This is a genomic window from Burkholderia multivorans ATCC BAA-247 (genome assembly GCF_000959525.1).
Taxonomy (GTDB): Bacteria; Pseudomonadota; Gammaproteobacteria; order Burkholderiales; family Burkholderiaceae; genus Burkholderia; species Burkholderia multivorans.
Map to the genome: position 1 here is coordinate 796,862 of NZ_CP009831.1, position 230,686 is coordinate 1,027,547.

Sequence of the window (230,686 nt, forward strand, 5' to 3'; positions counted from 1 at the left end):
GCTCGTGCTGATGGACGAACCGCTCGGCGCGCTCGACAAGCAGCTGCGCGAGCACATGCAGTACGAGCTGAAGGCGCTGCACGAGAAGCTCGGCGTGACGTTCGTCTACGTGACGCACGACCAGGGCGAGGCGCTGACGATGTCGGACCGCGTGGCGGTATTCGACAAGGGCATCGTGCAGCAGCTCGACACGGTGGACCGGCTCTACGAATCGCCGTGCAACGAATTCGTCGCGAACTTCATCGGCGACAGCAACCGGCTGCGCGGCACGATCGCGCGCGTCGACGGCGAGTTCTGCGAGCTGCGGCTCGGCGACGGCACGCGCCTCGTCGGCCGCCGCATCGGCGATGTCGCCGAGGGTGCGGCGGCCGTCGCATGCATCCGGCCCGAGCGGATGAGCCTCGCGGCGCAGGGTGCGAACGGCCATGCGCCGGATCGCGTCAATGGCGATGCGAACGGCCACGCGAACGGCCACGCGAACGGCGCGGCGGCGAACCGGCTGACGGGCGAGGCGCGCAGCCTCATCTATTTCGGCGATCACGTGCGCGTGCGTTGCGCGCTGCCGGGGCAGGACGAATGCTTCGTGAAGATGCCGCTCGGCACCGGCGCGCTCGACGCGTTCTCGCCGGGCGCGCCGGTCTCGCTCGCGTTCGCGCCCGAGCATCTGCGCGTCTTTGCGTAGGCGCCCGCGCCGAGCGAGCCGACAGCGCGCGGCACGTCGCCCATGACAACGTCACGCATTCACCACGACCACCACAAGAGGAGAGCAACGATCATGAACGGAACAGGTTTTGCGGTGCGCGGCACCGCGCTCGCATTGGCGCTGGCTGCCGTCGGCGCATCGGCAACGGCGGCGGAGCTGACGGTCGTCAACTTCGGCGGCGCGAACGGCGACGCGCAGAAGGTCGCGTTCAACCAGCCGTTCGAGAAGGCGACCGGCAACAAGGTCACCGCCGTCGAGTACAACGGCGAGCAGGCCAAGGTGAAAGCGATGGTCGAAGCGAAGCACGTCAACTGGGACGTGGTCGAAGTCGAGTCGGGCGACCTGAATCGCGGCTGCGACGAAGGGCTGTACGAGAAACTCGACTGGTCGAAAATCGCGAAGAAGTCGGACCTCATTCCGGAAGCGCCGCAAGTGTGCGGCGTCGGCTTCTTCGTCTGGTCGACCGCGCTGTCGTACAACGCCGACAAGCTGAAGACCGCGCCGACCGGCTGGGCCGATTTCTGGAACGTGAAGAAATTCCCGGGCAAGCGCGGAATGCGCAAGGGCGCGCGCTATAACCTCGAGTTCGCGCTGATGGCCGACGGCGTCGCGCCCAAGGACGTGTACAAGGTGCTCGGCACGAAGGCCGGCCAGGACCGTGCGTTCAAGAAGCTCGACGAACTGAAGCCGTATATCCAGTGGTGGGAAGCGGGCGCGCAGCCGCCGCAGTTCCTCGTCGCCGGCGACGTCGTGATGTCGACGGCGTACAACGGCCGCATCGATGCCGCGCAGAAGGAAGGCAAGAACCTGAAGGTCGTGTGGAACGGCAGCATCTACGATCTCGACTACTGGGCGATTCCGAAGGGCTCGCCGAACAAGGCGCTTGCCGAGCAGTACATCGCCTACACGCTGACGCCGAAGCCGCAGCAGGCGTACGCGCAGCACATCGCGTACGGGCCGGCGAACATCGCGGCGATCAAGTCGCTCGACGCGAAGACGCTTGCGAACCTGCCGAATTCGCCAGCCAACGGCAAGAACGCGGTGCTTGAAGACATCGGGTTCTGGACCGATCACAGCGACGAACTCGAGCAGCGCTTCGCCGCGTGGGCGACGAAGTAATCGCACCGCTGTCCCGATGCAACCGGCCGCGCGGCGCTTCGTTCGCGTCGCGCGGCATTCCGCCGGATCGCGCTCCGGCCGGAGAGAACCGTTGAACACGATGACGATCGCTTCTTCCCCGACGTCGACGGCCGCACTCAAGCGCGAGCTGAAGGCGGCCGAAGCCCGCAAGCGCACGATGGCGCTGCTGCTGATCGCGCCGCTCGCGATCTTCCTGCTGCTGGTGTTCGTCGTGCCGATCGGCACGCTGCTCACGCGCGCGGTGCAGAACCCCGAGATCGCCGCCGCGCTGCCGAACACGGTCGCCGCGCTGTCGAAGTGGGACCGCAAGACGCCGCCCGCCGACGCCGCTTACGCGGCGCTCGCCACCGACATGACGAAGGTCGCCGACAGCGACGCGATGGGCGCGCTCGCACGGCGGCTGAACACTGAGATTCCCGGCTATCGCTCGCTCGTCGCGAAAACGGCGCGCGCGATGCCGCTGAAAAGCGACGATGGCACGGCGCTGACGCCGGCCGGCACGCGCGGCAAACTGCTCGAACTCGATGCGCGCTGGGGCGAGATCGCCTACTGGCAGGCCATCGCCAAAAACGGCAGCGCCTATTCGCCGTTCTATCTGCTGGCCGCGCTCGATCACAAGCTGGACGGCTTCGGTAACATCGTGCACGCCGATCCGGATCAGTCGATCTATCTGGCGATCTTCGGCCGCACGTTCGTGATCGGCATTGCCGTGACGCTGTTCGCGCTGCTGCTCGGCTATCCGCTCGCCTACTGGATCTCGACGCTGTCGGAGCGGCGCGCGAACCTGGCGATGATCCTCGTGCTGATTCCGTTCTGGACCTCGGTGCTCGTGCGCGTGGCCGCGTGGATCGTGCTGCTGCAGAACGAAGGGCTGATCAACAAGGCGCTGATCGGCAGCGGCCTGATCGCGCATCCGCTCGCGCTGCTGTTCAATCGCGTGGGCGTCTATATCTCGATGACGCACATTCTGCTGCCGTTCATGATCCTGCCGCTGTACAGCGTGATGAAGTCGATTCCGCCGACCTACCAGCGCGCGGCCGTCTCGCTCGGCAGCCATCCGTTCGCGGCGTTCTGGCGCGTGTACGTGCCGCAGACGTATCCGGGCGTCGGCGCGGGCGCGCTGCTCGTGTTCATCCTCGCGATCGGCTACTACATCACGCCGGCGCTGCTCGGCGGCCCGAACGATCAGATGGTGAGCTACTACGTCGCGTACTTCACGAACGTGACGATCAACTGGGGAATGGCGTGTGCGCTCGGCGGGCTGCTGCTCGCGGCGACGCTCGTGCTGTATGCGGTGTACGGGCGCTTCACGCGCACCAACGTGAGCCTCGGCTGAGCGCGGGCCGACAGGGAAAGGAGAACAGGACCATGAAACTGGCCAGGCCGCTGTTTGCGCCGCACATGTCGTTCGTCGAGCGCGCGTGGTACGTCGCGTTGCGCGTGCTCGTCGTGCTCACGCTGCTGTATCTGATCCTGCCGGTGCTCGCGATCGTGCCGCTGTCGTTCTCGTCGAGCACGTTCCTCGTGTATCCGATTCCGGGGTTCTCGACGCGCTGGTACGAGAACCTGATCGCGTCGGACGAGTGGCGCATGGCCGCGAAGAACAGCTTCATCGTGGCGCCGTCGGCGACGCTGGTGGCGACCGTGCTCGGCACGCTGGCCGCGATCGGGCTGACGAAGGCCGAGTTCCGCGGCAAGGGGCTGCTGATGGCGGTGCTGCTCTCGCCGATGATCGTGCCGGTGGTGGTGGTCGGTGTCGGCATGTATCTGTTCTTCGCGCCGCTGGGGCTCGCGAACACGTACACGGGGCTGATCGCGGCGCACGCGGCGCTCGGCGTGCCGTTCGTCGTGACGACGGTGGCCGCGACGCTGCAGGGGTTCAACCAGAACCTCGTGCGCGCGAGCCTGTCGCTGGGCGCGAATCCGGTGACGACATTCTTCCGCGTGACGCTGCCGGTGATTGCGCCGGGCGTGATGTCGGGTGCGCTGTTCGCGTTCGCGACGTCGTTCGACGAAGTGGTCGTCACGCTGTTTCTGGCCGGTGCGGACCAGACGACGCTGCCGCGGCAGATGTTTACCGGCATCCGCGAAAACATCAGCCCGACGATCGCGGCGCTCGCGACGATCCTGATCGTGTTCTCGACGAGCCTGCTGCTCGCGCTCGAATGGCTGCGCGGCCGTCAGGCGCGGCGCGCGGTGGCGTAACGCGGAAGAGGCGAGGGACGCGGGCGCAGCGCGCGGCGCAAATTCTCTGCGGCGCGAACGCGCCGGCCGCGCATAACGGGCACCGCAGCACACCGCACCTCGCGACGACAGTTGCGCCTGCAACGGCCACGATCGCGGCACGATCGCTCGCGATTCTTTCGTTTCGCTGACGAGCGACACGGCCGCCTGCACGTTTGATCGGGCTCTGCAACAATACGGGCCGCGACGCCGCGCGTCCCGCTGCTTCCACCGGAACGCGGGCCCGACGTCGCGCCGCTCAATCCGCGACGCCATGCGTCGCCCGTCTGCCGAACCGATCGTGTCCGAACTCGCTTCTCCCGCCGGTGCCGCCGAACCGGCCGTCAACTGGCGCGCGATGGCCGCCGTGCTGCTCGCCGTCGCGCTCGCGACGCTCGATACGGCGATCGCGAACACCGCATTGCCCGCGATCGCGACCGACCTGCACGCGTCGCCTGCCGCTTCGGTATGGATCATCAACGCGTATCAGCTCGCGATGGTCGCGACGTTGCTGCCGTTCGCGTCGCTCGGCGACATCGTCGGGCACAAGCGCGTGTATGTCGGCGGTCTCGCCGTGTTTACGCTCGCGTCGCTCGGCTGTGCGCTCGCGTCGACGCTGCCGCAGCTCACCGCCGCGCGTATCGTGCAGGGCTTCGGCGCGAGCGCGATCATGAGCGTCAACATCGCGCTGATCCGCAACCTTTTTCCCGCGCATCGGCTCGGGCGCGGCGTCGGCTTCAATGCGCTCGTCGTCGGCGTGTCGTTCGCGGTCGGGCCGACGATCGCATCGCTGATACTCTCCGCCGCCGCATGGCCGTGGCTGTTCGCGGTCAACGTGCCGCTCGGCGTGCTTGCGCTCGCCGTCGCGATTCCGTCGCTGCCGGAAGCCTCGCGCGGCAAGCATGCATTCGATCCGCTCGCCGCGCTGTTCAACGTGATCGCGTTCTCGGCGCTGATCTTTGCGCTCGGCGAATTCGCGCAGCGCGGCCCGCTGCGCGTCGTGCTCGTAGCCGCCGCCGTCGCGCTCGCATTCGGCGCGCTGCTGATCCGCCGGGAGGCCGGCCACCCGGCGCCGATGCTGCCGGTCGACCTGTTTCGCCGGCCCGTGTTCGCGCTGTCCGCGGTGACCGCCGTCTGCGCGTTCGCGGCGCAAGGGCTCGCGTTCGTGTCGCTGCCGTTTTACTTCGAGACGGTCCTGCACCGCAGCGCGGTCGACACCGGTTTTCTGATGACGCCGTGGTCGGCCGTCGTCGCGCTGGCCGCGCCGATCGCCGGACGACTGTCCGATCGCTATCCGCCGGGGCTGCTCGGTGCAATCGGACTCGCGTTGCTCGGCGCCGGGATGGCGTCGCTTGCCGCGTTGCCGGCCGCGCCGAGCGCGATCGACATCGGCTGGCGAATGATGCTGTGCGGCGCCGGCTTCGGCTTTTTCCAGTCGCCGAACCTGAAGGCGCTGATGTCGAGCGCGCCGCCGGAACGCAGCGGCGGTGCGAGCGGCATCATCGGCACCGCGCGCCTGATCGGGCAGGCGACGGGCGCCGCGCTCGTCGCGCTGTCGTTCGGCATTGCCGGACATCGCGGGCCGACGCTCGCGCTGGTGCTCGGTGCCGCGTTCGCCTGCGCCGCGAGCGTGGCGAGCGGACTGCGGCTGTTTGCGCGCTCGCATCGCGCCGGCGTTGCCGTCGCGTCGGAGCGCGTGCCGAAGTAGCCGCAATGTCGTGCGGCGCGCACGCGCAGGCGCGCGCCGCGTCCCGTGCCTGCGCGTCGCTCAGAAGCCGCCCGACTGGATCAGCTTGTTGAGGTTCGCGATGTTCAGGCTGCCGAAGCCGGTCGGGTAGTCCCAGCCGGTGCCCGCGGTGTAGCCGTAGCCCTGATAGCCGTTGTTCCCCGACACGACGTCGTAGCGCACGAGCGACGGGTTCGCCGGAATCGCACGATAGAGGTTCGCGGCCGGAAAGCCGAGCCCCGTGCCGTTCGCGGCGAGCAGCCGCGCCCAGAAGCCCGTGAAGATCGGCGCGGCGAGACTCGTGCCGCCGATCTGCTGCAACTGGCCGTAGTTGCAGATATACGCGCCGGTGCTTTGCGCGGCATCGAACGACACGTCCGGCAAACGGCGGTTGCTGCCCGACTGCCATGCCGGCGCGGGCAGCAGCGTGCTGACGCCGCCGCCGGTTGCCCATAGCTTGCCGTTGCTGTCGAGTCCCTCGTTCCAGACGGTCTCGCTCGAGAACGCGCCACCGGACGTCGTATACAGCGTCGTGCCGCCGATCGCGAGCACGTGCGGCGACGAGGCGGGCCACGACACCGTGTAATTCGCGCCGTCCGGATAGCCGCGGTTGTTGCATTCGTACACGCCTTCGTCGCCGGACGACACGGAGAACGTCTGGCCCTGCGCGGCCGCCGTCGTGAAGATCTGTTCCTCGGCATCGAGCGTGCCGTCCGCGTTCGCGTCGGTCTCGCACCAGCCGAGCGACACGTTGATCACTTTCGCCGTGTTGTCCGACACCGCGCGGTTGAACGCTTGCGTGAGGCCGGTGTTGCCGGGCGCGTTCAGATCGGCCATGTAGAACACGAGCTTGCCGACCTGGCCGCCGGCCGCGCCGACGATCGACTGGCTGTCGAGATCCCATTCGCCCTGACCGTCCGGGTCGTCGGCGTAGCTGCCGCTCGTGCCGGTGCCGTTGGTCTTGACCGTCTGCGTCGCGACCGTCGCGTAGCCGTTGCTCGACGCGAAGCGCTTCAGGTCCTGCAGCGTCTGCGACACGCCGCCGATCGTGATGATGCCGACCGTCACGCCGGCTGCGGTCGGCACGCCGGTCGCGTTGTACAGGCCCGCGAATTCCTTCGGATAGTGGCCGGTCGCGGTGCCGGCCGCGAGCGTCTGCGGCTTCGACACGTTGCCGATGCGCAGCATCGGATGCGCGCGCGCGACGTTCTGCAGCCCGAGCACCGAACCGACGACGTCGCCGAGCGCGCGCGGCACCTGTGCCGTCGATGCGTTCGCGAAGCCGGAACGGCCCGCGTACTGGAAGCGCACGAGCGACGTGTTGAACGCGGTCTTTACGGTGCCGGCCGTGCCGCGCGCGGAGACGAGCAGCCGGTTCGGCGCGACCTCGATGTTCACGAAGCCGCTCTTGCGCAGATAGTCGACGACCGACTTGACCTGCGCTTCGGTCGGCGCGTAGTCGGCGAGGAACCGCTCGGGCGTCAGATACTGGCGATAGTGGGCGCTGCCCGGACGGTTCACGTCGCGCGCGAGTTGCTTCAGCTGATCGGCGTTGCGCAGCTTCAGGCTGACGACGACGTCGGTCGTCTCGCCGGCCGCCAGTTCGAGCGACGAGGCCGCGCTGCGCGCCATCAGCTGCGGGCCGGTCAGAAAGGCCTTGGTATGGGTGTCGACCCAGTCGGTCGCCGCATGCGCGGCGCCGGCCGCGACGAGAAGCGGCCATGCATAGGCGATGCGGCGGGGCGACGGAAGGGGAAGGGCAAAGCGCACGTTCCTTTTCATCGGGCATCCTTTTGAGGAGAGACGACGTTGCTAGAACCCCGACCCTTTTGGGGTCGCGAGCGGTGACGAGCGTAGGAGCGCCGATGCGATTCAGATAGCTGCCAGTTTCCATAGCTGTCAGTTCTGACATCGGCGGGCGCATGGGCGTCCGTTACGCCGCGCGCGCGCCGGTTCGCGGCCTTGCGAATAGGAACCGGTTCGACCCGCGTAGCACGACGACGCGCGACGTTCTCACGCACGAGTCGATCGTTGCGACGCACGGATGTGCACGATGACGGAGCCGGCGGGCGCGCCGCTGCACGGCCGGCGTCGGCGCGTTGCCGCGCGCCGAGTCGCACTATGTGGTCATTCGAAGTTGTCCATCGTGCGCGGCCGTCGACGCGGCGCCACAGAGAGACAGGAACGGGCGTAACGCGCCGGCGGTCTTTCCCGAACTGTGGAACAGCGCGCCGCGCAGTCTTGCAGCTTGCTTTCGGTTCGTGCGCTGCGATCGTCGATTAGAACAAATGCTCGAATGCGCGATACCCGCCAACATTCGAGGCGCGATGCCGCCGCGACGGGCTGCCCGAGCCAGGAAAATTCCCCTTGACTCTCGCCGTCCGGCCGCTATCCTTCGATCCATAACCAACGAGTTATGAATCGAGCGACATGCAGAACGCGCAGGACCTGCTTTTCAGAACGCTTGCCGATCCGACACGCCGCGCGCTGTTCGAGCGGCTCTGCGAGGAGGGCGAGCTGACCGTTGCCGCGCTGACCGCGCATGCCGGCGTGTCGCAACCGGCCGTGTCGAAGCATCTCGGTGTCCTGAAGCAGGCCGGTCTCGTGCGCGACCGTCACGAAGGCCGGCAGACGCACTACAGCGCGCAGCCGCATGCGCTCGCCCCGTTGATCGACTGGACCAGCCAGATGGCCGGTTTCTGGCAAGCCCGGTTCGACGCTCTCGAAGATCTGCTCAAAAGGATGGATCAGTGATGAATCAAGCCACGCCCGAAACGCGCTCCGTCGTCGTCGAACGCGAGCTGCCTCATCCGCCGGAGAAGGTCTGGCGAGCCCTCACGCAGCCGCACCTGCTCGAAGCGTGGCTGATGAAGAGCGATTTCGCACCGGTCGCCGGCCACGCGTTCAGTTTCAGCGCGGACTGGGGCGCGGTCGATTGCAAGGTGCTCACGATCGAGCCGCACCGCACGCTGTCCTATACGTGGGCGGCGTACGGCCTCGACAGCGTCGTCACGTGGACGCTTACGCCGACGCCGGCCGGCACGCTGCTGCGCATGGAGCAGGCCGGGTTCCGCGCCGACCAGGAACAGGCGTACCGCGGCGCGCAGCACGGCTGGGTACGATTCCTCGAGTCGCTCGAACAGGTGCTCGCGCGGCCCGACGAACACACGGAGGCCCGCTCATGAGCGCAGCATCGGACCCGTCGGAACGCATTGACGCACTGATCGCCGGCATTGCGGACTGGCGCGGCGCCATGCTTGCCGAACTGCGGCGGACGATCCTCGCGGCCGACTCTGGCATCGTCGAACAATGGAAGTGGATGGGCAGCCCCGTGTGGGAGTGCGACGGGACGATCGCGGTCGCGAACGCGCACAAGGGCAAGGTGAAGCTGACGTTCATGCACGGCGCGCAGCTGCCCGATCCGCACGCGCTGTTCAACGCGGGCCTCGAAGGCAATGCGCGGCGTGCGATCGATTTCGTCGAAGGCGACCGGATCGACACGCGCGCGCTGAAGGCGCTCGTGCGCGCGGCGATCGACTACAACCGCACACATCTGAAGAAGAACGCGCGAGCGGACGCCGGCGCGAAAGCGGCGCGAAGCCGCAACGCGGCGTGATGCGCTAGCCGGAAGCCGGCACGTGCGTCGGCGTCATGTCGCGCGCGAAACAGGCAGTCAAAAAAAACGCCGACACGAGGTCGGCGTATCCAAATCGGCCGTCACCACCCGCGAGGCGGCAACGGCACCTGCAAAGCGGCGTGCTTACGCGGCGAGCAGCGAGCGCAGCACGAACGGCAGGATGCCGCCGTGCTTGTAGTAGTCGACTTCGATCGGCGTATCGATGCGCAGCAGCACCGGCACGCGCTGCGTTTCGCCATTCTTGCGATGGATCACGAGCGTGACGTCCTGCTGCGGCTTGAAGTCGTCGCCGAGGCCTTCGATGTCGTACGTCTCTTCGCCGGTGATGCCGAGCGACTGCACGCTATCGGCGCCCTTGAACTGCAGCGGCAGCACGCCCATGCCGACCAGGTTCGAACGGTGGATACGCTCGAAGCTGCGGGCGATCACGGCCTTCACGCCGAGCAGCTGCGTGCCCTTCGCGGCCCAGTCGCGCGACGAGCCCGTGCCGTACTCTTCGCCGGCGAACACGACGGTCGGCGTGCCTTCGCCGATGTACTTCATCGCCGCGTCGTAGATCGACAGCTGTTCGCCGCTCGGCTGGTGGATCGTCAGGCCGCCTTCGACGCGCGTGCCGTCTTCCTTCGCCGGGATCATCAGGTTCTTGATTCGCACGTTGGCGAACGTGCCGCGCATCATCACGTCATGGTTGCCGCGGCGCGAGCCGTAGCTGTTGAAGTCGGCCTTCTGCACGCCGTTTTCCTTCAGCCACTTGCCGGCCGGCGAGTCTTCCTTGATCGAGCCTGCCGGGCTGATGTGGTCGGTCGTGACCGAGTCGCCGAAGATGCCGAGCGCGCGGGCGCCCTTGACCGAGGCGATCGACTCGGCCGGCTGCATCGAGAAGTCGTCGCCGAAGAACGGCGGCTCCGCGATGTAGGTCGACTTCGGCCAGTCGTAGACCTGACCCGATTCGCCCTCGATCTTGCTCCACAGATCGCCCTTCTTCGTCAGATGCGCGTAGTTCTTCTCGAACTTTTCCGGATCGAGCGCGAACTTCAGCAGCGACTGGATCTCTTCGCTCGACGGCCAGATGTCGCCGATGTAGATGTCCCTGCCGCCCTTGCCCTTGCCGACCGGCTCGGTCATCAGGTCGCGCGTGATGTTGCCGGCGATCGCGTATGCGACGACGAGCGGCGGCGACGCGAGGAAGTTCGCGCGGATGTTCGGGTGGATCCGCGCCTCGAAGTTGCGGTTGCCCGACAGCACGGCCGCCGCGACGATGTCGTTCTTCGTGATTGCTTCGTTCAGTTCCGGCGTCAGGTCGCCCGCATTGCCGATACAGGTGGTGCAGCCGTAAGCGGCGACTTCGAAGCCGAGCTTCGCGAGGTAGGGCAGCAGGCCCGTCTTCGTCAGGTACTCGGTCACGATGCGCGATCCCGGCGCGAGCGACGTCTTGATGTGCGGTGCGACGGTCAGCCCGGCCTCGACGGCCTTCTTCGCGAGCAGGCCGGCCGCGAGCAGCACGCTCGGGTTCGACGTGTTGGTGCACGACGTGATCGCGGCGATCAGCACGTCGCCGTTCTTCACGGTGATGCCGTTGCTCGTCCGGTACTCGGCGTCGAGATCCTCGGCCTTCTTCGCGAAGCCGTTTTCCGCGACCGGCTTCGAGAACAGCTCGCTGAAGGTCGACTTCACGTTGCCGATTTCGATGCGGTCCTGCGGACGCTTCGGGCCCGCGAGCGACGGCGCGACCGTCGCGAGGTCGAGCGTCAGCGTCTTCGTGTAGTCGATGTCGCCGGCCTTCGGAATGCCGAACAGCTTCTGCGCCTTGAAGTAGTTCTGGAACGCGGCGATCTCCGCCTGCGTGCGGCCGGTGCCTTCGAAGTACTGGATCGTCTTCTCGTCGACCGGGAAGAAGCCCATCGTCGCGCCGTATTCGGGCGCCATGTTGGCGATCGTCGCGCGGTCCGGCACCGACAGCGACTTCGTGCCTTCGCCGAAGAATTCGACGAACTTGCCGACGACCTTCTCCTTGCGCAGCATTTCGGTGATCGTCAGCACGAGGTCGGTCGCCGTCACGCCTTCGCGCAGGCGGCCCTTCAGTTCGACGCCGACGACGTCCGGCGTCAGGAAGTACACCGGCTGGCCGAGCATGCCCGCTTCGGCCTCGATGCCGCCGACGCCCCAACCGACCACGCCGATGCCGTTGATCATCGTCGTGTGGCTGTCGGTGCCGACGAGCGTGTCCGGGTAGTAGATCGTGTCCGCGCCGTCGCTCTTCTTGTGCACGCCGCGCGCGAGATATTCGAGGTTCACCTGGTGGACGATGCCGACGCCCGGCGGCACGACCTTGAACGTGTCGAATGCCTGCATGCCCCACTTCATGAACTGGTAGCGCTCGTTGTTGCGCTGGAATTCCAGCTTCATGTTCAGGTCGAGCGCGTCCTTCTGGCGGAAGTAGTCGATCTGGACCGAGTGGTCGACGACGAGATCGACGGGCACCAGCGGCTCGATCTTCTTCGGATCCTTGCCCGTGCGCTGAGCGACGCCGCGCATGGCCGCGATGTCGGCGAGCAGCGGCACGCCCGTGAAGTCCTGCAGCACGACGCGCGACACCACGAACGGAATCTCGTCGACCCGCTTCGCCGTCGGCTGCCAGTTGGCGAGCTGCGCGATGTGCTCCTCGGTGATCTTCTTGCCGTCGTAGTTGCGCAGCACCGACTCGAGCACGACGCGGATCGACACCGGCAGGCGCTCGATCTTCGTCTTCAGTTCCTTGCCGAGCTGCGGCAGCGAATAGAACTTGCCTTTGCCGGAACCGCTGTCGAATTCCTTGAGGGTCTTGTGCAGATTGTGGGCCATGGTGATTTTCCTGGGTTAAGGCGAGGAAAGAAGAGCTCCTGTTTGTTCTGTACCTGACGGCTAGATCATATACAGATCGACGTATTCATTGACCGGCATCGCTTCGAGCTTTGCCTGGTCCAGCGACACGTCGAGAATCGCTTGTTGCTGCTTTGCCGGAAAGCGGCGCGCAAGGTTCGTGCGGAACTTGTCGACCAGCAGCGGGATGCCGTCGGCGCGGCGCCGCCGGTGGCCGATCGGATATTCGACCGCGACTTCGGCAAGCGTCGATCCGTTCGCGAACTCGATCGTCAGCGCATTGGCGATCGATCGCTTGTTCGGATCGTGGTAGTCCTTCGTGAACTGCGGATCTTCGACGCAGATCGTCTTCGCGCGCAGCGCGTCGATGCGCGGGTCGGCGGCGACCGCGTCTTCGTAGTCCGCAGCGGTCAGCCGGCCGAACAGCAGCGGCACGGCAACCATGTATTGAATGCAGTGGTCGCGGTCGGCGGGATTCGCGAGCGGCCCCTGCTTGTCGATGATGCGGATCGCGGCGGCGTGCGTGCGGATCGTGATTCGCGCGATCTCGTCGGTCGAGCGGCCGGCCGCCGCCAGCGCATCGCGCAGCTGCAGCGCGGCCTCGACGGCCGTCTGCGCATGGAATTCGGCGGGAAACGCGATCTTGAACAGCACGTTTTCCATCACGTAGGTGCCGTACGGACGCTGGAAGCGGAACGGCTTGCCGCCGAACAGGACGTCGTAGAAGCCCCACGTGCGCGCGCTCAGCGCGGACGGATAGCCCATTTCGCCCGTCTTCGCGATCAGCGCGAGGCGCACCGCGCGGGAGGTCGCGTCGCCGGCCGCCCACGACTTGCGCGAACCGGTGTTCGGCGCGTGGCGGTAAGTGCGCAGCGGATGTCCGTCGACGAACGCGTTCGATACCGCATTGATCAGCTCGTCGCGCGTGAGCCCGAGCAGCCGCCCGACGACGGCCGTCGAGGCGACCTTCACGAGCAGCACGTGGTCGAGCCCGACCGCGTTGAACGAATTTTCGAGTGCGAGACAGCCCTGGATCTCATGGGCCTGAATCATCGCGATCAGCACGTCGCGCATCGCGAGCGGCGGCTTGCCGGCCGCGACGGCGGTGCGGGACAGCCAGTCGGCCGTCGCCAGGATGCCGCCCAGGTTGTCGGACGGATGACCCCATTCGGCGGCGAGCCAGGTGTCGTTGAAGTCCAGCCAGCGGATCGCCGCGCCGATGTCGAACGCGGCCTTGACCGGGTCGAGCTGGAACGAGGTGCCGGGCACCTTCGCGCCGTTCGGCACGATCGTGCCGGGCACGACGGGCCCGAGCAGCTTGGTGCAGGCAGGGTAGGACAGCGCCTCGAGTCCGCAGCCCAGCGTGTCGATCAGGCAATGCCGCGCCGTCTCCAGCGCGAGTGCGCTGTCGATTGCACCGGCATTCAGCACGTAGTCGACGATGTCGACGAGTACCGTATCCGGAGCGGGGCGGACGTTGGAGACCGGAGCGGACATCGAGGCGCCTGTGCGGAGCGTCCTTAGTTGACGGCCGGCTTGAGCTCGTTTGCCTGCGTCGGTGCGGCGCCGCCTTGCGCCATTTCCGGCGTCACGCATTCGTCGGCGAGACGCTCGCCGCCGTTCGCGTCGGTAAACAGCATCGCCTTGCTCGGGATCACGACGAGCTTGAAGCCTGCGGCCGGATCGTAGAAGGTGTCGGCGCCGGTCGTCGTTGCTTCGCGCGGCAGCTTGTAGTTCTTCTTCGCCCAGTGGACCGTGACGACCTGGTCGCGTTTCATGTCGCCGGCGAGGTCGAACGACAGGCCGTCCTTGCACGACCACTTGACTGCGCCGTCCGGCACCGGATCGACCTTGGCGGCTGCGCGTGCCTGCGCCTTCTTGCTGCGCGGGATGATGCGCTTGGCCGGCGCGGGGCGCTTGGCCGTCTTCTTCGCGGTCGTGCCCTGTGCGAACGCGCTCGGCGCCGAGACCAGCATCGTGGCGGACAGCGCGCCGATGACGGTGGCGATCAGGAGTTTCTTCATGGAGTCAGAACCTTTCGATAATCAGTTGACAAAGGCCGGCAGGTCGAGCTGCCGGCCGGTTTGAAACTGCACGCGCCCCGAAAGCGCGCAGCGGCCGCTATTTTCACCTATTTGGCCGCGCATATTTCAGGTTTTCGGGCTCCGTTACGTTTTTTGTCGTTTCGCAAACCGGCGGGCCGATCGTGCGCCGTCGACGCGCGGAAATCCGCCGGACGCGCGGGCCCGCGAGCGGCCGCTCACGTGGCGTCTCCGGCGGCCGACGAACCGAACAGCGGCGCGGCTTCGGGCGGCACCGGCTGGCCCGTCGCACGCGCGCGACGCAGCACCGACCAGTAATAGCGGTAGCTCGCGCGGTCGTGCAGCGTGTCGCCGTGGCGCGTCGGCCCCCAGTCGGCCGCCTGCGCGGCCAGCAGGATCTCGGCGGCGAGCGCGATCTCGTCGGTGCGCGGCGCGAACGCGTCGACGATCGGCCGGATCTGCGCGGGATGGATGCTCCACATCCGCGTGAACGCGAATTCGTCGCGCGCGCGGCGCGCATCGCCGGCGACGACGGCCATGTCGCGCACTTCGGTGGTCACGTTGTGGGACGGCGTCTTGCCCTGCGCATGGCACGCGGCCGCGATCTCGAGCTTCGCGCGGCGCACGAGCGGATGCTCGAACTGGCCGGGCGAGCGCATCGCGGTGTCGGGAATCGCGCCGTGGTGCGCGGACACGAAGTCCATCAGCCCGAAGCTCAGCGTGCCGACCATCGGCAGCGCGGCGAGCGTCGCGGCTTGCGCGAGCGCGCCGTGCGTCTCGACCAGCACGTCGACCGGAATCGGCTGCGCGATGCCGAGCTCGCGACGCGTGCCTTCGATGAACGCGCACATTTCGGCCGCATCGGCGGCGTTCGCGATCTTGGGCAGCGTGAGGTAGGCGGGCGGGCGCGCCGCGCGCAGGATGATGCGCACGTCGTCGCGCCAATGCGGATGGGAGAAGTCGTGGATGCGGGCGCCGACGCGCCCGAAGCGGTTCTCGGCGCTGCCGAGCAGCTCGGCGACGAGTTCCGCGTGCGCGGCTTCGTGGCCGACGGCCGCGCCGTCCTCGCAATCGAGCGTGATGTCGAACACCGGGCCCAGCTCGGCCTGCAGCGCAAGCGACTTGCGCATCAGTTTCTCGCTGCCCGCGTAGTGATCGCAGCATGGCAGGATCGCGGGCGGCGACGCACCGTCGTACAACACTTGTGCAGGAGTAAGCGCGGGCATCTCTTCTACGTCAGGAAGCGGGCAACGTGGAGAATATCGGATTCGGACGCGTTCTGCGCTGACGCGCGACGGCAAAACGCGTCCGGATCGGATGGCCGGCGCGGCGGCGTGCCGGCCGGCCGTGCCGGGCCGCGTGCACGCGGCCCGGCAGGCGCTCGATGCCGCCTGCTTAGTTCTTCAGCAGGTGAGCGACGCCGTCGCGCTCTTCGAGCAGCTCGGCGAGCGTCGCGTCCATCTTCTCGCGCGAGAACGCGTCGATCTCGAGGCCTTCGACACGCTTGTATTCGCCGTTTTCGCAGGTGACCGGCACGCCGTAGATGATGTCTTCGGGGATGCCGTACGAGCCGTCCGACGGGATGCCCATCGTGACCCACTTGCCGTTCGTGCCGAGCACCCAGTCACGCACGTGGTCGATCGCCGCGTTGGCTGCCGACGCCGCCGACGACAGGCCGCGCGCTTCAATGATCGCCGCGCCGCGCTTGCCGACGGTCGGGATGAACGTGTTGCGGTTCCATTCGTCGTCGTTGATCAGCTTCAGCAGCGATTCGCCTTCGGCGGTCGCGAAGCGGAAGTCGGGGTACATCGTCGGCGAGTGGTTGCCCCACACGGCGAGCTTCTCGATCGACGCGACCGGCTTGCCCGACTTCGCCGCAAGCTGCGACAGCGCGCGGTTGTGGTCCAGACGCAGCATCGCGGTGAAGTTCTTCTTCGGCAGATCCGGCGCCGACTTCATCGCGATGTAGGCGTTCGTGTTCGCCGGGTTGCCGACGACCAGCACCTTCACGTCGCGGCTCGCGACTTCGTTCAGCGCCGCGCCCTGGACCGTGAAGATTTCCGCGTTTGCCGACAGCAGGTCCTTGCGCTCCATGCCCTTCGAGCGCGGACGTGCGCCGACCAGCAGCGCGACGTCGGCGTCCTTGAACGCAACCTTCGGATCGTCGGTGATCACGACGCCCGCGAGCAGCGGGAACGCGCAATCGTCGAGTTCCATCACGACGCCTTTGACGGCGGCTTGGGCTTGCGGGAGGTCGAGCAGTTGCAGGATGACCGGCTGGTCCTTGCCGAGCAGGTCGCCGTTCGCGATGCGGAACAGCAGCGAGTAAGCGATTTGACCTGCGGCGCCGGTGACGGCAACGCGCTTTGCGGGCTTAGCCATTGAAAATCTCCAGGACGGGATGAAGCGATGGACGCTAGGTAAAACGCCATTCTATGCGCGTTACACGAAGCGTTGCTTTGAAAGCAGGGCGGAGGACTCGCGAGGCAGACGCGGTGAACCTGGAGACGGCCGTGGCACGTAGCCGGGGACGCGCTGTCAGCACCCGCGAACCCTTGCTCGCCCCGGAGTGTAGGAGCCGGCAGGCGCAAAGTCAAACGGTATCATATGTCTTATATAAGACAGATGTTTTGCGCAATTTGAGTGGACGGAAAACTGCGGTTTGTGATGAAATGCGCGCCATGACATCGAACCAGGCGAATACCGCGAATCCCACCGGCGCAGGCAGCCCAGGGCAGCCGGGCGCGAGCGATTCCGCGCCTGCATCCGCGGCCGCGCAGTCGCCGACGTTCAGCCCGTTATACCAGCAGATCAAGGCATTGATCACGCAGAGCCTCGAAAGCGGCGAATGGAAGCCGGGCGAGATCATTCCGAGCGAAGTCGAGCTCGCGGCGCGCTACAAGGTCAGCCAGGGCACCGTGCGCAAGGCGATCGACGAGTTGGCCGCCGAAAACCTCGTGGTCAGGCGTCAGGGCAAGGGCACGTTTGTTGCAACGCACAACGAAGAGCGCGCGCAGTTCCGTTTCCTGCGGCTGCTCGCGGACGACGGCGCCGAGCACGCGCACGTGAGCCGGCTGCTCGAATGCCGGCGTCTGCGCGCGCCGGCCGAGATCGCGCGCCAGCTCGAGCTGAAGCCGGCCGATCCGGTCGTGCAGGTGCGGCGCCTGCTCGAGTTCGAGGGCGAGGCGACGGTGCTCGACGAGATCTGGCTGCCGGGCGCGATGTTCCGCGGCCTCACGTTCGAGCGGCTCAGCGAGTACAAGGGGCCGCTCTACGCGATGTTCGAAACGGAATTCGGCACGCGCATGATCCGGGCGTCGGAGAAGATCCGCGCGGTGGCGGCGGAGCCCACGGTGGCCGACCTGCTGCACGTGCCCGCGGGCTTTCCGTTGCTGTCGGTCGAGCGTGTGTCCTATACCTATGGCGATCGGCCCGTCGAAGTGCGGCGCGGCTGGTATGTCACGACCGGGTACTACTATCAGAACGACTTGAGCTGACGACGTATCGGCGCAAGCGCCGTGCATTCGCGTTCGACACGTTCGCGAAGCACGTTTCGGGCCGCCTTTGTTCTCGTTCGCGTAACGATCCAGAGCAGACTTTCGCTGCAGCGCGATATAAAAAGGCGCTAAAATTGCGGATTAGTGTGACAACATAAGTAGGGGTCTAGCATGACTGACGCAGTAAGAAAACCGAGGCCGGAATACCGGAACATCGGATTCGGCGACATCACGATGAATTATCGCCTGCCGCTGGCGGCGAAGTTGTCGATCCTCCATCGAGTCAGCGGCGCGCTGCTGTTCCTGTTCCTTCCGTTCCTGCTGTTCCTCTTCGATCAGAGCCTCACGTCCGAGCTCAGCTTCGAAGTCTTCAAGGCCTTCCTCTCCAACATCGTCGTCAAGCTGATCGTCCTCGTGTTGTCCTGGGCGTTCTTCCACCATTTCTGCGCCGGCATTCGCCACCTGCTGATGGACGTCAATCACGACGCCGTCTCGAAGGAAGGCGGCAAGCGGACGGCAGTCGTCGTCTTCGTCGTCTCGATCGCGCTGACGATCGCCATGGCACTCAAACTGTTCGGAGCATTCTAAGAAAATGGCAGCCAACAACCGAATCGGCTCGAAGCGCCTCGTCGTCGGCGCGCACTACGGCCTGCGCGACTGGCTCGCGCAGCGCGTCACCGCCACGATCATGGCGGTCTACACGGTCATTCTGCTCGTCCTGTTCTTCGGCGCGCACGACTTCTCCTACGAAGGCTGGGCGTCGATCTTCTCCGCACAATGGATGAAGCTCGCGACCTTCGTGACGCTGCTTTCCCTCTTCTATCACGCATGGGTCGGCGTGCGCGACATCTGGATGGACTACGTGAAGCCCGTCGGTGTGCGCCTGCTGCTGCAATCGCTGACCATCGTCTGGCTGCTCGCATGTGCGGGCTACGCCGCGCAGATTCTCTGGAGAGTGTAAAGAATGGCTGCAATCAAAACTTCCCTCCCGCGTCGCAAGTTCGACGTCGTGATCGTCGGCGCGGGCGGCTCCGGCTTGCGCGCGGCGCTGCAACTGTCGCGCGCGGGCCTGTCGGTCGGCGTGCTGTCGAAGGTGTTCCCGACCCGTTCGCATACGGTGGCCGCGCAGGGCGGCATCGGCGCGTCGCTCGGCAACATGAGCGAAGACAACTGGCACTTCCACTTCTACGACACGATCAAGGGCTCCGACTGGCTCGGCGACCAGGACGCGATCGAATTCATGTGCCGTGAAGCGCCGAACGTCGTGTACGAGCTCGAGCACTTCGGCATGCCGTTCGACCGCAACGCCGACGGCACGATCTATCAGCGTCCGTTCGGCGGCCACACCGCGAACTACGGCGAGAAGCCGGTCCAGCGCGCCTGCGCGGCCGCCGACCGTACCGGTCACGCGCTGCTGCACACGCTGTACCAGCAGAACGTCGAAGCGAAGACGCAGTTCTTCGTCGAATGGATGGCGCTCGACCTGATCCGCGACGCGGACGGCGACGTGCTCGGCGTGACGGCGCTCGAAATGGAAACGGGCGACGTCTACATCATGGAAGGCAAGACGACGCTGTTCGCGACGGGCGGCGCAGGCCGGATCTTCGCGGCGTCGACCAACGCGTTCATCAACACCGGCGACGGCCTCGGCATGGCGGCGCGCGCAGGCGTGGCGCTGCAGGACATGGAGTTCTGGCAGTTCCACCCGACCGGCGTGGCCGGCGCGGGCGTGCTGATCACCGAAGGCGTGCGCGGCGAAGGCGGCATTCTGCGCAACGCGAACGGCGAGCGCTTCATGGAGCGCTACGCGCCGACGCTGAAGGATCTGGCGCCGCGCGATTTCGTGTCGCGCTCGATGGACCAGGAAATCAAGGAAGGCCGCGGCGTCGGTCCGAACAAGGATCACGTGCTGCTCGACCTGTCGCACATCGGCGCCGAGACGATCATGAAGCGTCTGCCGTCGATCCGCGAAATCGCGTTGAAGTTCGCGAACGTCGACTGCATCAAGGAGCCGATCCCGGTCGTCCCGACGATCCACTATCAGATGGGCGGCATCCCGACCAACATCCACGGTCAGGTCGTCGGCACGTCGCGCGATCACAAGGAGCCGATCAACGGCTTCTACGCAGTGGGCGAATGCTCGTGCGTGTCGGTGCACGGCGCGAACCGCCTCGGCACGAACTCGCTGCTGGACCTCGTGGTGTTCGGCCGTGCGGCCGGCAACCACATCGTCGAGCAGGTGAAGAAGCAGAAGGAACACAAGCCGCTGCCGGCCGACGCGGGCGAATTCTCGCTGGCGCGCCTGAACAAGCTCGACAAGTCGAGCTCGGGCGAGTACACGCAGGACGTCGCGAACGACATCCGTGCGACGATGCAGAAGCATGCAGGCGTGTTCCGCACCTCGGCGCTGCTGAAGGAAGGCGTCGAACTGATGGACGGCCTCAAGCAGCGTGTCGAGCACATCCATCTGAAGGACAAGTCGAAGGTGTTCAACACCGCGCGCGTCGAAGCGCTCGAGCTGGAGAACCTGATCGAAGTCGCCCGCGCGACGATGGTCTCGGCCGAGGCGCGCAAGGAAAGCCGCGGCGCGCACGCGCACAGCGACTACGAGCACCGCGACGACGAGAACTGGCTGCGTCACACGCTGTGGTACAGCGAAGGTGACCGCCTCGACTACAAGCCGGTTCAAATGCAGCCGCTGACGGTCGAGTCCGTGCCGCCGAAGGCGCGTACGTTCTAAGCCGAATCAAAGGAATCTGAAATGGCAAAACGCATTTTTGAAGTCTACCGCTACGATCCGGACAAGGACGCGGCGCCGCGCATGCAGACGTACGAGCTCGAGATCAAGCACGAGCGCATGTTGCTGGACGCGCTGGTCAAGCTGAAGGCGCTGGACGAGACGCTGTCGTTCCGCCGTTCGTGCCGAGAAGGCGTGTGCGGTTCGGACGCGATGAACATCAACGGCAAGAACGGGCTCGCGTGCCTGACGAACCTGAACGACCTGCCGCAGAAGATCGTGCTGCGTCCGCTGCCGGGCCTGCCCGTCGTGCGCGACCTGATCGTCGACATGACGCACTTCTTCAACCAGTACCACTCGATCAAGCCGTACCTGATCAACGACGCGCCGCCGCCGGAGAAGGAACGTCTGCAGTCGCCGGAAGAGCGCGACGAGCTCGACGGCGTGTACGAGTGCATTCTGTGCGCAAGCTGCTCGACGTCGTGCCCGAGCTTCTGGTGGAACCCGGACAAGTTCGTCGGCCCGGCCGGCCTGCTGCAGGCTTACCGCTTCATCGCGGACAGCCGCGACACGGCTACCGGCGAGCGCCTGGACAACCTCGAAGACCCGTACCGTCTGTTCCGTTGCCATACGATCATGAACTGCGTCGACGTCTGCCCGAAGGGCCTGAACCCGACGAAGGCGATCGGCAAGATCAAGGAACTGATGGTCCGCCGCGCGGTTTAATGATGATGACCCCCAAGCTCACTTCGTTCGCCGCCCCCCGACGGGGCGTCGACGCCCTTGGGGCTGCCCTGCGGGTGTCTTTGTGATGAGCGACCACTCGCATCAATCCGACCCGCACCGCCGCGCGCGCCTTCGCTGGCGCGCCCGGCGGGGTCTGCTGGAGAACGACATCGTCTTCGAGCGTTTCTTCAGCCGATACGAGCATGACCTCACCGATGCAGACGTGGGCGCGTTGTCGCGCCTGCTCGATCTGAGCGACAACGACCTGATGGACTTGCTCCTCGCGCGCAAGGAACCAGAAGGCGACCTTGACAGCCCCGACGTTCACCGGCTGTTGGAGATGCTGCGCAACGTGTAACGCGTTACGCCCGTTATCGAATCCCGTTTCTTTATTTCGATTGAGGATGTGCCATGACTCCGTCTGATGTTAAAGCCACGCTATCGTTCAGCGACAATTCGCCGAGCGTCGAACTGCCGATCTACAAGGGCACGATGGGCCCGGACGTGATCGACATCCGCAAGCTGTACGGCCAGACCGGCAAGTTCACGTACGACCCGGGCTTCATGTCGACGGCGTCGTGCAATTCGGCGATCACGTACATCGACGGCGACAAGGGCGAGCTGCTGTATCGCGGCTACCCGATCGACAACCTCGCGCAGAACGCCGACTTCCTCGAGACCTGCTATCTGCTGCTGAAGGGCGAGCTGCCGAACGCAGCGCAGAAGAAGGAATTCGTCGACACCGTCACGAAGCACACGATGGTGCACGAGCAGATGCACTTCTTCTTCCGCGGCTTCCGCCGCGATGCGCACCCGATGGCGATCCTGGTCGCCGCGGTCGGCGCGCTGTCGGCGTTCTACCACGACTCGCTCGACATCAACGATCCGCGTCACCGTGAAGTGTCGGCGATCCGCATGATCGCGAAGCTGCCGACGCTCGTCGCGATGGCGTACAAGTACAGCATCGGCCAGCCGTTCGTCTATCCGAAGAACGATCTGTCGTACAGCGCGAACTTCATGCGGATGATGTTCTCGAATCCGTGCGAAGAGTATCAAGTCAACGACGTGCTCGTCCGCGCGCTCGACCGCATCCTGATCCTGCACGCCGATCACGAGCAGAACGCATCGACCTCGACGGTCCGTCTCGCGGGCTCGTCGGGGGCGAACCCGTTCGCGTGTATCGCAGCCGGTATCGCGTGTCTGTGGGGCCCGGCGCACGGCGGCGCGAACGAAGCCGCACTGAACATGCTCGAGCAGATCGGCACGCCGGAAAACATTCCCGAGTTCATCAAGCAGGTGAAGGACAAGAATTCGGGCGTGAAGCTGATGGGCTTCGGCCACCGCGTGTACAAGAACTACGATCCGCGCGCGAAGCTGATGCGCGAAACGTGCTACGAAGTGCTGAACGAACTCGGCCTGCACGACGATCCGCTGTTCAAGCTCGCGATGCAGCTCGAAAAGATCGCGCTGGAAGACGAATACTTCGTGTCGCGCAAGCTGTACCCGAACGTCGACTTCTACTCGGGCATCGTTCAGCGCGCGCTGGGCATCCCGACGTCGATGTTCACCTGCATCTTCGCGATGGCACGTACGGTCGGCTGGATCGCGCAGTGGAACGAAATGATCGCCGATCCGGAGCAGAAGATCGGTCGTCCGCGTCAGCTGTTCATCGGCGACACGCCGCGCGAAGCGAAGCCGCTGAACGCACGTTAAGCCGTGCACGACGCGAGCCGGCCGGGAGGCCGCTCGCGTCCGGCGCTTGCCGCATGCCGCACCCCGGTGGGTCGTCCCGCCGGGGTGTTTTCATTTGCGCGGCGTGCGTTTGCGCCGCTCGAGCGATGGCGGGCGCGTGTCGAGCGGCGGTGCGTCGGCGTCGGTGTCGGGCGCGCGGCCGCGTTGCGCGAAGTACTGCCGGTACGCGCCCGGTGTCATGCCGCGCGCCGCGAGAAACTGGCGATTGAAGTTCGCGGGATTCGGAATCCCGCAGCGCGCGGCGACCGTCGCGATCGGCCAGTCGGTCGCGACGAGATGGCGGCACGCATGCGCGATGCGCAAGCGCTGCACGTAGCGGCCGACGCTTTCGCCGAGATGGCGGACGAACATCCGCTGCAGCGTGCGTTCGGACAGATGCGCCACCGCGGCGAGCGCGCCGATGCGCAGCGGTTCGTGAAAGTGGCGGTCGATCGCATCGAGCACGCGGTCGAAGCGCTCGGCTTCGGGCGCGTCCGCGTCGCTGGCCGCGCGGCCGTCGTGCCGCTCGTAGGCCTGTGCGGTCGCGAGCGGTTCGCCGCCGGCTTCGGCGAGATCGGCGAGCGTATCGAGCGCCGCGGCGAGGCGCACGCGCGGCGACGGATCGAGCAGTCGCGGCAGCCTCGCGCGCATCGCGCGCGCGGTCTCCGTATCGAAGCGCAGGCCCGGCGCCGCGCGCCGCAGCAGCGAGCGCAGCGGCACGTATTCGGCGCAGCAGTCGGCGAGGCGCCGCACCCAGTCGCCGTCGAACCAGACGACGAGCGCGACTTCGGGCGCATCCGGATCGATGCGCGCGTTCGACGACCAGGTATGTGGAAGATTCGGCGGCACGAGGACGAGATCCTCGTCCGCATAGCGCGCGACGTGATCGCCGATGAAGCGCCGGCCGCGGCTGTTCAGCGTAAGCGTCAGCTCGTATTCCGGATGGCGGTGCCATTCGAACGGGATGCGCGCGAGCTGCCGGTGATACACGCGGATCGAACAGCCGGGAGCGAACGTCACGTGTTCGTATTGCGGTTTCATCGCGGGCTCCGGGCGAGGGCGGTCGCGGCGTCGTGGCATGATCGGATCGATCGTCACGACGGAGCGAAGCCATGTTTTCACATGTTTGCGTAGGCGTCAGCGATACCGCGCGCGCGTACGACTTCTATGCGCCGCTGTGCGCGGCACTCGGACTGCGGCTCAAGTTTCGCGAGCCGGACGGCTGGTGCGGCTGGATGCCGGCCGATACCGACCGCCCGCTGTTCTTCTTCGGTCGACCGCTCGACGATCGCGCGCCCGAACCGGGCAACGGCTACACGATCGCGTTCGACGCGCCGACGCGCGCGCACGTCGACCGCTGCCACGCACTCGCGCTGCAGCACGGCGGCATCTGTGAAGGGCCGCCCGGCCTGCGCCCGCACTATCACCGCGACTATTACGGCGCGTATTTCCGCGATCCGGACGGCAACAAGCTCTGCGTGGTCTGCCATCGGCCGGCGTGATGCGGCGTTGTCAGGATTGTATCGATTGTTGGCCGGATAGCGGTGAACATCGTGGCGCGCCGGGCTTACGCTGTCGACTCATCACGACACGCTTGAGCGAGGAGACAGCCATGCCCCTGACGATCGACGATCTGCCTGCCGCGATCCGCGCGGCGAAAACCGCGTTGCGCGCGAACCTGCCCGACTACGCGTCGGCGTTTCGCGAACTCGAAGGCGACATCGCGCGCCAGGTCGAGGCGATTCGGCGCGCGCACGCACACGGCCGCGACGTGATTCCGGTGCTGCAGTACACCGACATCGCGAACGGCGCGGTCGATCCGCACACGATCGCGGCGATTCGCACGCATGGCGCGGTCGTCGTGCGCGGCGTGTTCGAGCCGCGGCAGGCGCGCGACTGGAACGACGAGATCGGCGCCTATCTCGACGCGAACCGCTTTGCCGAGCGGCTGCACGCGCGCGCCGAAGACCGCTATTTCGGCAATCTCGCGTCGGGCAAGCCGCAGATCTACGGCGTGTACTGGTCGAAGCCGCAGATCGCCGCGCGGCAGTCGCCGGCGCTCACGCAGGCACGCATCTTCCTGAACCGGCTGTGGCGCCATGCGGACGGCGCACGCGTGCACTTCGATCCCGACCGCGTGCCGGCGTATGCGGACCGGATCCGGCGCCGGCCGCCCGGCTCGACGTCGCTCGGGCTGTCGCCGCACGTCGACGGCGGCTCCGTCGAGCGCTGGCTCGGCGCGAACTTCCGGCAGGTCTATCGTCACGTGCTGGCCGGACGCTGGCGCGACTACGATCCGTTCGATGCGGCGTTCCGGCCCGATGTGGAGGAGATTCCGTCGCCGGCCGTGTGCTCGATGTTCCGCACGTTTCAGGGCTGGACCGCACTGACGCCGCAAGGGCCGGGCGACGGCACGCTGCAGCTGATTCCGGTCGCGAACGCGATGGCGTATGTCGTGCTGCGTGCGCTGCAGGACGACGTCGCCGCCGACGACCTGTGCGGCGCGCGCCCCGGCCGCGCGCTGTCGATCCTGCCGGAGTGGCACGCGCTGCTGCTCGATGCGCTCGTGCCGATTCCGCACATGGAGCCGGGCGACGCGGTGTTCTGGCACGGCGACGTCGTGCATGCGGTCGAGGACGCGCATCGCGGCAGCGGCGACAGCAACGTGATGTACATCGCGGCCGCGCCCGGCTGCGCGAAGAACGATGCGTACCTGCGGCGTCAGTGGCCCGCGTTCGTGCGCGGCGAGAGCCCGCCCGATTTTCCGGCCGATCATTTCGAGGTCGAGTTCGACGGCCGCGCGCGCGAAGGCGATCTCAGTGGGCTCGGCCGCGCGCAGATGGGGGCCGATCTCGGCGCGTAGTCGGCGCGCAACCGGCACGTCGCCGTCCCGCGTCGGCCGTTCGTACGAATGCGCACCGCGTGTCTCGGACGGTGACTGTTCGGCGTATCCGCCGAATCGGCTGCGCGCCGCGCGCAATTCGACGCAATCGGCTGCGAGCGCGCGCCAAATCGACGCGAATTGCGCAATTTGGCTTCCGATAATGGTCCGAACCAACGCAAGCCGTGCCGCGCGACGCGATGCGCGGCGATGACCCTGGAGAAGCCGATGCAATTCACGCAAGCGATCGTTCGCCGCCCCGCGCCGACCTGTGGCGCGGGTATCACCACGGCCGCGCTCGGCGCGCCCGACTACGACAAGACGCTCGCGCAGTTCGACGCATACTGCGACGTGCTGCGCGCGCTCGGCGTCGCGGTGACCGAGCTGCCGCCGCTGCCCGCGTTTCCCGATGCCCATTTCGTCGAGGACGTCGCAGTCGTGACGCCCGAGTTCGCGGTGATCACGCGGCCCGGTGCGCCTGCGCGGCGCGGCGAGACCGTGCACATCGAGACGGCGCTCGCCGCGCATCGCGACCTGCTGCCGATGCGCGCCGGCCGCCTCGACGGCGGCGACGTGATGCTCGTCGGCAAGCGCTTCCATATCGGCCTGACGAGCCGCACCGACGCGGAAGGCATCGCCGAGTTGGACTCGCTGGTGTCGCGCTACGGTTATTCGGTCGTCGCGGTGCCGGTGGCCGCCGGCCTGCATCTGAAGTCGGTCGTCAACGCGCTCGGCGACGACACGCTGCTCGTCACCGAAGCGCTCGCCGCGCATCCGGCCTTCGCCGGGTATCGACGGATCGCGATCCGCGCCGAGGACGAATATGCGGGCAACACGCTGCGCGTGAACGGCACGCTGATCACGCCGGCCGGCTACCCGCGCGTGCACGACGCGATTGCACCGCTCGGCCTGCCGCTGCATGTGATCGACACGAGCGAGTTCCGCAAGATGGACGGCGGCCTCACGTGTCTGTCGCTGCGGTTCTAGCCGATTGGCGCGCAGTCGCGTCGGCCGGATAATGTGGCCCGCGCGGAACCGGAGCAGGCGTTCCGCGCACCAGCCACGACCCGACCGGAGCGAATGCGGATGACGGACAAGAAGATGCAGCTCGACAAGATCGATCTCCGGATCCTCGACATCCTGCGCACCGACGGCCGGATTTCGTACCGGAAGCTCTCGGAACTCGTGAATCTCACGCCGCGTCCGTGTCAGGCACGCGTGGAACGGCTCGAGGCGCTCGGCGTGATCGCGGGTTACCGCGCGGTGATCAACGCGCCGCGCGCGACCAAGCCGATCGTCGTGATCGCGCAGATCGTGCTGGCCGATCACGGACGTTCGCAGGCGCCGTTCGAGGACGAGATGCGCGCGAATCCGGCCGTGCTCGATTGCTGGCTCGTCAGCGGCACGTTCGATTTCGTCGTGCGGATCGCGTGCGAGGATCTGGACGAATACCGCCGAATCGCGAATGCGTGGCTCGACAGCCCGCGGTTCCGGATCGAGAAGATCGTGACGACGGCCGAGCTGCAGGCGATCAAGCGCAGCGTCGTTTGACGCGATCGCGCGCCGCGCCGTCGCGCCGAGTACTGGTTCTCGCCGATCAAGGTCGTTACCGTCGTCGCTTTCATCGCGGCGGGGCTGCTAATCGCGGCCGGCGTGATCGGCAGCGGGCATCCGGTCGGCTGGCGCAATTTCACGACGGGCGATGCGCCGTTCGTCGGCGGCTCGCATGCGATGATGAGCGTCGCGCTGATCGCGGTATTCTCGTTTCTCGGCACGGAGCTTGTCGGAATCACGGCCGGCGAATCGGCGAACCCACGCAAGACGATCCCGCGCGCGGTGAAGCAGATCTTCTGGCGCATCATGCTGTTCTATGTGCTCGCGATCTTCGTGATCGGGCTGCTGGTGCCGTAGACCGATCCCAACCTGCTCAAGAGCGACGTGACCGACATCGGCGTGAGCCCGTTCACGCTTGTGTTCAGCGACGCGGGCTTTCCGCTCGCCGCCGGCGCGATGAATCTCGTGATCCTCACGGCGGTGCTGTCGGCCGGCAACTCCGGCACGTATGCGGCGACGCGGATGCTCTACAACCTCGCTGCCGAGGGCCGCGCGCCCGCGATGTTCGCGACGCTGTCGCCGGGCGGCGTGCCGCGCAATGCGCTCTACGCGACGATGGCGGTCGGCGGACTCTGTTTCCTGACGTCGCTGGCCAGCAATCAGAGCATCTATCTCTGGCTGCTCAATACGGTCGGCATTACCGGCTTCATCGCGTGGCTCGGTATCGCGGTCTGCCATTACCGGTTCCGCAAGGGCTTCGTGAAGCAGGGGCACCGGCTCGACGAGCTGCCGTACCGCGCGAAGTGGTTCCCGTTCGGGCCGCTGTTCGCGATCGCGGTCTGCATCGCGATCTCGCTCGGGCAGGATTACCAGGCGTTCTTCGCGCCGCGCATCGACTGGACGGAGGTGCTGTCGATCTATGTGTGGATTCCGCTGTTCGTCGCGATCTGGTATGCGTATCGCCGCGCGCACAAGAGCCGGCTCGTGCGCTACGACGAGATGGAGATCGGTCCGTGGTTGACGCGCGCAGTGGATGAGCGCGCGGAAACGCAGGCGCGCGCGGACGGCGCATAACGTGCGGCCCGCCGCCGGCAGCGCTACGCGTCCAGCTCGGGGTAGTGGCGGAAGATCCCCATGTCGTTGAAGGGGATGCGGCGTTCCGACGCGAGATAGCGCGCAATCGGCGGATGCTGCTCGACGCGATCGCGCAGGGCGACGAGCCCTGCGATCTTTTTCTCCTCGCGCTTCATCGCCTTCGGGAACGCATAACGCAGCCCTTCGATCAGCTGGAACGTCGACAGATCCGCATAGCTGAGCGCGTTGCCGGCGAGGTAGCCGCTCTTGTGCGGATTCTGCGCGAGTACGCGCTCGAAGTAACCGAGAAACTTCGGCAGGCGATGCGCGAGGAAATCGGCCGAGCGCTCGGCGGCTTCCGCTTTCTGATCCTCGTAGTACAGACCGCTGCCGATCGGGTGGTGCGTATCGTGAATCTCGGTGACGAAGTCGGCGATGGTCAACTGCAGCTGATGCACCCACAACCGTCCCGCTTCGTCGTCGGGCGCGAGGCCGAGCCGCGTGCCGAGAAACAGCAGAATGTTCGCCGTCTGCCCGATCACGATGTCGCCGGCTTTCAGAAACGGCGGCGCGAACGGCACGCATTCGGCCTTCGTGCTGTCCATCATCCGCATCATGGCCGACACGCCCATGCCGCGCCCCGACTCGCGCGCGACGTCGACGTAGTCCGCTTCGGCCGCTTCGAGCGCGAGCCGCACATATTCGCCTCGGCCCTGGATCTCGGGCCAGTAATAGAGTTCATATCGCATGCCGTTCTCCTGCCCGACGCCGCGGGCGTCGCGAAATCATGATGGCGCGGTGCGCATGGGCCCACGCCGTGCGAATAGACAGTCTAGGCAATCGCGAAGAAATTGCTGCGCGCGCGACGACGTGCGACATGTATGCGGTCGGTGTCATTCGCACGACTTCGCATTTTTCATGAAGCAGAATCCATTGACTTCCTCACGCAGAAAATTCCTGGAGGTTGCGGGGGCCGCGCCGCTGCTGAGCGCATGCGGTGGCGACGACGTCGCATGGGTGCCCGTGACCGATGCCGCGCTGGCTGCACAGATGTCCGCGAAGCTGAATGCGCAGCTCGGCGATGCCGCAACGGTCGACGCGATGCTGCCGGTGACGGATACGTGTTGCCGGCGCTTACGGCCGGCCGGCAAACGTCGCCGCGATGGCGGGGAAGCGCAGCGCGCGGCCGCCTCGGCCGCGTCGCGCGCTTCGTGCCCCGTTTGCCGGGTAATGCCGATACAGGTATTGGCACTACCAGCCAAACCACTGTTTTTAATGGGTTTTTCGGCGTTTCGCGTGCGCCGTTGCGCGTTCTGCGTGGCATAATCGACCGCATCCGCAAGGCTTGATGTCACAACGACCCCGCATACCCATGGCACAGACTCTCTACGACAAACTGTGGAATTCCCACGTCGTCCACACCGAGGAAGACGGCACGGCATTGCTGTATATCGACCGTCAACTGCTGCATGAAGTCACGAGCCCGCAGGCGTTCGAAGGGCTGAAGATCGCGCAGCGTCCGGTGTGGCGCATCAGCGCGAACCTGGCCGTGTCCGACCACAACGTGCCGACCACCGATCGCAGCCACGGTATCGCCGATCCCGTCTCGAAGCTGCAGGTCGACACGCTCGACGCGAACTGCGATGCGTTCGGCATCACGCAGTTCAAGATGAACGACGTGCGTCAGGGCATCGTGCACATCATCGGGCCGGAGCAGGGCGCGACGCTGCCGGGCATGACGATCGTGTGCGGCGATTCGCACACGTCGACGCACGGCGCGTTCGGCGCGCTCGCGCACGGCATCGGCACGTCGGAAGTCGAGCACGTGCTCGCGACGCAAACTTTGCTGCAGAAGAAGAGCAAGAACATGCTCGTGAAGGTCGAGGGCGCACTGCCGCGCGGCTGCACCGCGAAGGACATCGTGCTCGCGATCATCGGCAAGATCGGCACGGCAGGCGGCACCGGCTATGCGATCGAATTCGGCGGCTCGACGATCCGCGCGCTGTCGATGGAAGGCCGGATGACGGTCTGCAACATGGCGATCGAAGCCGGCGCGCGCGCGGGCATGGTCGCCGTCGACGACACGACGATCGACTACCTGAAGGGCCGTCCGTTCGTGCCGAGCGGCGCGGAATGGGATCAGGCCGTCGAATACTGGCGCCAGTTCAAGTCGGACGAAGGCGCGCATTTCGATCGCGTCGTCGAGCTGAACGCGGCGGAGATCGTCCCGCAAGTCACGTGGGGCACGTCGCCGGAAATGGTCACGTCGATCGACGGTCGCGTGCCCGATCCCGAGCGCGAGAAGGATCCGGTCAAGCGCGACGCGATGGAGCGCGCGCTCGCCTACATGGCGCTCGAACCGAACACGCCGATCGAATCGATCAAGGTCGACAAGATCTTCATCGGCTCGTGCACGAACGCGCGCATCGAGGACATCCGCGCGGCCGCGTACGTCGTGAAGAAGCTGAACCGCCGCGTCGCATCGAACGTGCGGCTTGCGATGGTCGTGCCGGGCTCGGGCCTCGTGAAGGCGCAGGCCGAGCGCGAAGGCCTCGACAAGGTGTTTACCGATGCGGGCTTCGAATGGCGCGAGCCGGGCTGCTCGATGTGTCTGGCGATGAACGCCGACCGCCTCGAGCCGGGCGAGCGCTGCGCCTCGACGTCGAACCGCAACTTCGAAGGCCGGCAGGGCGCGGGCGGCCGCACGCACCTCGTCAGCCCCGCGATGGCGGCGGCCGCGGCGATCGAAGGCCATTTCGTCGACATTCGCAAGCTGGGGTAACGCGTGACGGCATCGAAATGGGTTGCGCGGCTCGCTGCCGCGCTGGCGCTCGCGGGGCTCGGCTTCGGCCTTGCGGGCTGCAACACCGTCCGAGGCTTCGGCGAGGACGTCAATGCCGCCGGCAGCGCACTGAAGCGCGCCGCGGAGTGACACCGCCGAGAATTTGTCGATGTGCGCCGGCCGCGGGCCGGCCCTTCAACCGGATAGACGGATCATGGAAAAATTCACTGTGCATACCGGCGTCGTGGCGCCGCTCGATCGCGAGAACGTCGACACCGACGCGATCATTCCGAAGCAGTTCCTGAAGTCGATCAAGCGCACGGGCTTCGGCCCGAACGCGTTCGACGAGTGGCGCTATCTCGATCACGGCGAGCCCGGGCAGGACAACTCGAAGCGTCCGCTGAACCCGGACTTCGTGCTGAACCAGCCGCGCTACCAGGGCGCGTCGATTCTCGTCACGCGCAAGAACTTCGGCTGCGGCAGCTCGCGCGAGCACGCGCCGTGGGCGCTGCAGCAGTACGGCTTCCGCGCGATCATCGCGCCGAGCTTCGCGGACATCTTCTTCAACAACTGCTTCAAGAACGGGCTGCTGCCGATCGTGCTGACCGAGCAGCAGGTCGATCATCTGATCAACGAGACGGTCGCGTTCAACGGCTATCAGCTGACGATCGATCTCGAGGCGCAGGTCGTGCGCGCGCCGGACGGCCGCGAGTATCCGTTCGAGATCACCGCGTTCCGCAAGTACTGCCTGCTGAACGGCTTCGACGACATCGGCCTCACGCTGCGTCACGCGGACAAGATCCGCCAGTTCGAAGCGGAGCGGCTCGCGAAGCAGCCGTGGCTCAACAACAAGCTGGTCGGCTGAAGTCGTCCTTCGGGCGGGCGCGCGCGCCGCGCGTTCGCCCGCCAGCCATCATCCCTTATTCAGTCAGGAACAACGCATGAAGATTGCAGTGCTGCCGGGCGACGGCATCGGTCCGGAAATCGTCACCGAAGCGGTGAAGGTGCTGAACGCACTCGACGAGAAGTTCGAACTCGAACAGGCGCCGGTCGGCGGCGCGGGCTACGAGGCGAGTGGTCATCCGCTGCCGGACGCGACGCTGAAGCTCGCGAAGGAAGCCGACGCGATCCTGTTCGGCGCGGTCGGCGACTGGAAGTACGACTCGCTCGAACGCGCGCTGCGTCCCGAGCAGGCGATTCTCGGGCTGCGCAAGCACCTCGAGCTGTTCGCGAACTTCCGTCCGGCGATCTGCTATCCGCAGCTCGTCGACGCGTCGCCGCTGAAGCCCGAACTCGTCGCTGGCCTCGACATCCTGATCGTGCGCGAACTGAACGGCGATATCTATTTCGGCCAGCCGCGCGGCGTGCGGGCAGCGCCGGACGGCCCGTTCGCCGGTGAGCGCGAAGGCTTCGACACGATGCGCTATTCGGAGCCGGAAGTGCGCCGCATCGCGCACGTCGCGTTCCAGGCCGCGCAAAAGCGCGCGAAGAAGCTGCTGTCGGTCGACAAGTCGAACGTGCTCGAGACGTCGCAGTTCTGGCGCGACATCATGATCGACGTGTCGAAGGAATACGCGGACGTCGAGCTGTCGCACATGTACGTCGACAACGCGGCGATGCAGCTCGCAAAGGCGCCGAAGCAGTTCGACGTGATCGTCACCGGCAACATGTTCGGCGACATCCTGTCGGATGAAGCGTCGATGCTGACGGGTTCGATCGGCATGCTGCCGTCGGCGTCGCTCGACAAGAACAACAAGGGTCTGTACGAGCCGTCGCACGGTTCGGCGCCGGACATCGCAGGCAAGGGCATCGCGAATCCGCTCGCGACGATCCTGTCGGCCGCAATGCTGCTGCGCTATTCGCTGAATCGCGCCGAGCAGGCCGACCGCATCGAGCGCGCGGTCAAAACGGTGCTCGAACAGGGCTACCGCACCGGCGACATCGCGACGCCGGGCTGCAAGCAGGTCGGCACGGCGGCGATGGGCGACGCAGTGGTCGCGGCGCTCTGAGCGGCCGGCAAGTCACGATGTAGAAAGGGCGCGAACGGGCCGAAAAAATCGGTTCGTTCGCGCACGGTTGGCCGTTGTGCGGGCAACCGGCTTTGTGTAGACTCGAACGATGGCGCTGATTTCCCTGATCTCCCCGGTCCTGAAACTCCACGGCAACACTGCCCGTGCGGGTGCGCGCGCCATCGTCATCACGAAAACCATTACCACGAAAACGATCATTAAACGCTGATCGTCCGTCGTGCCCGCCTGTTTCCCCGCGCGGTCACGCCGGGGGCGGAAATGGCGGGGAAGCTCCATTCAAAGGGTTAGTCATGAACGTAGGTCTCGTAGGTTGGCGCGGCATGGTCGGCAGCGTCCTGATGCAGCGCATGCAGGAAGAGGGCGATTTCGACCTGATCGAACCGGTGTTTTTCAGCACCAGCAACTCGGGCGGCAAGGCACCGTCGTTCGCGAAAAACGAGACCACGCTGAAGGACGCGACCAACGTCGACGAACTGAAGAAGTGCGACGTCATCATCACGTGCCAGGGCGGCGACTACACGAACGACGTGTTCCCGAAGCTGCGCGCGGCGGGCTGGAACGGCTACTGGATCGATGCGGCTTCGTCGCTGCGGATGAAGGACGACGCGGTCATCATCCTCGATCCGGTGAACCTCGACGTGATCAAGGACGCGCTCGTCAAGGGCACGAAGAACTTCATCGGCGGCAACTGCACGGTCAGCCTGATGCTGATGGCGCTCGGCGGCCTGTTCCGCGAGAACCTCGTCGACTGGATGACGGCCATGACGTATCAGGCCGCGTCGGGCGCGGGCGCGCAGAACATGCGTGAACTGCTGTCGCAGATGGGCGCGCTGCACGGCGCGGTGCAGCAGCAGCTCGCCGATCCGGCATCGGCGATCCTCGACATCGATCGCCGCGTGCTGGCCACGATGAACAGCGACGCGATGCCGACGAGCCATTTCGGCGTGCCGCTCGCGGGTTCGCTGATTCCGTGGATCGACAAGGATCTCGGCAACGGCATGTCCAAGGAAGAATGGAAGGGCGGCGCGGAAACGAACAAGATCCTCGGCAAGCCGGCGATGGGCGAGCCGGGCTCGATCCCGGTCGACGGGCTGTGCGTGCGGATCGGCGCAATGCGCTGCCACTCGCAGGCGCTGACGATCAAGCTGAAGAAGGACGTGCCGCTCGACGAGATCGACGGCATTCTCGCGTCGGCGAACGACTGGGTGAAGGTCGTGCCGAACGAGCGCGAAGCGTCGATGCACGATCTGTCGCCGGCGAAGGTCACCGGCACGCTGACCGTGCCGGTCGGCCGTCTGCGCAAGCTCGCGATGGGCGGCGAATACCTGTCGGCGTTTACGGTCGGCGATCAACTGCTGTGGGGCGCGGCCGAACCGCTGCGCCGTATGCTGCGCATCCTGCTCGACAAGTAAGACGTGATCGCGCGCCGGCCGGCGCGCGATGCGACGCGCCTGCGTGCCTTCAACGGGCCGCAGGCGCGTTTTTTATCGGCGGGCGCAGTGCCCGAAAATGCGAAAGCCCCGAACCGCTCTCCCGGCCGGGGCTTTCTTGCATCGATTCCTTTGGCACGAGGAAGTGACGCGGTGCGCAGTATAAGGCACGCAGTCGACGAGCATGTTGATAATGTTGTCGGGATTTACATCAATTGATGCTCGATTTTTGATAATGGCGCGTGGCGTGCAGCCGCGTATCGGGCGCCTGTTCCCGGTCGTGCGCGCCGACGAATTCGGCCCGAACGCGATCGTGTGAAGTAAACTATGCGGTTACGACGCGCAGACCGGCCGAAAGCGTCGCGTTCAGCGCGACGCTTTTGCATTTCTGCGGCGACTTTACTGACGCTTCCAAACGCGAATCCCAGCCGCGCACGCGCGCGGCGATAGAGCCAACGATGTCCCGAATTTCCTTGTTTCCGCGTCGATCCCGTCTGTCGCGCGCCGTCTGCGGCGCGCTGGCGGTGCTGGCGCTCGGCGCGGCCGCCTCGACATGGGCGGCCGGCACCGGCGATGCGCCTGCGTCTGCCGTCGCATCCGGCAATCCGGCGCCGCTGACCGTGACGGTCCAGCCGGGCCAGTCCCTCAACGACATCGCGATCGCGGCGACGCAGTCGCGCGATCCCGCCGTGCTTGCGCGCGCGGGCCGAGCGCTGTTCGACGCGAACCCGCAGGCGTTCATGAAACGCGATCCGAGCCGGCTGAAAGTCGGTGCGACGCTGACGGTGCCCGCGCTCGACGCGTCGGGGGCCGCGATCGCGGCGGGCGCGTCCGCGCCGGCGACGGCATCGGCGGCATCGAGCGCCGCTGCCGCGTCGGGCGCTGCGTCGGCCGCGCAGCACGCTGCGTCGGCTGCGCACGGTGCATCGGCGGCCTCGGCGGCCGCGCCGATTCAGCATCCGGCTGCATCGGGCACCGCGCATGGCGCGAGCGCCCCGGCCGGTGCGTCGTTCGTCGCGCCGTCGTCGGACGCGGCGGCCGCGCGTGGTGCGTCCGCGGCCGATACGGCGTCCGCGGCCGCGGCGGCGGCCGGTGCGAGCGGTCCGCACATGTGGAGCGGCACGATTCAGCCGGCGCCGTCGTCGGCGAGCGACGCGACCGCGCAATCGTCCCAAACCGTGCAGCCGACATCCGGCGTGCGCGCGCCGGCCGGTGCGGCGCCTGCGGCCGCCGCGTCGCAGCCGCGGCCGTCTAGCCTGCAGCAGCTGCTTGCACTGAAAAATCGCGTGCTGATGGAGCTGCAGAAGCACGGCATCGGCAAGCCGGCCGCAACGACGGCGCCGGTTGTTCCTGCGCCGACCGCGCCCGTCACGCCGCGTGCGCCGGACGACGCCGGTGCGTCGTCGGCTGCTGCGGCATCGAGCGCGGACGCGGCGTCCGGCACGGCCGCGAGCGCGGCGTCGGCGGCGGCGCCGTCCGTGCAGGCGAGCGCGCCGGTTGTCGCGACGCCGCCGGCAAATCGCGGCGAACCGATCGACTGGCGGCCGGCTGCACTGGCCGGCGCGGCCGTCGTCGTGCTCGTGGGCGGGCTCGTGTGGCGCAAGCGCCGCAAGCATCGTCACGCCGAGGCGGTAGCGGCCGGTGCCGCGGACGACGCTTCGCCGTCGGCCGAGCAGGCACTGCCGATCGAACCGGAGACGCCGGTGTCGCGCGACGTGGTGTCGGACGTGAATTTCGCGGCCATTGCTTCGGCAGCGGCGGAGGCGGTTGCGCCGACGAACGAGGTCGCGTCGACGCCGGAAGCGGCGAAGCCTGAAGAGTCGAACCGGGAAGCCGCAAAACCGGAACCGACGAACCTGCAAGCGGCGAATCCGGAAGCGTCGAACCGGGAAGCAGCGAACCGGGAACCGACGAACTCGGAAGCGACGAATCCGGAAGCGGCGAGACCGGGAGCGGCGAATCCGGAAGCGGCGAAACCGGAAGCGGCGAGACCGGAAGCGGCGAATCCGGAAGCGGCGAATCCGGAAGCGGCGAAACCGCTAGCCTCGAACCGGGAACCGACGAGCCCGGAAGCGACGAACCCGCTCGACGACCGGCCGCAACCGTCTTCGTCCGTCGAACCGGTCCACCCGACGGACGGCGCACCGCTACCGCACGACGCGAAACCGGCCTTCGACGCCGAACCGTCCGCACCGCTCGCGTCCTCCGTCCCGGTCGCAGATGCCGCCGCGCCGTCGACTACCGATCCGCAACACGCTGCGCTGATGCAGAACGCGATCACGGCGCTCGGCAGTCTCGACATGCCGCTGCCGCCGCGCGCGGCGGGCGAGACGTCGCCATCAAGCGACGATGCGGAAGCCACCCATATCGCAACTAACGGTCAAACCGCGCCGCACCCGCCAGTTGGCGCGAACAATACGTCCACCGAACATCCGGCCGACCACGAAGACGAGCTCGAATGGGACGACGACGCGCCGCATGCCGACACGTCCGCGCGCCCGGCCGCGCCGTCGCCGCTGTCGCCGCTCGGCGGCGCGCAGTTCGGCGCGCTGAATCTCGATTTCGACCTCGACCTGCCGTCGGCGCCGGGCGCGGAGCTGCCTGCGCTGACGCCCGAGGAGCTCGCGCGCATCGCACGCAACAAGCTCGATCTGGCGGCCGAATATGTGGAACTGGGCGACCTGTCCGGCGCACGCGCGCTGCTGCAGGAAGTGGTCGACGCGAACGATGCGGCGACGCGCGACGATGCGCGCGCGATGCTCGCGAAACTGTCGGAAGACGCGTGATGCGGATCGCGCTGGGCATACAGTACGACGGCGCCGCGTTCTGCGGCTGGCAGGCGCAGCCGCACGGCAACACGGTACAGGACGCGCTCGAGCGCGCGCTTGCGGAGTTCGCGCGCGTGCCGCTGCATACGACGGTCGCGGGGCGCACCGACACGGGCGTGCACGGGCTCGGACAGGTCGTGCATTTCGACACCGAGCTCGACCGCGCGGACTTCTCGTGGGTCCGCGGCACGAACGCGTTTTTGCCGCCGACGGTCGCCGTGCAATGGGCGAAGCCGATGCCGGACGCGTTCCACGCGCGCTTCTCCGCGTTCGAGCGCACCTATTACTATGCGTTGTACGTGCATCCGGTGCGTTCGCCGATGCTCGACGGCCGCGCGGGCTGGGTCCACACGCCGCTCGACGAGGACGCGATGCGCGCCGCCGCCGCGCATCTGCTCGGCGAGCACGACTTTTCGGCGTTCCGTTCGTCGGAATGCCAGTCGAAGACGCCGGTGAAGCATTTGTACGAGATCGACATCCGCCGCGTCGGACACTTCCTGCATTTCCGGTTCCGCGCGAATGCGTTCCTGCATCATATGGTGCGCAACCTGATGGGCTGCCTCGTCGCGGTCGGACGCGGCCGCTATCCGGCCGACTGGGTCGCCGACGTGCTGGCCGGCCGCGACCGCAACCGCGCAGCGCCCACCTTCATGGCCGACGGGCTGTATCTCGCGCACGTCGGCTACCCGGCGGAATTCGCCGTCCCGCCCGCGCAGCTCGGCAGCGTGCCGTGGAGCAGCGTCTGGGCCGACCTGGACCCGCAACCATGAACGATCCCGTTTCTTCCCGCTCGCCTGTCGAATCCGCCGTGCCGCCGCGCACGCGCATCAAGCTGTGCGGGCTGTCGCGCCCGGACGACGTGCTGCATGCGGCCGCGCTCGGCGCCGATGCGATCGGCCTCGTGTTCTACGCGAAAAGTCCGCGCGCCGTGACGATCGCGCAGGCGGCCGAGCTCGCGCGGCTCGCGCCGCCGTTCGTGTCGGTGGTCGGGCTGTTCGTGAACGCGACGGCGGCCGAGATCGAAGCGGTCGTACGCGACGTGCCGCTCACGCTGCTGCAGTTCCACGGGGACGAAACGCCGGAGCAGTGCGACGCGCTCGGCCGGGCGGCGCGCCTGCCGTGGGTGCGCGCAGTGCGCGTCGGGCCCTCGACGCAGTCGGCCGATTTGGTAGAATCGTCACTTCATTACTCGAAAGCGCGCGGCCTCCTGTTCGACACACTGGTGCCGGACTACGGCGGCAGCGGCAAGGTCTTCGATTGGTCACTTATTCCCGCAGAGCTCGCGCGTCGGGCCGTTTTGAGTGGTGGCTTGAACGCGCAAAACGTCGGTGACGCGATCCGCCAGCTGCGTCCATTCGCTGTCGATGTCTCGAGCGGCATCGAAGTGGAGGACGCAAAGGGCGTGAAGGATCACGCCCGAATGGCGGCGTTCGTGCGCGCGGTGCGCGACGCGGACGCCCGGTGATGCCAGCCGGTGCGACTCCCACAGCGGGGCGCACCGACCGATCGAGAGTGACACATCATGTACAACCTTCCTGACGATCGCGGCCACTTCGGCCCGTATGGCGGCGTGTTCGTCGCCGAGACGCTGATTCACGCGCTGGACGAACTGCGCGGCGCGTACGCGAAATACCAAAACGACCCCGATTTCGTCGCCGAGTTTCAGCGCGAACTGAAGCACTTCGTCGGCCGTCCGTCGCCGATCTATCACGCGCAGCGCTGGAGCGACACGCTCGGCGGTGCGCAGATCTATCTGAAGCGCGAGGATCTGAACCACACCGGCGCGCACAAGATCAACAACGTGATCGGCCAGGCGCTGCTCGCCAAGCGCATGGGCAAGAAACGCGTGATCGCCGAGACGGGCGCCGGCCAGCACGGCGTCGCCACGGCGACGATCTGCGCGCGCTTCGGGATGGAGTGCGTCGTCTACATGGGCGCCGAGGACGTGCGCCGCCAGGCCGCGAACGTGTACCGGATGAAGCTGCTCGGCGCGACCGTCGTGCCGGTCGAATCGGGTTCGCGCACGCTGAAGGACGCGCTGAACGAGGCGATGCGCGACTGGGTCACGAACATCGAGAACACGTTCTACATCATCGGCACGGTCGCGGGCCCGCATCCGTATCCGATGATGGTGCGCGACTTCCAGCGCGTGATCGGCGACGAATGCAAGGTGCAGATGCCGGAACTCGCCGGCCGCCAGCCGGACGCGGTGATCGCCTGCGTCGGCGGCGGCTCGAACGCGATGGGCATTTTCTATCCGTACATCGACGATGCGTCGGTGCAGCTGATCGGCGTCGAAGCCGCGGGCGACGGCCTCGACACCGGCCATCACGCGGCCTCGCTGATCGCCGGCAGCCCCGGCGTGCTGCACGGCAACCGCACCTATCTGCTGCAGGACGACAACGGCCAGATCATCGAGACGCATTCGGTGTCGGCGGGCCTCGACTACCCCGGCGTCGGTCCCGAACACGCATGGCTGAAGGACAGCGGCCGCGCGCAGTACGTCGGGATCACCGACGAAGAGGCGCTGAAAGCGTTCCACGACTGCTGCCGGATCGAGGGCATCATCCCCGCGCTCGAGTCGAGCCACGCGATCGCGTATGGCGTGAAGCTCGCGCCGACGTTGCCGAAGGACAAGATCCTGCTCGTCAATCTGTCGGGCCGCGGCGACAAGGACATGCATACGGTCGCCGAGCGATCGGGCATCACGCTCTGACGGTCCGATGCGCGAACTGATCGAAGAGCCGGGCGGCGGTGCCGCGGCCGACGAACCGGCGGCGCAGGCCGCCGCCGTCGCGCCGCGCGCGCTGCCGCCCGGGATCGAACTGCACAACCGCGATTTCCTGACCGAGGCCGCACGGCTGCCCGACGCGTCGATCGACCTGATCGTCGCGGATCCGCCGTACGGGCTCGGCAAGGACTACGGCAACGACTCGGACAAGCGCTCGGGCGACGCGTTTCTCGGATGGACGCGCGAATGGCTCGAACTCGCGATTCCGAAGCTCAAGCCGAGCGGCTCGATGTACGTGTTCTGCACCTGGCAGTACGCGCCGGAGATCTTCAGTTTCCTGAAGACGAAGCTCACGATGATCAACGAGATCATCTGGGACCGCCGCGTGCCGAGCATGGGCGGCACAACGCGCCGGTTCACGTCGGTGCACGACAACATCGGCTTTTTCGCGGTCTCGAAAGCGTATTACTTCGATCTCGATCCGGTTCGCATCCCTTACGACGCCGATACGAAGAAGGCCCGCTCGCGCAAGCTGTTCGAAGGCAGCAAGTGGCTGGAGATGGGCTACAACCCGAAGGACGTCTGGTCGGTCTCGCGCCTGCACCGGCAGCACGCGGAGCGCGTCGATCATCCGACCCAGAAGCCGCTCGAAATCATCGAGCGGATGGTGCTCGCGAGCTGCCCGCCGGGCGGCCGCGTGCTCGATCCGTTCATGGGCAGCGGCACGACCGCGGTGGCCTGCGCACGGCAGGGGCGCGACTTCGTCGGCTACGAGATCAACGAAAGTTACTGCGCGATCGCGCGCGAGCGCGTGCATGCGCTCGCGGCGCAGGCGTGCGCATGACGCACGCCGCCGCATCGCCGGTCGCACACTTTGCACGGATCCGGCCGGGGCGCTGACGCGCCGCGTCCGGATCGACACAGGAAAATTGCCATGTCGCGTATTCAGCAGACCTTCGCCGCACTCGCCCAGCAGGGCCGAAAGGGCCTGATCCCGTTCATCACGGCCGGCGACCCGGATCCCGCGAAAACGGTCGAATTCATGCACGCGCTCGCCGCCGGCGGCGCGGACGTCATCGAGCTCGGCGTGCCGTTCTCGGACCCGATGGCCGACGGCCCGGTGATCCAGCGCTCGTCGGAACGCGCGCTCGCGCGCGGCGTCACGCTCAAGCACGTGCTCGCCGACGTCAAGCGCTTTCGCGAGACCAACCAGACGACGCCTGTCGTGCTGATGGGCTATGCGAATCCGGTCGAGCGGCACGGCGTCGACGCGTTCGCGGCCGACGCGCGCGCGGCGGGTGTCGACGGCGTGCTCGTCGTCGACTATCCGCCCGAAGAAGCGGCCGCGTTCGCCGAGAAAATGCGTGCGGCCGGCATCGATCCGATCTTCCTGCTCGCGCCGACGTCGACCGACGCGCGCATCGCGGAAGTGGGCAAGATCGCGAGCGGCTACGTGTACTACGTGTCGCTGAAGGGCGTGACCGGTGCCGGAAATCTGGATGTTTCGAGCATTGCGGGTAAAATCCCGGCCATCAAGTCGCGCGTGCCGGTTCCGGTGGGCGTCGGCTTCGGCATCCGCGACGCCGAAACGGCACGTGCGGTGGCCGAGGTGTCGGACGCCGTCGTGATCGGCAGCCGCCTCGTTCAGCTGCTCGAAAGCGCTGCGCCGGAAGGTGCCGTCGCCGCGCTGCAGGCCTTCATTGCAGAGCTGCGCGCCGCGCTGGACGGCGCGGCGAAGACGGCGCGATAACCAACAACACAGGAAGCGGAGCGGGCCGCACGGCCCGTCCCGCCACGGAACAGGAAACCATACGATGAGCTGGCTCGACAAACTGTTGCCGCCGAAGATCAAGCAGACGGACCCGAAAAGCCGCAAGGGCATTCCGGAAGGCCTGTGGGTCAAGTGCCCGTCCTGCGAGGCCGTGCTGTACCGCAACGACGTGGACGCGAATCTGCACGTCTGCCCGAAGTGCGATCACCACATGCGCATCGGTGCACGCGAGCGTCTCGATGCGCTGCTCGATCCGGAAGGCCGCTACGAGATCGGCCAGGAAATCGTGCCGGTCGACTCGCTGAAGTTCAAGGACAGCCGCAAGTACCCCGACCGTCTGAAGGAAGCGATGGACGAAACGGGCGAAACCGACGCGATGGTCGTGATGGGCGGTGCGATCCACACGCTGCCTGTCGTCGCCGCATGCTTCGAGTTCTCGTTCATGGGCGGCTCGATGGGTTCGGTCGTCGGCGAACGCTTCGCGCGCGGCGCGCAGAATGCGCTCGAACAGCACGTGCCGTTCATCTGCTTTACCGCATCGGGCGGCGCGCGGATGCAGGAAAGCCTGCTGTCGCTGATGCAGATGGCCAAGACCACCGCGATGCTGACCAAGCTGTCCGAAGCGAAGCTGCCGTTCATTTCGGTGCTGACCGATCCGACGATGGGCGGCGTGTCGGCGAGCTTCGCATTCCTCGGCGACGTCGTGATCGCCGAGCCGAAGGCGCTGATCGGCTTTGCGGGCCCGCGCGTGATCGAGCAGACGGTTCGCGAGAAGCTGCCGGAAGGCTTCCAGCGCGCCGAGTTCCTGCTGAAGACGGGCGCGATCGACATGATCGTCGACCGGCGCAAGATGCGCGACGAGATCGCGCAACTGCTCGCGCTGCTGCAGCGACAACCGGCCGACGCGCTCGCCTGAGCGCAGCGCCCGGCATGAACCGCGCGCGTCGCCCGACCGGTCCGTCGGGCGGCGCGCTTCGTTTTTCGGCGTAGTGACGGTACCGATCCAGATTTGATCCGATGAGCACTTTTCCCACCCTCGACGCGTGGCTCTCGCACCTCGAGCGCGCACACCCGGTCGGCATCGACATGGGCCTCACCCGCATCGGGCAGGTCAAGGCGGCGCTGAAACTCGAATTCGCGTGTCCGGTGATCACGGTCGGCGGCACGAACGGCAAGGGGTCGACGTGCGCGTTCCTCGAGACGATCCTCGTGCGCGCGGGCTATAAGGTCGGCTGCCATACGTCGCCGCATCTGCTCGAATTCAACGAACGCGCGCGCGTGAACGGCGAGGTCGTCAGCGACGCGGAACTGCTGCCGCATTTCGAGGCCGTCGAAGCCGCGCGCACGTCGCTGCCGGAGCCCGTCTCGCTCACGTATTTCGAATTCACGACGCTCGCGATCCTGCATCTGTTCGCGTCGCGCGGGCTCGATGCGGTGATCCTCGAAGTCGGCCTCGGCGGCCGCCTCGATGCGGTCAACATCATCGACACCGACTGCGCGATCGTCACGAGCATCGACATCGACCACACCGAATATCTCGGCGACACGCGCGAGAAGATCGCGTTCGAGAAGGCCGGAATCTTCCGTCCGGGCAAGCCGGCGATCTGCGGCGATCCCGCTGCGCCGCAGACGCTCGTCGATCACGCGGCCGCGATCGGCGCCGATCTGTGGCTCGTCGGCCGCGATTTCCGCTACGAGGCGCAGCCGGGCGCGGAGCGCCAGCAGTGGAGCTACATCGGCCGCGACAAGCGCTATCCGGCGCTCGCGTATCCGGCACTGCGCGGCGCGAATCAGCTGATCAACGCGTCCGCGGCGCTGGCCGCGCTCGAGGCGTTGCGTCCGCAACTGCCGGTGTCCGCGCAGGACATCCGGCTCGGCCTCGCGAACGTCGAGCTGCCCGGTCGCTTCCAGGTGCTGCCCGGCAAGCCGGCGATCGTGCTCGACGTCGCGCACAACCCGCATGCGGCGGCCGTGCTCGAGCAGAACCTCGGCAACATGGGCTTCTTTCCGTACACGTACGCGGTGTTCGGGGCCATGCACGACAAGGACATCGACGGCGTGCTGCGTCACCTGAAGGGCGAGATCGACCACTGGTGCGTGACGGATCTGCCGCTGCCGCGCGCGGCCAGCGCGGAGCAGCTCGAAGCGGCGCTGCGCAATGCCGGCGTGCAGGACGGGCCCGATTCGAGCGTCACGCGCTACGCGTCGCCGGCCGACGCGTTTAGCGATGCGCTAAAAAGAGCATCCGAGAATGATAGAATCGTGGTTTTCGGCAGTTTCCATACGGTTGCCGGCGTGATGGCCTACCGTAAATCGCAGCAACACTGACTGACGGGCAGTTTCGGACTCAGCCATTCATGGGAATTTTCTCGTTCGGCAAGAAAGACGACGACGCGCCCACCCGGCGCGGCGGTCGTACCGGGGCCTCCCGGACCGTGCGCACCGAGCGCACTGAACGCGTCGAGCGACGCTCGCGCCGCACCGAGCGTCCGGAATCGGACGCACTGCTCCTCGATCCGACCCTTCCAGAAAAGCAACGCGCGCGCCGTCGTCTCGTGGGCGCGATCGCCCTCGTCGTCGCGGCGGTGATCGTGCTGCCGATGGTGCTCGATTCGCATCCGAAGCCGGTCACCGACGACATCGCGATCGACATTCCGAACCGGCCCGCGCATCAGCCGGCCGCGTCGCGCGACGACGATGCGGCCGACGTGCAGGCCGGCGTCGCGCACGACGAGCCGCCGGCGTCCGAGGCCGTTGCGGCTGCACCGGCCCCTGCGCCGAAAGCGGCTGCGAAACCGGCCCCGAAACCCGATACGACCGCGACGGCGAGCGTGACGCCGCCGAAGGCCGCGGCACCGGCCGCGCCTAAGCCGGCCGCGCCTAAGCCGGCGCCGGTCGCGAGCGCCGAGGCGGCGGGTGCCGACACGAGCGACGCGTCGTCGCCGTCGTCGCCGGCCGGCGCGCGCTTCGCGGTGCAGCTCGGCTCGTTCAAGGACGACGCGACCGCCCGTTCGTGGGCGACGAAATTGAAATCGGCGGGCGTGCCCGCATATGTCGAGCGTCGCAAGCAGGCGGACGGCAGCACGGCTACACTGTTGCGTGCGGGTCCGTTTGCGGATCGCGCGGCCGCGTCCGCCGCGATCGCGAAGGTGCGCGAAGCCGGGCTGACGCAGTAGCGCACGATGCTGACGGCTTTCGACTACGCTGTATTGGCGGTGATCGCGTTGTCGGCGTTGCGCGGTGCGTGGCGCGGCTTCGTGTCGGAGATTTTCGGGCTGATCGGCTGGATCGCGGCGATCGTGATCGCGAGCCGCTACGTCGGGCTGGTCGTCCCGTATATCCCGGCGAACTGGCCGGGCGGCGCGCTGACGCAGTGGGTGATCGCGTTTGCGCTGCTGGTGATCGGCGTCGTGCTCGTCGCGGGCGTCGCGAACGCGCTGCTGTCGCGGATCGCGCAGGCGACCGGCCTCGGCGGCGTCGATCGCTCGTTGGGCATGATGTTCGGCCTCGTGCGCGGCTGCGTGCTGGTGGTGTTGCTGGTCGCGGCGGCCGGGCTGACCGAGTTGCCCAAACAGGATTTCTGGCGCAATGCGCTATTGCGTCCGATTGCCGAGCAGGGCGTGCACGAGCTGAAGCAGCTCCTGCCCGACGGCATGGCCCAGTACGTGCGCGTGTGAGCGTACGCACGGGGCAGGACGGAACCGATTTTGTCATTCTGAAGGACATGCCATGTGCGGCATCGTAGGCGTTATCTCCCAATCCCCGGTCAACCAGCTGATCTATGACAGCCTGCTGCTGCTGCAGCATCGCGGTCAGGACGCGGCAGGCATCGCGACGGCGGACGGCAGCAATTTCCACATGTACAAGGCGAACGGCATGGTGCGCGACGTGTTCCGCACGCGCAACATGCGCAGCCTGCCCGGCACGTTCGGGATCGGCCAGGTCCGCTATCCGACGGCCGGTTCCGCATCGAGCGAAGCCGAGGCGCAGCCGTTCTACGTGAACGCACCGTTCGGGATCATCCTCGCGCACAACGGCAACCTGACGAACTGGCAACAGCTGAAGGACGAGATGTTCCGGATCGACCGCCGGCACATCAACACCAATTCCGACAGTGAGGTGCTGCTCAACGTGTTCGCGCACGAGCTGCAGCTCTCGACGACGGGCCTCGAGCTCGATCCGGCCGCGCTGTTCAAGGCGGTCGCGGGCGTGCACCGCCGCGTGCACGGCTCGTATGCGATCGTCTCGCTGATCGCCGGCTACGGTCTGCTCGCGTTCCGCGATCCGTTCGGCATCCGCCCGCTCTGCATCGGCAAGCTCGAGACCGAGCACGGCACCGAATGGATGGTCGCGTCGGAATCGGTCGCGGTCGAAGGCATCGGCTTCGAGTTCGTGCGCGACGTGCTGCCGGGCGAAGCGATCTTCATCGACCAGGCGGGCAACTTCCACAGCCAGCAGTGCGCGGACAATCCGACGCTGAATCCGTGCATGTTCGAGTACGTCTATCTCGCGCGTCCGGACTCGTGCCTCGACGGCGTGCCCGTCTACAACGTGCGCCTGCGCATGGGCGACTATCTCGCCGAGAAGATCAAGCGCGAGCTGCCGAACGTGCCGATCGACGTCGTGATGCCGATTCCCGATTCGTCGCGCCCGGCCGCGATGCAGGTCGCCGCGAAGCTCGGCGTCGAGTATCGCGAAGGCTTCTTCAAGAACCGCTACGTCGGCCGCACGTTCATCATGCCGGGGCAGGCGGTGCGCAAGAAGTCGGTGCGCCAGAAGCTCAACGCGATGAGCATCGAGTTCAAGGACAAAAACGTGCTGATCGTCGACGATTCGATCGTGCGCGGCACGACATCGCACGAGATCGTGCAGATGGCGCGCGATGCGGGCGCGAAGTCGGTGATTTTCGCGTCGGCGGCGCCGCCCGTGAAATTCCCGAACGTGTACGGCATCGACATGCCGACGCGCGGCGAACTCGTCGCGCACGGCCGCAGCGACGAGGAAGTCGCGAAGATCATCGGCGCCGATCATCTGATCTATCAGGACGTCGACGATCTGCGCCGCGCGGTGCGCGACATCAACCCGAAGCTCGAGCGCTTCGAGGCGTCGTGCTTCGACGGCAACTACATCACCGGCGACGTGACGCCCGAGTATCTCGATGCGATCGAGCGCGCGCGCCTGACGCCCGCATCGCAGGCCGACCGCGACACGGCGAGCGATACCGCACGGTCGCAGATGAACCTGCAGCTGTCGGTCGAGTGATTGCCGGCGCACGCTTGTGCCGAAGCGTGCTAGGATGTGGCCTTGCGTCGATTTGATTTCAGCTTGCGGACGCGGGGCTTCTTCCCAAAACAGCTAAAGCGAAGGCCGGCGGCAGCCGGCCCGAGTCGATCGCTGTCGTACCGCACCGAAGCCCGCTGATGCAGACGCATGGCGGGCTTTTTGTTTGGCCTGGCTCGCGCGCACGCGCGGCCATCGAATACGGAAAACGGACATGGACGACTCCCTCAACTTCGACACGCTCGCCGTGCGCGCGGGCACGCTGCGCACCGATTTCAACGAGCATTCGGAAGCGCTGTTCCTGACCTCGAGCTTCTGCTTCAAGAACGCGGCCGAAGCGGCCGAGCGCTTCGCGAATTCGGAAGACTACTTCACCTATTCGCGCTTCACGAACCCGACCGTCACGATGTTCCAGGAACGCCTGGCCGCGCTCGAAGGCGGCGAGGCGTGCATCGCGACCGCGTCCGGGATGGCGGCGATCATGTCGGTCGTGATGGCCGCGCTGCAGGCGGGCGATCACCTCGTCAGCTCGCGCAGCCTGTTCGGCTCGACGCTCGGCATGTTCTCGCAGATCTTCAGCAAGTTCGGCATCACGACGACCTTCGTCGATCCGACCGATCTGAACGCATGGAAGGAAGCGGTGCGTCCGGAGACGAAGATGTTCTTCCTCGAGACGCCGTCGAATCCGCTGACCGAACTCGCCGACATCGAGGCGATCGGCAAGATCGCCAAGGACGCGAACGCGCTGTTCGTCGTCGACAACTGTTTCTGCAGCCCCGTGCTGCAGCAGCCGCTGAAGCTCGGCGCGGACGTCGTCATGCATTCGGCGACGAAATTCCTCGACGGGCAGGGCCGCGTGCTCGGCGGCGCGCTGGTCGGCTCGAAGGCATTCATCATGGGCAAGGTGTTTCCGTTCGTGCGCAGCGCGGGCCCGACGCTGTCCGCGTTCAACGCGTGGGTGCTGCTGAAGGGGATGGAAACGCTGTCGCTGCGCGTCGAGAAGCAGTCGGCGAACGCGCTCGAGATCGCGCGCTGGCTCGATTCGCACCCGGCCGTCGCGCGCGTGTTCTATCCGGGCCTCGAATCGCATCCGCAGCATGAACTCGCGAAGCGCCAGCAGAAGGCCGGCGGCGCGATCGTCTCGTTCGAGCTGAAGGGCGACACGCCCGAACAGCAGCGCGCGAACGCATGGCGCGTGATCGACAACACGAAGCTGATTTCGATCACGGGCAACCTCGGCGATACGCGCACGACGATCACGCATCCGGCGACGACGACCCATGCGCGCATCACGCCCGAAGCGCGCGCGGCGGCGGGGATTACCGAAGGGCTGATCCGGCTCGCGGTCGGCCTCGAGAACGCGGGCGACCTGCGCAACGATCTCGCGCGCGGCCTCGAAGGCTGAACGCGGCGGCCCGGCGCGTTCGTTTATTGCGGGGTCGGTTGCGGCCGCGCGGCGCAGCGGCCGCTTGTCAGTCGAGGCGAGCCGGCGCGCCGGCCTGCGCGTCGCGCATCGCGTCGTACATCCATCGCAGCGTCTCCTCGAGCGGCGTGACGGGCAGCTCGCCGATCGCGCGCCGCAGCTTGTCGCGCGATCCGCTCAGGTGCTTCACTTCGTTGTGCCGCACGAAACGCGGATCGACCGTCACGTCGATCACGTAGCCGGCGATCCGCGACAGCATCGCCAGCACTTCCTTCAGCGAATACGCGCGCTCCGAGCAGACGTTGAACGTGTCGCCGGCCGGTGCGGCTTCGATGAGCCGCAGATACGCGGCCGTCACGTCGCGCACGTCGGAGAAGTCGCGGCTCACGTCGAGGTTGCCGAGCGAGATGCGCGGCGCGTTGCGCGCATAGTGCGCGACGAGCTTCGGCAGCAGATACGCTTCGCTCTGGCCGACGCCCGTGTAGTTGAACGGGCGCGCGATGACGATCGGCAGCCGGTCGGCCCACAGCTTCGCCGCGTATTCCATCGCGAGCTTGCTGACCGCGTAGTCGTTCGCGGGCGCGGGCGGCGCGGTTTCGTCGAGCACGCCGGCCGTCGCGTTGCCGTAGATGTTGGCGCTGCTCGCGAGCAGCACCGCCGACGGCCGGCGATCGAGGCCGGCCAGCGCGGCGAGCAGGTTGCGCGTGCCCATGATGTTGACCGCGTACGTCTGCGACGGCTCGTCGTTCGCGACATGCGCGCGCGCAGCGAGATGCACGACGGCATCGGGCCGCGCGTCGGCGGCGGCCGCACGCACCGCGTCGGCGTCGAGCAGGTCGACGCTCAGCAGCGTGCAACGCGCGAGCGCCGGATCGTCCGGGCGTGGCGCGCCCGGTGCGACCGTGCCCCAGACTTCGTAGCCGGCGCCTTCGAGGCGTTGTGCGATGTAGCGGCCCGTGAAGCCCGTCAGGCCGGTGACGAACGCGCGGCGCGGCGCCGCGCGTCCGGCATCAGAACGTGTCATGGTGGGTGTTCCGCGTCAAATCCGCTTCGACCATCATCTGGCACAGTTGTTCGAGCGTCGTCTTCGGCACCCAGCCGAGCTTGCTTTTCGCCTTGTCGGCGCAGCCGATCAGCAGATCGACTTCGGCCGGCCGATAGAACTTCGGATTCACTTCGACGAGCACGTCGCCGGTCGCCGCGTCGAGGCCGCGCTCCTGTTCGCCCTTGCCGGTCCATTCGATCTGATAGCCGGCAGCAGCGAACGCCATCCGCACGAAGTCGCGCACGGTTTCGGTGCGGTTCGTCGCGAGCACGTAGGTGTCCGGCTCGTCCGCCTGCAGCATCCGCCACATGCCTTCGACGTATTCGAGCGCGAAGCCCCAGTCGCGCTTCGCATCGAGATTGCCGAGCTCGAGCCGCTTCGCTTTGCCGAGCCGGATCTTCGCGACCGTATCGGTGATCTTGCGCGTGACGAACTCGCGGCCGCGCAGCGGCGACTCGTGATTGAACAGGATGCCGCTGCAGCCGAACAGGCCGTACGATTCGCGATAGTTGACGGTCGTCCAGTGCGCGAACAGCTTCGCGACGCCGTACGGGCTGCGCGGATAGAACGCGGTCGTTTCCGTTTGCGGAATCGACTGCACCTTGCCGAACATTTCCGACGTCGATGCCTGATAGAAGCGCGTGCGCGGGCTCACGACGCGAATCGCCTCGAGCAGGTTCAGCGTGCCGAGGCCCGTGACTTCGGCGGTCGTCGACGGCTGGTCGAACGACACGCCGACGAAGCTTTGCGCAGCCAGGTTGTACAGTTCGTCGGGCTGCGTGCGCTCGAGCAGCCGCAGGCTCGAACCGGCGTCGGTCAGATCGTGTTCGACGAGCGTCAGATTCGGATGCGTGTCGACGCCGAGCTCGGCGATCCGCCAGAAGTTCACCGAGCTGGTGCGGCGGTAGGTGCCGGTGACCTGATAGCCCTTGTCGAGCAGCAGCTTGGTCAGGTAGGCGCCGTCCTGCCCCGTGATCCCCGTGATGATGGCCTTGCGAGTGTGGCTCATGGCGATGTCCTGGTAGAAACGATGGAAGATGAAAATCAGGCGGTCGTGCGTGCCGCGGCGGGCAGCGCGCGGCGTGCGGGGCCGCGCGTCAGGCGGCGCTCGAAGCCGTACCAGCTCAGCGTCGCGTAGGCGAGGGTGATCGCAAGTGCGAGCGCGGCCGTCACGAAGCGGTTCAGATGCAGCGGCCACAGCGCGTACAGCACGCTGAGGTGAATCAGATACACGGTGTAGCTGACGGTGCCGATATAGACGAGCACCGGGTTCGTCAGCACGCGCTGGACGAGCCCGCGCCCGCGAAGTGCGATCACGACGATCGACGTGCACAGCAGCAGCGAGATGCTGTAGAGCGCGGCGTTCGACAGCGGCGTATTGGCCGCGCGGAAACGCGGAAACGACAAGTGCAGCGCGCCGAGAATCGCGAGCGCGACGAGTGCGCCGACGATCGCGAGCGGATAGAACGGCTCCAGCGCGCGACGGTCGCGGCGCAGCACGATCGCGAGCAGCGCACCGGCGGCGAGCAGGTCCATGCGGAACGGCGTCAGGTAGTAGATCGGCCAGAACGAGTCGAACCACGGCGTCGCGATGGCGCGCAACACCGGCGCGACGACGATCAGCGCGGCGGCGACCCACAGCAGCACGCGTTCCGAACACCACAGCACGACGAACGGCCAGAAGATGTAGAACTGCTCCTCGACCGCGAGCGACCACAGCACGTTCAGGCTGTCGTGGCCGATGCTGCCGAGCGACAGCCCGATGTTCGTCGAGAAGAACGCGTACCACGGCCAGTGCGGCAGCCAGGTCGCGCCGAACAGCAGCGTCGACACGATCAGCAGCAGCACGTAGGGCGGCAGGATCCGGCGCACGCGGCGCGCATAGAAGTGGCTGAAGTACGACTGTCCGCGTGCCTTGCGTTCGAGCAGGATGCCGGTGATCAGCAGCCCGCTCAGCACGAAGAACAAATCGACACCCATCCACAGCGGCGCCTTCAGCGCGTGCTGCAGGAACACCGCGCCGACGGCGATCGCGCGCAGCCCGTCGAGCTGGACGATGCGGCCGTGCTGCGGCGGTGCGAGTTCGGCGGTGCGCGTCGGGCCCGTCATCGCGCCGCCCCTTCGCGACGCGCGTGCCATGTTGTCGGCGTCGCGCGTCCTGCATTCGATGCGTGAACGTAATGCATGCCTTTTAAGTGGAATATCGAATCGAAACCGATTCTAGGGAAAAGAAATCGGCAAAAAAACGCATGTCATTTATTCAACGGCGGGCATTCGAAGCGCATTGCACGCAATCGAAAAATGAAAGCCGCTGAAAGGCGGGCACCCGCGCGGCCACGCACGACGTGCGTCGGCGGAATTTTCTACGTACTGCGCGCGTGAGCGGCGGTCGTTATTGCCGATTTTCACGAGCAGGCGCGCGCGTTCCGGCTCGATATTTCAGGCTGAAACATCCCCAAATATTTCCAAATTTCTTGTGATTATTTTTGCTTGTAACCTGCATCGCGACGTTTGAAACCCATTTAGCGACCGGACGTTTCGCGGCAGCCGTGCGCCGCCGTTTCGGTCGCCGAGCATCGAGTCTGGAGAAGCGCATTGCGACGTCTGATTCTGGTTGGCATGACGATGTGCGCGGTGCTGTCTGCCGGCGCCGCATCGGCCGAAACCGTGTTGCCCGCGACCACGTCGTGGATCGGCAACACGTTCGGCTACGGCGACGGCCGCTGGACGCAAATCGACATCCGCGCGATCGCGGTCACGCCCGACGGCAAGGTGTATACGAACGCGCCGTGGGACGAGAGCGGCGCCGAGGCGAGCGTCTATCAGGACGGCAAGATGCTCGGCTTCGCGGGCGGCACGCATGGCTGGGGCAATCTCGGCGGCAACGCGATCGCGGTGAACAGCAAGTATGCGTATGTCGCGATCGGCGTCGGCAACGAACGCGGCCGGCTGCAGTCGCCCGGCATCTGGCCCGACAAGGGCAAGCAGTGGTTCGGCATCTCGCGGCGCGCGATCGGCGACATGAAGCAGCCTGCGCCGTTTCGCGCGGCGCCGTCGGTCGCGCCCGGCGGGCGGGCGGACGCAGGCCGCGCGCGGATGGCCGCGAGCTTCATGGTGGTCAACGAAGTGCCGGCCGCGGCGAAGCCGGACGCCGGTGAGCTGAAAGCCGAAGTCGGCGGTCTCGCGGCCGACGACAAGACGCTGTTCGCGACCAACCCGTCGCACGACGCGGTCGACGTCTACGACGCGGAGACGATGCAGAAAAAGGGCACGTGGAGCGCACACGAGCCCGGACGCATCGCGCTCGCCGCCGACGGCACGCTGTGGCTGCTGACCGACACGCTGAACGGCCCCGCGCACCTCGTGCACGTGCGTGCCGACGGCCGCAAGATCGACGACGCGCCCGCGCTACCGGACGGCACCGACGCGGTCGACGTCGCGGTCGACACGAAGGGGCGCGTGTTCGTCGCCGACAACGGCCCGCGCCAGCAGATCCTGATTTTCTCGAAGAGCGGCGAGCGCTATGCGCCGTCCGGCACGCTCGGCGTGCGCGGCGGCATTTTCGCCGGTCCCGTGCCGGGCCGTCCGGGCCCGCAGCGCTTCAACGGGCTGACCGGCGTCGGCGTCGACCGCGCGGGCAACGTCTATGTCGCGATGAACGGGATCGGCCCGCGTCACGACACGATCGGCGCCGGCCTCGGCGCGGTGCTCGAGAGCTACACGCCGGACGGCACGCTGCGCTGGCAGGTGCAGGGGCTGCTGTTCGTCGACGGCGCGTGGCTCGATCCCGCGCGGCCCGACAGCGTGTACACCGGCAACAAGCGCTTCGAGCTCGATCTGTCGAAGCCGCCCGGCCAGGACTGGAAATATGTCGGCTTCCTGTCGAACCGCTTCAAGTATCCCGACGATCCGGTGTTCCACACCGACCAGTGGCCCGGCATGCCGACCGCACGCCGTCTCGACGGCCGCACGTTCCTGTACCTGACCGACATGTATGCCGATCACCTGAAGATCTATCGCTTCGACGCGAAGCGCGACGGCGAAGTCGCGATTCCGTCCGGGCTGATCGCGGGCCGTGCGCGGCCGGTCGACAAGGTGCCGAACAAGCCGCCGGGCGGCGACTGGCTGTGGCGCGACGCGAACGGCAACGGCCGGCTCGACGCGGACGAATTCGAGATCAATACGACCGGCAACGCGAAGGCGGGCGGGTGGGGCTGGTGGGTCGACACGAAGGGCGACATCTGGCGCACGAGCGACGTGCGCGGGATTCACCGGTTCCGCTACGGCGGCGTCGACAAGGCCGGCAACCCGATCTACGCGTACGACAAGGTCACGACGTATCCGATGCCGAAGCCGTTCACGCAGCTGCGTCGCGCGATCTACGACGCGCGCACGGATTCGCTCTACGTGACGGGCTATACGGCGGACGCGCCGCCGCAGCCCGGCATCAACAAGGAAGTCGGCCGCGTGCTGGTGCGCTTCGACAAGTGGTCGACAGGCTCGCCGGTCGCGCGCTACACGATCGCGCTGCCGTGGCAGCTCGATGCGAAGCCGATTCTCGACCTGATCGGCATCACCGTCGAAGGCCGCTACCTCTTCACGGTCGAGCCGGTCGGCAAGATCCACGTGTACGACAACGAAACCGGCAAGGAAGTCGGCGTGATGAGTCCGGGGCCGGAGGTCGGCCGCGCGTCGGGATGGGTCGACGTGCCGTTCGGCATCAGCGCGTTCCGCCGCGAGAACGGCGAGTACCTCGTGTTCGTCGAGGAAGACGCGCGCGGCAAGGTGCTGATGTATCGCTGGAAACCGTGACGCGCGGCCGTCGACAAGGCACAGGCATGGACAAACGCATACTGAAGAACGTATCGATCAATTTCGTCGGGCTGATTCTGCCGACCTTCGTGTCGCTGGTCACGGTGCCCGCGTATATCCACGCGCTCGGCGTCGAGCGCTACGGCGTCGTCAGTCTCGTGTGGACGCTGATCGGCTATTTCGGGATTCTCGATCTCGGCATGAGCATGGCCGCGCAGAACCACATCTCGAAGGCGCTCGCGAGCGGCGATGCGGCCGAAAGCGCGCGCGTGTTCTGGAGCGCGTTCTGGCTCAATCTCGGTACCGGCATCGCGGGCGGGCTGCTGATCTATTTCGGCGCATTCGTCTACACCGCGTATTTCACGAAGGTGTCGGCCGCGATGCAGCACGAGGTGTATCTCGCGCTGCCGTGGCTCGCGCTCGCGATTCCGCTCGCGAACGTGTCGTGGGTGTTCGCGGGCGCGATCAACGGCGCCGAGCGCTTCGGCGTGTTCAACACGAACCAGACGATCGGCACGTTCCTGTTCCAGCTGCTGCCGCTCGGCGCGGCCTGGTGGATCGCGCCGAACCTGCAGACGGTGCTCGCCGCCGCGGTCGTCGCGCGACTCGTCGCCGCGGTGATGCTCGGCTATGCGAGCGTGCGCGTGCTCGGGATCCGGCGCGTCGATCCGCCGCAATGGGGCACCGCGAAAGGACTGTTCAACTTCGGCGGCTGGATGCTGATCGCGAGCACGACGAGCATGATCGCCGACACGCTCGACCGCGTGATGCTCGGCGCCGGCATGGGCGCGAAGTTCGTCACCTACTACACGGTGCCGCAGAACCTCGTCACGCGGCTGAACATGCTGCCGAACGCGCTCGTGCGCACGCTGTTCCCGCGCCTGTCGGCGCTCGGCCGCGAGCATGCCGACACGCTCGCGCGCCAGTCGCTCGAATTCCTGAACGGCGTGTTCACGCCGGTCGCGATCGTCGCGATCTTTGCGTTGGCGCCGTTCCTGACGCTGTGGGTCGGCCCCGATCTGGCCGCGCATTCGGCGCCGGTCGGGCGCGTGCTCGTGGTCGGCGTGTGGCTCGTCGGCCAGGCCAGCGTCACGCGGATCCTGATCCAGTCGCAGGTCAACCCGGCGCGCGCGGCGCTGGCCGGGCTCGTCCAGATGCCGTTCTTCGTCGGCGCGCTGTGGCTCGGCATTCATCGCTACGGGCTAATCGGCGCGGCGGTGGTCGTCGCCGCCCGCGCGCTGGTCGACTACGGCGTGCTGCTCTATCTGTCGGCGATCCGGATGCGCGCGATCGTGCTCGACATGGTCGCGCACCTCGCGTTCCTGCTCGTGAGCCTCGCGCTTGCGAACGCCTGGACGGGGCTCGCCGAATCCATCGGCATGTGCGCGATCGTGCTGACGCTGAACGTCGCCTGGTCGCTCACGATGACGCCGGGGCTGCGCGCGCTGGCGTCCGGCCTGATCGGCCGTCTCAATGCGAGGAAAACCACATGAATCGCGATCTGGCGGAACACGCCCTTCTCAATGCGGCGCCGGCCGACGCGACGGTCGCAGCCGTCGCCGGCGAAGCGGGCACGCTGCGCGCCGTGCCGCGCGACGAACCGGCGCCCGCGCGCGATGCGTCGCGCCCGCTGCGCGTCGCGATCGTCCACGACTGGCTGGTCACCTATGCGGGCGCCGAGCGCGTGCTCGAGCAGATCCTCGCGTGCTTTCCCGACGCGGACCTGTTCAGCCTCGTCGACTTTCTCGACGATCGCGCGTTCGTGCGCGGCAAGCCGGTGACGACGACGTTCATCCAGAAGCTGCCGTTCGCGCGCACCAAGTACCGCAGCTATCTGCCGCTGATGCCGCTCGCGATCGAGCAGCTCGACGTGTCGGGCTACGACCTCGTGATCTCGAGCAGCCACGCGGTCGCGAAAGGCGTGCTGACCGGTCCCGACCAGGTGCACATCAGCTACGTGCATTCGCCGATCCGCTACGCGTGGGATCTGCAGCACCAGTATCTGGAACAGTCGAACCTCACGCACGGGCCGAAGTCGCTGCTCGCGCGGATGATCCTGCATTACATCCGCAACTGGGACACGCGTACCGCGAACGCCGTCGACGGTTTCATCGCGAATTCGGCGTTCATCGCCCGGCGCATCCGCAAGGTCTATCACCGCGATGCGGCCGTGATCTTTCCGCCGGTCGACGTCGACGCGTTCTCGCTGAACGAGGTGAAGGACGACTTCTACCTGACTGCATCGCGGATGGTGCCGTACAAGAAGATCGACCTGATCGTCGACGCATTCTCGCGCACGCCCGAGCGCAAGCTCGTCGTGATCGGCGACGGCCCCGAGATGGACAAGATCCGCGCGAAGGCCGGCCCGAACGTCGAGATCATGGGCTACCAGCCGTTCGCGGTGCTGCACGACCGCATGCGCCGCGCGAAGGCGTTCGTGTTCGCTGCCGAGGAGGACTTCGGCATTTCGGTCGTCGAGGCGCAGGCCTGCGGCACGCCGGTGATCGCGTACGGCAAGGGCGGCGCGCTCGAAACGGTGCTCGATCCGCGCGCCGACATGAACCCGACCGGACTGTTCTTCGACGAGCAGACGCCGCAGGCGATCGTCGCGGCCGTCGACGATTTCGAGCGCGCGCCGCAGCGCTTCACGCCGCGTGCGTGCCGCGCGAACGCGGAGCGGTTCTCGGCCGACACGTTCCGGCGACGTTTTCTCGATTACGTGGAGACGGCGCTGCCGGGCGCGACCGCCCAGCGCGGCGCGCCGGCAGCGTCGCCGGCCCCGCGCGGGCCGGCGACGCTCGTGCTCGACCAGAGCGGCGTGCTCGGCGGCGCGGAGCTGTCGCTGCTGGAAATCATGAAGCACATGCGCGCGAACGCGGACGTGCTGCTGTTCGACGACGGTCCGTTTCGCGCGGCGCTCGAGGAAATCGGTGCGCGCGTCGACGTGGTCGAGCAGGGCGCGCTCGCGGGCGTGCGCAAGCAGGGCGGTGTGTCGCTCGGCGCGCTCGCGCAACTGTGGCGGCTCGTGCGCGACGTCGCACACCGCGCGCGCCGTGCGGAAGTCATCTATGCGAACACGCAGCGCGCGATGGTGGTCGCCGCGCTCGCCGGGCGGCTCGCGCGCAAGCCGGTCGTCTGGCATTTGCGCGACATCGTCAGCGCCGACCATTTCGGCGGCAAGCAGCTGCTCGCGATCAAGCATTGCGCGCGGCTCGGCGTCACGCGCGTGATCGCGAATTCGGATGCGTCGGCGCAGGCGTTCCGCGCGCTGACCGGGTTCACGCCGCAGCACGTCGACGTCGTGTTCAACGGGATTGCCGCGGAGCCGTTCGATGCGCTCGACAACGTGAGCCAGGCCGCGCTGCGTGCGCGTTTCGGGTTGCCGGCCGATGCGTGGCTGGTCGGCTCGTTCAGCCGCCTCGCGCGCTGGAAAGGGCAGCATGTACTGCTCGAAGCGGCCGCGCGGCTGCCGGACGTGCACGTCGTGCTCGTCGGCGCACCGCTGTTCGGCGAGGACGAATACGCGGCGCAGCTGCATGAAACCGTCGCGCGGCACGGGATGGACGGCCGCGTGCATTTCCTCGGCTTCCAGCGCGATGTTGCCGCCTGCATGAAGGCCGTCGACGTCGTCGCGCATACGTCGATCACGCCCGAGCCGTTCGGCCGCGTGATCGTCGAGGGGATGCTCGCGCGCCGGCCGGTCGTCGCGGCGCGTGCGGGCGGCGTCGTCGAGATCGTCGAGCACGGCGACAACGGCCTGCTCTGCGAGCCGGGCGACGCGACGGCGCTCGCGGACGCGCTCGTCGCGCTGCAGTCCGACGCCGCGCTGCGCGCACGACTCGTCGCGAGCGGTCGCGCGACCGCACTGCGGCGGTTCGGCACGCGCACGTATGTCGAGCGCGTCGAGAAGATTCTCGCGGATACCGCGCGCGCTGCGAAAGCGAAACGTCAGTAAGCGGTGCGCGGCCGCGCGCGCCGTCCGCGTCGATCGATATGCGCCCTCACGCCGCCGTGCGCGGTGTGAGGGCGTTGTCTTTTCGCGAGGCTAGCGCAGGCGCGATCGGTTGGATCGTGCACCGTGCACCGTGCACCGTGCACCGTGCACCGTGCACCGTGCACCGTGCACCGTGCACCGGGCACCGGGCGATAAAAAGCCCGCGCCGTTGCATGCGACGCGGGGTGCGGGAAACGTGCGCGCCGATGCGCGGAGCGCCGGTGTGTTCAGGCGGCGCGTTCGGGCGCCGCGGCGACGACGCGTGCGGTGCGCGTCGGCTTCAGGCTTGCCGACCAGCGCATCGCCGGCCGTTCGAACAGCAGGTAGAACAGATACGCGACCGGAATCGCGACGGCGATGAAGCCGAACGACGGCCAGATCGACAACTGCAATTGCGAGCGGAACAGCACCGAGCCGAGGCAGACGAACAGCGGCAGATGGATCAGGTACAGCGAGTAGCTGAAATCGCCGAACCAGCCGAGCACGCGCAGCGGCAGCGTCGGCCGCGGCGGGCACGCGAGCGCGCGGTACAGGAAGCACGCGAAGCCGGCCGCCCACAGCTGGAACGCGCCGTACTGCCCGAAATGGAACGCGCCGCAGCCGGCCGCGAGCAGCAGCGCGGCCGCGCCGTACCAGCCGCGCGACGGCACGGCGGCCGCGCCGCGCGCCGGTTGCGCGCGCACGTCTGCGATCCAGGCACCGATCGTCCACGACAGCCAGTACGACGTGAAGAACTGCAGGTCGTGCCGTTCGAGCAGCCATGCGGACACGACGTTGACGAGCGCGACGGCCGCGACGACCGCCGGCATGCCGACGCGCCGGCGCACCGCGAACAGCAGCGGATAGATCGCATAGAACTGCACTTCGAGCGACAGCGTCCACAGCGCGCCGTTCGACCCGTACGTGTAGCCCGCGACGCCTTGCAGCGAGAACAGGTTCACGAGGAACGCCGCGACGCCGATGTCGCGGATCTTGTGGCTGACCGGCTGGATCTGCAGGCTGATCGCGTCGAGCGCGAGCGTCAGCAGCAGCGCGGCGAGCAACACCGGATAGATGCGCGCGAAGCGCCGCGCCCACAAGTTCGGCACGTCGAACCGGTAGCCGGGATCGGCTGCGAGCTTCAGCGCCGCGTTGCGATGGATGCAGTAGCCGCTGATCACGAAGAAGATCGGCACACCGGCCGAGCCCCACGCGAACGGGAAGGTCAGATAGCCGACGATCACGCTCGGGTCGAGCGCGTGACCGTAAGCGCGATGGAAGCTCTGCATGCCGACCCACACGACCTGCCGGCAGTGGAAATATGCGACGAGCAGCGCCGCGAAGCCGCGCATGGCGTCGATCACGTGCTCCTTGCGATCGGCGACGGGTGGGGCGGCGAAAGACGATCCGCTGAAAGCTTGCATGCGATTCGGTTCCTTGCGACGGATGAAGGGACGATCCAATCGTAATCCGCAAGAATTCGATCAATGAATAAAAAAATCGCGATCGAAAATCGCGTTATTTCAGCATGTGGATTTACAGGGACTTGAAAGGCGCGGCCGGTGCCGGGTAAATTATTTACCGATTTTTTTCTGATAGTTTGAAGCTCCAGTTGATTGATGCAAGGAGCGCAAGATGGACATGCATTGGATCGCGAGCGCCGGCGTACTGCTGGTGATGGCCGTGCTGTCGGCGTACCGCGAGGCGCTGAAGAACGAACCGATTCGGCCGGGCCTCGAGCGCGGCGGCGTGCCGCTTATCGAGGAATTCGAATCGTAACCATTTGTATCCGGCCGATCGGTAATTTGTTTCTGCTTCGGCAATCGATTCGGCAATATCGACCGCTTCAAATGGCGATCGATTTACCGGAAATCATGGGCAACCGGTCCATATCGAAAGCGAATGGCAGGGAATGGGCGGTAGCGGCGATTCCCGATATGCCGTTCTGAAAACAATCGCGCCGGGTCGCGGAGCGACGCGGCGCAATCAATGCAATCAGGATGCGAACATGTTGAAAGTCAACAAGGCCGTGTTTCCCGTCGCCGGTCTCGGCACGCGGTTCCTTCCGGCAACGAAGGCGAGCCCGAAAGAGATGCTGCCCGTCGTCGACAAGCCGCTGATCCAGTATGCGGTCGAGGAGGCGATCAACGCCGGCATTACCGAGATGATCTTCGTGACGGGCCGCAGCAAGCGCGCGATCGAGGATCATTTCGACAAGTCGTACGAGATCGAGGCCGAGCTCGAGGCGCGCGGCAAGGAAAAGCTGCTGGAGCTCGTGCGCAGCATCAAGCCGAGCCATGTCGACTGCTTCTACGTGCGCCAGCCGGAAGCGCTCGGGCTCGGGCATGCCGTGCTGTGCGCCGAGAAGCTCGTGCACGGCGAGCCGTTCGCGGTGATTCTCGCGGACGATCTGCTGCACGGCGAGCAGCCCGTGCTCAAGCAGCTCGTCGACGTATTCGATCACTATCACAGCTCGGTGATCGGCGTGGAGACGATCGCGCGCGAGGACAGCCGCTCGTACGGCGTGATCGAAGGCCGCGAGTGGGAAGAGGACGTGATCAAGCTGTCCGGCATCATCGAGAAGCCGGCGCCCGAAGATGCGCCGTCGAACCTCGGCGTGGTCGGCCGTTACGTGTTCATGCCGACGATCTTCGACCACCTGCGGCGGCTGAAGCCGGGCGCTGGCGGCGAGCTGCAGCTAACGGACGCCGTCCAGTCGCTGCTCGCGAACGAGCAGGTGCTGGCGTATCGCTACTACGGCACGCGTTTCGACTGCGGCAGCAAGCTCGGCTATCTGAAGGCGACGGTCGAGCTTGCGCTTCAGCATCCGGAAGTCAGCCGCGAATTCGAAGCGTATCTGCGTACCTGTCTGCCCGCGCTGGCTGCCGTCGCATAAGTCTCCGCGCAGCGCTGCCGTTTCAGGTGGTGGTTGTTCCGTTGGCCCCGGCCGCTTCGGCGTCCGGGGCTTTTTTGCGTGTGCGGGGTGTGCGGCGCGTGCGGTTGCAGGTCGGTGCAGCGGTCGGGGTGGAATGATGCGCTGGTGTACGGGCGCAGCGGAGTAGCGGAGTAGCGGAGTAGCGGTGCAACGGCTCACGGCTCACGGCTCAATGCGAAGGGCGCACAGCACACGGCTCATGGCTCATGGCTCGCGGTTCACGCCGAACGCCGAACGCCGAACGCCCAACGCCCAACGCCCAACGCCCAACGCCCAACGCCCAACGCCCACCGGCACGTCGCCGTGTACGTACCGACGCCGTCAGCGCGCGGACGTCCCGGCCGGCACGACGAAGCGGCGCGCGAGGTGCGCCGCGATCGGCTTCTTGAATTCGAGCAGCCGTTTCTCGAGGTAGCGCCACGACAGATGCGCGAGCAGCGTCGCGAGCGCGAACTGCAGCATTTCGGGCAACACCGTCCGCACGGCTTGCGGCACGTGCAGGTGCGCGTAGAGCGCGGGCATCACGCCGATGCGTGCCGGAATCAGGTTGTGGAAGAGATAGAAGCCGTAGCTGATCGTGCCGAGATATGCGAGCGGCGCGCAGTCGAGCAGCGCGACGACCGGATGATCGGGGCGCGTGACGATCCACAGCAGCAGCGCGCCGAGCGACGCCGACAGACCGAGATCCGCGAGCGCCGCGACGCCGTCGGACAGCGTCGCGCACGCGGGCAGCGCGAGGAAGAACACGACGCCGGCCGCGCCGAGCCAACCGGGCGCGATGCGCGGCGCGTCGCGTGTGCCGCGGTCGGCGAGCATCATCGCGCCGACGCCGCCGAGCGCGATCAACGCGAAATTCCACGGGGAAAACGCGTAGATCAGCACCGGCGACGCGTCGCACAGATACAGCGCGACATGCGCGGCTGCGCAGAGCGCAATGGCCGCGATGCCGAGCGCGACGTGTCGCGCGGCCGGCACCGCGAGCAGCACGAGCGGCGCGATCAGATAGAACTGCTGCTCGACTGCGAGACTCCAGAAGTGCGACGTCGAGCCGGGCCAGCCGTCCTTCACGACGCCGATCCAGTAATTCGACAGGAACGCCGCGTGCCACGCGAGCCCGAGATTCACGTCGCGCTGATAGAACAGCGCGTGCGCGATCGCGAGCGCGGCGAGCAGCAGGTAGTAGACGGGAAAGATGCGCAGCGCGCGTTTGGCGAGGAACAGCGCCAGCGCATGCCGGCGCGTCATCGCGGCGCGCTCGACCGCCTGCCGGTTGCGATGCAGCTCGCCGACGATCAGGTATCCGCTGATGAGGAAAAACGTCCACACGCCGAGCTTGCCGACGTCGACGGCGAGCACGTGGCCTTTGTGGGACAGGAAAACGAGGATGACGGCGATGGCTCGCAGGCCGTCGAGTCCTTTGACGTATCTGACTTCGCGCATGAAGACATCCGGGCGTTGAGCGAGGTCAGTATAGGCGCGCAAATATCGAACGTAATTCGCGTGCGGACGCATACGTATAGGTGTTTTGCTGCGTTCGCGCGTCGTCGGAGTCGGCGGCGCGCAACAAAACCTGCGGGAAACCCCGCGAAAACGCATAAAAGTACTGCACGAAGCGTCGAGGCGCTTGTAGAATCCGGCGTTGAAGCGCGCGCGTCGCGTGCTTCGTGTATCCAACGACCACACCTGGTAGGAGAAACATGGCGACTTCCGCAAAAAAGGTGGCCAAGAAGGCTGCCGCACCGGCCAAGAAAGTGGCTGCCAAAAAAGCAGCGCCCGCGAAGAAAGTAGTGGCCAAGAAGGCCGTCGCGAAGGCGCCCGCCGCTCCGACGCCGCTGAAGGACAAGTTCACGAAGGCGTCGCTCGCAGCGCACATCGCTGAGCGCGCGGCCGTGGAAGTGAAGGCAGTGAAGGCAGTGCTCGCCGCACTCGAGAACGTCGTGCTGGGCTCGATCCACAAGAAGGGCGCGGGCGAGTTCACGCTGCCGGGTCTGCTGAAGATTACGGCGCAAGCCGTGCCGGCGAAGAAGAAGCGCTTCGGCAAGGATCCGTTCACCGGCGAAGAGCGCTGGTTCCCGGCCAAGCCGGCTACGGTGCGCGTGAAGGCACGTGCGCTGAAGAAGCTGAAGGACGCAGCGGCGTAATGCCGCGCGACGGCAGCCGGCTGCGGCCGGCCGCCGTCGCACTGTCCGACGAGATCCCCGCCCGCGAAAGCGCGCGGGGATTTTTATTGCGCCGCGGGTGCCGTAATCGCAGCCGCAGCCGCAGCCGCAGCCGCAGCCGCGACCGCAGTCGCAACCGCGTATCGCGCGTCGGCCGCCGCGTGCCGTACGTTACGCGGGCGTGCCGGCATAGGCCGCCTTCAGCGCGGCGACGTCGAACTTGATCATCTGCATCATCGCGCTCGCGACGCGCCCGGCCTTCACGGGATCGCGATCGGCCATCATTGGAATCAGTTCGGCCGGCACGATCTGCCACGACACGCCGTAGCGGTCGCGCAGCCATCCGCAGGCGTCGGCGGCGCCGCCGTTGTCGAGCAGCGCGTGCCAGTAGCGGTCGAGCTCGGCCTGATCCGCGCAGCTCACCATTAGCGAAATCGCGTGATTGAACGACTCGGTCCGCTCGTGGCTCATCGCGATGAACGGCTGCCCGAACAGCTCGAACTCGACCATTCGCGTGCCGCCGGTACCTTGCACTGCGGTGACACGCACGACGCGCGAGTCGGGGAAAATCGATGCGTAGAACGCCGCGGCTTCTTCGGCTTCGGTCGAGTACCAGAGGAACGGCGTGATCTTCTGAATCGTCATCGCGAATCTCCTTGTCAGGTTGGGGTCGACGCAAACGGCGCGCCTCCGTTGGAACGACGGTCGACGACTGTCGAAATCGACATGCCGCAGCGAGCCATCTTCGCACCGTATCGGCTGGCCCGACAGTGCGATCGACGCCCGAGCGTCGTGCCGGCGCACGCGGGCAGCGGAATCGACGCACGAGCCGCCCGGTGGACGAAAAAAAGCCAGTCGCGGCCGAAACCGATGACTGGCTTTTCAGTTCGGCGGCAGCGCGTCGAAACGCGCTGTACGCCGGATACGTCGTTTTTAGAACTTGTGGCGCAGGCCGAGGGCAACGATCTCTTGCGAGCTCTTGCCGGCGATGCCGTACGAACCGATCGACGCTTGTGCCGACGTGCCGTCCGCGTTGCGGCCGCTGGCGTGCTGGTACGCGCCGACCAGGTAGATGTCGGTGCGCTTCGACAGCGAGTAGTCGGCGCCGAGCGAGACCTGGTGGTACTTCGCGTCGTTGTCGCCGCTTGCCTTCGTGTAGATGTAGCCGACGCCCAGCAGCAGCGGTGCCGTCGCCTGATACGTCACGAATGCACGGCCGGTGTTGTACTTCTGGTTCGTGCCGAACGCCGAGTTCGCATCCGCCTTGTACTGCGCGTTGCTGTAGCCGAGGCCGACCGTCACCGGGCCGAACGCATACTGGGCCGCCGCTTGGGCGATGCCGATCGACGTCGACGACGTGAACGCGTTGTTGATGAAGTTGCCATCGCCGTCGAAGATTGCGTCCGACGTGCCGGTCCAGCCCGTGCGCGTGCCGGTGGCGCTGAGTGCCGACGCGTTGTTCGCGTGGAAGTAACCGGCAGCCAGGCCGAGCGGGCCATTGTTGTAGGCAGCAGCTGCGGCCCACGTCTGACCCTTGCCCGTCGCGCCGGCGACGCCGCCGAGTGCGTACATCGCTTCGAACTGCAGGCCACCCCAGACCGGCGACGTGTACTTGATCGCGTTGCTGACGCGCAGGCTGTTGTCGTTGTTGTCGACGTCACCCGGCGTAGCGAAGACGCTGCCGAAATAGTTGTCGGCCGTCACAGCCTGAACCAGGTCGACGAGCGGGTCATATTGACGACCCAGCGTCAGCGTACCGAGCTGGTTGCTTTGCAGACCGACGAAAGCCTGGCGACCGAACATGCGCTGGCCTTGGCCCAGTGCGCCGTTTGCCGAGTTGAAGCCGTTTTCCAACTGGAAGATTGCCTTCAGGCCGCCGCCCAGATCTTCGGCACCTTTCAGGCCCCAGCGGCTGCCTTGCAGGTTGCCGCTGCCCATCGACCACGAGTTGTTGCCTTGGCCTGCGTTACCGTGCACGTAGGTGATCGACGTATCGATCACGCCGTACAGCGTCACGCTGGATTGAGCCTGTGCAGCGCCAGCGGCGCCCAGCAGGGCGAGCGAGAGGGCCGAGAGAGCAAGTTTCTTCATCGTTGAGTATCTCCACGCAAGTGATTCGTGATTCGTTATTTGTTGCGGATTGGAGAATAGCTCAGTGCCATACAGGCAAGAAAGACTAAAAAATAAAGTGTCTCGAAAAGATCACACCAACGAAAAGTCCATATATTTCAAGCACATCGCTAACTGTTCCTGTTTTTGAAATAGTTGACATTTGCTGCGCTGCGATTGTTGCGGAGGGTGGTGGTCGCCACAACATGACGCGTGATTTGGCGGCACCGCGCACTGAAATCGGGGTGTGCAAACGTTTGCGATTGCAGCGTTGCGCATGCAAGTGCCGCGCCAGCGCGACGTGCCTATCGGCTGAACAAAAACGCATCGCAGGAAAGGGAAGATCGGCGTGAGGAGCGCGACCGCTTGCACGACCGCGCGTCGCCGGCGTAATCGCGTGCCGGCCGCTACGCCGGAGCGCCGGTCAATCGTCGCGCGTGCGCTCGCCCGGTGCGCGAGCGGCTCGCGCATCGCGCGCCGTTGCGTCGGGCGCCGCCGCATCGCGCGCCGTCGCATCCGTGCGCCGATATGCCTCGCCGCGCGCAGCCGAGAATTCCGCGCCGAGCAGCAGCACGAGCGCGGAGAAGTACAGCCACATCAGCAGCACCGCGAACGAGCCCGCCGCACCGAACGCACTCGCGGTGCCCGCGCGCGCGAGGTAGAGCGCGAACAGCTTCTTGCCGCCGGAGAACAGGATCGCCGACACGATTCCGCCGACCGCGGCGTCGCGCCATGCGACGTGCGCGTCGGGCAGGAATTTCAGCAGCGCGGAGAACGCGCCCGCGAGCACCGCGACGCCGACGACGAGCTGCAGCACGTTCGTGACCACGACGTAAGGCGAATCGCCGAGCAGCCAGGTGCCGATGAACGTGATCGCCGTGTCGAGCACGAGCGACACGATCAGCAGGAACGCGACGCCGAGCACGAGCCCGAACGACACGAGCCGCACGCGCACGAGCCCGAGTACGCTCGACCAGCGGCTTTCGGTCGCCGGCCAGATCACGTTCAGCGCCGTGTTCAGCGACGCGAACGTCGCCGACGCGCCGATCGCGAGCGCCGCGAACGAGATCAGCGTCGCGATGCCGCCGCGCTCGCCGGCGCGGTGGGCGTTCTGCACGATGGTCTGGATGCTGGCCGCCGCGTCGTCGCCGATCAGTTGATGCGCCTGCTCGAACACCTGGCCGCGCGCGGCCTCGTCGCCGTAGAACCAGCCGGCCACCGCGATCACCATCACGAGCGTCGGCGCGAGCGAGAACGCGGAGAAGAACGCGATGCCGGCCGCCATCGACGAGCAGCGGTCGGACGAAAAGCGCTTGAACGCGGTCAGTGCCCAGTTCGCCTGACGCTGCGCGAGCCGCGTGGCCTCGGAAGTGATCGGTCGTTTCATGATGGTCGTGGCGACGTCCGGCGCCCCGCCGGTGCGTCGCAATCGCATTGATCGGGATTCAAGTATTGATCCGAAGAGCCGTACATAGTTGCGAAGTTTGCGAAGTGTCTATAATTGCTTTGAGCTTCCTACCCCACAATAACGCCGAGACCACCATGCTACATATGTCCCGGCGCCAGTTCCTGAAGGTGACGGCAACGTCGCTTGCCGGATCGAGCCTGGCCCTGATGGGCTTTTCTCCGTCCGAAGCGCTTGCCGAAGTCCGACAGTACAAGCTGGCGCGCACAGTCGAAACGCGCAACACCTGTCCTTACTGTTCAGTCGGTTGCGGCATCCTGATGTACGGCCTGGGCGACGGCGCGAAGAACGCGCAGTCGAGCATCATCCACATCGAGGGCGACCCCGATCATCCGGTCAATCGCGGCACGCTGTGCCCGAAGGGCGCGAGCCTGATCGACTTCATCCACAGCCCGAACCGCCTGACGCACCCGGAATACCGCGCGCCCGGCTCGGACAAGTGGGAGCGCATCTCGTGGAGCGACGCGCTCGACCGGATCGCGAAGCTGATGAAGGCCGACCGCGACGCGAACTTCGTCGAGACGACCGAAGACGGCGCCAAGGTCAACCGCTGGCTCACGACCGGCATGCTGGCCGCGTCTGCGGGCAGCAACGAAGTCGGCTATCTGACGCACAAGGCTGTCCGCAGCCTCGGGATGCTCGCATTCGACAATCAGGCGCGTGTCTGACATGGCCCGACGGTGGCAGGTCTTGCCCCGACGTTTGGCCGTGGAGCGATGACGAACCATTGGGTCGACATCAAGAACGCGGATCTGATTCTCGTGATGGGCGGCAATGCAGCCGAGGCCCATCCGTGCGGTTTCAAATGGGTGACGGAAGCGAAGGCGCACCGCAAGGCGCGGCTGATCGTCGTCGACCCGCGCTTTACGCGTACGGCCTCGGTGGCCGACTACTACGCGCCGATCCGTACCGGGACCGACATCGCGTTCCTGGGCGGCGTGATCAACTATTTGCTGACGAACGACAAGATCCAGCATGAGTACGTGAAGCACTACACGGACTTCACGTTCATCGTGCGTGAGGATTTCGCGTTCAACGACGGTCTCTATTCCGGCTACGATGCGGACAAGCACGCGTATCCGGACAAGTCGAGCTGGGATTACGAGCGCGGCGACGACGGGTTCGTGAAGGTCGACCCGACGCTGCAGCATCCGCGCTGCGTCTACAACCTGCTGAAGCAGCACTACGCGCGCTATACGCCGGAAGTGGTCGAACAGGTCTGCGGCACGCCGAAGGAGAAGTTCCTGAAGGTGTGCGAGATGCTGGCGACGACGGCCGTGCCCGGCCGCGCGGCGACCGTGCTGTACGCGCTCGGCTGGACCCATCACTCGATCGGCGCGCAGATCATCCGCACCGGCGCGATGGTACAGCTGCTGCTCGGCAACATCGGCATCGCCGGCGGCGGGATGAACGCGCTGCGCGGGCACTCGAACATCCAGGGGCTGACCGACCTCGGGCTGATGTCGAACCTGCTGCCCGGCTACATGACGCTGCCGATGCAGGGCGAGCAGGATTTCAACGCGTATATCGACAAGCGCGCGCAAAAGCCGCTGCGCCCGAACCAGCTCAGCTACTGGAAGAACTACAAGGCGTTCCACGTCAGCTTCATGAAGGCGTGGTGGGGCGACGCGGCGACCGCCGAGAACAACTGGGCGTACGACTACCTGCCGAAGCTCGACAAGCAGTACGACCTGCTGCAGACGATCGAGCTGATGCACGCCGGCAAGATGAACGGCTACATCTGCCAGGGCTTCAATCCGCTCGCGGCGGCGCCCGCGAAGGTGAAGACCGCGCAGGCACTCGCGAAGCTGAAGTGGCTCGTCATCATGGATCCGCTCGCGACCGAAACGTCGGAGTTCTGGAAGCCGCACGGCGACTACAACGACGTCGATCCGTCGAAGATCCAGACCGAGGTGTTCCGGCTGCCGACCACCTGCTTCGCGGAGGAGAACGGCTCGCTCGTCAGTTCGAGCCGCGTGCTGCAGTGGCACTGGAAGGGCGCCGAGCCGCCGGGCGAGGCGCGTAGCGATCTCGAGATCATGGCCGGGCTGTTCGTGCGGCTGCGCCAGATGTACCGCACCGACGGCGGCAAGTATCCGGATCCGATCGTGAACCTCTCGTGGCCGTACGCGGATCCGGAAAGCCCGACGCCCGAAGAGCTCGCGAAGGAGTTCAACGGCCGCGCGCTCGCCGATCTACCCGATCCGAAGGATCCGTCGAAGGTGCTCGTGAAGAAGGGCGAGCAGCTTGCCGCGTTCGCGCAGCTGAAGGACGACGGCACGACCGCGAGCGGCTGCTGGATTTTCTGCGGCGCGTGGACGCAGGCCGGCAACCAGATGGCGCGGCGCGACAACTCGGATCCGACCGGCATCGGCCAGACGCTGAACTGGGCCTGGGCATGGCCCGCGAACCGGCGGATCCTGTACAACCGCGCGTCGGCCGACCTGGCCGGCAAGCCGTTCGATCCGACCCGCAAGCTCGTCGCGTGGAACGGCACGGCATGGACCGGCGCGGACGTGCCCGATTTCAAGGCCGACGAGCCGCCCGAAAACGGGATGGGGCCGTTCATCATGAACCCGGAAGGCGTGGCGCGCTTCTTCGCGCGCGCGCAGATGAACGAAGGCCCGTTCCCCGAGCACTACGAGCCGTTCGAGACGCCGCTGTCCGCGAATCCGCTGCATCCGGACAACCCGCAGGCGCTGAACAACCCGGCCGCCCGCGTGTTCGCGGACGATCGCGCTTCGTTCGGCAAGGTGGCGGATTTCCCGTACGTCGCGACGACCTACCGGCTGACCGAGCATTTCCACTACTGGACCAAGCACGCGCGGCTGAATTCGATCATCCAGCCCGAGCAATTCGTCGAGATCGGCGAAGACCTCGCGAAGGAAGTCGGCGTCGCGCACGGCGATCGCGTGAAGGTGTCGTCCAAGCGCGGCTACATCGTCGCGGTGGCGCTCGTCACGAAGCGGATCAAGCCGCTGACCGTCGACGGCAAGAAGGTCCAGACGGTCGGCGTGCCGCTGCACTGGGGCTTCAAGGGGCTGGCGAAGCCCGGCTATCTCGCCAATACGCTGACTCCGTCCGTGGGTGACGGCAACTCGTACACACCGGAATTCAAGTCGTTTCTGGTGAAGGTCGAAAAGGCGTAAGGGGGACGAGATGGCATTGCAATCGCTGGACATCAAGCGCGTATCGGCCACCACGACGCCGCCGCCCACGGCGCGCGAACCGGTGACCGGAAGCGTCGCGAAACTGATCGACGTATCGAAGTGCATCGGCTGCAAGGCATGCCAGACGGCATGCATGGAGTGGAACGACCTGCGCGACGAAATCGGCACCAACGTCGGCGTGTACGACAATCCGGCCGACCTCACCGAGCATTCGTGGACGGTCATGCGGTTCTCCGAATACGAGAACCCGCACGGCGACCTCGAATGGCTGATCCGCAAGGACGGCTGCATGCACTGCGAGGATCCGGGCTGTCTGAAGGCGTGCCCGTCGCCGGGCGCGATCGTGCAGTACAACAACGGGATCGTCGATTTCCACGAGGAGAACTGCATCGGCTGCGGCTACTGCGTGACCGGCTGCCCGTTCAACGTGCCGCGGATCTCGAAGAAGGATCATCGCGCCTACAAGTGCACGCTCTGTTCGGACCGCGTCGCCGTCGGCCAGGAGCCGGCCTGCGTGAAGACCTGCCCGACCGGCGCGATCGTGTTCGGCACGAAGGAGGACATGAAGCAGCACGCAGCCGAGCGGATCGAGGACCTGAAGGAGCGCGGCTTCGAGCATGCGGGGCTGTACGACCCGCAGGGCGTCGGGGGCACGCACGTGATGTACGTGCTGCACCATGCGGACAAACCGTCGCTGTATCACGGGCTGCCCGACAATCCGTCGATCAGCCCGATGGTGCGGCTGTGGAAGGGCATCGCGAAGCCGCTGGCGGTGGCGGGCCTCGCGCTGACCGCGCTGGCCGGCTTCTTCCACTACGTGCGCGTCGGCCCGAACGAGGTGACCGACGAAGAGGAAGCCGCCGCCCGCGACGAGGCGCGACGCATCAAGGAGGACGCGAAATGAAGCACGACGACCCGAACCTGATCGTCCGCTATACGGCGAACGAGCGCACGAATCACTGGATCACCGCGATCACGTTCGTGCTGCTCGCGCTGTCCGGGCTCGCGCTGTTTCATCCGTCGATGTTCTGGCTGACCGCGCTGTTCGGTGGTGGCCAATGGACGCGGATCCTGCATCCGTTCGTCGGCCTCGTGATGTTCGTGTCGTTCGCGCTGCTCGTCGTGCGGTTCTGGCACCACAATCTGCTCGACGCGGACGACCGGCAATGGATCCGGCAGATCGACGACGTCGTCGCGAACCGCGAGGACCGGCTGCCGCCCGTCGGCCGCTATAACGCCGGCCAGAAGCTGCTATTCTTCACGCTGGTGGCGTGCCTGCTGCTGCTCCTGCTGTCCGGGATCGTGATCTGGCGGCGCTACTTCTCGTTCTACTTCCCGATCGGGGTGATCCGTGCGGCGGCCGTCGTGCATGCGGTGGCGGCGTTCGTGCTGATCGCGAGCATCATCGTGCACATTTATGCGGCACTGTGGGTGAAGGGCTCGATCGGCGCGATGGTGCGCGGCACCGTCACGCTGGGCTGGGCGCGCAAGCACCACCCGAAATGGTTCCGTGAAAGCGTGAAGTAGCGCTGGGGAACGGGGTGGTGCGCCGGTCGTTTCGGCAGCGCCGATCCGTCAGCGGCCGGAATCGCCTGAAAGCGCCGATGCGTCGGCGCTTGTTTTTTTGGAAGACACTTTCGTGACACAACGTATTCTCGAACCGACCGAGATCTCGGCCCTCGATCATTCCGCGATCCCGCGTTTCCGGCTGCCGGAGCGCGACGCCGTGTTTTCCGCGCGCGCGACGCGGCTGCGCAAGCTCGCCGATCTGAACCCGATCGCCGGTTATCTGCGCCTGATGGCGACGGTCGCCGACGCGCAACACGCGATGCTGCAATCGCAGCACGCGCCGCTGCCGACGTCCGACGCGATCGCGCGCGCGCAGCAGCATTCGATGCCGATCGTGCCGGCGCTCGGTGTCGAGCGCGATCCGCGATGGCGCGCGGTGCTGTACGAACTGCTCGACCGCGTCGAGGGCGCGGGGCTCGTGAACCCGTCGCTCGCGAAGCTGCTCGACCGGCTGCGGCTGATGTCGCCGGCGGAACTCGATGCGCAAGCCGACGCGGTGCTCGCGCTGCGCTTCGCGGAAGTCGATCCGGCCACCGCACCGTTCCTGATGGCGGCGCTGCAGGTCGTGTGGACCGACGTCGCGAGCCGCGTCGCGGCCGCCGACGCGCCGTATCTCGACCAGCCGGGGCTGTGTCCGGTGTGCGGCACGCACCCCGTCGCGAGCGTGATCCGCGTAGGCGGACAGGTCCAGGGCTACCGTTTCCTGCAGTGCGGACTGTGCGCGACCGAGTGGCACATGGTGCGCACCAAATGCTCGAACTGCGATTCGACGAAGGGCATCGCGTATCACGGCGTCGAAGGCGGCAGCGACGCGCTGAAGGCCGAGTCGTGCGACGAGTGCAAGACCTATCGGAAAATCGGCTATCAGGAAAAGGACTACGAGTTCGAACCGCTGGCCGACGATCTCGCGAGCCTCACGCTTGACCTGCTGATGAGCGACGCCGGCTATCGCCGCAGTTCGCCCAATCCGCTGCTGTGGCCCGATCTGTCCCGGGAGGCCGATTGATCGGCCGGCAGCACGGCGCGGTGTCTGCGCTGCGGTCGTCCGTCGCGAAGCGCCGGGCCCCGGCGCGCGTTCGCGCATGCGCGGCCGATTCGCGCGTGCGTCGATGCGCGCCTCTTTATCGACAAGGAAGCTCCGTCACGTGTCCGATTCCGGTCTGAACGAATTGAATGCAGTGCTCGCGCGCGTGCCGTCGGTCGAGCGCGTGCTGTCGTCTGCGCCGCTGCAGCCGCTGCTCGCCGACTACGGCCGCACGCGCGTGCTGAACGCGGTACGTGCCGAGCTCGAACGTTGGCGCAGCGCCGCCCAGCGCGATCCGGCCGCCGTCGAACCGCTCGACGAGGCGCGCATTGCGGCGGCCGTCGCGCAGACGCTCGCCGCACAGAGCGCGCATGCGTTGCGCACCGTGTTCAACCTGACCGGCACCGTGCTGCACACGAACCTCGGGCGCGCGCTGCTGCCGGACGAAGCGGTGCGCGCGGTGGTCGAAGCGCTGACGCAGCCCGTGACGCTCGAGTTCGATCTCGCGAGCGGGCGCCGCGGCGATCGCGACGACATCGTCGACGCGCTGCTGCGCGAGCTGACCGGCGCGGAGGCGGCCACCGTCGTCAACAACAATGCGGCCGCCGTGCTGCTGACGCTCGCGGCGCTCGCGCCGAAGCGCGAAGTCGTCGTGTCGCGCGGCGAGCTCGTCGAGATCGGCGGCGCGTTCCGCATTCCGGACATCATGAGCCGCGCCGGCGCGAAGCTGCGTGAGGTCGGTACGACGAACCGCACGCATCTGCACGACTATGCGGGCGCGATCGGGCCGCGCACCGCGCTGCTGATGAAGGTGCATTGCAGCAACTACGCGGTCACCGGCTTCACGAAGGAAACCACGCTCGCCGAACTGGCGCCGCTCGCGCGCGCACACGGGCTGCCCGTCGCGGTCGATCTCGGCAGCGGCATGCTCGCCGATCTCGCGCAGTGGGGGCTGCCGCACGAGACGACCGTGCAGGAAACCGTCGCGGCCGGCGCGAATCTCGTCACGTTCAGCGGCGACAAGCTGCTCGGTGGCCCGCAGGCCGGCCTGATCGTCGGCGATCGTGCGCTGATCGACAAACTCCGCAAGCATCCGCTCAAGCGCGCGCTGCGCGTCGGCAAGCTGACCTTGGCCGCGCTCGAACCCGTGCTGCGGCTTTATCAGGCGCCCGAGTTTCTGCAGGAACGGCTGACGACGCTGCGGTTGCTCACGCGCGCGCAGCGCGACATCGCCGACGCGGCCGAGCGCGTGCGCCCGGCCTTGCAGGCCGCGCTCGGCGCCGGCTACGCGGTCGACGTGGAGCCGATGTTCAGCCAGATCGGCAGCGGCGCGCTGCCCGTCGATCAGTTGCCGAGCGCCGGGCTCGTCGTGCGCACGGCAGACGGCAAGCGCAGCGGTCGCGCGCTCGCGCAGCTCGAGAAGCGGTTGCGCGAATGGCCGCGCCCGGTGATCGGCCGCGTCGCCGACAACGCGCTGCGGCTCGATCTGCGCTGCCTCGAAGCCGCGGACGAAGCGGCGTTCGTCGCGCAATGCGCGCGAATTGCGGAGCCCGCTGCATGATCGTCGGCACCGCAGGACACATCGACCACGGCAAGACGACGCTCGTGCGCGCGCTCACCGGCGTCGACACCGATCGTCTGAAGGAAGAGAAGGCACGCGGCATTTCGATCGAGCTCGGCTATGCGTATACGCCGCTCGAGAACGGCGACGTGCTCGGCCTGATCGACGTGCCGGGCCACGAGAAGCTGATTCATACGATGGCCGCCGGCGCGTGCGGAATCGATTTCGCGTTGCTCGTGATTGCCGCCGACGACGGCGTGATGCCGCAGACGCGCGAACACGTCGCCATTGTGCAGTTGCTCGGCGTCGCGCATGGCGCGGTCGCGCTGACGAAGTGCGATCGCGTCGAAGCCGCACGCATCGCGCAGGTGCGCGACGAGATCGACGGCTGGCTGCGCGATTCGACGCTGGCCGGTGCGCCGATCTTCGAGACGCGTGCGACCGTCGCCGACGATCCGGGCGTCGCCGCGCTGAAGCGGCACCTCGCGGACGCCGCGCTTGCCTGGCGCGCACGCCGCGACGACGGGCTGTTCAGGCTTGCTGTCGACCGCGTGTTTACGCTGGCCGGGCAGGGTACCGTCGTGACGGGCACGGCCTTCGCGGGCTGCGTGAAAAATGGCGACACGCTCGCGATCGCGCGCACTGCGCGCGATGTGCGCGTGCGCAGCATCCATGCGCAGAACCGGCCGGTCGACGCCGGTTGCGCGGGCGAGCGTTGCGCGCTGAATCTCGCCGGCATCGACAAGGCCGACATCGAACGCGGCGATACCGTCGCGGACGCGCGGCTGGCTGCGACGTCGCCGCGCGTCGACGTCGAACTGACGCTCGTCGACGATGCCGGCCTGACGCTCACGCACTGGTCGCCGCTGCACGTGCATCTCGGCACGCTGCATCGTGTGGCGCACGTCGCGCTGCTCGACGGCGACACGCTGGCCGCCGGCCAGCGCATGCGCGTGCAGCTCGTATTCGACGAGCCGGTGTTTGCGCTGCCCGGCGACCGCTTCATCGTGCGTAATGCGCAGGCGACGCGTACCGTCGGCGGCGGCCGCGTGCTCGATCCGTTCGGGCCCGCGCGCAAGCGTCGCACGCCGGCGCGCCTTGCGTGGCTCGATGCGCTCGCCGCGTGGCTCGACGCGCGGCGGCTCGAGCCGCTGCTCGCGCAGGCGCCGCTCGGCATCGCGCGCGCGACGCTCACGCATCTGACCGGTTTTGCGCCGGACGTGCTGCCGCTGCCCGACGACGCGCTGTCGGTCGGCCAGCGCGACCGCGCGTCGAACGACGGCACGGTGATCTCGCGCGCGCACTGGCGCGCACTGCAGGCGCGTGCGATCGACACGCTGCGCGCATATCACGAACGCATGCCGGACGAGCAGGGCCTCGATGCGGGGCGGTTGCGACGGATGGCCGTGCCGCTTGCCGGCGATACGCTGTGGCGCGCGCTCGTCGATGCGCTCGTCGACGGCGGCGAGCTCGCGCGTAGCGGGCCGTGGCTGCATCTACCGTCGCATACGGTCAATCTCGACACGCGCGACGAAGTGCTGGCGCAGCAGTTGTTGCCGCTGCTGCATGCGGGCCGTTTCGATCCGCCGTGGGTGCGCGACATGGCGCGCGATACCGGTGTGGCGGAGGACAACGTGCGCACGCTGTTGCGCAAGCTCGCGCGGCGCGGCGACGTGCATCAGGTCGTACGCGATCTGTTCTATCACGCGGACGTATTGCGCGAACTTGCGCGGCTCGTCGCGCATCTCGTGGATTCGTGCGGCGGCGCCGTCGATGCGGCGACCTTTCGCGACGCGACGGGGCTCGGCCGCAAGCGTGCAATCCAGATTCTCGAGTTCTTCGATCGCGTTGGGTATACTCGCTTCCACCGCGATCTTCACTTCCTGCGTACGGACAGCGGGTGGGCCGGTAGTCACGCATAGGTGATGGTCGGCCGGTGCGTCGCGCCGGTGGGTTGCGCGGGTTCTTTTCTCCGCGGAAGGCATTCGTATCCGGTGGTACGGCCGGGCTTCAAACCCGGTTGGGGGTGTCAGACACTCCCGGGTCAGTTCGACTCTGGCTGCCTTCCGCCATAAGGGCCGTTCCGGCTATTCCGACCTCTTCCGTTGATGTCCTCTAGATCGCTGATTTTAGGCAATAGAGTGAAACCGCTCTCGGCAAGTACGTTACCGATCTGCAAATCGACTCCCTTGTCAACTCGAGCCGCGAACGCAACGGAATTGCAGTACATGCTCAACCACTGAAAAAGAATGGGCAAAAATTGCCGATCGGCGCTATGGCTGGAACTATGTCCCGGTTATCAAGAGGCAGAGTCGGCAGGACGACAAGAGATTGAACGGGTTGGAGGAATTCGGGCCGGTGACGTGGCCCGCCCGGGGCAGGTCTGGGCATGTCGCTGCCCTGCTGTGGGAGATTCGCGCGAAGGCTGACGCACTTGGTCTGTATATCGAGGCTGGGATCGGCAAGATCAATCCCTACTGCAGCGCCGAAGCGCCGGAACTGCGTGCCATTGGGAATGGCGACATCATTGCCGGCTGCGTTCGCATGATCGAGGCTAGCGCGGCGATCGGCTGTCACGAGCTGTGGGTCTCGCCGGGCAACTTCAAGCCAGCTTTTCGAGGTCGTCTGGCAGTCGATCGATTTCGGACCGACGTGACCTGGGACGAGCAACTGCTCGCGATCGAGAAGGTGCTGCACAAGCTTGCCCCGGCCGCGCGCGCGAATGGGACCCACCTGAACATCGAGACCCACGACGAAATTACTTCGTTCGAAATCTTGCGGCTGATCGAGCGCGTAGGCGCCGATTGCACCGGGGTGGTGTTCGATACCGCCAATGTGCTGCAACGCGGCGAGCACCCGGTGTTCGCCGCGCGGCGCCTGGCACCCCATGTGCGTCAGACTCATATCAAGGATGCGTACGTCGCGCGCGCGCCGGGCGGCCTCGATTTCCAGACGCGTCGTTGCGGAGAAGGAATCGTCGATTTCGAGACGATCATTCCGATCCTGGCCGATGCCAATCCGGGGGCTAAATCTGTCGCTCGAAGTCGCCCAGTCGACCGATGACAAGCGGCGCGAAGCCAATCCGCGCCAGTGCATTCAAATCGACGATCCTGTCTGGCGCGCGGGGCACCCGGATCTGGACGCCACCGAGCTGGAAGTCTATTTTGCGATGGTCGACAGCTACGAGGCAAGGATAGCTTCGGGCGAGGTGTGTGACTGGGAGGAATATGAGCGAACCCAATACGGCTATCCCAGTTATCTGCAGCAGTCCTTTGGTTATGCCGCTGCGGTGTCGTTCATCCAGGATTCAGCGGCGCATATCACGCAAATCTGCGAGCGGCGCGGCATTGAGCTATCGCACGGGGTTGAGCGCGCGTCGGGCGGGTAGGCTACACCCCCGCCGACCCGCGTGAGACGGCACCTGAAATGACGAATTGCGCGGCAATGCAGAGGAGATTCACATGCGGGTCAACCGGAGCATCGTCGGACAGGATCTTGCCGCGATTCTCCATGATCGCGGCGGAATCGAGGCGACGACGCGAGGCCGCTAGAGTTGCAGAGGCTCGCAGGTCGCGTCTCGTTTCGACCCGGTGCGCGCAAAGTCGGAGGCGAGCTGAGCCGCGTTCTCCATGAACTGCTAACCGTCGGTTATCCTCAATTCCGGCTCCTCAGCGCAGATCGCGGCGAGGAGATCGATGAAGTGCCGCACTCGGGAGGGCATACGTCGCCCAGCAACGGTAACAGCGTTAATCGGAAAAGGCAGTGGCATATACTTATCCAAAATTTGTACAACCTCGCCGGAGGCCAACTCCTCCGTGAACAACCAACTCGCATGGTGGGCGATACCGAGGCCCGCAAGAACCGCACTGCGGACATGTTCGGCGTCGTTGGTGCGGAATGCCCCCGCACCATCGACGGTGACTTGGCGGCCGTCCACATCGAAACCCCATCCGACGACCTCCCCTTGATAGACGTAGCCGATACGCTGGTGGGTGAGGAGTTCGTCTAGTGTCTGTGGCGTGCCGTGTCGGGCAAGATAGCCGGCGGAGGCTATGGTTATCATCCGCATGTCGCCAATGCGCGTGGCGACGAGTGTTGAGTCCGAAAGCCGGCCGATGCGGATTGCGACGTCTATGCGTTCTTCTATAAGGTCAACGTGCCGCCCCGAGACTTCCATTTCGATTGTGACGCCCGGGAAACGATTTCTAAAGTCCGATAGCCGTGGGATAACGAACATTCGCCCGAAGGCCGGTGACACGGTCACGCGAACGAGCCCTGACGGGGCAGACTGCCCCTCAAGGACCGTCTCTTCGGCAAAATCGAGATCGTGAAGAATACGGGATACGGCCTCGTAATAGTCTTGTCCCGCGGGCGTCACAGCAAGAGCGCGGGAATTTCTCGCAAGAAGTTGTGTCCCGAGCCGTGCTTCGAGCGAAGCGACCTGCTTGCTGACTGTCGGCTGGCTGACGTTTAAATCACGTGCCGCCTGCGAAAAGCTCCCGCTTTCGACAACGCGAACGAACATCCGCATTGCGTCTAATTTGTCCACTACTTTCAACTCGCAAAAAAGCACCGGCTTCCCGGCTGACGCTTCGCCAGCTCAACCATGAGTCGCTACAAATCCAAACCGCGGGCGATCGAGCACGACGTCTTATCGATTCTCGGTAAGAATAAGTGGTATTAGGATTTTGTCAATCTCATTCGATCTTGGAATGTGTATAGTCCTTTCGTGGCCCGATAGGGGGCGTGAACTGAAAAAGGAAGGGTTATGGCAATCAAGATTTACGGCGATCCCGGATCAGCGAGCCTGCGTCGCGTCACGTCGGCAGCCGCGATCATGGGCATAGACATCGAGCGCGTGTACATCGACCTTTTCAAGGGCGAGAGTCATACGCCGGAATTTCTAAAGCTCAATCCTCATGGGCTGACGCCGGTGATGGTGGACGGCGATGTTGTTCTTTACGAGGCGTCGGCGATCAACATTTACCTTGCCGAAACGGTCGGCTCAGAGTTGCTCGGCACCACTCCTGCTGAGCGCTACCAAATCTTGCAGTGGATGTTCTGGTCGGGGGAGCAATGGAGGATATTCGGTACGCTCACGTTTGATGAACGAATCGGGAAGCGTTTCATGGGCCAGCCCGAAGATGAGAGCATCGTTCGATTGGCCTTCGCCAAGATTCGGGCCGCCGCCGCCGTGCTCGACGCTCACCTGGCGGAGCGGCAATTCATCATTGGCGAGCGCCTTACGCTCGCCGACATAGACATTGCGGCGCCTTTTTCGCAGTCAGCACGCACGAAGGTGCCGTTCTCTGAATTCCCGAACCTTGTGGCGTGGCAACAGCGGCTGCTCGATACCGTTCCCGCTTGGGCAGTGACGAAGCGGGAGGTGGACGAGCGTATGAATGGTGTGCTGGCGGGACAGTGATGCGATCATGTCCGCCCGACTGGGTGGACGATTACCATTCGGAATATTCGGCGTAGATCTCGTCGGATGCTGCAGCGGCGCCACCGGTCCAAGGAGCGCTTTTCCTCATCAGACGCCGCCGATGCAGCGACATGCTGAGTCGGCAGGTTTGTCGTCCTCCATTCGCTCAAATTGCATTGACGCTGGCAGTCAAAACAAGCGGAACGGTCGAATCCTGGGCCCGCTATCGTCCGAAAGGACAGAGCGCTGCGGTCGCGAGAAATTCAATGATCCGTGCCTGGGCAGACGCCACGAGGCGAGACGGGACGGTCGCCAATTGCTGATCATGAAGCCGCAGGGCGTCCTCAATTGCAATCTGCCCTTCTTCAAGCAGGTGCCAATTGTTTTCGGTTTTCCGCGGACGGCGCACTGATGCAGAGCCGCTTCGGCTATTCGGAACGCGGCAAGGTCATGATTTCGGGCGCTCGAGTCCTGTATGAAATGTCGCAGGGCGCGTGTCGTCGTTTCTCCCGTACGAAGCCAGTTACGCGCAGCAGTTCGATTTCAGTGATGCCGTGTTCCCCGGCGTCCTCGGCGAGCTGCTCGAGTTGGCCTTGCTTTTTCTGCTGCTCGGTTTCTTCAATAAGATTTAATTAACCGAGCGGCTTCTGTCCCGCGCCTTGGAAGTTGACGTAGTCGCCGGTCGAACCGTAGGTGCGCATCGGATGTTGAGTCGAGCCGGACACCCCATGACCATCGGACCGTACAGCCTCGCGGACGATTGCGCTCGAACTGTCGTGACGAGGGCGCGCGCGCCGTCGTCAGCGCCGTGCCCCTGAGCGGAATCGCCTCGTGGAGCGATTTTCCGGGTGAGCGCGATGCCGGACGTCAAAGCGCAGGTTAGCACCGGCACGCGGCTGCTTGGCCTGCGCCGAAACGCCGGCGCGGACGTGGTCCCTGGCGGGCGCGAGCATCGAGAACGTCATGCAAATCCCTGAGAAGGGCATCCAATTTATTTATCGCATGGCCACATGAGTGGGCAGCCGGGCTTAGTAGAAAATCGGTCCCGCGACCGGATAACGACGCAGGAGTGACGGGCGCAAACGCTGCCGGGGTATGCGCTTCAGGCACCAAACGCTCCATCGTTCCATGGTTAACCCCTACTTGGCGCGTCACGACTCGCTATCCAGACTCCGGGCTGTTCAGGGCAGCAGATGGCTGAAGCATGTATCGACTGCGCCTCAGCAACCCAACGAACAGTCGCGACACAGCTTGCCACCGACCAGGGCGGTTCGTGAACGCACATGACAGCTCGTGGGCGTTGCCGATTAGTCCGCGCCATGAGGGCGCATCGCAGATACGCACCGGAGACAGAAGATGTTCAAGTGGTACACCGACCTCAGCCAGTCTGAGAAGCGCACGTATTGGGCATGCTTCAGCGGTTGGGGACTCGACGCGATGGACACCCAGATGTACGCACTGGCCATCCCGACCCTGATCGCGCTGTGGGGCATGACGCGCGGCCAAGCCGGCTTCCTCGGCACCACGGTGCTGATTATGGCGTCGCTGGGCGGCTGGATCGCGGGGATACTAGCCGACCGGTATGGACGCGTGCGCGTGCTGCAGATCACGATTCTGTGGTTCTCGGCATTCACGCTGCTGTCTGCATTCACCGATTCGTTCTGGCAGTTGACGATCACACGCAGTCTACAGGGGCTCGGCTTCGGCGGCGAATGGGCAGTGGGCGCTGTGCTGATCAGCGAGACCATCCGCCCGCAGGTGCGCGGGCGCGTAGTCGGTTCGCTGCAGGCCGGTTGGGCCGTCGGATACGGCGTCGCGGTACTGCTGTCGACACTCGTGTTCAGCACACTGGGGCAGTCGGTCGCGTGGCGTGTGCTCTTCGCGATTGGGCTCGTCCCGACCCTGCTAGTACTGTGGATCCGGCGCTATATCAAAGAGGCGCCCGCATTCACGCGCGCCCGGCTCGCACGCCCCAACGATACGCCGCCCGTATGGGCCGTCTTTGACCGTCCAATCCGCACAACGACTTTTAAGGCGATTCTTCTGACGTTCGGGATTTATGGCGGCAACTACGTCATGATTACGTGGTTGCCAGCGTATCTGAAGCTTGTGTTGCATTTGTCGATCACGAATGTTGGTGGCTATCTCGCGATCAACATTCTCGGCTCGTTCTCGGGCGCTTTCCTGAACGGCTGGATGGCAGACCGTTTCGGACGACGCCACACCTTTGTCGTGATCGCTTGTCTGCAGGCGATTGCGGTTGCGACCTACACACTTGCGCCACTGACGTTGCCCGTCACGCTGCTGCTTGGGTTCGTGCTCGGTACGCTGCAGTCCGGCACCGCAGCGGGCACCGGCGCCTACCTCGCAGAACTGTTCCCCACCCGGATCCGCGCTTCAGCACAAGGGCTCTGCGGCAACGCCGGGCGCGCGATCGGCGCCGTGATGCCAGCCATTGTCGGCGTGGTCAGTGCACACCTTGATCTTGGAGTGGCGATGGGTCTTTGTGCGTGTGCGTCCTATCTGCTTGTTGTGATAGCGGCGCTGTTGCTGCCGGAGACTCGTGGTAAGGATCTGTCTGAGGTCACCCCCAGTACCCACGCGGCAGTGCAGGAGGCTAATTGTGTTTGTGCTCCGGACGCACGAGCCCCGCAGTAATTGCTGTGTTTAGCTACCGACGGGCAAGTGCGGAAGTTCGGCGCGTGAGCAAGGCCGACGCGGCCGGGTGCATACAAACCGGCGCTCGTCCTTCGCGCAACGTTTGTGAATAGCGGACGCCGGCACCGTGGGCGCTCGTGTCATACGGATTCAGATGGCGCAGCGCCGGATAAATACAGATGTCGCACATTTCATTGGCCTTTCCGTTCTTAACGTTGAAGCGCCGAGCCGGAAGCAGCAGGGCGCTTGCGTTCATCCGCGGGCCTTCGCAGACCGCTGCTCAACTCCTGGCTTTGAGGCGACCTCCAGAATCAGCATCTCCATGTCAGCGGCTGTGAAGCGGCGCGGTTTCCTTGTGCCGGGTTGCGCTTCGCCCTCCCGCACCGGAAGCCGTCGATGCGTTCGCGACGGTGCGGTCCCGATCCGCCGGCCGTCGTCGCGCTGCGCCTGAAACGCCTGCGCCACTTGCAACGCGTGACTCAGCCGTTTGTGGTCGACGATCGCACCTTGATCGATCTCCGCCATCCGGTCATAGGACTGGGCTGCCAGTATCTGACCGGCTGCTCGGATCTCGATGCGCCCATCCGGGTATTCCCACACCTCGACGTCCCGATGTATCCACGCCCGATTCCCCGGCGTGTCTCACGCCAGGTCAGCAGCAGATCCAGATCGTCGTCGGATCGCAGCGGCCGGTGCGCATTGAAGTCGCTGCGCGGCCGCTTGGCGAAGCGCGAGTTATACATGGCGATGAAGGAGGGAGCATAAGCATTGGCATCTGCCACGGTACTGATGCCGCGTAAGCGCATCTCCTTCACCAGTCGGTCCTGCAGCGTCAGGTGCGCAGCCACGAAGCCACTGCAAAGCCAAATTGAAGCAGTGTGTTCACGAATCCAGCGAATCCATACATTTAGGCATGCAGAGTCTATTTGTAGAAGCTGGTCAGGAATATGACGTTTGCCGTTGGGCGGTATCGGTCATTCGCTACGAGCCCAGCATCAGGTCGCGATGTGCGGAGGAGCGGAACTCGCCCGGCGTCAGGCCGGTCTGCTTGCGGAAATAGCGGCTGAAGTACGCGCTGTCGACGAAGCCCATTTCGTGTGCGATCTGCTTGACGCTCAGGTTCGAATAGACGAGGTCGCGCTGTGCTTCGCGAATCAGGTGCTCGTTGATGACGGCCGTCGTCGAGATGCCCAGTTCCTCGCGACAGACGCGCGCGAGCTGCGCAGCGGTCACGCCGAGACGCTCCGCGTAGAACTCGACCGGCTGGTGCTCGCGAAAGTGCGCGGCGATCAGCGCGTGGAAGCGCCGCAGCAGCGTGCCGCGCCGGTCGGTGAGCGCATGCGACGGCGCCGCCGCGAGATCGCTCAGGCGTGCGACATGCACGAGCAGCGCGACCAGCAGCGCCATGCCGGCGGCGCCGCGGCCGCGCGACGCGCCGCGGAATTCCTGTTCGAGCAGCGAGAAAAGCGGCATCAGCATCGACACGCTCGTGTCCGGCCCCCGGACCGGAATCACCGCGGCACGCTGCAGGACCGGCAGCACGCCGGGCGCGACGACCTTCAGCAGTGCGTCGGGCGCACGTTGCGCGACGGTGATCACGAGGCCGTCGATCTCCGGCGAGAACTCGAACGCATGCACGGTCTGCGCGGGCAGCAGCACGAGGCACGGCGGCGCGAACGGGTGCTTTTCGCTCTCGATCACGACATGCCCGCTGCCGTCGCGAATGTACAAAATCTGCAATAGCGCATCGTGCCGATGCGCGGCGATATGCCAGTCGTTGGGCCGGCTGCGCTCCGGGATCCATTCGAAGTTGAACGCATCGTACCAAGGCGGGCGGGCCGATTCGCCATACAGATCGTAGTTAGGGATTCTCCTCATGTCGACTGGCCTCCTGTGTACAAATTGTCCTGTTGCCTGATGCGTTTGTCCAGTTTTCGCGCGTGACGCGCTTCTATACTTTTCTCACCGGCACGGCCCATGCATCACGTATCGAGGCCGTGGCCAAACCATCCATGCGGATACACCGGAATATATCCCTATCCATTAGAAAGGATCACGAATCATATGTCGGAGACAGGCAATCACCGGCCGGACTGGCTTCAGCTCGGCGGGCAGGTATGCGTCGTGACGGGTGCGGCGGGCGGCATCGGCGCGTCGATCGCGCAAACGCTGGTCGAGGCCGGCGCACGCGTCGCGCTGCTCGACCGCGAGGCGGACCGTACGATCGCGCTGGCCGAGCGGCTGCGCGGCAGCGGCGGCGACGTCGTCGCGATCGCATGCGACATCGGCGACTGCGCGAGCATCGCGCAGGCAGTCGAACACGTGCAGCGCGATCTCGGTGCGGCGAACGTGCTCGTCAACAATGCGGGGCTGTTGCGTGCCGGCGGCATCGAGACGATCGACCTCGACGCATGGAACGCGATGCTGCAGGTCAACCTCACCGGCTACATGCTGTGCTCGCAGGCGTTCGGCCGCGCGATGCTCGCGCGCAGCGCGGGCGCGATCGTGCACGTCGCGTCGATCGCCGCGCGCCATCCGCAGACGCACAGCGGCGCGTACAGCGCGAGCAAGGCTGCTGTCGCGATGCTGGCGCGCCAGCTCGCGGCCGAATGGGGGCCGCGCGGCATCCGCAGCAATACCGTGTGCCCCGGCATGATCCGCACGCCGCTGTCCGAGTCGTTCTATGCGGACGGCGACATCGAGGCGCGCCGCAGCGCGATGACCGCCAGCCGGCGCATCGGTCGTCCCGACGACATCGCGAACGTCGTCGCGTTTCTCGCCAGCCCGCGCGCGGCCTATGTGAACGGTGCGGAGCTGGTCGTCGACGGCGGCCTCGACGCGATGCTGATGGACCTGGTTCCGCGGCCCGGCTACGAAGCCGGCGCGAAGTAATTCAACGACATGGCGCATGCCGGACACCAGTCCGCCCGCGAATGCGCGGCGCGGTCGAGCGGCACGGCCATCGGAAGGAGGAGAACACGATGAGCGATCAGCAGCGCTCCACCCAGCTCACCTGCGACCTGCTTGTGATCGGATCGGGAGCAGGCGGCCTGTCCACCGCGATTACCGCGCGCAAGGCGGGACTCGACGTCATCGTCGTCGAGAAGGAAGCGTGCTTCGGCGGCACGACGGCATTTTCCGGCGGCGTGCTGTGGATTCCCGGCAATCGCCATGCGTTGGCGAACGGCGTGCGCGACACGCGCGAGGCCGCGCGTACCTATCTGCGTGGCGAAGCGGGCACGTTCTACGACGACGACGCGATCGAGGCCTTTCTCGAACACGGCCCGGCGATGCTCGACTTCTTCGAGCGCGAAACCGACGTGAAATTCGTCCCGACGCTTTATCCCGACTATCACCCGAACCTGCCGGGCGGCGTCGACATCGGTCGCTCGGTGGTTGCCGCGCCGTTCGATGCACGCGGGCTGGGGCGCGATCTCGAGCGCCTGCGCCCGCCGCTGAAGACCATCACGTTCATCGGCATGATGTTCAATTCGTCGAACGCGGATCTCCGGCATTTCTTCAATGCGACACGCTCGCTGAAGTCGGCGTGGTACGTGACGAAGCGGCTCGCGTCGCATCTAAAGGATCTCGCGCTGTATCGCCGCGGCGTGCAGGTCACGAGCGGCAATGCCCTCGCCGCACGGCTCGCCAAATCGGCGCTGGACCTCGGCATCCCGATCCTCACGAACGCCGCTGCGCGCGAGCTCGCGATGCGCGACGGTCGGATCGTCGGCGCGACGGTCGATGTCGACGGCGTGCCGACCCACGTCGTTGCGCGGCGGGCGGTCGTGCTCGCATGCGGCGGCTTCTCGCACGACGTCGAGCGCATTGCCCGCGCGTATCCGCATGTCGCGCGCGGCGGCGAGCACGTGTCGCCGGTGCCAGCCGGCAATACCGGCGACGGCGCGAAGCTGGCCGAGCGCGCTGGCGGCCGCGTCGAGATTCGCTATCCGCAGCCGGCCGCATGGATGCCGGTGTCGCGCGTGCCGCTCGGCGACGGGCGCTTCGGCGTGTTTCCGCATCTGCTCGACCGCTACAAGCCGGGCGTGATCGGCGTCACGCGGCGCGGCACGCGTTTCACCAACGAATCGAATTCCTACCACGACGTCGGCGCCGCGATGATCGACGCGTGTCGCGACGACGCCGAGACGGCGATGTGGCTCGTCTGCGATCACGCGACGATCCGCAAGTACGGGCTCGGCTTTGCGAAGCCCGCGCCGGTGCCGCTCGGGCCGCTGCTGCGCAACGGCTATCTGGTCAAGGGCAACACGCTCGCCGAACTCGCGCAGCGGGCCGGCATCGATGCCGCGAATCTCGCGGCCACCGTGCGCCGTTACAACGAAGCGGCCGCGCGCGGCGAGGACCCGGCGTTCGGCCGCGGCACGACGTCGTTCAACCGCTATCTCGGCGATCCGGACCATCGTCCGAACCCGTGCGTGGCGCCGCTCGGCGACGGCCCGTACTACGCGCTGAAGGTGCTGATGGGCGATCTCGGCACATTCGACGGGATTCGCACCAACGTGCCCGGACAGGTGCTGGCGGCCGACGACCGGCCGATCGCCGGCCTCTACGCGGTCGGCAACGACCGCGCCAGCATCATGGGCGGCAACTATCCCGGTGCGGGCATCACGCTAGGGCCGATCATGACGTTCGGCTACCTGACCGCCCGCCACATCGCCGGCATCGCCGACCCGACGCCCGCCGCCGCCGAATTGCCCGCCGCCGCGCGCGCGACGGCCTGACTCCGGAGTTCACCATGTCTGACTCGAAAGCCTTCGTCGACCATCGCATCTACACGATCCGCCCGCGCGGGATGGCGGAATTCCTCGAGATCTTCGACCGGCTCGCGATGCCGATCCAGGTCAAGTATCTCGGCCCGCCGGTCGGCTTCTACATGAGCGACATCGGCGCGCTGAACCAGGTGGTCCACCTGTGGGGCTACGACAGCATCGCCGACTACGACGCGCGCCGCACCGCGCGCGACGCCGACCCGGAATGGCCCGCCTATCTGCAGGCATCCGGCCATCTGATCGTCGCGCAGGAAAGCCGCATCGTCCGCCGCGTCGATTTCCCGAGCCTCGCCTATCTGACGCGCTGACCACGGCGCGATCGACAAAAACAGGAGACGACATGAGCAACCTGCGTGTGGCGATCGTCACGGGCGGCGCCGACGGTATCGGCTGGGCCTGCGCAACGCGGCTCGCCGACGACGGCTATCGTGTCGCGATCGCCGACCTGGACGGCGAGCGCGCGGCGCAACGGGCAGCGGAACTTGGCGGCGGCCACGTCGGCGTGCGCGTCGACGTGGCCAGCGAGGACCACGTGGTTGCGTTGATGCGCACCGTCGCCGAGCGCTTCGGCCGGATCGACGTGCTGGTCAACAATGCGGGAATCGGCGAGCAGAACGCGCCGACGCTCGAGCAATCGGCGACGGCCTTCGACCGGCTGCTGGCCGTGCATGTGCGCGGCACGTTTCTCGCGAGCCGCGAGGCGGCGCGCGTGATGCTCGCGCGACGGTCCGGCACGATCGTCAATCTCGGCTCGATTGCCGGCCAGAGCGGGATTCCGATGCGCAACGCGTACGGCGCCGCGAAGGCCGCGATCGCGTCGCTGACGCGCTCGATGGCATGCGAGTGGGCGCGCGCAGGCGTGCGCGTCAACGCGGTCGCACCCGGCTACGTGGCGACCGAACTGGTCGATACGCTGGCGCGCAACGGGCAGTTGAACCGCGCGGCGATCGAACGCCGCACGCCGCTCGGGCGGCTGGCCGAGCCGGACGAGATCGCACGCGCGATCGCGTTCCTCGCATCGGATGCGGCGAGTTACATCACCGGCACCGTGCTGAACGTCGACGGCGGCTGGCATGCATACGGCGCTGCACAGGCAGCACCGGACTGAGCGTCACCGTCGATGCCGACGCGCGACCGATAACGAAATACGGAGACCCCCGTGCGCAAGCGACGCAGACGCGCTGCGCACGGATCATAGGAGACAGACGATGACAACTTCCCAGCGTACGCTCGACGTGCAGTCGTTCATCGACGCCGAGCGTTTTTCCCCTTGCCAGTGGCTGATCCTGATCCTGTGCTTTCTGGTGGTGGCCGCCGACGGCTATGACACCGCCGCGATCGGCTTCATTGCGCCGGCGCTGGTCCAGGACTGGGGCATTGCGCGCAGCGCGCTCGGCCCGGTGATGAGCGCGGCGCTGGCCGGGCTCGGCATCGGCGCGCTCGCTGCCGGCCCGTGTGCCGACCGGCTCGGTCGCAAGACCGTGCTGGTGCTGTCGGTGGCATGCTTCGGCGCGTGGAGTCTCGTGTCGGCGCATGCGCAATCGATCGGCATGCTGACGGCGTTTCGCTTCCTGACCGGCCTGGGCCTCGGCGCGGCGATGCCGAACGCGGTCACGCTGATGTCGGAATATGCACCGGCGCGGATTCGCGGCGTCGCGGTCAATGCGATGTTCTGCGGGTTCTCGTGCGGGCTCGCGGTCGGCGGCATCACGTCGGCATGGCTGATTCCGCACTTCGGCTGGCAGAGCGTGCTGAGCGCCGGCGGGATCGGTCCGATCGTGCTCGCCATCGCGCTGGCAATGCTGCTGCCGGAGTCCGCGCAGTATCTCGCCGTGCGACAGGGCACGCATGAGCGCATCGCGCGGATCCTCGCGCGGATCGCGCCGCGCGCGCTTTTCGACGGCTGTACGTTCGTCGCCGCCGAAGCGCGCGCGGAGACGGGCGGCGGTGCATCCGCGCTCGCGCAGGTGCTGTCGGGCCGGTTCCGCACGCGCACGCTGCTGCTGTGGGCCGCCTATTTCATGGGACTGCTGATCTATTACCTGCTCACCAACTGGATGCCGACGCTGTTTCGCGATGCGGGCTTCGACACCGAGCACGGCGCGCTGATGACGTCGCTGTTTCCGCTCGGCGGCGTGCTCGGCAATCTGTGCGCCGGCTGGCTGATGGACCGCTTCAATCCGAACCGGACGATCGTCTGCGCGTATGTCGTGGCCGGCGCGCTGGTGCTCGTGGTGAGCCGCACGATCGGGCACGCCGCATCGCTCGGCACGCTGATCTTCCTGTGCGGCACCGTGGTGACGAGTGCGGTGACGTCGATGTCCGCGTATGCGGCCAGTCTCTATCCGACGCGCTGCCGCGCGACCGGCGTCGCGTGGATGCTCGGTATCGGCCGGATCGGCGGTGTGGTCGGCGCGTTCGTCGGCGCAATGCTGATGGGGCTCGGCTGGCGCTTCGGCGACGTGTTCAGCCTGCTCGCGGTGCCGGCGCTCGCGGCGGCCGGCGCACTGTACATGATCGGCGGCCGCCGGGCGAATGGTGCGGAACACGATCGCGCGGCGGGGTCGGCGGTGCAGCAGCACTGAGCGGCTGTTGCCGCGATCGACACGCGCGGCGGCGTTACCCCGCAGGATCCCACTGCGGCGCGAACGCCGGGCTCACGAGCCGCTGATCCTTCGGCAGCCCGGCAATCATTGCACGATCGTGGTCGTCCAGTTCGACGTCGAGCGACGCGAGATTGGCGAGCTGGTTGTCCTTCCCGGCCGCCTTTGGCACCGCGGCCACATTCGGCTGGTCGAGCAGCCATTTGAGCGCGACCTGCGTCGGCAGCACGCGATGCTTGTCGGCGATCCGCTGCAGTTCCGGGATCGTCGACACGCGGTTGCGCGCGAGCGGGCTGTACGCGATCAGCGCCATGTCGTGCTGTTCGGCAAACTGCAGCAGCCGGGTCTGGCCGAGCAGCACGTGATATTCGACCTGCATCGCGGCCAGCGGCGCCTGCATCACGTCGACGACCTCGTGCAGCAGCGCGAGCGGAAAGTTCGCGACCCCGATCGCACGGGCGCGGCCCTGTTCCCTGAACGACACGAGCGTGTCGATCGTTTCCGCGAGATTCCAGTCGGGTGCCGGCCAGTGGATCAGGAACAGGTCGACGTAGTCGGTGCGCAGCGCGCGCAACGTGTTGTCGAACGATTGCCGCATGCGCCCGGGGCTCAGCTGGTCCCACCAGACCTTGCTCGTCACGTGGATCTGCTCGCGCGGGACGGCCGAGGCGGCGATCGCATTGCCGACTGCCGCTTCGTTGTCGTATGCGGCGGCGGTGTCGACATGCCGATAGCCCGATTCGAGCGCGCTTGCGACGGCGCGCGTGCACGTGTCGCCGAGCATCGGCCAGGTGCCGAGGCCCAGTTTCGGCAGGTTCAGCGAATGGCGGTTGACGATGCGTTGCATCTGCGGTTCCTCCTCGATGATGGGGGCGGCCATCGCATTATGGCAGGCCGTGCGCGCCGGTTCGTCAGTCATGTGCGTCGGCGCACACGGGCCGGTGCGGCGCCGCGGACGATGCGTCGCCTGCCGTAGAACCGCTTGCCGCAGGATCGCCCGCCGCCACCTCTCCATGCGCAGCGAACTTCGCGATGCGCCAGCCGAAGACGATGGCCGGCCCGAGCGTCGTGCCGGGGCCAGGATAGGTGCCGCGGAAGATCGACGCGAGATCGTTGCCGCATGCGAACAGGCCGGGGATCACGCGCCCGGCGTCATCGAGCACCTCGCCGTTCGCGGTGCCGCTCAGGCCCGCGCTGCACGCGAGATCGGCGGGCCATACGGTCACTGCGTAATACGGTCCGGCGCCAATCGGCCGGATGCACGGATTCGGCTGTTGCGCCGGGTCGCCGTTGAAGCGGCTCATCGGGCTGCTGCCGCGCCGGAACGCGGGGTCCTTGCCGTCCGCGGCGTCACGGTTGTAAGTCTCGACGGTACGCGCGAGACCGGCGGCGTCCACCTGCAGCTTCGCGGCTAGCTCGGCCAGCGTCGCGCCTTTCACCAGGTAGCCGGCGCGTTCGAACTCGGCGATGCGGGTCGCGCTGCGTGCAGGCATCAGCAGGCCGAGGCCGTACGTGTGGATGAACGCGTCGTCGACGATCAGGTGGGCCGGCACGCTTGGCCCGTTGCCGTCGTCGTGCAACATCCCCATCACGAAGTCGTGGTACGAGTTCGACTCGTTGACGAAGCGTTCGCCGCGACGGTTGACCGCGATCAGGCCGGGCTTCGCGCGATCGAGGATGATATGCGGCCATACGCTGTCGCCGCCGGAGTCGGTGGCCGATGCACGGCGGATCGAGCACGGCATCCACAGTCCGGGGCTGTCGCCGCCGTCCTCGACACGTGCGCCGACGCGTTGCGCGCGATCGACGCCGTCGCCGGTATGGGTGTCCGGCGACAGCGACAGCGGCTGCGCGGCGGCCGGGAACAACTGCCGGCGCAGCGCAGGATGACGCGTGATGCCGCCGGTCGCGAGCACCACGCCGCGCCGCGCGCCGATCCGCCTGCGGCCACCGTCCGGCGTCGCGACGATCGCGCCGACGACGCGGCCATTCTCGCGCACGAGTTCGAGCAGCGGCGTGTCGAAGCGCACGTCGACACGCCGCTTGAGCAGGCTGTAGTAAAGCCGTGCGGCCAGCGCGTTGCCCATCACGAGTTGAGTGCCGCGCGCAAAGCGCAATCGGTCGAGCGCATAGCGGCCGACAACGGCGAGCGTGCGCCTGAAGTTCGCTGCCGACGCGAACGGCGCGAGCAGCGCGTTCAGGTCGTTGCGCGCGACCATCATCCCGCCGAGCCCCATGAATTCCTTGCGCGGCGGCCGCACACGCGCGAAGGCGCGGCCGAGCACGCGTGCGTCGAACGGCGCGGGCACGAGCGCACGGCCGCCGTAGGCGGCGCCGGGCCCGTTCACGTAATCGGGATGCGCGGCGGCGGCGATGAATTTCACGTCGCTGATGCGCGCCAGTTCGTCGATGGCGGCCGGGCCGCTTTGCAGGAAGGCTTCACGCGCGTCGTCGCCGCCGCGCGCGCCGACTACCGACTGCAGAAAGCGCCGCGCATCCTCGACGCTGTCGGGTACGCCCGCCTCGACGCTCAGGCGCGTGCCCGGCACCCACGTCGTGCCGCCCGACGTGGCCGTGATGCCGCCCACGGCAGCGGTCTTTTCGCACACGAGGACGGCCAGCCCCTCGTGATCCGCGACCAGCGCGGCAGTCATGCCCGCTGCGCCCGCGCCGAATACCAGCAGATCCACTTCTTCGTCCCAGCGCTGTTCGACGACCGCACCCATGTCCACGTCTCCTTCGTTCCGTGCCGCCGCGCATGCCGATTCGACGCGTGGCGGACGATGTCTTGATGATTGTGGAATGTTATTCCAATTAATATGAAAGTGGAATAGTGTTCTAAAAAAGTGTGCAATTGAGCGGGCCACCTGCGTTCCGTCGCGGGACCAAACGGAGACGCCCGCATGCGCGGGCGTTGAAGCGTCAAAGCGTCGAACGACGCCGGCGCCGCCGTTCAGAACCGGTGCACGATGCCGACGCCGGCCGCGAACTGGCTGCGCGTCGACGACGGCGCCGCGTTGAAGCCGTCGCCGAGCGTCGCGGTCGCGGCGATGATCTGGCCGCTGCCGTTCGTGCCGAGTGTGGTGCCGTTCGCGCGCTGGTACGCCTCGAGCGCATAGAGTCCGGTGCGCTTCGACAACGCGTAGTACTGCGACAGGTTGAACTGCTGATACTGCGCGGCGCTCGTAATGCCGTTGGCCTTGGTCGCGCGCGTGAAGCTGTAGCCCGCGCCGAGATCCCAGGCGGTGCCCGGCTTCCAGTGCAGCACGATACCGCCGGTATTGAAGATCGCCGTCTGCGCGAACTTCGAGCCGGCGCCCGGGATGTACTGCACGTTCGAATAGGTCGCCGACACGTCCCATGCATTGTTGAACGCGTAGCTCGCACCGACCGCGAAGCGCTGTTGCGCCTGCGCCGTCTGATAGCCGTTCGTGAGCGCGGACACGCCCGCCTGCGCGCCGTTGTTCGAGGTCGTCGAATTCGCGCCGAACGCGCCGCCGCCGGGTGTCGAGTTGTTGATCCGCGAGAAGCCGACCGCCATCCCGAGCGGGCCGTTCGCGTACTGGATCGCGGTGGTCCAGGTCGAACCGGCGTTCATGCTGCCCGCGATGCCGCCGAGCGAATACGAGCCGCCGAACGTGAAGCCGTAGAGTTTCGGCGACGTGTATTCGATCGTATTGTTCGCGCGATAGATCGTATCGAGCCCGTCGATGTCGCCCGGATGCGCGCCGAAGAAGCCGGTCAGCCAATTGGTCGGACTGTACGGAGAAAGGAGCTGGTAGTAGGACGCGTACTGGCGGCCGAACGTCAGCGACCCATACGCGGGGTTCGTGAAGCCGACCCACGCCTGGCGGCCGAACATCGCGTCGGTGTACTGCTGCGCACCATTCGCGGAGTTGAGGCCCGACTCGAGCACGAACACGGCCTTCGTGCCGGCGCCGAGATCTTCCGAGCCCTTGACGCCGAAGCGGCTGCCGGCCCACACGCCGGTCGCCATCTTGACCGACGCATGGCCGCCGGCGGTGGAGCCGAGCGTCGTCTGGCTGCTCTGGTAGGCGATGCCGTTGTCGACGACGCCATAGAGCGTGATGCTCGACTGCGCGAACGCAGGCGAGGCGGCGAGCAGTGCGGCGCCGGCCGCGAGCGCGCGGCGGGCGGTACGACGATGTTTCATCGGGTGTCTCCTGATTGTTGTGGCGATACGGGGGCGGCGGCGCGGCGCGCCGCCGTCGTACAGCGGAAGCGGGTCAGCGGCGCGCGCGGTGTCCGGGCGGGCTCATGCGCGCGCAGATCGCGCGCGCGTTCATGCGGAGGGCTCCGTCAGGAACGCGACCATGCGGTCGCACACGCGCGCGAACATCTGTGTGCCGGTGACGGTGCGGCAGCCGCGTGCGCGCGCCGCTTCGATGAAGGGCGTCAATGGCGGCTTCGTGACGACGTCGCCGACGAACGTGGTGGCCGGCACGCGCGACACGTCGATAGGCAGTGGATCGTCCGCGCGCATACCCATCGGCGACGCATTGACGATCACGTCGAACGCCTCGGGCGCGACGTCCTCAGTGGCGATGCACACCGCGCCGCGCTGCAGTGCGGCGAGCCGTCCGACGAGTGCGCCGGCGCGCACGGCGTCGTTGTCGCGCACGTCGACAGACGCGGCGCCCGCCGTCACCAGCGCGTGGCCGATCGCCGAGCCGGCGCCCCCCGCGCCGACCAGCAGCGCGCGCTTCCCGCGCAGGTCGCAGCCGGCGTCGGCGAGCGCGGCGACGAAGCCGATGCCGTCGAACATGCCGCCGTGCCAGCCGCCGTCAGCCGTGCGGCGCAGCGTGTTCACCGCGCCGAGGAACGCAGCTTCGTCAGATAGGCTCGTGCAGAATGCGGCGGCGCTGAACTTGTGCGGCACGGTGACGATCACGCCGTCGACATTGCGCATTGGCGACACGCCCGCGAAGAACGCCGCGAGATGGTCCGGCGCGACATGCGCGGGGACCACGAGCGCATCGCGGCCGGCCTCGCGCAGCGCGGCCGTCACGCCGTTCGGCGAGCGCACCTGCGCGATCGGGTCGCCGACGATGAAGTGGATGCGCGTCGCGCCGCTCAGGCCTTCGTCGAGCGAAACGGGAACGGGCGCGGTCAGAGGGGAAGTCATGCTGTTTTCATCTCCAGGGTTGAACCGGCATCGTCATGCACAATGCCGAGCAGTCTTGCCTGCGTGGCCGCGTCCTGTTCGAGCGCGGCCGCGCTGCTTTCGTGGGCGACGCGGCCGTTGACGAGCACGTACGCGCGGTCGGCGATCGGCAGCACCATGTCGGCCTGGTGCTCGACGATCACCACGCTCGCGCGCTCGCGCAGCTTCACGACCGCGTCGAGCACTTCCTGCACGACGGCGGGCGCGAGCCCTTCGAACGGCTCGTCGAGCAGGATCGCCTTCGCGGGCGCCATCAACGCGCGCGCGATCGCCACCATCTGCCGCTCGCCGCCCGACAGGTGTTCGGCGCGCGCGTCCTTGCGGGTCGCGAGGCGCGGGAACAGCGCGAACATCTCGTCGACGCTCGCGCCGCCCTTGCGCGCGGCGAGCCGCAGGTTTTCCGCGACGGTGAGGTTCGGGAACAGCCTGCGGCCCTCGGGCACCATCGCGAGGCCGAGGCGGTTGATCTCGTGCGCGGGGCGGCCGGTGATGTCGTGGCCGTCGAACGTGATGCGCCCGGCCGTGACGTCGGCGACGCCGGTCGCGGCGCGCAGCGTCGTCGTCTTGCCGACGCCGTTGCGTCCGAGGATCGCGATCACTTCGCCTTCGTGCAGCGTGATGTCGATGCCGTCGAGGATCGTGTTGCCGGTGTAGCCCGCCTTTACGTTTTCGAGACGGAGCAGCGGCCGGCGCGCGGCTGCCGCCGCACCGTCGTGCGCGCGAGCTTCGTCGTCGCGCGCGGCGAGCCGCGCATCGACCGGCCGTTCGCCTTTCGCATGACCGAGGTACGCTTCGATCACTTCCGGATGGCGCGCAACCTCGGCGGGGGAGCCGTCCGCGATCAGACGGCCGCGATGCAGCACGCTGACGCGATCCGAGATGGTCAGCACGCGGTCGATGTCGTGCTCGATCAGCAGCACCGCATGATGGTTCGCGAGCTCGCGAATGATCGCGGCGACGCGCGCGCGATCGGCTTCGGCGAGACCGGCGAGCGGCTCGTCGAGCAGCAGTAGGCGCGCGCGCGTCGCGAGCGACAGCGCGATTTCGAGCAGGCGCTGCTCGCCGTGCGACAGGCTTTCGCACGCGTGCGCCGCGCGCTCGACGAGGCCGACTGCCGCGAGCAGCGACCAGGTCTGCGCATTCTGTTCGTCGAGCTTGTGCGCGTCGCGCCACAGGCCGAGGCGATCGTGCTGCGCGGCCTGCACGGCGACACGCACGTTCTCGAACGCGGTGAGGTTGCGGAACACGCTGAGGATCTGGAACGAGCGGCTCATGCCGAGCCGCACGCGCCGGAACATCGCGAGCTTCGTCACGTCGCGGCCGTCGAACGTGATCGTGCCGGCGCTCGGAGACAGCACGCCGGTCAGCATGTTGAAGAAGGTGGTCTTGCCCGCGCCGTTCGGGCCGATGAAGCTGTGCAGCCGGTACGGATGGACGTCGAGGTCGATCCGGTCGGCGGTCACCAGCGAGCCGAAACGCTTCGACAGGCCGCGCACGCTCAGCACCGGCGTAGCGGGATCGGAGTCGATGCGGCTTGCGCGATACGGTGCGATGACGTCGGGACGCGCGGGAATCGTGTCGCGCACGAGTGTCCAGCGCGACCGCCGCAGCACGCGCTGCACGATGCCGTGGATGCCTTCGGGCGAGAAGAACGCGAACGCGATGACGATCGGCGCGAAGATCAGCCACCAGTGCTCGGTGAGGCTGCTCAGCTTGTCCTCGAGCAGGATGAACGCGATCGCACCCCACAGCGGCCCGAGAAACTGGTGGACGCCGCCGAGCACGGTCATCAGCAGGCTGTCGCCCGCGTGTTCCCAGCTCAGGTTGTTCGCATACGCGCCCTGCAGCATCAGGCACAGCAGGCCGCCCGCATAGCCGATCACGGCCGCCGAGATCACGAAGGCGCGCAACTTGAGCCGGTAGGTGTCGTAGCCGAGGCTCGCCGCGCGCTGCTCGTTGTCGCGCAACGCCTGCAGCGCGCGCCCGAACGGCGCATGCACGATGCGCCACAGCAGCCAGGCGACGGCGATCACCGTCACGCACGCGAACACGTGGAAGGCGGCGGCCGTCGGGAAGGTCGGGCGCGGCACGTTCTGCAGGCCGTTTTCGCCGCCGGTCACGTCGGTCCACTTGAACGCGATCTCGAACGCGATCTGCGAGCAGGCGAGCGTGAGCAGCGAGAAGTACAGCCCGCGCCGGCGCAACACGATCGCGCCGATCAGCGCGGCCAGCACGGTCGTCACGATCACGCTGGCCGCGAGCGCGAGCACTTCGTTGCCAAGCACGTGCAGCAGCGACACGGCGACCAGATAGGTGGTCGTGCCGAAGAACACCGATGCGCCGAACGGCACCAGCCCCGTGTAGGCGACGAGCAGGTTCACGCCCATCCCGTACAGCGTGTAGATCGCGATCTGCGTCGCGCGTTCGAGCGGTGTGCCGGTCGCGGTGAGCGCGAGCGACACGGCGACCAGCGAGAGGGTGAGCACCGCGACCGGGTGCCAGGTCAGATGGCCGAGTTTCATTCGAAGCGCTCCCAGCGTTCGCCAAACAGCCCGCGAGGGCGTACCAGCAGGACGACGGCCATCAGCACGTACATCGCGACCGATGAGCCTTCGGGAAAGAACTGCACGGCCAGCGCGGTCACGATGCCGACCAGCAGGCCCGCGACCACGGCGCCCGCGAACGAGCCGAGGCCGCCGATCGTGACGATCACGAACGCGGGCATCACCGCGGCGGTCGCCATGCCCGGCGTGACCGTGAGCAGCGGCGCGGCCAGCACGCCGGCGGCGCCCGCGAGCAGCGCGCCGAGCGCGAACGCGCCGGTCAGCACGCGCGGCAGGTTGATGCCGAGCAGGCCGACCATCTCCGGATCGCGACTGCCCGCGCGCAGGATCCGCCCGTACGGCGTGTAGTTCATGAACCACCACAGCGCGACGAGGATCGCGACCGTCGCGCCGAGCACGAACAGCCGGTATTTCGTGATCAGCAGCGGCCCGTAGACGAGCAGGCCGCCGAGCGCGTCGGGCGGGCCGAACGGCAGGCCGCCCGCGCCCCACACGAGTCGCGTCAGCGCGGTAATCAGCAGCGACAGCGCGAACGTGACGATCAGGCTGAGCAGCGGCTCCTTGCCGTACAGCCGCCGGATGAAGACCACCTCGATCAGCACGCCGACCGCGGCGACGAGCAGCGGCGCGAGCACGACGGCCGCCCAGCCGAACTGCGTCGATAGCGCGATCGCGAAATACGCGCCGAGCGCGAACAGCGCGCCATGCGCGAAATTCACGATGCCCAGCAGCCCGCAGATGATCGACAGCCCGATCGCGAGCAGCACGTAAAGGAATCCCAGCACCAGTCCGTTGGCAACCTGGGACAACACCATTTCTGCCATGCCCATCTCCAGTGTGCGACCCGCCGGGCCAGCGCCGCGCCGTTTGGGCGCGGGGCGGGCAGCGTGCGCGGGATCCGCTCGAGGTTTGCCGGCGCATGCGCCGGCGAGGCGGCGGCGCGCCGTCAGCGCGCGGCCATCGTGCAGCCAATCTCCTGCCGCGTGCCGTACAGGCGGTCGAGTTCGGCAGGGTTCTGCGGCACGACGGAGATCGGGTCGAGCCAGTCCCATTTGTCGGCGATCCGGTCCTTCACCTTGAACACGGTCCAGCGCCGCAGCAGCTGGTGATCCCATGGACGGAAGTGCGCGGGGCCGCTGCCGTCGACGAGCTGCACGGTCTCGAGGCTCTGCACGATGTCCGCGCCGGACGTGCTTTTCGCCTGGTTGATCGCCTGCAGCAGCGCGCGCGTCGTGAACCAGCCGATCCATGCCTTGTCAGCGGGCGGCTTGCCGTACTTCGCCGTGTAGCGCTTGACGAACGCGACTTCGTCCGGCGAATGGCCGGGCGAGCTGAAGTGCCACGGCTTGCCGTAGTAGCCGGTGGCCGCATCGACGCTGATCGACCACAGATCCGAATCGCCGATGATCGGGCACGCGACCGGAATGCGGCCTTTCATGCCCATTTCCGCGTATTGCTTCAGGAACGTCGACAGGTCGCCGCCCGGCAGCCCGAGCAGCACGACGTCGGGCTTCGACTGGCGGATCTTCAGGATGAACGAGCTGAAATCGGTCGTGTTCAGCGGCGTGACGTCGGCGCCGGTCATCGTGCCGCCGGACTGCTTCAGCAGCTCGGACATCGAACGCTGGATGTCCTGTCCGTACGCGTAGTTCGCGACCAGGAAGTGCCATTTCCTGCCGATCGCGAACAGCGACGGCGCGAGCGCGCGGCAGGTGACGGGCGTCGGGCTTAGCACGCGGAACGTATACGGGTTGCAACTGCTGCCGGTCAGCTCGCGCGCGGCGGCGTTCGGCGCGATATACGGCGTTTTGGTGCGCCACGCGACCGACGACATCGCCAGCGACGTGCCGCTGTTGGTGCCGCCGATCACCGCGATCGCCTTGTCCTGCTCGACGAGCTTCTGCATGTTCTGCTGCGCCGACTGCGGATTGGGTTCGTCGTACCACACGAGATCGATGCGGCGGCCGCGCGCGTGGTTGCCTGCGTCGTCGAGCGCGAGCTTGACGCCGTTGGCGATCACTTCGCCCTGTTCGGTCCATACGCCCTGCTTGGCCATCAGCAGTCCGAGCCTCAGCGGCTGCTCGCCTTGGGCGCGCACGATCGCGGGCGCGGCGAGCGCCGCCGCGCCGCCCGCGAGCGCCTTGCCCGCGGTCACGAGCCACGCGCGTCGCGACGGCGCCGGGCTGTCGGATGCGTCGCGCCGATGGCTGGAAAGGGTGTCGTCCTGCTGGTGCTGGTCCGTCATCTGTCTGCGCTCCTGTTCCCGGTGATGGGTCGACGCCGCGCCATCGCGGCGCGCGGCAATTTTTTGGTGAACTCTAGTTCAAACTGGAATAGCATTCAACAATCAAAGACGATTTCAAGAAATCGGGGTATTCACCCGGTTGGTCGCGGACACGCGTCGTAAACCCGAAAAGGAGATGAAGCGATGGCAAGGAGACGGCTGGCAGTGATCGGTGCTGGTGCGATCGGACGGATGCATGTGGAGCGCGCGCGGGTGCATCCGCAGGTGGAGGTGGTGGCGATCGCGGACCCGTCGCCGGCAGCGGAGCAGTTCGCGCGCGCCGAGGGGTTGCGCTGGTTCGCCGACTACGCGGCGATGCTCGACGAGGTGCGTCCGGACGGCGCGATCGTCGCGACGCCGAATGCGACACACGTGGCGGTCGGCCTCGCATGTATCGCGCGCGGCGTCCCCGCGCTGATCGAGAAACCGGTGTCGGACAGCGTCGACGCGGCGGCTGCCATGAGCCGCGCCGCGCGCGAAGCCGGCGTGCCGCTGCTGGTCGGGCACCATCGTCGGCACAATCCGATACTGCGGCGTGCCCGCGAGATCGTGCAATCGGGTCGGCTCGGCCGGCCCGTCGCGGCCAATGCGCTCGCGACGTTCTACAAGCCCGACGCGTATTTCGACGTCGAGTGGCGCCGCCAGGCAGGCGGCGGCCCCGTGCTGATCAACCTGATTCACGACATCGACATCATGCGTTTCCTGCTCGGCGAGATCGTCGAAGTCTGCGCGCAGACCTCGAACGGCGTGCGCGGTTTCGACGTCGAGGACACGGCTGCGGTCCTGCTGCGCTTCGACAGCGGCGCGCTCGGCACGCTGGCCGTGTCGGACTGTGCGGTGTCGCCGTGGAACTGGGATCTCGCCGCGGGCGAGGCCGCGCACTATCCGCGCCAGCAGGTGAATACCCATTTCCTGATCGGCACCGATGCGTCGCTCACGCTGCCGCAGCTCGATCTCTGGGCGTATCGCGGCGCGAAGGGCTGGCACGAGCCGCTGACGGTCGAGCGCTGCACGCCGCACGACGCGGACCCTTACCACGAGCAGCTGCGCCATTTCGCGGCGGTGATCGCCGGCGACGAAGCGCCGCTGTGTTCGGCGGACGACGCGGCGCGCACACTCGCGGCGACGCTCGCCGTGCATCGCGCGGTGGCGGCGCGCACCGCGGTGGCGCCCGCCGCCGTCGCGAGCCTGAACAGGCCCTAGCGGCCGGCCGCGGCGAGCGCCGGCACGCCGTGGCGATAGAACGCGATGGTCTGCCGCAGGCCGTCGTCGAGCGCGGTGCGCGGCAGGCCCGGCAGCAACCGCGCGAGCGCGGGATCGTCGAGGAAGTCCGTCGCGATCGGCAGCGGCGGCCCGTCGGCATCGATGTGCGCATCCGGCGCGAGGGCCGCGATCCGCTCGATCAGCGTGGTCACCGGCGTGATCTCGCCGGCCAGCGTGAACGCGTGCGCGCCGTCGAAGTCGTGCAGCAGCGCGGCCTCGTACGCAGCCGCGACATCGTCCGCGTAGACGAGGCCCGTCGTGCCACTGAACGGAATCGTATAGCGCTCGCCGCGTGCGGCCGCGCGGCATGCGAGGCTCGGCCCGGCGCTCGAGCCGGTCTCGCGTCCGGCGCCGTAGACCACCAGCGGGCGGAAGCCGACGCTTGCGATCCCGTGGTCGTGCCAGTACGCACGCGCCGAGCCTTCGCACGCGAGCTTGAACGCGCCGTAGTGGGTCTGCGGCAGCGGCACCGCGCCGTCGTCCGGGCCGAACACGCCGGCGCTGCTCGCATAGAGCACGCGCCGCAGCCCGGCCGCGCGAGCGGCCTCGAACACGTTCAGCGTGCCGATCAGGTTGACTTGCGCGCCACGCACCGGGTCGGCCGCACAGGCGGGCGTGAGGATGCCGGCGAGATGGATCACCGCGTCGCAGCCGTCGAGCGCGCGTGCGGTGGCCGCCGCATCGGCGACGTCGCCCGTGCGCCAGCGCACCGCCGCGGCGCGCGCGGGTGCGAGCGCGTCGACCAGGCGCGGGTTCGCGCCCACGTCGAAGCTCACGCAGTCGATGCCGCGTGCCAGCAGCCTCCTGATGATCCACGCGCCGAGAAAACCGCTGCCGCCCGTTACCAGTACCCGCATTGTCGTGCCTCCCTGTCGTCACAAAGTCTTTGCGAAACTCGAATTAGTGGAATAGTATTCCACATCGAAAGAACATTCCACAAACGTCGCGATGACATCGCATCCGGCGTTGGGGACACTGAACGGGCATAGCGAACATGAAGCGTGAACCGATACTCGACTGCGACGTGCTGGTGCTGGGCTCCGGCGCGGGCGGGCTCGCGGCGGCGGTGACGGCGGCCGCGCGGGGCCTGCGCGTGATCGTCGCGGAGAAGGAGGCCGTGTTCGGCGGCACGACCGCGTGGTCGGGCGGCTGGATGTGGATTCCGCGCAATCCGCTCGCGACGCGCGCGGGAATCCGCGAGGACATCGATGCGCCGCGCACCTATCTGAAGCACGAACTGGGCGCGCACTACGACGCCGACAAGGTCGATGCGCTGCTCGAACGCGGCCCGGAGATGGTCGCGTTTTTCGAACGGCATACGGCCGTGCGCTTCATCGACGGCAACCGCATTCCCGATTTCCATACGACGCCGGGCGCCGGTGCGGGCGGGCGCTCGGTCTGCGCGATGCCGTTCGACGGCCGCGAGCTAGGCCCGCTGATCGACAAGCTGCGCGAGCCGCTGTCGGTCACGACGATCAGGGGGATGGCGCTCGCGTCCGGGCAGGATCTCGCGCACTTCTATCGCGCGACGCGCTCGCCGAAGTCGGCGCTGTACGCGAGTCGCCGGCTGGCTGCGTTCGCGTGGCACAAGCTGCGCCACGGACGTTCGATGCATCTCGTCAACGGCAATGCACTCGTCGCTCGGCTGCTGAAATCGGCGGCCGATCGCGGCGTCGACCTGCGCACGCATGCGAAAGCGATCGGCCTGATGCGCGACGCCGAACGCGTGACCGGCGCGCGGGTCGAGATCGACGGCGTCGTGCACGAGGTACGCGCAGCGCGCGGGGTCGTGCTTGCGTGCGGCGGCTTTCCGCACGATCCGGCGCGGCGCGCGCAGACTTTCGCGTATACGCCGTCCGGGCGCGAACACTGGTCGGCAGCGCCGCTCTGCAATACCGGCGACGGCATCCGGCTCGGCGAAGCGGTCGGCGCGCATTTCGACCAGACGCTCGATGCGCCGGCCGCGTGGGCGCCCGTGTCGCTGGTGCCGCAAGCGGGCGCCGCCGCCGTTGCATTTCCGCACCTGATCGAGCGCGCGAAACCGGGCGTGATCGCGGTGACGCGCGCAGGCCGGCGCTTCGTGAACGAGGCGTCGTCGTATCACGACTTCATCTCCGCGCTGCTGGATACGACCCCCGCCGGCGACGAAGTCTGCGCATGGCTGATTTGCGACCACCGTTTCCAGCGGCGTTACGGGCTCGGTTTTTCGAAACCGCGGCCGTTCCCGGTCGGCCCGTACCTGCGTTCCGGCTACCTGAAGCGCGGCGCGACGCTCGATGCGCTGGCTCACGCGTGCGGGATCGATGCGCGTGCGCTCGCGGACACGGTGGCCGCGTACAACCAGTATGCGAAGCAGGGCGCCGATCCGGCGTTTCACAAAGGCTCGACGCCGTACAACCGCGTGCAGGGCGATGCGGCGCATCGGCCGAATCCGTGTCTCGCGCCGATCGAGGCGGGGCCGTTCTATGCCGTGAAGCTATTGCCCGGCAGCCTCGGCACGTTCGCGGGCCTCGCGACCGACCGCGATGCGCGCGTGCTCGATCGAAGCGGCGCGGCGATCGCCGGCCTCTACGCGGTCGGCAACGATGCAGCCAGCATGATGGGCGGCTGCTATCCGAGCGGCGGCATCACGCTCGGGCCTGCGATGACCTTCGGCTATCTCGCCGCGCTTTCTCTTGCCGACGCCGCGCCCGATGGCGCGCGCCCCGGCGTCGATTCATCCTCGAGGACAATGCAATGACACTGTATGACGTAGTGACGCTTACGGTGAAGATCGGCGCGAATGCGCGGGTCTTCGAAGGGATCCAGGCAAGCGGCGATCCGCAGGGCGGCAGGCTGCTCGGCTGCTGGTATTCCGACATCGGCACGCTCGGCCAGGTGCTGGTGCTGCGCGGCTATGCGTCGGAAGCCGCACTGGTCGCCGAGCGCAAGCGAATGCTGCTCGAAGGCAACCCGTTCGGCTGCGGCGACGCCATCGTCGACGTGAAGACGGGCAGCTACGCGCTGTTCCCGTTCCTGCCGCCGATCGAGCCGGCCGTGCACGGCGGCATCTACGAGATGCGCGTGTACGGCACGAAGCTCGGCAGCCTGCAGCAGACGATCGACGTGTGGGAACAGGCCGTGCCGGAACGTATCAAGCGCTCGCCGCTGGTCGGCGCGATGTATGCGCTCGACGGCGACGTGCCGCGCTTTCTGAACATCTGGCCGTATGCGAGCGTGGACGAGCGTTCGCGCATTCGGGCGGAAGCGGTCAAGGACGGCATCTGGCCGCCGAAGGGCGGCCCGGCGCACCTGACGACGATGGCCTCGACGATCTGTGTGCCCGCGCCGTTTTCGCCGCTGCGCTGAACGTGACGCAATGACGATCAAGGAGACGACATGACCCAGCCTCAATCCCGCGCGCTGTCGCTGTCGGCGCTGACCGTGCTCGAACTGAATCCGCCGCAGATGGTGCAATGCGCAGTCGACGCGGGCTACGACTACGTCGGCCTGCGCCTGCTGCCGGCCACCGATACCGAGGTCCGCCACGCGATTGTCGGCGACACGCCGCTGCGGCGCGAGACGCTGGCGGTCCTGCGCGATACGGGCATGCGCGTGCTCGACGTCGAAATCGCACGTCTGAAGGCCGATACCGACGTGACGGACTACCTGCCGATGCTCGAAACGGCCGCGGAACTTGGCGCGCGCTACGTGCTCGTCGCGGGCAACGATCCCGACGAAGCGCGCACCGTCGAGCGGCTCGGCCGTCTGTGCGATCTCGCCGCGCCGCTCGGCCTGTCGCCGTCGCTGGAGCCGATGCCGTGGACCGACGTGAAGGATCTCGACATCGGCGCGCGCATCGTCGATGCATGTGGCCGTCGCAACACCGGGCTGATCGTCGATCCAATCCACTTCGACCGCGCGGGGTCGTCGCTCGACACGTTGAGCGCGTTGCCGCGCCACTACTTCGGCTACGTGCAGTTCTGCGATGCGCCGGCCGAGCGGCCGACCGACGTCGACACGCTGCTGTTCCAGGCGCGCTGCGCGCGGCTGATGCCGGGTGACGGCGGCCTCGATCTGACGGGCATCCTGCGCGCGCTGCCCGCGCACCTGCCGGTGAGCGTCGAGGTGCCGAACCAGCAATGGGCGAACACGACCCCTGCGGTGGCGCGCGCGCGCCGGCTGCGCGAAGCGACACGCGCGGTGATCGACGCGGCGGCCGTGCCGGCCTGAGCGCGCGGCGGCAACGACGGGCCGGGCTTCACCTGCGGCGTAACGCCCGCGTGTGGCCCGGGCATTCGACGCGACGACAACAACGATACTCCGGAGACATTCGATGACTTCCTCGCAAGCGGCCGCTCGGCCACGACCTCATATTAATCAGTATCGCGAAACGGATCGGATCGAGCCGCTCGACGTCCAGTACTTCCTCGACGCGCAACCGGTCGGCCGCTTCCAGTGGCTGGTTCTGCTGTTATGCATGCTGATCGTGATGCTGGACGGGCTCGACACGGTGATGATCGGCTTTATCGCGCCGTCGATTTCAAGCGCATGGGCGATTCCGCGCGACGCGCTCGGCCCTGTGATGAGCGGCGGCCTGCTCGGCCTCGCGTTCGGTGCGCTCACCGCCGGCCCGATGTCCGACCGCTTCGGACGCAAGACGGTGATGGTCGGCGCGGTGCTGTTCTTCGGGATATGGAGCGTGGCGTCCGCCTTTGCGACCGGCGTCGCGTCGCTGACGGTGCTGCGCTTCCTGACCGGCATCGGCCTGGGCGCGTCGATGCCGAACGCGGCCACGCTGATGGCCGAATATGCGCCGCCGCGGCGCCGGGCACTGATGGTGACGGCGGTGTTCTGCGGCTTCACGTTCGGCGCGGCGGGCGGCGGCTTCGTGAGCGCATGGCTGATCGAGACCTGGGGCTGGCATTCGGTGCTGCTGCTGGGTGGCGTGCTGCCGGTCGCCTACGTGCCGGTGCTCGCGAGATGGCTGCCCGAATCCGCACGCTATCTTGCGCTGAAGGAGAGCCGGCGCGTGCGTCTGGTCGGCGTGCTGAACCGCGTGCAGCCCGGCATCGCCGATGAGCGCACGCGTTTCGTGTCGCACGAACCGGCGCGCGACGCGCGCAGCCCGGTGCGGGCGATCCTGTCGCGCGAGCATGCGTTCGGCACGGTGATGCTGTGGATCTGCTATTTCGCGGGCCTGCTTACCGTCTACCTGCTCGGCAACTGGCTGCCGACGCTGATTCGCGGGCTCGGGTTTTCGCTGGGCGAGGCGGCTGTCGTCGGCGCGCTGTTCCAGGCCGGAGGCACGGTCGGCTCAGTGCTGATCGGCTGGCAGATGGATCGCTTCAATCCGCACCGCGCGCTCGGCGCGACCGTGCTGGCGGGTGGCGCGCTCGCATGGTACATGGGCGCGTCGGCCCATTCGTTCGCGGTCATCTGCGTGCTGGCGCTTGGCATCGGCTATTGCATGAACGGCTCGAATACCGGCTTTTGCGCGCTCGCGGCCGGCTCCTACCCGACCGAGATGCGCGCGACCGGCACGAGCTGGATGCTCGGCGTCGGCCGCTTCGGCGGCATTGCGGGCGCGATGCTGGGTGCGGCGATGCTGCACGCGAACTGGAGCTTCGGGCAGGTGTTCGCGGCGCTCGCGGTGCCAGCGGCGGTGGGCGGCGCGGCGGTGCTGCTCAAGGGCGCGCGTCATCGCGGCACCTTCGTGCCCGTCAGCGTGAGCGCGGGCCACTGAGCGCGCGTCGCGGGAGCGTTCGCTCGAGGATCTGCTTGAGTTCCAGTATGGAATTGTGTTCTCATTTGCCATCACGATACGAATGAGAAGGCGCTATGGCAGGAAATCTCGAGCGTGCGCTCGCAGTGCTGGAATTGCTGGCAAAGAACGGCGGCCGCATGTCGCTGGCCACCATTGCCGATACGCTTAATATTCCGCGCAGCGGTACGCATCGACTGCTGTCGATGCTGATCGACGAAGGCTTCGTGCGGCAGGATAGGGAGCATGGTGAGTACATGCTTGCGCTGAAGCTGGTATCGCTTGCGCTGATCTACCTGTCGACGAGTGGGGTGTTCGACATTTCGCAGCCGGTGCTCGACCGATTGGCCGAGGCGTCCGGCGAACTGGCGCGGCTCGGTGTGGTCGAAGACGATCACATCACCTTCGTCGGCAAGGCACAGGGCGCGAAGTCGGGGCTGCGCTACGACCCCGACATGGGCAGCCAGCCGCCGCTGCATTGCACCGCAAGCGGGCAGGCCTGGCTTGCCACGCTGCCGGACGAACGTGCGCTCGAGCTGGTGTCGAAGCAGGGCGGGCTTGGTGCAAAGGCGCAGAATGTGCCGCGGGCGCCGAAGACGATCCAGCAGTTCTTGAAAGATCTGAAGGGCGCGCGTGAGCGCGGCTACGGAGTCGCGATCGAGACCTACGAGATCGGCATGACGTCGATCGCTGCCGCAGTACGCAATCCGGTCACGAACGAGGTGGTCGGGATCGTCAGCCTGGCCGGCCCGACGAGCCGCCTGCCGGAGTCACGGCTCAAGGAACTTGCGCCGTTGCTGCTTCAGGCGGCGTCGGACATGAGTGCAGCTACGCTGGGTTCTCCACTGTTCAAACGGGCGGGTGCTGCCGGCGTGCCCGCGAAGTTGGCAGCGGACCCGGTGAGTAGGCCGAGAACGTCGACGCGCAAGCGAGGGGCGAGGGATTGATGAGATGAACGGCGGTGTCGAAACGCTCCTTTTCGTAACGAGGGCGACACGACCGACGTGCCGCTGCTCATCCGGGGGCTGTGGTCGCTCTGTTTACGGAGCTGTGGATCGCGCCCCGTCATGACTTCGGCTGAGGCGCTGCGACATCTGAATCCGCGTATGGCACGCATGCCAGCATTGTGGTGGCTCGCCGCGAGCGTCCGAACGCAACCCAGTCCGTAAGGGCGCTGTTAGGTGACATTTTGGCCGGAAACTGCTCGCATCTTTTGCGGTTAGGGCGTTGCCGTCGATACCAGAACGCGGGGCGCCAAACATGGGCAGGATTGTGGGTAGGCGGCTATCTGCGCCTGCGGGAGTCTCACCTGGCGGATCTCCGCGAGCGATACTTGCAGTCGGCTGCCTTCCGCCATAAGGGCTTCGGCCCCGTTTCCACTTCTTCCGCCGGCGTCATCCAGATCGCTGATTTGAAAGCGGTTTATGCGTAACGGCCTGCGCGCGACGATCCTTGACGTCCCGCCGGGCTCCCTCACGAAGTGTGGGAGGCATGTGGGTTTGTGGCCAGCGCGAGCAATCGCCGACCGATCAGAACTTGTGCGTGAGCCCGACGATGACGCCGCGCGCGGTCGCGCCCGGCGTGACGTCGACGCCTGAGTACTCCGTGCCGTTCAGTCCATACGCAGCCCGTCTGCGATTGTCGATTAGCCCCGCGGCGACATAGAGAATCGACGATTTCGACAGCAGATACTCGTATGCGAGGCCGAATTGCTGTGCGTTGTTGCCGTTGCCGGTGCGATCGTGCAGATAGCCATACAGCGCGGCGACCTCGTTGGTCGGGTTGATTTGCCACGAGACCGACGCCGACCAGGTCGCCTCGTTCTGGCTGTGGTCGGTTTGCGTTTCGGTGTGATAGACGAGGTAGAAGCGCGCGGCGGCGACCTTCAGCGACGTGGCCGCCGTGAACACGTTCTGCACCGATGTTCCGGCTGCGTTGTCCTGCCGGTCGTAGCCGGCCGCGATGTGCCACGGACCGTTGACGTATTTGACAACCACGTTGTACGACTGCAGGCCGTTCGACGGCGTAGTCGTCGAGTCGCGCATCGCCACGAGAAACTGCGCAGTGAGTCCGTGCCACGCCGGCGTGAACCACGTGATCGCATTGCTCGCGCGCACCGACACGTCGTCGAAGTCGTTCAGCGGCGACGCGATCGACTTCGCAGCCAGCGGATCGATTTCGCCGTCGAGATACTGATATTGCGGCTTCTTCTGCCGGCCGATCCTCAATTCGCCGAAGCGCCCGGACATGCCGACCCATGCGAGGCGATTGAAGGCATCCGCCGAATTCTGCGGTGCGCCGTTGACCGCCGAAAAACCTTGCTCCAGCTGGAAGTTCACCCGGAGCCCGCCGCCGAGGTCTTCGTGTCCAACGAACCCGTAGACGGTCGCGAAGAGCCCGCCCGACGATGCGCGGACAACGTGTCCCGCACCACCGCTCTGATATTCGATGCCGTTATCGACGACGCCATAGAGCGTGACCGACGACTGCGCGTGAGCGGCCTGATACGCGCACGCCGACAGCATGACGACTGCTGCGAGAGAAGTCCTTTTCATTTGTCTCCGTCTGTTTTTTTTCGGCCTGGCTGCGCTTCGCGAACCGGGCAATGCGAGCGTTCGTTGTTGTGTACGGCGGATGATAGAAACCTCGCACGATCCAAGTCTCTGTAGAAACGATGCTTTCGCTGGTACTTTTTTTCGGGGTGCGTTACCGCGCTCGCGAAAAGTGCCAGCGAATCTGCAATTTTTGTAGGGACGGCGCCTTGCCCTGTGCCTATCGTTCTGTCTGCAAGCCGATCGCCGGCGCTGGCATTTCCGCTTCAGCCAACGGCGACGGTCCACCATGCGGAGACGATGTTGATCAGGAAAGTCCCTCTCAAGATTGCAATCGCGGAATATCCGCATACGGCGGCGATCCGTAACGGCTCGATTCCGATCGAAGGCGTGCAGGCCGAATTCGTGACGGTCAAACCGCAGATCGGCGCATTCCGACGGATGGTGCGCGACGTCGAATTCGACGTGTGCGAGCTCGCGCCAACTACTTACCTCATTGCGCGCGCGTTCGGAGCGCCGTTCGTCGCGTTGCCGGTTTTCGTCACGCGTACGTTCCATCATGGCGGGCTGCTCGTGCGCCCGGACGCGAATGTCCGCACGCCGAACGACCTGGAAGGCAAGAAAGTGGGCGTGCGGGCGTACTCGGTGACGACCGGCGTATGGACCCGGCAGGTCCTGATCGACGAATACGGCGTCGACGTGTCGAAGGTCACGTGGGTCGTCGACGACGAGGAGCATGTGACGCAGTTGAAGCTGCCGCCGAACGTCGTCCACGCGGCAAACGGTACGTCGCTCGCCGACATGATGGCGAGCGGCGAGCTCGCGGCCGGCTTTGCCGCGGCGGTGGGCATCGGCCGCACCGGCAATCCGACCGGCGGCTGGAAGGAGGTGGAGGCGGATTACCCGGAGCTGTTCCCGAACGCACGTGAACTGGAGGCGGACTACTACGCGTGCACTGGCATCTATCCGATGCACGGCACGATCGTCGTGAAGGACTCCGTACTTGGCGAGCACCCGTGGATTGCAAAGTCGCTATATGACGCGTTCGCTCAGGCAAAAAAGGAATGGCTTGCGCGTCTCGATGCGGGCGAAGTCGCCGGTCCGAGCGACAACAAGTACCTGCGTATGCGCGAGATCGTCGGGCACGACCCGCTGCCGTACGGGCTGCACGACAACATCAAGACTATCGAGGCGCTCGAAGCGACGGCGTTCAAGCAGGGGCTGACGCCGCGGCGCATGTCGATTGACGAGCTGTTCGTCGACCCGCAAGCGTAACGCACCCCGGAGACCGGCATGGTCTCTTCGGTAAGACGGCAAGGCAGCCGCACCCGGCGCAGATTCGAGCCGGAACGTTGGCAAGTGGTCCGGCGCGCGCATTGCTCATCTCGCCGGACGCGTAGCAATGCAGGGCGAACCATGAAGACAAGGCAGATGGAGACAGCAAAACCAGGGCACCGCAGCGGTTCGAACCATTGGTTCATCCTCGGGCTCCTTGCACTCGGCGTACTGATTTCGTTCGTCGATCGCAGCAGCATTTCGAGCGCATTGGCAGATGCGAGTTTCGTGACGCGATTTTCGCTGACGAGTATCGATCGCGGGTGGATCAATGCAGCGTTCTTCTGGTCCTACGGCCTGTTCCAGGTACCGATGGGCTGGGTAGCCGACCGCTACGGCGTGAAGTGGCCGTATGCAATCTGCTTTGCGCTGTGGTGCATCGCGACTGCGCTCACGGGTGCCGTGTCGACGCTCGCAGGCCTTGTCGTGATGCGGCTCGTGATTGGTGTGGCCGAAGCGATCGTGATTCCGGCGAGCTACCGCTGGATTCGCAATAACTTTGACGAACGCCGCAACGGGCTCGCGGTCGGGCTGCTTGCGATGGGCAATAAGCTCGGGCCGGCGATCGGCGCGCCGGTAGCCGCGTGGGTGATCGTCGCGTGGTCGTGGAAGGCGATGTTCGTCGCGACAGGGTTGCTGGGATTGTTGTGGCTCGCGCCGTGGTTGCTGCTCGTGCGAAACGACCTGCCGAGCCGCGAGTCGCTGAGGCACGCCCGCCGTACGGCGCGCTCGGTATCGCTCGGCAGCGTTCTTGCAAGTCCGGTCGTGTGGGGCGGCATGATCACGAACTTCTGCTACGGCTACTTTACGTTCTATTCCATGACGTGGATGCCCGCGTACCTCGTCGAGCAGCGCGGACTGTCGCTTGCGCAGTCGGGGCTCTACACGTTCTTCAGCTTCGTCGGCATCGCGGTCGTCGCCGCGCTGGCCGGGTGGGCCGCGGATCTCGTAATTGCGCGCGGCGGCAACCCGCTCGTCGTACGCAAGAGCTTCACGATCGCCGGCTTCTGCGGCGGCAGCACCGTACTGCTCGGCGCGTACGCGCATTCGCTCGACATGGCGCTGTTCTGGAACGTGCTGTCGCTGTCGTTGCTCGGCTTCACAACTGCAAACAATCTCGTGCTGTCGCGGCTCACGCTGATTCCGCGCGAAGCGATCGGACTCGTGACCGGCGTGCAGCAGGTCGCGACGAGCCTTGCCGGCGGCGTCGCGGCGAGTCTGTCCGGGTGGCTTCTGCACGTCAGCAACAGCTACGACCTGCCGATGATGGTGATCCTCGTGTTCTTGCTGATCGGCGCAGTCGCGACGCTGACGCTGTTTCGCCCTGAATGGGCGCCGAAGGTCAGCATGGCGCCGCGCCCGTTGCGCGAGGCGTAACCGTCGCCGACCACAGGAATTTTTCCGGATTTCCTTTCGGATAAACGTAACGGCGGGTGATCCCGCGGTATTGGACTGGATATTTCATACATGGCGAAAATCGTATTCGGGATGGCGGTGCCCCATAGCGGCATGCTGGGGCAGGCGCCGGAGGACTGGCTCAAGAACGGCGAACGCGACCGCGCGAACCCTGAATTGTGGTTCCGTAACCGGACATGGACCTATCCCGAACTCGAAGCGCATCGCGGTGCCGCGTTCGAGCCGTATCTGACGCTCGAGGAGCGCCGCGCGCGTGCGGCGCGCTGCCGGGCGGCGCTCGACGCGATGGCCGCTGCGTATCGCGACGCACGCATCGACGTCGCGATCATCCTCGGCAAGGACCAGAAGGAAATCTTCACGCATCAGTCGCCGTCGATTGCGATCTACAGCGGCGCTGAAGTGCATAACGGGCCGCCCCAGCGTGCGGTCTATGCGCCGGATCGGCACGTCACACACCGCTGTCATCCGCAACTCGCCGCCTGGCTCATCGAACGGTTTCAGCGCGAGGGCTTCGACCTCACCGACCTGTTCGCATGGCCCGACAATGTATGGATGAAGCCGTTGCCCGACTATCCCGTGGTACCGCACGCATACAGCTTCGTGTACCACCAGATCATGAGCGACGATCCGCCGCCTCACGTACCGGTGCTGATGAACTGCTTCTATCCGCCGACCCAACCGTCGATGTCGCGCTGTATCGCATTCGGCGACGTGCTGCGCGACGCGCTGAACGCGTGGCCGGAGGACGTGCGGATCGGCATTTTCGCGTCCGGCGGCCTGTCGCATTTCGTGAACGACGAGGAGTTCGACCACCGAATCCTGAAAATGCTCGCCGACTACGACTACGACGGCCTTGCGGCGATCGACAACCGTGCGTATCAGTCCGGCACGTCCGAAATCAAGCTCTATGCGAGCGTGATGAAAGCGATGGAAAAGACCGGCGCCCCGATGACGCTGGTCGACTACGTTCCGTGCTGGCGTACACCGGCCGGCACCGGCGAGGGAATGGGCTTCATGTACTGGCGCGCAGCCGACTGAGCCGCCGGCATTCATGTCGACGAGAGAAACGTCGTTTGCCGGCACTCGCACGTTGCCGGACGATGCAGACCGATGTGATCCTCACTACAAAATGGAGACGGTTACTGTGTGTTCTTCGCTTCAGATAAAACGAAAACCGCTGTCGTTTGCAGCGTTTGCCGTGGCCGCTGCGTTCGTTTCGGCAGCCGGAGCAGCGACCGACGGTTCGAAAGGGGACTTGTTGCTTTACCGCATCGGCCCCACGACGTCGGAACTGTACATCGCGAATGCCGATGGCAGCGACGAACACCGGTTGATCGCGTCCGGCGGCTTCGACTACCACGGTTCGTTTTCGCCGGACGGCAAATGGGTCGTGTTCACGTCGGAGCGCGACGGTCTTGGTCATGCAAGCCTGTATCGCGTGCGGATAGACGGGACCGGCCTGCAGCGTTTGACGGACTGGACCGGTGTGAGCGATGCGGCCGTCTACGACCCGGCCGATCCGGACGTGATTGCATTTGTATCGTCGCGTCGCGATAACGACACCTGGGGCACGACCAACATCTGGACGCTGAACCTGAAGACTGGCGCCTTGCACAACGTGACGGGCGACATCCGCTTCGATCCGGACAAGCCGCATAGCTTCTTCCGGCCGTCGTGGTCGCCGGACGGCAAATGGATCGCGTTTTCTTCCGATCTCGGCACCGAGTGGCGCGGTCACAACTTGCCGGTTGGCTGGGAGCGCACGCAGGAAACGGCCATCTATGAGATTCGTCCGGACGGTACGGGATTCCGACAGATCGCGGCGCGTGCGGGCTACGCCGACGGATCGCCGTCGTGGTCGAACGACGGCAAGCAGATCGTGTTTTATGAAACCCCGGTGGAATCGACCTGGGGTGCGCACCGCCCGGAAGCGATCGGCAAGGTGAGCTCGCAGATCGTGCAGGTGGACGTCGCGACCGGCGTGCGCAAGCAGCTGACCGATACGCCGGGATTCAAGGTGTTCCCGCAATATGTTGGCGCGACCGACGTCGCATATCACGTCAAGAACGGCGCAGCCGAAGGGTTGTATACGACCGGCGGGCAGTCCCGTGCGACGGCGGGCAGCGGTATTCGCTCGCCGCGTTATTCGGCGGACGGCAAGAAGGTTGTCTACGAGAAAGTCGTGTACAGCAAACCGTTCCACCCGAACGGTATGCCGCTATATCGCTTCGATCCGCAATGGAACTATCGCTTCGTCGACGTGTTCCCGCAGTTGTCGCGCGACGGAAAATCGCTCGTGTACACGGAGAAGGCGGTCGGCTCGTCGATCGTCGTCGCGGATACCGACTTCAGTCATGCGCGCCACATCTACGATCCGGCGACGAGCGGTCTGGATCCCAAGCTGGTCGCAATGGGCCTCGCGGGTGCGTTCCAGCCGACGTGGTCGCCGGACAAGCAGTGGGTTGCGTTTGGCGTGGGCAGCTGGTTCTTCACGCGAGCCCATATGCCCGGCCGCATCGCGCGCATCAGGGCCGACGGCAGCATGAACGGCAAGCCGGAGATCCTGACCGACGGCAAGGAGAACGCGGGCTTCCCGAGCTATTCGCCGGACGGCACGCGCATCGTCTATCGCGTGTGGAGCGAGACCGACAAGGGCCTGCGAATTCTCGATCTGAACACGCGTAAGACGATGGTGCTGACCACCGAGCCCGACAATCTCCCCGGCTGGTCGCCGGACGGCACGAGGATCGTGTTCACGCGCAAGGAGGTGAACCCGAACGACGCGAACAAGTTTCACTTCGACGTGTACACGATCAAGCCGGATGGCACCGACGTGCGCCGCTTGACGCCGCCGGGCGCCAACCAGGCTCACGCGACGTGGACATGGGACGGGCGCATCGCGTACAGCTCGGGCGAGTACGGATTTCGCGACGAGCTGTCGCTGTACGACGACACGTTCCAGCCGGACGGCCAGAACTGGGTGATGAATGCGGACGGTAGCGACCGGCATGCGATTACCGATACGCTGTGGGAAGACTCGATGCCGCTTTATATTCCGAAGCTTTAAAGCGGTTCGTGCTGGGTCTCGGGCACTGCGGGTTCGACGCGCAGTGCCTTTTTTTATTGGCGTTGCCATATTGGTCGGAAATCGAGCGACAAGAGCATTTGAATACGCTGCTGCGCGTCGTTGTGCCGATATGGGCGGTCAGGCTCGACTCAATTACGGAGTCAACGTCGCCCGCAATCGTTCGATTCTGGCGGTCGGCGGTCCGGTCCGCCCGACGTGCCCAACGGAGCGGCCAGCGGCAAAGACCTTGATGAGGTCTACGCTCGCAAGGTCATGTCGGAGAAGCGCGTCACGCTGTCGTAACAAGGACGCAATTGCCGATGCAGGCAGCGGCGTCCGGGGCTGCCCGGCGAAAGCAACGTCGCAATCGGCGATTCGGTGTCCGGCGCGATCCGGGGCATCGACGTAGAACGCGGCCGGCAATCGTCGGCAGGCGACGTGGCAGCGCTTCAGAACTTGTGCACGACTCCGAAAATCGCACCGCGTGCATTCGATCCCGGCGCAACCGTCACGCCTGCATAGGCAGTGCCGTTCAGCGCGAACGCGGCCTTGTTGCGATTGTCGATGAATGCGGCCGACACATACAGCGTGGTCCGCTTCGACAGGTAATGCTCGTAAGTCATGCCGACTTGCTGGGCATTGTTGCCGTTGCCCGTGCGGTCATGAACGTAACCGTACATCAGCACGAGCTGATCGGCCGGGCCGAACAGCCAGGAGCCCGAGGCTTCGTACGAGTCGCGCTTCACGCTGTTGTCCGTCTGCTTCTCGGTGTGGTATGCGCCGAAAAGCCGGGCGTTGCCGATGCCGTACGACACACCGGCGTTGAACACCTTCAGCGTCGATGTTCCTGACGCGTTCTGCGCCTGCTCGTATCCGGCGGCAATGCGAAACGGACCATTCTCATAGCGCGCAGCCGCGTTATAGAACTGGATACCGTTGGTCGGCTTCGTCGCCGAATCACGCATCGCCACCATGAACTGCGCGGTCAGCCCGTGAAAGTTCGGCGTGAAATACGCGATCGCGTTGCTGACGCGAATCGTCAGGCTGTTGAAATTGAGCATCGGCGAGCCCATGCTCATCACCGCAACGGGATCGAGCTCCGGATTCAGGAAGATGTATTGCGGCGTGTTTTGCAAGCCGAAGCGTAGTTCGCCGAATCCGCCGGATAGTCCGATCCATGCCTGGCGATTGAAAGCCGCGGTTCCGTTCGCGGCGGCGCCTGACACGCCGGAAAATCCCTGCTCGAGCTGAAAGTTCACATGCAAGCCGCCACCGATGTCTTCGCTGCCTTTGAACCCGTACCGGCTCGCGAACAGGCCGCCGGAGGTCATCCGTGCGACGGCGCCGTTGCCGCCGTTCTGGTATTCGATCGCGTCATCGATGACGCCATAGAGCGTCACTGACGACTGGGCAAGGACAGGCTGCATCAGTGCAGCCGACATCGCGCCGGCTAAAGCGACAAGAGGTTTGCGCATCGTGCGTTCCATGTTGTTCATCGAGGCGGATAACCGCGTCTGCACGCGGTTGCACGCGAATCAGAAATGAAGTTCCGCGACGAACATCGGCACCGATGTCTGCGTGGTCCCCGGTTGTTCCGAAGCCGGCGTGCCGTACATGTTGTGCCAGTACTCGTAGCCGATGCCCGCATAGATCGTGCGCGGATGGCCGACGAACGATCCGACGTCCGCCATGAGATAAGCGCGCGTGAGAAACTCGGTGGTCGTGCGCACGCCGAAGCCATCTTTCCCCTTCGGCCCCGTCACGCTCGCGAAGCCTTTGAACACCAGCGGGACCGGGCCGAGACGGAACGGATAAAGCCACGAACTCTCGAAGTGCACGGCCGGGTTGAAGTGAACGTCGACGTTCGTAATGCCGTCGTGGTTGCTCTCGGTGCGCACGCCAAGCGTCATATTCCAGAAGCCGCGCGGAATCGCGAATTCGATGGTCGCGCCGGCCACGAACATCCGGGCCCGTTCCGCGTAGGCGTCGTTCTTCGTACCGAACTCGTAGCCGAGCGTCACTCCGACGTCGCGGACGAATCCGTACGAAAACTGCCGGTTGAAAATCCTGCTGGCACTGAGCGACACGCGGCCGACGCTATAGACTTCCTGCGCACCGCCGGACCCGGGCGTCGGGTAGCCGTACTGATTCGTCGGGCCCGCCTCTGGGTTGGCCATGTTCGACACGAGGTAGTCGACGTTGAACGCATAACTGCCGTACCGGAATCCACCGGTCGTCGTGAGGAAGCCGATGTTCTGCGTGACCTTCGCCGGTGCGCCTGTCGCCGTTCGCACGCCCGGGTAGTAGAAATTGGTGCCGACGCGGTAACCGATATACGTATCGTTCCATGAGGTCGGCGCACTGACCTGCGCGGGCGGCGACAGCGGTGCAGTCAGCGTGCTCGCCTGCGACAGCGTGACGGGCGTCGCGGACTGTGCCGCTGGGTCGGCTGGCGCTGGTCTTTCGGCCTGCGCAAGTCGTGCGGCGTCGCTCGCTGCGTCGAGGCCCGGTAGTGTTTCGGCTGCATGCGCCGGACCGGCGATACCGCCGAGCACGGCGATGCCGAGCAGCCGCGCGCGGATAGCGGTGGATTTTTTCATGTCTCCTTCCACATTTCGTTGATATGCAGGAAGCGGTCGATTCACGACTCTGAATTTTTCGTAACACGGTGACGGCGCTCGACGATGTCGACGCGCAGGATGGTCGCCGTGGACCGCAATGTATGCGATGCCGGTTTGAATGCCTTTACACAAAAGTTAGATTCGCTGGCACTTTTCTCCGGTATCCGCGTCCGGGTAAATATCAGGTCGCACATGCGCGGAATGTGTGAAACGATTGGCCGTTTTCTGGTCGAACGTTCGAAGTCGCGCGATGAAAGATCAGCATCAAAAGCACAGCAGTAGCGCAAGGCAGACCACGGTGCCGAGGGTCCGGCTCTATGTGGAACGCCCCGAGGACGAGAACTGGTTCGTGCACGTCGGCCACGTGACCGAGCGCGGCCGCTGGCGCACCGAGCCGCATGCGCACCCGGCGTATGGACAGGTGATTTTCGTGTTGCGCGGGCGCGGCGTGATGAACCTGGAAGGAAGCAGCGTGCCATTCGAAGGGCCGTGCGCGCTGCTGCTGCCGACGGAGTGCGTGCACGGTCTGGACTATGAAGTGGACGTGGACCGCTGGGTAGTCACGATCGACGACGCGTATCTCCGCCAGATCAACGCGGAGCTGCGCGAATTCTGCACGCTGTGGTCGGCGCCCCGTCTGATTCCGCTCGCCGGTTCTACGCAAACCGGCATCGAGTTGTATCGGTTGATCGGCGATCTGAAGCGGGAAGCCGAATCGCATGCGGTAGGACACATCGCCGGCACGCGCGCGCTGCTGACGATGCTGCTGCTGTTGCTCGTCAGGGAAGCGCAGCTCGATCAGCGGGTCGCCGACGGTGAAACGCGCAACGACTTTCGCGTTGTCGACCGTTTTCGCAAGCTGATCGATCAGCACTATCAATCGAACCTCTCGCTGCAGGACTATGCATCGATGATGGCGATCTCGCCGGTCCAGCTGCGCGCCGCATGCGCGTCGGCGGTCGCGCAAAGCCCGACGAAGATGATTCGCGCGCGCATCGTGACCGAAGCGAAGCGCAAACTGATTTTCGGCGACATGTCGGTCGAACAGATCGCGTTCGATCTCGGCTTTGCCGATGCCGCGTACTTCACGCGCTTCTTTCGCCGCGAAGTGGGGCAAACGCCGAGCCAGTTTCGTGTGAGCGCCCGCCAGCAGGCGGAAGGCACATTGCCGCAATAAGTCGCGGGCGGCCGGCAGCCGGATGCCGAAAGTCCAGGCGAATCCACGCTTTGTACCGGGACGGCCGCGCGCATCGCGGATAGGCTGCAACCATCGTGCTGGCGGACCGAATCGCGGTCGGCTGCCGGCCGGATGGAGGAGCTCGAAAAAGATGATTCGACGAATTCTTGCGGTCCGCTGGACGGGGCGTGCGGTGACGGCGGTATCGTTGCTGTTCGCCGGCGCGTTCGCGATCGGCTCGTACGCGCACGCTGCGTCGCCGGGCGGCCGCACGCAACTGGTTTATGTGGGAACCCAACAGGCCCGGATTTACGCGCTGCGCTTCGACCCGTCGACGGGTTCACTGGCCGCGATCGGCCCGGTCGCGAAAGGGATCAACGCAACCTGGGTGGAGAGCGACCCGCGAAGACCGGTGATCTACGCGGTCGACGACGACAAGTCGCGGGAAGGAAGCGTTACCGCGTACGCCGCGGACCGGGAAACAGGGGCGTTGACCGAACTGAACCGCGTCGATTCGGCAGGGCGCGGGACGACCCATCTTTCGCTCGACATGCGGTCGCGGACGTTGCTGGCCGCGAGCTACGACAGCGGCACCGTGTCGAGCATCACGCTCGAACCGGATGGCAGTCTTGGCGCGCGCGCGTCGACCGTGCGCGACGTGGGCTCCGGTCCGAATGTGCGCCGGCAGGCCAGCGCGCATGCACACAATGCAGTCGTGGATCCGTCCGGCCGATACGTGCTCGTCCCCGATCTCGGTGCGGACCGCGTGTTCGTGTACGGGTTCGATGCGGCGACGCGCGCACTGCTGCCGGACGATGCCGACCCGCCGCGTACGTTCTCGGCGCCGGCCGGCAGCGGGCCGCGTCATCTCGTATTCGGCCCCGACGGTCGGTTCGCGTATCTGATCACCGAACTGAGCGGCGAAATTTTCGTGCTGCGCTGGGAGGCCGCGCAAGGACGCCTCGCGGCGGTGCAGACGGTGCCGCTCGGCAGCGCTTCATTCGGCGGCACGAAGAGCGGAGCAGAGGTCGTGATCAGCGGCGACGGACGCTTCGTCTACGCACAGGACAGGGCAGAGGACACGCTCGTCGTCTACCGCGTCGATCGCGACTCCGGCGAGCTCAGCGAGCTGCAGCGTATTGCGAGCGGCGGCGCGCGGCCTTGGGGCATGACGCTCGATCCGTCGGGCCGCTGGTTGTTCGTCGCGAATCAGCACAGCGGAAACGTTGCCGTGTTCAGCGTCGATCCGGCTTCCGGCAAACTCGCCGCGACCGGTGCGACAGCGGAGGTGCCGACGGCAGTCAGCGTCGCGTTCGTCAGATGAGTCCGTAACAACGTCCAGGCACGCTCCGAGCGCAGGTCAGTCTCCGTACAGGGGAAAAAAACGGGCAAAGAGCCCGGCTGCTAACGCGTTAACCAATTGCTCCACCGGGACGCCGCATTTCTCAATGGCGTCGCCGTGGCGCATGGGCAAAACTTTCATCGCGTTACAAACAAAAAACGGGTTCCCCGACCCTTCAGGAGACAGCAATAATCATGGGACACAGGACCGCAACTTTCGCGTGCGCGGCGTTGACCTGTATTGCGCCCACGCTGGCGCATGCCGGAGACGAAGCCGCGGCCGACAGCCGATTCGCCGGGACCAGTGCGGTGACGATGTACGGACTGATCGACCAGGGCCTCGAGTACGTCAACAACGTGGCGCAAGGCAAAAACGGCACTACCCACGTTTTCCGCATGGGCGACGGCACTGCGACGTCCTACTTCGGCATTCGCGGCACGGAAGATCTGGGCGGCGGTACCAAGGCCATTTTCGATTTGCAGGGCGGCTTCATGCCGAGCAACGGAAGCTCGAGGCAGGGCGGACGGCTGTTCGGGCGGCAATCGTACGTGGGCCTCGACGGAAGATTCGGTCGCATCACGTTCGGCCGTCAGTACACGATGCGCTTTTATGCGATTTCCTTCATCAATCCGTTCGGCACGGGCGCTCAAGGCTTGACCACGCTCGATAACGGAATCGCAAACGCCCGGGCGGACAACTCGATCAGCTACCGCTTTTTTTACGGCCCGTTCGAAACGGGCGTGAACTACAGCTTCGGTCGCGATGCGGTGAACGGCAATCCCGCCACGGCCGCCGCTGCCAATTGCCCCGGACAAACGACACCGTCGAACGAATGCCGCGAATACTCCGTGATGGCCAAATACGATGGAGGGTTCTGGGGGCTGGCGACTTCGTACGAGCGGAATTATGGCGGCACGTCCGGGACTTTCGGCGGGCTCACGTCGCCGAAGCTCACGGATAGCCGTTTCTCCCTGGGAGGCTACTTCAAGCTCTCCAAGGCCAAGGTTGGCGTGGGCTGGATCAGGCGCGACGACGAGGGCCTCGCCACGCCAAAGAGCAACTTGCTCTGGGTGACGGGCACGGTGCCGGTGACGCCTTTCCTGCATGTGGACGGCATGGTCGCGCAGCTGAAATACGATCACTCGCGCAACAAGGCGCTGGTGTTGGTGTTGCGCGGCGAATACCTGCTGTCGAAGCGCACGCTCGTTTATGTGACGGCCGAACGCATTCACAACTACGGCAATCTCGCGCTCGCGGCGACGACCATTACGGCCGTGCCGACGCCGCCCGCGGGCAGTTCGCAGCTGTCGGTCATCACCGGTATCCGGCATACGTTCTGACGTGAACGCCGCGTAACGTGAACCGCCCCGAACGCGCAGCGCCGGGCGGTTCCCTGTTGTCGGTTGTTCAAACCGGAAGTTTGGCCGCAGCGGCAGCGGCCGACATGTCGGCTACATCCGCGAACGGCTGCTTGTGCCGGAGGATCCCCACGCCGACGAACATGTCCTGCAGATAGCCGATGTCGTCGGGCGTAAGCGTCAAGTCTCGCGAGTACGGTCGGTCTGTCTGGTTGAAATCCCAGATCGCCTGTGCCGATGCGCCGTCGAATCGTTTCTGCGCGCGTTTTCGTGCGTCGAAGAACGCGTCGTGCGACGCAGGGGACATCAGAAATTCGTAGAGTGCGCCGTACGCGGCCATGACCGCCACCATGGCTTCGTGCTTGTCGCGCAGGGCGGCATTCGATGCATAAGCCGTCTGAAAAATGCAGCGAGGCAGCGCTTCCCACAGATTGGCTTCCCGAATCGCCGTGAGCCCGTTGCCGTCGTTGCGGTGCGAAATGCTTGCACAGCACGCGTCGGCTTCACCGTTCACGACCGCCGCATAGCATTGGTCGTTGCTGCCCTTGTCGACGAAGCGGACCTGCGAAGCATCGATGCCTTTTTCCTTCAGCAATTGCAGCATCAGCGTGTGCAGCAGGCCGAGCGCCGGCCCGACCGCGACCGTTTTGCCCTTCAATCCGGCCAGGCTTTCGACCTCGCCGGGCCGCGCGTATACCGTCAGCGCGCATTTGCGCATTCCCGCTCCGACGATCTTCACAGGTGCGCCTCGTTCGATGCGCGACAGCACGCCGTCGTAGCCCGAGACCATGCAGAGGTCCGCCGTACCGGCTTCAATTGCATTGAACGGGCCGGCGACGCCGGGTACCTGCATGATCGACGCGTTCACGCCGAATCGCCGGAAGTAGCCCATTTCATCGATCAACGCGTTAAGGGTTGCGTTTTCGAGGCCAGGGTTGCTGACGATGCGGATCCGCGTGTCGGCGGCCCGTGCGCGCAAGGGTGCGGCTATCCTGCTGGCAGCGACGCTGAGGCCGACGAGACCCGCGTTGCGCAGGAAGCGTCGTCGGGCGAAAGGCTGGGTCATCGGTCGGTCCGCTATGAGTGGTGCGGACCGTAATGTGGCAGAAAGCTGACCACGGAGGCAATTGAGTAAAATGGCCGTTGACTTAACCGGCTGGTGAAGGCTACACAACGGGGGAGAGAACGTGTCAGAGCTCGACTGGTACCTTCAGGTCAACCTGAAAGCGCGGCACATGCATCTCGTCGTGGCGATCGATACCTACCGAAACCTGACGCAGGTAGCAGAAGTCACGCATGTGACGGTACCGGCGGTGTCGAAGTCGCTGGCCGAACTGGAGCGCGGGCTGGGGCTCACGCTGTTCTCTCGCACGGCTCACGGTCTCGTGCCGACGCCATACGGCGAGTGCCTGGTGCGACGCGCGCGCGAACTGGTCGCCATCCTCCATCAAACGCGCGACGAACTGAAGGCGCTGAGTTCCGGAACCGAAGGGAAGGTGCGCATCGGCATGTTGCCGGCGTCGGCTTCCGTGCTGCTGCCGGAGGCGCTCAGCCTGTTGAAGCAACGCTCGCCGGGCACCAACGTGGCCGTGATGGAGGGGACGACGTCATGGCTGCTTCCCGAGCTGTGGCAAGGCCATCTGGACCTGGTCGTGGGTCGTCTGCCGCCGCCGGATACGCTCAGCAGTTTCGTGGAAAAGGAACTGCTCGAAGACCCGGTGACGCTCGTCACCGGCTGTCACCATCCGCTCGCGCGCAGAAAGAGCGTGAAATGGTCGGACCTCGAACCGTACCCGTGGATTCTTCCGCCACCCGGCTCGATCCTGCGTGATCCGCTCGAGCGCGTGCTCGAGGCGCATGGGGTGGCGCTCGCGAACAACTACATCGAAACGCTGTCGATCCATGTGGTGCGCGCGCATCTTCAGGTCTCCGACTGCATCGCCGTGATGGCCGATACGCCCGCCAACGATTCCGCACAGCCGCTGCACACGCTGCCGTTGAGCCTGCCGAGGCTGCTGCGCCCGTCCGGCGTGCTGTGGAATCGCAGCCGCGGTCTCACGCCGAGCGCACAACTCGTGGTGGCATGTCTCGAAGAGGCCGCACCGCGCGTTGCGGCACGCAGCCAGCGGGCGCGCCGATCGCTCAAGTCTGCATGATCGCGGGGGCCGCCGCGGGCGCTTAACCGTTTGCTCAAGCCCGCCGCCATTTTTCTCAATTGATGACCGTTCGCACGCTGGCCAGAATCCGGGTGAGCAGTCATTAATTGGAGACACGACGACCATGAAGTACTGGAGCGCCATTCGCGCTTGCGCGGCATTGATCGGCATGGCCGCCATGGCGCTCGCCACGCAGGCTTACGGTCAGTCGGTCGAGCGCTTCTATCATGGCAAGACGGTGACGCTCGTCGTCAGCGCGGACGCGGGAACCCCCACCGACATCATCGCGCGTCAGTTCGCGCGCTTCTTTGTGAACTACCTGCCCGGCAAGCCGCATGCCGTGGTCATGAACGTCGTGGGCGCGGGCGGCATGGTGGCGGCGGCATCGCTGCAGTCGAGGCAGCCGGACGACGGCACGGTTATCGGTTTTCTGCAGCGCAATAATCTCTACATCCCGTTGCTCGATCCGCGCCAGAACCGCTTCGACCCGCGCGAGGTGCGCTGGCTCGGCAGCCTGAACAAGGTCGACTACTGCATCGTGTCCATGACGCGCTCCGGCGTGACGAGCGCAGCCGACCTCACGAAGAAAAAGATGTACATCGGCGCCACGGGCTTCGCAAACGAAGACCGCACGCTGCCCGCGCTGCTCGACGAGTATCTGGGCGCAAAGATGAGCATCGTGCCGGGATACACGGGACGCGGCGAAGTCTATCTGGCGATGCAGCGGGGCGAAGTGGACGGCTGGGCGTCCACGATCGACGGGCTGCAGCAAGGCGAGCCGGTGCGCATGCTCGCCAGCGGCAAGATGAAGGTGCTGTTGCATCTTGGCTGGACCAGCCCGGCGCCGTTCGCCGACGCGCCGAACCTGAGCGCGTACATCACCGACCCCGACGTGAAGGCGCTCTTCAATCTGTTTTTGCTGCCGTTCGATGCCGGGCGCCCGATTGCGGTGCCGAAGGGCGTGCCCGCGGATCGCCTGAATGCGCTGCGCGAGGCGTTCGCCAAAACGATCGCCGATCCCGCGTTCATCGCGGCGATGAAAAACTCGGGCTTCCCGCCCGATCCGATCGACGGGAACGCGGTGGAACAGATTGTCGGCAAGCTCTATGCGACGCCACGAGCGCAGATCGATGCGGCACGCAAGCTCATCTTCAGTTCGCCCTGAACGCTTAATCAACTCGACGCTGGATAGTCCATGACCCCCGAAATTATCGACATTCATCCGCACATCATTTCGACGGATACCGCACGCTACCCGATCGCGCCGCAGCACGGACATCGCTCGACATGGTCGGCCACGCGTCCGATCACGTTCGAGCAACTCGTTGCCGAAATGGACGAGGCGGGCGTCGCCAAGGCCGCCATCGTGCATTCGTCGACGACCTACGGCCACAACAACGCCTACGTCGCCGACAGTGTTGCACGCGACCCGAGGCGGTTCACCGGCGTGTACTCGTTCGACCTGCTCGCGCCGGATGCATTGAAGACCTTCGACTACTGGCTCGCGCACGGCATGGGCGGCATCCGTCTCTTCACCGGCGGCGCGACGCACCAGAGCGACGGCAGCTGGCTTGTCGACCCGGCGACGTTCCCGATCTGGGAGCGCTGCGCGGAGCTTGGCATGACGATGGCGGTGCAGACCACGCCGGACGGTCTCTCGATGGTCGCCGAGCTCGCGCGGCGCTTTCCGGCAGTCAGGATCGCGCTGGATCACTGCGCGCGGCCCGATATCGAGGAGGGGCCGCCGTATGCGCGCTGCGCTGGTCTGTTCGACCTTGCGAAATACGACAACGTGTACATGAAGATCACGCCGCGTACCTTCGATCTGGCACAAGCAGCGCCCGGCGGCGCCGATGCCTTTTTCCCGCATCTCGTGAAGATATTTGGCGCGGATCACCTGGCATTCGGTTCGAACTATCCGGCATCGGCAGGGCCTTTGAAGAAGCTGATCGATCAGGGGCATGCGTGCTTCGCGAGTCTTACCGACGATCAACGCGCATGGGTCTGGGGCCGCACGGCCAAGATTCTCTACCCGTCGCTTGCCGACTGAAACCGGCACAGGTGGACCCAGCGGTTCGCCCTCTCATCAGGATCACGCATGGAATTTTTCAACGAAGCAACGCTGATGGCGGCAGGCCATGCGCTGACGACGCTCCTGCAATTCAATCGCCTGATCTTCCTCGTGCTGGGGGTGGTGGTCGGGCTGTCGATCGGACTGCTGCCGGGCATCGGCGGGTTGACCGGCTTCGCGTTGCTGGTGCCGTTCACCTACACGATGGACCCGTATGCGGCCTTTGCGATGCTGCTCGGCATGGCGTCGGTCATTACGACATCCGACGTGATCCCTGCCGTGCTGTTCGGCGTGCCAGGCCATGCCGCTTCGCAGGCGACCGTGCTCGACGGCCTGCCGATGACAAAGCGCGGCGAAGCGGCACGCGCCTTGAGCGCGTGCTACACGTCGTCCTTGCTCGGCGGCCTCATCGGTGCGCTGATTCTCGCGATCTCCCTGCCGCTGGTGCGGCCGTTCGTGCTGTCGATCGGCACGCCCGAAATGCTTGCGCTGACGATCTTCGGCGTGTCGATGGTCTCTGCACTGTCGGGCAATGCCCCGCTGAGGGGTGTGGTCGCCGCATGCTTCGGCATTCTCGTGGGCATGATCGGGACCAACGTCGCAACGGGGCAGATGCGCTGGACCGGCAACATCCTTTATCTGCAGGATGGCATTCCGCTCGTGCCGATCATTCTCGGCGTCTTCGCGCTGCCCGAACTGTGCGAGCTGGCGATACGGCGCACGGCAATCGCGCAGAACGTGCAGTTCAGTTCGCGCAGCGGTATGCGCCAGGGCGTCGTCGACGGATTTCGCAACTGGTTTCTGATCGTGCGCTGCGGGGGCCTTGGCGCGGTCCTCGGTGCGGTGCCGGGCATTACCGGTGCGGTGACGGACTGGATCGCGTACGGGCATGCATTGCAGACGTCGAAGGGCGCGCGCGAAACCTTCAGCACCGGCGACGTCCGCGGCGTGATCGCGCCGGAGGCCGCCAACAACGCGCGCGAAGGCGGGAGCCTCGTACCGATGCTGTCGTTCGGCGTGCCCGGCGGTGCAGCACAGGCGATTCTGCTCGGCGCGATGATGGTGCACGGGTTCATCCCCGGGCCGGACATGTTGACGAAACATCTCGACTTCACCTATTCGATGGTCTGGTCGATCGCGCTGGCCAATATTTTCGGCGCGGGCCTGTGCTTCCTGCTGAGCGGGCAATTCGCCAAGGTTTCGACGCTGCGCTACACGCTGATCCTGCCGATCATCATGCCGATCATCTACGTCGGCGCATTCCAGGGTTCGCGCAGCTGGGGCGACCTGTTCGTGCTGCTGATTGCGGGTGTGCTCGGCTGGACGATGAAGCGTCTCAGATGGGCGCGCCCGCCGGTCATTCTCGGTCTCGTGCTGGGCGTGCTGATGGAACGCTATATGTCCATCTCCTATGTGCGCTACGGAGCGAGCTGGTTGACGCATCCGGTCGTGATGGTCTTGCTCACGCTTGCGGCGCTCGTGTTCTTCAAGCCGTTGTTCACTGCGTTGCGCAGCGGCGCACACGCCCGGCTGCGCCCGGGCGCCAGGATCGTCGCGAAACCGGAAGACCTGATGTACGTGTTTTTTATCGGCGTCGGTGCGTACGTCGTGGCCAGTGCGCAAGGCTGGGTGCTGATGGCCCGCATCGGGCCGACGGTCATCGCCAGCATTCTCGTGATCGCGGGAACGTTGAGTCTTCTTTACAAGATATTCGTGATACCGGCTCACGCCGGCGCCGCCGGTGTCGGGGGCGGTATTCACATGGACGTGCCTAGCGATCACGCAGACAAGCTGCCTCCCGGCACCGAGTTGCTGCGTGCCGCGAAGTTTCTCGGCTGGTTCGTGCTGTTTCTTTTATGCATGTCGGTGATCGGTCTCGTTCCGACCGTGCCGGTCATCATCGTCGCGTTCATGCGCATCGAGGGACGCGAGCCGTGGCGGCTCAGCCTGATCGTTGCAGCCTGCGTGACGGCGCTGATCTATGGCGTCTTCGAGAAGATCATTCACATTCCATGGCCGAGCAGCCTCCTTTGAGGACGCAATTTTCACGAAGGATAGACGCATGACGGACAACCGACTTGAACGTATCGACCCGGAACGTGCGAGCGACGATCAGAAGAAGGTGATCGCGAGACTCGGTGAAGGGCGCGGGCGAATTCCCACACCGTTCCACATCTGGCTGCACAACCCGCGTCTGGCCGAAGGCATGGAAATCATCGGCACCCACGTCGACCGCTCGCCTGTGCTGAGCGAGGCGGAAACGGAAGTGGCGATTCTTTCGACAGCGGTGTTCTGGAATGCGCCGTATGTGATCGCGAATCATCGTCGGCATGCGCTGAAGGCAGGGGTGCCGCAGGCGCTCGTCGATGCGATTCTCGACAGGCGCAGGACCGATGTAACCGGACTCGGCGACGATCGGCTCGCGCTCGTGAGCGAGGCCGTGCACGACCTTCTCGCGGGCGCCGCGATCGACGATGCTCGCTTCGCCCGTTACGACACGGGGCTCGGGCGTGCGGTGATCGCCGAACTGCTGGTCACGATCGGCTATTTCACGTCGATTTCGCTCGGCATGACATTTCACGCGCTCGAGCCCAAAGCATGAACGACAAAAAGCCGCGGAGGTAGACGACGTGTCAGCGCTCGACTGGTACCTGCAGATCAATCTGAAGGCGCGGCACCTGCGCCTGCTGGTGACGATCGACACCTACCGCAATCTGACCCAGGTGGCCGACGTCACGCACGTGACGGTGCCGGCGGTTTCGAAATCGCTGGCGGAGCTGGAGCGCGGCCTCGGCCTTACGCTTTTTCAGCGTACCGCCCAAGGCGTCGCGCCGACGCCTTACGGCGAGTGCCTGATTCGTCACGCGCGAGAAATGCTCGCGATCCTGCATCAGACGCGCGACGAACTGAAAGCGCTGCGCTCGGGCACTGAAGGGAAGGTACATATCGGCATGCTCCCGGCTTCTGCATCAGTGCTGCTGCCGGAGGCGCTAAGACTGCTCAAGCAGCGCTCGCCGGGCACCAACGCGATGGTGACGGAAGGCACGACCGCGTCGCTGCTGCCCGAATTGTGGCAGGGCCACCTGGACCTCGTCGTCGGCCGCCTGCCGGCGCCGGATACGCTCGGCAGCTTCGAGGAGAAGGAACTGCTCGAGGAGCCAGTGGTGCTGATGACGGGCCGCCAACATCCGCTTGCACGAAGAAAGACGCTCGATTGGGCCGACTTGCGGCCCTACCCGTGGATCCTGCCGCCGCCAGGCTCGATTTTGCGCGACCCGCTGGAACGCGCGCTCGAAGCGCACGATGTGCCGTTGACCAACAACTACATCGAAACGCTGTCGATCCACGTGATGCGCGCGCAACTCCAGATTTCCGATTTCATCGCAGTAATGGCCGGCACGCCGGGCGGCGACACCGTCCAGCCGCTCCATACGCTGCCGCTGAGCCTGCCTCGGCTGCTTCGGCCGGCCGGCATGCTGTGGAACCGCAACCGGGGCTTGACGCCGAGCGCGAGGTTGATGGTTTCGTGTCTCGAGGAGGCCGCGCTGGGCCTTCGCGCGCGTGAGCAGCCGACGTTGCGGGCCGCATCGCCCGGCAATGCGGGACGCGCAAACGCGGTAGCCGCGCCGCCTTTACCGGATCGTTAAGTCCCGCGCAGCTTAATTCAATAGACGCAAAACCGGCCGGCGAACATCATTGACTGCAACGAGATCGCACGAATAGCCACACCAACGCCGCTGGTTCTGCGATCCGATTGCCCTGGTTTCAAGGAGACTAAATTGAGCAGCAAAGTACACCTGAAGCTCGCCATCGCCGAGTATCCGCATACCGCCGCGATCCGCGACGGTTCGATTCCGATCGAAGGCGTGGAAGCGGAGTTCATCACGGTGAAGCCGCAGATCGGCGCATTCCGCCGCATGGTTCGCGACCTCGAATTCGACGTGTGTGAACTGGCGCCGACGACCTATGTGATCGCCCGGGCGTACGGCGCGCCATTCGTCGCGCTGCCGATTTTCGTCGTGCGACGCTTCCACCACGCGGGCATGCTGGTACGCCCCGACGCAGGCATCAGGACGCCGAAGGATCTGGAAGGAAAGAAGGTCGGCGTGCGCGCCTACTCGGTCACGACGGGCGCCTGGACGCGCCAGGTGTTCATGGACGAATTCGGTCTCGATCCGTCGAAGGTGACGTGGGTGGTCGACGACGAGGAACATGTCACGCAACTGAAGCTGCCGCCGAACGTGATCCACGCGCCGGCCGGCAGTTCGCTTGCGGAGATGATGGCGAACGGCGAACTGGTCGCTGGCCTGCACGGCAACGCCGGCATTGGCCGCACGGGCAATCCGAACGGTGGCTGGAAGGAGGTCGAAGCCCATTACCCGGATCTGGTGCCGAATGCGGAAGAACTCGAAGCGGAATACTACGCGCGCACTGGCGTTTATCCGATGCACGGCACGATCGTCGTGAAGGATTCGGTGCTCGCCGAGCATCCTTGGGTCGCGAAGTCGCTATACGCCGCATTCGACAAGGCAAAGAAGGACTGGCTCGCGAAACTCGATGCGGGGGAGCTCAGCGACAAGAACAGCACCAAGTACCTGGCGCTGCGAAAGATCGTCGGGCACGATCCGTTGCCGTTCGGCATCGACGCGAACCGCAAGACCATCGAAGCGCTTGAAGCGACGGCGTTCAAGCAGGGCCTGACGCCGCGGCGCATGTCGATTGACGAACTCTTCGTCGACCCGCAGGCGTAACGCATCCCGGAGACGACCACCATGATCATCGATTGCCACGGTCACTTCACGACCGTCCCCGCGTCGTTTCGCGAATGGCGCGCGAAGCAGGTTGCGGCCGCGAACGATCCGGCCAATGCACCGTCGCGCGACGGTGCATACGTCAGCGACGACCAGATCCGCGAAGCGATCGGCAACGGACAGCTGAAGCTGCAGAAGGAGCGCGGCTATGACATCACGCTGTTCTCGCCGATCGCCGGCCTGATGAGCCATCACCTCGGCAACGAACGCACGAGCCTGGAATGGGCGGAGATTTCCAACGATCTCGTCTACCGTGTGAGCGAGCTCTTTCCGGACAATTTCGTACCCGTGTGCCAGCTGCCGCAGTCGCCGCTCGCGCCGCCGAAGAACGTCGTTCCGGAACTGCGCCGCTGCGTCGAGCAGCTCGGCTTCGTCGGCTGCAACCTGAATCCGGACCCGAGCGGCGGTTACTGGACCGGCAAGCCGATGACGGACCGCGCGTGGTATCCGGTCTACGAAGCGCTCGTCGACCTCGACGTGCCCGCGATGATTCACGTCGCCGCTTCGTGCAACCCGTGCTTTCACGGCACCGGCGCGCATTACCTGAACGCCGATACCTCGGTGTTCATGCAGATCCTGCAGTCGGACTTGTTCAAGGACTTCCCGACGCTGCGTCTGGTGATCCCGCACGGCGGCGGTGCCGTGCCGTACCACTGGGGCCGTTATCGCGGGATGTCGCTGGAGATGCGCGAGCGGCCGCTCGAAGGGCTGCTGGAGAACGTGTTCTTCGATTCGTGCGTGTATCACCAGCCGGGCGTCGAGTTGCTGACGAAGGTGATTCCATCGGACAACGTGCTGTTCGGCTCGGAGATGATCGGCGCCGTGCGCGGCAAGGATCCGTGCACGGGGCATTTCTTCGACGACACGAAGCGCTACATCGACGCAATCCCGTCGTTGAGCGACGAGGACCGCTTCAAGATCTACGAAGGCAACGCACGGCGCGTGTACCCGCGACTCGATGCGCGGCTGAAGGCACGCGGACTGTAGGCAAACGGCAGGCACAGGAACAGAAACGCCATGACATCAATCGTAGATATTCATCCGCACATTATCTCGGACGACGAGAAGCGCTACCCACCGGCGCCGCTGTTCGGCAAGCGCTCGGAATGGTCGCAGGAACGGCCGAACACCGTTGAAGCGTTGATCAGCGCCATGGACGAAGCCGGTGTCGCGAAGGCGGCCGTCGTGCATTCGTCGACGACGTATGGCTTCGACAACAGCTACGTGGTCGACAGTTGTGCGCGCTTTCCGGATCGGCTCGTTGCCGTCGGCTCGGTCGACATGCTGGGCGACGACGTTGCATCGGTCATCGAAAAGTGGGTCGGCAGCGGTCTGGCGGGGCTGCGCATCTTCACCGGCGGCTCGACGAAGGACTTCGATCCGAGCGAGCTGGAGAATCCGAAGTCGTTTCGCGCGTGGGAGATTCTCGCGGAGCTGAAGCTGCCGATGTGCATCCAGACCGGGCCGATCGGCCTGCCGCAGGTTCGGATGCTGGCGCAGAAGTTCCCGCGCGTGAACATCGTCCTCGACCACCTCGCACGGCCGGACGTCCTCGACGGGCCGCCGTACGCGAATGCTGCGAGCCTGTTCGCGATGGCGGATCTGCCGAACGTCTACCTGAAGCTCACGCCGCGCATTTTCGGCGATGTGAAGAAGGAAAAGGCAAGCGCCGAGACGTTTTTTCCGCGCGTGGTCGAAGCGTTCGGCGCTGCGCGCCTTGCGTGGGGTTCGAACTTCCCGACTTCGCCGGGCACGCTCACCGAAATCCTGGCGACCGCTCAGGACGGACTGCAGTGTCTCAGCGAAACGGATCGCGAGTGGATTTTCGGCAAGACCGCGCTGAAGTTGTATCCGGCGTTGGCATAAGAACGCACATGATTCACCACGGAGACACCCAATGAGCCAAACCCGCCTGAATGGCCTGATCCGCGCGTTCGAATCGGGCAAGCCCGCGTTTGCCGCGTTTTCGAAACTCGACCGGCAGACCGCGATCGACATGAGCGAATCGCCGTACGACGGTCTCGTCTTCGAGATGGAGCACAATCCGTACGACGTCACCGCGCTGGGCGATGCGCTGCAGTACCTGCTGAACCGCAAGGCGATCGCGTCCTCCGGTTCGATTGCACCGAGCGTTACGCCGCTCGCGCGTATCCCGGCGAACGGTGCCGAGATGAACCAGGCGTTCGCCAAGCAGGTGCTCGATCGCGGCGTGTACGGTGTGATCTGGCCGCACGTCTCGACCGTCGAACAGGCCTACAACGCGGTCGCGTCGTGCCGCTACGCGCGACCGAAGAATGCCTCGCTGTACGAGCCGAAAGGCGTGCGCGGCGACGGCCCGGCGAATGCATCGCGCTACTGGGGCCTGACGATAGCCGAGTACTACAAAAAGGCCGACGTATGGCCGCTTGCACCGGAAGGAGAAATTCTCGTGGGCCTGATGTGCGAGAGCACCGAGGCAATCGAGAACCTCGACGACATCCTGACGAACGTACCGGGGATCGGCTTCATCATGATCGGCGAGGGCGATCTGAGTCAGGAGCTCGGCTGTCCGCGCGACTACGACAACCCGATCGTGGTCGATGCGATGCGCCGAATTGTCGATACGTGCAAGCGTCATGACGTCGTAGTCGCGCATCCGCACGTTTCGGCAAAGAACCACAAGCGCGTGCTCGAGGAGGGATACGGCCTGCTGCTGTCCGCGCCGATGCGCAGCTACGGCGTGGTCGGGATGGCGCGTGAGGCGGCGGGCTACTAAATGAACGGCGCGCAAAGTCTCGTCGCGACGTTGGTGGATCAAGGCGTCGATATCTGCTTCGCAAACCCGGGCACGTCGGAGATGCATTTTCTGGCGGCGCTCGAGAACCCGAAAATGCGCAGCGTGCTGTGCCTGTTCGAAGGTGTCGCGACCGGCGCGGCCGACGGCTGGTACCGGATGAAGGATACGCCCGCGTCGACGCTGCTGCATCTGGGGCCCGGCCTCGCGAACGGCCTCGCGAACATCCACAATGCGAAGCGGGCATCGTCGGGGATGGTCAACATCATCGGCGAGCATTCGACTTCGCACCTCAAATACAATCCGCCGCTCACCTCGGATATCGAAGGACTGGCGCGGCCGCTCAGCCACTGGATACGCCGCGCCGATTCGGCGGACACGATCGCGTGGGATACGGCGACCGCCGTTGCGAAGGCTTCGGAGCATCCCGGCAAGATCGCGACGTTGATCCTGCCAGGCGATACGTCGTGGCATCAGGCAACTGCCGCGCTTACGCCGCCGCGCACGGTGGCGGCGCGCAAGGCGCCGAATCCGGCCCGTATCGAGCACGTCGCGAAGGTGCTGCGCTCGGGCGAGCCGACGTTGATCATTCTCGGCAATCGCGCGACGCGCGGTGCGGCGCTCGAACGTGCCGGCAAGGTCGCAGCGGCAACCGGTGCGCGGCTCGGCTCGCAGTTCTTCACCGCGCGCATCGAGCGCGGGGCGGGGCGCGTGCCGATCGAGCGAATCCCGTATGCGGTGCCGCTCGCACAGGCGTTCCTGAAGGATTTCAGGCACATCGTCACGGTCGAGACCCAGGAGCCGGTCGCGTTCTTCGCATACCCGGACAAACCGAGCTTGTTGAAGGCCGAAGGCACGCTCGTGCACACGCTGGTGGAAGCCGACGAAGACAGCGCACTTGCATTCGAGATGCTGCTGGATGCGCTGAATGCGAGAAGCGTCCGGCCGGTGCTGCAGGCGCGCGTGCAAACACCGGTGCCCGAAGGCGCATTGACGCCGCTGAGCATTGCACACGCGCTCTCGGCAGCACTGCCGGAAAACGCGATCGTCGTCGACGAATCGCTGACCACCGGCCGCGAGACGATGGGCCACACGATGGGCGCGGCGCCGCACGACCTGATCAACAACATGGGCGGCTCGATCGGCTACGCGACGCCGGTGGCCACCGGCGCAGCGCTGGCCTGTCCGGAGCGGCGCGTGATATGCATGGTCGGCGACGGCAGCGCAATGTACACGATCCAGTCGCTGTGGACGCAGGCGCGCGAGAACCTGAACGTCACGACGATCATTTTCGCGAACAACAGCTACGCGATCCTGAAGGCCGAGTACGCGAACATGGGCGCAGGAACGCCGGGCGAGCGCGCGCTCTCGATGATCGACATCGACCGTCCGCGCATCGACTGGCTCGCGATGGCGAAAAGCATGGGCGTGCCCGGCGTCGGCGTGGACACGGCGCAGGCCTTCTATCAGGCGCTCGTCGATGCGACGCGCGAGCCTGGACCACGCCTGATCGAGGTTCGGTTATAGCCGACGATAAAAGGATGAAGACCACCGAGTATGGAGAGAGAGCAATGACCACGACACTGACCGGGGTGCCGACCTTGCGCACCAATCTGTCCGAATATGCGGTCACAAAAGCGATGCGCGACGGTCGCGTGAAGTCCGACCTCGTGACGCTCGACTTCTGCGGACCGACGCCCGCGCACAACGGCTTCAAGGCGATGGTGCGCGAGAGCGCATTCGACGCGGGCGAGCTCGCGATCGTCACGTTCCTGCAGGCGAAGGCGTACGGCAAGCCGTACGTGCTGCTGCCGACGCCGATCTCGGGTCGTTTCCAGCATCACTGCGCGGGCTACAACATCGACTTCGGCCATCTCGACCCGAAGGACATCGAGGGCAAGAAGGTGGGCGTGCGCACGTACACGCAGACCACCGCGCTGTGGATCCGCGGCATCCTGCGCCACGAGTACGGCGTGGATCTGGACAAGGTCACATGGATGACGCTGAACGACGGGCATCTGGCCGAGTACAACGATCCGCCGAACTGTCAGCGGCTGCCGAAGGGCTCGTCGATTCCCGAGATGATGCTTCGCGGCGAACTGGCTGCTGCGCTGCTCGGCGAGGATATGCCGAAGGACGAGCGCGTGCGCACGTTGGTGCCGGATGCGCAGCGGGCCGCGAAGGACTGGTTCGCGCGCGAACAGGTGGTGCCGATCAATCACATGTTCGTGGTACACGAGCGTGTATCGAAGGAGCGACCCGACATCGTGCGCGAGATCTATCGGATGATCGTGGAAAGCCGCTCGCTGGCCGAAGGCGTGCCGGCGGTGTTCCCGCCGATCGGGCTGGAAGCGAACCGTAAAGGCATCGAACTCGCGATCGAGTGGGCGCTCGACCAGAAGATTCTGCCGCGGCGCCTGTCGGTGGACGAGTTGTTCGATGACGTGACCGCGAATCTCGGGTAATGGCAGGCAGCGTAGCGCGATAGAACACCAAAAACCGGAGACCGACCCGTGCAGATCATGGGAAAGGAAGCAGTGCGGCCTGAGCGCCGGTGGACCGTTCTGCTGCTGCTCGCGCTGGGGCTGATGATTTCGTTCGTCGACCGCACGAGCATGTCGGCGGCGCTCGCGGATCATCGGTTCGTCGCGCACTTCGCGCTGACGAACGTCGAGCGCGGCTGGCTCGGTTCCGCCATGTTCTGGTCGTACGGCCTACTGCAGATGCCGATGGGCTGGCTCGTCGACCGCTACGGCGTGAAATGGCCTTACTCCGTGTGCTTCTTGCTGTGGTGTCTTGCGGCCGCGGCCACTGGCCTCGTCACCACGCTATCCGCATTGATCCTCGTGCGTCTCGTGATCGGCGCAGCGGAAGCCGTGGTCGTGCCCGCCACCTATCGGTATCTGGCGGACCATTTCGACGAGACCCGCAAGGGCACGGCGCTCGGCATCTATTCGATCGGCGGCAAGATGGGACCGGCGCTCGGCGCGCCGCTCGCCGCGTGGCTGATTGCGGCCAGTTCCTGGAATGCGATGTTCGTGATCACGGGGCTCGCGGGACTGGTATGGCTGCTGCCGTGGCAGATGCTGCTGCCCAACGACTTCCCGTCGCGAGCAGAACTGGCGGCGGCAAAGCGTCGGGCGGCATCGGTGCCACTCGGCAACCTGCTGGCGAGCCCGGTGGTCTGGGGCGGCCTCATCACCAATTTCTGCTACAGCTATTTCGCGTTCTACTGCATGACCTGGATGCCGGCGTATCTCGTCGAACAACGGGGACTTTCGCTGCGGCAGTCGGGGCTCTATACGTTTTTCAGCTTTGCCGGCATTGCGCTGGTGGCTGCGTTGGCGGGATGGGCCGCGGATCGGCTGATCGCGCGCGGCCATGACGCGGTACTGGTCCGCAAGTCGTTCATCGTCGCCGGGTTCGTCGGCGGTACGACCGTGCTTTTCGGCGCATATGCGCCGTCGCTGCAGTCGGCGCTGTTCTGGAACGTCACTTCACTTTCGCTGGTGGGGCTCGTCACCGCAAACAATCTTGCGCTGGTCAAGCTCACGTTGATTCCCAAGCCGGCGGTGGGCCTGAACACGGGTCTGCAGCAAGTGGCGACCAGCCTCGCGGGCGGGGTGTCGGCGAGCCTGTCGGGCTGGCTCTTGCATGTAGGCCACAGTTACACGTTGCCGATGGCGGCGATTTTCGGGTTCCTGTTGCTCGGCGCGACGAGCACGGTGGTGCTGCTGCGGCGCAAGTGGGCGCCGAAGATCAAGGAAAGCGGATGTGAGGAGCCGCAGGACGGGCGGGGCGCACAGGCTTATGCGAACAAAAGCGTCCGCTAGTCGTCTGCTGGCCCAGTTCCTCGCTGCGCGAGCGGGCGCCATCAGCGCGCAGCAGATGCTGATGCTTGCCGTCAGCTGGCACATGTATGAGCTGACGCTGAGTGCGTGGTATCTCGGGCTGGTGGGCCTGTTTCAGTTTGTTCCGGGCCTAGGCACCACGTTCCTCGCCGGCCACTGTGCGGACCGCCTGCACCGCGGGCGGATCGTGGCTGCGTGTCTCGTCGGGCAGGCCGTGGTTGCCGCCGTGCTCGCCGCGGCGACGACGACACAGGTCGTTACACGCGATCTGCTGCTGGCACTGTCTCTCTTACTGGGCGCGATCCGGCCATTCCAGATGGCGGGGCAGCAGGCGCTGCTGCCGATGCTCGTCCCGCAGAACCTGCTCGCGCGCGCGATGGCGCTGAGCACGGTGGTCCAGCAGGTGTGCGTGATCGTGGGTCCTGCGCTTGGCGGCCTGCTGTTCGCGACCGGCATCAACGCGCTTTATCTGACTTGTGCGACGCTTTTTTGCACGAGCGCGGTGATGTATGCCTTGATCCGCTACGAATACGTCGCGCCGCCGCGCGAACCGGTAACGACCGACTCGGTGCTTGCGGGCTTGCGCTTCGTATGGAGCCATCCGTTGTTGCTGGGCGGCATCTCGCTCGATCTGTTCGCCGTGCTGTTTGGTGGCGCCACCGCATTGCTGCCGGTGTATGCGAAGGAACTTCTGCACGTGGGGCCGCAAGGCCTCGGCTTGTTGCGCTCGGCGCCCGCCGTGGGCGCGCTCGCTGTCGGCCTCGTGCTGTCACGCCGGGCGATCGGCAATGGGGTCGGCAAGAAGCTGCTGGTTGCGGTCGCGACGTATGGCGTCTGCATTGCCGCCTTCGGGTTGTCGCGCTCGTTTTTGCTGTCGCTTGCGCTGCTCGCGGTCTCGGGCGCGGCCGACACGGTCAGCGTCGTCGTCCGGCAAACGCTGATTCAGCTCGAAACGCCGGACCGCATGCGCGGACGCGTCGCTGCGGTGAACACGCTCTTCGTTGGCGCGAGCAATCAACTGGGAGAATTCGAATCGGGCTTGAGTGCGACCGCGTTGGGTCCGGTCGCCTCTGTCGTCGCCGGCGGATGTGCGACGGTTCTTGTGAGCATCGCGTGGAGCCGGTTTTTCCGGCCGCTCGCCGAACGCGACACATTGCACGGAGGGAGCGGCACGACTTAACCGAACGCTCAACCCATCGGCAGACGAAGTCAATGGACTAGGTAATTACCCTTAAGGTCTAATACTAACCATGTTGCTGCGGTCGTGCGCGGCTGACGTTTCGTTAGAAGGGTAGGACCATGAACTCGTTGATCAAAGCTGCTGTCATTGCCATCGCCGTCTTCGTACCGGCCATCGGCTTCGCACAATCCACGGCTGCGCTCACACGCGCCCAGGTTCGCGCGGAGCTCGCCGAACTGGAAAGCGTCGGCTATAACCCGCTCGCCGATTGCCCGGCAGGGGAATGCCGTGAAAGCCTTCAGCAGGCAGAAGCGAGGCTCGAGGAGCAACGCAAGGTCGCGACGGCGTATGGCCCGGATCCGAAGGGTACGGCGCAGTCGGGAAAATGACGGTGCGGGCGATCGACGGCTTCCAGCCGACAGGACGGCGAGCGACGTCCACGTTCTTCCCCGCCATCGTCAACCCACCTCCGCCAACACGGCCTCCGCCGCGCGCCGCCCATTCTCCCAATGCTCCGCAATCGCGGCCTTGCCGAACTGGCCGTCCTTGAAGTGCGTCTCGCATTGCGTCCTGCGGTAGTCGACCGGCACGATCCGAAGCGCGTGACGCGGCAGCCGCGATGCGGCGTGCGCCAGCCGAGGATCGTCGGCGATCGCGCGTGCATCGATGCGCTCCAGCGCATGGGCGAGCGTCGCCTGCAGTTCCGAAACATCGCGCCATCCCTGCTCGAACAGCGCCGCCCGGCTCGCCTGCAGGATGTTTTTCTGCCGGATCTCGACATCCGTCATGTTGTCCGGAACGGCGCCTTCGCCGCTCCAGAGATCCGCGCGCAGCACGACCGTCGGTCTGTCCGCGGGCGCCGTTTCGACGATGCGCTTCAGCGGCAGGCCCGCGGACAGCGAACCGTCCCAGTACCATTCGTCGTCGATCTTCACGGGCGCAAACCACGGCGGCAGCGCGCTCGATGCAGCGATGCGCGTCACGTCCAGACGCGTGTCCCGATTGTCGAAAAAATGCGCGTCGCCGCTCGCGACGTGCGTAGCCACCACGCTCACGCGCGTACTGCTTGCATTGAGACGATCGAAATCGCACAGTGCCGCGAGCGTGCGCAACAGCGGCTGCATGTCGAACACGCTCGCGTTGGCCGGGTTGCCGTTGCCGCGCAGCACGGGCACCACGAGCCGGCGGCTGAAAAAGCCCGGCAGCCCGGCCATCATCGCGTAGCCTTGCTCCGCTTCCGCGAGCGCGCGCCGCATCGTCGCATCGTCGATGAACGGCAGCAGCCAGCCGACCGATACCGCATGCGACAAGCCGTCGGGGACCGAGATCGCATCCCAGAACGCGCGCAGCCGCTCGATCCTGCAGGCAGGCTCGTTGCCAAAGAACAGCGCCGCGTTGATCGCGCCGATCGATGCGCCGCAGCACGCATCGATGTGCACGCCGGCGGTATCGAGCGCCTCGAGCACGCCCGCCTGAAACGCGCCGATCGCGCCGCCGCCTTGCAGGGCGAGCGCGACATGTGGCCTATGATCTTCAGTGCTGGCTGATGTCTGCATGGGGGTTCCTTTGACCATCGTTTTGCAAGCGCGGTGCGAACAACGAAGACGACGCGACCGCGCCGTTCGCCCGCATGCGAGCCGCAAGCGCCGTGCCGCCGGCCGGCGCGCTATGTGTCCTCACGTGCCGATGTGCTTCCCACGTTGCGATTGCGCGGCTCGGCATCGAGCACATGTCGCACGCGACCCGCAACGAACGTGCGCACGTTGCCATCGGGAAACAGGATCGCGACCTGCTCGTCGGTCGCCATGACGACCTCGCCGACACCGAATCGCGCGACGCGCGCTTTCTCTCCACGGGACCATCCGCGCGTCTGCTCGGCCACGCGCTCGGCACGGCGGCGCGCGATCGCGGCCGGCGAATGCACTTCGGGTAGCGGCTCGACATGCGGCGGATGCAGGCAGTTGTCGCAAGTGCCGCAGCGTTCGATCTTCGTGTCTTCCTCGTAGTACTCGAGCATCAGTCGCCAGCGGCAGCGTCCGCTTTGCGCGTAATCGATCATCTGCTGCAATGCCTTGCGATCGCGTTCGCGCATCTGCTGGAATTGCTCTGCGGCCGCCGGAATCGCGTCGCGCAGTTGCGTCGGCGCCGCGCCCTTGCGCAACCGGTAGCGATGCTGGCGGTCGCGCTGAACGATGCGCGCGTCGATCAGCATCGCGAGCGCGACGTCGAGCTTGCCGGACGGAACGTCCGTCAGCTTTTCCGCGAGCGCTTTTCCCGACAGCGGCGTGCGTGCCGGTCCAGCCGAGGGCGACGCGGCTTCCTGCTGCGCGTCGCCGGTCGCTGCCGCGATCGCATCGAACACCTGCAATACCAGTGCGGCATCGGGATACTTCCCGGCGAGGAAGAACTGCTGGATGCGGCGATCGTTGAGGTCGAACAGCAGCACGCAGTCGGCGGCTTCGCCGTCGCGCCCGGCGCGCCCGGTTTCCTGGTAATACGCGTCCAGATTGCCGGGGATCTGGTAGTGGATGACGAAGCGGACGTCCGGCTTGTCGATGCCCATGCCGAAGGCGTTCGTCGCGACGATCAGGCGCGCGTCGCCGTTCATGAAGCGGTCTTGCTCGTCACGGCGTTGCCTGGCCGGCATCCGCCCGTGGTAGCGCGCGACGCTTTCGCCGCTCGCCGCCAGCCACGCCCATACGCGTTGCACGTCGCGCACGGTCGCGACATAGACGATGCCCGCGCCCTGCAGTTCGCCGATCAGATCGAGCAGGCGCTGCTGCTTGAGTTCGAGCGCGCGCGCGGCTTCGCGGCGTCCGTGCCCGCCGCCGGTGTGTACGACGCGGTAGTGCAGGTTAGGCCGGTACGTCCCGGTACGCACGATCGTGGGGTCGCGCAGCCGCAGTGCGTGCACGATGTCGTCGACGACCTCGGGCGTCGCGGTGGCCGTCAGCGCCAGGACGGGCGGGCCGCCGATCGTGTCGACGGCATGCGCGATGTCGAGAAAGGCCGGCCGGAAATCATGGCCCCACTTCGACACGCAGTGCGCTTCGTCGACGACGACGAGTTCGACCGGCACGCGCGTGCCGCCCGCGAGCACGTCGACGAACGCGGGCTGCGCGAGTCGTTCCGGCGTCACGAAGACGATTCGCGTGCGGCCGTCGCGCAACGCCTGCAACGCCGATTGTTCGTCCTTGCGCTTGAGGGTGCTGTTCAGCAGCAAGCAGTCGATGCCGAGCGCATGCAGCTTGTCGGCCTGATCCTTCATCAGCGAGATCAGCGGCGAAACGACGAGCGTCACGCCGTTCAGATGCAGGGCCGGCAACTGATAGCAGAGCGACTTGCCGGCGCCGGAAGGCATCGTGGCCAGCGTATCGCGCCGTGCAAGCACGCTGCGGATGATGGCCTCCTGTCCGCCGCGCAGGCGGCCAATCCCGAATCGCTCGCGCATCGTCCTGCGCAGGTCGCGCAGCCGTGTATCCAGCGTCATCTGCATCCCCGTCCGTGAAGGCGGGAAGGCTGTCGCAAGGCGCGTGCCGCACGCAGGAGCGCGCGCCACCACGCCGGCTATGCAGCGGTCGCGCTGGCGCAATTTTTGCGGCGGCGCGATTGCGGGACAGCGCGAATTGTCTGTTTGCGGCGGTTTGCGTACGCTTGCGCGGCAACCCTTGCCGCGGGCAGCGAACGCGGAACGAAGCGCGCAGAGCGCCCGCGCACCGTCGCTTAACCGGAGACGCGTATGTCGATACTCGTAGGGACGGCTTCCTGGGCCGACAAGACGCTGATCGAATGCGGCGCTTTTTACCCGCCCGGCTTCAAGAGCGCGGAGGCGCGGCTGCGGTATTACGCGAGCGTGTTTCCGGTGGTCGAGGTGGATTCGTCGTACTACGCGATGCCGAGCGCGACGAACAGTGCGCTCTGGGTCGAGCGGACGCCGCCGGGCTTCGTGTTCGACATGAAGGCGTTCCGGCTCTTCACCGGCCATCAGACGGAGCCGAGATTCTTTCCGAAGGATCTGCAGGCCGAGCTGCCGAGCACCGGCAAAAAGAACCTCTACTACAAGGACGTGCCGGCGCCGATCGTCGAGGAATTGTGGTCGCGCTTCTTCGAGGCGCTGCGGCCGTTGCACGACGCAGGCAAGCTCGGCGCCGTGCTGTTTCAGTTTCCGCACTGGGTGACCGCGGCGCCGAAGTCGCGCGCGCACGTCGAGCACTGCGCCGAGCGCATGCATCCGCTGCTCACCGCATTCGAATTCCGGCACGAGAGCTGGTTCGACGAGAAGCATCGCGAGTCGACGCTGGCGATGGAGCGCGCGCACGGGATCGTGCACGTGATCGTCGATGCGCCGGAAGGCGTGACGAAGCGCGTGCACTCGGTGTGGGAGGCGACGTCGAGCGAGCTCGCGATCGTGCGGCTGCATGGCCGCAACGCGGCGACCTGGAACGGCTCGGCGACGGTGGCCGAGCGGTTCAACTACGAGTACAGCGACGACGAACTGCGAGATCTGGCGGGGCCGATCACGGCAATTGCCGGGCGCGCTGCGCAGACGCACGTGTTGTTCAATAACTGCTACCGCGATGTCGCGCAGCGCAATGCGCGGACGATGATGCGGATGGTCGATGCGGCGGGCGCCCGGCCGTGATTGGGGAAAGGCTTGGGCCGGCAGGCGACGCGCGCGATGCCGGATGCCCGGTCCCGTTCGTACTTCCCGGCATTCCGCTATCTTTGCAACGATCCCATGTGCTATATGAACGCGGACGTCGCACGGCCGCCGCCCGGATTTCATCCGGTCAAAACGAATCGTTCAGCGCTCACCGAACCGGCCGCTGACGCCAAAGCGGGGTAAAGCAATGAGTAATCTCGATCTGAACTTGCTTCGTGTATTCGATGCGATCCTGCGCGAGCGCAACGTGCTGCGCGCCAGCGAGGCGATCCATCTGAGTCCGTCGGCCGTCAGCCACGCGCTGTCACGGCTTCGTGCATTTCTCAACGACGACCTGTTCGTGCGGACGGCCACCGGCATGGAGCCGACGGCGCGCGCGCTCGAGATGGCGCCGCTCGTGCGCGATGCGCTCGTGATCGTCGAGCGTGCCATCGGGCCGAAGCAGTTCGATCCCGGCAGCACGCAGCGGCAATTCTGCATCGCGGCGACCGACTACATGACCGCGGTGCTGCTGCCACCGTTCTTTCGTGCGCTGGCGACCGACGCGCCGCACGCGAACGTCACGGTGCTGCCCGCGAGCCGGATCGACCTGACCACGCAGATCGACGTCGGCCGGGTCGAGATCGCGCTCGGATCGTTTTCCAACGTGCCGCCGCGTATTCAGCAACGCGTGCTGCTGGAAGAGCGCGACATGATGGTGATCGCCGCCGATCACCCGCTCGCCGAACGGGAAATCGGGCTGAGGGACTTCGCTGCTCTGCCGCTGATGGTGGTGTCGACCGGCGGTTCCGACGACGGCTTTCTGTCCGAACGGGGGCTGACGCGCCGGACCGAGATGTTCGACCGCGCTGCGCTGGTCGCCGCGTTCGAATCGATCGGCAAATGGCCGGCGTTCAGGATCGTGCAGCCTCACTTCCTCGCGATCCCGAGCCTGCTCGCCGGCACGCAGACGGCGGCGATCGTGCCGGCATCGCTTGCGCGGTTCTTCGCGCTGTCGGGCCTCGTGCACGCGGCGGAGCTGCCGTGGGAGCCGACCACGCGTGCGCTGCAGATGATCTGGCACGAGCGGCACGCCGACGATCAGGGCCACGCGTGGCTGCGAGACAGGCTTGCGGACGCGGCGCACGACGTAGCGGCCGCGAACGCCGCATGGGACGGCCGGCAACCGACACGGTGAGCTGCATGCGATGCATTTCGCTGTTAAGAAAAATGCACTTCTTCGACGTGGATCGCTCATGTAGCCTGCGACAACGCATTCAACGAAGGGCGACTCCATGTTCACCGACGATATTGAAACCGCACACGAACTGACCGAACTCGAACGGATCATGATGAGCCGGTTTGCGAACCGGTTCTATCTGAATCGCGAAGTCGATCCGGCCGTCGTGAAGGGCATTCTCAACGCCGCGCGCTACGCGGCGACCGGCGCGAACGTGCAGCCGTGGCGCGTTCACGTCGCCGCCGGACCCGCGAAGGAGCGGCTGGTCGATGCGCTCGGTACCGCGCACGCGACTTCGCCGGACGATCACGCGTCCGAGTATCGTTACCTGCCGGAGCCGCTGCCCGAACCGTTTGCATCGCGTCGACGCGAGTTCGGCGCCGTGTTCTTCGGTTCGCTCGGCATCGGCCCGCAGGACACCGCCGCGCGCGCGGCGAATACGGCGCGCAACTGCCGGTTCTTCGACGCGCCCGTCGCACTGATCTTCACGATCGATCGTCGTCTCGAGAAAGGAAGCTGGCTGGACCTGGGGATGTTCATCCAGAACGTGATGCTCGCGGCCAAGGCGCGCGGGCTGGACACGTGTACGCAGGAATTCCTGGCGCGCTATCACGCGGTGATTCGCGAGCAGCTGACGCTCGCGCCCGAGGAGCTGGTGGTGTGCACGATGGCAATGGGCTATGGCGATCCGGAGTGGGCGAAGAAGCGTCCGCAGATGCCGAAGCTGCCCGTTGAAGCGTTCGCATCGTTTCACGGGTTCTGAAGCGGCCCGGCCATCGACGGGTTGAAGACCCCACGCGCCCGAACATGGTCGTTCGCGACCCTGTTCGGGCTTTTCGATTGGATCCGATGACGGACAATGCGCGGGCCGACGAGCGTGCGAGTGCGCGATCGTCGGCGCACATCGGCCGACTTCGGTCGATCGATGCGAGCGTCACGCGACGCCTGCATCGATCGACGATTCAGTGCGCGGGCGGCTTGACGTCGTACGCGATTCGTCCGGCGGGCAAGAAGAACAGCGCGATCACCGCACCGCCTTTGGCCTCCGGAAAGTGATGGCTGCCGGGCGCGGGGGCGGTCCAGCCGCCGTAACACCATCCATTCGGGCCCGCGAGCGCCGCGCCGTCGTCGAGCGGCACGACGAGATTGAACTCGCCATACGGATGCGCGTGATAATCGCCGCGAAATGCGTGCTCCGGGTTGCGTTGCGTATTGCCGGTACTGTCCATCAGCACGGCCGTGATGCTGAAATAGAACGTTTCGGCGACGGGCGGCATGAGTCGCGCGCGGCGATACTTCGGGCCGGCGATTTCGACGTCGGCTGCCCAGCCTTGTTCGACGCCGAGCGTAATCAGGCGCGCAAGATCCTTGTACAACGCGCTTTCGACGCCGTACCTGGCGTTGAGCCATTGCTCCGCCTCGGTGCCCGCGGTCATGTCTTTGACTTCTTCGAGAAACGGCAGGCAACGCGCGATCAGCTGATCTCGCGGGTGTGCAGTGGATGCTTCGGACATTCGCTTTCTCCTTGGTTCGATCGCCGTGCACGTCGCCGCTGCTCATGCGCGCGTCGGGCGTGCTTCAGCGATCCGAAGATGCCATGTCGAAGCCGGTTGATGAAGCGAAAGTCTTGCAGAAGCGTCGTGCATGCCGTGCATTGCCCGCAGCGGCTGCATGCAGGAAGTGGTGCGCATCGCGCGCGAGGATCGCGAGGTCGATCCTCGCCGCGCGATGCCGACCCGCGGTGCCCGCGCGTCACTGCTCCAGCACGGCCTGCGGCGTGTTGCGGAAGCTGATCGCCATCCGGTTGTACGTGTTCATCAGGCTCGCTGCGATCGTGAGATCGACGAGCTCGCGCTCGCTGAATACCGCACGTGCCGCTTCGAATGCGTCGTCCGGTACGCCGGTCGTCGCGACCAGCGTGACGGACTCCGCCCACGCGAGTGCCGCACGCTCACGCTCGTCGAACAGATTGCCGGCCTCTCGCCACGCCTGCACGAGCGCGAGCTTTTCGATCTTCACGCCCTTCTTCAGCAGGTCGCGCGTATGCATGTCGAGGCAGTACGCGCAGTTGTTGATCTGCGACACGCGCAGATAGACGAGATCGACGAGCACTGGCGACAGCCCGCTCTGCATCACATAACCGTAGACGCCGCCGAGCGCTTTCACTCCCGCGGGCGCAATCTGGTTGTAATCGAGACGCTTGCTCATGAGGTAACTCCTGAAAGAAGGGGATTTACTTGACCGGGGTGGTCAGGACCGTGTCGTCGCTGTCGGCGACGAATACCGCGAGCAACCGGGCCGGCCGCGATGTGCTCGCATTGCGGCTGACGCGATGCACCGCGCCCGGTGCTTCGAAGAAGCTTTCGCCGGTGTGATAGACGCGCGTCGGGCCGTCGTCGACCTGCGATTCGATGTCGCCGGACAACACGTACGCATAGATGAAAGCGGAGCCCGCATGCCGGTGCGCCGGCGATGCTGCGCCCGGCGCGTAGTCCACGACGACGGCCGTCAAGGTCTTGCCGGGAAGGTTGGGAATCGCGTGCCGGAAGTTCGGCGTGACGGTTTCACCGGTGCCGTGCGCCGCGGCAGGCACCGCGATGCCGAACGCGATGCCTGCGCATGCGGCAGTTGCAATCGACTGAATGTTCCGAATGTTCATGGTTGTCTGGCTCGTTGAGGTTCCCCATTGTCGTGTGCGAAAGGAACACGAAAAAGCACCAGGAATGAACATTTTCTTTGTACCAAGCGGCCGTCGGAGTGCAGTCGTGGCCGGTGCGTCAGCGATGCTCGCGAACCAGCGCGAGCAGGCGGCGACAATCGTCGGCAAGCGTGCTGTGGTTCAGGTTCGTCACGCCGAGCAGCAGGCCCTGCTGGCGCGCAGCGCCCATGTACCACGGCGACAGCGGGACCGGGGACAGCCCGCATGCGCGGGCACGCATCGCGATATCGACGTCCGACACGTCGGCCGGCAGCGCCGTCACCACGGCCATGCCGGCCGTCGCCTGAACCGCGATCGCAGTCGAACGCTGCTCGTTCAGACAGCGTAGCAGCGCCTCGCGATGCGCTGCGTACAGCCGCTTCATTCGGCGCAAATGCCGAAGATAGTGTCCGTCCTGGATGAACTCCGTCACTGCGTGCTGCGCGCATGCGGCCGGCGCGGGTGCGAGGCACGCTGCAACGTCGCCGAAGCGCCGCGCGATGTCCGGCGGCACGACGAGAAAACCGAGACGCAGCGCGGGGCTCAGCGTCTTGCTGAAGCTGCCGATATGCAGCACGCGCCCGTCCTGATCGAGCGACGCAAGCGCGGGCGCCGCACGCCCGGTCAACTGAAGCTCGCTCAGATAGTCGTCTTCGACGATCCACGCGTCGTTTTGTCGTGCCCATGCAAGCAGCGCAATCCGCCGCGCCAGCGACATCGTCACGCCGAGCGGGGCCTGCTGGCCGGGCGTGACGACGGCCAGCGCCGCGTCGTTCGTATCCCGGATGCCGGCGTCTACATCGAGTCCGTCCGCGTCCACCGGCACCGCGGCGACCGTCATGCCGGCCAGACCGAGCGCCGTCCGCGTGAGCGGAAAGCCGGGGTCTTCGATCCACGCGTGTCGGCCTTCCACTCCGAGCCCGCGGATCGCGAGGCCCAGCGCGCCCGAGAACCCCGCCGTGATGAATACCTGCGACGGACTGCAGCGAAGACCGCGCGCGACGGCGAGATAGGCGGCGATTTCCCTGCGCAGGTCCGGATCGCCGCGCGGGTCGGGGTAGCCGACCGGCGCCGCCGATGCGCGCCGCGCCGCGCGCGCCTGCACGCGCGACCAAAGCTTGAACGGAAACGCCGCCTGCGACGGCACGCCCATCTGAAACGGCAGCGGTGCGTTGCCGAATCCGGCGAACAGGTCGGGAAGGGGCGGCGCCTCCGGCGACCAGCCGGCCGCGACCGGCACCGCGGGACGCTCGGCGACGCGCGTGCCCGCGGCGCCGAGCCCGATCGCGAACTGCTCGTCGATCAGGCGCTCGTAAGCGGCGCGGACGGTGCCGCGCGACACGCCGAGCTGCGCGGCCAGATCGGACCACGATGGCAGCCGTGCGCCCGAAGCGAGCTTGCCGGACTCGATCGCATCGCGGATCGAGCCGTAGATCTGGGCGGACAGCGACGTGCGTCCGGAGCGGTCGAGGCCAATGGAGAGCGTCGTCATGGGTCGATGGTGCATTTCGATTTTTCGATCTTGGGACTGTTTGCTGTCCGGACGGAAGCGTACTTTGTCGTATCGACGCGGCCAATCGGCCGCAGCCCGAATCCGGCGACCGCCTTCGGCCGTCGGCTTCGGCGGCCTGCTCGAGCGGGCCGCATCCAATCGAGCGAACAGACGAAGGAAGATACCGTGCAGACGAATGGATCGATCGACGCCGTGATCCCCGACAGCCAGCTGGCGCGCGAGGTCACGCAACTCATCCGCGACACCGAGGGCGAATTGCTGTTCAACCACTCGGCGCGCGTATACCTGTGGGGCGCACTGCTCGGACAACGCCGGAACATCGTGTTCGATCCCGAACTGCTCTATGTTGCGTCAATGTTCCACGACATCGGGCTGACGTCCGCCTATCGCGACAGCCGGCTTCGCTTCGAAGTGGACGGCGCCAATGCGGCGCGCGATTTCCTTCGGAGCCATCGCATCTCGGACGCGGACATCGAGAAGGTGTGGACCGCTGTTGCGCTGCACACGACGCCGGGCATTCCGGAGCACATGCACGGCGAAATTGCGCTCGTGCAGGCCGGCGCGGGTATGGACGTGGCCGGACGCGGCTTCGAGCAGTTCACCGACGAGCAGCGCGCGGCGGTGGTCGCCGCGTATCCGCGCGAAGCCGATTTTGCGAACAAGATGATCGACGCGTTCTACGACGGGATGAAGCACCGTCCGGAAACGACGTTCGGCACCTTCAACGACGACTTTCTTGCACACAAGGATCCTCGGTTCGTCAGGGTGAATATGTGCAGCGTCATGCTGAATTCGCGCTGGGTGTGCGATTGCCACTGACTGCGCAGGCTCTTGCATCGGGGCCTTCCGGGGCGGTCCGCGCGGCGACGCGGCGCCAGGCCCGGCTGCCGTTGGCAAATGATGAGCGGGGCAGCTTTCGACGTCCGCCGATCGGGGCATTGCGGCGCGCCGATGCGCCGCGTCAATCCTCCGCGGCCTCGCACGGCACGCCGCAACCCGACACCCGCGCATGCGCGTCCGCAAATTCCCCGCGCACCCAGCTTTTCAATATCCCGGTCGCGTGTCGGCTCGCGGACCGCGGGCTGTAGACGAGGTCGTACTGAAAACTCTCCAGCGCGAGATCGAACGGCTGTACGAGCGTACCGTTGGCGAGTTCGTCGGCCACGAGCGTCAGGCTGATCAGGCCGACACCCTGTCCGGCGAGCGTCGCCTGCATCGCATGAATCTCGTCGTTGAACCGCAGCCCCGCGTTCGGATCGATGGCCGACATCCTCGCCGCGTCGAGCCAGTGCGCCCACGTGATCGCGCGCGGATCGTCGCGAACGGGCGCGCCCCAGTCGAAGTGAATCAACGTCGCGCGCTGCAAGTCCTGCGCGGTCGCGATCGCCAGATGCGGGCGGCACACCGGCGCGAAATGATCCTTGAACAGCAGCTCCGACACGAGCCCCGCATAGTAGCCGGGACCGTACCGGATCGACGCGTCGGCGGACCGGTCGAGATCGACGATCGCGTTGGTCGCATCGAGCCGCAGCGTCCAGTCCGGATACGCGGCGCGGAAACCGCCCGCGCGCGCGGCGAGACATTTGGCCGTGAACGCGACGGTCGAGGTCAGTGTCGCCACCTTGCCGCCGTCGAGGTTTCGCGTCGTTTCGATTGCGCGCTCGAAGCTGTCGAGCCCGTCGCGCAGCGCCGGAAACAGCGCGGTGCCGCCTTCGGTCAATCGCACGCTGCGCGTGCGGCGCTCGAACAGCTTCACGCCGAGCCAGTCCTCGAGCTGGCGGATCTGGTGGCTGATCGCGGTCGGCGTGACGTTGAGCTCCTCGGCCGCGGCCTTGAAGCCGCCGCGCCGCGCCGCGGCTTCGAACGCGCGCAGCGCGCTCAGGGGAGGGAGTTTGCGCATGGATTAGAACGGCTCATCTGTCGGGTGAGAATTGACCATTTGTTGTGCGCGGGCGCTCGACCGATACTGCCGTCCCCACGATGAACCGAATCGGGAGATCCGCATGAAAATCGAGCAAGTCCACACGAATCCGGACCCTTATGCGCCGTTCCTATTATCACAGGCAATCCGTGTCGGCGACTTCGTATTCGTTTCCGGCCAGCCGGCGATCGGCGAGGATGGCGAGATCGACGGGCCGGGCGACTTCGACCGTCAGGCCGAGCGCGCGTTCGGCAATCTCGCACGCGTGCTGCAGGCGGCCGGCTCCGGCATGGATCGCGTCGTGAAGACGACCGTATTCCTGTCGTCGATGTCGTATCTCGACAAGATGGTCGATGTTCGGCGGAAATGGTTTACCGCGCCGTATCCGGCGGAGAGCCTCGTCGAGGTGTCCGCGCTGTTTTCGCCGGATGCGCTGATCGAAGTCGAAGCGATTGCGGTCGTCTCGGATTCGAGGTCGGCCGGGTGAGCGAGCCGCCGTATTAGCGAGCGGCGGCAGTTGAAGCAGACGATTCGCGAACGCGACAACCGGCATCGAAGCCGATCGATGACGCATCGGCCGCGCGGTGCGCCGCGTCGATGACGACGCACAGGCGATCGAAGAAGAAGGGAGCGTGCAGCTTTCGGCGTTGCGTTAGCCGATCGGACGCAAACGCGAATGCGCGCCGCGTTCCGGCAAGCGCGCATATTTCCCCGGCAGGTGCGCGTCCGCGAACCGTTCGACACGCGTTCGCCGCACCGCCGAATGCCGACCCGCCGACGTCACTCCCGCTCGTCGACGCGGTTGTCGAGCAGCCGTTTCGGAATCGCGAGAATCAGCACGCAGCTGACGAGCAGGCACGCGCCGAGCGCATACGTGCCGTTGTTGATGTTGCCGGTCAGGTTTTTCGCGACGCTCGTAATCATCGAGCCGGTGAAACCGGACAGGTTGCCGATCGAGTTGATCAGCGCGATGCCGGCCGCGGCGGCCGTGCCGGCGAGAATCTGGCCGGGGAACGTCCAGTAGATCGGCATCAGGCCGAGGATCGCGCAGGTCGAGATCGTCAGGAACAGGATCGACAGCGGCACGTTGCTCGCGAAGAACGCGCTGAGCATCAGTCCGACGCCGCCGATGCCGGCCGGAATCGCCGCATGCAGCCGCCGCTCGCCGGTACGGCGCGAATGCGCGGCATTCCACAGCATCGCGACGACGGCGCTCAGATACGGAATCGCGGTCAGCAGCCCGATGCTCAGCGGGCTTTGCACGCCCGACGCGCGAATGATCGACGGCAACCAGAATGCGAGCCCGTAAAAGCCCGTGTTGAACGTGAGCAGAATGAACGTGAGCAGCCAGACGTGCGGATTGCGAAACGCCGCGCCGATGCTGTGCGTCTTGCGCGTGCTTTCCTGTTCGAGATTGCGCTGCAGCAGCGCCTTTTCGCTCGCGGACAGCCACTTGGCGGACGCGATGCCGTCGCCCATGAACGCGAGCACGACGAACGCGACGAGAATCGACGGAATGCCCTCGAGCAGCAGCATCCACTGCCAGCCGCCGAGGCCGAGCAGCCCGTGCGTGTTTTCCATCAGCCAGCCGGAGACGATGCCGCCGAGCGTGAGGCTCACCGGAATCGCGATCAGGAAGCCGGACATCGCGGTGCTCTGGCGGCGCGCAGGGAACCAATAGTTCATGTACAGGATCACGCCCGGAAAGAAACCGGCCTCGCATGCACCGAGCAGGAACCGCAGGATGTAGAACATCGTCGACGCTTCGACGTGAAAGAACCGCGCGAGCGGCGCGATGAACGCAAGCGACGACGAGACGATGCCCCACGTGATCATGATCCGCGCGATCCAGAACCGCGCGCCGTAGCGATGCAGCAACAGATTGCTCGGGATTTCGAACAGAAAGTATCCCCAGAAGAAGATGCTGGCGCCGACGGCGTAGATGGTATCGCTGAGGCCGAGCGAATCGAGCATCTGCAGCTTCGCGAAACCGACGTTGACGCGGTCGAGGTACGCGACCACGTAGCAGAGCAGCAAGAGCGGCAGCACGCGGCGCAGCACCTTGCGATAGACGCGCTCTTCGGTTTCGTCGACAGGCGCGGCCGATGCCGCGGTCTCGGTGAGTATGGGCATGACGTGTCTCCGGATTTGTACTTGTGTGCCGGAGCGTTGCGCACGTTGGCTGCCCGGCTGAAATGTTACCGGTAACTAAAGTAGCACGCGCGGTCGGCCGCGGCAAGCCGGATCGGTGCGGTTTGCGTGGCGATCGGGATTCGGGATTACCCGCGCATGCCGTGGATACGCGACATGAATATCGATGTGCGAAGCGGCCGCCAAGGCTGCGCAGCGCGAGGGTGAGAGGAGGGGGCGACGCTGCGGCGACACTCGCCCGCGATGCCGGCGGGCCGCCGCTTGCGGCTATCATACGGTCGTTTCAACCCCGCTCCGATCGTCGATGGCCAAATCCGCCGCCGCTACCAAGACCACACCGCCCCGCATGTCCGACGTCGCGCGCCTGGCCGGCGTGTCGAAGATGACCGTCTCGCGCGTGCTTGCCGATCGCAGCGTGTCGGCGGCAACGCGCGAGCGCGTGCAGCGCGCGATCGAGCAGCTCGGCTACGTGGCCGATGCGGCGGCCGGCGCGCTGTCGTCCGGGCGTTCGGAGTTCGTCGCGGTGCTGGTGCCGTCGCTGTCGAGTTCGAACTTCTCGGATACGGTGCAGGGCCTGACCGAGGCGCTCGAACCGCACGGCCTGCAGCTGCTCATCGGCGACACCGATTATTCGCTCGAGCGCGAGGAACGTCTGGTGCGCCAGCTGCTGCGCTATCAGCCGCGTGCGATCGCGCTGACGGGCGCGCAGCATACCGACACGACGCGGCAACTGCTCGAGCGCACGGACGTGCCGATCGTCGAGATGTGGGACTGGCCGGCCGATCCGGTCGATCGCGTCGTCGGCTTCTCGAACGCGAAGGCCGCGCGCGAAATGGTGCGCTACCTCGCGGGCAAAGGACATCGGCGTATCGGCTTTCTCGCGGGCGCCGGCGATCTCGACCGGCGCGGCCTCGAGCGGCTGCGCGGCTATCAGCAGGAGATGAAGGCGCTCGGCCTCGCTCCGCGCGTCGTGCGGCTCGGCGATGCGCCCGTGACGATGAGTCACGGCGGCCCCGCGATGGCCGCGCTGCTCGCGCAATGGCCGGACACGCAGGCGGTGATGTGCGTCAGCGACATGTCGGCATTCGGCGCGATCATGGAGTGTCATCGGCGCGGGCTCGCGGTGCCGGACGACATCGCGATCGCCGGCTTCGGCAATTTCGAGGTCGCGTCGTGCTGCCATCCGACGATCACGACGATGTCCGTCGACGCACTCGGCATCGGGCGCCGTACCGGCGAGATGCTGCTCGCGGCGCTCGACGCGGGCGACGCCGACGCCGCGGAATCGGCGCGCGTCGCGAAGAAGGTGCGGATCGAGTACGGCATCGTCGAGCGCGACAGCGCGTAGCGCGGCGCGACGATCGCGTCGCGCGGCGGCGCCTGCTTTCCTATCGTCGATGCTTGGTGCGACGCGCCGACGCGTGCTAGTATCGGCGCTGATGTTACCGGTAACTATTCGGCGCGTGCGGCGACGAAGCGGCCGGTACGGAGTCCGGCGCGTCCGGAGCAGAAAAGCAGGAGAAGGAGACATGACGCAATCCCCGCGCAGGCTGCGCAGCCAGGAGTGGTTCGACGATCCGTCGCATGCCGACATGACGGCGCTCTATGTCGAGCGATTCATGAACTACGGTCTCACGCGCGAAGAGCTGCAATCGGGCCGGCCGATCATCGGCATCGCGCAGACGGGCAGCGACCTCGCGCCGTGCAACCGTCACCACATCGCGCTCGCCGAGCGCGTGAAGGCCGGCATTCGCGACGCCGGCGGCATTCCGATGGAATTCCCGGTGCATCCGCTCGCCGAGCAAAGCCGGCGTCCGACCGCCGCGCTCGACCGCAATCTCGCCTATCTCGGCCTCGTCGAAATCCTGCACGGCTTTCCGCTCGACGGCGTCGTGCTGACCACCGGTTGCGACAAGACGACGCCCGCCTGCCTGATGGCGGCCGCGACAGTCGATCTGCCGGCGATCGTGCTGTCCGGCGGCCCGATGCTCGACGGCTGGCACGAAGGCAAGCGCGTCGGCTCGGGCACCGTGATCTGGCATGCACGCAATCTGCTCGCGGCCGGCGAAATCGACTACGAAGGGTTCATGCGCCTGACGACCGCATCGTCGCCATCGATCGGACACTGCAACACGATGGGCACCGCGCTCTCGATGAACTGTCTGGCCGAGGCGCTCGGCATGTCGCTGCCCGGCTGCGCGAGCATACCGGCCGCGTATCGCGAGCGCGGGCAGATGGCGTATGCGACCGGCAAGCGCATCGTCGATCTGGTTCGCGACGACGTGCGCCCGTCGCAGATCATGACGCGCGACGCGTTCGAGAATGCGATCGTCGTCGCGTCGGCGCTCGGTGCGTCGACGAACTGTCCGCCGCACCTGATTGCGATTGCGCGGCACATGGGCGTCGAGCTGAGCCTCGCCGACTGGCAGCGCGTCGGCGAACAGGTGCCGCTGCTCGCCAACTGCATGCCGGCCGGCGAATATCTGGGCGAGAGCTTCCATCGCGCGGGCGGCGTGCCCGCGATCCTGCGGCAGCTCGACGCCGCCGGACTGATTCATCGCGGCTGCATGACCGTGTCGGGCCGCACGATCGCCGACATCGTGGCGGCGGCACCGGCCGCGGACGGCGACGTGATCCGGCCGCACGATGCGCCGCTGAAGCACGGCGCGGGCTTCATCGTGCTGTCGGGCAACTTCTTCGACAGCGCGATCATGAAGATGTCCGTCGTCGGCGACGCGTTCCGCCGCACGTATCTGAGCGAACCGGGCGCGGAAAACGTCTTCGAGGCGCGTGCGATCGTGTTCGACGGCCCCGAGGACTATCGTGCGCGGATCAACGATCCGGCGCTCGCGATCGACGAGCGATGCATCCTCGTGATCCGCGGCTGCGGGACGGTCGGCTATCCGGGCAGTGCGGAGGTCGTCAACATGGCGCCGCCGGCGGAGCTCGTCAAGCGCGGTGTCGAATCGCTGCCCTGCATGGGCGACGGCCGCCAGAGCGGCACGTCGGCGAGCCCGTCGATCCTCAACATGTCGCCGGAAGCGGCGGCGGGCGGCGGCCTCGCGCTGCTGCGCACGAACGACCGGATTCGCGTCGATCTGAACGCGCGGCGCGTCGACGTGCTGGTGCCGGACGACGAGCTGGCGCACCGCCGCGAATCCGCCGAATTCCAGGTGCCGCCGTCGCAAACGCCTTGGCAGGAACTGTATCGACAGTTCGTCGGGCAACTGTCGACCGGCGGCTGCCTCGAGCCCGCGACCTTGTATCTGAAGGTGATAGCCGAGCGCGGCGAGCCGCGTCATTCCCATTGATCCGCTAACCGACGGAATACCGCCATGAATACGCTTCCTGTTTCCGCTTGTCTGCCGACCGATCTCGACGACGCGCTGCTCGTCGGACGCGTGTGGCGCCGCGATGGCGCGCACGCGGGGCCGAGCGTCGTCGTCGTGAGGCGCGGCGAGGTGTTCGACATCACGCGCACGGTGCCGACGACGGCCGATCTGTTCGACCGCGCGGATCTGCTCGACGTCGTGCGCCATGCGGCCGGCGAATCGCTCGGTCGCGCCGACGCGCTGCTCGCCGCGACGCGCGACGGCAGCGGCGCGGGCCCGACGCTGCTCGCGCCGTGCGACGTGCAGGCGATCAAGGCATGCGGCGTGACGTTCGCGGTGAGCCTCGTCGAGCGCGTGATCGAGGAGCAGGCGGGCGGCGATCCGGCGAAGGCGCGCGCGGTACGCGACACGATCAGCAGCGTGATCGGCGCGGATCTGTCGAAGATCCGGCCGGGCTCCGATGCCGCGATGCGGCTGAAGGACGAACTGCAGCGGCGCGGCGCGTGGTCCCAGTATCTGGAAGTCGGCATCGGCCCCGACGCCGAGGTGTTCTCGAAATCGCAGCCGATGTCGGCGGTCGGTTTCGGCGCGGACGTCGGATTGCTGCCGGCATCGGTCTGGAACAACCCGGAGCCCGAGATCGTGCTCGCGGTCAACGCGCGCGGCGAGATCGTCGGCGCGACGCTCGGCAACGACGTGAATCTGCGCGACATCGAGGGGCGCTCGGCGCTGCTGCTCGGCAAGTGCAAGGACAACAACGCGTCGTGCGCGATCGGCCCGTTCGTGCGCGTGTTCGATGCGCGCTTTACGCTCGATTCGGTGCGCAGCGCGAGCGTGTCGCTGCGCGTCGAAGGCGCGGACGACGGCTTCGTGCTCGACGGCATCAGCCACATGCGCGAGATCAGCCGCGATCCGACCGATCTCGTCGCGCAAACGTATGGCGCGCATCATCAGTATCCGGACGGCTTCATGCTGTTTCTCGGCACGATGTTCTCGCCGATCGCGGATCGCGACACGCCGGGCGGCGGCTTCACGCACCACGTCGGCGACGTGGTAACGATCTCGGCGCCGCAGCTCGGTGCGCTCGTCAATACGGTCAAGCGATGCACGGAGGTCGCGCCGTGGACGTTCGGCGTGCGCGCGCTCTATCGCAACCTCGCGCAGCGCGGGCTGCTGGGTGCGCAGTAACCGGCCGGCCGGTTCGCCGTGGCGACGGACCACGACGCGTGCGGCAGCCGAGCGGCGCATTCGCGAAAGGAAAGTCTTGGTTCGGAGGAACGGCGCGATGCAAAACCGCGCCGATTATCGGCTGCCGATACGGCGCGGCGAAACGCTGCGCCATTTGAATCGTTTGCGGATACCGGGAATAAGCAAAATCGAATAACCGGATATTCTCGTCATCACCGGTTCATATAATCGTTCATCAATGAAAAACACCCCAATCATCATATTAAAACCGAGCGATTGGGGTGTCGTTTCACCGTACGGATTGCGCAATTTCCATTCCCGTCCCCCGAGTCGGCGATTGCGCATCCGCCGTGCGAAAACCGGCTTTTCTTTATCGCGCTTTCAGCATCTCGTCTGCCAGCCGGTACGCACAAACCGCCCGTTTCGATTCGTAGTCGGCGATCGTCGACACGTTGCGGCCGGCGTCGCGCGACAGCAGGCCCTGCAGGGCCGCGGCGGCGAAGAAGTCACGCAGATCCGGCGTCGGCGGTTTCGGCTCTTCCGGTTCGGCGACGAGCGGCGCCGACTTCCAGAAGACGGGCGTCGCGTTGGATACGTTTGTTGACTGCTTGGTACGCAGACTCTGTGACAAAGGCGTCATGTCTTCCCCTTGAATCGTTAAAAACAGTGGTGAAGCAGCGTGAGGCGCCCGGCCTATAAGACGTTTTTTGTTTCCACTAGCGATGTTTTCGGGAACTGCTAACTGGCGGGTGACGCGAATATTCGCCGGGATTGCTTAATCCGTCAAAACAATTAAATAGTGCCACGGTCGTTTTCAGGTAACAAATTTTGTTCCCGGAATTAAGGGACGAGACGCGCGGCCGCATGCGGCGGGCATGGCGATGGGGAAAGTGGGGAAATAAGCGGCCCGCGCTGCGGGCCGCCGTGTTGTTTTGATTACTTCTTCTCAGGCAAGAACCAGTTCATGACGAGCGCGCAGATGCCGCCCGTCGCGACGCCCGATTCGAGCACGTTCTTCAGCGCGTGCGGCAGGCTGTTCAGGATGTCGGGCACCTGCGATACGCCGAGACCGAGCGCGAGCGACACCGCGATGATCAGCAGCGCGCGCCGATCGAGCTGGATGCCCGCGAGGATGTTGATGCCGGAGGCCGCGACCGCGCCGAACATCACCATCGCCGCGCCGCCCAGGACCGGTTCCGGAACCGCCTGCAGCGCGCCGGCGACGACGGGGAAGAGGCCGAGCACGACGAGCATCGCGGCAATCCAGATGCCGACGTAGCGGCTCGCGACGCCCGTGATCTGGATCACGCCGTTGTTCTGCGCGAACACCGAGCTCGGGAACGTGTTGAACACGCCGGCGAGCAGCGAGTTCGCGCCGTTCACGAGCACGCCGCCCTTGATCCGCTGCATCCACACCGGGCCTTCGACGGGCTCCTTCGAGATCTTGCTGGTGGCCGTGACGTCGCCGATCGCTTCGAGCGAGGTGACGAGGTAGATGATCAGCATCGGCACGAACAGCGACCACGAGAAGCCGATCCCGAAATGCAGCGGCGTCGGCACCTGGAACACGGCGGCCTGATGCATGCCGGTGAAATCGAGGCGGCCGAGGAACGCGGCGGCGGCGTAGCCGATCGCGAGCGCGATGACGAGCGCGGTGCTGCGCACCCAGACGACGGGCACGCGGTTCAGCAGGATGATCGTGCCGAGCACGAGGCACGACAGCGTCAGGTTTTGCGCGCTCGCGAACGTGCCTTTCGCCATCGCGCCGTAGCCGCCGCCCATGCTGACGAGCCCGACCTTGATCAGCGTGAGGCCGATCAGCAGCACGACGATGCCCGTGACGAGCGGCGTGATCAGCCGCTTCACGAACGGCAGGATGCGCGACACGCCCATTTCGACGAACGATCCGGCGATCACGACGCCGAAGATCGCGGCCATCACGGTCTCGACCGGCGTGCCTTGCTTGACCATCAGGCTGCCGCCCGCGATCAGCGGGCCGACGAAGTTGAAGCTCGTGCCCTGGACGATCAGCAGCCCGGCGCCGAGCGGGCCGAAACGTTTGCACTGGACGAAGGTCGCGATCCCGGAGATGACGAGCGACATCGAGACGATCAGCGTCGTGTCGTGGCTCGACACGCCGAGCGCCTGGCAGATCAGCAGGCCGGGCGTGACGATCGGCACGATGATCGCGAGCAGATGCTGGAGCGCGGCGACGAACGCGACCATCGGCGCAGGGCGATCGTTCGGGCCGTAGACGAGGTCGCGGGCCGATTCTGCGTCGTCGGCGCCGTGGGAGGCGGATTGGGCGTGGGAGGCGGGTTGCATGGCGAGCGGGCCGGACAGGATGGAAAGTGCGGCATTTTAGCCGAAGGGCCCGACGGCGCCGGCGCGGATCGCCGGTATTCGGGCCGCGCGGCGGCGGGCGGGCCGTTGGCGCGCGCGGCCGTCGGGTGGACCGGTGGTCGCAGGCAGTCGTACCGCGTCGCGTTCGTGGCCCGCGCAGCATGCGCGGCCACGCCGCACCGCTGCCGTCGCCCATCGGGAAACGCCGCATTTGCAGCGGCGCGGCGTCGGCGCGATCATTCGATGGCTCGCCAGCCGCGCCCGCCGCATCGTGCAGCCGGACCCCGGCGCGGCGACGCCACCGGAGGCCCGATGAACCCGTTTCAATTCCGCACCGTCCCGACGCTGATCGTCGAATACGGCGCCGCGCGCCGGCTCGGCGCGCTGCTGCGCGAGCGCTTTCCGGCGCTGGCGCGGCTGTGCGTGGTGACCGACGCGTTCCTGCACCGCAGCGGCGTGCTCGCGCCCGCGCTCGACAGTCTCGCCGCGCACGGCTGGCAGGTGACCGTGATCGACGACGTGATCGCCGATCCGCCCGAGCGCGTGGTGCTCGACGCGACGGCGCGCGCGGTCGCGGCCGATGCGCAAATCGTGCTGGGTCTCGGCGGCGGTTCGTCGATGGACGTCGCGAAGCTGATCGCCGTGCTCGCGCCGGGGCGGCAGGCGCTCGCCGACATGTACGGCGTCGACAAGGTCGACACCGAGCGGCTGCCGCTGGTGCAGATGCCGACGACGGCCGGCACCGGCTCGGAGGTGACGGCCGTGTCGATCGTCACGGTGGGCGAGGCGCGCAAGATGGGCGTCGTGTCGCCGCATCTGTTCGCCGACGTAGCGATCCTCGACGCCGAGCTGACGCTCGGGCTGCCGCGCGCGGCGACCGCCGCGACCGGCATCGACGCGATGGTGCATGCAATCGAGGCCTACACGTCCGCGCGGCTAAAGAATCCGGTGTCCGACATGCTGGCCGTGCAGGCGCTGACGCTGCTGTCGCGCAATCTGCTCGCCGCATGCGACGACGGCCAGGACCGGCACGCGCGCGAAGCGATGCTGGTCGGCGCGATGTTCGCGGGGCAGGCGTTCGCGAACGCGCCGGTCGCGGCCGTGCATGCGCTCGCGTATCCGGTCGGCGGCATTTTCCACGTGCCGCACGGGCTGTCGAACGCGCTCGTGCTGCCGCATGTGCTGCGCTTCAACGCGGAAGCGGCCGCGCCGCACTATGCGGAACTCGCGGCGATCGTCGCGCCGTCGGCGACGGGCAGCGACGAGGCGAAGACGCATGCGCTGATCGACGAGATCGACCGGCTGATCGTCGCGACCGGCATTCCGCGGACGCTGCGCGAGGTCGGCATCGGCGAAGGCGATCTGCCGCGGATGGCCGCGGACGCGATGCTGCAGACGCGCCTGCTCGTCAACAATCCGCGCGAAGTGACGGAGGCCGACGCGCTCGAGATCTATCGGCGCGCGTGGTGAGCGGATCGCGCGGCGACGCACGCGCAGCCCAGCGCGAGCGCGACCAGCGCGCAGCCGGCCCACGGTGCGAGCAGCAGCGCGCCGCGCTCGACGAGTACGCCGCCGAATGCGGAGCCGAGCGCGACGCCCGCATGCATCGCGGACACGTTGATGCCGACGCTCGCATCGGCGAGCGCGGGCGCCGCGTGGATCAGATGGCTCTGTGCGATCGGCGAGATCGCCCAGCTGACCGCAGCCCATAGCATCATCGCGGGTACGAATGCGAGCGGCGTCGCGGCGGCGGCCGGCAGCACGGCCATCGCGACGACGAACAGCGCCGGGCAGGCGACGAGCGCGCGTCGCGCGCCGAGCCGGTCGGACAGTGCGCCGCCGGCCCACGCGCCGATCACGCCCGCGATGCCGAACGCGACGTACAACGCTTCGAGCGCGGCGGCGCCGGGCGATAGCACCGCCTGCAGATACGGCGTCAGATAGGCGAACAGCGTGAAATGCCCACCGATCATCGCGACCGACACGAGCTGCGCGGCGACCAGCGTCGGGCGGCCGAGCACGGCGCGATACGGCGGCGCGTGCGCGCGCGGCGCGGTGGCGCCGGCATCGACGGCCGCGATGCGCGGCAGCCGGCGGCCGAGCCAGACCGCGAGCGGCAGCGCGGGCACCGCGAGCGACGCGAACACGGCGCGCCAGCCGGCCCAGTCGGCGATCCGCATCCCGATCGGCACGCCGAGCACGAGCGACGCGCTGATTCCCATGAACACGATGCCGATCGCGCGGCCGCGCTGCGCCGGCGTCGCGAGCTCGGCCGCCAGGCGCGTCGCGACGAGGATCAGCATCGCGCAGCTCGCGGCCATCAGCATGCGCGCGGCGAATAGGCTCGCATACCCGGCGCTCGCGGCGGCGAGCAGGTTTGCGGCTGCAAATGTGGCGAGCGACGCGAGCAGGGCCGTGCGCCGTTCGATGCGCGCGACGGCGGCGGCCGCGACGAGCGCGGCGAGTGCGAATACGGCGGAGAAGATCGTCGTGAGCTGGCCGGCGGCCGCGACCGATACGTCAAGACCGGCGGAGATCGCCGGCAGGATGCCGACGCAGATGTTTTCGGCGACGCCGGCGAGAAACACGGCGGCGGCGAGCAGGTAAACGCGAACGTCCAACGCAGACCCCTCCAGTACGCGCGACGCGGCGGGGCCCGGCAACGGACGGCCGCGTCGGATCGAATCGACGGATGGGTTTCGACGCGAGGCTTCGGTTATCCCGGAAACGCGCACGTTAGCGCACCGCCGGCGCGCATGCAAGATCGGACCGTCCTACCCGTACGCAGACGCCGCGCGATGCGCGAGAATCGCCTCCATGGCGTCTGCACTGCGGCGTACGACGGCAATCGAACGGAGGCAACGAATGACGCAACGGCACGAACCGACCCATACGCACTGCGTCGCATGGCAGATCGCGCAGACCTGGCACGCGGCCGAATGGTGCCGGCTCGTCGATGGGCGCGACGGTATCGAGTTGTCGGGGAGCGTCGCCGGTGCGATCGACGGCACGCCGTTTCGCGTCGACTACGCGATCGCATGCGATGCCGACTGGCTCACGCGATCGGCGCGCGTGACGCGCTGGATCGGTGCGGCCGCGCGGCAGATCGAGCTGCGCTGCGACGGCGGCCGATGGACGATCGACGGCGTCGACGCGCCCGCGCTCGACGGCGCGACCGACGTCGATCTCGGCTTCAGTCCGTCGACGAACACGCTGCCGATCCGTCGCCTTGCACTGAAAGTCGGCGATGCCGCCGCGATCCGGACCGCATGGCTGCGCTTTCCCGCGTTCGACATCGTGTGCGGCGAGCAGCGCTACACGCGGATCGCACCGAACGCGTACCGCTACGAGAGCGGCACGTATGCGGCCGACCTCACGGTCGACGCAGCGGGCCTCGTGATCGACTACGACGAGTGGCGACGCATCGGCGCGACACGCGCGCCGTAATGCAACGCATGCAGCGGCCGCTCAGCGCGCGGACGCGACGCTGATCTTGCCCGGAATCAGCTTCAGCGTGCTGAACGTGTCGGCGATGTTCTGCTGATATGCGAGCGTCGCGTCCGCGATCGGCTGCACGCCGTAGCCGGTGCGCTTGAGCGCGACTTCGAGCGTCGGCGCGTCGAGGCCGACGAGCGGCGACAGCAGCGTGGCGACGTCGGCCACATGGTCGCGTCCCCAGCGATCGACCGCGTCGATCTCGTCGAGCAGCGCGCGCAGCACCTGCGGCTGTGCGGCCGCGTACTTGCGTGCGGCAAGGTAGTACTGCGTATTGCGTACGAGCCCTTCGCCGTTCGCGATCACGCGCGCGCCGAGCTGCCGTTCGGCCGCGGCGAGATAGGGATCCCAGATCGCCCACGCGTCGACGTTGCGCTGCACGAACGCGGCGCGCGCATCGGCCGGCGTCAGATAGATCGGCTGGATGTCGGTGTAGGCGAGGCCTGCCTGCTGCAGCGCTTTCACGAGCAGATAGTGAACGTTCGAGCCCTTGTTGAACGCGACCTTCTTGCCGCGCAGCTGCGCGACGCTGCGAATCGGCGAGTCGGGCAGCACGACGATCGCCTCGCCGTGCGGCGCAGGCGGCTCGTTGCCGATATAGACGAAATCGACGCCGGCCGCCTGCGCGAAGATCGGCGGCGTTTCGCCGACCGTGCCGACGTCGATCGCGCCGGCGTTCAGTCCTTCGAGCAGTTGCGGGCCGGCCGGAAACTCGAGCCATTGCACGGCGACGCCCTGGCTCGCGAGCCGTTTTTCGAGCGTGCCGCGCGCCTTCAGCACGACGAAGTTGCCGTATTTCTGGAAGCCGATGCGCAACCGTGTGGTGTCCTGCGCATGCGCGGGCAGCCCCGCGAGCGGCCCGAGCGCGAGCCCGGCGACGCCGGCGGCCGCGCGTTGCAGCCAGCGGCGGCGCTGCGCGTTCGCTGCGCCTGTTTCGACGTATGCGTGCGATGTGTCGTTCATGGAAGCGTCCTGCGTGCGGAAAGCGGGCCGCGCGCGAATGCGGCGCGGTCGGCGCACGGCGGGACCGGATGCGGCGATGCGCGCAACCGGCGGTCCGCGCCGGACTCAGCACGATACGTCGGCGCGCGCCGGCGGCCAACCAACGAATCCGCATATGCAAATCAGCCGCGGCGCAGTGCGAAAGCGGCTCGCGCGATGTGCGGCGGCGCAGCGCGCATCGCATCGCGGCGGCGGCATGCAGGCAGGGCGCCGTCGACGCTCAATCCGGGCCGGCCGCGTTGTCGACGATCGAATCGACGCGATCGGGATAGAACGCGAGGTGCCCGCGAATCGCTTCGACGGCCGGATACGGATGTTCGTACGTCCAGACCGCATTGACCGCGCGCGCGCCGCCGGACGGGATCGAGTAGTACGCGCAGTCGCCCTTGTACGGACAGTACGTCGCATGGTCGGTGCGTTGCAGCAGTGCCATGTCGACATCCTCGCGCGGAATGTAGAGCACGGCCGGGTAGCTGGCCTCGCGCAGCGCCAGCGCACGCTGCGTATCGGCGACGGTGCGGCCGGCCACGGTAACGACTACGCGCGAGCGGTGCGGCGAGACCGTGATCGGATGGTCGGGGCCCGGCGTCTTCACGGGGCGCGATTGCGGATCGGGGCTGTCAGGCATCGTGTGTCCTCCTGGTATGGGCGGGGCGAAGGCGGCGTATCCCGGCATGCGTGCGCCGGAGACCGGCCGGCCAACCGATACGATGCGCCGATTCCGCAGAACCTGCAGGGGCCGGATGACGCCAGGCTCGCCCCGGCGCTCGCGCGGACGTTTTCATGCAACGGCGCCGGGATGCAGCGATCGCGATAAGCAATAGCGAATCGATTGGTTCGCGATCGGCGGGACAGGCGCGAAGATCGTCCGTCTTCATTCGTATGAACGCCGTCCGTTTCGATCGCCATGAATATCCGCTTGATCTCGCCCGCCGCGCGTCGCGCGCGCAACGTATCGCCGTTCGCGAGCGCGCTTCGCTGCGTCGCCGCGTCGCTGATGCTGGCCGGGGCCGCGTCGCCCGCGCTTGCCGCGCCGGCCGGCAACACGCTCGTGTTCTGCAGCGAAGGCAGCCCGGCCGGTTTCGATCCCGGCCAGCACACGACGAGCACCGATTTCGACGCGAGCACGCATACGATCTACAACGAACTCGTGCAGTTCCGGCGCGGCACGCTCGACCTCGAGCCGGGGCTGGCGACGAGCTGGGACGTGTCGGCCGACCAGCGCGTCTATACGTTCCACCTGCGGCGCGGCGTGAAATTCCAGACGACCGCATGGTTCAAGCCGACCCGCGCGTTCCAGGCCGACGACGTCGTCTTCACGTTCCGCCGGATGCTCGATCGCGACGATCCGTTCCGCAAGGCATACCCGGTCAGCTTTCCGTACTTCAGCGACCTCGGCTTCGACCGCAATATCGAACGCATCGAAAAGGTCGACGACTACACGGTGCGCTTCGCGCTGAAAGAGCCCGACGTCGTGTTCGTGCGCAATCTCGCGATGGCCTTCGCGTCGATCCTGTCGGCCGAGTATGCGTCGCAGCTTGCCGCGCGCCATCGCGAGGCCGACATCAACCAGTTTCCGGTCGGCACGGGCCCGTTCCTGTTGCGCGCGTATCAGAAGGACGCGGTGATCCGCTACGACGCGAATCCCGACTATTGGAAGCCCGACGACGTGAAGCTCGCGCATCTGGTGTTCTCGATCACGCCCGATCCGGCGACGCGCCTGCACAAGCTGACGAGCGGCGAGTGCCAGGTGTCGGTATTCCCGCGCCCGGCCGATCTCGACACGGTGCGGCGCAACCCGTCGCTCACGTTGTTCTCTGCAACGGGGTTCAACGTCGGCTTCGTCGCGTACAACACGCAACATCCGCCGCTCGATCGCGTCGACGTGCGGCGCGCGCTCGACATGGCGATCGACAAGGCTGCGATCCTGAGGACGGTCTTCAACGGCGACGCGGCGATCGCGACCAACCCGATGCCGCCGGCGCAATGGTCGTACAACCCGCGCCTGAAGGATGCGCCGCACGATCCGGCCGCCGCGAAGGCGCTGCTCGCGCGCGCGGGATTCCCGAACGGCTTCGACCTGACGCTGTGGGCGATGCCCGTGCAGCGGCCGTACAACCCGAACGCGCAGCTGATGGCGCAACTGATCCAGCAGGACTGGGCGAAGATCGGCGTGCGCGCGAAGATCGTCAGCTACGAGTGGGGCGAATACAACCGGCGCGCGAAGCAGGACGGCCAGCACGACGCGATCCTGTACGGCTGGTCCGGCGACAACGGCGATCCCGACAACTGGCTCGGCGCGCTGCTCGGCTGCGACGCCGTGCACGGCAGCAATCTCGCGAAGTGGTGCAACGCGGATTTCGAGCGGCTCGTCGACGCGGCGCGCACGAATGCCGACGTCGCGAAGCGCACGGCGCTGTACGAGCAGGCGCAGGTCGTGTTCAAGGATCAGGTGCCGTTCACGCCGATCGCGACGTCGATCGTGTCGCTGCCGGTGTCGAAGCGTGTGCACGGGCTCGTGTTTTCGCCGCTCGGCGGGCATCGGTTCGACGGCGTGTGGCTCGAATGATGCGCAGTGGCGCGGTGAATCGCGGTGCTGGCGACGACGGACCGGCGCGCCGGTCCGTGCGCGCGTGACGCGTCAGTTGAGCGCGACCGCCGCCGCGGCCTCTACCGGCGAGCCTTCGAGTGCGACCGACGGCCGTCCGTCCGGGCCGACCGGCACGTCGCCGACGAGCGTGGTGCGGTAGAGCTGGCGATCGAAGTCGAGATCGAAGATGTCGACGGGCGCGAGATGCGCCGTTGCGCGGTTGTCCCAGAACGCGATGCTGCGCGGTTCCCACTTGAAGCGGATCGTGAATTCGGGCCGCGTCACGTGTTCCCACAGCAGTTCGAGCAGCGCGTGGCTTTCGCGCGGCGTCAGCCCGACGATCGATTTCAGGAAACTCGGGCTCACGTACAGCGCACGCTCGCCGGTTTCCGGATGGACGCGCACGAGCGGGTGCTCGGTCACGAGCGGGCGCCGCTCGACGGCTTCGTCGAAGGCGCCGGTCGCGCGCGCGCCGGCCGGCGGCGTGAAGCGGTGAATGCCGCGCAGCCCGTCGACGAAGCCGCGCAGCGGCGCGGACAGCGTCTCGTACGCGCGCACGAGATTGGTCCACTGCGTGTCGCCGCCGTACGGCGGAATCGTCACGCCGCGCAGGATCGACGCCCACGGCGGATTCACGGCCGCGGTGACGTCGGTATGCCAGCCGGTCCACGGCCGTCGCACCGGTTCGCCTTCGAAGCGCGTCGCCTTGCGGTGCTTCGCGATCGAGTAGACGGCGGGGTGTCCTTCGACATGTCCGAATACCGGATGGCCGACCGTCGGTTCCCCGAACTGCGCGGAGAACGCGACGTGCTGCTCGTGCGTGAGGAATTGTTCGCGGAAGAAGATCACGCGCCATTTCAGCAGTGCGTCGCGGATCGCGGCGATCTGCCCGGAGGTCAGCGGCTGGGTCAGGTCGACGCCGCGAATCTCCGCGCCGATGTGGGCGGACAGCGGAATCACGTCGATCGGCTGGCCGGCGGGTTCGAGTAGGGCACTCATGCGACGCTCCTGGCGGAAGTGAACGGAACGAACGGCCGACATCGCGACAGGCTGGCGAGCCGGTTTGGCGGACGTGGATGCATGGTCGGGTTTCCGGTAACGCGGCACGGGCGGCCGCGCAGGCATGGACGGCGACGCATCGCCGTTCCGGCCTGCGCGACACGCATGACTGAATTACTGCAGCGTGGTGCCCGGTCCTTTCAGCACGACGCTTTGCCGGCCATCGATGGCGACCGGCACGTCGCCGTGCACCGTCGCGCGACGCACGACGCGGCGCGCATCGCCGTAGTCGTTGATCGCGTAATGCTGCGTCGCGCGGTTGTCCCAGATCGCGACGTCGCCTTCCTGCCAGCTCCAGCGCACGGTGTTCTCGAGGCGCGTCACGTGTTCGTGGAAGACCTGCAGCAGATGCGCGGAATCCTGCGTCGACAGGCCCTTGATCCGCTGCACGAAGTGGCCGAGCACGAGCGTGCGCTCGCCCGTTTCGGGATGCACGCGCACGACCGGGTGCTCGGTCTCGTAGACGGTCGAGGTGAACACTTCGCGGTAGCGCTTCAGTTGCGTTTCGTCGGCGTGCACGTGCGTCGACGCGTAGTCGTACGCGTTCGTATGGATAGCCCACAGCGTATCGGCGAGCGTGCGCAGCGTGTCGGGCAGATGCGCATACGCGGCCGCCGTGTTGGCCCAGACCGTGTCGCCGCCGACGGGCGGGATCACGACGGCACGCAGGATCGAGATCTTCGGATACGCGTCGACGAAGGTCACGTCGGTGTGCCACGAGTTGGCGCGCGCGCCGTGCGCGGAGTCGAGTTCGAGCAGATGTGCGCTGCCGTCGACGGACGGCACGGTCGGATGCGCGACGGTGTCGCCGAAGCGGCGCGCGAACGCTTCCTGCGCGGCATCGTCGAGATGATGCTGGCCGCGGAAGAACAGCACCTTGTGGCGCAGCAGCGCGGCCTGGATCGCGTCGAACGTCGCATCGTCGAGCGTGGCCGACAGCCGCACGCCGGAGATTTCGGCGCCGATCCTGCCGGCGACCTGACGAAGCTGGAGCGGGGCAGCGGCCGTGCGCGGCGCGGCGTGCGATGACGGGTGAGCGGCGTGCTGGACTTCGGACATCGGGAGTCTCCTGAGGTGAGGACGTTCGGGTTTCCATTCAAGCAGGGACCGCGCGGAACCGGAACCGATCAATCGTCACAACCTTAGCGTGCGGATGCGAACGATCGATATGCGCGGGCGTGCGATGCGACGACGCGTGCGCGGGTGCCTACCAGGCGAGCCGCCACGCGCCGATCCGCTGCGCGTGCGGCGTATCGGCCCGCGCAGGCGTGCCACCCGGGAGATCGCCGTCGCCGCCGTCGTCGAAGTCGGCGAGCACCGTGGCGCGCAGCCGCGCGAACTCCGGCGAATCGCGGCGGCGCGGGCGCGGCAGCGCGACGTCGACGATGCGCTCGATGCGGCCGGGGCGTGGCGCCATCGTGACGACGCGATCGCCGAGATAGACGGCTTCGTCGACGTCGTGCGTGACGAGGATCATCGTGATGCGCTCCTGTTCCCAGATGCGCAGCAGCTCGTTCTGCATGCGCGCGCGCGTCTGCGCGTCGAGCGCGCCGAACGGCTCGTCGAGCAGCAGCACGCGCGGACGATTCACGAGGCCGCGCGCGATCGCGACGCGCTGTGCCATCCCGCCCGACAACTGGTTCGGATACGCGTGCTCGAAGCCGTTCAGCCCAACGAGCGCGATGTGATCCACCACCGCACGGCGCTTCTGCTGCGCATCGAGTGGCGCGTTGCGCAGCGCGGCCTCGATGTTCTGCGCGACGGTCAGCCACGGGAACAGCCGGTGATCCTGGAACACGATGCCGCGCTGCAGCGACGTGTCGCGTACGACCTCGTCGCCCGCGCGGATCTCGCCGGCATAGTCGGTGTCGAGGCCCGCGATCAGCCGCAGCAGTGTCGACTTGCCGCAGCCGCTCGCCCCGACGATCGTGACGAACTCGCCGGCGCGCACGTGCAGCGACACGTCGTCGAGCACGGCGAGCGAGGCGCCGCGCTGCGCATAGCGTTTGCTCACGTGAAGGATGTCGAGCGAATCGGAGGCGAGGGTCGTCATGGCGGAGAGGCGTAGGAAGTCACGGGGAAAGGGACGATCAGGCGTTCAGGTCGCCGCGCCGCGCGAGCACCTTGCGCTCGAGCGCGCGGGCGAGCGCGTTCAGCGCCCATCCGGTCGCGCCGACGACGATGATGCCGAACAGCACGAGATCCATGCGGAACTGCTCGCTGCCGTCGATCAGCGTGTTGCCGATGCCGCTGCCCGCGACGAGCAGGTATTCGGCGCCGAGCGTCGCGAGCCACGAATAAATGAGGCCGAGGTAGAGCCCGGTGAAGATCGACGGCAGCGCGGCCGGCAGGATCACGTGCCGCACGAGCTGACGCCGCGAATAGCGCAGCGCACGCGCGACGTCGACATAGGCACGCGGTACCGCGTGAATGCCGTCGCAGGTATGCGCGGCGACCGGCAGCAGCGCGGCGAGCGACAGGAACACGACCTTCGCGACGTCGCCGAGGCCGAACCAGACGGAGATCAGCGGGATCCACGCGAACAGCGAGATCTGCTTGAAGGTGTCGAAACTCGGGCCGACGACGCGCGTCGCGACGCGTGACAAACCGAGCGCGGTGCCGAGCAGAAGCCCGCCCGTCGCGCCGATCGCGAAGCCGCATGCTTCGCGCGCAAGCGACGCCGACAGCGCGCGGAGCAGCGCGCCGCTCGCGATCTGCGTCCATGCGGTGTGCAGCACGTCGGCGGGGCTGACGAGCAGCCCGCTGTTGACCAGATGTGCGGATGCGATCGCCCACCAGATCGCGACCGCGGCGAGCGGCAGCACGAGGCCGCGCCAGTCGCGCGCTTGGCGGCGTCGCGTCAAGACGGTAGCGCGCGGTGCGTCGTGCGATATCGGCGTAGCAGAATGCGGCATGACAGGATTCCTCGGGAAGCGCGGCGCGCGGCGTCAGCCGCGAAACGCGGACGGCACGCCGCGCCGCAGGCGCGCTTCGAGCGCGTCGAGCAGCCGGTTGATCAGCAGGCCGACCGCGCCGACCACGACGACGGCGGCCATCACGAGATCGAGCTGGAACAGTTGCCGGCCGTACACGATCAGGTAGCCCAGTCCTTCCGACGACGCGACGAGTTCGACGACGACGAGCGCGAGCCACGACTTCGTGAACGCGAGCCGCACGCCGGTCGCGAGTGTCGGCACGGCGGCCGGCAGCACGACGTGAACGATGCGCTGGCGGCGCGTGTAGCCGAATCCGCGCGCGACCTCGTCGAGCGCGGCGGGCGTCTGACGAAAGCCTTGCAGCGTACTCAGCGTGACCGGCACCAATGCCGCATGCGCGATCAGCAGGTACTTGAGCGGCTCCCCGACGCCGACGAGCAGCAGCAGGAATGGCAGCCAGCCGAGCACCGGAATCTGCACCAGCGCATTGAAGCTCGGCAGCACGTATGCTTCGAACGTCCGCGACAGGCCGAGCGCCGCGCCGATCGCGAAGCCGAGCAGCGTGCCGGCCGCGAAACCGACCAGCACGCGCTGCAGGCTGATCAGCGTATGGCGCAGGAGATCGCCGCTCGCCGCGAGTTCGGCGAGCGCCTGATAGACCTGATCGGGCGGCGGCAGGATCTGCGGCGCGATCCAGCCGCGCGCGCTGCCGACGCTCCATAGCGCGAACAGCAGCGCGGGCAGTGCCCACGGCGCGAGCAGCCACGCCAGCCGCTTCACGGCCGCGCGACGGCGCGACGACGCGCCGAGCGCATGCAGGTCGGACGACGGGATCGGGATCGCGGTGTCGCTCATCGGTGGACTCCGGTTCAGGACAGCGGCTTGCCTGACGCGTCGTAGCGCGGCCAGTACTGTTCGAGCTTCTGCGCGCGCAGCGCGTTGTCGAGATACTTCGGCTCGAACCAGCCGTCGACGTCGATCGGCTGGCGGATCAGCTTCAGCCGCAGCGCATCCTGCGCGACGGCCTTGTAGCGCGCGACGAGGAACGGGTCGATCAGCGGCGACAGGCGATCCTTCAGGCGCTGGTTCGCATAGTCGGCCTGCCAGGACGACACCGGCACGCCGCTCTTCGCCCACAACTTGAACAGCGCATCGCGGTTCGCTTCGTCGGACGACCAGCGCGCGCCTTTCACGACCGCGTCGACCACGCGCTGCACGATGTCCGGATGCGCGCGCTCGAAATCGTCCAGCACGAGCAGGTGCGTCTGACGCGTGAACTGCGGGCCGTCGTTCTGCGATTCGTAGATGATTTTCGCGAGCCCCGCGTCGCGCAGCTTGTACAGCTGGTAGTCGTTCACCGACGCGTCGATGCCCTTCGACGCGAGCGCGGCCAGCGCGCTCGCGGTGTCGAGGTTGGTCACGCGCAGGTCGCGTTCGTCGAGCCCGTTCTTCGCGAGCGCGTTGTCGGCGACGAGCTGCAGGTTCGTGCCGCGGAAGATCGAGACGCGGCGGCCCTTCAGGTCCTTGATCGACTTGATGTCGGAATCGGGCGGCACCGCGATCTTGACGCCCGAGCGGACGCTGGTGGCAAGCAGCAGATGCGTCTTGAGCCCGTTGGCGCGCGCGAGCACGGCGGGCAGGTCGCCCTGGTACGCGAAGTCGAGCGCCTTGTTGGCGATCGCTTCGTTGACGGCCGGCCCGGCGCCCTTGAAGAACAGCCACTGCACCTTGATGCCGTCGGCCGCGAATTCCTTCTCGACGAGCTGCTGCAATTGCACGGTCGCGGCGGACGAGCCGCCGAAGGTCGGCGGATCGCCGGCACCTTGCTGCGCGACGCCGATGCGGATGACGGCGGGTTTGTCCGCGTGCGCGGCGGCGGCCGGCAGCGCGAAGATGGAGGCGATCAGCAGCGATCGCAGCAGACGCAGTGGAAGCATGGATCGATCGAAGTGGAAACGTCAGGGGAACGAAGCGGGCGCGAACCCGTCGAGTCATTCTCGATGACGCTCCCGGCACGGACAAACAACGATTTGAACTATGCTTATCGCGTTGATGCGGAGATCAAAGACGGTGGCGGGGAGGCGCGGTGCGTGCGGGCGCGATGCCGTCGTTGAACACGGAGCGGAGGCGGGCATGCAAGTCGAGAATCTGACGGGCGCGGCGCTGGATTACTGGGTGGCGATGGCGATAGATCGCGCTGCGCCGCGCGTCGATGCGTCGGGCTGCACGGTGGCTGGCGAGTCGGGCGGCGCGCCCGTGCCGTTCGCGCCGTCGTCGTCGTGGGCCGACGGCGGCCCGATCGTCGAGCGGCTGCCGTTCGCCGCGTTCGAGCGCGAAGGCGGGCGCGGCCCGTGGCGCGCCGTGCTGCATCGCGCGGTGCCGGCCGCGGGCGAGCGCTGCACGTTCAACCAGTCGGGGCCGACGCTGTTGGTCGCCGCGATGCGCACGCTGGTCGCCTCGACGTTCGGCGACGACGTGCCGGATCTCGACATGTCGAAACCGCGCTGAGGGCTGAGCGCTGTGCGCTACGTCGCGGAAACGTTCGGTATCGCGATCGACGCGACATCGACCCGTTTCGGCAGGATCGCATCGGCCGCCGCACGGTCCGCGACGCGTTGCAGCACGTCGATGTCGGCGCGCGACACGCTGCGCTGCGCGAGCGCCGCACGGCGCGCGATATCGGCGGCTGCATCGGGCGGCAGGCGCGTGAGCGTTGCATAGACGTTCGCGTAGTCGGCCGGATGCGACAGCGCCCATTGACCGGCGCGCGTGAGCCGTGCGAGCACGTCGGTGAGCGCCGCGCGTTTCGCGCGGTCGTTCAGCGTGTCGACCGGCGACGTGAGAAACGCGAGTCCCGAATTGATGCCGCTGCCGTCGCGCACCACGCGCGCACCGCGTCGCACCACATGTCCGTAGTACGGATCGAAGGTCGCCCAGATCGCGATCTGCTTCGCCTCGAACGCGGCGAACGCGTCGACGGGCAGCACGAACCGCACGTCGACGTCGGTCGGGGCGAGCCCGTGTTCGCGCAGCGCGCCGTACAGCTGATACTGCGAGATGCTGCCGCGCGCCGACGATACGACGACGGTGCGTCCTTTCAGGTCCGCGACCGTGCGCACCGGCGAGTCGGGCTGCACGACGATGCCGAGCGAGGTCGGCGAGCCGACGCGCGTCGCGACGATCCGCAGCGCCGGATCGCCGAGCGCGGCGGTCAGCACGGGCAGGTCGCCGGCCGGTGCGAGATCGATCGCGCCCGCGCGGTGCGCTTCGAACAGCGGCGCGGCGCCCTGAAAATTCGCCCAGCGGAACCGGTACGGCACGCCGTCGAGCACCCGCGCCGCTTCGGCGAGTGCACGCAGTCCGCCTGCCTGATCGCCGAGCACGAGCGTGACGCCCGACACGTCGGTGCCGGCCGCGCGCACGGATAGCGCAACGCCGCCGGTCAGCGGTGCGGCGGCGACGGCCGCGACGCGCAGCAGTGCGCGGCGTCGGCTGCGGGACGGAGACGAATGCATGGCGGTGGGTCCTCGGTCATCCGCGCGGGGTGCGCGGCTGACGGGCAGATTACGGATTCGGCCTCGCGCAGACAAACATCGAATCGCGAAATGCATATTCGTACGCCGTCGCCGCGGCGCTCGGCCGCCCGCACGCTGCATACAAGTTGCTTACACAACCGACTGCGACAGGCGAGGCGAGCCGTGCTCACCGGCGTCCGCATTGGACGCAGCCGCGCGGAACCATTAAGCTGGCGCGTTCCGGTTTCACGCAGCGTGTCCAAGATGTCATCGACGATCGAGATTCTGTTGCCCGTGTTCGGGCTGATCGCGGCAGGATTTCTGTGCCGCAAGCGTGGCGTGCTGGGTCCGGCGGCCGCGTCCGAACTGAACCGGTTCGTCGTCTGGCTCGCGCTGCCCGCGCTGCTGTTCCAGATCATGGCGCAGGCCTCGTGGCATCAGCTCTATCAGCCGGCCTTCGTCGCGACGTTCGCGCTGACCTGCGCGGCCGTGTTCGGCGGCGTGCTCATCTGGCGTGTGCTCGCCGGGCGGCCGCTCGCCGATGCCAGCATCGACGCGATCGCCGCGTCGTATCCGAACACCGGCTATCTCGGCTTTCCGCTGTGCCTGCTCGCCTTCGGCACCGACAGCCTGACGCCGACCACGATCGCGACGATTCTGGTCGCGTGCGTGCTGTTCGCCGGCGCGATCGTCGTCATCGAGATCGGGCTGCAGCGCGACCGTGCGCCGCTGAGACTCATGTGGAAGGTCGTCGGCGCGCTACTGCGCAATCCGCTGATCGTCGCGCCGCTCGCAGGCGTGTGCGTCGCGGCCGCACACGTGACGCTCGCCGCGCCCGCGCAGACATTCCTGAAGCTGCTCGGCGCGGCGGCCAGCCCGTGCGCGCTCGTGAGCCTCGGGCTGTTTCTCGCGGAGAAGCGCGAGGCATCCGGCGACACGCCGCGCGGCAGCATCGCGCTGACCGCGACGAAGCTCTTCGTCCAGCCCGCGCTCGCATGGTGGCTCGGCGTGCGCGTGTTCGCGCTGCCGCCGGTGCTCGCGCAGATCGCCGTCGTGCTCGCGGCGCTGCCGACCGGCACGGGGCCTTATATGCTCGCCGAATTCTATGGACGCGAAGCGCAGGTGACGTCGCGCACGATCCTGCTGTCGACGATCGGCTCGATCGTGTCGTTGTCGGTGCTGCTTGCGCTCGCGCGGCACGCATCGTAGCGGAGCGCAGCGGGGGCAACCGCACGCACGGCGCGACGGTCAGTGCGATTTCGACGCGATGCGCGCGTGACGTGCGCAGCGCGCGGTCCGAATCGGGCGCGACGAGCAGCGTGACGGACGGCGACCCGGACGTGTGCGCGCAGGTTCGGACGTCGCGGCGGTCGGTGCAGCCGCCGCCGCCGCGGGCAGTGCCGTCACCGCCGGCTGCGCAGCCTCGGCATCGAGCCAACTGCGTGTCGCTTCGGCAATCAGCTCGCGTAGCCAGCGCACGCCATCGACGCACGAACCCGCTTCGTTCCATGTGATGCGATAGCCGACCTCGGGCGGAGCGGCCGGCAACGCGACGACGCGCAGCGGCAGCAGTTTCGCGTAATGGCACGCAAGCCGGTACGTCGTGGTCAGGACGAGATCCGAGCGCACGAGCGCATGCGCGGCGAGCTCGAAGTGCGGCAGCGTGACGACGATGCGCCGCCTCAGTCCGACGCGCTCGAGTTGCCGGTCGATCGCGCCGGACGCTTCGAGCCACGACGGCGACGGGCACAGCTGCGGCGCATCGGCGAATTCGGCGGCCGTGATCGCGCCGCGCCGCGCGAGCGGGTGCGTCGCGCGCATCAGGCACACGATCCGGTCGTCGAACAGCCGTTCCTGCCGGAATTGCGCGCCGCGCGCGGGACGATTGTCGATTACGACATCGAGTTCGCCGTCGGCGAGCGCGCGTTCGTCGTCGAAGCCGTCGCCGAGCGGATGAAACACGAGCTGCGCCTGCGGCGCGCGTGTGCGGAACAGCGCGACGAGCTTCGGCACGAACAGCACGTTCAGATAGTCGGGGCAGCCGATCCGGTAGGTGCGTACCGACGTACGCGCGTCGAAGTGCGGCTGCTGGAGCCGGATCAAGTCGATCACGCGCAGCGCATTGCGCAGCGGCTCGATCAGCCGGCCGCCGAACTCGGTCGGCACCATCCCGTAGCGGCTGCGCACGAGCAGCGGATCGCCCAGCAGCGTACGCAGCCGTTTCAGTGCGGCGCTCGTCGCCGGCTGCGACATGTTGAGCCGCACAGCGGCGCGCGACACCGTGCGCTCGGTCAGCAGCACGAGCAGCATGCGCATGAGCCGCGCATCGAGCACGTCGAGCGCGTGTGCGGCGTCGGCGTCGCGCTCAGCGGCGCGCGGTGCTACGCGCTCACGCATGTCGAGGTCCGTCGCGGCGATGCGGCGCTGGCGCGACGAGCGCGAGCGCGCAGTCGCGGGCCCGGCTTAGGACCGCGCGCGCGGCCGTGCCGGTTCGATGCGACGCGTCGTCGGCGCCGCGCACGATGCCTGCGCGACAGGCAGTTTCCAGTAGCACGCCGGTGTCTCCTTCCGTATCGGCAATCCGGCCCCGCTCGCGGCTGCACGCAGCGTTGCGCACCGCATCGTGACCGTTATGGTCGGGATTCGCTCGCGAGTATGGTGGGCGCGTCCCGCCATGGGAAATTAAATATTCGGCTGGCCCTCATTTGAAAAACGAATGGTTACGCCGGTACGCGGATTGCTCGTGAACGGGTTCCCATCCACCGACATCAGCGGGAGGTGTCATGCAGCGATATTCATTTCGTCACGTATGCCGAGCCGTTTTCGCCGGCGTCCTGATCGCCGGCATGGCGGCAGGCGCAGGCTGCCAGAAGAAATCGGACAGCACGAGTTCCGACCAGACGTCGTCGGGCAGCATGTCGAACGCGCCGGCGACCGCGCCGTCGGGCACGCCGAGCAGCGGTGCGGCCGGCACCGGGGCCGATACCGGCGCGAGCATGCCGGGTGCGGCGTCGACGCCGAGCGGCGCGAGCGGCGGCTGACGAACGCGTCGCGGCGCGCGGTTCGCGCGCCGCTGCGACGGCCGGCCGGGGCGCGTCGACGCGTCGGGCCGCGCCGTGCCCGTCGCATGAAAGATTTGCAAGGACCGTGTAGCGATTCCCGGAGCGGCGTGCCGGCTCGGCGCCGGTGCGCGCAGCCCGGACAGGAGATGCGATGCAGAACGCCGAATCGAACCCTACCCCGAAACAGCAGCAGGAAACGATCGCGCAAAGCCCCGCGAAAACGCCGGCGGCCGGCCACGAAATGCCGAGCGCCGCCACCCAGGCGAAGGAGTTCGCGCAGCGGCCGCTATCGCCGGAGGCCGTCGCGGGCAAGGCGCCGACCGGCTTGCCGCCGATCGATCGAGATGCGCACGCGGTCGACAGCGGCGATCCCGTGCGCCGCGCAGGCGGCCGCATCGTCACGATCGACAACGCCAACATGGCGATGACGGACAACACGGTCGACGTCGACGGCAAGGGCCTCGAAGCCCGGACCGGCGCGTCGAAGTGGCACGACAACGTGATCTATTCGAACGCGTCGCTCGACGAAAGCGTCGACACGCCGGACGACGGGCTCGGCGGCATCGAGAGCCGCCCGGACGGCAACATGCCGCTGATCGCGACGCGCCCCGGCTGGCGCGTGCGTCACGTGGGCGATGTCGAAGTCCCGCACGGCGATTCGAGCCGCGCCGAGCACGTCATCTGTCTGGAACGGATCGAATAAGGAAGGAAGCAAGCCGCCCGCGCACCCTGCGATGCGCGGGCCGCGCTGCCGGCGGCAGCGCATCGCGGGCCGTGTTACTGCGGCCCGAGTTCCTGTGCGGACGTGTCGGCGTCGTTGCCTTGCGCAACGAGCACGTGAATGTCGTTCGGCGTGACGTCGCCGATGCCGCCCGACGGAATCGTCACGATCAGCCAGTCCGCGTTGTTGTTCAGCGTGACCGGCGCGGTCTTCAGAATCGGCGATTTGCTGCCCGCCGTCGTCACGATGATCTGATAGGTGCCGCCGTTCAGATAGACGGAGTCCTGACCGGAAGGCGGCGACGCGTTCTGGTACGCGGCGCCCGTCAGCGTCGGGGTTTGCGTCGTGATGTCGGTGTTCGGCGGCACGACGTAGACGTCGACGTTCTGCGCGTTCGGCGATGCGTTGAAGCTGCGTACGCGCGCCTTGTCGGACAGCAGGCCCTTTCCGTACGGATCGTCGACGACAGAAATCGCGGACGACGTGCTCGGCAGCGCGATCGTCGTGTAGTGGTGGCCGTTCGCCGCGTTGAACGACTGCGACGCGACCGTGGTGTTCGTTCCCGATACGTCGTAGCTCGCGGTCTGCCCGCCCGAATCGATGTCGTGATAACGCGTGACGCCCTTGTACGCGACGCCCGACGCGTCGACCTTCGCGTTCAGGTAGTAGTCGAGGTTCGGGCCGGCCGGCACCGCGTTGATGAAGCGCGCCTGCGGCTTCGAGATCCCCAGTTCGGTACCGAGGTCGTTGCCGTCGCCTCCCCCGCATGCGGCGAGTACGGAGATCACCGAGCACAGCGCCACCAAAGTTCGAATGGATTTCATGTCGTCCTCTCGTTCAGAAAACCTGCTTGCGATGCGCTCCTGCCGCGCGAACGGTTCGCGCGGGGCGCAACGCCGGGTTCAGGGAAGTAGTCGTCTGCCGGGTCGGCAGGCGCGACCAAGTCGCAAAGAGCGTGCCCGCTTGGCACGACGAACGAGTAAAACGGCGGCCGCACGACGATGCGGCGGCGCGATGGCGATCGTGCGATCGCGCGTGCGACCGGCGGCACGATGATGCGCGCGTGCGATCGTTCCGACGATTGTAAAAAGGTGGCGATGCAAAGCGGCATGCAGCATCGCGTACGTGGTCATGACGCGCGAAACCGTTTTAAACGGTCGTCCTTTCGATGCTGACCACGTCGGCGGTCGATGCGCACACAACGATACCGTGACGTTGCGCGCGCATGCGTTTTACCGGTTCACGAGCTTGGCCGGATACGCGAGCGCCAGCGCGCAGCCGATCAGCATGCAAGCGGCGAATGCGTAGAGGCCCGCGCTCTGCGAATGGAACGTGTCGCGCAGCCAGCCGATGAAGTAGGTGCTGCCGAACCCGCCGAGGTTCGCGATCGAGCAGGCGAACGCAATGCCGCCGGCGGCCGCCGATCCCTTGAGGAAGGTCGACGGCAGCGCCCATACGACCGGCATCGCGGCGGCCGCGCCCGCGTTGATCAGCGAGAACAGCACGACGGTGCCGACCGTGCCGTGCGACGACGTCGCCGCGATCGCCAGCGCGACCGCCGACACGACGAACGGCACGACGATATGCCAGCGCCGTTCGCGTGCACGGTCGGAGCTCGCGCCGCAATAGAGCGTCGCGAGGACGGCCGCCGCGTTCGGAATCACCATCAGCCAGCCGATGTGATAGGCGTCCTTCACGCCGGTGTCGCGCAGGATCGTCGGCAGCCAGAAGCTGACCGCGTACAGTCCGAGCAGCACGCACAGGTCGATCAGCCCGAGCGCCCATACCTTCGGATCGGAGAACGCACGCCCGAGCGCGTGGCTCTTGTTCCCCGACGGGTCGCGGTCGAGGTTCGCGCGCAGCACGCGCTTCTCGTCGTCGTTCAGCCATTGTGCGGACTCGATGCGGTTCGGCAGCCAGCGCAGCACCGCGAAGCCGAGCAGGACCGACGGCAGCGCTTCGAGCAGAAACAGCCACTGCCATCCGCCGAGCCCGTGCACGCCGTCGAACGCCCGCATGATCCAGCCGGAGATCGGGCTGCCGATCATGCTCGACAGCGGCAGGCCGACCATGAACAGCGCGACGATCCGCGCGCGGCGCGCGTCCGGATACCACTGCGTCAGATACAGCAGCACGCCCGGCAGAAATCCGGCTTCCGCGGCGCCGAGCAGGAAGCGCACGACATAGAACTGCATCGGCGTCTGCACGAACATCGTCGCGCCCGACAGCAGCCCCCACGTGATCATGATTCGCGCGATCCACAGCTTCGCGCCGACACGTTGCAGGATCAGATTGCTCGGCACCTCGAACAGGATGTAGCCGCCGAAGAACAGGCCGGCGCCGAGCCCGTACACGGCATCGCTGAACTTCAGCGCGTCCAGCATCTGCAGCTTCGCGAGCCCGATGTTGATGCGATCGAGATACGCGGCGAAATAGCACAGACAGAACAGCGTGATCAGGCGCAGCGTGACCTTGCGGTAGAGCGCGCCGTGCTGCGCGTCGTCGGCACCGACGGCGGCACTCGGGTGGGCGGTAGACATGGGATAACCCCTGTTCGTAAGTGACGGAGGAAATGGGTCGACGGTCGACGCGAGCGTGGTTCGGCGCGCGCTTGAGTCTGTATAGCACGCCAATTAATGAGCGTACACACTACAAAATAAGAAATCTCGGCGGGGGCTTGAAGCGCGGCTCTCGACAGGCGGAAAGGTATCGAAAACACTGGTCTAAACGTGATATTCGGCGGGATTTCGTTGCGAATCGACGGCACCGTTACGAGGCACGAAGCTTCGAGGAAAATTGTATGACTACGCTCGAAAATGGCGCGTGTACACCGGAGCGGGATGCGGCGAAGCGATGCATGCGATCCATGCACCGAACGCGGCGGACTCGCGCGGCGCCGTCCGTTGACGCACCGCCATGAGGCATCGCCATGCACCGCTTGTGCCGATTTGAGGGTGTACACTCCATGTCTTTCGGTTTTCATGCGGTGCGAGCCGCGACTTTCATGGCGTCTTCCAGGGATTCCTACGACTTTCACGACCAGATCGGGCACTTGCTGCGCCGCGCGTATCAACGGCACGTCGCGATCTTCCAGGAGGCAATTCCGGATTCGGATCTGACGGCCGCGCAGTTCGTCACGCTGTGCGCGGTGAAGGAGCGGCAGGCGAGTTCGCTGAACGACATCGTGAAGGCGACCGCGATCGATCAGGCGACGATACGCGGCGTCGTCGAGCGGTTGAAGACGCGCGCGCTGATCGAGGTGTTGCCCGATCCGAACGACGGCCGCAAGCTGCTCGTGCGAGCGACGGCCGCCGGCCTCGCGCTGATCGACCGCACGGTGCCGTTCGCGCGTCAGGTGACGGAACGCACGTATGGGACGCTGAATCCGGGCGAGCGCGTCGCGCTGCAGTTTCTGCTGCGCAAGATGATGGACGAAGAGGGCGCCGAGTGACGCGTGATCGCCGCGTTCGGTTCGCGGCGACCTCGATCGCGACGAACGGCGGCTAGGCGGTATCGGCCGCCGCGCGCGTGCCGGCCGCATCGCCCGCAAGCAAGCGGCCGGCGTCGCGCAGTCCGGCGCGAATCGTCTCCGGCGTAAAAGGCGGTGCGTAGAACCGCACGCCGGTCGCATCGAACAGCGCGTTCGCGACCGCGGCCGGCCCCGGCACCGACGCCGATTCGCCGGCACCGAGCGGCGGTTCGCCCTGTCGCGGCATCAGCACGACGTCGACGTCGGGCACCTCCGCGAACGTCAGGATCGGATAGCCCGCCCATTCGCGCGAGGCGACCTTGCCGTCCGCAAAGCGCACGCGCTCCTTCAGCGTGCGGCTCAGCACCTGGATCACGTTGCCGTGAATCTGATGGCGTACGCCGTCCGGATTGATCATCGTGCCGGTGTCCTGTCCGACCGTCACGCGCTCCACGCGGATTTCGCCGGTCACGCGATCGACGCTCAGATCCACGATCCACGCGGACCACGCCGCGCCGAAACCGGGAAAGCGGCTGTGCACGTAGCGCGCGTACGCGATGCCGCGCCCGCGTACGACGCGCGCCGGATCGGGATCGCGGCGCACGCGCGGCGTCCAGCCTGCGCGTTCGGCCACGGCATGCAGCAGCTCGATCGCGCGCGCGTCCTGCAGATGACGGATGCGAAACGCCAGCGGATCGACGCCCGTCAGCGCCGCGCACTCGTCGACAAACGTATCGTGCGCGAACGAGTTCGGCAACGCCGAGACGCCGCGCAGCCACGACGCGCGCACGAGCGGCGCGAGATCCTCGCAGACGAAGCGCCGGTGCGCGCAGACATACGGCGACACGGCCGTGCGGTCGCCCATCTCGAACACGCGCGGCTCGGGCGCGATCGTGCCGGTCAGCAGTGCGGCAAGCAGCGGCGCGTCGTTCGACGGGTAGCGCGTCGCGAAGTCGTAGCCGACGAGGCGGCCGTCGCGCGACACGGTGCCCGTCACGCGCATCTGCTGGCCCGCGCCTTTCGGTTCCCACAGATGCTCGTCCGCACGCATCAGCTGTACGCGCACCGGGCGCCCGACCGCGCGCGACAGCAGCAGCGCATCGCCGCAGACGTCGTCGGCGCCGTTGCGGCCGTAGCAGCCGGCGGCTTCCATCCGCACGATGTCGATGTCCGCTTCGTCGCGCGCGACGAGCGTCGCGAGGTCGTAGCGCAGCGACACCGGGTTCTGCGTGCCGGACCACACGGTGATGCGCCCGTCGCCGGGTGCGCGGTAGTCGGCGACCGCGCACGACGGTCCGATCGACGCATGCATCTGGAACGGCCACGTATAGGTGCGCGTCAGCGTGAGCGTGTCGGGCAACGTGCGGGCGGCTTCGACGTCGCCTTCGTCGAGCAGCAGGCGCGGCTGCGCGGGCGCGGCGGCGATCGCCGCCGCCGGATCGTCGAGCGGCGGCAGCGGCGGATGCGGGCGCCACACGACGCGCAGTTGCCGCGCGGCGCGGATCGCGTGCTCCTCGCGCTCGGCGACGACGCCGACGAAATCGCCGATCGTCACGACCGCGACGAGCCCCGGCACGTCGGCCACCGACGTGCGATCGACGTCCAGCAGCGACGCGCCGACGAATGGGCCGCTGTCGTGGCCTGCATACGGTGGCCGCACGACACGGCCGTGCAGCATGCCGGGCACGCGTACGTCGTGCACGAACGTGAGTTCGCCGGTCGCCTTTGCCGGCAGGTCGACACGCGGCGACGCGCGGCCGACGATGCGGTACTGCGCCGGATCCTTCGTGCGCGTGTGCGGGTCGAGCGTCAGCGCGATGCGGCGCTGCGCGACGAGTTCGGCGTAGCTTGCCTGGCGCTGCGCGCCGCTGTGGTCGACGGCCGAGATCGTGCCGTCGTCGACGCGCAGTTGCCCGGCATCGACGCCGAACTGCTCGGCGGCCAGCGCAAGCAGCGCATGTCGCGCCTGTGCGGCCGCGCAGCGCAACGGTGCGGCCGAAATCTGGATCGTCGCGCTCGCGATGGTCGGGCCCTGGTTCGGTGTCGCGGCCGTATCGCCGAGCACCATCGTCACGCGCGCGGCCGGCACGTCGAGTTCCTCGGCGACGATCTGCGCGAGCGAGGTGCGGATGCCGGTGCCGAGGTCGACGTGACCGTTGAAGGCGAGGATGCGGCCGTCGTCGACGATCGCGACGAATACTTCGGGCAGCGCCGGCACATACGACGACAGGCTGCCCGGCTGACCGGGCGCCGGCTTCACCGGCGGCGCGGGCGGCCGGATCACGGTCAGGCAGCCGGTGCGCGCGAGCAGTTCGGAGCGGTTCACGGAGCAGGTGTCCTGGGTGGCGGCGCGGCGGGTGCCGCGCGAAAAAGTCGTTCGGGACGGTTGGCGGCACGATCGCCGCGTCGTTTCCGGGCCGCTCCCGAATGATCCGCGCGACCGCCCGTTCGAATCTAGACGGCCAAAAACGCGGCGTCAAAGGCGGCGGTGGCCGGCGTCGAGCGCGTCGCGACCGGTGCGGCGCAGTTCGGCCGCGATGCGCATCGGCTCAGCGCGCGGGCGCGTGCGTCGCATGCGTCGCATGTGTCGCATGTGTCGCATGTGTCGCGTGCATCGCATCGATCGCCGCGATCGCATCGTCGAGCGGCATCACGGCCGCATATTTCTGCTGCATGTCGAACAGATTCGCTTCGTGCGGTGCGATCGCCCGATCGCCGACGCAATCGGCGAGCACGAGCGGACGGAATCCGTGCGACATCGCATCGACGACGCTCGCGCGCACGCAGCCGCTCGTCACCGCACCGGCGACGAGCAGCGTCTGCACGGCGCGCTGCGCGAGCCAGGGCGCGAGCTGCGTGCCGAAGAACGCGGACGGCACGGTCTTGCGCACGACGAGCTCGCCGTGCGCGGGCGTCAGTTCCGGCACGATCGCGCTGTTCGGGTGGTGCTCGGTCAGCGTCGCCATGCCGGGCACCTTCAGCGAGAACACGTTGTCGTCGCTGCCGTCGTCCGCATAGACGATCCGGCTGTGCGCGACCGGCCAGCCGCGCTGCCGCGCGATCGCGAGCGCCTGCGTCGTGCGCGCGATCGCCGGCGCGATGTTGCCGCCGCCGAACGTCGCAGGATCGGCGAACCCGACGACGAAGTCGACGATCAGCAGCGCAAGCCTGCCGTGTGGCGGCAACGGCGTGCCGAAACCCTGTTCGCGATACACGTGCGCTTCGGCGTGGTGGGAGAGGTCGTTCATCGTGGGTCTCGTCAGGCGGGTTGGTCGGTCACGCGCCCGTCGCGCACGACGGCGTGGCCGTCGAGTTCGACCGTGCAGCGGCGCAGCGGGATGTCGATGTGGCACGTCGTGGTGCGGCTGCCGCCGCCTTCGTTGTTCGGGCCGAGCGAGAACAGGAAGTTGCCCTCGAAGGCGCGCGCGTCCATGCCGATCGTCGCTTCGCGGTCGTAGAGGCCGAGCGTCGACCAGCGCGCGCGCGGCTGCAGCCCCCAGCCGATATGCGAGATCGCATAGCCTTCGGGATCGGCGAACGTGTCCATGTAGTCGCGCAGCAGATCGGCGTCGACGCCGCCTTCGATGCGCGTCGCATAGCCGCCCTCGACGGTCAGCACGATCGGCTCGCTCACGTAGTGCTTCTGCGGCAGCAGGATGTCGCCGCGATCGATGACGATCGTGCCGCGCGCCGTGCGATCGTTCGGGTAGGTGAGCGCGAAGCCGCTCGGCCAGTGATCCCAGCGGCCCGGCGCGTCGACGAAGCCGTACTCGGCCGTCGGCGCGAAATCGCCGAGCGGGCAGACGAACGCGGTGCCGGCCGCCGAGCTGACGCGCATCTCGCGCGCGGCGGCAATCTGCTTCGTCGCGGCGAGCACGCGCGTGCGATCGGCGAGCGTCGGCACCATCCGCACCAGCACTTCGGGCGGCTCGACGGCGAGCAGGATCTTCGTGCCGGACTTCAGGATGTCGTGCTGCTCCGGCGAGAACAGCAGCGTCATCAGATCGAGCACGAGATCGCTCGCCTGCAGCGCCGCGATCGCGGCGCGGTTGCCGGTCAGCGGCGTCGTGCCGAGATAGGCGAGCGGATCGCGGCTGAATGCCTTGTCGCCGTTGACGGGCGGCAGGTCGAGCCGGTTCACGATCGCGCCCATCGACTGCGTCGCGATCAGCGCGCATGACAGCGTCTGAGGATGGGTGGCCGCGCTCGTCAGGATCGTGACGGTCTGGCCCGGTTCGAGGCGCGACAGCGTGAGCACCTGCTTCCACGCGTCGATCAGTTGGGTGTCGCTGACTGGCATCGTCGGCTCCGGTAAAGGCGTGAGGAAAAGGCGGCGTCAGGCCGCGAGCGGCGCGCCGAGGAAGTCGCCGAAGGCCGCGTAGAAGCCGCGTGCGTTGTCCCACGGAATCATGTGGCCGGCATCGGGCACGCGCACGTGCCGCATCGACGGCGTCGCGCGCTGCAGTTCGGCGACGTCGTCGTCGCGTACCACGTCGCCGCGCTCGGCCGTGATCAGCAGCGACGGCACCGCGAGCTGCGCGGCGTCCGCGTGGAAGTCGTCGGTGTGAAAGCCCTCGTACGAGGCGCGCACCGCGCGCTCGTCGCAGGTATGCAGCCACTCGGCACGCAGCTGCCGCTCCGCGTCGGTCCAGGTCGGGCAGAACGCGCGCATCCCTTCGGCGTCGGTGCCCGCACGTGCGAGCGCGATCGAATCGATGTACCACGGCAGCTTGCCCGGATACTCGCGGCGGCCGGGGCCCGACACGGGCGGATCGACGAGCACGACCGATTCGAGCCCGCGGATGCCGCGCCGCGCGGCGCGTGCGGCGATGCGCGCGCCCATCGAATGACCGACGAGGCTCGTGCGCGACAGGCCGAGCGCGGCGACCAGCGCTACGACGTCGTCGGCCTGCGCATCGAGGCTGTAGTCGAGCGTGGGCGACGCGTCGGAGAGCCCGCGGCCGCGCACGTCGAGCACGTACGTATCGAATGCGGCGCCGAACGCTTCGCCGACGAACCCCCATGTGATCGCAGGGCTCGTGATGCCGGGAATCAGCACGATCGCCGCACGCGTCGCGCGCGCGCCGGTTGCGCCGCCGTAGCGCAGGTAGTGCTGGCGGATGCCGTTGGCGCGCACGTTCGCGCCGTACAGGAAAGTCGAGGACATCGCGAAAGCTCCGTCGGAAACGCGCGTTCAGTACGCGCCGGACAACAGCGCGCCCGCGCCGGGCACGATCGGCTCGAGATCGAGTTCGCGCAGCATCGCGTAGGTCGTCGCGATCGCGGCCGTGATCACCGGCTTGCCGGTCATGGCCTCGACTTTCGCGACGGCCGGCAGCGACGGCATCTGCACGCAGGCCGACAGCACGATCGCGTCGGCGTCCTGATACGGGAGCGTCTTGACGATGTCGGGCAGCCGCGCCGGATCGTGGCGGCCGACCTCGAGGTTGTCGGGGATTTCGAGCGCGCGATAGGCAATCACGTCGTAGCCCTCGTTGCGGATGTAGTCGACCACGAGCTCGGTCAGCGGCTTCATGTACGGCGCGACGACGACGATCCGCTTCGCGCCGATCACGCGCAGCGCGTCGACGAGCGCGCCCGCGCTCGTCAGCACCGGCGCGCGCGCGCCGTTGCCGGCCGTATGTTCGGTCAGGCGCGCCTGCGACACGCGGTGATAGCCGTGCCCCATCGCCATGATCGCGACGAGGCAGGCGTAGCCGAGCACGTCGACGCGCGCGTCGGACAGCTCGACCGCGCAGCGGTCGGATTCGGCGTCCATCGCCGCCAGCTCTTCCTTGACGACCTTCTTCATCCGCATCCGGCTCGAGTGGTACGTGAAGCGCTCGGGCCGGATCGTTTCGCGCAGCCGCAGCATCGCGGGGATTTCCGTTTCCATCGTCGTGTTGGAACTCGGCACGATCTGGCCGATGCGATAGGTCTTGCTCATGACGGGAAGGCTCCGTGTCGGTGAGGGAGGGGCGCTGTGCTGGCGGGCGATCGCGCAGGTTCGAGCAAAGTCTAGTGTGTACATTTGAAAATGACAATGGGTCAAAATTCGCCGGTGAGCCTGAAGATCGACGGCATATAAAGAATTTTGGCAAAATATCGGGGTTTTCCCGAACCTGAAAATGCGCCTCGACAATCCGCTTGTCACAAATAAATTGAGTGTGTACGCTACATCAACACCGTTCAATCCGCCCGTTCTCGCGTCAGGTCCGGCGCCGGGCTCACGATCAGGAGATCCGCATGAGCACACCCCGTATCGCAATCATCGGCGCCGGTCTCGGCGGCACGGCCGCCGCGGCGCTGCTGCAGCGCGCCGGCCACGACGTCGTGCTGTACGAGCAGGCGCCCGCGTTTTCACGCCTCGGCGCGGGGATTCATCTCGGCCCGAACGTCATGAAGATCATGCGGCGGATCGGCTGCGAGGACGCGCTCGATGCGATGGGCTCGCATCCCGATTGCTGGTATAGCCGCGACTGGCGCACGGCCGACGTGCTCGCGCGGATTCCGCTCGGCGACCATGCGCGCAGCACGTACGGCGCGAGCTATCTGACCGTCCATCGCGGCGATTTCCATGCGCTGATGACGCAGGCCGTGACGCCCGGCACGATCCGCTTCGGCAAGCGGCTCGCATCGGTGGAGGACACGGGCGACGACGTGCGGCTCACGTTCGCCGACGGCAGCGTCGACACGGCCGACATCGTGATCGGCGCCGACGGCGTGAACTCGCGGATCCGCGAGCACCTGCTCGGCGCGGAGCCGCCGCGCTATACGGGCTACGTCGCGCATCGCGCGGTGTTCCCGGCGTCGCTGCTCGGCAACAAGCCGTACGACATGTGCGTGAAGTGGTGGTCCGAGGATCGCCACATGATGGTCTACTACGTGACCGAGAAGCGCGACGAGTACTACTACGTGACGGGCGTGCCGCAGGCCGAATGGCCCGAGGGCGTGTCGATGGTCGACAGCAATCGCGACGAGATGCGCGAGGCGTTTGCCGGTTTTCATGCGGATATCCAGCATCTGATCGACGTGTCGCCGTCGATCACGAAGTGGCCGCTGCTCGAGCGCGATCCGCTGCCGTTGTGGAGCCGCGGCCGGCTCGTGCTGCTCGGCGACGCGTGTCATCCGATGAAGCCGCACATGGCGCAGGGCGCGGCGATGGCGATCGAGGATGCGGCGATGCTCACGCGCTGTATCGGCGAGGTCGGCATCGGCGACTACACGGGTGCGTTCGCGCTGTACGAGGCGAATCGCGCGGCGCGCGCATCGAAGGTGCAGCGCGTGTCGCACGACAACACGTGGCTGCGCACGAACGAGGATCCGTCGTGGGTGTTCGGCTACGACGTGTTCGACGTGCCGCTCGTCTCGCCGTCGCGCGACAGCGTCGCGGCGGTCGCCTGACGCATCGCACGACGATGCGCGGCTTCGCCGCCGGCGCGCGCTGCGCCCGTCGTTCGTGCGACGCCGCGCGCGGTGCCGGTACGCGGCGATTTCGGCGTGTTATACGTCGATGTCGCGCGCGCCGGCGATCGGCGTCGCCGCGCGCCGGTCTGCGCCGGCCGCCGGCCATGCCTGCCGTCGGCTGACGTTCGCCCGCACCCGCTTCCGGATCTGCCCATGTCCCATTCCGCTTCCGCGCCGCGGCCGCTCGCGTTTCGCGTCAACGGCGTGCCGCACCGCTTCGACGCCGCCGCCCCCGATACGCCGCTGCTGCTGGTCCTGCGCAACGATTGCGCGCTGAACGGCCCGAAATACGGCTGCGGACTCGGTCAGTGCGGCGCGTGCACGGTGCTGATCGACGGGCAGCCGGCGCGCGCCTGCGTGCTGCCGGCGGCGGCCGCATCGGGGCGCGACGTGACGACGCTCGAAGGGCTCGGCTCGCGCGATGCGCCGCATCCGGTCCAGCGCGCATTCATCGACGAGCAGGCCGCGCAATGCGGCTATTGCCTGAACGGGATGATCATGAGCACGAAGGCGTTGCTCGACCGCAACCCCACGCCGGATGACGCGGCGATCCGCGAGGCGCTGCGCTTCAATCTGTGCCGCTGCGGCACGCATCTGGAGATCGTTCGCGCGGTGCATCGCGCGGCACGCTATGTGCGGGGCGACGATGCAGCGTGATCCGAACCTGCCGGCACATGCGCGCGCCGCGCACGACGCGCTCGAATCGCGCGATGCGTCGGGCGCCGACGACACGGGCCTGCGCGCGCATCGTGCGCGCTATGGCTGGCCCGCCGGCGACGCGCGCGATGCCGCGTCGCTCGACATCGAAACGCACACCGCACCCGATGGACGGATGACCGCCTGGCGTTACCGCGCCCGGCTCGCCGCGACGGCGGGCGATGGCGACGACGCCGGACGCGTCGCGTCGTCCGGCGCATCGTCGCGCGCCGCGCCGCCGGCGGTGCCGTTCGTGTACCGGCACGCACACACGGCGATCGACATGACGGACGCCGACGCGATCCCGCGTCATGCGCACGTATTCGCGCGCGAGTCGTTCGTCGACGAACTCGCGGGCACGTTGCGCCGCGATCCGGTCGCGCTGCGCTTGCAGCATCTCGATGCGTCGGCGGATGCGGGCCCGCGCGAGGTCATCCGGATGGTCAGCGAACGTGCGGCCTGGGGTGCGCAGACCGTGCACGATCGCGGCATGCCGACGCGGCTGACCGGGCGCGGTTTCGCGTTCGACGGCGCGACGGCGAACGCGCCGACTGCTGCGCTCGCGCCCGCCGACGAGCCGGCGGCTCGGGCCAAAGCGCACGACGCCGCGCACACCGACGAAGCGAGCTGGTCCGCATGGGTCGTGGATCTCGACGTCGACCGCGCGACCGGCGATGTCGCCGTGCGCCGCGTCGTGGCCGGGCAGGGCAGCGGCGAGCCGGGCCGGGCGGCGCTCTCCGGCTTGCCCGCGTGGCAGATCGAGGCGGCGATCTCGCGCGTGATGGGCGCGCCGCTGATCGCGCGCGCGGCGCACGACGAAGCCGAGGCCGGCGCACGCGACTCGGCACTCGCGCACGAACTGATCGCGGCCGATGCGAAGCAAGCCCGCGCGCGCCGCGCAGCGTCGCCCGACGATGCACGCCGGATCGAGCATGCGGTCGCACCGGCAGCGGCAGCGATCGCGAATGCGCTGTACGACGCGACGGGTATGCGGTTTCGCGCGCCGCCGTTCGATCCGATGCGGATACGCGCGGCACTCGCGCGGCCGTCGCAGGCAGACGTCGCGGACGCGACCGGCGAAGCCAGCCGGCCCGAACGCGACGCCGCGGCGGGCCGCGCGCCGCGTGCCTCCTCGCGCTGGCACCGATGGCTCGCGGGCGGCGGCATCGGCGGCGTGGTCGGCGGGCTGGTCGGGCTCGCCTGCGCGATCTTGCCGGGGCCGGCACCGATCGCGCCGATCGCACCGGGCGGCGCGGACGGCGCGATGTGGAGCGACGCGACGCTCGAACGCGGGCGCCAGATCGCGATCGCCGGCGATTGCGCGGTATGCCACACGGCGCCGGGCGGCGCGACGAATGCGGGCGGCCTTGCGCTCGACACGCCGTTCGGCACGATCTATACGACGAACATCACGCCGGACCGCGACACGGGCATCGGCGCGTGGTCGTATCCGGCCTTCGCGCGCGCGATGCGCGACGGCATCTCGCGCGACGGCACGCACCTGTATCCCGCGTTCCCGTACACCGCCTTCGCCAAGCTGAGCGAGCCCGACATGCTTGCACTCTATGCGTATCTGATGTCGCAGCCGCCGGTGCAGCACGTGCCGCCGAAGACGAAGCTGCGGTTTCCACTCGACCGGCGCCGGCTCGTCGCGGGCTGGAACTGGCTGTTCCACGACGCGCGTCCGTTCGCGCCGGACCCCGCGCGCTCGGCGCTGTGGAATCGCGGCCGCTATCTCGTCGACGGCGCCGGGCATTGCGGCGCGTGCCACACGCCGCGCAACGCGCTCGGCGCGGAAAAGGGCGGGTTCGCCTATCTGTCCGGCGGCGAAGCGGAAGGCTGGATCGCGCCGCCGCTCGTCGCATCGCGCGCCGCGCCGGTGCCGTGGACCGAGGCCGCGCTGTTCGACTATCTGCGCACTGGGTTTTCCGCGCAGCACGGCGTCGCGGCCGGGCCGATGGCGCCCGTCGTCGCGGGGCTCGCCGCGCTGCCCGAAGCCGACGTGCGCGCGATCGCGCATTACATCGCATCGCTGTCGCCGCCGGTCGATGCGGCGACGGCCGCCGACGCGGCGGCCCGTCACGCGCGCGGCGCGGAAGCAGTCGCGACGCTCGGCCTCGAAAACGGCCGCCGCGCGTTCGACGCCGCATGCGCGGTGTGCCATGCCGAATCGGGCGGCGTCGGCCATTTCGGCGTGCGTCCGCTGATGGGGCTGAACACGAGCGTGAGCCAGGCGACGCCCGACAACCTGCTGCGCGTGCTCCATCACGGGATCGACCGGCCGGCGACCGACGCGCTCGGCTACATGCCGGGCTTTCGCGATGCGTTCGACGATCGGCAGATGGCCGAACTCGCCGCGTTCATCCGCGCGCGCTATGCGCCGGGACAACCGGCATGGCGCGATCTCGAGCAGGCGTCTGCGCGGATCCGACGCGAAGCCGTGCACTGACGGCGCGATGGCTCGCAGGCCGGCGCTGCGCACGTGCGGTCGGTCGGGCAAAATGACGGGCAATGCGCGACGAAGCGTAAATATTGCGGCGTGAAGCGCGATCGTTTAACCATTCGAAACAATGTGTTCACGGAAAAGGGCATGATCTCGGGCGATCGAGCAGGCATACTGTCGCCCATGTTGCCGAATGCCGTCGAAGCGACGCGCGCTTGCCCTTTCCCCATGTCCAGTCCTGCCTCTTTTCGAATCCTGCGCGGGTTGACCGTCGCGGCCGCCGCCAGTGTGCTCGCCGCGTGTTCGACCGCCTCCGACGTTGCCGCCACGTCGAACCCGAATGTCTTCACCGTGACGACGCGCACGCTCGGCGTGTCGACGTCGTGGGCCGACGCGCATGCGAAGGCCGTCAGCGAAGCGACGAACTACTGCGAGCAGCGCGGCATGCGCGCGAGCATGAAACAGGAGTCGCTGACCGGCGGCCGCCGCGTCGATGCGCGCTCCGAGCTGTCGTTCGAGTGCCACCCGACCTTCGAAACGGCGTTGAACCCGCGCGGCTGAGCGGCCGCGCGCCGGCCGCCCGCGGCTAATGCGGCGCGCCGCACACGAAGGGCTTTTCCCCGATTCCGACCGACCCGCGATGCCGCGAATGCGCATCGCGGGTCGACGCACGTCGATCGTCGGTCACGTGCCCGGCGGCCCGTACAGCTTCACGCACGCCGAGAAGTCGAGCGCCCCGAGCCCTTGCTGGCTCATCGACTGATAGAGCTGTTGCGCGAGCGCGCCCATCCATACCGGCTGCCGTGCGTGCCGCGCGGCGTCGATCGCGAGTCCGAGATCCTTCAGCATCAGGTTCGTCGCGAAACCGCCTGTGTAGCCGCGCGACGACGGCGCGGCATCGCTGACGCCCGGATACGGGTTATACGTGTCCGAGCTCCAGCAGCGTCCGGTCGACGTGTTGATGATGCCCGCGAGCACGGACGGATCGATGCCGAGCGCGACGCCGAGCGCCATCGCCTCCGACACGCCCATCATCGAAATCCCGAGCAGCAGGTTGTTGCAGAGCTTCGCGATCTGGCCGGTGCCGGTGCCGCCGCAATGGACCACATGCTTGCCCATTACGAGCAGCACCGGACGGATCTGCTCGAACAGCGCCGGCTCCGCGCCGACCATGAACGTCAGCGTGCCGGCCTGCGCGCCGCCGGTGCCGCCCGACACCGGCGCGTCGGCGAGCCGGCAGTCGCGCTGCGCGGCCGCGTCGGCGAGCGTGCGCACGGTGTCGGGGTCGATCGTGCTGCAGTCGATCAGCCACGCGCCGCCGCGCGCACCGGCCAGCACGCCGTTCTCGCCCTCGTAGACGCCGCGTACGTGCGCGGCGGCCGGCAGCATCGTGATCACGACCGTCGCGCGCGCGGCGGCCTCGCGCGGCGAGCGTGCCGCCGTCGCGCCCGCGCGCACCGCGGCGTCGACCGCGTGCGCGTCGAGGTCGAATACCGTCAGCGCGTGCCCGGCGCGCAGCAGATTGGCGGCCATGGGGCCGCCCATGTTGCCGAGCCCGATGAATGCGATGTCCATGCGGCCTCCGGTCAGCGCAGCGCGATCGTCGTATTGACGCCGCCGGCCGTCGCCTCGTCGTCGAACCAGCGCGCGGTGACGGTCTTCGTCTGCGTGTAGAACTGCACGACCTGCTTGCCGTACGGGCCGAGATCGCCGAGCTTCGAGCCGCGCGAACCGGTGAAGCTGAAGTAGGGCACCGGCACCGGAATCGGAATGTTGATGCCGACCTGCCCGATGTCGATCTCGCTCTGGAACTTGCGTGCGGCCGCGCCGCTCTGCGTGAACAGCCCGACGCCGTTGCCCATCGGATTGCGGTTCACGAGCGCGATCGCATCGTCCAGCGTGTCGGCTTCGAGCACGACGACGACCGGCCCGAAGATCTCTTCCGTATAGATCGACATGTCGGTCGTCACGCCCGAGAAGATCGTCGGGCCGATGAAGTTGCCGTGCTCGTAGCCGGGCACCTTCACGCCGCGCCCGTCGAGTTCGAGTGTCGCGCCGGCCTTCACGCCTTCGTCGATCAGCGCCGCGATGCGCGCATGGGCGGCCTTCGATACGACCGGCCCGACGTCGGTGCCGGGCTCGTGTCCCGCGTTGACCTTCAGCGCCTTCGCCTTCTCGACGAGCTCGGGCAGCCAGTCGCGTGCCGCGCCGACCAGCACGACGACCGACGTCGCCATGCAGCGCTGGCCGGCCGCGCCGAAGCCGGCGCCGACGAGCGCGTTGATCGTCTGCTCCCGATGCGCATCGGGCAGCACGACGGCGTGGTTCTTCGCGCCCATCATCGACTGCACGCGCTTGCCGTGCTGACTGCCGAGGTGGTAGACGTGCGTGCCGACGCGCGTCGAGCCGACGAACGAAATCGCCTTCACGTCCGGATGCGTGCAGAGACGATCGACCGCGGTCTTGCCGCCATGCACGACGTTCAGCACGCCCGGCGGCACGCCGGCCTCGAGCGCGAGCTCGACGAGCTGCATCGTCGACAGCGGATCCTGCTCGGACGGCTTCAGCACGAACGTGTTGCCGCAGACGATCGCCATCGGAAACATCCAGAGCGGAATCATCGCGGGGAAGTTGAACGGCGTGATGCCCGCGCAGACGCCGATCGGCTGGCGCAGCGTGTACGTATCGACGCCGCCCGCGACGTTCTCCGCGAATTCGCCGAGCTGCAGCGTGCCGATCGAACACGCATGCTCGATCACTTCGAGGCCACGGAAAATGTCGCCCTGCGCGTCGGGCAGCGTCTTGCCCTGTTCGGCGGTCAGCGTCTGCGCGATGGGTTCGAGATGGCGGCGCACGAGATCCTGAAACTTCAGCATGATCCGCACGCGCGTGCCGATCGGCGTCGTCTTCCAGGTGTGGAACGCGCGCTGCGCGGCGGCGATGGCCGCATCGATCTCGTCGAGCGTCGCGTACGGCACGCGGCCGATCGCCTGCTGCGTGGCGGGGTTCACGATGTCGCCCCATTCGGTGCTGCGCGAATCGACGAACGAGCCGTCGATCAGCAGCTTGGCGGTGGGCAACGCGAGGGCGGTCTGGGGAACTGCGGCGTTCATGGAAGTCTCCGGAAGAACGGGGTGATGAAGAAACAGGGCGGCCGCGTCCGCCGCGCGCAGCGTGGCGCGCGGACGCGGAACGTGGAGGGAAGCCGGCGCGGCCGGCGTGTCAGTGGCGTGCGGGACGCATCAGCGCCGTGCACACGAGCGCGAACACGCCGAAGCCGACGAGATACGCGATGACGTAGTGCGGCTGACCGCCGCCGGCCTTGAGCAGCGAGGTCGCGATCATCGGCGCGAAGCCGCCGCCGATCACGCCCGCGAGCTGGACCGACAGCGAGATGCCGCTGTAGCGGATTTCGGCGGGGAACTGCTGCGCGAACAGCAGCGATTCGGGTGCGTACAGAATCGGAAACACGACGCCGAGGCCCAGCACGATCGCCCACCACGCGAGCGCGGTCTGCTGCGTGCCGAGCATCATGAAGAACGGTGCGGCGAACACGCACATCAGCACGAGCCCGATCGCGAACATCCGGCGCTGGCCGATCAGGTCGCTCAGATGGCCGCACAGCGGCATCGTGACGAGCGACAGCAGCGCGCCGGCCGTGATCGCGTGCAGCATCTCGGCCTTCGGTAGATGGAGCTGCTGCGTCGCATACGACAGCGCGAACGTGACGACCATGTAGAACCACGTGTTCTCGGCCGCACGCGCGCCGACGATCGTCAGCACTTCACGCGGATGGCGGCGCAGCGCGGCCGTCACCGGCGACTTCTCGGCCTTGCCCTGGCGCTGCATCTTCTCGAAGTCCGGCGATTCCGGCACCTTCGCGCGGATGAACCAGCCGAGGCCGACCAGCGCGATGCTCGCAAGGAACGGCACGCGCCAGCCCCACGACAGCATGTCGGCTTCCGGCAGCGCGGCGACCGCGGCCATCGCGAGCGACGAGAGGATCAGGCCGAGCCCGACGCCCGTCTGCGGCAGGCTGCCGAACAGCCCCTTGCGGCCCTTCGGCGCATGCTCGACGGCCATCAGCACCGCGCCGCCCCATTCGCCGCCGACCGCCATCCCCTGCAGGAAGCGCATCGCGATCAGCAGCGCGGCGGCCCAGTAGCCGATGCGGTCGTACGACGGGATCAGCCCGATGATCATGCTCGGCACGCCCATCAGCAGCAGCGTGATCATCAGCATCGACTTGCGGCCGATGCGGTCGCCGAAGTGGCCGAACACGATGCCGCCCATCGGCCGCCCGATGAAGCCGACCGCGAACGTGCCGAACGCGGCGAGCGTACCGACGACCGGGTCGAGCGACGGAAAGAAGATGCGGTTGAATACGAGCGCGGCGGCGGTGCCGTACAGGAAGAAGTCGTACCACTCGATCGTCGTGCCGGCCATGCTGGCCCAGCCGGCCAGCAGATGATGCCGCGCGGTGCGCGCGGGGGCCGGCAGCGCGGCGGTTGCATGCTCGTCGAGCGTGGATCGCGTCTGCATGGTGTCTCCATATTTGGTGTGTGCCGGCGGCTCATGGTCCGCCGGTCACGGTCGAGTATAGTTATGCGCAGATTCGCGATGTACCGACAAAGAAACCGGTTGGATGTGCATGAATGCATATCGCGGCCGGCCCGGAGACACTTCTCATTCGATCCCGCCGATGCGACATCCGACCGAGCCGGTTGCCGGCAAGCTGAACTGGGACGACCTGCGCTTCTTTCTCGAAGTGGCGCGCACGCAGCGGGCGAGCGGTGCCGCGAAGCGGCTCGGCGTCGACTACACGACCGTCGCACGGCGCATCCGCGCACTGGAGGCGTCGCTCGGCACGCTGCTGTTCGACAAGTCGCGCGCGGAGGGCTTCACGCTGACGGCCGAAGGGCAGCGGCTCGTCGCCTATGCGGACGCGATGGAGACGACCGTGCAGTCCGCGTGCGACCAGGTCGCGCATACGGGCGAGGCGTTGTCCGGCCACGTGCGGATCGGATCGACCGAAGGGTTCGGCTGCTTCTTTCTCGCGCCGCAGCTCGCGCGGTTTCGCGCCGCGCATCCGCGCGTGACGGTCGATCTGCTGCCGGTGCCGCATTTCGTCAGTCTCACGAAGCGCGAGGCCGATCTCGCCGTCACGCTCGAGCGGCCGGAGCGCGGCCCTTACGTCTGCACGAAGCTTTGCGACTATCAGTTGCGGCTCTATGCGACGCGCGACTATCTGGCGACCCATCCGCCGATCGCCGGCACCGACGATCTCGCGCGGCATACCTTCATCAGCTACGTCGACGATCTCGCGTTCAGCAGCGAACTGCTGTATCTCGAGCGCGCGGTGCCGGGCGCGACGGCCGGACTCAGAACGACGAGCGTGATCGCGCAGTCCTTCGCGGCGCTGCACGGCGGCGGGCTCGCGATCCTGCCGTGCTTCATCGCGGCCGCGCAGCCGGCGCTCGTGCCGGTGCTGCCGGATCAGGTCGTCGTCACGCGCTGCTTCTGGCTGACCTGCCGCGAGGACTTGCGCAAGCTGCGGCGCGTGACCGCGCTGTGGGACTATCTGCGCGCGGCGGCGGACGCGAATCGCGCGTTGCTGTCGGGTGAGTCGAGCGAGTTGCGGTTCGTCGGGGAGCCGGGCGGTTGAGGGCGGGCGCGTAGCCTGTCGTAGCCCGCGCGCGGCGACGGGCCTCGCACATCGAGCACCACGCGTCCGCGCGCCGCTCAGTCGCCGCAGCCCAACTGCCGCGCCAGCGCGTGCAGATCGTCGACGACGAAATCCCACGCGTCTTCCGGCTGCAGATCCGTTTGCTGGCCGGGCCCGTATTCGGTCGGGCGCCGCACGAACGCGGTCGACAGGCCGACGCGGCGCGCGGCCGCGAGATCGTTGTTGTGCGCGGCCACCATGCAGATCTCGGCCGGCGCGACGCCGAGAATCTCGACCGCTTCGTTGTAGACCTTCGGCGCGGGCTTGTACGCGCGCGCGACTTCGGCGCCGAGGATCGCGTCCCACGGCAGTCCCGCATGCTTGGCGATGTCGACCATCAGCCGGATGTTGCCGTTCGACAGCGGCGCGATGATGAAGCGCTGCTTGAGCCGCGTCAGTGCGTCGACCGAATCGGGCCACGGGTCGAGGCGGTGCCATGCGAGATTCAGCGCGTCGATCGCCGCATCCGGCACGCCGGCGATCCCGTAGCGCTCGATGATGCGCACGAGATTCTCGCGATGCAGGATGTCGAGCCGCACGTACGAACGGCGTCCGCTGCGGATTTCCTCCATCGACGGCACGTATTCGCGCCGCCATGCGTCGGCGAACTCGAACGCGTCGAGCGTCGGCGCGTAACGCTGCAGAAAGACGCCGGCTTCGCGTGCGACGGTGGTTCTCCAGTCGACGATCGTGCCGAACACATCGAACACGAGCGCCTTGATTTCGGTACGGTTCATATGCGGTCCTGTGCGGGCGGGGGATCGGAGCGGGCCGCAGCGCGTCGGGCACGGACGGTCGCGGCCGCTTGCATCGGCATTAGACCATGCCGGCGCGCGGCGCGTATCGCAGCCGCGGTCGCTCGCGGGCGTCAGTGCGACGACACGTACTCGGCATCGGCGAACGCGGGCGGCAACGCGAAGCTTTCGCGCATGCGCTTCGTTTCGGACGCGGGCGTCGCGCCGAACAGCCGCTTGAACTCGCGGCTGAACTGCGACGGGCTCGCGTAGCCGACCGCGTGGCTCGCCGCTTCCGCCGTCAGCCCCTGTCGCACCATCAGCAGCCGCGCCTGATGCAGCCGCGTCGACTTCACGTACTGCATCGGCGACACCTGCGTGACGGCCTTGAAGTGACTGTGGAAGCTCGGCACGCTCATGCCGGCTTCGCGCGCGAGCTGCGCGACGTCGAGCGGCTGCGCGTAGCCGGCATGGATCGCGCGCAGCGCGCGGCCGATCCGGCCGAACTGGCCGCGCATCGCGAGCGCCGCGCGCATCGACGGGCCCTGCGCGCCGGTCAGCACGCGAAAGTAGAGTTCGCGCAGCAGGCCAGGACCGAGCACGGCCGCCTCGAGCGGCCGCGTCAGTGCATCGAGCAGGCGCAGCACCGATGTGTGCATCGCGTCGTCCATCGGCGTCGACATCATGCTGCGCGGCGCATGCACGGGCGGCGTGCCGCCGGCGCGGTCGATCTGCGCGGCCAGCTCGGCCGCCATCGCGAAATCGAGATGCAGATACAGCGCGAGCAGCGGCCGCGCCGGCGTCGCGTCGGTTTCCATGCTGAACGGCACGGGCACCGAGACGGCCAGATAGTGACGCTCGTCGTAGAGGTAGAGCGCGTCGCCGAAGTAGCCGCGTTTGCGGCCCTGACAGACGATCACGATGCCCGGGTCGTACAGCACCGGCGTGCGCGCGAGCGCGCGGTCCGAGCGCAGGATGCGCACGCTCGGCAGCGCGGTCAGGTTGTAGCCTTCGCGCGGCGCGAGCGCGGCGGACAGCGCGACGATCCGGTTCCGGCGATCCGGCGAGCGTTCGCCGTCGCGCCGGTCAGCTTGTATTGCGTTCATAGTTTTAGGCAAGAAAAACAGCGGAATTCGCGTTAATCGGCTTCGCGATCGACACTAGTATGCAGGCTCCAATCGATTTTCGGGAGAGACTGCAATGGCATCGAACAAGCTTCTGCTCATCACCGGCGTCAGCAGCGGCTTCGGCCGCGCACTCGCGCAAGCGGCGCTGGAAGCGGGGCATACGGTCGTCGGCACCGTGCGCAGCGAGCAGGCCGCGCGCGATTTTGAAGCGCTGGACGCGCAGCGCGCGGTCGCGCGCGTGCTCGACGTGACGGACTTCGACGCGATCGACGGCGTCGTCGCCGACATCGAGCGCACGGTCGGCGCGATCGACGTGCTCGTCAACAACGCGGGCTACGGACACGAAGGCGTGATGGAGGAGTCGCCGCTGTCGGAACTGCGCCGGCAGTTCGACGTGAACGTGTTCGGCGCGGTCGCGATGATGAAGGCCGTGCTGCCGTTCATGCGCATGCGGCGGCGCGGCCATATCGTCAACATCACGTCGATGGGCGGGCACATCACGATGCCGGGGCTGAGCTATTACTGCGGCAGCAAGTTCGCGCTCGAAGGCATTTCGGACGCGCTGCGCCAGGAGGTCGCGCCGCTCGGCATCGCCGTGACGGCCGTCGCGCCCGGCTCGTTCCGTACCGACTGGGCCGGGCGCTCGATGGTGCGCACGCCGCGCTCGATCGCGGACTACGACGGGCTGTTCGATCCGGTCCGCGCGGCGCGCGTCGCGCGCAGCGGCAAGCAGCCGGGCGATCCGCACAAGGCCGCGCGCGCGATCCTCGCAGTGATCGCCGCCGAGCAGCCGCCCGCCCATCTGCTGCTCGGCAGCGATGCGCTCGGCCTCGTCACGCAGCGGCTGTCGGCCTGGCAGGACGAAATCCGCGCATGGGAGGCGCTGACCGTCTCGACCGACGGTTGAGCGCGCACACAGCAGGCCCGGCCGCGCACACCGCTGTGCGTATGCACGGCCGGGCCGTCCGTCGCCGCTCGCATGACGGCGCGCGATGCATCGAATGAATACCTGCGCGACGCGCGATTCGCGCGCCGCATGCTGCACCGCACCCACGCGTAACTCCCGATGCCGATCGATACGCCGGCCGTCACGGATTGGTGTTAAATGGATTCGTGTGAACGGTGGGCGGCGCGCCCGATGCGGCGCGCGAAAACGGGGCGCTCCGGTGCGCGGTGTGAGTCCGGGGCGAAAGCGGTACGAAAGATCGAAATCGAATCGGGGTGTCGGCCCGGTCGAACGGACGGCAGGATTCATCTTGAATACCGAACCGCACAGTGCGCGCTACAGCCTCGGCCTCGCGGCGGAAGTGCTCGCGTCCGAACAAAGCGTGCTGAAACTGATCACGCGCAATACGCCGCTGCCGGAATTGCTCGCCGAGGTCTGCCGGCGTGCGGAGGCGCTGCTGGGGAAAGGCGCGGCATGCTCGATCCTGCTGCTCGACGAGGACGGCGTGCACGTGCGCGTCGGCGCCGCACCGTCGCTGCCCGCGCCGTACAGCGCCGCGATCGACGGCGCGGCGATCGGGCCCGCGGCCGGCTCGTGCGGCACCGCGATGTACACGCGCCGGATGATCGCCGTCGAGGACATCGAGACCGATCCGCTGTGGGACGCATACCGGTCGATCGCGCTGCCGCTCGGGCTGCGCGCATGCTGGTCGGTGCCGTTCGAGGACGACACGGGCGTCGTGCTCGGCGCGTTCGCCGTCTACTACCGCACATCGCGCCGGCCGAGCCGCGAGGAAACCGCGCTGCTGCTCGACATCAGCAACAGCGTCGGGCTCGCCGTGCATCAGGACCGCATCGCGCAGCAGCTCGCGCGCAGCGAGGAACATCACCGGCTCGTCGTCAACAGCCTCAACGAAGGGATTCTCGTCGTGTCGCGCGACGGCGTCGTGATCGCGAGCAATCCGAGCGCGAACCGGATGCTGCGCGCGAAGGGCGAACTCGTCGGGCGCCGGATGTCGACGGTGATCCTGCGCAAGCTGTCCGAGGACGGCACGCCGATCGCGCCCGACCACTGGCCGAGCCGGCGCGCGCTGACGAGCGGGACGCCCGTGCTCGACTACACGGTCGGCTTCGGCCTCGCGGACGGCGACGTGATCTGGGTGCGCGGCAACGCGGTGCCGATCGTGAAGCCGGGCGACACGCAGGCCGCGTCGGTGCTCGTGTCGTTCCACGACATCGGCCCCGTGCGCGAAGCGCAGCAGCAGCTGCGCTACCTCGCGACGCGCGACGCGCTGACGGGCCTGTACAACCGCCGCTGGCTGTCCGACCGCATGCGCGAGCTGTTCGGCGGCCGCGATCCGGCGGGCGGCCCGGCGCGCGTCGCGATCCTGTTTCTCGATCTGGTCGGCTTCAAGAAGGTCAACGACACGGCCGGCCACGACGCCGGCGATGCGCTGCTGCGCAGCGTCGCGGCGCGGCTCGCGGCGTGCATGCGCGGCCGGCATGCCCTGACGCGCGTCGGCGGCGACGAGTTCGTGATCCTCGTCGACGACTGCGACGATCCCGAGGCGCTCGCGGCGCTCGCGCGCGAAGTGATCGATGCGATCGCGAAGCCGTTCGCGGTCGCGAACAACGAATACTGGCTCGGCGTGTCGATCGGCATCAGCATCGCGCCGCGCGACGGCGACGATGCGGCGACGCTGATGCGCAACGCCGATTCGGCGATGTACGACGCGAAGCAGCGCGGACGCAATCACTTCACGTTCTTTACCGCGCAGCTGAACCTGCGGCTGCAGCGCCGTTTCGCGATCGAGCAGTCGTTGCGGCGTGCGCTCGCGTCGAACGCGCTGCGGCTCGCGTATCAGCCCGTCGTCGACGCGCGCACCGGTCGCACGGTCGGCGCCGAGGCGCTGCTGCGCTGGACGAGCCCCGAACTCGGGCCAATGTCGCCGGCCGAGTTCATTCCCGTCGCCGAGGATACGGGGTTGATCGTCGCGATCGGCCAGTGGGTGCTCGAAACCGCGTGCCGGCAGGCGGCGGAATGGCGCCGCACGATTGCGCCGGACCTGATGCTCGCGGTCAATCTGTCGCCGCGCCAGTTCCACGACGGGCTCGTCGAATCGGTGAACCGCTGCCTTGCGCAGACGCGGCTCGATCCCGGCGCGCTCGAACTCGAGATCACCGAAGGCGTACTGATGAACGACACCGCGACGGTGCTGCCGATGCTCGAGGCGCTGACCGAGATGAACGTGCGGATCTCGGTCGACGATTTCGGCACCGGCTATTCTTCGCTCGCCTATCTGAAGCGCTTTCCTCTCCACAACCTGAAGGTCGACCGTTCGTTCGTGTCGGGCGTGCCCGATCATCGCGATGCGGTCGCGATCACGCAGGCAGTCGTCGCGATGGCGCATTCGCTCGGGATGAAGGTGACGGCCGAAGGCGTCGAGACCGAGGCGCAGTCGTGGTTTCTGCAGCAGATCGGCTGCGACATGCAGCAGGGCTACCTGTTCAGCCGGCCGCTCGATCCCGTCGACTACGCACGGCGTTTCGCGCTGGTGTGACGATCGCGCGCCGTGCGCAGTCAGCGCGCGGGCGGCGGCGGGTCGACCTCGACGCGGTTGCGGCCGTCGCGCTTCGCGCGATAGAGCGCGCGGTCGGCGGCCTCGATCAGCGCCGTCGTCGGCAGGCCGGGCGCGGGCACGATGCTCGCGCCGCCGATGCTGACCGTCACGTGGCCGGCCGTCGACTGCCCGTGCTCGAGCCGCAGCGCGTCGACCGCGAGCCGGATCTTCTCGCCGAGCAGTCGCGCGGCACCCGCCGACGTGCCGGGCATCACGACCGCGAATTCCTCGCCGCCGAAACGCGCGGCGAGATCGCCGGACGGCCGCAGGCACTGCGCGATGGTCGTCGCGACCTGCCGCAGTACGTGGTCGCCCGAGACGTGGCCGTACGTGTCGTTGTACAGCTTGAAGTGGTCGACGTCGATCATCAGCAGCGACAGCTCCGCGCGCTCGCGCGTGCCGCGCCGCCACTCGGCGGCCAGGTATTCGTCGAGATAGCGGCGGTTCGACAGCTCGGTCAGACCGTCCGAATGCATGAGACGCCGCAGTTCGAGATTGGCTTCGAGGAGCTGCTGCTGCGATTGCCGCAGTGCGCGGTAGGCATCGTCGCGCTGCAGCAGGTTCATGTACGAGCGCGAGTGGTAGCGGATGCGCGCGACGAGTTCGATGCGGTCGGGCAGCTTCACGAGATAGTCGTTCGCGCCGGCCGCGAACGCGGCGCGCTTGATCGTCGGCTCTTCCTGCGTCGACAGCACGATGATCGGCACGTCGCGCGTCGCGGGATTCGCACGATACGCGTGCACGAGCGTCAGCCCGTCGGTGCCGGGCATCACGAGGTCTTGCAGGATCACGGTCGGGCGCGTGTCGATGGCCGCGGCCATCGCGTCGTCGGAGCGCGCGCAGTAGTGGAAGTCGATGCCGGCCTCGTCGATGAGCGCGCGTCGCACGGCTTCCGCGACGATCGTCTGATCGTCGACCAGCAGCACCATCGCCGGTGCATCGGCGGGCGGGTACGGCGCGTGAACGGGCGGCAGGCGCGTCGGGTCGCTAGTCATGGTCGATGCGTGGGTCTGTCATGGCGGGAAGGGCGTCGGTGGGGCGCGGCAGGTTCAGATGCGCACGAGCGTCGCGAGTTCGCCCGCGATGCGCTCGAGCGGCAGGATCGCGCGCGCGGCGCCGAGCGTCGCGGCCGCCTTCGGCATCCCGTAGACGGCGCTGGTCGCTTCGTCCTGGGCGATCGTATGGTAGCCCTTCATCCGCAGCGCCTTGAGCCCGATCGCGCCGTCGCGGCCCATGCCCGTCAGCAGCACGCCGATCACGTTGCCGGACCAGTGTTCGGTCAGGCTGTTGAAGAACACGTCGACCGACGGCCGGTACGGCGTCGCGGCCGGTTCGCGCGTGTACGCGAGCGTGCCGGCGCGCGTCATCCGCAGATGATCGTCGGTCGCGGCGAGCAGCGCGACGCCCGGCTGCGGGCGATCGCCTTCGCGCGCGACGCGCACGGTGAGCGGCGTCTGACCGTCGAGCCACTGCGCCATGCCTTCGGCGAACGCGCGATCGACGTGCTGGACGATCACGATCGGCGCATCGAAGTCCGCGGGCAGGCTGCCGAGAATCGACGCGAGCGCGCCCGGGCCGCCGGCCGACGCGCCGATCGCGACGAGCGGGCCGCCGTGCGCGCGATGCGTCGCGCAGCCGGCGCGCACGCCGCCCGGCGCATCGAGCAGACGGCCGATCTGGTCGATCTTCGCGAGCAGCAGATCGGCGGTGTCGCCGGCCGCGCCTTCGCGCAGCTGCGGCGTATCGACGGCGTCGAGCGCGCCGGCGCCCATCGCCTCGTACACGCGCCAGGTGTTCGCGCCGATGCTGCTCGTGACGATCAGGATCGCGCACGGCCGCGCGGAACGCATGATGCGCCGCGTCGCCTCGATCCCGTCGAACTTCGGCATGATCAGATCCATCAGCACGATGTCGGGCGGCTGCGCGGCGCAGAGCTCGACGGCCTGCGCGCCGTCGGTCGCGACCCACAGCACGCGGTGCTCGGGGCGCCGCGCGAGCACGCGGCGCAGTGCCTCGACCGCGAGCGGCAGGTCGTTGACGATGCCGATGTTCACAAGCGGGACTCTCCGGTCGGGTCGTTATCGTGAAGTTGGGCCGGTTTCATCGATGGGGGCCTGTTCGCATGCGCCGCGCCGGCTTCGATGGCCGGGCGGCGCGGATTGTTTTCGGTTCGCATCGCCCCGCATGCTGTCATGCGGCGCGATTCGCGGCAATCGAAAAATGGGTGAGCGATGCGTTTGTCAGTGCGTTCGCGCACCGAACGCGCATGTCGGCGGCCGTGCGGCAGCGGAGCCCGGGGGCGCCGCAAGCGGCGGGATGCCGTGTTCGCAGGGCGTGCGACGGGCCGCGCCGCGCCGCCTGCGGCGTCGGAGCGGGCCATGTCGAAGCCATGTCGAAGCCGCGCCGGGCGAAGCGGGCAGTGAGCGACCGGCGGCGGGCGGCGGTCGAGCGACGGGCATGCCCGATGAATGCGCATTGCCGCCGCATCGAACACCGACGGCGGCGGCCGCGGTTCAGTGGCTGCGCGCGTACCCCTGGATCAGTGCGCGCATCATGCCTTCGACCGTCGCGTCGCGCAGGTCGGCCTCCTGCTCGGACGCCTCGACGAGCGCGGCATAGGCGGTGGCGAGCGTCACGCGGTCGACTTCGTGGCGCTGTTCCATCAGCGTCACCATGCCGTCCTTCGCCAGATGAGCGGAGAACGCGCGGCTGCCGATGGTCTGGAAAACGTCAATCATGGCGGCTCTCCCGAACGTTGCCGGTGCCTTCCAGTGTAGGTCGCGGCCGCACACGGCGCCATGCGCGGCGCAGCGCGCTGCGATCGCCGCCCGTTCAATGTTTACCCGAATCCACAAATCATCGACTTTTTATCGATAAATTCGCGTGATAGATTGCGCGCTCCGAACCCGGTCGAAACCGGGAACGCGGCGGCTCCTGGCGCCGCGCATTCAACGAAGGAGGCGTCATGCTGGTGCTGATTGGAGTACCGATCGTCGTGATCGGATTTGCGCTGCGCTTTAACGCGCTGCTGGTGGTGACCGTCGCGGGGCTCGCGACGGGGCTCGCGGCCGGGATCGGCATCGTCGACATCGTCAGCGCGTTCGGCAAGGCGTTCACCGACAACCGCTACATGGGGCTCATCTGGCTGACGCTGCCGGTCATCGCGCTGCTCGAGCGCAACGGGCTGAAGGAGCAGGCGAAGCGGATGATCTCGCGCGTGCATGCGGCCACGACGGGCCGCGTGCTGATGCTGTACTTCGTGCTGCGCCAGGCGACGGCCGCGCTCGGCCTCACGTCGCTCGGCGGGCACGCGCAGATGGTGCGGCCGCTGATCGCGCCGATGGCCGAGGCGGCGGCGGTCAGCCGCCACGGCGACCTGCCGGAGTCGGTGCGCCAGCAGATCCGCGCGCATGCGTCGGCCGCCGACAACGTCGCGGTGTTCTTCGGCGAGGACATCTTCATCGCCATCCAGTCGATCCTGCTGATCAAGGGCTTTCTCGAGCAGAACGGCATCGCGATCGAGCCGTTGCAGCTGTCGGTCTGGGCGATTCCGACCGCGATCGCGGCGCTGCTGATCCATTGCACGCGGCTCGCGCTGCTCGATCGGCGGCTCTCGCGCGGGCTCGCGGCGTTCGGGCGGGAGGGCGCGCGATGATCGGCCTCGAATCGCTGTACACGCTCGCGGGGCTGATGTTCGCGGCGTTCGCCTGCTTCAATCTCGCCGATCGCACGAACGCGCGCCGCGTCTTCAACTTCGCGTTCTGGGCGATCTACGCGGTCACGTTCCTGTTCGGTGCGAAGCTGCCGCATTTCGTGACCGGCTGCCTCGCGATCGCGCTCGCGCTGATCGCCGGCTCGGGCAAGCTCGGCCGCGGCCAGGGCGACGCGGCCGGCGAAGCGGCGGCGATGCGGCGCGATGCGGGCGCGCTGCGCTTCGGCAACCGGCTGTTCGTGCCCGCGCTGCTGATTCCGGCCGTCACGCTGATCGGCACGTTCGCGCTGAAGCACGTGCCGTTCGTCGACGCGAAGAGCGTGACGCTGATCTCGCTCGTGCTCGGCACGGTCGTCGCGTTCGTCGTCGCGCTCGCGATGCTGCGCGATTCGCCGGTGCACGCGCTGCGCGACGCGCACCACACCATGAATGCAGTCGGCTGGGCCGCGATCCTGCCGCAGATGCTCGCGGCGCTCGGCGCGTTGTTCGCGGTCGCGGGCGTCGGCGGCGTCGTGTCGGGGCTCGTCAAGGACTGGGTGCCGATCGATTCGCCGTTCGCGGTGGTCGCCGCGTATACGGTGGGCATGGCGCTGTTCACGATGATCATGGGCAACGGCTTCGCGGCGTTTCCGGTGATGACGGCCGGCATCGGGCTGCCGCTGATCGTCCATCAGTTCCACGGCAATCCGGCGATTGTCGGCGCGATCGGGATGCTGAGCGGCTTCTGCGGTACGCTGATGACGCCGATGGCCGCGAACTTCAACATCGTGCCCGCCGCGCTGCTCGAACTGAAGGACAAGAACGGCGTGATCAAGGCGCAATGGCCGACCGCCGTGCTGCTGCTCGCCGTGAACACGCTGCTGATGTATGCGTTCGTGTTTCGTTTCTGACCCACCGACGAGATCCTCATGACCGACCGCCTCACGCCCGACCTCGCGTCGAAATTCGCCGCGCTCGCGCTCGCGCACCTCACGCGCGAGTATCCGAACAAGCTCACGCATGCGCTCGCGGGCCCGCAAGACGTGCAGCCGCCGCGCGCACTGCATCCGATCTTCTACGGCAGCTACGACTGGCATTCGTGCGTGCACGGCTACTGGCTCGTGCTGCGCGTGCTCGAACGCTATCCGGCGCTGCCGGAAGCCGCGCGCATCGTCGGCGTCGTCGACGCACACTTCACCGATGCGAACGTCGCCGGCGAGCGTGCCTATCTCGCGCTGCCGCACAACAGCGGCTTCGAACGGCCGTACGGCTGGGCGTGGCTGCTCGCGCTGTGCGGTCAGCTCGAGCGGCTCGCGCGTCAGGGCACGGTGCCGCAGGCCGCGCGCTGGGCGCAGACGATGGCGCCGCTCGCCGAGCTGTTCGTCTCGCGTTTCGAGGCGTTCCTGCCGAAGGCGACCTATCCGCTGCGCGTCGGCACGCACTTCAACACCGCGTTCGCGCTGTCGCTCGCGCTCGACTTCGCGCGCGACACGCAGCGCGACGGACTTGCCGCGCTGATCGTCGATACCGCGCAACGCTGGCACCTGAACGACGTCGCGTGCCAGGCGTGGGAGCCGTCGGGCGACGAGTTTCTGTCGCCTGCGCTGATGGAAGCCGAACTGATGCGGCGCGTGCTGCCGCCCGACGCCTTCGACGGCTGGTTCGCGCGCTTCCTGCCGGACCTCGCGCGCGGCGAGCCGGCGACGCTGTTCGAACCGGCCACCGTCAGCGACCGCAGCGACGGCAAGATCGCGCATCTCGACGGACTTAACCTGAGCCGCGCGTGGTGCCAGCGCGCGCTCGCGCGTGCGCTGCCGGAAGGCGACGCGCGCCGCACGAAGCTCCTCGACGCAGCCGAGCGCCATCTCGCGAGTGCGCTCGCGCATGTCGCGGGCGACTACATGGGCGAGCACTGGCTCGCGACGTTCGCGCTGCTCGCGATCGAAGCGTAGGGCTCATCCGCGGCCGCGCGATCGGCGGGTCGCCGCGGCGCGATGCGTGCGTCTTCATCGCGGCTGCGCCGCGCGTGCCATGCGCGGCCGTGTTCCGTCTACATAGGCTGCGCCGCGTCGGACGCATGCAGCAACGGCGCGAGCCGGCTCGCCGCGTCCTTCAGCTTGGGCACCGTCTCGAGCAGATCGGCGAGCGTCGCGCGCGCAGTCGGCGCGTGCACGGCGAGCGCCGCGAGCACGCGTCCGCTCGCCGCATCCTTCACGGGCACCGCGACCGCCACCATCCCGCGCACGAATTCCTCGTTGTCGATGCCGACACCGCGCACCGACAGCCGGTCGAGCTCGGCCGCGAGCAGTTGCGCATCGGTCAGCGTCCGGTAGGTCATCTTCTTCAGCGTGAGCCGCGCGAGCATCGCGTTGCGCTCCAACGCGTTCATCTGCGACAGAAACAGCTTGCCGCTCGCCGTGCAATGCAGCGGCACGCGCATGCCGGGCCGCATTTCGAGCCGCAGCGGTTCGGTCGTTTCGACGCGTTCGACATACAGCACGGTGTCGCCGTCGAGGGCGGTCAGGTTGCAGGTCTCGCCGAGCACGTCGACGAGCGAACGCAGCACCGAGCGGCAGCCGCGCGTGAACGTGTTGTTCGACAGCGCCGCGAGCGCGAATTGCGCGGCGCGCGGACCGAGCGCGATGCCGCGATCGTGGCCGCGCGAGTCGGGCATGTGGATCACGTAGCCGCGCGTTTCGAGCGATTCGATCAGCCGCAGCAGCGTCGCTTTCGGAATGTGCAGGCGCGCGGCGAGCTGCGACAGCGTATAGGGCTGACCGCCCGACGCGAGCGCTTCGAGGACGGCGAGCGCGCGCAGCACGCGCGCGTCGTCGGGTGCCGCGTCGGGCGGCGCGGGGGCGGTATCGCGCATCTGTCTCCTCCGTCGGGACCGTCGTGCGTCCCGCGTCTGTGCCGCGAGAGAAATGAAACGAATTGAACGGTTTTTGTACCACATTCCCCGCGTGGACAATAAAACGGCTTGAACGTGCTCCGTGTGCTCAATAAATTTGGACAAAACATACCGAATTTTCATATCGGAACGGAGACACGGAATGACACGCAGCTTCGACTATGTCGTGGTCGGCGCGGGATCGGCCGGTTGCGTCCTCGCCAATCGCTTGTCCGACGGCGGCCGCCATACGGTCTGCCTGCTCGAGGCCGGCCCCGCGGACAACTACATGTGGATCCACGTGCCGATCGGTTACGGCAAGACGATGTTCCATCCCGTCTACAACTGGGGCTTCCATACCGATCCCGATCCGAACATGCACAACCGGCGGCTGTACTGGCCGCGCGGGCGCACGCTCGGCGGCTGCAGCTCGATCAACGGATTGATCTACGTGCGCGGCCAGCAGCAGGACTACGACCATTGGGCCGCGCTAGGCAACCGCGGCTGGAGCTGGCGCGACTGCCTGCCGTACTTTCGGCGGCTCGAACACAACACGCTCGGCGAAGGGCCGACGCGCGGCATCGGCGGCCCGCTCTGGGCGTCGACGATCCGCCAGCGTCACGAACTCGTCGACGCATTCATTGCCGCGTCGAACCGGCTCGGCGTGCGCAGCGTCGACGACTTCAATACCGGCGATCAGGAAGGCGTCGGCTACTACCAGCTGACGACGCGCAACGGACTGCGCTGCTCGACTGCGGTCGCGTATCTGAAGCCCGCGCGCGGGCGGCCGAACCTGCACGTCGAAACCGATGCGCAGGCGCTGAAGGTGCTGTTCGACGGCACGCAGGCACGCGGCGTGCGCTACGTGCGCCACGGCGAGACGCGCGACGTGCACGCGCGGCGCGAGGTCGTGCTGGCGGCGGGCGCGCTGCAGTCGCCGCAACTGCTGCAGGTGTCGGGCGTCGGGCCCGCCGCGCTGCTGAACCGGCTCGGGATTCCGATCGTCGCCGATCGCGCGGGCGTCGGCGAGAACCTGCAGGATCATCTGCAGATTCGTCTGATCTACGAGGTCACGAAGCCGATCACGACGAACGACGCGCTGCATTCGTGGCTCGGCCGCGCGAAGATGGGGCTGCAATGGGCGCTGATGCGCGGCGGCCCGCTCGCGGTCGGCATTAACCAGGGCGGCATGTTCTGCCGCGCGCTGCCCGAATCGGCGACGCCCGACATTCAGTTTCATTTCTCGACGCTGTCCGCCGATTCGGCGGGCGGCAGCGTGCATCCGTTTCCCGGCTGCACGTATTCCGTGTGCCAGCTGCGGCCCGAATCGCGCGGTACCGTTCGCATCCGCACCGACGATGCGCGCGATGCGCCGTCGATCCGGCCGAACTATCTCGACACCGAGCTCGACCGCCGCACGACGGTGGCCGGCGTGCGCTTCGCGCGGCGTGTCGCGGCAACCGAGCCGATGGCGTCGCTGATGAAGCGCGAGGTGCGGCCCGGCGCCGAGGCGCAGACGGACGACGAGCTGCTCGCGTTCTGCCGCGAATACGGGCAGACGATCTTCCATCCGTCCGGCACCGCGAAGATGGGCGTCGCGAGCGATCCGCTCGCGGTGGTCGACGAGCGGCTGCGCGTCTACGGCACGCGCGGGCTGCGCGTGGTCGACTGCTCGATCATGCCGACGCTCGTGTCGGGCAACACCAACGTGCCGATCGTGATGGTCGCGGAAAAAGCGTCCGACATGATCCTCGAGGACGCACGCGAGGCCGACCGCGGCCGCAGCGTCGCGCCGGCCGCCGAAGCCGCCGCCTAGCGCGACACGCCGAATCGCCCGCGCGGCCCGTGCTCCTGCGCCCGGACGGCCGCCGCGCGCTCACCGGATGCCTCCGCCGGTACGGCGTCGGGGCAGGTCGCGGCGCATCCACCCTGAAGGAGCTCGCATGGCAATCGATTCCCGGGTCGTCCGCCGCGTGGCCGCGGCCAGCGTGATCGGCGCGACGGTCGAGTGGTACGACTTTTTCCTGTACGGCGTCGTCGCCGGCATCGTGTTCGACAAGCAGTATTTCCCGGCCGACGATGCGTTCGTGTCGACGATGCTCGCATATGCGACGTTCGCGGTCGGCTTTATCACGCGGCCGCTCGGCGGCCTGCTGTTCGGTCATCTCGGCGACCGCGTCGGCCGCAAGTCGGCGCTGATTCTGACGATGCTGATCATGGGCGTGTCGACGGCCGGCGTCGCGTTCCTGCCCACCTACGCGCAGATCGGCATGTGGGCGCCCGCGCTGCTGCTGACGCTGCGCGTGCTGCAGGGGATCGGCCTCGGCGGCGAGTGGGGCGGCGCGGTGCTGATGGCGTACGAATACGCGCCGCCGCATCGGCGCGGGCTCTATGCGAGCCTGCCGCAGATCGGGCTCGCGATCGGGCTGTGTCTCGCGGCCGGCGTCGTCGCCGCGCTGTCGCGCGTGCTGCCGGACGCCGCGTTCCTGTCGTGGGGCTGGCGCATCGCGTTCGCGGCATCGCTGCTGCTCGTCGCGGTCGGCTTCTACATCCGAACGCGCGTGGCCGATACGCCCGAGTTCGTCGCGCTGAAACGGCAGCGGCGCGACACGAAGCTGCCGGTCGTCGAGCTGCTCGGCAGCTACCGTCGCGCGATCCTGCTCGGCATGGGCGCGCGCTACATCGACGGCGTGTTCTTCAACGTGTTCGCGGTGTTTTCGATCGGCTACATGACGCGCAATCTGTCGATCTCGCGCGGCGACGCGCTGCTCGGCGTGATGAGCGCCGCGGTCGTGATGTGTGCGTTCATTCCCGTGTTCGGCAGCCTGTCCGACCGGCTCGGCCGCGCGCGCGTGTACCGCTGGGGCGCGACGCTCTGCGGGCTGTCGGTGCTGCCCGCGTTCTGGCTGCTGCACGCGCATTCGACGAACCTGCTCGCGGTGTGGCTCGCGCTCGTGATTCCGTTCGGGATTTTCTATGCGATGGCGTATGGGCCCGAGGCCGCGTTGTTTGCCGAGCTGTTCGACGCGAACGTCCGCTATACGGGCATTTCGTTCGTCTATCAGGTGTCGGGCATCTTCGCGAGCGGCATCACGCCGATCGTCGCGACCGCGCTGCTGCGTGCGAACGGCGGCGAGCCGTGGCTCGTCGGGGTTTACGTGATGCTCTCCGCCCTCCTGTCGATCGTGTCCGCGCGCGCGATCGAGAAAAGCGGCGGTGTGGCCGGCGTCGCGGTGCGCGCGACCTGATCGCCGCGCGCCCGCGGCGGGCGGGGCGCGGCATTGCCGCCGCGCATGTCGCAGCCCGCATGCGGTCGCATCTGCGCGATCGCCGTGCGTGGCCGCGCGTGCACCGGAAGCGGCCGCGTCGCGCGCCGCGCTTGCCGCGTCGGCACGGGCCGCGCGCTGGTCCAAGCGAATCCGCCCGACTGGCCCTACCTGCGAAAAAACGGCCTGCCTACACTTTCCTCGACAGATCGCCGCATTGAAGCATCTGCGCTGGATCGACCCGAAGAGAACGATCAGGAGACAGGCATGACCAACAGGCAGTCGGCAGCATGCGCCCGTGCGGCGGATGCGCGCCCCGCAACCGTCAGTCGAATCGCCGCCGGCGCGCCGTGCGGCGTCGCGGCCGCCACCGTGTCGGAGGACTGACCATGTCGACCATCGAACGCACCGCGAGCGGCTTTGCGGCCGGACGCCAGCACGACACGCGCTACGATCCGACCTACGATCCGCTCGTGTCGCCCGGCCCCGGCTGCGGCAAGCAGTACGCGCCGACCTACTGGGTCGCCACGGCCGGCAGCCCGCCGCCCGACGACGGCCCCGTCACGCGCGACATGGACGTCGACGTCGCGATCATCGGCGCGGGCTACACGGGCCTTGCGACCGCGCTGTGCCTCGCCCGCGACCACGGCATCAAGGCGGTCGTGCTCGAAGCGAACCGCACGAGCTGGGGCTGCAGCAGCCGCAACGGCGGGCAGGGGCAGAACGCATCGGGCCGCCTGTCTCGCTCGCAATGGATCGAGCGCTGGGGCAAGGAGGTCGCGCTGAAGATGCACGACGAGATCCTCGAAGGCTTCGAGCACTTCAAGTCGTTGGTCGCCGAAATCGACTGCGATCCGCAGCCCGGCGGCCATTTCCTCATCGCGCACCGTCCGCGCATCATGGCGAAGCTCGCGGCCGAGGCGAAGGTGTGGAAGGACGTGTTCGGCTATCCGTCCGAACTGCTGAGCGCGGAGACGTTCCGCCGCGAATTCCTCAACGATCACGAAGCGGCCGGCGCGCTGCACGAGCCCGAAGGGATCGGCATTCATGCGCTGAAGCTCGCGTTCGGCTATCTGCGCCTCGCGCGCGAAGCGGGCGCGAAGGTCTATACGAGCAGCCCCGTGCTCGGCTTCGAGACGATCGGCGGCGTGCATCATCTGCGTACGCCGGGCGGTGTCGTGCGCGCGCGCGCGGTCGGCATCGCGACCGGCGCGTATACGGCGCAGACGCTCCATCCGTCGCTGCGCAGCAAGGTGATGCCGATCCTGTCCAATTCGATGGTCACGCGTCCGCTGACGGACGCGGAGATCGAAGCGTGCAACTTCCGCACGACGCAGGTGCTGACCGACACGCGCACGCTGCGCTTCTACTACCGTTTTCTGCCCGATCGCCGGCTGCAGATCGGCAGCCGCAGTGCGATCACCGGCAGCGATGCGCCGAATCCGCGTCACCTCGATCTGCTCAAGGAAGGCATGGCGCGCAAGTTTCCCGCGTTGCGCGGCGTGCAGATCGACTACTCGTGGTGGGGCTGGGTCGACGTGAGTCACGACATGATGCCGCGCGTCTGCCAGCCCGATCCGCATCAGTCGGTGTTCTACGCGCTCGGCTACGGCGGCAACGGCGTGTCGTACTCGCAGCAGGCCGGCCGGCGGCTCGCCGAGCGGATCGCCGGCAAGGGCGAGCGCCAGACGCTGCCGATCTTCACGTCGCCGCTGCCCGGTCATCCGTTCGCGCCGTTCCGGCGCATCGGGCAACGCATGCTCTACGTCTCGTACTTCAGGCGCGACGAGAAGCCCTGAGCGCGAGCGCGCGCGGTGCGCCGCGGACACCGCGGGCCCGCTCGACCGAATAACCCTCGACCGAATAACAACAGCAAGACCGATCCGTGCGGCCGGGGTCGCAGGACCTCGCTCGCCCGTCGACGGCGGCGGTCGCGCGGTGCATCCCGCATCGCGCGACTGGCTCCGGACAACCAGGATATGGAGAAGACATGCAACCCTCGAATCAGAGTGACCTGAAATGTGGCCTCAAGCAGCGCCACATGACGATGATCGCGCTTGGCGGCGTGATCGGTGCCGGGCTGTTCGTCGGCAGCGGCGTGGTGATTCAGCAGACCGGGCCGGCAGCGATCCTGTCGTTCCTGATCACGGGCGGGCTCGTCGTGCTCGTGATGCGCATGCTCGGCGAGATGGCCTGCGCGATGCCGGCCGTCGGTTCGTTCTATGAATATGCGCGGCTCGCGTTCGGCACCTGGCGCGGGCCGGGCAGGATGGCGGGTTTCCTGACCGGCTGGATGTACTGGTATTTCTGGGTGATCGTGGTCGCGCTCGAAGCGGTCGCGGGCGCGAAGCTGATCCAGTTCTGGCTACCCGACGTGCCCGCATGGATCATCAGTCTCGCGCTGCTGGTCGTGCTGACGCTGACGAACCTGATCTCGGTCGGCAGCTACGGCGAATTCGAGTTCTGGTTCTCGTCGATCAAGGTCGGCGCCATCATCGTGTTCCTGTTCCTCGGCGGCCTCTACGTGCTCGGTCTGTGGCCGTCGTCGATGCATACCACGGCGGTGCTGCCGACGCTGCTCGGTCACGGCGGGTTCATGCCGCTCGGCATCGGACCGGTAATGAGCGGGGCCGTCGCGGCGACCGGCTTCTACTTCGGCGCCGAGATCGTCACGATCGCGGCGGCCGAGGCGCGCGAGCCGGCCAAGGCCGTTGCGAAGGCAACCAACTCGGTGATCACGCGCGTGCTGGTGTTCTACGTCGGCTCGGTCGCGCTCGTCGTCGCGCTGGTGCCGTGGAATTCGCCGCAGATGTCGACGCCGTACGTCAGTGCGCTCGAAGTAATGGGGCTGCCGGCCGCGGCGAACGTGATGAACGCGATCGTGCTGACGGCCGTGCTGTCCGCGCTGAACTCGGGCCTGTACGCGGCGTCGCGGATGCTGTTCGCGCTGACGCGCCACGGCGACGCGCCGGCTGCGCTCGCGAAGGTCAGCAAGCGCGGCGTGCCGGTGCGCGCGATCCTGCTCGGCACGGTGTTCGGCTACGTGTCGGTCGTGATGTCCTACGTGTCGCCCGATACCGTGTTCGCGTTCCTCGTCAATTCGTACGGCACCGTCGCGATCTTCGTCTACGTGCTGATCGCGTTCTCGCAGCTGCGCCTGCGCAAGCGCCTCGATGCGGCCGCCGCCGCGAAGCTGCGCGTGAAGATGTGGGCGTATCCGTACCTGACGTGGGTCGCGATCGCCGGGATGATCAGCATCCTCGTCGCGATGGCCTTCATTCCCGATCAGCGCAAGCCGCTGTGGCTGGGCGTCGCGAGCCTCGCGGTGCTGCTCGTCGCCTATGCGCTCACGCGCCGCGGCCGCCGCGAGCATCTCGATGAAAGCGACCTGATCGCGTATCCGCCGCGCTGAGGCACGGCCGTACGCAGCGCCGAAGGCCCGGCGTTCCCGCCGGGCCTTTGCATGGGTGCGGCGCGTACCGATGTGCAAACAACTATCGCGCCGGCCGATAGCTTCGATCGGAGGATGCGACTTTTTGCGGGCGGCGCCCGCGCCTACGATAGACGGACCGATACACGCGTGACCGCCGGGCACCGCGATTCGCGAACGAGGACAGACGATGGAGCAGCGTGCGCGCGCCCGCGACGAGCGGGCCGAAATCCGGACCACGACGTGCTACATGTGCGCATGCCGCTGCGGCATCCGCGTGCATCTGCGCGACGGCGAAGTCCGCTACATCGACGGCAACCCCGCGCATCCGCTGAACCAGGGCGTGATCTGCGCGAAGGGCTCGTCGGGGATCATGAAGCAGTATTCGCCCGCGCGACTCACGCAGCCGCTGATGCGCAAGCCGGGTGCGGAGCGTGGCGCGGCGCAGTTCGAGCCGGTGTCGTGGGAGGTCGCGTTCGACGTGCTCGCAAAGCGCCTCGCGCATCTGCGTGCGACCGATCCGAAGCGTTTCGCGCTGTTTACCGGCCGCGACCAGATGCAGGCGCTTACCGGGCTGTTCGCGAAGCAGTTCGGCACGCCGAACTACGCGGCGCACGGCGGCTTCTGTTCGGCGAACATGGCGGCCGGGATGATCTACACGATCGGCGGCTCGTTCTGGGAATTCGGCGGCCCCGATCTCGATCGCGCGAAGCTGTTCTTCATGATCGGCACCGCCGAAGATCATCATTCGAACCCGCTGAAGATCGCGCTCGCAAAATTCAAGCGCGCAGGCGGCCGCTTCATCGCGATCAATCCGGTGCGCACCGGTTATGCGGCGATCGCCGACGAATGGATCCCGATCCGGCCCGGCACCGACGGTGCGCTGTTCATGGCGCTCATGCACGAGCTGATCGCGCACGAGGCGTTCGACACGGAATTCGTCGCGCGCTTCACGAATGCCGGTGAACTCGTCGACCTGCGCGAGGACGCGGACACGTTCGGCCTGTTCGTGCGCGATCCCGCTGCGCCGGAAGTCAATCCGCTGTATCCGCAGAACCGCATGTGGTGGGACGTCAACACGCAGCGCGCGGTGCTGCATCACACGGAAGGCGCGGTGCCCGCGCTCGAGGGCCGCTACGCGCTCGACGACGGCACGCCCGTCGCGCCGTCGTTCACGCTGCTGCGCGAGCAGGTCGCGCACTGCACGCCCGAATGGGCGGCCGACATCACGGGCATCGCGGCCGACACGATCCGCCGCCTCGCGCGCGAGATGGAGACCGTCGCGCGCGAACACGCGATCGAGCTGCCGGTGCGCTGGACCGATTCCTGGGGCAAGCAGCACGAGACGGTGAAGGGCGTGCCGATCGCGTTTCATGCGATGCGCGGGCTCGCCGCGCATTCGAACGGCTTCCAGACGATCCGCGCGCTCGCGGTGCTGATGTCGCTGCTCGGCACGATAGACCGGCCGGGCGGCTTCCGGCACAAGGCGCCGTATCCGCGCGCGGTGCCGCCGTCGGCGAAACCGCCGAACGATCCGGATCAGGTGCGGCCCGACACGCCGCTCGCGACCGGCCCGCTCGGCTGGCCGGCCGGGCCCGAAGACCTCTTCGTGCATCCGGACGGTTCGCCCGCGCGGCTCGACAAGGCGTTCTCGTGGGAATACCCGCTCGCGGTGCACGGGCTCATGCATTCGGTCATCACGAACGCGTGGCGCGGCGACCCGTATCCGATCGACACGCTGCTGATCTTCATGGCCAACATGGCATGGAATTCGTCGATGAACACGACGGAAGTGCGCAAGATGCTGGTCGACAAGCGCGACGACGGCGAGTACCGGATTCCGTTTCTCGTCGTCTGCGACGCGTTCGCGTCCGAGATGACGGCGTTCGCCGACCTGATCCTGCCCGACACGACCTATCTCGAGCGGCACGACGTGATGTCGGTGCTCGATCGTCCGATCTCCGAATTCGACGGCCCGGTCGACTCGGTGCGCGTGCCGGTCGTGCCGCCGGCCGGCGAATGCAAGCCGTTCCAGGAAGTGCTGATCGAACTCGCGAGCCGGCTGAAGTTTCCGGCGTTCACGACGCCCGACGGCCGGCGCAAGTTCCGCGACTATCCGGACTTCGTCGTCAACTTCCAGACGGCGCCCGACTCGGGCACCGGCTTCCTGATCGGCTGGCGCGGACGCAACGGCGAGAAGGCCGTCGTCGGCGAGCCGAATCCCGACCAGTGGCAGCGCTACGCGGAGAACAACTGCGTCTATCACTACCGGCTGCCGGAGTCGCTGCAATACATGCGCAACTGCAACGGGCCGTACATGGAATGGGCCGTCGACAACGGCATGCGCAAGTTCGGCGTGCCGATCGTGATCCAGCTCTACTCCGATGTGATGCAGAAATTCCGGCTCGCCGCGCAGGGCCGCACGTCGGGGCGCCAGCCGCCCGACGCGCTGCGCGAGCGCATCGCGCGCTATTTCGATCCGTTGCCGTTCTGGTATCCGTCGCTCGAGCGCGGCCTGACCGACACGCAGCGCTATCCGCTCGCGGCGATCACGCAGCGGCCGATGGCGATGTATCACTCGTGGGACTCGCAGAATGCGTGGCTGCGGCAGATTCACGGCGAGAACCATCTGTTCGTGAATCCTGCGACCGCCGCCGCGCAGCAGATCGACGACGGCGCGTGGATCTACGTCGAATCGCCGTGGGGCAAGGTGCGCTGCCGCGCGCGCTACAGCGAGGCCGTCGAGCCCGGCACCGTGTGGACCTGGAACGCGATCGGCAAGGCGTCCGGCGCCTGGAACCTCGGGCCCGCTGCCGGCGAATCGCAGCGCGGCTTCCTGCTGAATCACGTGATCACCGACGAACTGCCGGCCGCCGCGCGCGACGGCGCGCGCATCTCGAACTCCGATCCGGTGACGGGGCAGGCCGGCTGGTACGACGTGCAGGTGCGCATCTATCCGGCCGAGGCCGATGCGCGGACGACGCTGCCGCAGTTCGCGCCGATGCCGGCGCTGCCCGGCTCGACGCGCGTGCTGCAGCGCGTGCAGGCGTATTTCGCGGGCACCGGCGCATTTGCCGCGCGGCTGCGGCGTGCCGCGTCGTCGGGCCCGCAGTCGGACGATCGCTAAACGAAGGAGCGCAATCATGACCCAGATGGCTCTCGTCATCGACCTGAACGTGTGTGTCGGCTGCCATGCCTGCGTGACGAGCTGCAAGGAGTGGAACACGTCGGGCGAAGCCGGCAGTCTCGCCGACGTGCGCCCGTACGACGACGATCCGTCGGGCACGTTCTTCAACCGCGTACAGACGTACGAGGCCGGCGTGTTCCCGATGACCGACACGATCCACTTCCCGAAGTCGTGCCTGCATTGCGAGGATCCGCCCTGCGTGCCCGTGTGTCCGACCGGCGCGAGCTACAAGCGCAAGTCGGACGGGATCGTGCTCGTCGACTACGACAAGTGCATCGGCTGCAAGTATTGCGCGTGGGCGTGTCCGTACGGCGCGCGCGAGCTCGACGAAGCGCGCAAGGAAATGACGAAGTGCACGCTGTGCGCGGACCGCATCGACAACGCCGCGCTGCCCGAACGCGATCGCAAGCCGGCCTGCGTGCTCGCGTGCCCGACCTCCGCGCGGCTGTTCGGCGACGTGCACGATCCCGAGTCGGACGTGTCGCGCGCGATTCGCGAGCGCGGCGGCTATACGCTGATGCCGGAGTGGGACACGCGGCCGTCGAACCACTATCTGCCGCGCGTCACGACGCAGCCGTCGTGCGGCTGCGGCAGCGGCGGGGGATGCGGCAGCGCATCGAGCGCGGGCGACGACGACTCGTTCGAGGCGCGCGCCGCGCGCGGCGACATCGATCTCGTCGCGCTCGCCGCGTCGCGCTGAGCGCGCGGTAGCGCAAGCACGCGGTCTTCATACGCTTACTTCACTGCATCGACGGAGCCGACCATCATGCGTCCAGCCTTTTCGGTCGTTTTTCTCACCACGCTGTGCGGCGCGGCGCAGGGCCTGCTGCTCACGCTCGTCGCGGTCGAGGCGCTCGCGCGCGCGACGGGCGCCGACGTCGGGAACGCGTTCTACGTGACGGGCGCCGCGCTGTCGGTCGCGCTTGGCGCGCTCGGCCTGTTCGCGTCGTTCTTCCATCTCGGCCATCCGGAGCGCGCCTGGCGCGCGATCGCGATGTGGCGCACGTCGTGGCTGTCGCGCGAATGCATCGCGCTGCCGGTGTTTCTCGCGTGCGCGTTCGCCTACGGCGCCGCGCATGCGCTCGGCTGGCGCGGCACGCTGCCGATCGGCGCGGCGGCCGCGCTCGCGAGCGTCGCGCTGTTCGTCTGCACCGCGATGATCTACGCGTGCCTGCGCTTCCTGCAGGAGTGGGCGAGCCCGCTGACGCTCGTGAACTTCGTGCTGCTCGGCTGCGCGTCCGGCTGCACGCTCGCGACCGCGTGCGCCGCATGGCTCGCACCGTCGCTCGTCGCCGCGCTGGCGCCGGCCGCCTGCGCGCTGACGCTCGCAGGCGGCGCGACGCGGCTCGCGTCGCTGGCGCGCAATGCACGGCTGCGGCCGAAGTCGACCGTGCAGAGCGCGACCGGCATCCGGCAGGCGAAGGTCGAACAGAAATCGCGCGGGTTCACGGCCAGCGCGTTCAATACGCGCGAGTTCTTCCACGGCAAGGGCGCCGGCACGCTGCGCGCGGTGAAGGCCGGCTTTCTGCTCGGCGCGTTCGCGGTGCCGTTCGTGCTGACCGGCGCGCTCGCGCTTGCGCCGACTTCGGCGCTCGCCGCCGCGATACTCGGTGCGGCGTTCGTGATCCAGTATGCGGGGCTCGTCGCGGAGCGCTGGTTCTTTTTCGCGGATGCACGCCATCCGCAGAACATCTACTACCAGCGCGCATCATGATGGGCGGCGCGGTGCTAGAACGTCTCGGCGAGCGCCCGCGCGGCCTCCTGCACGCGCGGCGCGCTGTCGAGCAGCCGCGACAGCGGCGCACGCGACACGGGCGCATGCACGGCGACGGCGGCGACGCACGCGCCTTGCGCATCGACGATCGGCGCGGCGATGCAGACGATGCCGGGGACGAACTCCTCGTTGTCGATCGCGAGCCCGCGGTGCGCGATGCGGTCGAGTTCGGCCTCGAGCAGCGCCGGATCGGCGATCGTGTTCGGCGTATGGCGCGGCAACGGCATCGCGCGCAGCAGTGCGTTGCGCTCGTCGCGCGGCAGCAGTGCGAGCAGCAGCTTGCCGCTCGCGCTGCAGTGCGCAGGCACGCGCGAGCCGGGCTTCAGGTCGAGCCGCAGCGGCCAGTCGGCTTCGACGCGGTCCAGATAGACGACGTCGGTGTCGTGCAGCATCGTCAGGTTGCAGGTCTCGCCGAGATCGGCGACGAGCCGCGCGAGGATCGCATGGCGCAGCCGCCGCGCGCCGGCATTGAGCATCACGCGCGCCCCGAGCCGCGCGAGCCGCGGGCCGACCGCGTAGGCGTTCTTGCGGCCCGGCTCGCGGATCACGAGGCCGCCCGCTTCGAGCGACGCGAGCATCCGATGCAGCGATGCCTTCGGCATGTCGACGTCGCGCGCGAGATCGGCGAGCGACACGGCGTCGCCCGCCTGGACGAGGTGTTCGAGCAGCGCGAACGCGCGCAGCGTGGGCGTATCGGCGGGAAGCATCGGCAGCATCGTTCCGGAAAATGGACTGCGGCCATTGTACCGAACGGCCCCGCACACGCGGCGCGCGGGCCGGCGTGCCGCGCGAAGCGGCCCGCCTTTCATGCAACGGAACGGATCGTTCCGGAAACGGGGCGACGCGCATCGCATCGGCGCGCGTCGGGCCCGCAACGACAGAGGAGCGCAACGCAATGGAAGGGGTAGCGAGCAAGCCGGACTGCATGGTGTCGGTCCGCGAGCGGTTCGGCATCGATTCGGACCTGACGGTGCCCGCGTTCAGCGTGCGCGACGATCACGTGCCGGATGTCGACGACGCATATCGTTTCAACCCCGACGTGACGCTCGCGATTCTCGCCGGCTTCGCGCGCAACCGGCGCGTGCTCGTGCAGGGCATGCACGGCACCGGCAAATCGACGCATATCGAGCAGGTCGCCGCGCGGCTGAACTGGCCCTGCGTGCGCGTGAATCTCGACGGCCATATCAGCCGGCTCGACCTCGTCGGCAAGGACGCGATCGTCGTGCGCGACGACCTCCAGGTGACCGAGTTTCAGGAGGGCATCGTGCCGTGGGCGCTGCAGCGGCCGGTCGCGCTCATCTTCGACGAATACGACGCGGGACGGCCCGACGTGATGTTCGTGATCCAGCGGATTCTCGAGCGCGACGGCAAGTTCACGCTGCTCGACCAGAACCGCGTGATTCATCCGCATCCATCATTCCGGCTGTTCGCGACGGCCAACACGGTCGGGCTCGGCAATCTGAACGGCCTGTATCACGGCACGCAGATGCTCAATCATGCGCAGATGGACCGCTGGAACGTGGTCGCGACGCTCGACTACCTGCCGCGCGACGAGGAGATCGGCATCGTGCGCGCGCGCGTGCCGGCGCTCGCGGACGAAGCGGGCCGCACGCTGCTCGAATCGATGGTGAGCCTCGCCGAGCTCACGCGCAACGGTTTCGCGACCGGCGACGTGTCGACGCTGATGTCGCCGCGCACCGTGATCGACTGGGCCGAGAACTGCCAGATCTTCCGCGATCCCGCGCTCGCGTTTCGCCTCACGTTCCTGAACAAGTGCGACGACGCGGAGCGGCCGATCGTCGCCGAGTACTACCAACGCTGCTTCGGCGACGAGCTCGCGATCGGCGCGCGCGTCGGCATCGAGCCGGGAGCCGCGCGGTGAGCGCCGAGCGCGACGCGGCGCGGCGCGCCCTCGCGCACGAGACGCTCGGCGCGGCCGCCGTGCGCGCGATGACGCGCGACGCGACGCTGCACTACCGCGCGGGCCGCGTATGCCGGGCGCTTCGGCCGCTGCCGATCCACGCGCCGCATCTGCGCGCGCAGGCGGCCGACGACGATCGTGCGTCGTGGCGCGGCGCGGCGGACGGCGCCGCATTGCGCATTCTCCATTCGGATCCCGATCTGCATCGCGCGCAGCTCGGCGACGATCCGGTCGAGCGCGTGCTGTTCGAAATGCTCGAGCAGCTGCGCTGCGAATCGCTCGCGCCGCCCGCGCTGCGCGGCGTCGTGCGGAACCTGCGGCACCGGTTCGAAGCCTGGTCGCGTACGTTTCACCTGTCGGGGCAGGCCGACACGCATGTCGGCATCCTCGTGTACACGGTCGTGCAGATCGCCTGGTCGCGGCTGTCCGGCTGGCCCGTGCTCGACGAAACCGAAGACCTGATCGAAGCGTCGCGCGCGGCGATCGTGCCGCAGATCGGCGCGCAGCTCGCCGCGCTGCGCCGCTGCCGGCACGATCAGCGCGCATTCGCGGTGCACGCGCTCGCGCTCGCGCGCCGGATCGCGGCGATGATCCGCGACGCACGCGCGTCGGTCGTCGACACCGATCCGAACGACACGCGCGAGCCTGACGACGCGCTCACGCAGTTTTCGTTGTGGGTCGACTTCGACGATACGGGCGTCGACCTGCCGGCGCTCGTCGAAACGGGCGAGAGCGCGGTGCTGCACGGCGGCGACGGCGTTTATCGCGCGTATACGACGCGCTACGATCGCGAGCTGAAGCCGGCCGCGCAGATCCGCGCGGCGCTGCTGCGCGAGTATCGCGAACGGCTCGACGCACGGATCGCCGCGCAGCGGATCAACGTGCCGCGCCTCGCGCGTGTACTGCGTGCGGCGCTGGTCGTGCCGCAGACGGACGGCTGGTCGTTCGGCGAGGAGCACGGCCGGCTCGACGGCCGGCGGCTCGCGCAGCTGGTCAGTTCGCCGGCGGAGCGGCGGCTGTTCCGGCTCGAGCGTGTGCGGCCGCGCGCCGACTGCGCGCTGAGCTTCCTGATCGATTGTTCGGGGTCGATGAAGACGTGGATCGACGCGGTCGCGCTGACGGTCGATACGCTCGTGCGAGCCGGGGACGCCGCAGGCCTCGCGACCGAGGTGCTCGGCTTCACGACCGGCGCCTGGAACGGCGGCCGCGTGCGGCAGGAATGGCTCGCGCGCGGCAAGCCGCGCCATCCGGGCCGCCTGAACGAGGCGTGTCATCTGGTCTTCAAGGATGCGGCGACGCGCTGGCGCCACGCGCGCACCGGCATCGCCGCGCTGTTCAAGGCCGACCTGTTCCGCGAAGGGATCGACGGCGAGGCGGTCGAATGGGCGTGCGCGCGACTGGGCGCGCGGCCGGAGGCGCGCCGCATCCTCGTCGTGATCTCGGACGGCAGCCCGATGGACGGTGCGACTGCGCTCGCGAACGATCCGTTCTATCTCGACAATCATCTGAAGCAGGTCGTCGCACGCGCGGAAGCGGCCGGCCGCGTCGAAGTGCTCGGGCTCGGCGTCGGTCTCGATCTCGGTCCGTACTATCGCCACCGGCTCGCGATCGACCTGACGTCCGCGCCCGACATGAAGCGGCTTGCCGAAATTGCCTGCTGGATCGGCGCACGGCGATGAGCGCGCGAGCCTCGCGACGCGCCGGGCGCGCGACGCGCGAAGGGCGCGAAGGGCGTGAAGGGCGCGAAGGGCGCCATGCAGCCGCTTACGCGCGATGCAGCAGCGGCGGCAGCGAGGTGGCGATCAGCCCACAGCCGATCGCCACCAGCACGCCGAACGCGAGCCGACGTGTCGCGACGGGCGACAGCGGCGGCGGATAGCGGCGCGCGGCGACCGTCGTCAGCATCACGACCGGTGTCGCGAGCGCCGCGAGCAGCCAGATGTCGCGATCGAGCCGGCCTTCGCACAACGTGTAGAGCACGCGCGTCGCGGACGTCGTCGTAAACAGCACGATCAGCGCGCAGCGGATCTGCACGAGCGTCAGCGGCTGGCGATAGAACTGGAAGATCAGCGGCGGCCCCGATACGCCGAACAGGCCGCTCAGCAGCCCGCCGAACACGCCGCTCATGAAGAAGCTGCGATTGTCGGAGCGCACGTCGAGCGGCGTCGGACGCAACGCGGCGCCGACGCCGCCGTACAGCACGACCGCACCGAGAATCAGCTGCAGCAGGTCGGCCGCCGAACGGCTCAGGCATTCGAGCAGCACCACGCCCGCGACGACCGACGGCAGGATGCCGAGCGTCGCCGCGCCGACCGCGCGCCAGTCGATGTGATGGAGCCGGCCGGGCAGCGCCGTCGCGCCGTTCGCGAGCGACACGATGCTCATCAGCGTCGCGACCGTCGCAAGCGGCGCGAGGCCGAAGCCGCTCGTCGCGCCCATCACGATCATCCCGAGCCCGAAGCCCGTGACGGTCTGGAAGTAGCTGCCGGCGCCGATCAACGCGATCAGGATTGCGAGTTTGTCGGCGGTCATGCGGGTGCCGCCTCGCTCGCCGCGATGCGCTGCGCGGCCGCCTGCGCCTGCACGGTCGTCGCCGCGATCACGTGATAGACGTCGTCGGCGCTGCAGCCGCGCGACAGGTCGTTCGCCGGCCGGCGCAGCCCCTGCAGCAGCGGGCCGACCGCCTTCGCGCGGCCGATTCGCTCGGCGAGCTTGTAGCCGATGTTGCCGGCTTCGAGGCTCGGGAACACGAGCACGTTCGCGTGCCCGCCGACCTGCGAATGCACGATCTTGCGTTCGGCGATCTCCGCGACGATCGCCGCGTCGAGCTGCACGTCGCCGTCGATCGCGAGCGTGGGCCGCTGCGCGCGTACGCGCTCGGTCGCGGCCGTCACCTTGTCGACGGCCGCGTGATGCGCGCTGCCGCTCGTCGAGAACGACAGCATCGCGACGCGCGGCGTCTCGCCGAGCAGCGCCTGCGCGCTATCGGCGGCCGCCATTGCGATTTCGGCGAGCTGCTCGGCATCCGGATCGACGACGAGCGCGCAATCGGAGAAGATCAGTCCGCCCTTGATCGTGTGGAACGGTTCGCAGAGCATCATCAGGAAGAAGCTCGATACGAGACGGAACGCCGGATCGACGCCGATCAGCTGGATGGCCGCGCGCACGACGTCGGCCGTCGCGTGCACGGCGCCCGCGACCGAGCCGTCCGCGTCGCCGAGCCGCACCATCAGGTTCGCGTGACACAAGGGGTCGAGCACCGCGTCGCGCGCGGCGTCGGCCGTCATGCCCTTGTTCTTGCGCAGCGCATGGAGCGTGTCGGCATACGCATCGCGCGACGCGGAAGCGGCCGGATCGACGAGCGTCATGCCGTCGAGCGACACGCCGTCGCGTGCGGCGGCCGCATGGATCGCCGCGCGCGTGCCGACGAGCACGACGTGCGCGATGCCGTCGCGCGTCGCGCGTGCGGCGGCCGCGAGCACGCGCGGATCGTCGGCTTCGCTGAGCGCGATGCGCATCGGCCGGCGGCGCGCGGCTTCGAGAATGCGGTCGAGAGCTTTCATCGGAAACTCGCAGAAGGAAAAACGGCCGGAAGCGGCGGCCCGCACGGGGCACGGCATCCGGCCGGGGACCGGCCACGCGCGTCGCGCACGGCCGGCGTCATGCGTCGGCGACGCGGCGTTACACGTAGTCCTTGTACTTGTCGAGGATGCGGACCGGCTTCGACAGCGCATCGCGGCGGAACGGATCGCCGAGTTCGCGCGTGCACATGATCTCGATGATCGTCGTCTTGCCCTCGTTCATCTGCATGTCGATCGCGCGCTTCAGGGCCGGGCCGACGTCCTCGAGACGATCGACGACGATCCCTTCGGCACCCATCGCACGCGCGATCGCCGCGAAGCTCTGGTTGTCGAGCTCGCCCGCGACGAAGCGACGGTTGTAGAAGTCGACCTGGTTCTTCTTCTCGGCGCCCCACTGGCGGTTGTGGAACACGACGGCCGTGACCGGAATGTTGTGACGCACGCAGGTCATCGTCTCCATCAGGCTCATGCCCCATGCGCCGTCACCCGCATACGACACGGCCGGGCGGTGCGGCGCGGCGACCTTCGCGCCGATGATCGTCGGGAACGCGTAGCCGCAGTTGCCCCAGCTCATCGCCGCGAAGAAGCTGCGCGGCTTGTTGAAGCGCAGATAGCTGTTCGCGACCGAGTTGATGTTGCCGATGTCGGTGGACACCATCACGTCCTCGGGCATCGCCTTCTCGAGCTCGCGCAGCACCTGGCGCGGATGCAGATACTGGCCGCCGTTGAAGGTCTTCTCGTGCTTCTGCTCCTCGATCATGTCGAGGCTGAACGCGTCGCGCTCGTGCGTCCATTCGTCGAGTTCCTTCTCCCACGCGGCCTTCTCGGTTGCGATCTGGTCGGCGCGTTCGCCGCGCGTCGCGTCGCATGCGAGCGTGCGGCCCGCGAGACGCTGCGTGAGCGCGACCGCGGCTGCTTTCGCATCGCCGCAGATGCCGACCGAGATCTTCTTCACGAGACCGAGCATCTTGTGATCGGCGTCGATCTGGATGATCTTCGCGTCCTTCGGCCAGTAGTCGAGCCCGTGCTGCGGCAGCGTGCCGAACGGCCCGAGCCGCGAGCCGAGCGCGATCACGACGTCCGCGCGCGACAGCAGCTTCATCGCGGCCTTCGAGCCCTGGTAGCCGAGCGGGCCGCACCACAGCGGATGATTCGCCGGGAACGAGTCGTTGTGCAGGTAGCTGTTGACGACCGGCGCGCCGAGCCGTTCGGCGAGCGCCTTGCATTCCTCGACCGCGTCTGCCATCACGACGCCGCCGCCCGAGATGATCACGGGGAATTTCGCCTGCGCGATCAGTTCGGCCGCATCGTTCAGGCTTTGCTCGCCGCCGGGGCCGCGATCGAGCTTGCGCGGCTGCGGAATCTCGACCTTGATCTTGCCGTAGAAGTAGTCGCGCGGAATGTTGAGCTGCGTCGGCCCCATCTCGGCCTGCGCGCGGTCGAAGCAGCGCGCGGTGAATTCGGCCATGCGCGCCGGGTGCATGACGTGACCCTGGTACTTCGTGAATTCCTGGAACATCGGCAGCTGGTTCGCTTCCTGGAAGCCGCCGAGGCCGATGCCCATCGTGCCGGCTTCCGGCGTGACGATCACGACCGGGCTGTGCGCCCAGTACGCGGCCGCGATGGCGGTGACGCAGTTGCTGATGCCGGGGCCGTTCTGGCCGATCACGACGCCGTGGCGGCCCGAGACGCGCGCATAGCCGTCGGCCATGTGGCCGGCGCCCTGTTCGTGCACGACCGGGATCAAGCGGATTCCGGCCGGCGCAAAGATGTCCATCGCGTCCATGAACGCGGAGCCCATGATGCCGAACATGTCGGTCACGCCGTTCGCGGCCAGGGTCTCGACGAAGGCTTCGGACGGCGTCATGTCCTGCGGGCCGCTGGACGACGCGCGCTGGGAAGAGGTGTGTTCGCTCATGGGTGTCTCCGAGATTGTTCAATTAACGGAACATCATGTTCCGGATACTAGTTTCAGGCGAAGCCGGGTCAAGCGATTCCGCTGTCGGCTCGGCAATATGGAATGAAATGAAATGATTCGTTTCAAATTCGCGGATCAAGCCGGCTGCTTCGGGCGCTCCTTGCGGAACGCGCGCTTGACGGCGATGAGGCCGTCGCGGAATTCGAACAGGTCGCAGCCTTCGGCCTCGATGCGCCAGCCTTCCGCATGCGTGCCGGTGAATACCCATTCGGACACGCCGCGATTGCCGGTCACGTAGTGGCGGCCGCGGCCCCAGTGCGCGTCGGGGAAGGTCTTGAACACCGCTTCGAACGCGGCGCGCACGGCGTCGCGGCCGACGGAGCGCGTGCCGTGCACGTCCGGGCCGCCGGCTGCGTCGAACACGCAGTCCTCGGTCATGAAGCCCATCAGCGCATTCGCGTCGTGTCGGTTGAACGCGTCGGAAAAGGCCGCGAGCGTGGCGGCCGTGACGGCGGCGGGGGCGGTGAGCGTATCTGCCATAACGTGTCTCCTGTCGAGTGATGGGCGGCCGCGCTGCGCTGGCACGCATGCGGCACGCGGTATCGACACGTTAGTGAGCGGCGGTTTTTGACGGTAGCGCCAGTTCGAGGGTTTCGCTTGGGCCAGCGTGCACGCGCGGCCTCGGCGCGTGCGGCGCGGATCGTGCGTGCGTCATGCGTGCCTTATCCGGCTGGACGCTGGCCGTTCACGCACTGCGCCAGCGCCTGCACCCCCGCATCGATCCGCTCCAGCGGAATCGCGGAGAAGCCCATCCGGAAACAGCGGCGCGCATCGGCGTCGTCGTTCATGAAGAACACGTCGCCCGGTTCGATCAGGATGCCGGCCGCCTGCGCGTCGGCCGCGAGGCGCACCGCATCCAGCCACGGCGGGCCTTCGACCCAGCACGACGCGCCACCCGTCACGCGCACGTAGCACGCGTCCGGCAGATGCGCGTCGAGCGCCGCCATCAGCGCCTGCGAGCGCTCGCTGTACGCGTGCGCGAGCCGGCGCAGCAGCGCATCGTGATGACCGAGCGCGAGAAACGTCGCGAACGCGCGCTGGATATACGCGACCGGATGGCGCACCATCAGCCGCCGCAACGCGCGCAGCTCGCGGATCAGCGCGCGCGGACCGACCACGTAGCCGAGCCGCAGCCCCGGCGCGAAGGTCTTCGACAGGCTGCCGACGTAGATCACGCGATCGGCGGTGTCGAGGCTCTTCAGCGCCGGATGCGGCGTGCCCGAGAACGTGTTCTCGCTCTCGTAGTCGTCCTCGATGATCACGAAGTCGTGCTGCCGCGCACGTTCGAGCAGCGCGCGACGGCGTTCGACCGGCATCGTCGCGGTGGTCGGACACTGATGGCTCGGCGTCACGTACACGTAGTCGCAGCGGGCGAGTGCCGCATCCTGCTCGTCGGGCGCGATGCCGTTGCCGTCGACGGGCAGCGGCAGCAGCCGCGCGTTGCGGTTTTCGAAGATGTTCCGTGCGTCCGGATAGCCGGG

198 protein-coding genes, 1 tRNA gene and 2 pseudogenes (2 of these 201 cut by a window edge) are annotated in these 230,686 nt (G+C 67.1%); 125 read left to right on the top strand and 76 right to left on the bottom strand.

Features of this window, described 5'->3' with window-relative positions:
* From NP80_RS05885 to NP80_RS05905, 5 genes are all read left to right on the top strand, one after another.
* Positions 1 to 682, top strand: the 3' portion of a protein-coding gene (locus tag NP80_RS05885) for an ABC transporter ATP-binding protein (RefSeq protein ID WP_035487876.1). 473 nt of this gene lie to the left of the window's left edge; only the last 682 of its 1,155 coding nucleotides appear in the window; the start codon falls outside the window, past its left edge; its stop codon occupies positions 680 to 682.
* 93 nt (positions 683 to 775) lie between these two features.
* Positions 776 to 1,822 carry an ABC transporter substrate-binding protein gene (locus NP80_RS05890; RefSeq protein ID WP_006411082.1) on the top strand — a complete coding sequence of 349 codons (1,047 nt, stop codon included), beginning with the start codon at positions 776 to 778 and terminating at the stop codon, positions 1,820 to 1,822.
* Positions 1,823 to 1,913: 91 nt separating this feature from the next.
* Positions 1,914 to 3,179 (top strand): ABC transporter permease, encoded by a 1,266-nt coding sequence (locus NP80_RS05895; protein ID WP_006404050.1) that lies wholly within the window; start codon positions 1,914 to 1,916, stop codon positions 3,177 to 3,179.
* A 32-nt stretch (positions 3,180 to 3,211) separates the two neighbouring features.
* Positions 3,212 to 4,048 (top strand): ABC transporter permease, encoded by an 837-nt coding sequence (locus NP80_RS05900; protein WP_006398888.1) that lies wholly within the window; start codon positions 3,212 to 3,214, stop codon positions 4,046 to 4,048.
* A 292-nt stretch (positions 4,049 to 4,340) separates the two neighbouring features.
* A complete protein-coding gene (locus NP80_RS05905) occupies positions 4,341 to 5,774 on the top strand; it encodes an MFS transporter (protein WP_006404048.1) in 1,434 nt (477 codons plus the stop codon).
* 60 nt (positions 5,775 to 5,834) lie between these two features.
* Here NP80_RS05905 and NP80_RS05910 read toward each other — a convergent pair whose 3' ends face one another.
* Positions 5,835 to 7,574 carry a S53 family peptidase gene (locus NP80_RS05910; protein WP_006404047.1) on the bottom strand — a complete coding sequence of 580 codons (1,740 nt, stop codon included), beginning with the start codon at positions 7,572 to 7,574 and terminating at the stop codon, positions 5,835 to 5,837.
* A 648-nt stretch (positions 7,575 to 8,222) separates the two neighbouring features.
* Here NP80_RS05910 and NP80_RS05915 point away from each other — a divergent pair.
* The 3 genes from NP80_RS05915 to NP80_RS05925 are packed head-to-tail and all read left to right on the top strand — an operon-like array spanning position 8,223 to position 9,408.
* Complete coding sequence (locus NP80_RS05915) at positions 8,223 to 8,546, top strand: ArsR/SmtB family transcription factor (RefSeq protein WP_006404045.1); 324 nt, start codon at positions 8,223 to 8,225, stop codon at positions 8,544 to 8,546.
* A complete protein-coding gene (locus NP80_RS05920) occupies positions 8,546 to 8,977 on the top strand; it encodes an SRPBCC family protein (protein ID WP_006409992.1) in 432 nt (143 codons plus the stop codon). Before NP80_RS05915 ends, NP80_RS05920 begins: the two co-directional genes overlap by 1 nt.
* Positions 8,974 to 9,408, top strand: coding sequence for a DUF1801 domain-containing protein (locus NP80_RS05925; RefSeq protein ID WP_006409986.1), 435 nt, complete (start codon positions 8,974 to 8,976; stop codon positions 9,406 to 9,408). Before NP80_RS05920 ends, NP80_RS05925 begins: the two co-directional genes overlap by 4 nt.
* Positions 9,409 to 9,552: 144 nt before the next feature.
* On the opposite strand, the gene acnA is transcribed toward NP80_RS05925, so the two are convergent.
* The 5 genes from acnA to NP80_RS05950 all read right to left on the bottom strand — a co-directional run bounded on the left by acnA (position 9,553) and on the right by NP80_RS05950 (position 16,712).
* Positions 9,553 to 12,270, bottom strand: coding sequence for an aconitate hydratase AcnA (gene acnA / locus NP80_RS05930; protein WP_006409997.1), 2,718 nt, complete (start codon positions 12,268 to 12,270; stop codon positions 9,553 to 9,555).
* Positions 12,271 to 12,330: 60 nt separating this feature from the next.
* Complete coding sequence (locus NP80_RS05935) at positions 12,331 to 13,785, bottom strand: bifunctional 2-methylcitrate dehydratase/aconitate hydratase (RefSeq protein ID WP_006409998.1); 1,455 nt, start codon at positions 13,783 to 13,785, stop codon at positions 12,331 to 12,333.
* A 23-nt stretch (positions 13,786 to 13,808) separates the two neighbouring features.
* Positions 13,809 to 14,312 (bottom strand): hypothetical protein, encoded by a 504-nt coding sequence (locus tag NP80_RS05940; RefSeq protein ID WP_006404040.1) that lies wholly within the window; start codon positions 14,310 to 14,312, stop codon positions 13,809 to 13,811.
* Between the two features lie 236 nt (positions 14,313 to 14,548).
* Positions 14,549 to 15,556 (bottom strand): HpcH/HpaI aldolase/citrate lyase family protein, encoded by a 1,008-nt coding sequence (locus tag NP80_RS05945; protein ID WP_035946694.1) that lies wholly within the window; start codon positions 15,554 to 15,556, stop codon positions 14,549 to 14,551.
* A gap of 169 nt (positions 15,557 to 15,725) precedes the next feature.
* Complete coding sequence (locus NP80_RS05950) at positions 15,726 to 16,712, bottom strand: malate dehydrogenase (protein WP_006404038.1); 987 nt, start codon at positions 16,710 to 16,712, stop codon at positions 15,726 to 15,728.
* Between the two features lie 290 nt (positions 16,713 to 17,002).
* Here NP80_RS05950 and NP80_RS05955 point away from each other — a divergent pair, with 290 nt between their 5' ends.
* The 7 genes from NP80_RS05955 (at position 17,003) to gltA (ending at position 23,003) form a co-directional block, all read left to right on the top strand.
* Positions 17,003 to 17,827 (top strand): GntR family transcriptional regulator, encoded by an 825-nt coding sequence (locus tag NP80_RS05955; protein ID WP_012217315.1) that lies wholly within the window; start codon positions 17,003 to 17,005, stop codon positions 17,825 to 17,827.
* Positions 17,828 to 17,998: 171 nt separating this feature from the next.
* A complete protein-coding gene (sdhC, locus tag NP80_RS05960; RefSeq protein ID WP_006399545.1) occupies positions 17,999 to 18,415 on the top strand; it encodes a succinate dehydrogenase, cytochrome b556 subunit in 417 nt (138 codons plus the stop codon).
* Between the two features lie 4 nt (positions 18,416 to 18,419).
* Positions 18,420 to 18,788 (top strand): succinate dehydrogenase, hydrophobic membrane anchor protein, encoded by a 369-nt coding sequence (sdhD, locus tag NP80_RS05965; RefSeq protein WP_006399546.1) that lies wholly within the window; start codon positions 18,420 to 18,422, stop codon positions 18,786 to 18,788.
* A 3-nt stretch (positions 18,789 to 18,791) separates the two neighbouring features.
* The gene (gene sdhA / locus NP80_RS05970) at positions 18,792 to 20,567 is read left to right on the top strand and encodes a succinate dehydrogenase flavoprotein subunit (protein ID WP_006399547.1); all 1,776 of its coding nucleotides are present in this window, start codon (positions 18,792 to 18,794) and stop codon (positions 20,565 to 20,567) included.
* Positions 20,568 to 20,588: 21 nt separating this feature from the next.
* Positions 20,589 to 21,290, top strand: coding sequence for a succinate dehydrogenase iron-sulfur subunit (locus NP80_RS05975; RefSeq protein ID WP_006399548.1), 702 nt, complete (start codon positions 20,589 to 20,591; stop codon positions 21,288 to 21,290).
* An 85-nt stretch (positions 21,291 to 21,375) separates the two neighbouring features.
* Positions 21,376 to 21,648, top strand: coding sequence for an FAD assembly factor SdhE (locus NP80_RS05980; protein ID WP_012467863.1), 273 nt, complete (start codon positions 21,376 to 21,378; stop codon positions 21,646 to 21,648).
* Between the two features lie 53 nt (positions 21,649 to 21,701).
* Positions 21,702 to 23,003, top strand: a complete 1,302-nt coding sequence (gltA, locus tag NP80_RS05985) for a citrate synthase (RefSeq protein WP_006399550.1) — start codon at positions 21,702 to 21,704, stop codon at positions 23,001 to 23,003.
* Positions 23,004 to 23,093: 90 nt separating this feature from the next.
* Here the strand turns inward: gltA and NP80_RS05990 are convergent, their stop codons facing one another.
* Positions 23,094 to 24,062: a helix-turn-helix domain-containing protein gene (locus NP80_RS05990; RefSeq protein WP_035946699.1), complete on the bottom strand. Its 969-nt coding sequence runs from the start codon at positions 24,060 to 24,062 to the stop codon at positions 23,094 to 23,096.
* A gap of 71 nt (positions 24,063 to 24,133) precedes the next feature.
* Here NP80_RS05990 and NP80_RS05995 point away from each other — a divergent pair, with 71 nt between their 5' ends.
* The 5 genes and pseudogenes from NP80_RS05995 to NP80_RS06015 form a co-directional block, all read left to right on the top strand.
* Positions 24,134 to 24,523 carry a VOC family protein gene (locus NP80_RS05995; RefSeq protein WP_006409994.1) on the top strand — a complete coding sequence of 130 codons (390 nt, stop codon included), beginning with the start codon at positions 24,134 to 24,136 and terminating at the stop codon, positions 24,521 to 24,523.
* Positions 24,524 to 24,633: 110 nt separating this feature from the next.
* Positions 24,634 to 25,884 carry a DUF1479 domain-containing protein gene (locus tag NP80_RS06000; protein ID WP_006409985.1) on the top strand — a complete coding sequence of 417 codons (1,251 nt, stop codon included), beginning with the start codon at positions 24,634 to 24,636 and terminating at the stop codon, positions 25,882 to 25,884.
* Positions 25,885 to 26,130: 246 nt separating this feature from the next.
* Entirely contained in the window at positions 26,131 to 26,889 is a 759-nt protein-coding gene (locus NP80_RS06005) for a dimethylarginine dimethylaminohydrolase family protein (protein WP_006409987.1), read from the top strand.
* A gap of 99 nt (positions 26,890 to 26,988) precedes the next feature.
* A complete protein-coding gene (locus NP80_RS06010; protein ID WP_006404029.1) occupies positions 26,989 to 27,453 on the top strand; it encodes an Lrp/AsnC family transcriptional regulator in 465 nt (154 codons plus the stop codon).
* Between the two features lie 24 nt (positions 27,454 to 27,477).
* A pseudogene (locus tag NP80_RS06015) lies at positions 27,478 to 28,530 on the top strand (amino acid permease); the annotation flags it as partial.
* Between the two features lie 23 nt (positions 28,531 to 28,553).
* On the opposite strand, the gene NP80_RS06020 reads toward NP80_RS06015, so the two are convergent.
* Positions 28,554 to 29,279: a glutathione S-transferase gene (locus NP80_RS06020; RefSeq protein ID WP_006404027.1), complete on the bottom strand. Its 726-nt coding sequence runs from the start codon at positions 29,277 to 29,279 to the stop codon at positions 28,554 to 28,556.
* Between the two features lie 169 nt (positions 29,280 to 29,448).
* On the opposite strand from NP80_RS06020, the gene NP80_RS31685 reads away from it, so the two are divergent.
* The 19 genes from NP80_RS31685 to NP80_RS06110 all read left to right on the top strand — a co-directional run bounded on the left by NP80_RS31685 (position 29,449) and on the right by NP80_RS06110 (position 48,787).
* Entirely contained in the window at positions 29,449 to 29,856 is a 408-nt protein-coding gene (locus NP80_RS31685; RefSeq protein WP_223852660.1) for a hypothetical protein, read from the top strand.
* A 46-nt stretch (positions 29,857 to 29,902) separates the two neighbouring features.
* Positions 29,903 to 31,312, top strand: a complete 1,410-nt coding sequence (leuC, locus tag NP80_RS06025; protein ID WP_006404024.1) for a 3-isopropylmalate dehydratase large subunit — start codon at positions 29,903 to 29,905, stop codon at positions 31,310 to 31,312.
* 3 nt (positions 31,313 to 31,315) lie between these two features.
* Entirely contained in the window at positions 31,316 to 31,462 is a 147-nt protein-coding gene (locus NP80_RS06030) for an entericidin A/B family lipoprotein (RefSeq protein ID WP_006399579.1), read from the top strand.
* Between the two features lie 64 nt (positions 31,463 to 31,526).
* Complete coding sequence (leuD, locus tag NP80_RS06035) at positions 31,527 to 32,177, top strand: 3-isopropylmalate dehydratase small subunit (protein WP_035487860.1); 651 nt, start codon at positions 31,527 to 31,529, stop codon at positions 32,175 to 32,177.
* A 76-nt stretch (positions 32,178 to 32,253) separates the two neighbouring features.
* The gene (leuB, locus tag NP80_RS06040; RefSeq protein WP_006399581.1) at positions 32,254 to 33,321 is read left to right on the top strand and encodes a 3-isopropylmalate dehydrogenase; all 1,068 of its coding nucleotides are present in this window, start codon (positions 32,254 to 32,256) and stop codon (positions 33,319 to 33,321) included.
* 109 nt (positions 33,322 to 33,430) lie between these two features.
* Complete coding sequence (locus NP80_RS31690; protein ID WP_006756675.1) at positions 33,431 to 33,550, top strand: hypothetical protein; 120 nt, start codon at positions 33,431 to 33,433, stop codon at positions 33,548 to 33,550.
* Between the two features lie 82 nt (positions 33,551 to 33,632).
* A complete protein-coding gene (gene asd, locus NP80_RS06050) occupies positions 33,633 to 34,754 on the top strand; it encodes an aspartate-semialdehyde dehydrogenase (RefSeq protein ID WP_035946691.1) in 1,122 nt (373 codons plus the stop codon).
* Between the two features lie 476 nt (positions 34,755 to 35,230).
* Positions 35,231 to 37,558 carry a FimV/HubP family polar landmark protein gene (locus NP80_RS06055; protein ID WP_045593217.1) on the top strand — a complete coding sequence of 776 codons (2,328 nt, stop codon included), beginning with the start codon at positions 35,231 to 35,233 and terminating at the stop codon, positions 37,556 to 37,558.
* Entirely contained in the window at positions 37,558 to 38,370 is an 813-nt protein-coding gene (gene truA, locus NP80_RS06060) for a tRNA pseudouridine(38-40) synthase TruA (protein WP_035948243.1), read from the top strand. Before NP80_RS06055 ends, truA begins: the two co-directional genes overlap by 1 nt.
* The gene (locus NP80_RS06065) at positions 38,367 to 39,065 is read left to right on the top strand and encodes a phosphoribosylanthranilate isomerase (RefSeq protein ID WP_006411855.1); all 699 of its coding nucleotides are present in this window, start codon (positions 38,367 to 38,369) and stop codon (positions 39,063 to 39,065) included. The genes truA and NP80_RS06065 overlap by 4 nt, the downstream gene beginning before the upstream one ends.
* A 57-nt stretch (positions 39,066 to 39,122) precedes the next feature.
* Complete coding sequence (gene trpB / locus NP80_RS06070) at positions 39,123 to 40,316, top strand: tryptophan synthase subunit beta (RefSeq protein WP_006399587.1); 1,194 nt, start codon at positions 39,123 to 39,125, stop codon at positions 40,314 to 40,316.
* A 7-nt stretch (positions 40,317 to 40,323) separates the two neighbouring features.
* On the top strand, positions 40,324 to 41,175 hold the full coding sequence (locus NP80_RS06075; RefSeq protein ID WP_006404015.1) for a DNA-methyltransferase: 852 nt from the start codon (positions 40,324 to 40,326) through the stop codon (positions 41,173 to 41,175).
* 90 nt (positions 41,176 to 41,265) lie between these two features.
* The gene (gene trpA / locus NP80_RS06080; protein WP_006404014.1) at positions 41,266 to 42,081 is read left to right on the top strand and encodes a tryptophan synthase subunit alpha; all 816 of its coding nucleotides are present in this window, start codon (positions 41,266 to 41,268) and stop codon (positions 42,079 to 42,081) included.
* 64 nt (positions 42,082 to 42,145) lie between these two features.
* Positions 42,146 to 43,018, top strand: a complete 873-nt coding sequence (gene accD / locus NP80_RS06085) for an acetyl-CoA carboxylase, carboxyltransferase subunit beta (RefSeq protein ID WP_006399590.1) — start codon at positions 42,146 to 42,148, stop codon at positions 43,016 to 43,018.
* A 101-nt stretch (positions 43,019 to 43,119) separates the two neighbouring features.
* Positions 43,120 to 44,430 carry a bifunctional tetrahydrofolate synthase/dihydrofolate synthase gene (folC, locus tag NP80_RS06090; RefSeq protein WP_006404013.1) on the top strand — a complete coding sequence of 437 codons (1,311 nt, stop codon included), beginning with the start codon at positions 43,120 to 43,122 and terminating at the stop codon, positions 44,428 to 44,430.
* A gap of 29 nt (positions 44,431 to 44,459) precedes the next feature.
* Positions 44,460 to 45,278 carry an SPOR domain-containing protein gene (locus NP80_RS06095; RefSeq protein WP_006404012.1) on the top strand — a complete coding sequence of 273 codons (819 nt, stop codon included), beginning with the start codon at positions 44,460 to 44,462 and terminating at the stop codon, positions 45,276 to 45,278.
* A gap of 6 nt (positions 45,279 to 45,284) precedes the next feature.
* Entirely contained in the window at positions 45,285 to 45,779 is a 495-nt protein-coding gene (locus tag NP80_RS06100; RefSeq protein WP_006399594.1) for a CvpA family protein, read from the top strand.
* Between the two features lie 52 nt (positions 45,780 to 45,831).
* Positions 45,832 to 47,364 carry an amidophosphoribosyltransferase gene (purF, locus tag NP80_RS06105; protein ID WP_006399595.1) on the top strand — a complete coding sequence of 511 codons (1,533 nt, stop codon included), beginning with the start codon at positions 45,832 to 45,834 and terminating at the stop codon, positions 47,362 to 47,364.
* 232 nt (positions 47,365 to 47,596) lie between these two features.
* Positions 47,597 to 48,787 (top strand): O-succinylhomoserine sulfhydrylase, encoded by a 1,191-nt coding sequence (locus tag NP80_RS06110; protein WP_006404010.1) that lies wholly within the window; start codon positions 47,597 to 47,599, stop codon positions 48,785 to 48,787.
* Between the two features lie 67 nt (positions 48,788 to 48,854).
* Here the strand turns inward: NP80_RS06110 and NP80_RS06115 are convergent, their stop codons facing one another.
* The 3 genes from NP80_RS06115 to NP80_RS06125 are packed head-to-tail and all read right to left on the bottom strand — an operon-like array spanning position 48,855 to position 51,959.
* A complete protein-coding gene (locus NP80_RS06115; protein ID WP_006409189.1) occupies positions 48,855 to 49,829 on the bottom strand; it encodes an NAD-dependent epimerase/dehydratase family protein in 975 nt (324 codons plus the stop codon).
* On the bottom strand, positions 49,816 to 50,859 hold the full coding sequence (gene gmd / locus NP80_RS06120; RefSeq protein ID WP_006399600.1) for a GDP-mannose 4,6-dehydratase: 1,044 nt from the start codon (positions 50,857 to 50,859) through the stop codon (positions 49,816 to 49,818). The genes NP80_RS06115 and gmd overlap by 14 nt, the downstream gene beginning before the upstream one ends.
* Before the next feature lie 35 nt (positions 50,860 to 50,894).
* Entirely contained in the window at positions 50,895 to 51,959 is a 1,065-nt protein-coding gene (locus NP80_RS06125) for an acyltransferase family protein (RefSeq protein ID WP_006417205.1), read from the bottom strand.
* Positions 51,960 to 52,469: 510 nt separating this feature from the next.
* On the opposite strand from NP80_RS06125, the gene NP80_RS06130 reads away from it, so the two are divergent.
* The 3 genes from NP80_RS06130 to NP80_RS06140 are packed head-to-tail and all read left to right on the top strand — an operon-like array spanning position 52,470 to position 58,617.
* Positions 52,470 to 54,662, top strand: coding sequence for an NHL repeat-containing protein (locus NP80_RS06130; RefSeq protein ID WP_006409188.1), 2,193 nt, complete (start codon positions 52,470 to 52,472; stop codon positions 54,660 to 54,662).
* Positions 54,663 to 54,688: 26 nt separating this feature from the next.
* Positions 54,689 to 56,155 carry an oligosaccharide flippase family protein gene (locus NP80_RS06135; RefSeq protein ID WP_006409186.1) on the top strand — a complete coding sequence of 489 codons (1,467 nt, stop codon included), beginning with the start codon at positions 54,689 to 54,691 and terminating at the stop codon, positions 56,153 to 56,155.
* Positions 56,152 to 58,617, top strand: coding sequence for a glycosyltransferase family 4 protein (locus tag NP80_RS06140; protein ID WP_045593224.1), 2,466 nt, complete (start codon positions 56,152 to 56,154; stop codon positions 58,615 to 58,617). The genes NP80_RS06135 and NP80_RS06140 overlap by 4 nt, the downstream gene beginning before the upstream one ends.
* Before the next feature lie 266 nt (positions 58,618 to 58,883).
* Here NP80_RS06140 and NP80_RS06145 read toward each other — a convergent pair whose 3' ends face one another.
* Positions 58,884 to 60,059: an acyltransferase family protein gene (locus tag NP80_RS06145; protein WP_045593511.1), complete on the bottom strand. Its 1,176-nt coding sequence runs from the start codon at positions 60,057 to 60,059 to the stop codon at positions 58,884 to 58,886.
* 211 nt (positions 60,060 to 60,270) lie between these two features.
* On the opposite strand from NP80_RS06145, the gene NP80_RS31380 reads away from it, so the two are divergent.
* Positions 60,271 to 60,414 carry a hypothetical protein gene (locus NP80_RS31380; protein ID WP_006399609.1) on the top strand — a complete coding sequence of 48 codons (144 nt, stop codon included), beginning with the start codon at positions 60,271 to 60,273 and terminating at the stop codon, positions 60,412 to 60,414.
* A gap of 229 nt (positions 60,415 to 60,643) precedes the next feature.
* Positions 60,644 to 61,531, top strand: coding sequence for a UTP--glucose-1-phosphate uridylyltransferase GalU (gene galU, locus NP80_RS06150; protein WP_006399611.1), 888 nt, complete (start codon positions 60,644 to 60,646; stop codon positions 61,529 to 61,531).
* Between the two features lie 360 nt (positions 61,532 to 61,891).
* On the opposite strand, the gene NP80_RS06155 is transcribed toward galU, so the two are convergent.
* Positions 61,892 to 63,010: an acyltransferase family protein gene (locus NP80_RS06155; protein ID WP_006404000.1), complete on the bottom strand. Its 1,119-nt coding sequence runs from the start codon at positions 63,008 to 63,010 to the stop codon at positions 61,892 to 61,894.
* A 257-nt stretch (positions 63,011 to 63,267) separates the two neighbouring features.
* Between NP80_RS06155 and NP80_RS06160 the strand changes: the two genes are divergently transcribed.
* On the top strand, positions 63,268 to 63,711 hold the full coding sequence (locus NP80_RS06160; RefSeq protein WP_006399614.1) for an HU family DNA-binding protein: 444 nt from the start codon (positions 63,268 to 63,270) through the stop codon (positions 63,709 to 63,711).
* A 189-nt stretch (positions 63,712 to 63,900) separates the two neighbouring features.
* On the opposite strand, the gene NP80_RS06165 is transcribed toward NP80_RS06160, so the two are convergent.
* The 3 genes from NP80_RS06165 to NP80_RS06175 all read right to left on the bottom strand — a co-directional run bounded on the left by NP80_RS06165 (position 63,901) and on the right by NP80_RS06175 (position 67,225).
* Complete coding sequence (locus NP80_RS06165; protein ID WP_006410385.1) at positions 63,901 to 64,374, bottom strand: VOC family protein; 474 nt, start codon at positions 64,372 to 64,374, stop codon at positions 63,901 to 63,903.
* A gap of 288 nt (positions 64,375 to 64,662) precedes the next feature.
* Positions 64,663 to 65,820: a porin gene (locus NP80_RS06170; RefSeq protein WP_035947072.1), complete on the bottom strand. Its 1,158-nt coding sequence runs from the start codon at positions 65,818 to 65,820 to the stop codon at positions 64,663 to 64,665.
* Positions 65,821 to 66,262: 442 nt separating this feature from the next.
* The gene (locus NP80_RS06175) at positions 66,263 to 67,225 is read right to left on the bottom strand and encodes a YihY/virulence factor BrkB family protein (RefSeq protein WP_413927964.1); all 963 of its coding nucleotides are present in this window, start codon (positions 67,223 to 67,225) and stop codon (positions 66,263 to 66,265) included.
* Between the two features lie 155 nt (positions 67,226 to 67,380).
* Between NP80_RS06175 and fdnG the strand changes: the two genes are divergently transcribed.
* The 9 genes from fdnG to NP80_RS31695 all read left to right on the top strand — a co-directional run bounded on the left by fdnG (position 67,381) and on the right by NP80_RS31695 (position 78,015).
* Positions 67,381 to 70,452, top strand: a complete 3,072-nt coding sequence (gene fdnG / locus NP80_RS06185; RefSeq protein ID WP_081000714.1) for a formate dehydrogenase-N subunit alpha — start codon at positions 67,381 to 67,383, stop codon at positions 70,450 to 70,452.
* A 10-nt stretch (positions 70,453 to 70,462) separates the two neighbouring features.
* Positions 70,463 to 71,377 carry a formate dehydrogenase subunit beta gene (fdxH, locus tag NP80_RS06190; protein ID WP_035487845.1) on the top strand — a complete coding sequence of 305 codons (915 nt, stop codon included), beginning with the start codon at positions 70,463 to 70,465 and terminating at the stop codon, positions 71,375 to 71,377.
* Positions 71,374 to 72,000 (top strand): formate dehydrogenase subunit gamma, encoded by a 627-nt coding sequence (locus NP80_RS06195; RefSeq protein ID WP_006399622.1) that lies wholly within the window; start codon positions 71,374 to 71,376, stop codon positions 71,998 to 72,000. Before fdxH ends, NP80_RS06195 begins: the two co-directional genes overlap by 4 nt.
* A 112-nt stretch (positions 72,001 to 72,112) precedes the next feature.
* Positions 72,113 to 73,048 (top strand): formate dehydrogenase accessory protein FdhE, encoded by a 936-nt coding sequence (gene fdhE, locus NP80_RS06200; RefSeq protein ID WP_006412049.1) that lies wholly within the window; start codon positions 72,113 to 72,115, stop codon positions 73,046 to 73,048.
* A 139-nt stretch (positions 73,049 to 73,187) separates the two neighbouring features.
* Positions 73,188 to 74,627: an L-seryl-tRNA(Sec) selenium transferase gene (gene selA / locus NP80_RS06205; RefSeq protein ID WP_006412055.1), complete on the top strand. Its 1,440-nt coding sequence runs from the start codon at positions 73,188 to 73,190 to the stop codon at positions 74,625 to 74,627.
* Positions 74,624 to 76,549: a selenocysteine-specific translation elongation factor gene (gene selB / locus NP80_RS06210; RefSeq protein WP_006412042.1), complete on the top strand. Its 1,926-nt coding sequence runs from the start codon at positions 74,624 to 74,626 to the stop codon at positions 76,547 to 76,549. Before selA ends, selB begins: the two co-directional genes overlap by 4 nt.
* A gap of 54 nt (positions 76,550 to 76,603) precedes the next feature.
* Positions 76,604 to 76,699, top strand: a tRNA-Sec gene (locus NP80_RS06215).
* A 259-nt stretch (positions 76,700 to 76,958) separates the two neighbouring features.
* The gene (locus NP80_RS31580) at positions 76,959 to 77,690 is read left to right on the top strand and encodes a sugar phosphate isomerase/epimerase family protein (protein WP_226823162.1); all 732 of its coding nucleotides are present in this window, start codon (positions 76,959 to 76,961) and stop codon (positions 77,688 to 77,690) included.
* A complete protein-coding gene (locus tag NP80_RS31695) occupies positions 77,638 to 78,015 on the top strand; it encodes a hypothetical protein (RefSeq protein WP_226823160.1) in 378 nt (125 codons plus the stop codon). The genes NP80_RS31580 and NP80_RS31695 overlap by 53 nt, the downstream gene beginning before the upstream one ends.
* Before the next feature lie 249 nt (positions 78,016 to 78,264).
* On the opposite strand, the gene NP80_RS06230 is transcribed toward NP80_RS31695, so the two are convergent.
* Entirely contained in the window at positions 78,265 to 79,176 is a 912-nt protein-coding gene (locus NP80_RS06230; protein ID WP_035948435.1) for a LysR family transcriptional regulator, read from the bottom strand.
* Positions 79,177 to 79,395: 219 nt separating this feature from the next.
* Between NP80_RS06230 and NP80_RS06235 the strand changes: the two genes are divergently transcribed.
* The 3 genes from NP80_RS06235 to NP80_RS06240 all read left to right on the top strand — a co-directional run bounded on the left by NP80_RS06235 (position 79,396) and on the right by NP80_RS06240 (position 82,710).
* Positions 79,396 to 80,052, top strand: a complete 657-nt coding sequence (locus tag NP80_RS06235) for a glutathione S-transferase family protein (RefSeq protein ID WP_006412048.1) — start codon at positions 79,396 to 79,398, stop codon at positions 80,050 to 80,052.
* Between the two features lie 494 nt (positions 80,053 to 80,546).
* The gene (locus NP80_RS31385; protein ID WP_006403985.1) at positions 80,547 to 80,684 is read left to right on the top strand and encodes a hypothetical protein; all 138 of its coding nucleotides are present in this window, start codon (positions 80,547 to 80,549) and stop codon (positions 80,682 to 80,684) included.
* Positions 80,685 to 81,408: 724 nt separating this feature from the next.
* Positions 81,409 to 82,710, top strand: coding sequence for an MFS transporter (locus NP80_RS06240; protein WP_006403983.1), 1,302 nt, complete (start codon positions 81,409 to 81,411; stop codon positions 82,708 to 82,710).
* A gap of 252 nt (positions 82,711 to 82,962) precedes the next feature.
* Here NP80_RS06240 and NP80_RS31700 read toward each other — a convergent pair whose 3' ends face one another.
* The 3 genes and pseudogenes from NP80_RS31700 to NP80_RS06250 form a co-directional block, all read right to left on the bottom strand.
* Positions 82,963 to 83,310, bottom strand: coding sequence for a hypothetical protein (locus tag NP80_RS31700; RefSeq protein WP_051003640.1), 348 nt, complete (start codon positions 83,308 to 83,310; stop codon positions 82,963 to 82,965).
* Positions 83,311 to 83,399: 89 nt separating this feature from the next.
* Positions 83,400 to 83,552 (bottom strand): annotated as a pseudogene (locus tag NP80_RS31705) (ISNCY family transposase); the annotation flags it as partial.
* 139 nt (positions 83,553 to 83,691) lie between these two features.
* A complete protein-coding gene (locus NP80_RS06250) occupies positions 83,692 to 84,588 on the bottom strand; it encodes a helix-turn-helix domain-containing protein (protein WP_006399635.1) in 897 nt (298 codons plus the stop codon).
* A gap of 186 nt (positions 84,589 to 84,774) precedes the next feature.
* Here NP80_RS06250 and NP80_RS06255 point away from each other — a divergent pair, with 186 nt between their 5' ends.
* From NP80_RS06255 to NP80_RS06275, 5 genes are all read left to right on the top strand, one after another.
* Positions 84,775 to 85,602 carry an SDR family NAD(P)-dependent oxidoreductase gene (locus NP80_RS06255; protein WP_006412047.1) on the top strand — a complete coding sequence of 276 codons (828 nt, stop codon included), beginning with the start codon at positions 84,775 to 84,777 and terminating at the stop codon, positions 85,600 to 85,602.
* A gap of 89 nt (positions 85,603 to 85,691) precedes the next feature.
* On the top strand, positions 85,692 to 87,452 hold the full coding sequence (locus NP80_RS06260) for an FAD-dependent oxidoreductase (protein ID WP_045593514.1): 1,761 nt from the start codon (positions 85,692 to 85,694) through the stop codon (positions 87,450 to 87,452).
* Between the two features lie 14 nt (positions 87,453 to 87,466).
* Positions 87,467 to 87,808: an NIPSNAP family protein gene (locus tag NP80_RS06265; protein WP_006403980.1), complete on the top strand. Its 342-nt coding sequence runs from the start codon at positions 87,467 to 87,469 to the stop codon at positions 87,806 to 87,808.
* 32 nt (positions 87,809 to 87,840) lie between these two features.
* On the top strand, positions 87,841 to 88,608 hold the full coding sequence (locus NP80_RS06270) for an SDR family NAD(P)-dependent oxidoreductase (RefSeq protein WP_006412050.1): 768 nt from the start codon (positions 87,841 to 87,843) through the stop codon (positions 88,606 to 88,608).
* Between the two features lie 100 nt (positions 88,609 to 88,708).
* Positions 88,709 to 90,085 (top strand): MFS transporter, encoded by a 1,377-nt coding sequence (locus tag NP80_RS06275; protein WP_035948438.1) that lies wholly within the window; start codon positions 88,709 to 88,711, stop codon positions 90,083 to 90,085.
* Between the two features lie 34 nt (positions 90,086 to 90,119).
* On the opposite strand, the gene NP80_RS06280 is transcribed toward NP80_RS06275, so the two are convergent.
* The 7 genes from NP80_RS06280 to NP80_RS06310 all read right to left on the bottom strand — a co-directional run bounded on the left by NP80_RS06280 (position 90,120) and on the right by NP80_RS06310 (position 100,097).
* Positions 90,120 to 90,950 (bottom strand): aldo/keto reductase, encoded by an 831-nt coding sequence (locus NP80_RS06280; protein WP_006412056.1) that lies wholly within the window; start codon positions 90,948 to 90,950, stop codon positions 90,120 to 90,122.
* A gap of 64 nt (positions 90,951 to 91,014) precedes the next feature.
* On the bottom strand, positions 91,015 to 92,829 hold the full coding sequence (locus NP80_RS06285) for an FAD-binding protein (RefSeq protein WP_006412051.1): 1,815 nt from the start codon (positions 92,827 to 92,829) through the stop codon (positions 91,015 to 91,017).
* 227 nt (positions 92,830 to 93,056) lie between these two features.
* A complete protein-coding gene (locus NP80_RS06290) occupies positions 93,057 to 94,277 on the bottom strand; it encodes a porin (protein WP_006412041.1) in 1,221 nt (406 codons plus the stop codon).
* 129 nt (positions 94,278 to 94,406) lie between these two features.
* A complete protein-coding gene (locus NP80_RS06295) occupies positions 94,407 to 95,249 on the bottom strand; it encodes a shikimate dehydrogenase family protein (protein WP_006403974.1) in 843 nt (280 codons plus the stop codon).
* The gene (locus tag NP80_RS06300) at positions 95,246 to 97,810 is read right to left on the bottom strand and encodes a branched-chain amino acid ABC transporter ATP-binding protein/permease (RefSeq protein WP_006412044.1); all 2,565 of its coding nucleotides are present in this window, start codon (positions 97,808 to 97,810) and stop codon (positions 95,246 to 95,248) included. The genes NP80_RS06295 and NP80_RS06300 overlap by 4 nt, the downstream gene beginning before the upstream one ends.
* The gene (locus tag NP80_RS06305) at positions 97,807 to 98,676 is read right to left on the bottom strand and encodes a branched-chain amino acid ABC transporter permease (protein WP_045593240.1); all 870 of its coding nucleotides are present in this window, start codon (positions 98,674 to 98,676) and stop codon (positions 97,807 to 97,809) included. Before NP80_RS06305 ends, NP80_RS06300 begins: the two co-directional genes overlap by 4 nt.
* Before the next feature lie 122 nt (positions 98,677 to 98,798).
* Positions 98,799 to 100,097, bottom strand: coding sequence for an ABC transporter substrate-binding protein (locus tag NP80_RS06310; protein WP_045593243.1), 1,299 nt, complete (start codon positions 100,095 to 100,097; stop codon positions 98,799 to 98,801).
* A gap of 183 nt (positions 100,098 to 100,280) precedes the next feature.
* Here NP80_RS06310 and NP80_RS06315 point away from each other — a divergent pair, with 183 nt between their 5' ends.
* Complete coding sequence (locus tag NP80_RS06315; protein ID WP_045593244.1) at positions 100,281 to 101,339, top strand: Gfo/Idh/MocA family protein; 1,059 nt, start codon at positions 100,281 to 100,283, stop codon at positions 101,337 to 101,339.
* Here NP80_RS06315 and NP80_RS06320 read toward each other — a convergent pair.
* Entirely contained in the window at positions 101,336 to 102,256 is a 921-nt protein-coding gene (locus NP80_RS06320) for an NAD-dependent epimerase/dehydratase family protein (protein WP_045593246.1), read from the bottom strand. The two genes, NP80_RS06315 and NP80_RS06320, sit on opposite strands and share 4 nt — an antisense overlap.
* Positions 102,257 to 102,393: 137 nt before the next feature.
* Between NP80_RS06320 and NP80_RS06325 the strand changes: the two genes are divergently transcribed.
* From NP80_RS06325 to NP80_RS06345, 5 genes are all read left to right on the top strand, one after another.
* Complete coding sequence (locus NP80_RS06325) at positions 102,394 to 104,139, top strand: FAD-dependent oxidoreductase (protein WP_045593248.1); 1,746 nt, start codon at positions 102,394 to 102,396, stop codon at positions 104,137 to 104,139.
* A complete protein-coding gene (locus tag NP80_RS06330; protein WP_006399652.1) occupies positions 104,136 to 104,747 on the top strand; it encodes an NIPSNAP family protein in 612 nt (203 codons plus the stop codon). The genes NP80_RS06325 and NP80_RS06330 overlap by 4 nt, the downstream gene beginning before the upstream one ends.
* A 30-nt stretch (positions 104,748 to 104,777) precedes the next feature.
* Positions 104,778 to 105,611, top strand: coding sequence for a sugar phosphate isomerase/epimerase family protein (locus NP80_RS06335; RefSeq protein ID WP_045593250.1), 834 nt, complete (start codon positions 104,778 to 104,780; stop codon positions 105,609 to 105,611).
* Positions 105,612 to 105,714: 103 nt separating this feature from the next.
* On the top strand, positions 105,715 to 107,124 hold the full coding sequence (locus tag NP80_RS06340) for an MFS transporter (protein WP_006403965.1): 1,410 nt from the start codon (positions 105,715 to 105,717) through the stop codon (positions 107,122 to 107,124).
* A gap of 95 nt (positions 107,125 to 107,219) precedes the next feature.
* The gene (locus NP80_RS06345; RefSeq protein ID WP_006399656.1) at positions 107,220 to 108,089 is read left to right on the top strand and encodes an IclR family transcriptional regulator; all 870 of its coding nucleotides are present in this window, start codon (positions 107,220 to 107,222) and stop codon (positions 108,087 to 108,089) included.
* 582 nt (positions 108,090 to 108,671) lie between these two features.
* On the opposite strand, the gene NP80_RS06350 is transcribed toward NP80_RS06345, so the two are convergent.
* On the bottom strand, positions 108,672 to 109,697 hold the full coding sequence (locus NP80_RS06350; protein WP_006399658.1) for a porin: 1,026 nt from the start codon (positions 109,695 to 109,697) through the stop codon (positions 108,672 to 108,674).
* A gap of 297 nt (positions 109,698 to 109,994) precedes the next feature.
* Between NP80_RS06350 and NP80_RS06355 the strand changes: the two genes are divergently transcribed.
* The 4 genes from NP80_RS06355 to NP80_RS06370 all read left to right on the top strand — a co-directional run bounded on the left by NP80_RS06355 (position 109,995) and on the right by NP80_RS06370 (position 115,512).
* Complete coding sequence (locus tag NP80_RS06355; protein WP_045593252.1) at positions 109,995 to 110,969, top strand: PhnD/SsuA/transferrin family substrate-binding protein; 975 nt, start codon at positions 109,995 to 109,997, stop codon at positions 110,967 to 110,969.
* A 141-nt stretch (positions 110,970 to 111,110) separates the two neighbouring features.
* Positions 111,111 to 112,406 carry an MFS transporter gene (locus NP80_RS06360; RefSeq protein WP_006403963.1) on the top strand — a complete coding sequence of 432 codons (1,296 nt, stop codon included), beginning with the start codon at positions 111,111 to 111,113 and terminating at the stop codon, positions 112,404 to 112,406.
* 90 nt (positions 112,407 to 112,496) lie between these two features.
* Positions 112,497 to 113,483: a DODA-type extradiol aromatic ring-opening family dioxygenase gene (locus tag NP80_RS06365; protein WP_006399668.1), complete on the top strand. Its 987-nt coding sequence runs from the start codon at positions 112,497 to 112,499 to the stop codon at positions 113,481 to 113,483.
* Positions 113,484 to 113,496: 13 nt separating this feature from the next.
* Positions 113,497 to 115,512, top strand: coding sequence for a hypothetical protein (locus tag NP80_RS06370; protein WP_226823155.1), 2,016 nt, complete (start codon positions 113,497 to 113,499; stop codon positions 115,510 to 115,512).
* A gap of 449 nt (positions 115,513 to 115,961) precedes the next feature.
* Here NP80_RS06370 and NP80_RS06375 read toward each other — a convergent pair whose 3' ends face one another.
* Together NP80_RS06375 and NP80_RS06380 are read right to left on the bottom strand one after the other, a co-directional pair.
* Complete coding sequence (locus NP80_RS06375) at positions 115,962 to 116,999, bottom strand: porin (RefSeq protein WP_226823153.1); 1,038 nt, start codon at positions 116,997 to 116,999, stop codon at positions 115,962 to 115,964.
* A gap of 48 nt (positions 117,000 to 117,047) precedes the next feature.
* Entirely contained in the window at positions 117,048 to 118,265 is a 1,218-nt protein-coding gene (locus NP80_RS06380) for a RodZ family helix-turn-helix domain-containing protein (RefSeq protein ID WP_045593254.1), read from the bottom strand.
* A 166-nt stretch (positions 118,266 to 118,431) separates the two neighbouring features.
* On the opposite strand from NP80_RS06380, the gene NP80_RS06385 reads away from it, so the two are divergent.
* From NP80_RS06385 to NP80_RS06395, 3 genes are all read left to right on the top strand, one after another.
* Entirely contained in the window at positions 118,432 to 119,310 is an 879-nt protein-coding gene (locus NP80_RS06385) for a helix-turn-helix domain-containing protein (RefSeq protein ID WP_226823151.1), read from the top strand.
* Positions 119,311 to 119,461: 151 nt separating this feature from the next.
* Positions 119,462 to 120,634: a lactonase family protein gene (locus tag NP80_RS06390; RefSeq protein ID WP_006403956.1), complete on the top strand. Its 1,173-nt coding sequence runs from the start codon at positions 119,462 to 119,464 to the stop codon at positions 120,632 to 120,634.
* A gap of 212 nt (positions 120,635 to 120,846) precedes the next feature.
* Complete coding sequence (locus NP80_RS06395) at positions 120,847 to 121,992, top strand: porin (protein WP_035946601.1); 1,146 nt, start codon at positions 120,847 to 120,849, stop codon at positions 121,990 to 121,992.
* Positions 121,993 to 122,059: 67 nt separating this feature from the next.
* On the opposite strand, the gene NP80_RS06400 is transcribed toward NP80_RS06395, so the two are convergent.
* Complete coding sequence (locus tag NP80_RS06400; protein ID WP_006409883.1) at positions 122,060 to 123,076, bottom strand: ABC transporter substrate-binding protein; 1,017 nt, start codon at positions 123,074 to 123,076, stop codon at positions 122,060 to 122,062.
* 121 nt (positions 123,077 to 123,197) lie between these two features.
* Between NP80_RS06400 and NP80_RS06405 the strand changes: the two genes are divergently transcribed.
* From NP80_RS06405 to NP80_RS06475, 15 genes are all read left to right on the top strand, one after another.
* Positions 123,198 to 124,166, top strand: a complete 969-nt coding sequence (locus NP80_RS06405) for a LysR substrate-binding domain-containing protein (RefSeq protein ID WP_006399677.1) — start codon at positions 123,198 to 123,200, stop codon at positions 124,164 to 124,166.
* A 124-nt stretch (positions 124,167 to 124,290) separates the two neighbouring features.
* Complete coding sequence (locus NP80_RS06410; RefSeq protein WP_006403953.1) at positions 124,291 to 125,331, top strand: Bug family tripartite tricarboxylate transporter substrate binding protein; 1,041 nt, start codon at positions 124,291 to 124,293, stop codon at positions 125,329 to 125,331.
* Between the two features lie 30 nt (positions 125,332 to 125,361).
* Complete coding sequence (locus NP80_RS06415) at positions 125,362 to 126,216, top strand: amidohydrolase family protein (protein WP_006403952.1); 855 nt, start codon at positions 125,362 to 125,364, stop codon at positions 126,214 to 126,216.
* A gap of 75 nt (positions 126,217 to 126,291) precedes the next feature.
* Complete coding sequence (locus tag NP80_RS06420) at positions 126,292 to 128,271, top strand: tripartite tricarboxylate transporter permease (protein WP_236698872.1); 1,980 nt, start codon at positions 126,292 to 126,294, stop codon at positions 128,269 to 128,271.
* A complete protein-coding gene (locus tag NP80_RS06425) occupies positions 128,219 to 128,839 on the top strand; it encodes a carboxymuconolactone decarboxylase family protein (RefSeq protein ID WP_223852651.1) in 621 nt (206 codons plus the stop codon). The genes NP80_RS06420 and NP80_RS06425 overlap by 53 nt, the downstream gene beginning before the upstream one ends.
* A gap of 28 nt (positions 128,840 to 128,867) precedes the next feature.
* The gene (locus NP80_RS06430) at positions 128,868 to 129,884 is read left to right on the top strand and encodes a LysR substrate-binding domain-containing protein (protein ID WP_006403949.1); all 1,017 of its coding nucleotides are present in this window, start codon (positions 128,868 to 128,870) and stop codon (positions 129,882 to 129,884) included.
* A gap of 132 nt (positions 129,885 to 130,016) precedes the next feature.
* Positions 130,017 to 130,988 (top strand): ABC transporter substrate-binding protein, encoded by a 972-nt coding sequence (locus tag NP80_RS06435; RefSeq protein WP_006409881.1) that lies wholly within the window; start codon positions 130,017 to 130,019, stop codon positions 130,986 to 130,988.
* Between the two features lie 21 nt (positions 130,989 to 131,009).
* Positions 131,010 to 132,035 carry an amidohydrolase family protein gene (locus tag NP80_RS06440; RefSeq protein WP_006403948.1) on the top strand — a complete coding sequence of 342 codons (1,026 nt, stop codon included), beginning with the start codon at positions 131,010 to 131,012 and terminating at the stop codon, positions 132,033 to 132,035.
* Positions 132,036 to 132,065: 30 nt separating this feature from the next.
* The gene (locus NP80_RS06445) at positions 132,066 to 132,914 is read left to right on the top strand and encodes an amidohydrolase family protein (RefSeq protein ID WP_006403947.1); all 849 of its coding nucleotides are present in this window, start codon (positions 132,066 to 132,068) and stop codon (positions 132,912 to 132,914) included.
* Between the two features lie 31 nt (positions 132,915 to 132,945).
* On the top strand, positions 132,946 to 133,803 hold the full coding sequence (locus NP80_RS06450) for an HpcH/HpaI aldolase family protein (protein WP_006403946.1): 858 nt from the start codon (positions 132,946 to 132,948) through the stop codon (positions 133,801 to 133,803).
* Positions 133,804 to 135,348 (top strand): acetolactate synthase large subunit, encoded by a 1,545-nt coding sequence (locus NP80_RS06455; protein WP_006403945.1) that lies wholly within the window; start codon positions 133,804 to 133,806, stop codon positions 135,346 to 135,348.
* A gap of 44 nt (positions 135,349 to 135,392) precedes the next feature.
* Positions 135,393 to 136,286, top strand: coding sequence for a type 2 periplasmic-binding domain-containing protein (locus tag NP80_RS06460; protein ID WP_006399688.1), 894 nt, complete (start codon positions 135,393 to 135,395; stop codon positions 136,284 to 136,286).
* 48 nt (positions 136,287 to 136,334) lie between these two features.
* Positions 136,335 to 137,654, top strand: coding sequence for an MFS transporter (locus tag NP80_RS06465; protein WP_006399689.1), 1,320 nt, complete (start codon positions 136,335 to 136,337; stop codon positions 137,652 to 137,654).
* Entirely contained in the window at positions 137,632 to 138,852 is a 1,221-nt protein-coding gene (locus tag NP80_RS06470) for an MFS transporter (protein ID WP_006409896.1), read from the top strand. Before NP80_RS06465 ends, NP80_RS06470 begins: the two co-directional genes overlap by 23 nt.
* 119 nt (positions 138,853 to 138,971) lie before the next feature.
* Positions 138,972 to 139,241, top strand: a complete 270-nt coding sequence (locus tag NP80_RS06475; RefSeq protein ID WP_006399691.1) for a DUF4148 domain-containing protein — start codon at positions 138,972 to 138,974, stop codon at positions 139,239 to 139,241.
* A 69-nt stretch (positions 139,242 to 139,310) separates the two neighbouring features.
* On the opposite strand, the gene NP80_RS06480 is transcribed toward NP80_RS06475, so the two are convergent.
* Both NP80_RS06480 and NP80_RS06485 read right to left on the bottom strand, forming a co-directional pair.
* Positions 139,311 to 140,408: a patatin-like phospholipase family protein gene (locus NP80_RS06480; RefSeq protein ID WP_006409876.1), complete on the bottom strand. Its 1,098-nt coding sequence runs from the start codon at positions 140,406 to 140,408 to the stop codon at positions 139,311 to 139,313.
* 110 nt (positions 140,409 to 140,518) lie between these two features.
* The gene (locus tag NP80_RS06485) at positions 140,519 to 142,348 is read right to left on the bottom strand and encodes a RecQ family ATP-dependent DNA helicase (RefSeq protein WP_006409884.1); all 1,830 of its coding nucleotides are present in this window, start codon (positions 142,346 to 142,348) and stop codon (positions 140,519 to 140,521) included.
* Between the two features lie 243 nt (positions 142,349 to 142,591).
* Here NP80_RS06485 and NP80_RS06490 point away from each other — a divergent pair, with 243 nt between their 5' ends.
* From NP80_RS06490 to NP80_RS06500, 3 genes are all read left to right on the top strand, one after another.
* A complete protein-coding gene (locus tag NP80_RS06490) occupies positions 142,592 to 143,494 on the top strand; it encodes a DUF72 domain-containing protein (RefSeq protein WP_006409877.1) in 903 nt (300 codons plus the stop codon).
* Between the two features lie 208 nt (positions 143,495 to 143,702).
* Positions 143,703 to 144,692, top strand: coding sequence for a LysR substrate-binding domain-containing protein (locus tag NP80_RS06495; RefSeq protein WP_006409888.1), 990 nt, complete (start codon positions 143,703 to 143,705; stop codon positions 144,690 to 144,692).
* A gap of 97 nt (positions 144,693 to 144,789) precedes the next feature.
* Positions 144,790 to 145,497 carry a nitroreductase gene (locus NP80_RS06500; RefSeq protein ID WP_006403938.1) on the top strand — a complete coding sequence of 236 codons (708 nt, stop codon included), beginning with the start codon at positions 144,790 to 144,792 and terminating at the stop codon, positions 145,495 to 145,497.
* 199 nt (positions 145,498 to 145,696) lie between these two features.
* On the opposite strand, the gene NP80_RS06505 is transcribed toward NP80_RS06500, so the two are convergent.
* The 4 genes from NP80_RS06505 to pdxR (NP80_RS06520) all read right to left on the bottom strand — a co-directional run bounded on the left by NP80_RS06505 (position 145,697) and on the right by pdxR (NP80_RS06520) (position 148,924).
* On the bottom strand, positions 145,697 to 146,248 hold the full coding sequence (locus NP80_RS06505) for a 4-hydroxylaminobenzoate lyase (protein WP_006403937.1): 552 nt from the start codon (positions 146,246 to 146,248) through the stop codon (positions 145,697 to 145,699).
* A gap of 238 nt (positions 146,249 to 146,486) precedes the next feature.
* Complete coding sequence (locus NP80_RS06510; protein WP_006409901.1) at positions 146,487 to 146,942, bottom strand: carboxymuconolactone decarboxylase family protein; 456 nt, start codon at positions 146,940 to 146,942, stop codon at positions 146,487 to 146,489.
* 25 nt (positions 146,943 to 146,967) lie between these two features.
* A complete protein-coding gene (locus NP80_RS06515; RefSeq protein WP_006409898.1) occupies positions 146,968 to 147,393 on the bottom strand; it encodes a cupin domain-containing protein in 426 nt (141 codons plus the stop codon).
* A 118-nt stretch (positions 147,394 to 147,511) separates the two neighbouring features.
* A complete protein-coding gene (gene pdxR / locus NP80_RS06520; protein ID WP_006408482.1) occupies positions 147,512 to 148,924 on the bottom strand; it encodes a MocR-like pyridoxine biosynthesis transcription factor PdxR in 1,413 nt (470 codons plus the stop codon).
* A gap of 186 nt (positions 148,925 to 149,110) precedes the next feature.
* Between pdxR (NP80_RS06520) and NP80_RS06525 the strand changes: the two genes are divergently transcribed.
* Positions 149,111 to 149,764 carry an HD domain-containing protein gene (locus NP80_RS06525; protein ID WP_006403932.1) on the top strand — a complete coding sequence of 218 codons (654 nt, stop codon included), beginning with the start codon at positions 149,111 to 149,113 and terminating at the stop codon, positions 149,762 to 149,764.
* A gap of 142 nt (positions 149,765 to 149,906) precedes the next feature.
* Here the strand turns inward: NP80_RS06525 and NP80_RS06530 are convergent, their stop codons facing one another.
* Positions 149,907 to 150,845 carry a LysR substrate-binding domain-containing protein gene (locus NP80_RS06530; protein WP_006409879.1) on the bottom strand — a complete coding sequence of 313 codons (939 nt, stop codon included), beginning with the start codon at positions 150,843 to 150,845 and terminating at the stop codon, positions 149,907 to 149,909.
* Positions 150,846 to 150,948: 103 nt separating this feature from the next.
* Here NP80_RS06530 and NP80_RS06535 point away from each other — a divergent pair, with 103 nt between their 5' ends.
* The gene (locus NP80_RS06535; protein WP_006409886.1) at positions 150,949 to 151,353 is read left to right on the top strand and encodes a RidA family protein; all 405 of its coding nucleotides are present in this window, start codon (positions 150,949 to 150,951) and stop codon (positions 151,351 to 151,353) included.
* Between the two features lie 293 nt (positions 151,354 to 151,646).
* Here NP80_RS06535 and NP80_RS06540 read toward each other — a convergent pair whose 3' ends face one another.
* A complete protein-coding gene (locus tag NP80_RS06540) occupies positions 151,647 to 152,999 on the bottom strand; it encodes an MFS transporter (RefSeq protein ID WP_006409882.1) in 1,353 nt (450 codons plus the stop codon).
* Between the two features lie 364 nt (positions 153,000 to 153,363).
* On the opposite strand from NP80_RS06540, the gene NP80_RS06545 reads away from it, so the two are divergent.
* The 3 genes from NP80_RS06545 (at position 153,364) to NP80_RS06555 (ending at position 157,537) form a co-directional block, all read left to right on the top strand.
* Positions 153,364 to 154,365 carry a LacI family DNA-binding transcriptional regulator gene (locus tag NP80_RS06545; protein ID WP_006409885.1) on the top strand — a complete coding sequence of 334 codons (1,002 nt, stop codon included), beginning with the start codon at positions 153,364 to 153,366 and terminating at the stop codon, positions 154,363 to 154,365.
* Positions 154,366 to 154,546: 181 nt separating this feature from the next.
* A complete protein-coding gene (locus tag NP80_RS06550) occupies positions 154,547 to 156,328 on the top strand; it encodes an IlvD/Edd family dehydratase (RefSeq protein WP_006403926.1) in 1,782 nt (593 codons plus the stop codon).
* Positions 156,329 to 156,352: 24 nt separating this feature from the next.
* A complete protein-coding gene (locus tag NP80_RS06555; RefSeq protein ID WP_006409892.1) occupies positions 156,353 to 157,537 on the top strand; it encodes a fumarylacetoacetate hydrolase family protein in 1,185 nt (394 codons plus the stop codon).
* Positions 157,538 to 157,907: 370 nt separating this feature from the next.
* Here the strand turns inward: NP80_RS06555 and NP80_RS06560 are convergent, their stop codons facing one another.
* Both NP80_RS06560 and NP80_RS06565 read right to left on the bottom strand, forming a co-directional pair.
* Positions 157,908 to 158,177, bottom strand: coding sequence for a hypothetical protein (locus tag NP80_RS06560; RefSeq protein WP_006403923.1), 270 nt, complete (start codon positions 158,175 to 158,177; stop codon positions 157,908 to 157,910).
* 296 nt (positions 158,178 to 158,473) lie between these two features.
* Positions 158,474 to 159,862: a uracil-xanthine permease family protein gene (locus NP80_RS06565; protein WP_006403922.1), complete on the bottom strand. Its 1,389-nt coding sequence runs from the start codon at positions 159,860 to 159,862 to the stop codon at positions 158,474 to 158,476.
* 330 nt (positions 159,863 to 160,192) lie between these two features.
* Between NP80_RS06565 and NP80_RS06570 the strand changes: the two genes are divergently transcribed.
* On the top strand, positions 160,193 to 161,350 hold the full coding sequence (locus NP80_RS06570; protein ID WP_006409893.1) for an iron-containing alcohol dehydrogenase: 1,158 nt from the start codon (positions 160,193 to 160,195) through the stop codon (positions 161,348 to 161,350).
* Here NP80_RS06570 and NP80_RS06575 read toward each other — a convergent pair.
* Complete coding sequence (locus tag NP80_RS06575; protein ID WP_045593258.1) at positions 161,332 to 162,501, bottom strand: MFS transporter; 1,170 nt, start codon at positions 162,499 to 162,501, stop codon at positions 161,332 to 161,334. The genes NP80_RS06570 and NP80_RS06575 overlap by 19 nt on opposite strands.
* A 244-nt stretch (positions 162,502 to 162,745) precedes the next feature.
* On the opposite strand from NP80_RS06575, the gene NP80_RS06580 reads away from it, so the two are divergent.
* Positions 162,746 to 163,327: a putative glycolipid-binding domain-containing protein gene (locus NP80_RS06580; protein ID WP_006411673.1), complete on the top strand. Its 582-nt coding sequence runs from the start codon at positions 162,746 to 162,748 to the stop codon at positions 163,325 to 163,327.
* A 21-nt stretch (positions 163,328 to 163,348) separates the two neighbouring features.
* Here NP80_RS06580 and NP80_RS06585 read toward each other — a convergent pair whose 3' ends face one another.
* Together NP80_RS06585 and NP80_RS06590 are read right to left on the bottom strand one after the other, a co-directional pair.
* Positions 163,349 to 164,338, bottom strand: coding sequence for a sulfonate ABC transporter substrate-binding protein (locus tag NP80_RS06585; RefSeq protein ID WP_035948097.1), 990 nt, complete (start codon positions 164,336 to 164,338; stop codon positions 163,349 to 163,351).
* 259 nt (positions 164,339 to 164,597) lie between these two features.
* Positions 164,598 to 165,005: a DUF427 domain-containing protein gene (locus NP80_RS06590; protein WP_006411674.1), complete on the bottom strand. Its 408-nt coding sequence runs from the start codon at positions 165,003 to 165,005 to the stop codon at positions 164,598 to 164,600.
* Between the two features lie 279 nt (positions 165,006 to 165,284).
* Here NP80_RS06590 and NP80_RS06595 point away from each other — a divergent pair, with 279 nt between their 5' ends.
* Positions 165,285 to 166,946, top strand: coding sequence for an ABC transporter substrate-binding protein (locus tag NP80_RS06595; protein ID WP_035948095.1), 1,662 nt, complete (start codon positions 165,285 to 165,287; stop codon positions 166,944 to 166,946).
* A 72-nt stretch (positions 166,947 to 167,018) separates the two neighbouring features.
* Here NP80_RS06595 and NP80_RS06600 read toward each other — a convergent pair whose 3' ends face one another.
* From NP80_RS06600 to NP80_RS06625, 6 genes are all read right to left on the bottom strand, one after another.
* Positions 167,019 to 167,966: a TauD/TfdA dioxygenase family protein gene (locus NP80_RS06600; protein WP_006411678.1), complete on the bottom strand. Its 948-nt coding sequence runs from the start codon at positions 167,964 to 167,966 to the stop codon at positions 167,019 to 167,021.
* A 174-nt stretch (positions 167,967 to 168,140) separates the two neighbouring features.
* Positions 168,141 to 169,085 carry a TauD/TfdA dioxygenase family protein gene (locus NP80_RS06605; protein WP_006411665.1) on the bottom strand — a complete coding sequence of 315 codons (945 nt, stop codon included), beginning with the start codon at positions 169,083 to 169,085 and terminating at the stop codon, positions 168,141 to 168,143.
* A 148-nt stretch (positions 169,086 to 169,233) separates the two neighbouring features.
* Positions 169,234 to 170,079 (bottom strand): ABC transporter ATP-binding protein, encoded by an 846-nt coding sequence (locus NP80_RS06610; protein WP_006411670.1) that lies wholly within the window; start codon positions 170,077 to 170,079, stop codon positions 169,234 to 169,236.
* A 37-nt stretch (positions 170,080 to 170,116) separates the two neighbouring features.
* A complete protein-coding gene (locus NP80_RS06615) occupies positions 170,117 to 170,941 on the bottom strand; it encodes an ABC transporter permease (RefSeq protein WP_035948092.1) in 825 nt (274 codons plus the stop codon).
* Positions 170,942 to 170,974: 33 nt separating this feature from the next.
* Complete coding sequence (locus NP80_RS06620) at positions 170,975 to 171,817, bottom strand: ABC transporter permease (protein ID WP_006403908.1); 843 nt, start codon at positions 171,815 to 171,817, stop codon at positions 170,975 to 170,977.
* Positions 171,818 to 171,831: 14 nt separating this feature from the next.
* Entirely contained in the window at positions 171,832 to 172,899 is a 1,068-nt protein-coding gene (locus NP80_RS06625; protein ID WP_006403907.1) for an ABC transporter substrate-binding protein, read from the bottom strand.
* Between the two features lie 196 nt (positions 172,900 to 173,095).
* Here NP80_RS06625 and NP80_RS06630 point away from each other — a divergent pair, with 196 nt between their 5' ends.
* Positions 173,096 to 173,470 (top strand): phage protein NinX family protein, encoded by a 375-nt coding sequence (locus NP80_RS06630; RefSeq protein ID WP_006411672.1) that lies wholly within the window; start codon positions 173,096 to 173,098, stop codon positions 173,468 to 173,470.
* A 17-nt stretch (positions 173,471 to 173,487) separates the two neighbouring features.
* Here the strand turns inward: NP80_RS06630 and NP80_RS06635 are convergent, their stop codons facing one another.
* Positions 173,488 to 174,477: an ABC transporter substrate-binding protein gene (locus tag NP80_RS06635; RefSeq protein WP_006411669.1), complete on the bottom strand. Its 990-nt coding sequence runs from the start codon at positions 174,475 to 174,477 to the stop codon at positions 173,488 to 173,490.
* A 264-nt stretch (positions 174,478 to 174,741) separates the two neighbouring features.
* Between NP80_RS06635 and NP80_RS06640 the strand changes: the two genes are divergently transcribed.
* Positions 174,742 to 175,686 carry an AEC family transporter gene (locus NP80_RS06640; RefSeq protein ID WP_006403904.1) on the top strand — a complete coding sequence of 315 codons (945 nt, stop codon included), beginning with the start codon at positions 174,742 to 174,744 and terminating at the stop codon, positions 175,684 to 175,686.
* A gap of 39 nt (positions 175,687 to 175,725) precedes the next feature.
* Here the strand turns inward: NP80_RS06640 and NP80_RS06645 are convergent, their stop codons facing one another.
* Together NP80_RS06645 and NP80_RS06650 are read right to left on the bottom strand one after the other, a co-directional pair.
* The gene (locus tag NP80_RS06645) at positions 175,726 to 176,874 is read right to left on the bottom strand and encodes a LysR family transcriptional regulator (protein WP_006411667.1); all 1,149 of its coding nucleotides are present in this window, start codon (positions 176,872 to 176,874) and stop codon (positions 175,726 to 175,728) included.
* 406 nt (positions 176,875 to 177,280) lie between these two features.
* Positions 177,281 to 177,619 carry a hypothetical protein gene (locus NP80_RS06650; RefSeq protein WP_045593262.1) on the bottom strand — a complete coding sequence of 113 codons (339 nt, stop codon included), beginning with the start codon at positions 177,617 to 177,619 and terminating at the stop codon, positions 177,281 to 177,283.
* 71 nt (positions 177,620 to 177,690) lie between these two features.
* Here NP80_RS06650 and NP80_RS06655 point away from each other — a divergent pair, with 71 nt between their 5' ends.
* On the top strand, positions 177,691 to 178,242 hold the full coding sequence (locus NP80_RS06655) for a DUF3005 domain-containing protein (RefSeq protein WP_006403900.1): 552 nt from the start codon (positions 177,691 to 177,693) through the stop codon (positions 178,240 to 178,242).
* A gap of 74 nt (positions 178,243 to 178,316) precedes the next feature.
* Here NP80_RS06655 and NP80_RS06660 read toward each other — a convergent pair whose 3' ends face one another.
* Both NP80_RS06660 and NP80_RS06665 read right to left on the bottom strand, forming a co-directional pair.
* Positions 178,317 to 179,084, bottom strand: a complete 768-nt coding sequence (locus tag NP80_RS06660; RefSeq protein ID WP_006410802.1) for a DUF4397 domain-containing protein — start codon at positions 179,082 to 179,084, stop codon at positions 178,317 to 178,319.
* Positions 179,085 to 179,492: 408 nt separating this feature from the next.
* Complete coding sequence (locus tag NP80_RS06665) at positions 179,493 to 180,800, bottom strand: MFS transporter (protein WP_006403897.1); 1,308 nt, start codon at positions 180,798 to 180,800, stop codon at positions 179,493 to 179,495.
* 464 nt (positions 180,801 to 181,264) lie between these two features.
* On the opposite strand from NP80_RS06665, the gene NP80_RS06670 reads away from it, so the two are divergent.
* The gene (locus NP80_RS06670) at positions 181,265 to 181,711 is read left to right on the top strand and encodes a MarR family winged helix-turn-helix transcriptional regulator (RefSeq protein WP_006399733.1); all 447 of its coding nucleotides are present in this window, start codon (positions 181,265 to 181,267) and stop codon (positions 181,709 to 181,711) included.
* 52 nt (positions 181,712 to 181,763) lie between these two features.
* Here NP80_RS06670 and NP80_RS06675 read toward each other — a convergent pair whose 3' ends face one another.
* The 5 genes from NP80_RS06675 to NP80_RS06695 all read right to left on the bottom strand — a co-directional run bounded on the left by NP80_RS06675 (position 181,764) and on the right by NP80_RS06695 (position 187,676).
* Entirely contained in the window at positions 181,764 to 184,055 is a 2,292-nt protein-coding gene (locus NP80_RS06675) for a xanthine dehydrogenase family protein molybdopterin-binding subunit (protein WP_006403894.1), read from the bottom strand.
* 223 nt (positions 184,056 to 184,278) lie between these two features.
* Complete coding sequence (locus NP80_RS06680) at positions 184,279 to 184,977, bottom strand: isochorismatase family protein (protein ID WP_006411087.1); 699 nt, start codon at positions 184,975 to 184,977, stop codon at positions 184,279 to 184,281.
* A gap of 11 nt (positions 184,978 to 184,988) precedes the next feature.
* Positions 184,989 to 186,029 (bottom strand): 2,5-dihydroxypyridine 5,6-dioxygenase NicX family protein, encoded by a 1,041-nt coding sequence (locus NP80_RS06685; RefSeq protein WP_006411089.1) that lies wholly within the window; start codon positions 186,027 to 186,029, stop codon positions 184,989 to 184,991.
* 36 nt (positions 186,030 to 186,065) lie between these two features.
* On the bottom strand, positions 186,066 to 186,896 hold the full coding sequence (locus tag NP80_RS06690; protein WP_006403891.1) for an alpha/beta fold hydrolase: 831 nt from the start codon (positions 186,894 to 186,896) through the stop codon (positions 186,066 to 186,068).
* 27 nt (positions 186,897 to 186,923) lie between these two features.
* The gene (locus NP80_RS06695; RefSeq protein WP_006403890.1) at positions 186,924 to 187,676 is read right to left on the bottom strand and encodes a maleate cis-trans isomerase family protein; all 753 of its coding nucleotides are present in this window, start codon (positions 187,674 to 187,676) and stop codon (positions 186,924 to 186,926) included.
* Between the two features lie 299 nt (positions 187,677 to 187,975).
* Here NP80_RS06695 and NP80_RS06700 point away from each other — a divergent pair, with 299 nt between their 5' ends.
* The 4 genes from NP80_RS06700 (at position 187,976) to NP80_RS06720 (ending at position 192,896) form a co-directional block, all read left to right on the top strand.
* Positions 187,976 to 189,133, top strand: a complete 1,158-nt coding sequence (locus tag NP80_RS06700) for an FAD-dependent monooxygenase (protein WP_006416588.1) — start codon at positions 187,976 to 187,978, stop codon at positions 189,131 to 189,133.
* A gap of 216 nt (positions 189,134 to 189,349) precedes the next feature.
* The gene (locus NP80_RS06710; protein ID WP_006411088.1) at positions 189,350 to 189,853 is read left to right on the top strand and encodes a (2Fe-2S)-binding protein; all 504 of its coding nucleotides are present in this window, start codon (positions 189,350 to 189,352) and stop codon (positions 189,851 to 189,853) included.
* Positions 189,843 to 192,341: a cytochrome c gene (locus NP80_RS06715; protein ID WP_045593523.1), complete on the top strand. Its 2,499-nt coding sequence runs from the start codon at positions 189,843 to 189,845 to the stop codon at positions 192,339 to 192,341. The genes NP80_RS06710 and NP80_RS06715 overlap by 11 nt, the downstream gene beginning before the upstream one ends.
* Before the next feature lie 222 nt (positions 192,342 to 192,563).
* On the top strand, positions 192,564 to 192,896 hold the full coding sequence (locus NP80_RS06720; protein ID WP_035947946.1) for a hypothetical protein: 333 nt from the start codon (positions 192,564 to 192,566) through the stop codon (positions 192,894 to 192,896).
* Between the two features lie 123 nt (positions 192,897 to 193,019).
* On the opposite strand, the gene mmsB is transcribed toward NP80_RS06720, so the two are convergent.
* The 3 genes from mmsB to NP80_RS06735 all read right to left on the bottom strand — a co-directional run bounded on the left by mmsB (position 193,020) and on the right by NP80_RS06735 (position 196,877).
* Positions 193,020 to 193,910: a 3-hydroxyisobutyrate dehydrogenase gene (gene mmsB, locus NP80_RS06725; RefSeq protein WP_045593268.1), complete on the bottom strand. Its 891-nt coding sequence runs from the start codon at positions 193,908 to 193,910 to the stop codon at positions 193,020 to 193,022.
* Positions 193,911 to 193,921: 11 nt separating this feature from the next.
* Positions 193,922 to 195,448: a CoA-acylating methylmalonate-semialdehyde dehydrogenase gene (locus tag NP80_RS06730; protein WP_006410201.1), complete on the bottom strand. Its 1,527-nt coding sequence runs from the start codon at positions 195,446 to 195,448 to the stop codon at positions 193,922 to 193,924.
* Between the two features lie 109 nt (positions 195,449 to 195,557).
* Positions 195,558 to 196,877: an MFS transporter gene (locus NP80_RS06735; RefSeq protein ID WP_006399747.1), complete on the bottom strand. Its 1,320-nt coding sequence runs from the start codon at positions 196,875 to 196,877 to the stop codon at positions 195,558 to 195,560.
* Between the two features lie 160 nt (positions 196,878 to 197,037).
* Here NP80_RS06735 and NP80_RS06740 point away from each other — a divergent pair, with 160 nt between their 5' ends.
* Complete coding sequence (locus NP80_RS06740) at positions 197,038 to 198,000, top strand: LysR family transcriptional regulator (RefSeq protein WP_006410197.1); 963 nt, start codon at positions 197,038 to 197,040, stop codon at positions 197,998 to 198,000.
* Between the two features lie 77 nt (positions 198,001 to 198,077).
* On the opposite strand, the gene NP80_RS06745 is transcribed toward NP80_RS06740, so the two are convergent.
* On the bottom strand, positions 198,078 to 198,797 hold the full coding sequence (locus NP80_RS06745) for a haloacid dehalogenase type II (protein ID WP_006399749.1): 720 nt from the start codon (positions 198,795 to 198,797) through the stop codon (positions 198,078 to 198,080).
* Positions 198,798 to 198,928: 131 nt separating this feature from the next.
* Positions 198,929 to 199,900 carry an AraC family transcriptional regulator gene (locus NP80_RS06750; protein ID WP_006410200.1) on the bottom strand — a complete coding sequence of 324 codons (972 nt, stop codon included), beginning with the start codon at positions 199,898 to 199,900 and terminating at the stop codon, positions 198,929 to 198,931.
* Positions 199,901 to 199,994: 94 nt separating this feature from the next.
* Between NP80_RS06750 and NP80_RS06755 the strand changes: the two genes are divergently transcribed.
* Positions 199,995 to 200,828, top strand: coding sequence for an oxidoreductase (locus NP80_RS06755; RefSeq protein WP_006410202.1), 834 nt, complete (start codon positions 199,995 to 199,997; stop codon positions 200,826 to 200,828).
* 349 nt (positions 200,829 to 201,177) lie between these two features.
* A complete protein-coding gene (locus NP80_RS06760) occupies positions 201,178 to 203,427 on the top strand; it encodes a putative bifunctional diguanylate cyclase/phosphodiesterase (RefSeq protein ID WP_006410196.1) in 2,250 nt (749 codons plus the stop codon).
* 20 nt (positions 203,428 to 203,447) lie between these two features.
* Here the strand turns inward: NP80_RS06760 and NP80_RS06765 are convergent, their stop codons facing one another.
* The 3 genes from NP80_RS06765 to NP80_RS06775 form a co-directional block, all read right to left on the bottom strand.
* On the bottom strand, positions 203,448 to 204,482 hold the full coding sequence (locus NP80_RS06765) for a diguanylate cyclase (protein ID WP_006403877.1): 1,035 nt from the start codon (positions 204,480 to 204,482) through the stop codon (positions 203,448 to 203,450).
* A gap of 54 nt (positions 204,483 to 204,536) precedes the next feature.
* Positions 204,537 to 205,541, bottom strand: coding sequence for a chemotaxis response regulator protein-glutamate methylesterase (cheB, locus tag NP80_RS06770; RefSeq protein WP_006399756.1), 1,005 nt, complete (start codon positions 205,539 to 205,541; stop codon positions 204,537 to 204,539).
* A 459-nt stretch (positions 205,542 to 206,000) separates the two neighbouring features.
* Positions 206,001 to 206,225 (bottom strand): hypothetical protein, encoded by a 225-nt coding sequence (locus NP80_RS06775; protein ID WP_006399758.1) that lies wholly within the window; start codon positions 206,223 to 206,225, stop codon positions 206,001 to 206,003.
* A gap of 227 nt (positions 206,226 to 206,452) precedes the next feature.
* Between NP80_RS06775 and NP80_RS06780 the strand changes: the two genes are divergently transcribed.
* Genes NP80_RS06780 through NP80_RS06790 form a run of 3 tightly spaced genes read left to right on the top strand, consistent with a single transcriptional unit; the run spans position 206,453 to position 209,130 of the window.
* Positions 206,453 to 207,142 carry a DUF969 domain-containing protein gene (locus tag NP80_RS06780; RefSeq protein ID WP_006399759.1) on the top strand — a complete coding sequence of 230 codons (690 nt, stop codon included), beginning with the start codon at positions 206,453 to 206,455 and terminating at the stop codon, positions 207,140 to 207,142.
* Positions 207,139 to 208,089: a DUF979 domain-containing protein gene (locus NP80_RS06785; RefSeq protein WP_006410539.1), complete on the top strand. Its 951-nt coding sequence runs from the start codon at positions 207,139 to 207,141 to the stop codon at positions 208,087 to 208,089. Before NP80_RS06780 ends, NP80_RS06785 begins: the two co-directional genes overlap by 4 nt.
* An 18-nt stretch (positions 208,090 to 208,107) precedes the next feature.
* Positions 208,108 to 209,130 (top strand): DUF2891 domain-containing protein, encoded by a 1,023-nt coding sequence (locus tag NP80_RS06790; RefSeq protein ID WP_006410540.1) that lies wholly within the window; start codon positions 208,108 to 208,110, stop codon positions 209,128 to 209,130.
* Between the two features lie 98 nt (positions 209,131 to 209,228).
* Here the strand turns inward: NP80_RS06790 and NP80_RS06795 are convergent, their stop codons facing one another.
* Positions 209,229 to 210,050: an IclR family transcriptional regulator gene (locus NP80_RS06795; protein WP_006410541.1), complete on the bottom strand. Its 822-nt coding sequence runs from the start codon at positions 210,048 to 210,050 to the stop codon at positions 209,229 to 209,231.
* 181 nt (positions 210,051 to 210,231) lie between these two features.
* On the opposite strand from NP80_RS06795, the gene NP80_RS06800 reads away from it, so the two are divergent.
* The 8 genes from NP80_RS06800 (at position 210,232) to NP80_RS06830 (ending at position 221,665) form a co-directional block, all read left to right on the top strand.
* A complete protein-coding gene (locus NP80_RS06800; protein ID WP_006410542.1) occupies positions 210,232 to 211,884 on the top strand; it encodes a GMC family oxidoreductase in 1,653 nt (550 codons plus the stop codon).
* A 127-nt stretch (positions 211,885 to 212,011) separates the two neighbouring features.
* Complete coding sequence (locus NP80_RS06805) at positions 212,012 to 213,316, top strand: MFS transporter (RefSeq protein ID WP_006410976.1); 1,305 nt, start codon at positions 212,012 to 212,014, stop codon at positions 213,314 to 213,316.
* A gap of 45 nt (positions 213,317 to 213,361) precedes the next feature.
* Entirely contained in the window at positions 213,362 to 213,721 is a 360-nt protein-coding gene (locus tag NP80_RS31210; RefSeq protein WP_006410979.1) for a hypothetical protein, read from the top strand.
* Positions 213,722 to 213,723: 2 nt separating this feature from the next.
* The gene (locus NP80_RS06810; RefSeq protein WP_006410975.1) at positions 213,724 to 215,133 is read left to right on the top strand and encodes an NAD(P)/FAD-dependent oxidoreductase; all 1,410 of its coding nucleotides are present in this window, start codon (positions 213,724 to 213,726) and stop codon (positions 215,131 to 215,133) included.
* A gap of 191 nt (positions 215,134 to 215,324) precedes the next feature.
* Positions 215,325 to 216,746: an amino acid permease gene (locus tag NP80_RS06815; protein ID WP_006403866.1), complete on the top strand. Its 1,422-nt coding sequence runs from the start codon at positions 215,325 to 215,327 to the stop codon at positions 216,744 to 216,746.
* A gap of 208 nt (positions 216,747 to 216,954) precedes the next feature.
* Positions 216,955 to 219,891, top strand: a complete 2,937-nt coding sequence (locus NP80_RS06820; protein ID WP_006410977.1) for a molybdopterin oxidoreductase family protein — start codon at positions 216,955 to 216,957, stop codon at positions 219,889 to 219,891.
* Between the two features lie 16 nt (positions 219,892 to 219,907).
* Positions 219,908 to 220,651, top strand: coding sequence for a 4Fe-4S dicluster domain-containing protein (locus NP80_RS06825; RefSeq protein ID WP_006410978.1), 744 nt, complete (start codon positions 219,908 to 219,910; stop codon positions 220,649 to 220,651).
* A 66-nt stretch (positions 220,652 to 220,717) separates the two neighbouring features.
* Positions 220,718 to 221,665, top strand: a complete 948-nt coding sequence (locus tag NP80_RS06830; protein ID WP_012217222.1) for a dimethyl sulfoxide reductase anchor subunit family protein — start codon at positions 220,718 to 220,720, stop codon at positions 221,663 to 221,665.
* Positions 221,666 to 221,679: 14 nt separating this feature from the next.
* Here the strand turns inward: NP80_RS06830 and NP80_RS06835 are convergent, their stop codons facing one another.
* Positions 221,680 to 222,432 carry an IclR family transcriptional regulator gene (locus NP80_RS06835; protein ID WP_006403862.1) on the bottom strand — a complete coding sequence of 251 codons (753 nt, stop codon included), beginning with the start codon at positions 222,430 to 222,432 and terminating at the stop codon, positions 221,680 to 221,682.
* A 188-nt stretch (positions 222,433 to 222,620) separates the two neighbouring features.
* Between NP80_RS06835 and NP80_RS06840 the strand changes: the two genes are divergently transcribed.
* Together NP80_RS06840 and NP80_RS06845 are read left to right on the top strand one after the other, a co-directional pair.
* Positions 222,621 to 223,607, top strand: coding sequence for an AAA family ATPase (locus NP80_RS06840; RefSeq protein ID WP_006403861.1), 987 nt, complete (start codon positions 222,621 to 222,623; stop codon positions 223,605 to 223,607).
* A complete protein-coding gene (locus NP80_RS06845) occupies positions 223,604 to 225,325 on the top strand; it encodes a cobaltochelatase CobT-related protein (RefSeq protein WP_045593277.1) in 1,722 nt (573 codons plus the stop codon). Before NP80_RS06840 ends, NP80_RS06845 begins: the two co-directional genes overlap by 4 nt.
* A gap of 85 nt (positions 225,326 to 225,410) precedes the next feature.
* Here the strand turns inward: NP80_RS06845 and NP80_RS06850 are convergent, their stop codons facing one another.
* The 5 genes from NP80_RS06850 to pdxR (NP80_RS06875) all read right to left on the bottom strand — a co-directional run.
* Entirely contained in the window at positions 225,411 to 226,178 is a 768-nt protein-coding gene (locus NP80_RS06850) for a sulfite exporter TauE/SafE family protein (RefSeq protein ID WP_006403859.1), read from the bottom strand.
* Positions 226,175 to 227,209, bottom strand: a complete 1,035-nt coding sequence (pta, locus tag NP80_RS06855; RefSeq protein WP_035946834.1) for a phosphate acetyltransferase — start codon at positions 227,207 to 227,209, stop codon at positions 226,175 to 226,177. The genes NP80_RS06850 and pta overlap by 4 nt, the downstream gene beginning before the upstream one ends.
* 118 nt (positions 227,210 to 227,327) lie before the next feature.
* Positions 227,328 to 229,145 (bottom strand): sulfoacetaldehyde acetyltransferase, encoded by a 1,818-nt coding sequence (gene xsc, locus NP80_RS06860; protein ID WP_006410150.1) that lies wholly within the window; start codon positions 229,143 to 229,145, stop codon positions 227,328 to 227,330.
* A 135-nt stretch (positions 229,146 to 229,280) separates the two neighbouring features.
* Positions 229,281 to 229,685, bottom strand: a complete 405-nt coding sequence (locus tag NP80_RS06865) for a nuclear transport factor 2 family protein (RefSeq protein ID WP_006410152.1) — start codon at positions 229,683 to 229,685, stop codon at positions 229,281 to 229,283.
* 182 nt (positions 229,686 to 229,867) lie between these two features.
* Positions 229,868 to 230,686: the 3' portion of a MocR-like pyridoxine biosynthesis transcription factor PdxR gene (pdxR, locus tag NP80_RS06875; protein ID WP_006410147.1), read on the bottom strand. The gene runs 711 nt beyond the window's last position; only the last 819 of its 1,530 coding nucleotides appear in the window; its start codon lies beyond the right edge, outside the window; it ends in the stop codon at positions 229,868 to 229,870.

Coding starts and splice junctions, on each gene's coding strand:
- NP80_RS06340 (WP_006403965.1), top strand. CDS start 105,715: ATGACTTCCTCGCAAGCGGCCGCTCGGCCACGACCTCATATTAATCAG.
- NP80_RS06495 (WP_006409888.1), top strand. CDS start 143,703: ATGAGTAATCTCGATCTGAACTTGCTTCGTGTATTCGATGCGATCCTG.
- NP80_RS06755 (WP_006410202.1), top strand. CDS start 199,995: ATGGCATCGAACAAGCTTCTGCTCATCACCGGCGTCAGCAGCGGCTTC.
- NP80_RS05915 (WP_006404045.1), top strand. CDS start 8,223: ATGCAGAACGCGCAGGACCTGCTTTTCAGAACGCTTGCCGATCCGACA.
- NP80_RS06480 (WP_006409876.1), bottom strand. CDS start 140,408: ATGCAGACATCAGCCAGCACTGAAGATCATAGGCCACATGTCGCGCTC.
- NP80_RS31685 (WP_223852660.1), top strand. CDS start 29,449: ATGAAGCAGAATCCATTGACTTCCTCACGCAGAAAATTCCTGGAGGTT.
- leuD (WP_035487860.1), top strand. CDS start 31,527: ATGGAAAAATTCACTGTGCATACCGGCGTCGTGGCGCCGCTCGATCGC.
- NP80_RS05905 (WP_006404048.1), top strand. CDS start 4,341: ATGCGTCGCCCGTCTGCCGAACCGATCGTGTCCGAACTCGCTTCTCCC.
- NP80_RS06295 (WP_006403974.1), bottom strand. CDS start 95,249: ATGACTTCCCCTCTGACCGCGCCCGTTCCCGTTTCGCTCGACGAAGGC.
- acnA (WP_006409997.1), bottom strand. CDS start 12,270: ATGGCCCACAATCTGCACAAGACCCTCAAGGAATTCGACAGCGGTTCC.
- NP80_RS06670 (WP_006399733.1), top strand. CDS start 181,265: ATGGCGTCTTCCAGGGATTCCTACGACTTTCACGACCAGATCGGGCAC.
- accD (WP_006399590.1), top strand. CDS start 42,146: ATGAGCTGGCTCGACAAACTGTTGCCGCCGAAGATCAAGCAGACGGAC.
- gmd (WP_006399600.1), bottom strand. CDS start 50,859: ATGAGCCACACTCGCAAGGCCATCATCACGGGGATCACGGGGCAGGAC.
- NP80_RS06695 (WP_006403890.1), bottom strand. CDS start 187,676: ATGAGCAAGACCTATCGCATCGGCCAGATCGTGCCGAGTTCCAACACG.
- NP80_RS06160 (WP_006399614.1), top strand. CDS start 63,268: ATGGCGACTTCCGCAAAAAAGGTGGCCAAGAAGGCTGCCGCACCGGCC.
- NP80_RS06065 (WP_006411855.1), top strand. CDS start 38,367: ATGAACGATCCCGTTTCTTCCCGCTCGCCTGTCGAATCCGCCGTGCCG.
- NP80_RS06165 (WP_006410385.1), bottom strand. CDS start 64,374: ATGACGATTCAGAAGATCACGCCGTTCCTCTGGTACTCGACCGAAGCC.
- sdhA (WP_006399547.1), top strand. CDS start 18,792: ATGGCTGCAATCAAAACTTCCCTCCCGCGTCGCAAGTTCGACGTCGTG.
- NP80_RS06565 (WP_006403922.1), bottom strand. CDS start 159,862: ATGCAACCCGCCTCCCACGCCCAATCCGCCTCCCACGGCGCCGACGAC.
- NP80_RS06240 (WP_006403983.1), top strand. CDS start 81,409: ATGTTCAAGTGGTACACCGACCTCAGCCAGTCTGAGAAGCGCACGTAT.
- NP80_RS06610 (WP_006411670.1), bottom strand. CDS start 170,079: ATGACGACCCTCGCCTCCGATTCGCTCGACATCCTTCACGTGAGCAAA.
- NP80_RS06410 (WP_006403953.1), top strand. CDS start 124,291: ATGAAGTACTGGAGCGCCATTCGCGCTTGCGCGGCATTGATCGGCATG.
- NP80_RS06655 (WP_006403900.1), top strand. CDS start 177,691: ATGCAGAACGCCGAATCGAACCCTACCCCGAAACAGCAGCAGGAAACG.
- asd (WP_035946691.1), top strand. CDS start 33,633: ATGAACGTAGGTCTCGTAGGTTGGCGCGGCATGGTCGGCAGCGTCCTG.
- NP80_RS06685 (WP_006411089.1), bottom strand. CDS start 186,029: ATGCCAGTCAGCGACACCCAACTGATCGACGCGTGGAAGCAGGTGCTC.
- trpA (WP_006404014.1), top strand. CDS start 41,266: ATGTCGCGTATTCAGCAGACCTTCGCCGCACTCGCCCAGCAGGGCCGA.
- NP80_RS06850 (WP_006403859.1), bottom strand. CDS start 226,178: ATGACCGCCGACAAACTCGCAATCCTGATCGCGTTGATCGGCGCCGGC.
- trpB (WP_006399587.1), top strand. CDS start 39,123: ATGTACAACCTTCCTGACGATCGCGGCCACTTCGGCCCGTATGGCGGC.
- NP80_RS06130 (WP_006409188.1), top strand. CDS start 52,470: ATGACGATGTGCGCGGTGCTGTCTGCCGGCGCCGCATCGGCCGAAACC.
- NP80_RS06280 (WP_006412056.1), bottom strand. CDS start 90,950: ATGCAACGCATCGTCAACCGCCATTCGCTGAACCTGCCGAAACTGGGC.
- NP80_RS05910 (WP_006404047.1), bottom strand. CDS start 7,574: ATGAAAAGGAACGTGCGCTTTGCCCTTCCCCTTCCGTCGCCCCGCCGC.
- NP80_RS06620 (WP_006403908.1), bottom strand. CDS start 171,817: ATGAGCGACACCGCGATCCCGATCCCGTCGTCCGACCTGCATGCGCTC.
- NP80_RS06510 (WP_006409901.1), bottom strand. CDS start 146,942: ATGAGCAAGCGTCTCGATTACAACCAGATTGCGCCCGCGGGAGTGAAA.
- NP80_RS06690 (WP_006403891.1), bottom strand. CDS start 186,896: ATGTCCTCGACTTTCCTGTACGGCGCGAACGTGCGCGCCAACGGCATC.
- NP80_RS06330 (WP_006399652.1), top strand. CDS start 104,136: ATGACACTGTATGACGTAGTGACGCTTACGGTGAAGATCGGCGCGAAT.
- NP80_RS31210 (WP_006410979.1), top strand. CDS start 213,362: ATGTCGCAGCCCGCATGCGGTCGCATCTGCGCGATCGCCGTGCGTGGC.
- mmsB (WP_045593268.1), bottom strand. CDS start 193,910: ATGGACATCGCATTCATCGGGCTCGGCAACATGGGCGGCCCCATGGCC.
- NP80_RS06115 (WP_006409189.1), bottom strand. CDS start 49,829: ATGACACGTTCTGATGCCGGACGCGCGGCGCCGCGCCGCGCGTTCGTC.
- NP80_RS06535 (WP_006409886.1), top strand. CDS start 150,949: ATGAAAATCGAGCAAGTCCACACGAATCCGGACCCTTATGCGCCGTTC.
- NP80_RS06505 (WP_006403937.1), bottom strand. CDS start 146,248: ATGTCCGAAGCATCCACTGCACACCCGCGAGATCAGCTGATCGCGCGT.
- NP80_RS05955 (WP_012217315.1), top strand. CDS start 17,003: ATGCGCGCCATGACATCGAACCAGGCGAATACCGCGAATCCCACCGGC.
- NP80_RS06825 (WP_006410978.1), top strand. CDS start 219,908: ATGACCCAGATGGCTCTCGTCATCGACCTGAACGTGTGTGTCGGCTGC.
- NP80_RS06605 (WP_006411665.1), bottom strand. CDS start 169,085: ATGTCCGAAGTCCAGCACGCCGCTCACCCGTCATCGCACGCCGCGCCG.
- NP80_RS06645 (WP_006411667.1), bottom strand. CDS start 176,874: ATGCGTGAGCGCGTAGCACCGCGCGCCGCTGAGCGCGACGCCGACGCC.
- NP80_RS06360 (WP_006403963.1), top strand. CDS start 111,111: ATGAAGACAAGGCAGATGGAGACAGCAAAACCAGGGCACCGCAGCGGT.
- xsc (WP_006410150.1), bottom strand. CDS start 229,145: ATGAGCGAACACACCTCTTCCCAGCGCGCGTCGTCCAGCGGCCCGCAG.
- sdhC (WP_006399545.1), top strand. CDS start 17,999: ATGACTGACGCAGTAAGAAAACCGAGGCCGGAATACCGGAACATCGGA.
- NP80_RS05925 (WP_006409986.1), top strand. CDS start 8,974: ATGAGCGCAGCATCGGACCCGTCGGAACGCATTGACGCACTGATCGCC.
- NP80_RS06270 (WP_006412050.1), top strand. CDS start 87,841: ATGAGCAACCTGCGTGTGGCGATCGTCACGGGCGGCGCCGACGGTATC.
- NP80_RS06595 (WP_035948095.1), top strand. CDS start 165,285: ATGAATATCCGCTTGATCTCGCCCGCCGCGCGTCGCGCGCGCAACGTA.
- NP80_RS06625 (WP_006403907.1), bottom strand. CDS start 172,899: ATGCTTCCACTGCGTCTGCTGCGATCGCTGCTGATCGCCTCCATCTTC.
- NP80_RS06475 (WP_006399691.1), top strand. CDS start 138,972: ATGAACTCGTTGATCAAAGCTGCTGTCATTGCCATCGCCGTCTTCGTA.
- NP80_RS06485 (WP_006409884.1), bottom strand. CDS start 142,348: ATGCAGATGACGCTGGATACACGGCTGCGCGACCTGCGCAGGACGATG.
- NP80_RS06290 (WP_006412041.1), bottom strand. CDS start 94,277: ATGAAACATCGTCGTACCGCCCGCCGCGCGCTCGCGGCCGGCGCCGCA.
- NP80_RS06145 (WP_045593511.1), bottom strand. CDS start 60,059: ATGCAAGCTTTCAGCGGATCGTCTTTCGCCGCCCCACCCGTCGCCGAT.
- NP80_RS06400 (WP_006409883.1), bottom strand. CDS start 123,076: ATGACCCAGCCTTTCGCCCGACGACGCTTCCTGCGCAACGCGGGTCTC.
- NP80_RS06530 (WP_006409879.1), bottom strand. CDS start 150,845: ATGCGCAAACTCCCTCCCCTGAGCGCGCTGCGCGCGTTCGAAGCCGCG.
- NP80_RS06640 (WP_006403904.1), top strand. CDS start 174,742: ATGTCATCGACGATCGAGATTCTGTTGCCCGTGTTCGGGCTGATCGCG.
- NP80_RS06810 (WP_006410975.1), top strand. CDS start 213,724: ATGTCGACCATCGAACGCACCGCGAGCGGCTTTGCGGCCGGACGCCAG.
- NP80_RS31690 (WP_006756675.1), top strand. CDS start 33,431: ATGGCGCTGATTTCCCTGATCTCCCCGGTCCTGAAACTCCACGGCAAC.
- selB (WP_006412042.1), top strand. CDS start 74,624: ATGATCGTCGGCACCGCAGGACACATCGACCACGGCAAGACGACGCTC.
- NP80_RS06865 (WP_006410152.1), bottom strand. CDS start 229,685: ATGGCAGATACGCTCACCGCCCCCGCCGCCGTCACGGCCGCCACGCTC.
- NP80_RS06415 (WP_006403952.1), top strand. CDS start 125,362: ATGACCCCCGAAATTATCGACATTCATCCGCACATCATTTCGACGGAT.
- NP80_RS06365 (WP_006399668.1), top strand. CDS start 112,497: ATGGCGAAAATCGTATTCGGGATGGCGGTGCCCCATAGCGGCATGCTG.
- NP80_RS06545 (WP_006409885.1), top strand. CDS start 153,364: ATGTCCGACGTCGCGCGCCTGGCCGGCGTGTCGAAGATGACCGTCTCG.
- NP80_RS06440 (WP_006403948.1), top strand. CDS start 131,010: ATGATCATCGATTGCCACGGTCACTTCACGACCGTCCCCGCGTCGTTT.
- pdxR (WP_006408482.1), bottom strand. CDS start 148,924: ATGACGACGCTCTCCATTGGCCTCGACCGCTCCGGACGCACGTCGCTG.
- NP80_RS06445 (WP_006403947.1), top strand. CDS start 132,066: ATGACATCAATCGTAGATATTCATCCGCACATTATCTCGGACGACGAG.
- NP80_RS06345 (WP_006399656.1), top strand. CDS start 107,220: ATGGCAGGAAATCTCGAGCGTGCGCTCGCAGTGCTGGAATTGCTGGCA.
- NP80_RS06815 (WP_006403866.1), top strand. CDS start 215,325: ATGCAACCCTCGAATCAGAGTGACCTGAAATGTGGCCTCAAGCAGCGC.
- NP80_RS06315 (WP_045593244.1), top strand. CDS start 100,281: ATGGCAAGGAGACGGCTGGCAGTGATCGGTGCTGGTGCGATCGGACGG.
- NP80_RS06250 (WP_006399635.1), bottom strand. CDS start 84,588: ATGAGGAGAATCCCTAACTACGATCTGTATGGCGAATCGGCCCGCCCG.
- NP80_RS06540 (WP_006409882.1), bottom strand. CDS start 152,999: ATGCCCATACTCACCGAGACCGCGGCATCGGCCGCGCCTGTCGACGAA.
- NP80_RS06820 (WP_006410977.1), top strand. CDS start 216,955: ATGGAGCAGCGTGCGCGCGCCCGCGACGAGCGGGCCGAAATCCGGACC.
- NP80_RS05950 (WP_006404038.1), bottom strand. CDS start 16,712: ATGGCTAAGCCCGCAAAGCGCGTTGCCGTCACCGGCGCCGCAGGTCAA.
- NP80_RS05995 (WP_006409994.1), top strand. CDS start 24,134: ATGTTTTCACATGTTTGCGTAGGCGTCAGCGATACCGCGCGCGCGTAC.
- NP80_RS06370 (WP_226823155.1), top strand. CDS start 113,497: ATGTCGACGAGAGAAACGTCGTTTGCCGGCACTCGCACGTTGCCGGAC.
- NP80_RS06785 (WP_006410539.1), top strand. CDS start 207,139: ATGATCGGCCTCGAATCGCTGTACACGCTCGCGGGGCTGATGTTCGCG.
- NP80_RS05990 (WP_035946699.1), bottom strand. CDS start 24,062: ATGAAACCGCAATACGAACACGTGACGTTCGCTCCCGGCTGTTCGATC.
- NP80_RS05980 (WP_012467863.1), top strand. CDS start 21,376: ATGAGCGACCACTCGCATCAATCCGACCCGCACCGCCGCGCGCGCCTT.
- NP80_RS06335 (WP_045593250.1), top strand. CDS start 104,778: ATGACCCAGCCTCAATCCCGCGCGCTGTCGCTGTCGGCGCTGACCGTG.
- NP80_RS06235 (WP_006412048.1), top strand. CDS start 79,396: ATGGCAATCAAGATTTACGGCGATCCCGGATCAGCGAGCCTGCGTCGC.
- NP80_RS06305 (WP_045593240.1), bottom strand. CDS start 98,676: ATGGCAGAAATGGTGTTGTCCCAGGTTGCCAACGGACTGGTGCTGGGA.
- NP80_RS06420 (WP_236698872.1), top strand. CDS start 126,292: ATGGCGGCAGGCCATGCGCTGACGACGCTCCTGCAATTCAATCGCCTG.
- NP80_RS31695 (WP_226823160.1), top strand. CDS start 77,638: ATGCCAATCCGGGGGCTAAATCTGTCGCTCGAAGTCGCCCAGTCGACC.
- NP80_RS06375 (WP_226823153.1), bottom strand. CDS start 116,999: ATGGAACGCACGATGCGCAAACCTCTTGTCGCTTTAGCCGGCGCGATG.
- NP80_RS06730 (WP_006410201.1), bottom strand. CDS start 195,448: ATGAACGCCGCAGTTCCCCAGACCGCCCTCGCGTTGCCCACCGCCAAG.
- NP80_RS05945 (WP_035946694.1), bottom strand. CDS start 15,556: ATGCCCGCGCTTACTCCTGCACAAGTGTTGTACGACGGTGCGTCGCCG.
- NP80_RS06260 (WP_045593514.1), top strand. CDS start 85,692: ATGAGCGATCAGCAGCGCTCCACCCAGCTCACCTGCGACCTGCTTGTG.
- NP80_RS06355 (WP_045593252.1), top strand. CDS start 109,995: ATGTTGATCAGGAAAGTCCCTCTCAAGATTGCAATCGCGGAATATCCG.
- NP80_RS06110 (WP_006404010.1), top strand. CDS start 47,597: ATGGACGACTCCCTCAACTTCGACACGCTCGCCGTGCGCGCGGGCACG.
- NP80_RS06285 (WP_006412051.1), bottom strand. CDS start 92,829: ATGGGTGCGGTCGTCGAACAGCGCTGGGACGAAGAAGTGGATCTGCTG.
- NP80_RS06555 (WP_006409892.1), top strand. CDS start 156,353: ATGAATACGCTTCCTGTTTCCGCTTGTCTGCCGACCGATCTCGACGAC.
- sdhD (WP_006399546.1), top strand. CDS start 18,420: ATGGCAGCCAACAACCGAATCGGCTCGAAGCGCCTCGTCGTCGGCGCG.
- NP80_RS06665 (WP_006403897.1), bottom strand. CDS start 180,800: ATGTCTACCGCCCACCCGAGTGCCGCCGTCGGTGCCGACGACGCGCAG.
- NP80_RS06750 (WP_006410200.1), bottom strand. CDS start 199,900: ATGAACGCAATACAAGCTGACCGGCGCGACGGCGAACGCTCGCCGGAT.
- NP80_RS06000 (WP_006409985.1), top strand. CDS start 24,634: ATGCCCCTGACGATCGACGATCTGCCTGCCGCGATCCGCGCGGCGAAA.
- NP80_RS06590 (WP_006411674.1), bottom strand. CDS start 165,005: ATGCCTGACAGCCCCGATCCGCAATCGCGCCCCGTGAAGACGCCGGGC.
- folC (WP_006404013.1), top strand. CDS start 43,120: ATGAGCACTTTTCCCACCCTCGACGCGTGGCTCTCGCACCTCGAGCGC.
- galU (WP_006399611.1), top strand. CDS start 60,644: ATGTTGAAAGTCAACAAGGCCGTGTTTCCCGTCGCCGGTCTCGGCACG.
- purF (WP_006399595.1), top strand. CDS start 45,832: ATGTGCGGCATCGTAGGCGTTATCTCCCAATCCCCGGTCAACCAGCTG.
- NP80_RS05890 (WP_006411082.1), top strand. CDS start 776: ATGAACGGAACAGGTTTTGCGGTGCGCGGCACCGCGCTCGCATTGGCG.
- NP80_RS06660 (WP_006410802.1), bottom strand. CDS start 179,084: ATGAAATCCATTCGAACTTTGGTGGCGCTGTGCTCGGTGATCTCCGTA.
- NP80_RS06135 (WP_006409186.1), top strand. CDS start 54,689: ATGGACAAACGCATACTGAAGAACGTATCGATCAATTTCGTCGGGCTG.
- truA (WP_035948243.1), top strand. CDS start 37,558: ATGCGGATCGCGCTGGGCATACAGTACGACGGCGCCGCGTTCTGCGGC.
- NP80_RS06140 (WP_045593224.1), top strand. CDS start 56,152: ATGAATCGCGATCTGGCGGAACACGCCCTTCTCAATGCGGCGCCGGCC.
- NP80_RS06680 (WP_006411087.1), bottom strand. CDS start 184,977: ATGAACGACCTCTCCCACCACGCCGAAGCGCACGTGTATCGCGAACAG.
- NP80_RS05920 (WP_006409992.1), top strand. CDS start 8,546: ATGAATCAAGCCACGCCCGAAACGCGCTCCGTCGTCGTCGAACGCGAG.
- pta (WP_035946834.1), bottom strand. CDS start 227,209: ATGAAAGCTCTCGACCGCATTCTCGAAGCCGCGCGCCGCCGGCCGATG.
- NP80_RS06835 (WP_006403862.1), bottom strand. CDS start 222,432: ATGCTTCCCGCCGATACGCCCACGCTGCGCGCGTTCGCGCTGCTCGAA.
- NP80_RS05940 (WP_006404040.1), bottom strand. CDS start 14,312: ATGAAGAAACTCCTGATCGCCACCGTCATCGGCGCGCTGTCCGCCACG.
- NP80_RS06095 (WP_006404012.1), top strand. CDS start 44,460: ATGGGAATTTTCTCGTTCGGCAAGAAAGACGACGACGCGCCCACCCGG.
- NP80_RS06390 (WP_006403956.1), top strand. CDS start 119,462: ATGATTCGACGAATTCTTGCGGTCCGCTGGACGGGGCGTGCGGTGACG.
- NP80_RS06425 (WP_223852651.1), top strand. CDS start 128,219: ATGGCGTCTTCGAGAAGATCATTCACATTCCATGGCCGAGCAGCCTCC.
- NP80_RS06560 (WP_006403923.1), bottom strand. CDS start 158,177: ATGACGCCTTTGTCACAGAGTCTGCGTACCAAGCAGTCAACAAACGTA.
- NP80_RS06805 (WP_006410976.1), top strand. CDS start 212,012: ATGGCAATCGATTCCCGGGTCGTCCGCCGCGTGGCCGCGGCCAGCGTG.
- NP80_RS06775 (WP_006399758.1), bottom strand. CDS start 206,225: ATGATTGACGTTTTCCAGACCATCGGCAGCCGCGCGTTCTCCGCTCAT.
- NP80_RS06720 (WP_035947946.1), top strand. CDS start 192,564: ATGTCCAGTCCTGCCTCTTTTCGAATCCTGCGCGGGTTGACCGTCGCG.
- NP80_RS06515 (WP_006409898.1), bottom strand. CDS start 147,393: ATGAACATTCGGAACATTCAGTCGATTGCAACTGCCGCATGCGCAGGC.
- NP80_RS06450 (WP_006403946.1), top strand. CDS start 132,946: ATGAGCCAAACCCGCCTGAATGGCCTGATCCGCGCGTTCGAATCGGGC.
- NP80_RS06300 (WP_006412044.1), bottom strand. CDS start 97,810: ATGAAACTCGGCCATCTGACCTGGCACCCGGTCGCGGTGCTCACCCTC.
- NP80_RS06830 (WP_012217222.1), top strand. CDS start 220,718: ATGCGTCCAGCCTTTTCGGTCGTTTTTCTCACCACGCTGTGCGGCGCG.
- NP80_RS06550 (WP_006403926.1), top strand. CDS start 154,547: ATGACGCAATCCCCGCGCAGGCTGCGCAGCCAGGAGTGGTTCGACGAT.
- NP80_RS06795 (WP_006410541.1), bottom strand. CDS start 210,050: ATGCGCGATACCGCCCCCGCGCCGCCCGACGCGGCACCCGACGACGCG.
- NP80_RS06350 (WP_006399658.1), bottom strand. CDS start 109,697: ATGAAAAGGACTTCTCTCGCAGCAGTCGTCATGCTGTCGGCGTGCGCG.
- gltA (WP_006399550.1), top strand. CDS start 21,702: ATGACTCCGTCTGATGTTAAAGCCACGCTATCGTTCAGCGACAATTCG.
- NP80_RS06630 (WP_006411672.1), top strand. CDS start 173,096: ATGCAAGTCGAGAATCTGACGGGCGCGGCGCTGGATTACTGGGTGGCG.
- NP80_RS06275 (WP_035948438.1), top strand. CDS start 88,709: ATGACAACTTCCCAGCGTACGCTCGACGTGCAGTCGTTCATCGACGCC.
- NP80_RS05900 (WP_006398888.1), top strand. CDS start 3,212: ATGAAACTGGCCAGGCCGCTGTTTGCGCCGCACATGTCGTTCGTCGAG.
- NP80_RS06745 (WP_006399749.1), bottom strand. CDS start 198,797: ATGAACCGTACCGAAATCAAGGCGCTCGTGTTCGATGTGTTCGGCACG.
- NP80_RS06735 (WP_006399747.1), bottom strand. CDS start 196,877: ATGCAGACGCGATCCACGCTCGACGAGCATGCAACCGCCGCGCTGCCG.
- NP80_RS06395 (WP_035946601.1), top strand. CDS start 120,847: ATGGGACACAGGACCGCAACTTTCGCGTGCGCGGCGTTGACCTGTATT.
- NP80_RS06310 (WP_045593243.1), bottom strand. CDS start 100,097: ATGACGGACCAGCACCAGCAGGACGACACCCTTTCCAGCCATCGGCGC.
- NP80_RS06075 (WP_006404015.1), top strand. CDS start 40,324: ATGCGCGAACTGATCGAAGAGCCGGGCGGCGGTGCCGCGGCCGACGAA.
- NP80_RS06020 (WP_006404027.1), bottom strand. CDS start 29,279: ATGCGATATGAACTCTATTACTGGCCCGAGATCCAGGGCCGAGGCGAA.
- NP80_RS31380 (WP_006399609.1), top strand. CDS start 60,271: ATGGACATGCATTGGATCGCGAGCGCCGGCGTACTGCTGGTGATGGCC.
- NP80_RS06780 (WP_006399759.1), top strand. CDS start 206,453: ATGCTGGTGCTGATTGGAGTACCGATCGTCGTGATCGGATTTGCGCTG.
- NP80_RS06615 (WP_035948092.1), bottom strand. CDS start 170,941: ATGCCGCATTCTGCTACGCCGATATCGCACGACGCACCGCGCGCTACC.
- NP80_RS06265 (WP_006403980.1), top strand. CDS start 87,467: ATGTCTGACTCGAAAGCCTTCGTCGACCATCGCATCTACACGATCCGC.
- NP80_RS06500 (WP_006403938.1), top strand. CDS start 144,790: ATGTTCACCGACGATATTGAAACCGCACACGAACTGACCGAACTCGAA.
- NP80_RS06490 (WP_006409877.1), top strand. CDS start 142,592: ATGTCGATACTCGTAGGGACGGCTTCCTGGGCCGACAAGACGCTGATC.
- fdxH (WP_035487845.1), top strand. CDS start 70,463: ATGGCATTGCAATCGCTGGACATCAAGCGCGTATCGGCCACCACGACG.
- NP80_RS06010 (WP_006404029.1), top strand. CDS start 26,989: ATGACGGACAAGAAGATGCAGCTCGACAAGATCGATCTCCGGATCCTC.
- NP80_RS06840 (WP_006403861.1), top strand. CDS start 222,621: ATGGAAGGGGTAGCGAGCAAGCCGGACTGCATGGTGTCGGTCCGCGAG.
- NP80_RS06055 (WP_045593217.1), top strand. CDS start 35,231: ATGTCCCGAATTTCCTTGTTTCCGCGTCGATCCCGTCTGTCGCGCGCC.
- NP80_RS06455 (WP_006403945.1), top strand. CDS start 133,804: ATGAACGGCGCGCAAAGTCTCGTCGCGACGTTGGTGGATCAAGGCGTC.
- NP80_RS06570 (WP_006409893.1), top strand. CDS start 160,193: ATGAACCCGTTTCAATTCCGCACCGTCCCGACGCTGATCGTCGAATAC.
- NP80_RS06320 (WP_045593246.1), bottom strand. CDS start 102,256: ATGCGGGTACTGGTAACGGGCGGCAGCGGTTTTCTCGGCGCGTGGATC.
- NP80_RS06155 (WP_006404000.1), bottom strand. CDS start 63,010: ATGCGCGAAGTCAGATACGTCAAAGGACTCGACGGCCTGCGAGCCATC.
- NP80_RS06790 (WP_006410540.1), top strand. CDS start 208,108: ATGACCGACCGCCTCACGCCCGACCTCGCGTCGAAATTCGCCGCGCTC.
- NP80_RS06460 (WP_006399688.1), top strand. CDS start 135,393: ATGACCACGACACTGACCGGGGTGCCGACCTTGCGCACCAATCTGTCC.
- NP80_RS06255 (WP_006412047.1), top strand. CDS start 84,775: ATGTCGGAGACAGGCAATCACCGGCCGGACTGGCTTCAGCTCGGCGGG.
- NP80_RS06740 (WP_006410197.1), top strand. CDS start 197,038: ATGCGACATCCGACCGAGCCGGTTGCCGGCAAGCTGAACTGGGACGAC.
- leuC (WP_006404024.1), top strand. CDS start 29,903: ATGGCACAGACTCTCTACGACAAACTGTGGAATTCCCACGTCGTCCAC.
- NP80_RS06470 (WP_006409896.1), top strand. CDS start 137,632: ATGCGAACAAAAGCGTCCGCTAGTCGTCTGCTGGCCCAGTTCCTCGCT.
- NP80_RS05975 (WP_006399548.1), top strand. CDS start 20,589: ATGGCAAAACGCATTTTTGAAGTCTACCGCTACGATCCGGACAAGGAC.
- NP80_RS06125 (WP_006417205.1), bottom strand. CDS start 51,959: ATGACGGGCCCGACGCGCACCGCCGAACTCGCACCGCCGCAGCACGGC.
- NP80_RS06715 (WP_045593523.1), top strand. CDS start 189,843: ATGCAGCGTGATCCGAACCTGCCGGCACATGCGCGCGCCGCGCACGAC.
- NP80_RS06580 (WP_006411673.1), top strand. CDS start 162,746: ATGACGCAACGGCACGAACCGACCCATACGCACTGCGTCGCATGGCAG.
- NP80_RS06195 (WP_006399622.1), top strand. CDS start 71,374: ATGAAGCACGACGACCCGAACCTGATCGTCCGCTATACGGCGAACGAG.
- NP80_RS06600 (WP_006411678.1), bottom strand. CDS start 167,966: ATGAGTGCCCTACTCGAACCCGCCGGCCAGCCGATCGACGTGATTCCG.
- NP80_RS06635 (WP_006411669.1), bottom strand. CDS start 174,477: ATGCATTCGTCTCCGTCCCGCAGCCGACGCCGCGCACTGCTGCGCGTC.
- NP80_RS06700 (WP_006416588.1), top strand. CDS start 187,976: ATGAGCACACCCCGTATCGCAATCATCGGCGCCGGTCTCGGCGGCACG.
- NP80_RS05935 (WP_006409998.1), bottom strand. CDS start 13,785: ATGTCCGCTCCGGTCTCCAACGTCCGCCCCGCTCCGGATACGGTACTC.
- NP80_RS06170 (WP_035947072.1), bottom strand. CDS start 65,820: ATGAAGAAACTTGCTCTCTCGGCCCTCTCGCTCGCCCTGCTGGGCGCC.
- NP80_RS06765 (WP_006403877.1), bottom strand. CDS start 204,482: ATGACTAGCGACCCGACGCGCCTGCCGCCCGTTCACGCGCCGTACCCG.
- NP80_RS06100 (WP_006399594.1), top strand. CDS start 45,285: ATGCTGACGGCTTTCGACTACGCTGTATTGGCGGTGATCGCGTTGTCG.
- leuB (WP_006399581.1), top strand. CDS start 32,254: ATGAAGATTGCAGTGCTGCCGGGCGACGGCATCGGTCCGGAAATCGTC.
- NP80_RS06710 (WP_006411088.1), top strand. CDS start 189,350: ATGTCCCATTCCGCTTCCGCGCCGCGGCCGCTCGCGTTTCGCGTCAAC.
- NP80_RS06585 (WP_035948097.1), bottom strand. CDS start 164,338: ATGAACGACACATCGCACGCATACGTCGAAACAGGCGCAGCGAACGCG.
- NP80_RS06005 (WP_006409987.1), top strand. CDS start 26,131: ATGCAATTCACGCAAGCGATCGTTCGCCGCCCCGCGCCGACCTGTGGC.
- NP80_RS06800 (WP_006410542.1), top strand. CDS start 210,232: ATGACACGCAGCTTCGACTATGTCGTGGTCGGCGCGGGATCGGCCGGT.
- NP80_RS06175 (WP_413927964.1), bottom strand. CDS start 67,225: ATGAAACGACCGATCACTTCCGAGGCCACGCGGCTCGCGCAGCGTCAG.
- NP80_RS06325 (WP_045593248.1), top strand. CDS start 102,394: ATGAAGCGTGAACCGATACTCGACTGCGACGTGCTGGTGCTGGGCTCC.